This is a genomic window from Pseudomonas sp. PAMC25584, from assembly GCF_058135675.1.
Window position 1 is genome coordinate 2,817,430 of record NZ_CM176870.1, and the last position, 230,686, is coordinate 3,048,115.

Genomic DNA, 230,686 nt, shown 5'->3' on the forward strand with positions numbered 1-230,686 from the left:
CCCGCGCCTACAGTGCCGGCACCCTGGTGTGGGAAAGCGACAGCCTGTACCTGCGCCGGGAGATTAAAAATCCCTTGGGGGAGCCTTGGAATGACGGACTGCCGTTACAGCAAGAGGGCCTGCTGCGCACCCAGCGCTGGGTGCTGCCAGCCGATTTGGGGCGGCGTTTTGCCGCTGTTTCGGGGGATTTCAACCCGATCCACACCTCGTTGATCGGCGCGAAACTGTTTGGCTTTCGCCGCGCCATCGCCCATGGCATGTGGACCCTGGGCCGCGCGTTGGCCGCCCAGCAGCCACCCGGTGGCCTGGACCAGGCCGAAGCCCATTGCGACTTCAAGCTGCCGATCTTCCTGCCCGGCCAGGTTGCCCTGTGGAATCGCCCGGTAACCGGCCCGCGCCGTGAATTTGAAGTGCGCAATGTTGCCGGGGATAGACCCCATATGCGCGGGTTGTTCATCTGGAATGAGAGCCTTAAATGAGTGACTACAGCTTCAACCCGGCCCCGACTCGCCGTGTGGCGATCATCGGCGGCAACCGTATTCCGTTTGCCCGTTCCAACACGGTGTATGCCCACGACAGCAATCAGGATTTGCTGGTGGCGGCGCTGCAAGGCCTGGTCGACCGCTACAACCTGCACGGCCAGCGCCTGGGCGAGTTTGCCGCTGGCGCGGTGATCAAGCACGCGCGGGATTTCAACCTGGCGCGTGAGTCGCTGTTATCGACCACGCTGTCCGCGCAAACCCCGGCCTACGACCTGCAACAAGCCTGCGGCACCGGCCTGGAAGCGGCCTTGCTGGTGGCGAATAAAATCGCCCTGGGTCAGATCGAGGTGGGCATCGCCGGCGGCGCCGACACCACGTCCGACGCGCCCATCGGCATCAATGAAGCACTGCGTCACACCTTGCTCGCGGCCAATCGCGCCAAGGCCCTGGGCGACAAGGTCAAGGCGCTGCTGAAGGTGCGTCCGTCGATGTTCTTCAAGCCGCTGCTGCCGCGCAATGGCGAGCCGCGCACCGGCCTGTCCATGGGCGAGCACTGCGAAGAAATGGCCAAGCGCTGGCAGATCAAGCGCCTGGCCCAGGATGAATTGACCCTCACCAGCCACCAACGCCTGGACGCGGCCTACCGGCGCGGCTTCTTCGACGACCTGATCAGCCCCCATCGCGGCCTGGCGCGGGATAACAACCTGCGCGCCGACACCGGCCTGGAAAAACTCGCCGGCCTGGCCCCGGCTTACGATCGGCAACATGGCACGCTCACGGCGGGCAATTCCACGCCCCTGACCGATGGCGCCTCGGTGGTGTTGCTCGCCAGCGAGGCGTGGGCCGCCGAACACGGCTGGCCGGTATTGGCCTACCTGCGCACTGGCGAGACGGCGGCGGTGAATTTTGTCGACGGCAGCGAAGGCCTGCTGATGGCCCCGGCCTACGCCGTGCCACGCATGCTCAAGCGCGAAGGCCTGGGCTTGGCCGACTTCGATTTCTTCGAGATTCACGAAGCGTTCGCCGCCCAGGTGCTCTGCACACTCAAGGCCTGGGAAGACGCCGACTACTGCCGCGAACGGCTGGGGCTGGACGCACCGCTGGGCGTCATCGACCGCGCGAAGATGAACGTCAACGGTGGCTCCCTGGGCTGCGGTCATCCTTTCGCCGCCACTGGCGGCCGGCAATTAGCGGCGTTGGCCAAGGCCATTCACGAGCGCGGCGGCGGTCGCGGCCTGATTTCGATCTGTGCGGCGGGCGGGCTGGGCATTACCGCCATCGTCGAAAAGTAGCGCTATCAAAAACAACAACAAGGAGACTGCCATGAACGCTATCAGCCTGGAACACACTGAACGGGTGTGGTTGAACGCTTACTTGCCCGGCGTCCCGGCGGACATCGATGCCGCTATCGAGGACTACCCGTCGCTGCGCGAGGTGTTCCTGGAGCACCTGGAAAAATTCCGCGAGCGGGTCGCCTACGTCAGCATCGGCACTGAAATGACCTACGCCGACTGGCAGGTGCAAGGTGTCGCGTTTGCCGCCTGGCTGCAGGGCCAGGGCGTGAAGACGGGCGACCGCGTGGCGCTGATGATGCCCAACTGCTTGCAGTACCCGATCTGCCTGCTGGGCACGATCCTGGCCGGTGCGGTGGTGGTCAACGTCAACCCGCTGTACACCGCCCATGAGCTCAAGCATTTGCTCAAGGACAGCGGCGCCGAGACCGTGGTGATCTTCGAGAACTTCGCGCACACCCTGGAAAAAGTCATCCCCGGCAGCAGCGTCAAGCGCGTGGTGGTGGCGGCCATCGGCGACTTGCTCGGCACCTTCAAGGGCGCGGCGATGAACTTCATCCTGCGCCGCGTGCAGAAGCAGGTGCCCAGGTTCAACCTGCGCGGGTCGGTGCGGTTCAATCAGGCGCTGAAACAAGGACGGGCACTGAACCATTTTCCGGTGGACATGCACCTCGACGACCTGGCCTTCCTGCAATACACCGGCGGCACCACGGGTGACGCCAAGGGCGTGATGCTCAGCCATCGCAATATCATCGCCAACCTGCTGCAGGCCAAGGCCTGGGTCGGCAACCAATTGGACCAGGATCAGCAGGAAACCAACGTCACCTTGCTGCCGCTGTATCACATCTTTTCCCTGACGGTGAACTGCCTGATGTTCATGTGCCTGGGCGGGCGCAACATCCTGATCGCCAACCCGCGGGACGTGAAACGCGTGCAGATGATCCTGCGCAAGGAGCGCTTTAACGGGATTGCCGGGGTCAACACGCTGTTTAACGGCCTGCTGGAGAACCAGGAGTTTTGTGCGCGGGACTTTTCCGCCCTGCGCATGGTGATCGCCGGCGGCATGGCCACGCACACGGCGGTGGCCAAGCGCTGGAAGGCAGTCACCGGGCTGCCGATCATCGAAGGCTACGGGCTGACCGAATGCTCGCCGGTGGTGAGCATCAGCCCCATCGATATTTCACGCATGCGCGAGATGGAATTCACCGGCAGCATCGGCGTGCCCTTGCCATCGACCTGGGTGCGTTTTATGCGGGAAGACGGCCAGTTGGCCGCGCTTGGCGAGCAGGGCGAACTGCAAGTGCGCGGCCCGCAGGTGATGCAAGGCTACTGGAAGCGGCCCAAGGAAACCGCCGAGGTGCTGGATGCCGAGGGCTGGCTGTCGACCGGTGATATTGGGGTGATGGATGCGCGCGGCTATATCCGCCTGGTCGACCGCAAGAAGGACCTGATCCTGGTCTCGGGCTTCAATGTGTACCCCAATGAAATCGAAGACGTGGTGGCGCTGCATCCGGGCGTCGCTGAAGTGGCGGCGATCGGGGTGGAAGATGGCGTGACCGGCGAGCGGGTGAAGATCATCGTGGTGCGCAAGGACCCGAACCTGACGCAGGAGCAGCTCCTCGCCCATTGCCGGGAATACCTGACGGGGTACAAGGTGCCCAAGTTTGTGGAGTTTCGCAGTACAGAGCTGCCCAAGACCACGGTGGGCAAGGTGCTGCGCCGCGCGCTGCGCTAATTTGAATCTGTAGGTGATCTAAATGTGGGAGGGGGCAAGCCCCCTCCCACATTTTCAGACCGCGTTGATGTTGACCCAGCGTTGTTCCCGAGCCGCCACCCGAATCGCCGTCGCCAGCCGCTCCACCGCCCACGCCGCCTCGAAGTCGCTGCCGTCCGCACCTTGGCCGGTCACGGCCATGATCAACTCCTGCACTTCCAGCGTCTTCAATTCGTTGTAGCCCAACTGATGACCGGCGGCCGGGCTGAATGCCGCGTAGCCGGGCAGGGCGGGGCCGGCCAGCAAGCGTTGGAAACCGTCCTGGCCCTTGCGGCACAGGCGCAGTTCATTCAAACGCTCCTGATCGAAGGCCAACGTGCCTTGAGTCCCGCTGATCTCAAAACCCAGGTGGTTCTTGTAGCCGTGCTTGAGCCAACTGCTGCTCACCGTGCCGCGCGCGCCGTTGGCGAAGCGCAACAGGGCGTGCACCTGGTCATCCACGGCGATGGATTTGAGTGTGTCGCCGCCTTTGACTGCGGGGCGCAGGGCATGCACGGTCTGCGTATCGGCACACACGCTGACCACATCGCCCACCAGATAGCGTGCCATCGACAGCAAGTGACTGCCCAGGTCCGCCAGGGCGCCTCCGGCGTGTTCCACTTCACAGCGCCACGACCAGGGTGAGGCCGGGTCGGCCATGAAGTCTTCGCTGAACTCGCCCTGGAAACTGATGATTTCGCCCAGTTCGCCGTTGGCGATGATCTGCTTTGCCCACCCGATCATCGGGTTGTGCTGGTAGTTGTAGCCGACTCGCGTCACCACACCCGCCGCACTGGCCGCACGGCGCATCGCGTCGGCCTGCTCCAGGCTGACGGCCAGGGGTTTTTCGCAGTACACCGCCTTGCCGGCAGCGATCGCGGCCATGGCCATGGGGTAGTGCAAATGGTTCGGCGTGGTGATCGCCACCACATCGACCGTGGGGTCGTTGACCAGTGCGTGCCAGTCGCCATGGGCCTGGGCAAACCCCCAGGCGTTGGCGCAGCGCTGGGCGCGTTCGGTGTCGGCATCGGCCAGGGCGGCCAGTTTGAGGCTGACCGGCAGTTCAAATACCGTGCGGGCGTTATTGAACGCCAAGGCATGGGCACGGCCCATGAAGCCAGTGCCGATCAGGCCGATTCCGAGTTCGCGCATCGCCGTGGTCCTTTGGATTATTGTTTTCAGGGAGGCTATTAATGGAATATAAATTCAAATAATTCAAGATGTGGAAAAAATAATTCATTCCTGCGCCCGCATCATTGCGGTTGATGTGGTTACATTCAGCGCATGGCCAAAAGCCGCCAGTTAACAAAAGATAACGTAGCGTCGATTGTCAGACGATTCGAAACCCCGATAGGATGGCCCCTGCTTCCTCTAGGCGCTCTAGATTGCAGGTTTCAGAGCCCGGGAAGGTAAGACGACCTAACAATAATAAATGGGAGAAAGGTCTATGAGTGAGCCTGTCATGGGTTGGGTTGTTTGCCGCCCACGCGCCGCACGCAGGGTTGCGTTGCTGGCCACAGCGCTCTCGCTGTTTGCAGGTGCCGCGTTGCCGGCACTCGTGCTGGCAGCCAGCGATACCCCCTTACAGCCGGTGTTGGCGATTGAATCCCCCAAGGCTGCCAAAGGCCTGATGATCGACGTAGTCCACGCAGGCTCGCGTCTGGTGGCGGTCGGTGATCGCGGGCATATCCTCTATTCCGATGACCAGGGCAGCACCTGGACCCAAGCCAAAGTCCCCACCCGCCAGTTGCTCACGGCGGTGTTTTTTGTCGATGACCAGCAAGGTTGGGCCGTCGGCCACGATGCGCAGATCCTGGCCAGCACCGACGGCGGCGCCACTTGGACCCAGCAATACCAGGACCTCAAGCGCGAAGCGCCGTTGCTCGACGTGTGGTTCAACGACGCCCACCACGGCCTCGCCGTCGGCGCCTACGGGGCGCTGATCGAAACCACCGACGGCGGTAAAACCTGGGAGGACGTCAGCGACCGCCTCGACAACGAAGACCAGTTCCACCTCAACGCCATCGCCTCTATCAAGGACGCCGGCCTGTTTATCGTCGGCGAGCAGGGCAGCATGTTCCGCTCCAGCGACGACGGCCAGACCTGGGAAAAACTCGAAGGCCCCTACAAGGGCTCGCTGTTCGGCGTGATCGCCACCGCCCAACCGCACACCCTGTTGGCCTACGGCTTGCGCGGCAACCTCTACCGCTCCACGGATTTCGGCAGCACCTGGGAGCAGGTCGAACTGAAGGCGGCGCGCGGCGCCCTGGAGTTCGGCTTGTCCGGGGCGACCTTGCTCGCTGACGGCGCGCTGGTGGTGGTTGGCAACGGCGGCAGCGTGGTGGTCAGCCATGACGACGGCCAGACCTTCAGCGTGTTCAATCGCCCGGACCGTATTTCACTCTCGGCGGTGACGGCGTCGGGCAATGGCAACTTGGTTCTGGTCGGGCAGGGTGGTGTTCGTGTTGCTACGCCAACCGGCGCCGAACCCACAAAACAATAAGAAGGCGGGGAAAGAATGAGCAGTCATCACAACGATAAAGCGACCTTTCTTGAGCGCCTGATCTTCAACAACCGCCCGGCAGTGATCGTCATCTGCCTGCTGGTGAGCATTTTCCTGTTCTGGCAGGCGACGTTGATTCGCCCATCCACCAGCTTTGAAAAGATGATCCCGCTCAAGCACCCCTTCATCGAGAAGATGATGGAGCACCGCAACGACCTGGCCAACCTGGGCAACACGGTACGTATTTCGGTGGAGGCCAAGGACGGTGACATCTTCACCAAGGACTACATGGAGACCCTGCGGCAGATCAACGACGAGGTGTTCTACATCTCCGGCGTCGACCGTTCGGGCCTCAAGTCGCTGTGGAGCCCCAGCGTGCGCTGGACCGAAGTGACCGAAGAAGGTTTTGCCGGCGGTGAAGTGATCCCGCAGAGCTACAACGGTTCGCCGCAAAGCCTCGATCAGTTGCGCAACAACGTGCTCAAGTCCGGCCAGGTCGGGCGGCTGGTGTCCAACGACTTCAAGTCGAGCATCGTCGACATCCCGCTGCTGGAGTCCTACCCGGACCCGCAGGACCAGGGCAAGTTGCTGGCGCTGGACTACCGGAAGTTCTCCCATGAATTGGAGGACAAGATCCGCACCAAATTCGAAGCGCAGAACCCCAACGTCAAGATCCACATCGTCGGTTTCGCCAAGAAGGTCGGCGACCTGATCGACGGGCTGGTGATGGTCGTGCTGTTCTTCGGCATTGCCTTCGTCATCACCCTGGTTCTATTGCTGTGGTTCACCAACTGCTTGCGCAGCACCGTCGCGGTGTTGAGCACCACGTTGGTGGCCGTGGTCTGGCAACTGGGTTTGATGCACTTCTTCGGCTTTGGGCTCGACCCGTATTCGATGCTGGTGCCGTTCCTGATCTTTGCCATCGGTATTTCCCACGGTGTGCAGAAGATCAACGGTATTGCCCTGCAATCGAGCGACGCGGACAACGCGCTGACGGCCGCACGGCGTACCTTCCGCCAACTGTTCCTGCCGGGGATGATCGCGATTCTGGCGGATGCGGTGGGTTTCATTACGCTGTTGATCATCGACATCGGCGTGATCCGGGAACTGGCCATCGGCGCGTCCATCGGCGTGGCGGTGATCGTGTTTACCAACCTGATCCTGCTGCCGGTGGCGATTTCCTATGCCGGTATCAGCAAGCGCGCCATCGCCAGGAGCAAGAAAGACGCGAATCGCGAACACCCGTTCTGGCGCCTGCTGTCGAATTTCGCCAGCCCGAAAGTCGCGCCGATTTCCGTCGCCCTGGCGCTGGTCGCGTTTGGCGGCGGCCTCTGGTACAGCCAGAACCTCAAGATCGGCGACTTGGATCAAGGCGCGCCAGAGCTGCGCCCGGATTCGCGCTACAACAAGGACAACAACTTCATCATCAGCAATTACTCCACCAGTTCCGACGTGCTGGTGGTGATGGTCAAGACCAAGGCCGAAGGCTGTTCGCGCTATGAAGCCATGGCGCCCATCGACCAGTTGATGTGGAAGATGCAGAACACCGAGGGTGTGCAGTCGGCGATCTCACTGGTGACCGTGTCCAAGCAGATGATCAAGGGCATGAACGAGGGCAACCTGAAATGGGAAACCCTGTCGCGCAACCCGGACGTGTTGAACAACTCCATCGCCCGCGCCGATGGCCTGTACAACAACAACTGTTCGCTGGCGCCGGTGCTGGTGTTCCTCAACGACCACAAGGCCGAAACCCTCGACCGCGCCGTGCATGCGGTGCAGGATTTCGCCAAGGAAAACAACAAGGACGGCCTGGAATTTATCCTGGCCGCCGGTAACGCCGGGATCGAGGCGGCCACCAACGAGGTGATCAAGGCGTCGGAGCTGACCATCCTGGCCCTGGTGTACCTGTGCGTGGCGACCATGTGCATGATCACCTTCCGCTCCTGGGCGGCGACCCTGTGCATCGTGCTGCCGCTGGTACTGACGTCGGTGCTGGGCAACGCGCTGATGGCGTTCATGGGCATTGGCGTGAAGGTCGCGACCTTGCCGGTGGTCGCCCTGGGCGTGGGGATCGGCGTGGACTACGGCATTTACATCTACAGCCGTCTGGAAAGTTTCCTGCGCGCCGGTTTGCCGCTGCAAGAGGCGTACTACCAGACGCTCAAATCCACGGGTAAAGCCGTGCTGTTTACCGGGTTGTGCCTGGCGATTGGCGTGTGTACCTGGATCTTCTCGGCGATCAAGTTCCAGGCCGACATGGGCCTGATGCTGACCTTCATGCTGCTGTGGAACATGTTTGGTGCGCTGTGGCTGCTGCCGGCGCTGGCAAGGTTCCTGATCAAACCGGAGAAATTGGCCGGGCAGAAAGGCAATTCGCTATTCGCCCATTGAGTGCGTTGGTGGGGGCGGTTTCGCCCTCACCGTCAATGTCACACCGCGCTCACTGGCTTGCGCGCGGTGCTGGCGCGATCGCCAGGAACAACTGGTCCACGGGCGGCGTGATCAACACGTAAACAATCCGCCTGATCGGCTCGGCGCCCGGCTCCTCAGGGCTACGCAAGCTGGCCTGGACGTGTTGCTTGAGCAAATCCTTCTGCGTGTATTTACGCTGCTCCGCCAGTTTCAGGTGGGCGCGGGTATAGCGCGCGGGCGGGGCGTCGGCGCTGGCGTAATGGAAGTGCGCATACCACAGCACCACCGGCGGTTTTTTCGCTTTGTCGTACACCGCGTACTCGGTGAAGAAGTCGCCACTGAGGGTCGGCCGTTGCGGGTCGGCCAGGCTGGTCAGGTTGATATCGATCTGCTGGTGTTGCCACAGGTAATCGAGGCCCTCCTGGGTCGGCCATTGACGCTTGTAGCCCTCGCTGCACACCCGTTGCGCCAGCCGAGCCATGTCGCGGGCCTGGGCCTGGTATTCATCGATCAGGTCCTGGGCCGAGGGTTTATCGAGGTGGTCGCGTTTGATTTCATCGGCGAGTGCGCAGAGCTTGTTCGCGTGCCCGGTGAGCAGCTCGTCCCAGTCGCCAGGGTTGACCTGTTGGCGGGTGAGGGGCGAATCAAGTTTTTGCTGGTCGCAGGTTATGACGCGTTCAATGCCACTGCGTTGCTCGATCAGCGTCTGGGCCAGGCCTTTGAGCGTCGCCAGCGTGCGGCCTCGCGGGGCTGGCATGGGGGCTTGGGCGGGCTGCTCGGCGGTCGTCGCCCAGCCGTCTGCGTGCGGGTTGAATGAGGCAACGGCTTCACCGGTCAGCGTATCGGTGAGGGTGAAGTGCTCCTCGGTGTGCTGCGCATCGGCCGGTTTGAGTTCGCCGATCAAATAGTCTTTTTTACGGGTTTTGAACACGCGTTTTGTCGGCGCCTTGGGCCGCAGGGTTTTCGACAGCGGTAGCACCACCTCCAGCTCTTCCTGCTTGCGCACCACCGCTTCCAGCTCGCTTTGCGCCAGCGCCTGGGCGTATTCGAGGCCCGCCAGCAGGCGCTCGGCCTGCGGACGCAGGCGGCTCGGGTTGAGCGCCTTGAGTGCGCGGATCGCCTCTTCATAACGGCGGTACTTTTTCAGCACGGTCTCGTACACATCCCGTTGTTCGGCAAGGGTGTACTCGGTGCTGCTGCGCACCTCGACGTGAGACAGCAGCACTTCGCTCAGGTCGGTTTGCTCAAGGCGCTTGACGTATAGCTCTTCCTGCGGCGGCAGGCGCACGTCGGTCATCTCAACGCTGCTGGCCGCCAGGTAATCCAGGGCGTTGAGCCGCAGGTTGTCGGGGAAAAAATGCTGCGGGTACACGATCTGTGCCAGCAGTTCTTGGCGTATCGTGCGCCCCGCCAGTGAATCGCTTTCCAGCTGTTCCAGGGTGGTCTCCATGGCGCTGGAGACCTCGGCCATGTGCTGGCGAATGTTCGCGGATTCGATGGCGTTGCGCACATATTCGTCGTAGACGGTCGAGTCGCCGAGCAAGTTATTCACGAACATCCGACGCGCCATCGATGCCATGGGTTCGCCTGCGCCGGAAAAGCGCACAGCGTTCAACCGCGCCACGAGCATCTCTTGGATAAACAGTTGTTGATCCCAAATCGTCTTGAGGATTTTCGCGCGGTCATGCACATGCATACCGGCGCCGCCGACCTTTTCCAGCTCCACGCCCAACTGGACCATTTCCAGGCGCGGGGTCAGTGATTGCGCGAACAGCATTTCCAGGTTCTCCAGCAGCACCTGAAACTCGGTCCGTAGTGTCTGGTGCTTGAGTGCTTCCTTCAGATGCCGTGCTTGGAGGGCGGGTCTTTGCTGGTCTGTCGCTTTTTGCAGCAGGTTCCACACCAACTGCGCGGTTTTGCGTTGCGTGCGCAAGGCTTCCAGGGCCGGTGATATCTGCGTCGCGGATGCCTGGAACGGCGCCATCAGGTGCTGCATGTCTTCGCCGAGTGCCTGCACGCGTGCGAGTACCTCGGCTTTCCTGCGCTGGTTTTCCTCGCGCAAGGCCGCCAATCGCTTGGGCCCGCCGCCTAGCAGTTTGAAGCCACGGTCCAGCGACCAATGGCCGTTGCCGTCAGTTCTTAGCTGAATGCCGGGATGCTCGGTTTTTTCTGGATGAATGATGAACACGTCACCAAAGCCCGGGACAATGCTGACCCGGAATAACAGCCCCGCCACCGAGGCATGCCACCGGCCGTTGATGCGGTACAAACCTTGGTGAGGCCCGATGCTGATCTGGGCGGGAGCGGGGACGGGCCACGGCACGTTGACGGCGCGCAGTTTCTCCAGCAGCGCGGCGCAGGCCGTGTCGCCGGCCAACGAATGGTCGAAGTCCAACAGAGTACGGCCACCGCCGGGTGGTTCGGAGGGCAGGCCGATGCTGCCGTGTTCCACCACCGCTGGATGGCTGATGGGCTGGCCGGGTGGCGGGCGTCTGAAGGGCGCGCGAGTCAGGGCCTGTTCTTCGAGCGGCGGGGTGTCGGTGTGCGCGGTAAGTGCGCCTTGATGCACCAGCAGCATGCCGATATTGAGCAGTAGATCGACCCACGCCAGCTCCTTTGCCCTAGGGTCATGGCTTTCCAGCGCGGGCAGGTCCTGGGTGAGGCTTTGCGTCGCCTGGATCAGCCAGCCAATCGACGCCAACGGCCCGCGCACGGCCATCAACAAGGTGTTGAAGCCCAGCTGCATGCCTTCCAGGATCAACGCCCAGCGGCTCTGTGTAGTCGACGTCGACTCGCGCTCGGCCTGGTCCAGCAACTGGCGGGTTTCGCAGCCAAACAGATACTCCATCAGGCTGCCCTGGTGGAGTGCTTGCAGGATTTCGTCGCTGCTCGGGTCGCCGGCTTTCGCCAATGCTGCGGGTTTGGGCACCTCGGGCAGCCGGTCGAACTCCGAGCCTATACCGATACGCACGGCGTGCGGCTGGGTAAAACCCCCGTTGCTGTAGATCGCCCTGGCCGGGGCCGCCAACCAGGTCAGCACGCTCTGCTGTAGCGCGCCGGGTTGCACAATGGCCGCCAGCAGATGCGCGCGGCTGGCGAACTCGAGCAGCGCTTCGCGATAGGCCGGACGGTACAGCAGGTGCGGCCCCCGTTGGGTGTCGAGCGGTTCGATGATGAACATGTTGTGCACCACGTCCGCCGTGGCAGCGGGAGTGCGCAGAAAGGCCAGGGTGCGGATGACAATCTCGTCGCCATCGACCCGGCGCGCCAGCGGGTTGGGGGCGATCAGCGCACGCACACAGCGCACGCCGCGCGTGGTCAGGCCCGCTTCGCCTTTGATCGCGTGCTCCAGCGCTTGAATTTTCAGGTGAACGGGCCGCTGTTGCGCGAACAGCCGCTGGCGTTTGCGCGCCGCGTCGGTGTCGCTCATCAGTTCCTGGCGCAGGTAGGCGGGGTAGTTCTGACCAATGTCGACACGTTCGACCAGTTGCCGGATGTAGTCAGGCGTTAACCACGCTTCGAGCGCACGGCCGGTGCGATGGCTGAGCGTCATGCGGCCTTTGGGGCTTCCCGACAGGTTCTTCAGCACCAGATCCACCAGGCTCATGGTGACCGGCTCAATGTAACCGCCCTCGAGGCTGCCCACCGCGACATGAAAGGTCAGGGTCAAATCGTCTGCCCGGTAACCGGCAGCGCGTGCCGCGTCGTTGCAGGTGCGCTGACCACCCAGGGCGACGGAGCGGTCTAGGCACAGCTGATGGTTCAAGTGTTCGGTGGCGTAGCTGCGCAGGGTTTCCAGGCCATCGAAGTCTGAGTCACTGAGGGTCTGGCGCTTGATCCCGGCCTGTTCAAGCAGGCATTCGCGGTAGGCCAGGCGGTCGGCGGCGCTGGCGCGTTGCAGCCAGTCGGGAAGGCTGGCCTGGATGGCTGACAGGGTCGCCAGCGCGGTGACGGATGCGCTGGCAAATACACGCGCCGGCTGGGTGGCCACGGCAAACTGCTGCGCCAATGCCTGCACCGTGGTGTGGGCCGGGAGTTGAATGGCGGCCAGGTCCTCCAGTTGCTGGTTGAGGATCAGCGCGGCCTGCACCTCGAAAATATTGCCGTCGGGTTCGTACTGCTGCCAGGTGATGCTGTCGGCACGGTAACGCTGTTGCAGGTGCTCGCCCCAGGCCTGGCCGAACGTATCCAGATCGGGGTAGGACTCAATTTCACCGGACAGGCGACACAGCAACACCTGCTCGCGGCACACCACCAGCAGCGCGCTCGCCTGCAGGGTGAGCAGGCTGCCGGCCCGCGTCAGATGGGTTTCCAGGGTATACGCATGAATCGCGTCGTCGGGGGCCGGGCGGCGTGCGCGGGTTGCGCGGTCGGGGTAGCGAGCCAGTGTGCCGAGGATGTTCAGTGGGCGGGCGGCGACACCGGGCTGGCGCGTGGCGCAGTCAAGCAGCGCGCCTTGCAGCACGTCGGCCAGCCACTGCCAGCGACTGCCGCCGGCGCCACTGTCCTGGCCCCAATAGGCGGCCAAGGCTTCTTGAAAACCGATAAACAGAATCGACGGCAGCTCTCGAATCATGGCTTCGATGACCAGCAGGTCATAGGCGCGAGAGCCATTGGCCGGATAGCTGAGCCGGGTGCCGTTGGGGGTGCTCAAGTAGCTGTCGAGGCCTTGGCGCGTCGACACATCGGGAAAGCTGCCGTCGGCAAGGTGGTTCAGTGCGACGTCCAATAACGGCAGCAAGGCCCGACCGCCACCGTCGCGGGGCACGGCCAGGCGAAGGTCTGCGAGGGGATGGGTCAGCGGCGGGTATTTTTCCGTCAGGTTGCGGGCCAGCATCTGCGCGGTGACTGAGCGCAGTGTCGGACGATTGAAAAACTGAGCTTCAACCGCTTGTCGGGTCGGGTGGGCGGCGAGGGGGGCATTCCGGTCTGGCATGGGTATTCCTTTACGTTGAATAAAGACGCGCCCTTGCACGGTAATCCGCAGTGTTGTGCCGATGCGGTAGCCGGTTATGGTTTTAGGCCCCGGCGCCAAAGTGGCCTATCATTAGCCCTTTGAACCTGATGAAAGACTGTGATGACTACTACTTTGACGGCCGTCCTTGCCACCAGCGACATGCTTGAAATCGACGGGCTGCACGCCTTCGACTTCACCCTGGATAATGAACAGCTGCTGATCATCGCCATGGATGGCCGTGTGCAAAAACGTTGGAGTTTCAGCCTGGAACAGCTGCAGGCGGCGGTCTTCGATGAGACCTTGCAAAGCTGGACGCTGACCGGTGATGTGGGCGAGCACCGCCTGGTCTGCATGAGTGCCGTCACCGGCAATAACCATGATGAGGATGAAGCGGATGCTGATGCGTAAGTTCTGGCCCTTGTTGATGGCGGGCAGCGTCGGGGCGATGTCGGTGCAGGCGGCACCGGCCGACACCTATGAACTGTTGGTCGGCAGCTACACCGCGGGCAGCAGCGAAGGGATCTATCGTCTGCAATTCGACAGCCGCACCGGGCAGTTCCAGGGCAAGCCGGTATTGGCGGCGAAAGCGGCCAACCCGTCCTGGCTGACGGTCTCCAAAGACCAGCAGCATCTGTTTGTGGTGAATGAAAACGGCCCCGGCCAACAGGACGCGGTCGGTCGCGTCAGCAGCTACCGCATCGACCCGCAGAACCATCAGCTCACGCTGATCAACCAGGTACAAAGCCTGGGCAGCGAGCCGACGCATTCCAGCGTGGCCGCCGATGGCCGCTACCTGTTCGTCGCCAATTACTCGGTGCTCGAAGAGCCGGGCGGTAGCCTGGCGATTCTGCCGCTGGACGCCCAAGGTAAGTTGTCGGCGCCGGTGCAGTTGAGCGGGCACCCGGCGAGCCGGGTCAACCCGGAGCGCCAGGCGTCCAACCATGTGCATTCGGTGGTGCCGTCGCCGGATGGCAAGTACGTGTTTGTGCAGGACCTCGGCGCGGACAAGGTGTTTGCCTACCACTACGACCCCAAGGCCAACCCGGAACGGCCTCTGACCCCGGCCAACCCGGCGTCGGTGCCCTTGCCACCGGGCAGCGGTCCACGTCATTTGTTGTTCAGCGCCGACGGTAAACACGCGTGGCTGACCACCGAGATGAGCGCCCAGGTCGCGGTGTTCGATTACCACGACGGCCAGCTCAAGCAAACCCAATTGGTGGACTTCGCCGCCGGGCAACCGGTGGCCGACAAGGCCGGCGCGGCGTTGCACGCCTCCAGCGATGGCAAGTTCCTGTATGTGAGCAATCGCGGCACGGCCAATCAGTTGCTGGTGTTCAGCATCGACCCGGCCACCGCACACCTCAAGGAACTGCAGCGCCGTTCCGTGGAAGGCGACCACCCGCGCGAGTTCAGCCTGGACCCGAGCGGCAAGTTCCTGCTGATCGCCAACCAGAAAAGCAATGAAATCGTGGTGGTCGAACGCGACCCCAAAACCGGCCTGCTCGGTAAAACCGTGCAAAAACTGCCGATCGATGCGCCCAGCGACCTCAAGTTCCTGCTGCGTCAATAAGCCACAGGCCCCGCGCAGCGGGGCCTGATCCTCTTTATTAATTCGATTGATAACAGCTACTGTTTCAAAGCATTTCTAAGGCCCAACCCTCGGGCGTAAGTTGAGTTCCAAGGCCTCCACGGCCACTCAACCAAACGAACACAAGGGTTACCGACATGAACTTCAATCTCTTCTCGATCATCGCCGCTTCTGCTGTTTCCGCCACTGTTGCGTTGCCGGCTGCCGCCAGCGTGAACGTCATCGGCAAACAATCCAGCACCAGCGCCTACACCCAGAAATACCTGCAACAGAGTGCCAACTTCTACGCAGCACTGGATCACAAAACCCAGTACTGAGCGACATGTGGGAGCAGGCGTGCTCCCACACTCGTTTAGACCGATTCAGGTTTTTGCCATCACCGCGATAAACAGCGGCGACTCCAGAAACCATTGCAACCACGCCTGCACCCGCCGGTATGACGTGCGCGCAAACCACGCCCGATCGACATGCGCAAACTGCCGCACAAACGGCGCCACGGCCATATCCGCAAGGCTCGGGTGATCGGCCAGCACATACGCGCGGTCTGTCAGCAAGCCCTCCAGCTTCTGCAAAAACACCTCACCTTCGGCTCGATAATGTTCCATCGGCTGCTCCGGGTAGCGTTCGGCATACTTGTATCGATTCAGGTGATGTTTGAAGCCCTGGTCATTCTCGGCAATCAGCGCCAGTACCGCCGGATCACCCTGGAGCAACCAGTCTTGCGGGTCGTTTTGCGCCAAGGCCCAGCGCATGATGTCCAGGCTTTCGTCGATCACCCGGCCGTCGACGCTCAACACCGGCACCGTGCCTTTGGGCGACAGCGCGAGCATCTCGGCCGGCTTGGCCTTGAGGCTGACTTCGACAATCCGCACCGGCACGCCGCAATAGCGCAAAGCCAGGCGGGCGCGCATCGCATAGGGGCAACGGCGAAACGAGTACAGCAGCGCCTCGCTCACTTCACCTCCACGGTGCTCAAACCATTGCCCTGGCGCTTGACCTGGATCTGTACCGGGATGCGCTCGTGCATTTCCTGTACGTGGGAAATCACCGCCACCTTGCGGCCTTGGGCTTGCAGGCCATCCAGTGCGTCCATGGCCAACTGCAGGGATTCCGGGTCGAGGCTGCCGAAACCTTCGTCGATAAACAGCGACTCGATCTTCAAGGTGCTCGACGCCATCGATGCCAGGCCCAGCGCCAGCGCCAGGGAGACGAGGAACGTCTCGCCGCCGGACAATGAATGCACCGAGCGCAGTTCGTCGCCCATTTCCGTGTCCATCACCAGCAGGCCGAGCATGCTGCCGCCACGTTTGAGGCGGTAGCGGCGCACCAGTTGGCGCAATTGCACGTTGGCGTGGTGCACCAGCAAATCGAGGTTGTAGGCCTGGGCGATCTTGCGGAACGTGTCGCCGGTGGCCGAGCCGATCAGCGCGTTGAGGCGCGCCCAGCGTTGCCATTCGTCATAGGCCTTGGCGATCTGTTCGTCCAGGGCGTGGTTGGCGTCCTGGCGGCGCTGGTCTTCGGATTGCCGCGCGCGCAGTTCGGCGCAGTGTTTTTCGCCGTCGGCCAGTTGCTGGTTGAGCGCCGCCAGGCTGCTGTCCAACTGTTCTGCTTGCAGGTTGCCGTTGTGCAGCGCCTGGTGCTCGGCCAGGCGTTGTTCGCGCTCCTGCAGCAGCACACTGGCTTGCTCGACGGCTTTTTCGCTGCTGTGTAGCTGCTGGCGCAGTGCGCTGGCGTGGGCGTCGTCGAAGGCCAGCAGGCGCTTGAGCCCGGCGTCGTCCAGTTCGGGGTGCAGGGCGCGCCACTCGCGCAAGCGCGCCGCGAGCGCTTGCTGTTCGGCTTGCAGCGTGTGCTGACGGTCCTGCTGGGCCTTGAGGTCGGCGGCCAGTTGGATCAACGCGTTGCGGATGTCCTGCACCTGTTGGTTGGCGTCGGCTTCGCGTTGGCGTGACTGCGCCACCGCCTGTTCGAGTTGCTGTTGCCAGTCTTCGGCACGCGGGTGCTGACCGAGCAGGCCGCTGAGTTTTTCCTCGGCCGCGTGTTGCTGAGCGGCCAGTTCGCTGACCTGCTGGCGCAACGCGTCGAGCTGCTGCTGGCGATGCTGCTGATGGGTGTGTGCTTTCTCGATCGCCTGCTGACGCGCTTGTTGCTCGGCCAGTTCATCGCGCTGGTGGGCCAGCTCTTCGAGACGCTGGCTGACCTGTTGGTCCAAGAGCATGAAGGTCGCCGCCGGTTCGCTGCGCAGCCCTTCCAGGGTCTCGGACGGCAACAGGCTGGCGAAGGCCTGCAGTTCTTCGTCGAGGCGTTCGCGGTCGTTGGCCAGCTCGCGTTGCTGGTCGATCAGTAACTGTCGGGCTTGCTGGCCGGCGTCTTGGGCCGCTTGTAGCTGTTGCTGCAGGCGCCCGGCGTTTTGTTGCAGGTTGAGCAGCGCGCTTTGGCGTTGCTCGTCCTGGCTGATGTTTTGCGTCAGTTGACTAAGCTGCTGGGCCAGCCAGTCGCTGCGCCGGGCGGCGTCCTGATTGAACAACGAGGCCGACAGCGGGTGCGCGTCCAGGCTGGGCGCCAGGGCGTGCTGTTGCGTCGTCAGTTGCTCCTGTTGTTGCAGGAATTCCTTTTGCTGGGCGATCAAGCCGCCGACTTCGCCGCGCAGTTCGGTGAGTTTTTCCTTGAGGCTGTCGACGGCTTGCTGCGCCATGGCCTCTTCGTTTTCGTCGTGGCGACCGAGGCTGTGCAGCAACGCTTCGGGTTGGTGATACGGATGCTCATGGCTGCCGCACACCGGGCAGGGCTGACCATCCTGCAATTGCTCGCGCAACTCTTCGACGCTGGCACTGCGCGCCAGACGCTGGCGCTCCAGCAACTGCTTGGTCACCGTCAGGGTTTGTTCGGCGACCGTGAGTTCGGCTTTGGTGTGCAGGCCGGTCTGGTTCAACCGGTCGCGTTGTTGTTGGGCGTCTGACAGTTTCTGCGTCAATAAGGCCGCTTGCTCGTCCAGCTGTTGCTGGCTGTCCCACAGCCGGGTCAGGTCTTCAAAGGCGCGTTGCTGCTTGCGATTGTCTTGCAGCAGGCTGGCAAGCAACTGGATCTGTTCGGCGACGGCGTGAGGCTCGGCCCCGGCTTCCTGGTACAGCAGGTCGAGGGCGTCGCGTTGTTGGGCGAACTTCTCGGCGGCGGCGGTGGCGCGCTGTTCAAGCTGCGGCAGTTCGGCCTGGCCCTTGTTCAGGCGATTGCCGATCAGCATCAATTGTTGCAGGCGGTCGCGGTAGGCGTTCCAGGCCTCGCTCAACGGCGCGAGGGCGGCGCTGCGTTCCAGGCCGGTGGCCAGGCGTTGCAGGCGCTCGGCGACGTGGCTGTGCTTTTCCTGCAAGCCCTTGAGTAAGGCCTGACCTTCGGCGCAGGCCGTTTCGTGCTGTTGCTGGTCCTCGCTGCGCTTGGCCAGTTCCTTGGTCAAGTGGGCGAGGGTGTTCTGTTCCTCGAAGGCCTGGCGCAGCAAAGGCACGGCGTCGGCCTGATCTTTCAGGGCCGCTGCCAGCGCCGTTTGGGCGGATGCCTGCTGCTGTTGGGCGTGTTCCTGGCGCTCATGCAGATCGGTTTGCTGCTCGATATGCGCTTGAATGTGCGCCGCCAGCGGCGTAAGCACGGTGTCGAGTTCCGCCTGGCGTGCGAATTGATGGCGCTGCGGTGCCAACTGTTCCAGGCGGCTCAAGTCTTCGCGCTGTGGACCTTGGCTGTCCCAGTGTTGCTGGGCTTGCTGTAACTGTTCGACGGCGCTGAGCTTGCGCTCCTGCCATTCGCGCAGTTCCTTGAGCCAGGTGTGCTGCAGCTCCAGTTGCTTGAGCTGGGCTTGCTCGGTCTTGAGCTGTTGTTGCGCCTGGGCCAACTGTTGGTCCAGTTCGGCGCGGGCCTCCGGGGCCAGGGGCACCACGCCGGTGGCCTGGTCCTGCAGTTGTTTGTGGGCGTCCTTGGCGTCCTTGGCCTTGTCGAACGCGCGACGGCCGAGCAGGGTGTAGAGCGCGGTGTCGGTGAGCTTTTCGAGCAGTTCGCTGCGCTCGTTGTCGTTGGCCTTGAGGAAGGCGCTGAACTCGCTTTGCGCCAGCAACACAGCACGGGTGAACTGCTCGAAGTTCAGGCCCAGGGCCAATTCCAGTTGGGTCTTGTATTCGGTTTTCTGGCTCGCCAGCAGTTGGTCGCTGTCCAGGTCGATCAGGCTCTGCCGGCTGTTCTGCAACTTGCCGCTGGCTTTGTCGCGGGCGCGGTTGGCTTCCCAGCGCGCCCGGTAGCGGCGGCCGTTGACGCCGACAAAATCCACCTCGGCATAACCACCGCCGGTGCCGCGACGCAGCAGTGTGCGCGGGTCGCCGATGGAAATATCGCTGTCGGCGTCGGGCATCTTGGCCTGGCCGGTATCGCCCAGGCGCGGCACGGCACCAAACAGCGCCAGGCACAGCGCGTCGAGCAGGGTGCTTTTGCCCGCGCCGGTCGGCCCGGTAATCGCGAACAAACCGGCACTGGCCAGGGGCTCGGCGGTAAAGTCGATCTCAAACGGGCCGGCCAGGGAGGCGAGGTTTTTCAGGCGGATGGCGAGGATCTTCATGGCTGTTCGCCCTCCTGTTGCACTTCCTGGAGCAGCACCGCGAAATCCTTCAAGGTCTGTTCATCCACTTCACTGCCGTAGTTGTCCTGCCAGGCGCGGCTGAACAGCTCCTGAGGGGTTAGCTGGTCGAGTTCGATCAAGCGCTCGTCGTTCGAGTCGTCGCTGCCGCGTTTGCCGGCGTACTCGGCGGCGATGCGCACCAGGCGCACGGCTTTGCCTTGCAGGGCGGTTTCGATTTGCTGGCGCAGGTCGGGCTGCGGTTCGTCGAGGCGTACCCGCACTTCCAGCCAGGGCTGGCGCTGGGTTTCGGCGAGCAGGTCGATGTCGGGCAAGTCACCGAGCTGCTTGAGGATGTCGGCCAGGGGCGCGGCTTCCAGGCGTTGCAGGTTGACCGAACGAGGGATCAGGCGCGGTTCGACGTTGACCAGGGCTTCGCCGTCGAAGGTCACGTCGAGAATCTGGTGTTGGTAGCCGATTTCGGAAAACGACAACGGGATCGGCGAGCCGCTGTAGCGAATGCGTTCTTCGCCGTTGACCCGCTGCGGCTTGTGCAGATGGCCGAGGGCTACATAGCTGACGCTGGCATCGAACAGGCTGGCGGGCAGCGCTTCGGCATTGCCGATGATCAGGCTGCGCTCGGAGTCCTCCGACACCGAACCGCCGGCCATGTGCGCGTGGCTGATGGCAACCAGCGCCTGGCCCGGCTCGCGTTTGGCGTTGGCTGCGGCAATCAGCCATTCATGCACCTGGCCGATACCGCGCAGGTAATCGTCGCCCAACTGCGCGCCGGTGACTTCCGCCGGGCGCAGGAATGGCAGCGCCAGGCACCAGGCGGCGATCTTGCCGTCGGCGCCGGGCAGCGGGATCAGCAACCGCTCGGCGTCCAGTTGCCCGTCATCCAGCCACAACACCCGGCCCAAGGCGTGGGTACGCAAGCGGCGCATCAACGGTGCGGGCAATTCGATGCGCGAGCCGGAGTCGTGGTTGCCGGCGATCATCACAATCGTGAGAGCGGGGTTTTGTTCGTGGGCGCTGATGATGAAATCGTACAGGCGCTCCTGGGCTTTGAGCGGCGGGTTGACTGTGTCGAAGATATCGCCGGCGATCAACAGCACATCCGGCGTGTGCGCGCCGAGCTGGCGCAGCAGCCACTCGAGGAAACAGGCGTGTTCGAAGTCGCGTTCCTGGCCATGCAGGTTTTGCCCAAGGTGCCAGTCGGAGGTGTGAAACAGACGCAAGGCGAGCTCCGTGGAGAAGATGAAAAGGAGGGCAGTTTACCTGTATTGCGAGCGGGCTGCTCCAGACGACGCAGATCCAGTGTGGGAGGGGCTTGCCCCCGATGGCGGCATGTCAGCCGACATCTAATTGACTGATACACCGCCATCGGGGGCAAGCCCCCTCCCACAGGGGGGCGCGGTGTGCGTTATGTCTTGGCTGGCAGGCAATCCGGGGCGCGGTCAGGCAGGGTTCGGGCCATGCCGATCAGGCGACGCAGATCCATTGTGGGAGGGGGCTTGCCCCCGATGGCGGCGTGTCAGCCGACATCTAATTGACTGATACACCGCTATCGGGGGCAAGCCCCCTCCCACAGGGGGGCGCGGTGTGCGTTATGTCTTGGCTGGCAGGCAATCCGGGGCGCGGTCAGGCAGGGTTCGGGCCATGCCGATCAGGCGACGCAGATCCAGTGTGGGAGGGGGCTTGCCCCCGATGGCGGCGTGTCAGCCGACATCTAATTGACTGATACACCGCTATCGGGGGCAAGCCCCCTCCCACAGGGGGGCGCGGTGTGCGTTATGTCTTGGCTGGCAGGCAATCCGGGGCGCGGTCGGACAGGGTTCGGGCCATGCCGATCAGGCGACGCAGATCCAGTGTGGGAGGGGGCTTGCCCCCGATGGCGGCGTGTCAGCCGACATCATAATTGACTGATACACCGCTATCGGGGTGGCGGTGGGTCCGCTTGCTCAGTGTTGACTGGCCCACCACCCGGCCCGACTCTCGATTCGTGACGTATCAGATCGGCTATTTGGGATACAGCGGCGGCAAGCTGGTGGTATCGGTGGCCGGGTCTTGCGCGCGTTCGGCCATCGGGATGGCTTTTACCGCGCGCCACAGTTCTTCACCCAGCCAGTAGTGGCCGCTTTCGCTGTACAGCGCGCCGTTCAGGCCGTCCAGCGCGTCGGACAGCGGCACGAAGCGCGCTGCCATGTCGGCCAGGGTTTCTGGTTGTTGCCGGGCCCAGGCGTCCAGGGCCTGGCGGGTGGCCTGGGGGTCGTTGGCCTGGGTCGCGCGCTTGAGGTCGTCGAGCAGGGTGCGCGGGCTTGGGCCGGTTTGTGCGGCGCGCTGCACCGCCGGTTGGCGACGCGCATGCCACCACAGGCCGAAACCCAGCAATGTAGTGCAGGCGAGGAGCAGGGTGCTCAGTTGCCACAGCCACAGGCGGCTATCGTCGGGCGCGGTGATGACGGTCGGTGTGGCAGGCGTGTCCACCACCAGGCTCGGGTTATTCGCCACTTGCAGGGTGCGGGCGGGCAGGCTGGTGCGTTCGAGGTGGTCTTCATGGGTGTTCCACCACACCACTTCCACCGCCGGCAATTCCAGGGCGCCGGCGCGGGTGGGTACCAGCGCTTCGCGGTCTTCACGGCTGCCGATCAGGCCACGGTCGTTGTTCTGGTTGCCGAGTACCGGTTGGTCCGGGTAGCGGCGCAGGCCATTGATCTCGGCGCTCGGCAGCCCCGGCAGTTGTGCGCTGGACAGGCCTTCGGCCTTGACCGTCAAGCTGCGGGTCAGGGAATCGCCGATCTGCACGTGGTCCGGCTCGGGGTTCCAGTTTTCGCTCAGGGTCAGGCTGCGTGCCGGTAGCCACGGCGCATCGGCGGGATACAACTCGGGCTTGGGTTTGACCGTCAACTCGATGGGCGCGGTGCTGACGTGAATCAGCTTGCCCGGCTTGGTGCCTTGCAGCGTGTTCTCCTGCGGCGGGCGCGACTCCACCAAGGTTGCGCTGAAGGTTTGCGCCGCAATCGTCAGGTTGCCGCTGTGCTGCGGGTAGATCGCGTAGCGGGTTTCGATCACGCCATGGCGAATGCTGTTGATGACTTTCTCGTAGGTGCGCGATTCGCCCAGTTGCTCGATACGCGCATCGGGAATCTGCAGCGGTGTGAGGCTGCTGTCGTCGTACAGCGACACCGAGTGATACACGCGTACCGTCAACAGTGTCTGGGCTTGAACGTACACGCTGTTCTGGTCGAGGTTGGACTCGACGAACACCGGCGCGAGTTCGGCGTTGGTGTCCTGGCTGGTGGTTTCCAACACTTGCAGGCTGATCGGCTGGGTCGTGTATTCACCCACTTGCAACGGCGGGATCACCACGGTGCCGTTTTCCTTGGGCAGCAGAGTGATGATCCAGCGCGTGGTGGCGTGGTTGTCGCCGCCGAGGGTGGTGAGTTGGTTGATCTGGCGGGTGCCGCTGACTTCGAACTGCGCATCCAGCGGCGACAGGTCGGGTTTGCCGAACTGGGTGACGTCGCTGGATTCCACCGTCAGTTCCACCGTTTCCCCGGAGTTGAGGCGGCTGCGGTCGACGCTCGCGACCAGGTTCGCCGCCTGGGCGTGGCCTGCCGATAACGCGAGCAGAAGCAGAAGGGTGGTGCGGCGGCTCATCGAGTCTTGTCCTGATGCTGTTGCTGTTCGTACCAGAATTTGCGGCGCAGCAGTTCGCCGGGGTTGTCCGGGATCTCCTGCAGCCATTGTTCCAGGGCCTGGCGATGTTCACCGTCCAGGCTGGCGTCGCTCGGGCGCAGCGGCGGGGTGGTGGTTTGCTCATCCCCCAGTTCGCTGCCTGGCACGTCATTGCCGCCCGCTTGTGGCGTGGCGCCGGCCTGGGTGTCGCCGGTGCCGGCCTCGCCCTGGCTGGGGGACGATGGCTCGCCACTCGTGGCACTTTGCCCGCTGGTGCCCGGTTGCGCAGTTTGGCCGGGTTGGGTGGTTTCGTCATCTTCGTTTTTTGCAGGCTTGGTCGACTCGGGCTGCGCATGTTGTTGTATCAGGCTTTCCACCAGTGCCTTGTTTTTCAGGGCCGGCAGCAGATCAGGCTGGGCTTCCAGCGCCTGCTCGTAGGCGTCGATGGCCGCTTCCAGTTCACCGGACCTGGCCAGCGCGTTGCCGCGATTGTAGTGGGAGTAGGCGTCGCTGCCCTCGGCAAAGCGCTTGATGGCCTCGGCGTAGTTACCCGCCTCGTACAGCGCCACGCCTTGCCATTGCGGGTCTTGGAAGCGTTCGGCGGCTTCGGCGGGGCGTTTTTTCTTCAGCAGGTACTGGCCTTGCTGGTCGGGGCGCAGCCACAGGTCCTGGAGTTCGAAGGCATAGCTGGGCTGCGGCGCGCCCAATAGCAGCAATGGCAGGCAGAACAGCCAGCCACGGCGCCCGGCGCAGGCCGCCAGCAGCAACAGCGGCAGCAGCAGCCAGTAACCCTGGTCGGCCCAGGTGTCGAGGTGCAGCAGTTGGCCGTCGTTGCGCAGGGCTTGCGGTGCGTCGAGCATGCCGAGTTGGCGCAGGTCCTTGTCGTCCAGGCGCGCGGCACGGTAGCGGCCGCCCATTTCGTCGGCGAAGGCTTTGAGGGTCGGGCTGTCGAGGCGCGGTACTAGGATTGCACCCTGTTCGTCCTTGAGGAACTCGCCGCTCTCCAGGGTCACCGGGGTGCCTTCGCGACTGCCGATGCCGAGGATCGACAGGCTTGGCGCCTGGCCGCTTTGCAGCAGCAAGCGGATGCCCTGGCGCTCCTGCTTGGACAGCGATGAGCCGATCAGCAACAACCGGCCCTGGCCGAGGCCGCCGTGCTTGAGCAGGTCCAGGGCTTTCTCCACGGCCAGGTCGGCACGGTGGCCGGGTTCAGGCATCAACGAGGGGCGTAGCGCTTCGAGCAGATTGCGGCTGGTGGCCAGGTCGTCCGACAGCGGCACCAGGGTGTGGGCGCTGCCGGCATACACGACGATGGCGGTTTGTGCGTCGCTGCGCGCCTGCAACAAGTCATACAGCTTGCGCCGCGCCTGTTCCAGGCGGCTGGGCGGGCTGTCGGTGGCGAGCATTTGCGGGGTCAGTTCGAGCAGCACCACCAGCGGATCGGAAGGCTTCTGGCTGGTCTGTTCCACCCGCTGCCAACTAGGGCCGAGCAAGGCCAGCACCGCCAGCAGCCAGGCGATACCGAGGATTACCCACGGCGATTTGCTTTCGCGCCCGTTGCCACCGCTGAGCAGCACGGCATGGAACGCCGGCGGCAGGATCATCTGCCAGCGCCCGGCGCGTTTTTGTCGATGCCAGAGTTGCCACAGCAACCAGCCGAGCAGCGGCAGCAGCAACAGCCACCAGGGACGGAACCAGTGCGGCCACAGGTCGATCATCGACGCCTCCGCAAACGCAGGCGTTTGAGGCGCTGGCGCCATTCAGGGTGCTGTTGCAGAAAATGCCCCTTGCTCGACAGTTTATTGAACAGCCGTTGCAGAGCGTTGTTCGGCCAGCGCTCCTGCACCACCAGCAACAGGCTGAGGATCAGCGCCAATGCCAGGGGGGCGCTGTACAGCGCCTGCGCCGGGCGGGCCTGGGTGGGTTGCTGTTCGACGGGTTCGAGTTGGTCGAGGGTCTCCTTGACCGCTTGCAGCTCTGCGCCATCGCGGGCACGGAAGTAGCGGCCGCCGGTAGCCTCGGCGATAGCCTTGAGCGCCGGCTCGTCGAGATCCAGGCTCGGGTTGACGCCCAGAATGCCGAGGGAGCCGGTTTGTTCAGGATCGGCGCCGATACCGATCGGGTAGATCTTCACCCCTTCTTCAGCGGCCAGGCGCGCGGCGGTCAGTGGGTCGATCCGGCCACCGTTGTTGGCGCCGTCCGTCACCAGGATCAGCACACGGCTTTGCGCCGGGCGCTGGCGCAGGCGTTTCAAGGCCAGGCCGATGGCGTCACCGATGGCGGTGTTCTTGCCGGCAATGCCGATGCGCGCTTCATCGAGCCAGGTGCGTACCGTGCGGCGGTCGAAGGTCAGCGGCGCTTGCAGGTACGCTTGGCTGCCGAACAGGATCAGGCCGACACGATCGCCTTCGCGCCCTTCAAGAAAATCGCCGAGCAGGTGCTTGACCAAGGTCAGGCGGCTGACGTCGTCGTCCTCCCAGTGCATGTCGGGGAAATCCATGGAGCCGGACACGTCCACGGCCACCAGCAAATCGCGGCCACTGGCGGCAATCGGCAGCGGTTCACCGAGCCATTCCGGGCGGGCGGCGGCGCTCAACAGCAGCAGCCACAGCACGACGAAAGGCGCCTGTTGCCGCCAGCCCGGCAGGTTCGAGCGGGCGCGGCGGCCCGCCAGGCCTTCGAGGTCGCTGAGGTAGCTGACTTTCAGCGCTGGCTCACCGCTGTCGGCTGCCGGCAGCAGCAGGCGCATCAACCAGGGGAGTGGCAACAGGGCGAAGATCCACGGCCAGGCGAACTCAAACATGTTTGCGAATCCAGGTGTCGACCGCCTGGGTCAGGCCGGCGATGGCTTTGTCGTCAAGTTTGCATTCGGGCTTATAGGCGCCTTCCACCAGCACCATCCAGCGCGTGAGGCCGGCGGCGGGGCAGCGGTTATCGAGAAACGCCAGCCATTTGCGGCCGTTGAGGGTGTGGCTCTGGCTGTAGGGGTAGTCGTTGCGGCATAGGCGCTTGAGCAAGCCATTAAGTTGCTGCAACCAGGCGCCGGCCGGCGCGCCGTCGTAGGGTTTGGGCATCAGGGCCAGTTCGGCCAGGGCGGTGATGCGCAGCGGGTCCAGCGGTTGTTCGGCGCGGGACACCGGGCGCCGCGTGGGCAGGAAACGGCGCAGCGACCACACGCCCCAGCCCAGCAGCGGGATCACCAGCAGTAACAGCCACCAGCCTGGCGCGGGCGGCCAGAAGCCGATCGCAGGCGGGGCGATCAGCGGTTGCAGTTGGTCGAGGCTGCTCATTGCTTTTTACCCGGGCGTTGCGAGTTGAGGTATTCGCGCAGTTGCTCGACCATTTCGCTCTGGGTGCTCAAGGGCATCAGCAATACCCGCAGTTTCTGCGCGAGCAGCTCCCAGCGTGCGATACGCGCTTCGGCCTGGGCCTTGTAGGCCTGGCGCAAATCGACGTTCAGTGTGTCCAGTTCCAGTTGCGCGCCGCGTTCGGCAAAGCGCAGCAGCCCGGCGGCGGGTAGGGCATGGTCGAGCGGGTCGGAGATCGGCAACAGCAGCAGGTCGCAGTGGCGTGACAGCAGGCTCAGTTGTTGTTCGGCGCCTTCGGTCAGTGCGCGCTCGTCGCAGATCACGATCACCAGGCTGCCCGGGCGCAGCACTTCACGGCCACGGCGCAGGGCCATGCCCAAGGCGTCGGTTTCGGGGCTGCTTTCGGTGTTCAGGCTCTGGTTGACCCGTACCAGGCGGTTGAGCAGTTGCAGCAGGCTTTGCTTGCTGCGTCGCGGTTTGATTTCGTAGTGCTCGTTGTCGCCGAAGACCAGCCCGCCGACACGGTCGTTATGCCCCAGCGCCGCCCAGCCGATCAGGCTGGCCGCCTGGGCTGCGAGCACCGACTTGAACATCTGTCCTGAACCGAAAAACAAGCGGCAGCTTTGCTCGACCATGATGAAAATCGGGCGTTCGCGCTCTTCGTGGAACAGCTTGGTGTGCGGCTCCTGGGTGCGCGCAGTCACGCGCCAGTCGATGGTGCGCACATCGTCGCCGGCCTGGTAGACGCGTACCTGGTCGAAGTCGACTCCACGCCCGCGCAGCTTGGAGTGGTGCAGGCCGATCAGTGGGCTGCGTTGGCTCGGCGTGGAAAACAGCTGCACTTCGCGCACGCGGTGGCGCATCTCAATCAATTCGCCGAGCGTGACGCGGATTCCCAAGCTTGCGTTTATCGATTTCAAGCGACGGCAACGACGTCGAGAATGCGTTGCACGACGCGGTCCTGGTCAATCCCGGCGGCTTCGGCCTCGAACGATAGAATGATGCGATGGCGTAGCACGTCGAACAGCACCGCCTGGATATCTTCCGGGCTGACGAAGTCTCGCCCGGCCAGCCAGGCATGGGCACGGGCGCAGCGGTCAAGGGCGATCGAGCCGCGTGGGCTGGCGCCGTAGGCAATCCACTCGGCCATTTCCGGGTCGAATTTGGCCGGGGTGCGTGTGGCCATGACCAGTTGCACCAGGTATTCCTCCACCGCATCGGCCATGTACAGCCCGAGGATTTCCTTGCGAGCGGCAAAGATTGCCTGCTGGCTGACGCGGCGCTCGGGCTTGGTTTCGCCATTGAGCGCCTCGCCACGGGCCTGCTGCAGGATGCGCCGCTCCACGGCAGCGTCCGGGAAACCGATCTTGACGTGCATCAGGAAACGGTCGAGCTGGGCTTCGGGCAGCGGGTAGGTGCCTTCCTGCTCGATGGGGTTTTGCGTGGCCATCACCAAAAACAGCGGCGACAGCTCGTAAGTACTGCGGCCCACACTGACCTGGCGCTCGGCCATGGCTTCGAGCAAGGCCGACTGCACCTTGGCCGGGGCGCGGTTGATTTCGTCCGCCAGCACCAGGTTGTGAAAGATCGGTCCTTGCTGGAACACGAAACTGCCGGTTTCGGGGCGATAGATCTCGGTACCGGTGATGTCGGCGGGCAACAGGTCGGGGGTGAACTGGATACGATGGAACTGCGCTTCAATGCCTTCGGCCAACTCCTTGATGGCCTTGGTCTTGGCCAGGCCCGGCGCGCCTTCTACCAGCATATGGCCGTCGGCAAGCAAGGCGATCAACAGGCGATCGATGAGTTTTTCCTGGCCGAGAATCTGCGTAGAAAGAAAAGTTCGCAGCGCAAGCAGCGCTTCACGATGTTCCATCGATGACGGTTCCTGGAGAGATGAGCCCGGTGGTCGAGAAGCAACGCCGGGCTTGGGAGGCTTACTTTAATGCATCGAGGGGGGTGGCGACTAACGGCGTAACGAGTATTTTTGGCAAAACCTGTAGGAATTTTGTGTGGGAGGTAATCACGCCCGGACGTAGGTGCCAGTGCCTTTGAGGATGTTTTGCAAGGTTTCCTCCACCTCGGCCAGGTCCGATGCGGCTGTGGCGTGGGTGATCTCCAGGTGATCCTTGCCACCCATTGCGTCGGCATCACCCGCTGCCAGCTCTACCCGTAACGTCGTGTCACTCAGCGTGACCTTCAGCCCATCCAGGGTTGACGGCTCGTAATCCCAGGTCAGCTCCACTTCATCTTCATCGGGGTAGCGGGTCAGCATGAACATCTCGCCGCTTTGACCGTGGCAGCAGAGCATGGCCATGTTGTCTTCTTCGTCGTCACATGGGTTGACGATCAGGTTGGTCGTGATCAATTGCATGGCAGTCCTATGAGTTTATTGGCCGCAAAAGCAGGATTCTGCCACTGCGGCCATATTTATGTCGGTATGAATTCAATCCGTGCGTCATGGTTTGAGTGAAAAGTTTTTAACCGCGTTGGCGAAGGGCGCCGCGGCGTTGCCAAGTGCACTTGTCGCGATGGGCGTCACGGTTCGCCAGGCTCCGTCGAGTATGCGATCAGGTCCCCCGGCCGGTTATTGACAGTGTCATCTATTCCGATACCTACCCGCCCCAATCCCGCCGCTAACGAGACGGCGGTCAGTAAATAACCTACAGGGGGAAATGCGAACCCTAGTGGCGCGAGCACTGTGGTGCCCAAACTCAGATACCCCAACGCTTTGATGACGGTGTTTTTTGTATGGTCTGTATTGAGCACGAATTGATAGTACGCGTCTGATCGAGTGGCAGACTCGGTGCGTTTCTGCGTTTCCTTGAAGGGGTCGTCCACTGTCTTTCCGGCGAACATGCCGCCCTCTTTCCAAGCGTGGAGCCGTTCGTAGTAAGCAGCGGCACCTTGTTCTTTTGCCAGGTGTTGGTGGATCTGCAAGCGCTTTTGAATGCCGCCATAAAACAGGGTGCTGGGTGCGTCGTCCATAAGGAAATGACTTAAAAATGAGTGTTCATTATTGGGGTCGGCAATGTGTGCGCCGAGCCACTTATTCATTTCTTTGGGTGAGTCGGACGGAATGATTTTAGGGGCGTTGCCTGGCATGAAGAGCAGCGTTCTCTGGGTTTTCTTGTCTCGAACATAGAATACGTCTGAAGACTGGGCACAGCTGTAACTGAGGAGTTTTATTTCCAGGTCAGGGTCTGGCTGGTAGGGCGTGTTGAGATCGTCAGGTGTGAGTTGTGCGAATGATTTGCCGTGTGGCGTTGCGGCTGCCCGCTCAGCGAGGCGCAGGTCTTCCTTGCTTAGGGAGTGATGGTGATATTGCTGGCTGGCGGCGTGTAAGAAATTAAACTTTATACGCGTCGGATATGCTTTTCGGTTCGTGTCCCAATAGTGATCAATGTACGTGTCGTATGGCTTTTTATAGGCGTGGTCCCACGTCATTTTCATAAAGTCGTCAGGCGACAGGGGAACCTGGTTTCAGCGCTGTATGCGTTGGGGGACGAACTGTCGGGCTCGGTATAAAGACCTGTGTAGTGCGTTGAAATCCTTTCTCCGTCAGGCGCATCGAAGACGCCGTTGATACTGGGCTGGTCTTTAGAATGCCTTGAGTTTTCTTGTATATCAAAACTGGGCTTGCCGTTCTTATAAGTTGAATATCTAAACAGCGGCATGCCTGACGGTAGTTCTTCGCCCTGAATGTTTCGCATGGCTGCATCGGTGAGTGAGATTTTTTTTATGACATATCCCTTGCGGGGGCGCGTGTACGAAGTGTGGTCGTAAGCGATGGTCGTCAAGTAGGTTTTATCTGGATCAACATCTAATCCAACTTGCGTTTTGCAGCTTCCACGTTTCGAACCGCTCTTGGTCACTGCTCGGCTGCGGCCTGGCGGCCGGCTGATTATATTTATCCCACTCGGCAGAATATACGCCGCTGTCGGCGAACGAAATCGGCGGTTTGATGGTGTCCGGTGACGGGGTGGATTGCGAAATGATGGGCGAGGGAGCTGTTGGCGTAATCATGACGGGCCTGCAATAGATGACGGTCGGTAAGCCACGCTCCCTGTGTTTTTTTGATTGGCGGTTGGCGCAGGAAAAGTTCCCTGATGTTCGAGGTCTGTTGCTTGATGTGCTGTAGGTATGTGCCGACGGGCTTCGAGTGTGTTAGCTATCATTGGCTTGATACCTGCGGCGGTGACCGGTTTTTTTGTAGTCTGGAGCGTGTGGTTGCTCTTTGTGCAACCCTGCATTGCCAGCCGATGACCGAATATGTCGCAGCGCCGCAAGCAGCTGTCTTCCTACACTCGTTAAGCTGCGCAACGGATGTGCCCTCTGTCGGGAGCCAGACCTGCCCGTCACACCGTCGCCTGGCAAGGTGTACGTCTAATGGAAGTTGTATGTGACCTGATCGTCTTGTCCAGCTTCACCCACCTGTCACCCTGATTCGTTTATGGTGCTTACATCGTTACCTGCGAACAGAGCTGACGGTCTCCCCGCAAGGGGATAACACGCGACGCTTCCATCAATAACAAGCCCAAGCGGAGTACCACAGATGGCGTTCTTCACCGCAGCCAGCAAGGCCGACTTCCAGCATCAACTGCAAGCGGCACTGGCGCAGCACATCAGTGAACAGGCACTGCCACAAGTGGCGCTGTTCGCTGAACAATTTTTCGGCATCATTTCCCTGGACGAACTGACCCAACGTCGTCTTTCCGACTTGGCCGGTTGCACCCTGTCTGCCTGGCGCCTGCTTGAGCGCTTCGACCACACCGAGCCCCAGGTGCGGGTCTACAACCCCGATTACGAACGTCATGGCTGGCAGTCGACCCACACTGCGGTCGAAGTGCTGCACCATGACCTGCCATTTTTGGTCGACTCGGTGCGTACCGAGCTCAACCGCCGTGGCTACAGCATCCACACCCTGCAAACCACCGTGCTCAGCGTGCGTCGTGGCAAAAAAGGTGAGTTGCTGGAAATCCTGCCTAAAGGCACCCAGGGCGAAGGCATCCAGCAAGAATCGCTGATGTACCTGGAAATCGACCGCTGCGCCAACACCGCCGAACTGAGCGTGCTGAGCAAAGAACTGGAGCAGGTGCTGGGCGAAGTGCGCGTGGCCGTGGCCGATTTCGAGCCGATGAAAGCCAAGGTCCAGGAACTGTTGGCCGGTATCGACGCCAGCCAGTTCAGCATCGACGGCGAAGAAAAAGCCGAGATCAAGAACTTCCTGGAATGGCTGGTGGGCAACCACTTCACCTTCCTCGGCTATGAAGAGTTCGTGGTACGTGACGAGGCCGACGGCGGTCATATCGAATATGACGCCGGCTCCTTCCTCGGTCTGACCAAGCTGCTGCGCGCCGGCCTCACCGCCGACGACCTGCGCATCGAAGACTACGCCGTGTCCTACCTGCGCGAGCCGGCCGTGTTGTCGTTCGCCAAGGCCGCACACCCTAGCCGCGTTCACCGCCCGGCCTATCCGGACTACGTGTCGATCCGTGAGATCAACGCCGACGGCAAGGTCATCAAGGAATGCCGCTTCATGGGCCTGTACACCTCGTCGGTGTACGGCGAAAGCGTGCGGGTGATTCCTTATATCCGCCGCAAGGTCGCGGAAATCGAACGCCGTTCGGGCTTCCAGGCCAAGGCTCACCTGGGCAAGGAACTGGCGCAGGTGGTCGAAGTATTGCCGCGTGATGACCTGTTCCAGACCCCGGTCGATGAGCTGTTCAGCACCGTGATGTCGATCGTGCAGATCCAGGAGCGCAACAAGATCCGCGTGTTCCTGCGCAAAGACCCCTACGGTCGCTTCTGCTACTGCCTGGCCTACGTGCCGCGTGACATCTACTCCACCGAAGTGCGCCAGAAGATCCAGCAAGTGCTGATGGATCGCCTGAAAGCCTCGGACTGCGAGTTCTGGACGTTCTTTTCCGAGTCCGTACTGGCCCGCGTGCAACTGATTCTGCGGGTCGACCCGAAGAACCGCCTGGACATCGACACGCTGCAACTGGAAAAAGAAGTGGTGCAGGCCTGTCGCAGTTGGCAGGACGACTACTCCAGCCTGGTGGTCGAAAGTTTCGGCGAAGCCCACGGCACCAACGTGCTGGCGGACTTCCCGAAAGGCTTCCCGGCCGGCTACCGCGAGCGTTTTGCCGCGCATTCGGCCGTGGTCGACATGCAGCACTTGCTCAGCCTGACCGAAGCCAACCCGTTGGTGATGAGCTTCTATCAGCCGCTGGGCCAGGTGTCCGGCCAGCGCGAGCTGCATTGCAAGCTCTACCATGCCGACACCCCGCTGGCGCTGTCCGACGTCCTGCCGATCCTGGAAAACCTCGGCCTGCGCGTGCTGGGTGAGTTCCCGTATCGTCTGCGTCACGCCAAGGGGCGTGAGTTCTGGATTCACGATTTTGCCTTCATCGCCGCCGAAGGCGTGAACCTGGATATCCAGCAGCTCAACGACACCCTGCAGGACGCGTTCGTGCATATCGTCCACGGCGACGCCGAGAACGATGCGTTCAACCGCCTGGTGCTGACCGCCGGCCTGCCATGGCGCGACGTGGCGCTGCTGCGTGCCTACGCCCGTTACATGAAGCAGATCCGCCTGGGCTTCGACCTGGGTTATATCGCCAGCACCCTGAACAACCACACCGACATCGCCCGCGAGTTGACCCGGTTGTTCAAGACGCGCTTCTACCTGGCACGCAAGCTCGCCGCCGACGACCTGGAAGACAAGCAGCAACGCCTGGAACAAGCGATTCTCAGCGCCCTGGACGACGTTCAGGTGCTCAACGAAGACCGCATCCTGCGTCGCTACCTGGACCTGATCAAGGCCACGCTGCGCACCAACTTCTACCAGACCGACGCCAACGGCCAGAACAAGTCGTACTTCAGCTTCAAGTTCGACCCGCGGGCCATTCCTGAGCTGCCCAAGCCGGTGCCGAAGTTTGAAATCTTCGTCTACTCGCCACGCGTCGAAGGCGTGCACCTGCGCTTTGGCAACGTTGCGCGTGGGGGCCTGCGTTGGTCCGACCGTGAAGAAGACTACCGCACCGAAGTGCTCGGCCTGGTAAAAGCCCAGCAAGTGAAGAACTCGGTGATCGTGCCGGTGGGCGCCAAGGGCGGCTTCCTGCCGCGTCGCCTGCCATTGGGCGGCAGCCGCGACGAGATCGCGGCCGAGGGCATCGCCTGCTACCGCATCTTCATTTCCGGCCTGTTGGACATCACCGACAACCTCAAGGACGGCGCCCTGGTGCCGCCGGTCAACGTCGTGCGGCATGACGGTGATGACCCGTACCTGGTCGTCGCAGCCGACAAAGGCACCGCGACGTTCTCCGATATCGCCAACGGCATCGCCATCGACTACGGCTTCTGGCTGGGCGACGCGTTCGCTTCCGGTGGTTCGGCCGGTTACGACCACAAGAAAATGGGCATCACCGCCAAGGGCGCGTGGGTCGGCGTGCAGCGTCACTTCCGTGAGCGCGGCATCAACGTGCAGGAAGACAGCATCACGGTGGTTGGCGTCGGCGATATGGCCGGTGACGTGTTCGGTAACGGCCTGTTGATGTCCGACAAGCTGCAACTGGTCGCGGCCTTCAACCACCTGCATATCTTCATCGACCCGAACCCGAACCCGGCGACCAGCTTCGTCGAGCGTCAGCGCATGTTCGAGCTGCCGCGTTCGGCGTGGACCGACTACGACACCAGCATCATGTCCGAAGGCGGCGGCATCTTCTCGCGCAGCGCGAAGAGCATTGCCATCTCGGCGCAGATGAAAGAACGCTTCGACATCAAGGCCGACAAGCTGACCCCGACCGAACTGCTGAACGCCTTGCTCAAGGCGCCGGTGGACCTGTTGTGGAACGGCGGGATCGGGACTTATGTCAAGGCCAGCACCGAAAGCCATGCCGATGTGGGCGACAAGGCCAACGACGCGCTGCGCGTCAACGGCAACGAGCTGCGCTGCAAGGTGGTGGGCGAGGGCGGTAACCTCGGCATGACCCAACTGGGGCGTGTGGAATTCGGCCTCAATGGCGGCGGTTCGAACACCGATTTCATCGACAACGCCGGTGGCGTGGACTGTTCCGACCACGAAGTGAACATCAAGATCCTGCTCAACGAAGTGGTGCAGGCCGGCGACATGACCGACAAGCAACGCAACCAGTTGCTGGCGAGCATGACCGACGAAGTCGGCAGCCTGGTGTTGGGCAACAACTACAAGCAAACCCAGGCCCTGTCCCTGGCCGCCCGCCGTGCCTACGAGCGTGCCGCCGAGTACAAGCGCCTGATGAGCGACCTGGAAAGCCGTGGCAAGCTGGACCGTGCCATCGAGTACCTGCCGACCGAGGAACAGCTCGTCGAGCGCGCCGCCACCGGCAAGGGGCTGACCCGTCCGGAGCTGTCGGTGTTGATCTCCTACAGCAAGATCGACCTCAAGGAAGCCCTGCTCAAGTCGCAGGTGCCGGATGACGAGTACCTGACCCGTGACATGGAGACCGCGTTCCCACCGAGCCTGGTCGCCAAGTTCGGCGAGGCGATGCGTCGCCACCGTCTGAAGCGCGAGATCGTCAGCACCCAGATCGCCAACGATCTGGTCAACCACATGGGCATCACCTTCGTTCAACGACTCAAAGAGTCGACCGGCATGAGCCCGGCGAACGTGGCCGGCGCTTATGTGATCGTGCGTGACATCTTCCACCTCCCGCACTGGTTCCGTCAGATCGAAGCCCTGGACCACCAGGTTTCTGCCGACGTGCAACTGGAGTTGATGGACGAGCTGATGCGCCTGGGCCGTCGCGCTACGCGCTGGTTCCTGCGCAGCCGTCGCAACGAGCAGGACGCCGGGCGTGACACCGCACACTTCGGTCCGCACCTGGCGGCGTTGGGCCTCAAGCTCGACGAACTGCTGGAAGGCCCGACCCGCGAGGGTTGGCAGAACCGCTATCAGGCCTACACCGAAGCCGGCGTACCCGAGCTGTTGGCACGCATGGTTGCAGGCACTACCCACCTGTATACCTTGCTGCCGATCATCGAAGCCGCCGACGTGACCGGGCATGACGCCGCCGAAGTGGCCAAGGCCTACTTCGCCGTCGGCAGCGCCCTGGACTTGCCGTGGTACCTGCAGCAGATCAGCGATCTGCCGGTGGCCAACAACTGGCAGGCTGCGGCCCGCGAAGCCTTCCGCGACGACGTGGACTGGCAGCAACGGGCGATCACCATTTCCGTACTGCAAATGGCCGACGCGCCACAAGACATGGAAGCCCGCGTGGCCCTGTGGCTTGAGCAGCACCAGGACATGGCCGATCGTTGGCGCGCAATGATGGTGGAAATCCGTGCGGCGGTTGGCACGGACTACGCCATGTACGCGGTGGCCAACCGTGAGTTGCTCGACTTGGCGTTGAGTGGTCAGTCGGTGCTGCAGCCGGCTTGATTCAGCGGTAAAGCAACGGTGGGAGGGGGCTTGCCCCCGATAGCGGTGTATCAGTCATGTAGTTGTTGACTGACACGCTTCTATCGGGGGCAAGCCCCCTCCCACATTTTGTTTGTGCGTTTACTGGAGATCAGTGGTGCTTGAGTAGTTTGGTTTCCAGCTGATCCAGGTGCTGGGTCATCAACGACACGGCTGCGCTGACATCCTGTTGCTCCACCGCCTCCACGATTGCTACATGCTCCTGCCACGCGCAGTACGTGCAGGCTTTCGCTTGAAACTGCGCAATGATCAACGACGTCAATGGCACCAGGCTATTGAGGAACTGTGCCAGCGGCCCATTGCCGGCAATGGCCGCCAATTGCAGGTGAAACTCCCCCGACAAGCGAATCGCCGGCCCGCGCTGGTCGCCCTGGATGCACTCGCGTTCGCGGGCAATCAGCTCGCGCAGTTGGCGTATCTGCGCGGGCGTGGCCTGTGCGCAGGCCAGTTGCACCACGGTCATTTCCGTCAGGCGTCGTGCTTCCAGAATCTGCCGCGTTTGCTGTGCATCTGGCGTAGCCACTTGGGCGCGCTGGTTCGGGCGCAGGATGATCACTTGTTGCTGGGATAGCTTGGCCAGTACCCGGCGAATCACGCTGCGGCTCACACCAAAGGTTTCGCCCAGGCTGTCTTCGGTAAAGCGGCTGGAGGGGCCGATGCGTTGTTCGAGGATAGCGTCGAACAGCCGAGGGTAGAGGTCATCCACGGCGGGCTTTTTACCCGCCACCAGGCGCAGGGCAGGGAGGATGGGATCGCGTTGCAGGGCGTGGGCGGTCATGGCCGGTCTCCAAAAAATCAGCTACCCAGGTGGTCGTCCGGGATGTTCAAGCGAATGCCCATGCGCAGGCCTTCCTGGAGGATGTGTCGGCGCATCTCGGCACTTGCCAGCGCGCTGTTTTTGTTGCGGATGGCGCGCACCACGGCGTCGTTTTCCTGCAGGCGCTCCGCGAGGTGTTCGGGAGAATTGCGCAGCACCTGGGCGCTTTGCTTGAGGGCGTTGCTGGTTTGCTGCACTACGTTCTGGAAGATCGGGTTGGAGGTGAGGGCGAACAGTTCTTCGTGGAAACCGATGTAGGCGTTCATGCCCGCTTCGGCGTCGCCGGCGTCCAAGGCTTCGCGCATGTCCATCAACGTCAGGCGCAGTTGGCCGACTTCCTTGCTGCTGATGGATTGGGCCACCAGGCCGACAATGAACGGCTCCAGGGTGTAGCGCAGTTGCAGGATGTCTTCGAGGCTGGCGTCGGCCACGGCGTCGCTCGATTGCGGCTCGCTGATGCTGGTTTCCAACACCACTACGCCCTTGCCGGGCATGGCGCGCACCAGGCCGAGGGTTTCCAGCACGATCACGGCTTCACGCAGGCTCGGGCGGCTGATGCCCATTTGTTCGGCCAGTTCACGCTGGCCGGGCAGCATTTCGCCCCGGCGCCACTGGCCCCGCGCCAGGGCGGCACGGAGTTTTTCTACGACTGAATTGACGACGGTTGAGGGGGTGATCACGTCGATGGCTCCTTGATGTTGCGAATACAATTGCCACAAAGGCGACGATTAAGTGTGGGAGCGGGCTTGCCCCAGATAGCACTGTATCAGTCACCTGCGATGAGGCTGATCCACCGCAATCGGGGCAAGCCTCCTCCCACAGGTGATCTGCGTCGATCATGCAAATGGATCAGAACTCCTGATGCGCTGGCACTACCGGTTTTTTAGCCTGGAACGCATACCCCTGCTCACCGTCGAGCACCTTGTTCGCGCGCTGGATGTCGATGTCTTTTTCCCAGCGCGCAATGGCGATGGTTGCGACGCAGTTGCCGATCAGGTTGGTCAATGCGCGGCCGATGCCCATGAACCAGTCCACGGCCAGCACCAGCACCAGGCCGACCACCGGAATCGCCGGGATGGCCGTGAGTGTCGCCGCCAGAATCACCAGCGCCGAGCCCGGAATGCCATGCGCGCCCTTGGAGGTGATCAACGATACCAGCAGGATGGTCAGCAGGTCGGTCATCGACAGCGGTGTGCCGGTGGCGTTGGCGATAAACACGATGGCCAGGGTTAGGTAGATCGAGAAACCGTCGAGGTTGAACGAATACCCCGTCGGAATCACCAGGCCCACGGTAGAGCTGCCAATGCCCAGGTGCTCGAGTTTACGCATGATCTGTGGCAAGACCGCATCGGATGACGCGGTGCCCATCACGATCAGTAGCTCTTCGCGCAGGTACTTGAGCAGCGGCAGCATGCGCAGGCCGGACAGGCGCATGACCAGGCCAAGAATGAGCGAGACGAAGACAAAGCAGGTCAGGTAGAACAGACCCACCAGACTGCCCAGGTGTTGCAGCGAATCCAGGCCGTAGGTGCTGGTGGTAAAGGCGATCGCCCCGAACACGCCAATCGGCGCCAGGCGCACGATCATGCCCATGATGCGGAAGATCACATGGCTCAGTTCGTTGATCAGCCGCGAGATGCCCGAAGCGGCTTCGCCCACCAGGTTCAGCGCGCTGCCGAACAGTACCGAGAACAGCAGCACTTGCAGCACGTTGTTGTCGGCAAATGCGCCGATCACCGAGTTGGGGATCAGGTCCATCAGGAACTGGCTGGTGCCCTTGATGTGCTGGCCCTTGTCGGCCAGTTCATGCAGGCCGGCGGAGGACAATTGCTCCAGGTGGATATTTGCGCCGGTGCCGATACCGGTGCTGAAGGCCATGATCAGGCCGATCACCAAGGCGACGGTGGTCAGCACTTCAAAGTAAATCACTGACTTCAAGCCGATGCGCCCGACCTTTTTCAAGTCGCCGGCGCCGGAGATACCGCTGACCACCACGCAGAACACGATCAGGCCAATCAGCATCTTGATCAGCTTGATAAAGCCGTCACCCAAGGGTTTGAGTTGCGAGGAATATTCGGGGAGGGCCAAGCCGCAGATGATGCCGAGCATCAGACCTATCAAGACTTGCAGGAAAATCGAACGCGAGCACCATCTGAGCATGGGAGGGATCTCTATGCGGTGCCCTGGTGGTTCCAGGGCTTAATTGTTGTGGTCTTACCGGTAAGTCCAGTGCGTGGCCAGTCTACGCTTGGGTTTTTCCCGATCACAAGTAAATATTCCGCGCTTGGCGGGTTGCGGTCTGACCAGTTGCTCTGTGAGGGCGGCGCTTGAGCGGTTGGCGGGGAGCAAATTTTTTCGCTTATCATCCGCGCCTGAGCACGCGAGGTGATGGATGGACAAACCCGGGCTGACCACCAACGAAGCGGGGCTGACCCATTGCAGTTGGCGTACCGCTGCGCCGGAATATCCGCATTACCACGACCACGAATGGGGCGTGCCGGTGGCGGATGACATTCAGTTGTACGAGAAGATTTGCCTGGAGGGTTTTCAGGCGGGGATGGCGTGGATCACCATCCTGCGCAAGCGCGAGCACTTTCGGCGGGCGTTCGACGGTTTTGATTTTCACCGGGTGGCGCAGTACGGCGAGGCGGATATCCAGCGGCTCATGGCTGATCCAGGCATTGTGCGCAACCGTGCGAAGATCGTCTCGACCCTCAACAATGCGCGCAGGGCATGTGAGTTGGTGCAGGAGAGTGGTTCGCTGGCGAATTGGCTCTGGTCATTCGAACCGGCGCCTGAACAGCGCCCGGCGGTGGTGGACCTGGCTTATTGGAAGGCCAATCCGACGTCACCGGCGTCGGTGCGGTTGTCCAAGGCCTTGAAAAAACGCGGGTGGACTTACGTGGGGCCCACCACGATGTATGCGCTGATGCAGGCGATGGGGATGGTCAATGATCACCTTGAAGGCTGCGTCTGCCGTGAGCGGATCGAAGACCACCGCCGCCTGTTCAGGCGCCCCTGATCGTGCGTGAAGGCCCGTTAGCCAATGTGTTGGAGAATGTCACGCACCTTGTCCAGGCCCGGGTCGATGTCCAGGGTTTCGATGGCGCCGAAGCCGATGATCAGGCCCGGGCGTACCGGCGTGTCGTGAAAGAACACATCGAGTGGATATAGGCCCACTTCCCCCTGGCGTGCCAGTTCCAGCAGCCGCGGGATGTCCACCGCCACCTTGCACAGCGCTGCCATATGAAAGCCGGCCACGGTGGGCACCGCGTCGAACCACGGCGACAGGTCACCCGCCAGGCGTTGCAGAATGCGCTCGCGGCGCCCGGCATACACGCTGTGGCAGCGGCGAATGTGCTTGAGCAGGTAGCCTTCGCTGATGAATTTGGCCAGCGCCCATTGCGGCAGGGTGGAGCTGTGTTGATCGGTCAATTGCTTGGCCTTGAGCACCGCGCCATAAATCGCCGGCGGCAGTACCGCATAGCCCAGGCGCAACTCCGGCAGCAGGGTTTTGGAGAAGGTGCCGACGTAGGCGACCACGCCACGGGTGTCCATGCTTTGCAGGGAGTCGGTGGGGCGGCCTTCGTAACGGAATTCGCTGTCGTAGTCGTCTTCGATAACGATCGCGCCCAGCTCGAACGCGCGGGCCAGCAGGGCTTCGCGGCGCGCCAGGCTCATGGGCATACCGAGGGGAAACTGGTGGGACGGCGTCACATAGATCAGCCGCGCGCCGTCAGGGACCTGGTCGACCTGAATGCCCTGATCGTCGATGGGCACCCCGATAACGTTTGCCCCCATCGCCATGAACAACTGGCGCGCCGGACTGTAGCCGGGGTCTTCCATAGCGACGATGCTACCCGGTTCCAGCACCACGCGGGCGATCAGGTCGAGTGCCTGCTGTGCGCCGTTGGTGACCACAATGTCGGCATCGCGGCATTTGACCCCTCGGGAGAACGCAATATGCCCGGCGATGGCGCTGCGCAACGCCGGCAGGCCTTCGGGCTGGCTGTAGAAGCCACTGTTCTGGGCGATACGCCGCAGGGCGTCCTGGGTGCAGCGCCGCCATTCATCCTGTGGGAATTGCTGGCGGCTGGTGGCACCGCCGATAAATTCGTAGCGCAGGGGGCTGCCGTGTGTTGGGTGGCGCATGGCCGAGGGCAGTGCCTGCCACTTCGCCAGGTTGCTGGCGCAGGCCAGGTCGGTGGCGGTTTGCAGGCGTTCGCTCGGTGGCGCGCGGCGGCTGACGAACGTGCCACGGCCGGTCTTGCCCACCAGCAGGCCTTCGTAGGTCAGGGTGGCGTAGGTGTCGGACACGGTCTTGCGTGACACGCCCAGTTGCTTGGCCAGCAGGCGGCTGGGTGGCAACTGGGCCCCGGTGGCCAGGCGGCCGGAGTCAATGGCTTCGCGCAGTTGCTGGTAAAGCTGTTCGGCCAGGTCCTTGCGGCCGTTGATGATCACGTGCAGTTCCATGTTTGTCCTGAGGGGCTGAGTCGCTCCAAGACTACTCGCAGGTGACGCTTGCTCCAAAGGGGCGGTAGGACAACGCGATAAAAAAAGTGGGAGCGGGCCTGCTCCCACCTGGGGATTGTGCTGCTTATGTGGTTAGGACAGGAAGCCACCGTCCACGTTCAGCGACACACCGGTGGTGTAGCTGGAGGCATCGCTGGCCAGGTACAGCACCGCGCCGGCCATCTCGCTTGGGTCCGCCACGCGCTTGAGCGGAATCTGCGCCAGGGCCATTTTCAGGATCGCGTCGTTCTTCACCAGCGCCGAGGCGAACTTGGTGTCGGTCAGGCCCGGCAGCAGGGCGTTGCAACGGATGCCGAAGTCGGCGCATTCCTTGGCGAACACCTTGGTCATGTTGATCACGGCGGCCTTGGTTATCGAATAAATGCCTTGGAACACGCCCGGGGAGATCCCGTTGATAGAGGCCACGTTGATGATGCTGCCGCCGCCGTTTTCGCGCATCAGCTTGCCGGCTTCCACCGACATGAAGAAGTAGCCGCGAATATTCACATCCACGGTTTTCTGGAAGGCGCCCAGGTCGGTGTCCAGTACGTTGCAGAATTGCGGGTTGGTCGCGGCATTGTTGACCAGGATGTCCAGGCGCCCAAACTGTTCGCGGATGCCGGCGAAGACCTGGGTGATCTGCTCCATTTCACCGATATGGCAGGCAACCGCAGTGGCCTTGCCGCCGTCGGCGATGATCGCATCCGCCACGTGCTGGCAGCCTTCCAGCTTGCGGCTGGAGACGATCACGTGGGCGCCTTGCTGGGCCAGCAACTTGGCGATGGCCTCACCGATGCCACGGCTGGCGCCGGAGACAAAAGCGATCTTGCCGTCGAGGTCGAACAGGTTGGTCTTGGACATGGGGGTTCCTTGTGGGTCTTGGCTCGGTCGATCAGAGGGCGGATTTGCCGATGACATTCAGGCTCATCTGCTCCAGCAGCTTGTTCATCTGAATGAACTGCGCAAAGCGTTTGTCCTGGGTCTGTCCATGGAAAAAACGGTAGTAGATCTGCTGCACGATGCCGGCCAGGCGGAACAGGCCGTAGGTGTAGTAGAAGTCGAAATTGTCGATCTCAAGGCCCGAGCGCTCGGCGTAGTAGTCGACGAACTGGCGGCGCGTGAGCATGCCGGGTGCGTTGCTCGGCTGGCGGCGCATCAGTTGCACGGGCGCCGGGTCGGCGGCTTCGATCCAGTAGGCGAGGGTGTTGCCCAGGTCCATCAGCGGGTCGCCGAGGGTGGTCAGCTCCCAATCCAGCACGCCGATGATCTGCATCGGGTTGTGCGGGTCGAGGATCACGTTGTCGAAGCGGTAGTCGTTATGCACGATGCTCGAGGTAGGGTGGTCGGCCGGCATCTTGTCGTTGAGCCAGGCGCGCACGGCCTCCCAGCGGGGCGCGTCGGGGGTCAGGGCTTTTTCGTAGCGGTCGCTCCAGCCACGGATCTGACGCTCCACATAACCCTCGGGCTTGCCCAGGTCAGCCAGGCCGCAGACGCTGTAGTCCACCTGGTGCAGCTCGACGAACTTGTCGATAAAACTTTTGCACAGCGCTTCGGTCTTGCTCGCGTCCAGGCCCAGTTCCGCCGGCAGGTCGGAGCGCAGGATGATGCCGTTGACGCGCTCCATCACATAAAATTCGGCGCCGATCACCGATTCGTCGGTGCAATGCACATAGGCCTTGGGGCAGTAGGGAAAACCGTCTTTAAGTTGATTGAGAATGCGGAATTCACGGCCCATGTCGTGGGCGGACTTGGCCTTGTGCCCGAACGGCGGGCGGCGCAGCACGAATTCCTGGCCCGGGTATTCGAGCAGGTAGGTCAGGTTGGACGCGCCGCCGGGGAACTGGCTGATCTTGACCGCGCCGCTCAGGCCCGGAATGTGGGCCTTGAGATAGGGATCGATCAGGCTGGCATCAAGTTCTTCGCCTGGGCGGATCTGGGTCGATTGGTCGTTCAGCGCCATGCTTATCCCTTCTGCTTATTCTAAAGGCCTCGGACTATTGGCTAATCTAATGCGCACAGCCGCCCGGCCACAAGGTTGGGGCGGCTTAATAGGTTCGCGTGTTGGATGATGATCAGCGTGCCTGATCGGTCATTTTTCGGGCGGGGGCAAGGCGACCGGCGTCAGTACCGGACGGCCGGCGAAGTACTCCAGCAGGTTATCGGCCACCCGTTGCACCGTATCGTGGGCGGCTTCCGGTGACAGCCCGGCCACATGGGAGGTCAGAACAGTATTGCTCAGGCGCTTGAGGGCCTCGGGCACCTTGGGCTCGTCGTCGAACACATCCAGTGCCGCGCCGCCGATACGGCGTTGCTCCAGGGCGTCGATCAGGTCGGCGGTCACCACCACGCTGCCACGGCCGATATTCACTAGGTAGCCGTTCGGCCCCAACGCATCCAGGGCGTGCCGATCGATCAAGTGGCGCGTGCCCGGGCCGCCGGGCGTGGCCAGGATCAGGAAGTCCGAGGTGTGTGCCAGCTCCACGGCGGTTGAGCAATAGGTGTAGTCCACGTCATCGCGCGGCTGGCGGTTGTGGTAGCTCACTTGCATGCCGAACCCTAAGGCGGCGCGCTTGGCGATCTCCAGGCCCACCGCGCCGAGCCCGAGAATCCCCAGTTGCTTGCCGCCCAGGGAAGGGCGCATCACCTTGGGCCACTCGCCGTCGCGCACTGCCGCGTCCGTTTGTGGAATGCCGCGCACCAATGACAGCAACAAGGCCATGGCGTGGTCCGCCACCGACGGCGCGTTCACCCCGGCACCGTTGGTCACCACAATCGCGCGATTGCTCGCCGCCTGCAGGTCGACATGTTCATAGCCGGCGCCGATCACGCAGATGATCTCCAGCAGCGGCAGCGCGGCGATTTCTTCGGCATACAGGCCCAGCGGACCACGGGTCAGCACAGCCTGGATCTGCCCGCCATGGGTCTTGATGGCGTGGGCACGCTCGGCGGGCGTCGGCGCCAGGATCACATGAAAGTCATTGCTTTCGATGATGGGCAGGTATTCGTTGATGGTTTCAACCAGAACCAGAACAGTGGTTGTCATCGGAAGGCTCTTCCTGAAGGGTTTGAGAGCAAGAGTATGCGGGATTTGTAGGCAAAATCGTTTTGTTGGAGCAGAAAAATCATGGTGACACCGAGCGTGTGCCCTCGCCACAGCAAGCTCGCTCTCACGGTCTCTACGTTGTCAGAAGCTCACCTCAGCGGCTCTCACGCGTTGCGCAAACGCTCCGGCCAATGTGGCGTTGTGATGTTCGATGATCGCCGCCGCCGACAGCGTTGCGGTGTCCATGCAGGTATGGCCATCTTCTGGCAGGATCACCGAGAACCCCAGTTCTGCGGCTACGCGGCAAGTGGTATCGATACAGAACTGGGTTTTCATCCCAACAATCACCAGTTCATTGACCTGTGTTGCGCGCAGTCGCTGCGCCAGATCGGTGCCGAGGAAACAACTGGGACGGGTTTTATTGAAGAACCGGTCACGAGCCTCATCGACATCCAGTGCGTGCCACACCTGCCAATACGGGCTGCCCGCTGCAATCGGTGAACCCGCCGGGCCAGTGTGGCGGGCGACGAAGATCGGTGCGCCGGCGGTGCGGGCGCGACGGATCAGTTGGTTAATGGTCGCCAGCACGCGTTCGCGTTCGAAGGGTTGGTCCGGGCCATCGTACAAACCGCTTTGCATATCGATGATCAACAGGGCGTCAGCCATGGTGTTGCTCCTTGCGTGTGCCAGATGGAGGCGCAATAAAAAGGCCCCGTCCATTGCTGGCGGGGCCTTGGGTTGAATCTGTGAGGTGTCTAGTTCAAGTCCCCACGGCAACCGCACGACCCGCCGGAAGCGGTCGTTGTGGTGGTGCGGGTGAGGCGTAGCTGAAATAGGTTCATGGGCCGATCATGCTGGGCATGCGTTTGACAGTCAACAGTCGCAGGTATTCTCTTACAAGGCATAACGATGTTTCGGGCACTCATAACGGATTCATCTGATACGCCACTGCCGCTGATGCTCTCCACGTTGAGCGCGCAAAAATAGCCGAAAACCTCGCTCTTGAGCCTCTGCACCGCTTAACCGTTCCTCAGCTAAGCCTTTGCTTATTCAAAAGAATCCCGGACAATCGCGCCCCTGTTATGGTTGGGACGCTGCCTGTCAGGTTTTTCTGACTCGTCCCTGCTGTGGAAATGCGGAGATCCGATCGGATGAATGATCAGGCCAATAGCGTCGACGAACGTTATGTCACGACACCTGTAATCCTTACACGCTGGAGCCGTCAGGACACCACCTGGATGCTTGGCCTATTCGGCACGGCGATTGGTGCCGGCACTTTATTTCTACCTATCAACGCCGGCCTCGGCGGCTTCTGGCCGCTGGTGATCCTGGCGCTGCTCGCCTTCCCGATGACGTTTTTTGCCCACCGTGGCTTGACGCGTTTTGTGCTGTCCGGTCGTGAAGGCTCCGACATCACCGACGTGGTCGAAGAGCACTTCGGCGTCAAGGCCGGCGCGCTGATCACCTTGCTGTACTTCTTGGCGATCTTCCCGATCCTGCTGATCTACAGCGTGGCGCTGACCAACACCGTCGGCAGCTTCATGGAGCACCAGTTGCACATCATGCCGCCGCCACGGGCGATCCTGGCGTTTGTGCTGATCCTCGGCCTGCTGGCCGTGGTGCGTTGCGGTGAGCAGGCGATCGTCAAGGCCATGAGCGTGATGGTGTATCCGTTTATCGTCGCCTTGCTGTTTCTGGCGGTGTACCTGATCCCGCACTGGAATGGTGGCATCCTCAGCACCGCCAGCGTGGTCCCGTCGCCTTCGGCGTTGCTCAGCACCTTGTGGCTGGCGATTCCGGTGATGGTGTTCTCGTTCAACCATTCGCCGATCATCTCGGCCTTTGCCGTGGACCAGAAACGTCAGTACGGCGCGAACGCCGATGAGCGCAGCTCGCAGATCCTGTCGCGCGCGCACCTGTTGATGGTGGTGATGGTGCTGTTCTTCGTGTTCAGTTGCGTGCTGACCCTATCGCCGGCGCAACTGGCCGAAGCGAAAGCGCAGAACCTGTCGATCCTGTCGTACCTGGCCAACCACTTTGACAACCCGACCATCGCCTTCGCTGCGCCGTTGATTGCGTTCGTGGCGATTGCGAAGTCGTTCCTGGGCCACTACATCGGCGCCAGCGAAGGCCTCAAGGGCCTGGTCGCGAAAACCGGCCGCCGTCCTGCACCGAAGAGCCTGGACCGCATGACCGCCGCCTTCATGCTGGTGGTGTGCTGGATCGTCGCCACGCTTAACCCGAGCATCCTTCGCATGATCGAGACATTGGGGGGGCCGATCATTGCATCGATCCTGTTCCTGATGCCGATGTACGCGATCCGCAAGGTGCCGGCGATGGCCAAGTACCGTGGGCAGGCGTCCAATGTGTTTGTCACGGCGGTCGGCCTGGTGGCGATTACCGCGTTGATTTACTCGCTGATGTCCTGACAGCGCGCTGCACCGACCAGGGCTGATTCGCAAACATGGCGAATCGGCCCTTTTTTTCGCTCGCAAAACCTGACACGGCGCAACCGCCGCGCGGCAATGGGCGCTAAGCTGGAGCACTTTTTTATCCAGGATGGGTGGGGCCGATTGAACACTGAAACCGATGCGCCCGTTGTCGCTGCGTCGAAGCGTACCCAGGACATACTCGCCGGCTTATCGATTGCCGGTTTACTGCTGCCGGAGGCGGTGGCCTATTCCAGCATTGCCGCGCTGCCGCCCCAGGCCGGTGTGATTGCCTTGTTTGCCGGGCTGGTGTGCTACGGCCTGTTCGGCACCAGCCGCTTCGCGATTGTCTCAGCGACCTCGTCGTCGGCGGCGGTGTTGGCGGCGGCAACGGCCAGCCTGGCGGGTGATGACCCGGCGCTGAGGCTGTCCCTGGCGTTCGGGCTGGTGTTGATCATTGGCGTGTTTTTTCTCTTGGCCGGGTTGTTCAAGCTCGGTGGTGTCACCTCTTTTATCGCCAAGCCGGTGTTGCGCGGGTTTGCCTTCGGCCTGGCGCTGACCATCATCCTCAAACAACTGGCCGGTGTGGTGGGTGTCCACCTGACCGATAACAACCTGATCCGCTTCCTGCCGCAGTTGCTGGAGCAACTGCCGCACTGGAACTGGCCCGCCGCGGTGGTGGCTGCGGTGGCATTGCTGGTGTTGTGGCTATGCGCCCGCGTTCCGCGCCTGCCCGGTGGGCTGGTGGTGATAGTGCTGGGCATTGTTGCCGGCCAGAGCCTGAACCTGCAGGCCCAGGGAGTGGCGCTGATCGGTCTGATTGACCTGCGCCTGGAGCTGGGGCATTTGCCGGTGCTGCCGTTTGCCGATTGGCTGCGCCTGGGCGAGTTGGCGTTTGCGCTGGTCATGATTTTGTACGCAGAGTCCTACGGCTCGATCAGTTCGTTCGCCCTTAAACATGGCGACCGGGTGTCGTCCAACCGCGATTTGCTGGCACTGGGGGCGGCTAACCTGGTGTCCGGTTTGTTCCACGGCATGCCGACGGGCGCCGGGTATTCGGCGACCTCGGCGAACGAGGCGGCTGGCGCCTATTCGCGTTGGGCGGGGATTGTCGCGGCGCTGGTGATCCTGGTAATTGTGTTGACGGTGCTGCCGTATGTTGCGCTCACGCCGGAGCCGGTGTTGGCGGCGGTGGTGATCTATGCCTTGGGCCGCGGTTTGAGCCTGCAGCCCCTGGGGCGTTACTTCCTGTGGCGGCGCGACCGTTTGCTGGCGGTGTGCGCGGTGGCGGCCGTGCTGGTGCTCGGTGTGCTGGATGGCTTGTTATTGTCGGTCGCGATCAGCGTGGTGTTGATGTTGCGCCAGATGTCGGCAGCGGATATCCAGGTGCTTGGGCGGCTGGGCGACAGTCATGACTTCGTGGACCGCCTACACCATGCCGATGCGCTGACCATCCCCGGCGTATTGATCATACGGCCGAGCGAAGCGCTGTTTTTCGCGAATGCCGAGCGCATCCTCGGCGCTGCCCTGCGCTTGATGCGCCAGTCATCTGCGCAGAGGGTGGTGTTGAGCCTGGAAGAATCCCACGACCTCGACGGCACCAGCATCGAAGCGCTGGCCGCTTTTTTTGCCCAGGCACGCGCACAGGGCAAGCAACTGGTGCTGGCGCGGGTGCGACATGATGCCCATGAAGTATTGCAGATGCTGCCTGAGGCGCAGGCGCCAGAGGTTTTGCTCAGCGGCTTGAGCGTTGATGGTGCGGTGCAACTGGCCTTGCAGGCCCATCCACAGGCATAAAAAAACGCCGCGTATCTTGCGATACGCGGCGTCCTTTACATCAACACACCCTTAGGCTTGAAGCACCGGGATGTTGGCGTTTGCAGCGCTTTCACGGAACTCGGCGATCTGATCGAAACTCAGGTAGCGATACACATCGCTGGCCATGGTGTTGATCTTCGCGGCGTACTCCATGTACTCCTCGACGGTCGGCAGGCGACCCAGGATCGAAGCCACCGACGCCAACTCGGCCGAAGCCAGGTAGACGTTGGCGCCGTCGCCCAGACGGTTCGGGAAGTTACGGGTCGAGGTCGACACGACGGTCGCATTCGGTTCTACACGTGCCTGGTTACCCATGCACAGCGAGCAGCCCGGCATTTCCATGCGCGCGCCAGCCTTGCCGTAGATGCCGTAGTAGCCTTCTTCGGTCAGTTGGTGAGCGTCCATCTTGGTCGGCGGCGACAGCCACAGACGGGTTGGCAGCTGACCCTTGACCTGATCCAGCAGTTTACCGGCAGCGCGGAAGTGACCGATGTTGGTCATGCACGAACCGATGAACACTTCGTCGATCTTCTCGCCAGCAACGCTGGACAGCAGACGGGCGTCGTCCGGATCGTTTGGCGCGCAGAGCACAGGCTCCTTGATGTCGGCCAGGTCGATCTCGATGATTTCGGCGTATTCCGCGTCGGCATCGGCCACCATCAGCTCCGGGTTGGCAACCCAGGCTTCCATCGCTTGGGCGCGACGTTCCAGGGTGCGTGCATCGCCGTAGCCTTCGCCGATCATCCAGCGCAGCAGGGTGATGTTGGAGTTCAGGTACTCGGTGATCGAATCTTTCGACAGCTTGATGGTGCAACCGGCAGCCGAACGTTCAGCCGAGGCGTCGGACAGCTCGAAGGCTTGTTCGATGCTCAGGTTGTCCAGGCCTTCGATTTCCAGGATGCGGCCGGAGAAGGCGTTCTTCTTGCCTTTCTTCTCTACGGTCAGCAGGCCAGCCTGGATCGCGTAGTAAGGAATGGCATGAACCAGGTCACGCAGGGTGATGCCAGGTTGCATTTTGCCTTTGAAGCGCACCAGGATCGATTCCGGCATGTCCAGTGGCATGACGCCAGTGGCTGCGGCGAACGCTACCAGGCCGGAACCGGCCGGGAACGAGATGCCCATCGGGAAACGGGTGTGGGAGTCACCACCGGTGCCGACGGTGTCCGGCAGCAGCATGCGGTTCAGCCAGCTGTGGATGATGCCATCGCCTGGACGCAGCGACACGCCGCCACGGGTCATGATGAAGTCAGGCAGGGTGTGGTGGGTGGTCACGTCGATCGGCTTAGGGTAAGCCGCGGTGTGGCAGAACGACTGCATCACCAGATCGGTCGAGAAGCCCAGGCACGCCAGGTCTTTCAGTTCGTCACGGGTCATAGGACCGGTGGTGTCCTGGGAACCCACGGTGGTCATCTTCGGCTCGCAATAGGTGCCTGGACGAACGCCAACCACACCGCAAGCCTTGCCGACCATCTTCTGCGCCAGGGTGAAACCCTTGGTGCTTTCGGCCGGAGCTTCCGGCTTCTTGAACAGGTCGGACGGTGGCAGACCGAGTTCGGTACGCGCTTTTTCGGTCAGGCCACGGCCGATGATCAGCGGGATACGGCCGCCGGCACGGACTTCGTCCAACAGCACCGGAGTCTTCATTTCGAAGGTGGTCAGGACTTCATCGGTACCGTGCTTGCAGACTTTGCCAGCATGCGGGTACAGGTCGATCACGTCGCCCATGTTCATGTTGGTGACGTCGAACTCGATCGGCAGTGCGCCCGCATCTTCCATGGTGTTGTAGAAGATCGGAGCGATCTTGCTGCCGAAGCAGAAGCCACCGGCACGCTTGTTCGGCACGTAAGGAACGTCATCACCGAAGAACCACAGCACGGAGTTGGTCGCCGACTTACGCGACGAACCGGTACCGACCACGTCACCGACGTAGGCGATCGGGAAGCCTTGGCCGCGCATTTCTTCGATCTGCTTCATCGGACCGGTTTTGCCTTGCTCGTCCGGCACGATGCCTTCGCGAGCCATTTTCAGCATCGCCAGGGCGTGCAGCGGGATATCAGGGCGGGACCAGGCGTCCGGCGCAGGCGACAGGTCGTCGGTGTTGGTTTCGCCGGTGACCTTGAACACGCGCAGGCTGATCTTGTCGGCCAGGGTCGGGCGGTTCTTGAACCACTCGCCGTCGGCCCAGGACTGGACCACGGCTTTGGCGTGTGCGTTGCCGGCCTTGGCTTTTTCAGCCACGTCGTGGAACGCATCGAACATCAGCAGGGTGTGCTTGAGCTGAGCGGCGGCAACTGGCGCCAGTTCGGCGCTGTCGAGCAGCTCGACCAGGGTCACGATGTTGTAGCCGCCTTGCATGGTGCCAAGCAGTTCAACAGCGCGTTTCTTGTCGATCAGGGGAGAAGTGGCTTCGCCCTTGGCCAGGGCAGACAGGAAACCGGCTTTGACGTAGGCTGCTTCGTCAACACCTGGTGGAATGCGGTTGGTGATCAGGTCAACGAGAAATTTTTCTTCGCCAGCCGGAGGATTTTTCAGCAGCTCAACCAGGCCTGCGGTTTGTTCGGCATTAAGCGGCTGGGGAACAATACCCAGGGCTGCACGCTCTTCGATATGTTTGCGATACGCTTCAAGCACAGTTATTACCCTCATCAGTGGTCCCACGGGACGCTCATCCAGAAATGAACGGCACGCATGCGCTCGGGGGCCTTTTGGGCCGCAAAGCCTGCGCTGCCGACATTCCTCACAGAAGCTGCTTTCAAAGTTTTACGCCTGCAGAACGGAGCTGATGAGGGTTGGCGCTGGCTTGACCTGCGGGGTCATTGACCATCGCCAATACCGTTCTGAAGGATCGACTGTGCTCGTGACGCTTTGAAAACAGCTTCCAGCGGATTATTGGCGCCTTATAAGGCCGGTTGATTCTACGGCAAATAATTTCTAAAGGTAAGTTGCCAAGCCAAGTTTGCGGGGTGATGAACCTTAGACAAAGGGCTAACATGGCGCACTGTTTCGCTGATTTGCGTGTTGCCACCCATGTCCAACCACACCATCAAGACCCCCTGCGTAGGCCTGTGCTCCACGGTTTACGGTGACCTCGTGTGTCGCGGATGCAAGCGCTTCCACCATGAAGTGATCCAGTGGAATGGCTATAACGAAGAGGAAAAACGCGCGGTCTGGCTACGGCTTGAGCAACTGCTGGTGCAGGTCATGGCCGGCAAGCTGGAGGTTTTCGACCCCAAGACCCTGCGCGGCCAACTGGAACAACGCAAGATTCGCTTTGTGCCGCATCAGTCAGAGTACTGCTGGGCATACCAGTTGATCGCCCGCGGGGCGCGGGTGATTTCCAACCTGGAGGCCTATGGCATGGTGCTGCTGCCGGAGTTTCGCGAGTGGAGCCTGCCTGCGCTGCGCGACGCCATCGACCGTGAGTTTTTTATCCTGTCCGAGGCGCATTACCAGCGCTATATCGCGCCGGGGTTTCTCAAGGATGTGTTGGGTGCCTGACGATCAGGCCTGGTTGGCCAGCTTTTCCAGCTGATCCGTCAGTGTCTGTGGCTTGAGCACCAGCACATCGCTTTCCAGTGCATCCAGCACCACTTCCGCCGTATTGCCGATCAGCGCCCCGGTCAGCCCGGTGCGCGCCACGGTGCCGATGATCGTCACTGCCGCTTTCAATGTGTAGGCGGTATGGGGAATCAGCACATCCGCCGGGCCTTCTTCGATATGCAGGTTGGCATCATCTATATCAAATTTGGCTTGGAATGCCTTGCACTGATCGCGATAGCGCGCCTCGATGGTTTCCTTGAGTTGAAACACCGGGTCGCCGGCCGAGAGCATAGGCGATGGATGAGCGCTGATCACGTGCAGCGATGCCTTGGCCAGGCTGGCAATGTCGAAGCCATAGTCGACGATCATGTGGTGGAGCGCGCGGTGTTCGGCGTCGGTATTGCCCACATCGATGGCGGCAAGAATGACGCCGCCGCTCCATGGGGTTGCCGTCTTGACCAGCAGGACCGGCGCAGGGCAGTAGCGCAACAGCTTCCAGTCCGCTGGGGTCAGCAGCGCCTTTTTCAGTGGGCTGTCGGCGTAGTGCTGCTTGATCACCAGGCCACAGCCTTCGGCTTGCTGCACGTCGATGATGGTTTCATGCAGGCTGCTATTCCACGCCTGTTCGGTCGTGACGTTGTAGCCGTCTTCCGTCAGGCCGGACTTGAGCAGACTCAACAGCGCCGAATGCTCATGCTTTTTGTCGCACACCAGTAGGTGCAGATGCGCGCCGGTGGCCCCGGCGATCAGCTTGGCGCGCTTGAGGGCCAGGCTTTCCGAATGCTCGGGCTCAATGACCACCAGGATGCTGCGGATGGCTTGCATGGTCGGGACTCTCCAGAAAGGGGGCGTTGAACAACTATAGTTGCTGCCCGCCAGACGTCATGTTGATACACATCAAGGCCAGTGGCTGGTGGTCTGCGGCGCGGTCGGTATAATCGGCGGCCTATTGTGATCCTTTGCCCGTGAGCCCGATGAACCTGCCCGAAATCCACGAATTCCTCGGCTGTCCCACCCCTGCCGCCTGGGTCCAGGCCGCACTGGCCGATCAGGAAACCCTGTTGATCGACCACAAGAACTGTGAATTCAAGGCCGCCAGCACCGCCTTGAGCCTGATCGCTAAGTATCACAGCCATGTTGACTTGATCAATATGATGTCGCGCCTGGCACGCGAAGAACTGGTCCACCACGAACAGGTCATGCGCCTGATGAAGAAGCGCAAGGTCGAGTTGCGCCAGTTGCACGCCGGGCGTTATGCCTCGGGGTTGCGCAAGGTGGTGCGCACCCATGAACCGGTCAAACTGGTGGACACCCTGGTGGTTGGGGCCTTTATCGAGGCGCGCAGTTGCGAGCGTTTCGAGGCCCTGGTGCCGCATTTGGACGAAGAACTCGGCAAGTTCTACTTCGGCCTGCTGAAAAGCGAGGCGCGGCACTACCAGGGTTACTTGAAGCTGGCGTACCAGTACGGCGAGGCCAAGGACGTTGCCCAGGTGATCGAGCGGGTGAGGGCGGCCGAGCAGGCGCTGATCGAGTCACCGGACGTCGAGTTCCGCTTTCACAGTGGCGTGCCGGCCTGAGGCGACGGCTGATCCAGGTCATCCTTGCGCATATCACTGCCTGTAATGGGGTTAAAAATTGCAGGCTATTTGTTAAAAACTCTTAAAAGCATGAAGTTTCATCGCGCGTGGCCGACCAAGCGCTGCTGCCGGACAGCTTGCCTCCTATACTGCGCGCACTTCAATCTGCGTCGCACACTGAGAGCTTATGGAAAACCTGGGTCTGGGCAAGGTCCTGCTCGTTGAGGATGATGAGAAGCTGGCAGGGCTGGTCGCGCACTTTCTGGCCCAGCACGGTTTTGAGGTGCGGGTGGTGCATCGCGGCGATGCAGCTTTGGCGGTCTTCCTCGATTTCAAGCCAAAGATTGTCGTGCTCGACCTGATGCTGCCCGGTCAGAGCGGCCTGCATGTGTGTCGCGAGATTCGCACGGTGTCCGACACGCCGATCGTGATCCTCACCGCCAAGGAAGATGACCTGGACCATATTCTCGGCCTGGAGTCCGGCGCCGATGACTACGTGATCAAACCGATCAAACCGCCGGTACTGCTGGCCCGCCTGCGTGCGTTGCAACGTCGCCAGGCGCCGGAGCCGACGGTGCGCGGGGCCATCGAGTTCGGGCGGCTGGCCATTGACCGCAGTTGCCGGGTGGTCAGCCTGGGCGGCGAGAAGATCGACCTCACCACCATGGAATTCGAGTTGCTGTGGTTGCTTGCCAGCAGCGCGGGCAAGATCCTCTCCCGCGATGACATCCTCAACCGCATGCGCGGCATCGCCTTTGACGGCCTGAACCGCAGCGTCGACGTGTACATCAGCAAACTGCGCGGCAAGCTCAACGATAACCCCCGTGAACCGGTGTGCATCAAGACTATTTGGGGCAAGGGCTATCTGTTCAATCCGTTTGCGTGGGAGGTCTAGATGCTGCGCCTGTTTCTACGCCTGTATGTGATTCTGGCCCTGGGCCTGGCGGGGGCGATCTGGCTGGTCAACTACACGTTCGACGAGTTGCTGCCCGAAGCCAACGAGACCTATAACCGCGAAGCCCTGCGTGGCCCGGCCTACGGCCTGGTCGAGCAACTGCGGCCGTTGCGTGGCGAAGCGCGGCAAGCTCGGCTGGCCGAGTTGCAACCCCACTATGGGTTGCCTCTGAAACTGGTGGAAAAGGACTCCCTGGCACTGACCGAGCGCGAACAAAAACTTCTGGGCGACGGCTTGCTGGTGGTGCGCGGGGACTTCAAGGAGTTCCTCACCCGCATCGACACGGGCCCGCAGTTGCTGGAAATAAAACTGCCGGAGGAACCCAAGTGGCTGTACCTGTGGGCCTACGGTTTTCTCGGGTTGTGCCTGGCTCTTGTGCTGTACTTTTGGGTACGCCCGCACTGGCGCGACCTTGAACACATCCGCCTGGCCGCCCAACGCTTCGGCGACAACGACCTCTGCTCGCGCATCCTGTTGCCGCGTCGCTCCACCGTGCGCGAACTGGCCGGGCACTTCAATCAGATGGCCGAACGCATCGAAAGCCTGATTGCCAACCAGCGTGAGCTGACCAACGCGGTCTCCCATGAACTGCGCACGCCTATCGCGCGCTTGTCGTTCGAGCTTGATCAGCTCAAACAACAGGCCGATCCCCGGCAGAGCCGTGCACTGATCGCCGACATGTACGCCGACCTCGGCGAGTTGGAGGAAATGGTCTCTGAGCTGTTGACCTACGCCAGCCTGGAGCGCGGCGCCACCCAGGTCACGCGGGAGGCTATCGAGGCCCAGAGCTGGCTCGACAGCGTGATCGGCAGCGTCGCCCTGGAGGCCGAGGTGGAAGGCGTGCAGTTGTCCTTGCGCACCTGTGAAGTCGACGTTATCCAAATCGAACCGCGCTTCATGGCGCGTGCGGTGATCAACCTGCTGCGCAACGCCATTCGTTACGCCGACCGCCGGGTAGAAGTGTCGCTGGTCAAGTTCGGCAGCGGTTATGAAGTGCGGGTCTGTGACGATGGCCCGGGCATACCCGAGGAGGGCCGCGCGAAGATCTTCCAGCCGTTCATACGCCTCGACGCCAGCCGTGACCGCCGCACCGGTGGCTTCGGCCTGGGCCTGGCGCTGGTGCAGCGGGTCTGCCAATGGCATGGCGGGCAGGTGCTAGTGCAAGACTCCGAGTGGGGCGGGGCGTCGTTTCGGATGAGGTGGGCGTATGACGCTTGACGCTCTGGAATGCGAGGGCGATCAACGCTGGGCGCAACGGTAAAATCGCGCCTGCGAGTCGGCCGTCACGGACGGTTAGCGGCTAAGCCCCAACCGTTCATGCCACTGCGCGATTGACTCCTGCGGGTATTCATCGAACTGCAGGTCACCCTTGCGCACGCTGACTTCGACCCAGGGCGCCTTGGAACCGAGCATCAGGTGCGTGTGTTGCGGCGGCACCGGCAATGGCGTGTCGATGGCCGAGGCAAAGGGATGGATCAGCTCCGGCCACTCCGGGCTGAACAGCCATAGCGCGCTGCCGCATTGTGAGCAGAAATGCCGCTCGGCGCCGCTGGCATGGGCGCGGCTGGCGCCCTCGGGCTTGAGCCGGGCGTGGTAGATCGAGATCAGCTTGCGCCCGCGCACTTTCAGGCTGTTGCTGTCGCCCGCCAGGTTGATTGCGTAACCGCCGCCGCCCTGGGTCTTGCGGCAAATCGAGCAATAGCAGCGCTGGTAAGGGTAGGGATGGGTGCTGGTCAGGCTGAACGTCACGGCGCCGCAATGGCAGGAACCTTCGAGTTGCATGGGCAGTCTCCTCTGGCAAGGTGACTCCGCAGTCTAGGCGCTTTGCGGCATCAAGGTCGCGATCAGGGCACGAATGGTCGGCGATGGCAGCCGGTGAGAGGAGGGCGCCCTCGGCGCCCTGGTTCAGGCTTCAGTTATCCAGCGCGCTCAAGATCGCATGGGCGACCTTGACCCGCTCGGCATTCGGATAGTTCTTGTTTGCCAGGATCACCACGCCCATGTCCTTGCTGGGTACATACGCCACGTAGGCAGCAAAACCACCGGTTGAGCCGGTTTTGTTGTACAGCACGTTGGCCGGTTGCGCTTGCGGTGTCGCCAGCCAATGGGGGCGGTGAGGTTCCATTGCCATCGGTGTCGAGTTGCCGTCAATCAGCGCTTGCAGGGCGATGGGGTAGGGGTAGTACTCCCAGCCCAGGCCTTGGGTCATGCCGTTCACGGTGTAATAGCCGGTGTGGGTGCTGGCGATGGCCTGTTGCAGCGGCTTTTCCAGGGTTTGCGGGTGCATGTTGGCGATCACATAGCGCGCCAGGTCGTGAGTGCTGGTCTTGATGCCGTAGGCTTCGCTGGCCAGTGCGCCGGGGCTTACGCGAACGGGCTTGTGGTGTTTGTCGTAGCCTTGGGCGTATTCGCCTGACTGCTCGGCGGGCACGCTGACGTAGGTGTTGCTCAGGCCCAGCTTGGGCAGCAGGGTTTTCTCCAGGGCAACATTGAAGGGCTGGCCCAGGCTTTGTGCCGCGAGGTAGCCAAACAGGCCGATGCTCGGGTTGGAATAGAGGCGTTGCGCGCCTGGGGCGTAGGTGGGTTTCCAGTGCTGGAAGTAGCCGAGCATGGCGTCGGCACTGTCGGCCGCGTCCGGAAACTGCAGCGGCAGGCCGCCGGGGGTGTAGGTCGCCAGTTGCAGCAGGCTGATCTGGTCAAAGGCGCTGCCGGCCAGCGCGGGCCAGTATTGGCTGGCCTTGTCCGACAGCTTGAGCTTGCCGGTCGCCTGGGCGTAACCCCCCAGGGTCGCGGTGAACGTTTTGCTCACCGAGCCGATTTCAAACAAGGTGTTTTCGCTGACTGGTCGCTGGGCTTCCTTCGATGCCGTACCGTAGTTAAAGTATTGCACCTTGCCGTTCTGCACCACCGCCACCGCCAGGCCGGGAATGGCCTGCTGCTGCATCAACGGTTTGACGCTGGCGTCTACCACGGCCTTCAGGTCGGCGGCCAGGCATTGGCCGGCGCCGAGAAGTATCGCCAGCGCCGTTAAATGACGCACTCCAAACACGGATTGTTGGGGCATGATATCGCTTCCATGAGTGTGATCGATTGAATGAAGAGCCTGCGCGGGCGTGGCAACGTTAGACAGTTCGCCGGGCCTGGGCAAACGATGTTATCTCGCCCCAGCCATTAGAATAATTAGGGTCAAGCATGCTGCGCTCCCATCTGCCCCTCAACGCGCTACGCGCATTTGAGGCCTCCGCCCGGCATCTGAGTTTTACTCGGGCCGCCATCGAGTTGTGCGTCACCCAGGCAGCGGTCAGCCATCAGGTCAAGAGCCTGGAGGCGCAACTGAACATCAGCCTGTTCAAGCGCCTGCCGCGTGGCCTGATGCTGACCCGCGAAGGCGAGACGTTGTTGCCGGTGGTGCGCGAATCCTTTGACCGTATTGCCCATACCCTGGGCCAGTTCGAGGGCGGGCATTACCGCGAAGTGCTCACCGTCGGGGCGGTCGGCACCTTTGCGGTGGGCTGGCTGTTGCCGCGCCTGCCGGACTTTCAGCGCCGCTACCCGTTTATCGATCTGCGCCTGTCGACCCACAACAACCGCGTCGATGTCGCCGCCGAAGGCCTGGACTACGCGATACGTTTCGGCGCCGGGGCCTGGCATGGCACCGACGCCTGCCAATTGCTCGAAGCGCCGCTGACGGCGCTCTGCGTACCGTCAATCGCCGAGCAATTACATACGCCGGCCGACCTGTTGAAACAGACGGTGCTGCGTTCCTATCGTGCTGATGAATGGAGCCTGTGGTTCCAGGCCGCCGGGCTGCCTGCCGACACCCTGGTGCCGCGCAGCATCGTGTTCGACTCGTCACTGGCGATGATGGAAGCGGCGTTGCAGGGCGTCGGTGTGGCGTTGGCCCCTGCGCTGATGTTCTCGCGACAACTGGAAAGTGATGCGATCCGGCAGCCCTTCAACGTAGGCATCAGCACCGGCAGTTACTGGTTGACGCGCTTGCAGTCACGCGCCGAAACCTCGGCGATGCTGGCGTTCAAGGGGTGGCTGTCGGAGGCGGCTGCGGAGGTTTAGAAATAAAATGAAACATTTGTCGCGAGTTAACCTCTACCGTAGCCCCTACCGAGTGCCTTCATGAAAACCCCGCGTCCCTCCGCCCGTATGCCCCACCTCATCCAACTGCGAAACTTGAAGATGGCGCGCTCCGCCCACGCTTATGTGCGCGGCAGTACCGTACAGTTTTACGAGTGGTTGCACAGCCAGCCGGGTCGGCGCCTGCCACTCGGCCCGGCGATCTGGATCTGCGGCGATTGCCACGCGGGCAACCTGGGGCCTACCGGCGACAGCAAGGGCCGTATCGACATGCATATCCGCGACCTTGACCAGGCGGTGATCGGCAATCCGACCCATGACTTGGTGCGGTTGGCACTGTCGTTGGCCACTGCCGCGCGCGGCTCGGACTTACCGGGGGTGACCACCGCCCGCATGCTCGAAGAAATGATGGTGGGCTATGAACAGGCTTTCAAGGACAAGCCCGACGAAGCGCCGCCGCGCCCGTCCCAGGTCAAGGCCGGTATGCGCAGCGCCGTGGAGCGAACCTGGAAGAACCTGGCCCGTGAGCGCATCGAAAACGTGCGGCCGACGATCCCCTTGGGCAAGCATTTCTGGTCGCTGTCGCGGGCGGAAAAAAGCGCGCTGGAAACGGTCTGTGCCTCTGGTGACATTCAGCAATTGGTCACCTCGCTCAAGGGCCGCCCCAAGGGCGCCAAGGTTGAGTTGCTGGACTGCGCCTATTGGGTCAAGGGCTGCAGCTCGCTGGGGTTATTGCGCTATGCCGCATTGCTCGGCGTGGGCGACCAGGACGATCAGGCGTATTGCCTGATCGACATCAAGGAGGCGGTCGGCGCCGCTGCACCGCGTGCCGCGCGGGCCAAGATGCCACGGGACAATGGGCGGCGGGTGGTGGAGGGCGCCCGCCAGCTCTCCCCTGGCTTGGGTGAACGCATGGTGGCGACGCGTTTTCTGGAGCATGGTTTTTTCATCCGCGAACTGCTGCCGCAGGATATGAAGCTGGAGCTCGACGAACTGAGTGAGACCGATGCCATGCACGCCGCCGGCTACCTGGCCCGGGTGGTCGGCATCGCCCATGCCCGCCAGATGGACCGCGCGACACGCAAGGAATGGATGGCGGTGCTGCAGGAGAACCGTTCCAAGCAGTTGGATGCGCCGTCATGGCTGTGGACCAGCGTGGTGCAACTGGTGGGTCGGCATGAGCAGGGCTACCTCAACCATTGCCGCAGGTACGCGTTGGAACATTGAGCCCGCAGACATTGAGAGGGCTGTCAGGCCAGGTATTGGTTGAACCACCCCAGCGTGCGTTGCCACGCCAGGTTCGCTGCGGCCTCGTCATAGCGCGGCGTCGAGTCGTTATGAAAACCGTGGTTGGCGCCCTTGTAGCTAAACGCTTCATAGGGGGTGCCTGCCGCCTTCAAGGCCTTTTCATAGGCCGGCCAGCCTTCGTTGATCCGCGTGTCCAGTTCGCCGTAATGCAGCATGATCGGCACCTTGATGCGCGGCACGTCCTTGTCCTGCGGCTGACGCCCGTAAAACGACACGGCGGCGCCCAGTTCCGGGTAAGCCACGGCCGCCGCATTGGCCACGCCGCCGCCATAGCAGAAGCCGACAATGCCGACGTTGCCGGTGCTGCTGTCGTGGTGCATCAGCCACTCGATGGCGGCGAAGAAGTCGTTCATCAGCTTGGTCGGGTCGACCTTTTGTTGCAGCTCTACGCCTTTTTCGTCGTTGCCGGGGTAGCCTCCCAGCGATGTCAGGCCATCCGGCGCGAGCGCAATGAAGCCGGCCTTGGCCAAGCGCCGGGCGACGTCTTCGATATAGGGGTTGAGCCCACGATTTTCATGCACCACGACCACCGCCGGCACTTTGCCGGTGGCCTTGGCCGGGCGTACCCAGTAGCCGCGCACTGTGCCGTTGCCCTTGGGCGAGGGGTAGGTGATGTAGTCGGCAACGATGTCCGGGTCGGTGAATTTCACTTGCTCGGCCAGGGCGTAGTTGGGGCTCAGGGCAGCGAGCAGCGCCGACGCGGTCAGCCCGCCAAAGGTGAACAATGCGGCGCGGTCGAGAAATTGGCGGCGGTTGATCTTGCCGTGGGCGTAGCCGTCGTAGAGCTCCAGCAGTTCGGGGGCAAAGTCTTTGGCGGTGAGACGAGTCATCGGTGCTGTCCTCGATTAGCGGTGCCAGTCAATGTAGACCAGGATCACTCATTACGACCGTGGGCGGCGGCGGCGAGTTGCCCGGTATCGACGCGCACGAACACCGAATCGCCGATCGCCGTGAGTACATCGCCGGCATACACCTCGCAGACCACGCGACTTTTGCGCCCCACATCGCCCTCGACCCGGGCACGCAAGGTCAGCGTGACACCCAGGGGCGTGGGCTTGATGAATTTGATGCCGAGATGGCCGGTCACGCAGTCGATACGCGGCAGGCTGCCGGGTTCACGTTGTTCGGCACGATAGTGGTAGGCCATGGCGGTCCAGTTCGAGTGGCAGTCCACCAGCATGGCGATCAGGCCACCGTAGACCAGGTCCGGCCAGCCGCTGTATTTCGCTTCCGGTTGGTGCTCGGCGACCACGTGAACGCCGTCGGCATCCCAACGGCTCTTGATATGCAGGCCGTGGGGGTTGTTGCTGCCGCAGCCGTAGCAGATACCTTCGGGGGCGGTGGTGTCTTGCAGTGAAGGGGTGTGCATGTGTAGGTTCACAAAATAGATGATTCAGGAGGTCCAGCAAACGCTGGGAGAAAATCTTTTTTTTCTGTGAATGCCCGGCGAGGGACTCACAGAAAAGATGAGAAAAGCCTACTGGACTCTCAAAATAAATGCACTCTCGGCTCCGCACGGACTTTCCAAGCCGCGCCGTTAATCAACGGCGTTTGCGCAATCACGACATCCGGGACGGCTTGCGTGTGTGTATTAGCTTCAGGGGCAGGTGGCTGGAGATGTCTACAATGCCGGTGGCAGTCCACTAGAGGCATAGAGGTGTCTACGAAACCCAGAGCGATTCAAAATGGTTCACTTCATGAATCGGAAGTTACCTTGAAACTCACTGTCGACTGAACAGATTGAATGGTCTTCAACAGTTAATACTTTCTCGGAAAGTCACTTACGCCACAGTGACAGAGATTTTTGCAACGACCTGGTCAAGCGCTTGAATCACGTCAGATTGCAGATCGTTTAAATTTTCTAAACCGGCATGTACTCGAACAAGATAACCTGATCTCTCCCAACTTTTTACAGTTCGGGGAGGTTTGCCAATCGGTAAAACCAGACTTTCATAGCCCCCCCAAGACAAACCAATTCCAAAGTGTTTTAGGCTGTTGAAGAAACACCTAACGCGTTCTATGTCCGTGCTTTTCAATTGCAAAGAAAATAGACCACTCGCGCCTCTGAAGTCGCGCTTCCAGAGATCATGGCTCGGATCGTTAACCAGTGCAGGATGATGCACTTGGGCTACCGCTGGATGCGTCTGCAAACATTGAGCCAGGGCTAAACCATTTTCCCAATGACGTTGCAATCGTACACTTAGGCTACGAATACCACGCAGACCTAGAAAAATATCATCAGGCCCCGCAGTTTCGCCAAAATCATGGGCGCTGGCCTGCAACTGCTCCCACGCGCCTTCATTGGCAGTGGCGGTACCCAACAAGGCATCTGAATGACCGACGATGTATTTAGTGGCCGCTTGAATTGAAATGTCTACCCCGTGATCGAATGGCTTGAAATAAAGGGGGGTCGCCCACGTGTTGTCCAACAATACTTTTGCGCCGACGCTGTGGGCGGCATTAGACACAGCACGTATATCCGAGATTTCAAAGGTCAACGATCCTGGGGATTCAACAAACACCACACTTGTGTTTTTTCGAAGTTTTGACGTTAGATCCTCCACTTCAATGGGGTTAAAATATTCCACCTCGACGCCCATGCGAGTCAGCACCCTGTCCGCAAACATGCGGGTTGGCCCGTACACATTGTCAGTTATTAAAATGTGATCACCCGCGGCCACGAAAGCCATCACCGCATGCGTACAGGCCGAAAGTCCTGATGGAAATACAAGACTGGCATAGCCCCCTTCCAGTTCGGCAATAGCTGACTCAAAGGCACGTGTTGTTTCGGTACCAAACCGACCGTAATGTGCATAAGGATTACCGTCGCGCTTGCACTCTTCCCAAGCATCAAAGCTGGGCACGAGTATGGTCGAGCCACGGAAAACCGGAGTATTTACGAGTCCACCGAAACGCTCGGAATCGCGACCGGTAGTGACTACGAGGGTATCTGGATGATGCATTTGTTTAATCTCAGCAGCAGGGACGTGGAAAGGTAAGTGCAGAGGCGACGCTGTTCAGTCCCGCCACGCGATTAGCCCATTCAGGGCCTGCTGTTGAATGGCAACAGCATGACTTAGGGCGCTTTGCTGCCAGCTCACTGCATCAGGTGAAAACGCCTGAGTTACTTGCGTAAGCAAAGCTTGACGCTCAATAGGATCGGAGACCGAACCGCCGTGTAGTCGCCTGTCGGCCTGCAATGCCTGCTGAAGCTTGTCCAGCGGTACGGTGCCAAACTCGATCACCGCGCCAGTCAATTGAGCCGGTGCTACGAATCGGGAAACCCCTTGAAACAGCAAGCCGGTATATTGCGGGCGTGCCGCCCCATCAAAACCGGCGGGGTTTTCGATATTGGCTTGACCCCACCATTCGCATGCCCGGTTCCATGCCTCGCTATTGCGGTCATTGAAACAAAGGAAAAACGGTTCTCCTGACTCCCCAAGCCCCGTATGCCAATCAATTAAAGCGACTTTTTCAGCACCACAAAGGTGCTGTTCAATAATTGACTGAAGCGTCAGATGGGACCATTCAGGCCCCTTGCCACCATAGCTCAAGCCCTCTGGATGCGCGTATTGCCCGCGCATACTGGCATCGGTAAAGGCAGGCATGCCCTTGTCATCGATCCATGCATTGATAGTGCGCTGGGCCTCCTTGGCAGCGCTCACGCCAAGTTCATGCGGGCCAATCCAGGGGTGCAGATACTCATATTCAAGGTTCTGGGGAACAGGCTGCGTCCAATCCACGAAGTTTCGATTGAGGTCGACGAGGCCTTCGGTGCACCGGCTCATATGAGCAGCCCCCCACGGATTGATCGCATGGATCAGTACCACCTGAACGTCAAGTGCCTGCGCGTGAGCACCGAGGGCTTGCATAAAAGCGATTTGCGCAGCGGAACCGATGAAGCACTCCGGGCCGTGAGTACCGCTCACTATGATCAATGCCCGCGTGCTCTCTGGCGGCCCGATTATGGCAACGTCGGTGGTCAGGCTACCGCCGTTGGGTGCCGCTACATCGTCGTTGAGGTAAACATGCAGTACGGCGCCTGCCTGGGCCGCAGCCATTTGAAATTTAGCTCGGGCCGTAGCGTAATCGGGCGAGAAACAACTTGATGTCAAAGCGAGGGAGACTTCGCGCATGAGTGATCCTTGAATGCAAAGCGGCACATGGATTTGGTCGGATCGTAACATGTTACGAATACTCCCTGTAAACTGCTAAAATGCCGCGCACGCAAAAAAGGTCCTCAAATGCCCAAAAAAATCGAAGTGGAAGCCCCCCCTGTTGTTGCGGGTCGTGTACGCGTCAGGCAAAGCGATGCGGCGTTCGATGCAGTGCACAGAGCTATCGTGCGCTGCGAACTGATGCCCGGTGTGCATGTATCCGAAGCCGAAATAGAAACCCGCTTTGGACTTAAGCGAGCGGCTACTCGCGCTGCGCTGGAGCGCCTGGCGGCCAAAGGGCTGGTTCGCCCGATGCATCGCCAGGGGTATCAGGTCAAACCCATCACTTTGCGCGACATCAACGAGCTGTATCAGATACGCGAAATCATTGAGTTAGCCACGGTTCGCATGGCGGCAGGCAAGGTCGATGAAGAGGGCCTGCGGCGTCTCGACCAAGCGTGCTCAAGGAGTTACGAGCCAGGCGATCGAGACAGCGAAGACCGCTTCCTTCAAGCCAATACCGAGTTTCACCTGGTGGTGGCGCAAGCCTCAGGCAATGAGCGCCTAGTGGAGATGCTAGCCAACGTTCTGAGTGAAATGGAGCGGTTGTTTCACCTAGGCCTGGCGCTGCGCGACCGCACCAACGAAATGCGACACGAGCATGAATCGCTTATTGCAGCGCTGACGGCTGGAGACTCAAAAGGCGCAGAAACAGTGGCGCGCATGGAATTGATCTCATCCAGGGCAATGGTGCTCGACGCCCTGATGTCTTCGTCCAGCCTGCTGGATGTAAACATCACCAGTGGCCCGGCTGGGCCACTTTCATTGAGCACCTGAGCTCACCCCGCCTTGATTGCTCGAGACACTGCAAGCTGACAGACCGGCAGTGTCTCGAGCTTGATCGCCGCATCGTGTAAAGCCCGTACCTCTCCAAGCAGCGGCGCACCTTAACGTCGCCCCCTCGCCTCCCATTGCATCGCAATGGTGCAACTTCGTGTCGGCGATTGTTCAGGATTGCTGATCCGCCAGCCGCGCAGCAGAGCCCCTCTTAGCCCGATATGGGCTGAATTTCTGTGTGTGGCACAGCTATTGCTGTGCATCAAAACAGACTCGTAACATGTTACGAGAGCCATCAGATCATTTCACAGATGATTTCCGGTCAGTAAATCGACCCGAGCAGACGTGCATACGATCTAAACGTTGTCCTTCCAGCGAAAAGGATCTGCTCATGCTCCGTAGAACCGTCAATGAATTTCTGGCAATAGGGCTGTGTGCCTTTGCAAGTCTTGCCAGCGCACAAAACGAAATCGCAGTCGGCTACCAACTGCCATTGACCGGCGATAACTCGCAATACGGCACGCTTTTCAAGAACTCGGCCGATATGGCGCTTGAGCAATTCAACGCGTCTGGAAAGCTGCCTGGCACGAAGGTGGTGATCAAGTACGAAGACAGCAAAAGCGACGCAAAAGAAGGCGTGAACATCGCGAGAAAATTCTCCGACGACGCCCATATTTTAGGCGTGATTGGCGACTTCAACTCAACCGTATCCATGGCAGCAGGGCAGATTTACGCCGAACAACATGTACCGCAGCTGTCCCAATCGGCCTCCCACCCCGACTTCCTCAAGATCAGCGACTGGCAGTTTCGTAACATCACCACAATGGCGGTCGAGTCGCCGTTCATAGCCAAATGGATGGCGCAGAACAACCTTAAGCGTTACGCCGTTATTGGTATTCAAAACGACTGGGGTCAAAGCTCAGTGAAGAACTTCAGTGAGGAGGCTGCCACGCTTGGAAATGAGGTGGTGGATACCGAGTTCTTTAACCCGGGCAACCGAGACTTTCGCTCAATACTGACCAAGGTGGCTCGCTCTAAGCCTGATGCAATCGTGCTGTTCATGTTTTATGAAGAGGCCGCCAGCTTCCTGCAACAACGCACACAGATGAACGTGCAAACCGTCGTCTACGGTGGTTCGCCACTGTATGAGCCCAAGCTTCTGCAACTGGCGGGGCCTGCGGCCAACGGCTTGATGATGCCTAGCACCTTCGTCGCGCAAAGTGCAGACGCTAGCGTCAGGGCCTACGTAGAGGGCTACCGCCAGCGGTATGGCAGCGAGCCAAGCATGTTTGCCGCGCAGGCTTACGATGCAACTAACATCATGCTCGACGCGATTGTTGCAGCAGGCCCCGAGCCGACTCGGGCCAAGGTTCGTGATGCACTGGCAGCGACGCATGACTACCCAGGGGTGACTGGCGCAACCACGTTCGACCCGGTCACTCGCGAAGTGACCAAGCAGTTGAATCGCATGATCGTTAGCGATGGCGCTTACAAGGTCATCCAATGATGGAAACCGATTTCCTTATACAACAGTTGATCAACGGCATTTCGATCGGATTGGTCTATGCCCTGATGGCGATCGGGTTCACGTTGATATTCGGAGTACTCAACGTCGTCAACTTTGCCCACGGCGAAATTTACATGCTGGGCGCTTTCGTTGGGTTACTGCTGATTACCACATTCGCACCGCCGCTGTTTGTCGTGATTATTTTCGTACTGGCTTTCGGTGCGGTGATGGGATTGGCGCTCGACCGATTGGCGTTCCGCCCATTCAGACGGTTTCGCGACGAGGCGTCGATGAAATCTAAAGCTATTCGCGAGGCCACGCTGCTGTCCTCGCTGGCACTGTCGATTGTGATTCGTGAGGGCGTCGAAAAAATATTCGGCGCCAACATGCAGGTGGTGCCGCAGGACTACCTGCTAATCAGCCCGGTTCAAATCGGCAGTTTCTCGTTTGCCAGCGGTCAGTTCCTGATTTTCGGCTTATCAATGGCAATGTTGGTCGGATTGCAACTATTGCTGTTCAAAACCCACATTGGGCGCTCAATCCGTGCAGTGGCCAGCAACCCGGCAGGCGCCATGTATGTCGGCATCCACACCGAAAACGTGATCATGGCGACGTTCGCCGTTGGCTCAATGCTGGGGGCCAGTGCCGGCATCGTCGTTGGCCTGTACCAGGGTGCGGTATTTCCGGCGATGGGTTTCGCGCCGGGTATCAAGGCATTCGTGGCGATGGTCATGGGCGGGTTGCACTCGATTCCAGGGGCGGTGATATGCGCACTGATATTGGGTATCGCTGAAACGTTTACCACCAGTTATCTGGCCCAAGGCTGGGGTGACCTGGTGGCCTACGCCTTTCTGCTGCTGACGCTGATTTTCTTCCCCACCGGTATTTTTGGCGCTGCCCGCGAGCGCGTTTAAGGAGGCTGCAATGACATCGAAAAAAACAGTCGCCGCGATGCTGATCCTGATGCTAGTCGTCGTGCCGGCCTTCCTGTACTGGCTCAACGCAAGCTACTGGTTCGGCGTCGCAGGAACCATGATGGTCTTCGCGATTCTGGCGGTGAGCGCCAACCTCATCACAGGTACCACCGGCTTGCTCTCATTGGGCCATGCCGGGTTTTACGGCATAGGCGCCTATACCGCCGCAATGACGGCCACTGCCTGGCATTGGCCGTTCTACCTGACCATCCCGGCAGCGGGCCTGGCCGCGGCAGGCGTGGGCATCTTGCTGGCCCTGCCAATTATGCGCCTGGTCGGTATTTACTTTGCCGTCGCCACCCTGGCCGTCGGCGAGATAATCCATGTAACGCTGCTCAACTGGGTCGATTTTACGCACGGCCCGATGGGCATCTCGGGGATTCCAGGAATTGCCCTGGCGGGCGTGTTCAAAAGCGGCAATCTGGCTAACTATTTTGCTGGTGCGGGTCTGCTGATCGCGACAGTTTTTGCCGTGCACCGATTGACGCACTCCTATTACGGCAACGCCTTGCGCTCACTGCGTGAGGACGATCAGTGCGCCCAGGCAATGGGGCTGAAAGTGGTGCGCATCAAGACCGAGGCCTTTGCGTTCAGCTGCTTTTTTGCCGGGGTCGCCGGCGCGCTGTGGGCGCACACAACGCAATATATTTCCCCAGGCGACTTCCGCTTTTCTGAGTCGATACTGATCTTGGCAATGGTTGTTGTCGGAGGGTTGGGGAGTATTCCAGGCGCCCTGATAGGTGCGTTGCTGCTCGTTGGGCTGCCAGAAGTTCTAAGGCCGTTCGGTGACTATCGAATGATTGGCGTAGGGCTGGTGATGTTTCTCTGCATCCTGTTCTTGCCCCGTGGCATCTGTGGCGAAGTCAGTGCCATGGCACTGGCGCGTAAGCACCTGAATGCGGCGTGGAAACCCTCACAACAACTGGGCTGGCGGTGAAATGAACATGACGACATCGGTGAAGGCCCACAGTGCACCTGCTCAACTGCTGCTTATGGAAGACGTCACCCGTCGCTTCGGCGGCCTGACCGCCGTCGAAGGCTTTACCGGGCACGTAGGCTTCGGTGATCGGGTGGGGCTGATAGGCCCCAACGGGGCAGGAAAAACGACGCTCTTTAACCTCATTACCGGGATAACCGGAGTGTCTTCGGGCACGGTGCATTTTTGCGGTGAGCGTGTCACCGGCCTGGCCCCCGACAATCTTGCGCGAATGGGCGTAGCGCGCACGTTTCAAAATCTTCGGGTGCTGCCGAACATGAGCGTTTTCGACAACGTTTCAATCGGCGCTCTGGGCGTGGTCGGGCATTCGCCGTGGAGCAGCCTTTTCGGGCGGCGAACATTGTCCAATCGCATTAGCAAGTTGACCTGGCAAGCACTGGAGCGGACCGGGCTGTGTGACCAAGCAGGAATGTTAGCGGCGAACCTTTCTTACGGACGGCGCAAATACCTGGAAATCGCCCGCGCGTTGGCCTTACAGCCAAAGCTGTTGATTCTGGATGAGCCGGCAGCAGGACTTAACGACACAGAAACAGCGGAACTGGCGTTTTTTATCCGAAGCCTGTCCGACCAGGGGCTGTCGGTGATGTTGGTGGAGCATGACATGGGGTTCGTCATGTCGCTGTGTGATCGAATAATGGTCATGGCGTCGGGCCGCAAAATTGCGGATGGACCACCCGCACATATAGCAGCCCATCCAGCGGTTCTGGAAGCCTATCTGGGAACAGAGGAGGATGAACTTTGAATCCCCACGTTCAACCTATCCTGAGTATCGAGAACCTGACAGTGCGCATTGGACCGCAAACCATTTTGCAGAATGTGTCACTGGAAGTTGCGCCATGCAGCATCGTCAGCGTGTTAGGCAGCAATGGTGTAGGCAAAACCACGCTGATGCGAGCGATCTCCGGTATCTATCCCGTCGCCTCAGGTCGCATTGTTTTCGATGGGCAGGACATCACCAACAAGCCGTCGCACCAGATCGTCACCAAAGGTCTTGCCCAAGCGCCAGAGGGGCGTCAGATTTTTTTCGGAATGAGTGTGCTGGAGAACTTGCGCCTGGGTGCGGGCAAGCGTCCCTATCGAGAGTTCAACGAGTCGCTTGAGCAAATGTTGGTGCTTTTTCCTCGCCTGAAGGAGCGCCTGCTACAAAAAGCCGGAACGATGTCTGGCGGCGAGCAGCAAATGCTTTGCGTGGCCAGAGCGCTGATGAGCCGTCCCCGTCTGCTTTTGATGGACGAGCCCTCCCTGGGTCTGGCACCCAAGGTGATACGTCAGATTTTCGACCTTACTCAAACCATTCGCGCCGGCGGAACGGCAGTACTGCTGGTGGAGCAGAATGCTCGTGCTGCACTGCGCGTGGCTGATTACGCTTACATCCTTGACTCAGGCACGGTTTCACTCTCAGGGCCTGCTGAGCAGATGGCCAACGATGCGCGAGTTCGCGCAGCTTACTTAGGAGGACATGCGGCATGAGTCAGCTAGAACCTATACCCCCGGACGCTCCGTTGCCGCCTTCACTATGGACGGAGAGCGCCAAGCCAGCGTCACAGACCATGCAGTTGTCCCACGCTCATCTTAGAGCCGACGTAGTCGTGATAGGTGCTGGCTTCACCGGTTTGTCTGCTGCTTTGCAATTAGCTGAAACAGGTGTCGATGTCGTAGTTTTGGAGGCTGCTGAACTTGGCTGGGGCGCCTCAGGCCGTAATAATGGCCAGGTGATCCCCTGTTTGTCCCGTGCAGATCCAGACCTGCTTTTAAAGGTATTCGGAGCTCAAAAAGGCGAGGCATTTATCGGGCTGATCCGTGACTCCGCGAGCACGGTATTCGACCTGATCCGAAAGTATGGAATCGAATGTGAGGCCGTTCAGAATGGCTGGGTACAGCCTGCACATAGACCCAGTCGGATGTCATTGGTAAGCGCTCGCTGCAAACAATGGAGGCTGCGTGGCGCTCCGGTAGAATTGCTCGACCGTGATCAAGTTACAGCCATCACCGGGTCTAATTACTGGCACGGTGGCTGGCAAAACCCCACAGGGGGGCACGTTAACCCGTTGGGACTAGTGCGAGGCCTTGCGGCTGCGGCCATGAAATTCGGTGCACGCATCTATACACAAAGTCCGGCACTGGGCATCTTGCCCGCAGGCCCAAACTGGCGGGTTGAAACCAGGGATGGCGTGGTCATTGCCAAAAAAGTCATCATCGCTACCCACGCCTACAGCAGCACATTTTCCAATTCACTTTGGCCGGGCTTGGATCGCACATTCATCCCAATTCGCTCATATCAGATGGCAACCGCGCCAATACCCGAAGGACTTCGTGCAGGAATTCTACCGTTTAACCATGCAATGTCCGACACGCATGGCGACTTGCATTTCTGTCGATTCGATAGCGTAGGGCGGTTGATAACGGGAGGGGCGTTAGTTCTGCATAATAATTTTGAAGAGCGCTTGCAGCGACGTATAGGGACGCGGCTGAAGGACATGTTCCCAGCACTTTGCGAGTTGGGGTCCAAGCCTTTCGAGCACATCTGGCACGGTAACCTGGCAATCACTGCCGATGCCGTCCCCCATGTGCATAAGCTGGCTGATGGGGTCTATGCGTGGCTTGGATGCAACGGTCGGGGGCTTGCACTGGCAACCGCCATCGGTGGCGCGTTAGCCGATGTAGTCAAAGGCTTACCTGAGTCAAAATCACCGTTGCCTTTTGCTGCACTCGAACCGATTTTTTCGCACAGTTTAGCCAAAAGGGTTGCCCCCTTCGGCCTGCTTGGATACCGATGGAGAGACGGTCGTGATTGAGCGCCCCCAGCGGTAGTTGGAAGTACAACGTTGCCCCAAAACCTCCTCATTGAGTATTGCGCATGCGTAAGCATATCCAAGGTATCGACCATGTGGTGATCGCCGCCAGCAGCATGGACGCCGTTGCAAAAACCTATGGCCAGTTGGGCTTTACACTCACCCCCCGCGGTTACCATTCCATGGGATCGGAAAATCACTGCGTAATGTTTGAGGACGACTACTTTGAGTTGCTTACCGTTCCGCGTCCGCATCCGGCAACACGCTATTTCCAGTCATTTGTGGAGGACGGAGGAGATGGGCTATGCGCATTGGCATTAATGACCGACGACGCGTCAGGTTTTCACGATGAGCTGAATCGTTCTAACATTGGCAGCGGCTCGCCTTTGGACTTTTCGCGGCCAGTCCAATTGCCGGAGGGCACCCGTGATGCGCGCTTCCGTATCACCCAGGTCGACTTGGAGTCGACCCCAGCGGGTCGAGTTTTTGCCTGCCAACATTTTACTAGGGACGTCGTCTGGCGTAGCGAATACACCCATCATTCTAACGGCGTAATTGGCTTGGCGAGTGTCACAGTCATCACTGACCAGGTGAAACTACTCGCATCAGCTTATGGTCAAGTATTTGACCGTGACTGTGCACCCAGTTCGTTGTTTACGCCTGGTCTGCAAATAGATACCGGTAATGTGCCTTTACATTTCACCAGCGAAGCCGCTTTCAATGCCTGCTATCCCGGTCTGACGCTGGCGAACCGCCCCAATGCCTATTACGGAGCCATAGGCTTCAGCGTTAAGAGCCTTACGCCTTTACGCGCTATCTTGCAGAAAAACGGCATTTCTTTCGTCGATATCTCACCCACCACACTGGGGATAAGCGGACAGTACTGTCACGGAGTGACGCTTCTGTTTCACCTGTGAACTGGCTCCACTGAACGAGCCCCATGAAAGGCAGGACACCGTTTCCCTCTTACGATAAGGGATAGGCAAGCGGTTATATTTATGACTAACAGCGACGACAAGAGTGGGGCGCTTCTGGGCCAGGAGCGCTGACGCCGCTGGAGCGCGGAGCAAAGACTGGCCATGGTTCGCGAGAGCCTTGAGCCTGGGCAAAGCGTTTCGGTAGTCGCTCGGCGCAACGGCATCAATGTCAACCTTGTCGTCTAGGTCTCGCTACCGCATCTGGGAATAATGCCCTGGCAGCAGAGGCTAGCGCGCAAACCGCTTGGCCCCGGCCACACAGCCGATCACCGCGACCGTCACCAGCACCATGCCCAGGCTGACCTGCTCATGCAGCAGGCCCGCTGCCAGCGCCAGGCCGAAGAATGGTTGCAGTAGCTGCAACTGGCCGACCGCAGCGATGCCGCCCTGCGCCAACCCCCGGTACCAGAACACAAACCCGATCAGCATGCTGAACAGCGCCACATAGCCCAGGCTCAGCCATGCCGGCAGGCTGATGCCGGTGAAGGTCGGCGGCGCGAGCATCAGGCTCAACGGCAGCGCCACCGGCAACGACACCACCAGCGCCCAGCAGATTACTTGCCAGCCGCCCAGGCTGCGCGACAGCTTGGCGCCCTCGGCATAACCCAGGCCGCAGACCAGCACCGCCAACAGCATCAGCAGGTCACCGGTCGGGGCGGCGCTCAGGCCCTGGGCGACGGCATAGCCCATCACCAGCGCACTGCCCAGGATCGAAAACAGCCAGAACACCGGGCGTGGCCGCTCGCCGCCGCGCAGTACGCCGAAGACTGCGGTGGCCAGCGGTAGCAGGCCGATGAATACGATGGAGTGCGCGGAGGTCACATATTGCAGGGCCAGCGCCGTCAGCAAGGGGAAACCGATGACCACGCCGAGGGCAACGATGGCCAGGGGCATCCATTGCGCGCGCGCTGGGCGCTTTTCCTTGAATAACCACAACAAGCACAGCGCCAGCACGCCGGCCAGGGTGGCGCGCAGCAGGGTGAAGAACACCGGCTCGAATTCCATCACCGCCAGGCGCGTCGCCGGCAGCGAACCGCTGAAAATCACCACGCCGATAAAACCATTGATCCAGCCCTGCGTGCTATTGGCCAGGGGATTGAGCGGTGAGGTACGTTCCATGACGAGGGCCCGAAAAGGAGAAGTTGCGTGCGGGCCATGCTAGGCATGAAGATTAAGACAATCAAAAAATTGTCATGGATACATCGCCGATGCCCCGCGCCCGTTACAAAACCCTGGTCGACACCTTTGCCGAGGACATCCGCAGCGGCAGGCTATTGCCCGGCGTCCGCCTGCCCACCCATCGACAACTGGCCGCGCGCCATGGCCTGGCGCTGGTCACCGCCAGCCGGGTGTATGCCGAGCTGGCGGCCATGGGCCTGGTCAGTGGTGAAACCGGTCGCGGCACGTTCGTGCGCGAGATTTCCCTGCCACCGGGGCAGGGCAGTGGGCAGATGAGCGTGGCGCCGGGCATGCTGGATCTGAATTTCAACTACCCGTCATTGCCGGGTCAGGCCGATCTGCTACGCACGGCGTTGCGTCAACTGGCGCTGTCGGGGGATCTGGAGGCGTTGTTGCGCTACCAGCCCCACGCCGGGCGCCAGCATGAGCGTGCGGCGGTGGCGCGTCATCTGCTGAGTCGTGGGCTGACGGTCGAGGCTGACCAAGTGCTAGTGGTCAGCGGCGCACAACATGGGTTGGCCGTGACGCTGATGGCGCTGCTCAAGCCGGGGGATGTGATCGCCGTCGACGCGTTGACGTATTCGGGGTTCAAGGTGCTGGCCGAGACCCTGCACCTGGAAATGTTGCCGATCGCGGTCACCGCCAGCGGCCCGGACCTCGATCATCTGCACAGCCTGTGTCTCAAACGTCCGGTACGTGCGGTGTACAGCATGCCGACCCTGCATAATCCGCTGGGCTGGGTGATGGGCCTGGAGCAGCGCGAACAACTAGTGGCCATCGCCCGTCAGCACAATCTGATGATCATCGAGGACGCCGCCTACGCGTTTTTGGCAGAACATGCACCACCGCCTTTGGCGACACTCGCACCGGAACGCACGGTGTATGTCGGCGGCCTTTCCAAAAGCGTCGCCACTGGCCTGCGGGTCGGCTTTGTGTCAGCCCCGGCGGCTTGGGTGAAGGCTCTGGAGCGCAGTATCATGGCCACTACCTGGAATGTGCCGGGGGTGATGAGCGCGATTGTGGTGGCCTGGCTCGACGATGGCACGGTCGCCCAGTTGGAAGCACAAAAACGCCAGGATGCCCAGGCGAGGCAGGCATTGGCGGCACAGGTGCTGAAGGGGCTGGCGTACATCAGTCATCCCTCGTCGTATTTTCTCTGGCTACCCCTGGCCGAGGATGCCCGGGCCGATCAGATCGCCATGACTTTGCAGCGCGAAAATATTGCCGTATCCACCGCCGAACCCTTTGCCGTCGGCGCCCATGTGCCCCATGCGCTGCGCCTGGCGTTGGGTTCGGTGGGGATGACGGCGCTGCAGGAGGCGTTGGTGGCGGTACGCAAGGTGGTGGCATGGTGAACTTAGCTTAGGCGGCTCACCACCGCAGTCAGAGCGTGAAGCCGCGCGCCATAATGCGTACTGACGCTATCCGCCACTTCCTGCTTAAGTGGCACATCGCTATGCTACTGGCAAAACACCGAACCACCTTGGGAGAAAAAATGGACTTTAATTGGCACAGCGACCCCCTCACCCGCAGCACCCCGATCACCCGTCACTACAAAAACACCCAGAACGTGCGCCGTTTCATGCTTGAACACTGCGGCCCGGGGTTCAAGTTCGACCGCGCATTCATGGCCTGGATTCGCAACGACACGGCCAAAACCCTGGGCGACATGGTGGATGAGTGGCAGCGTCGAAACGAGCGCTTGTGATCACCCAAGGCATGGCGGTGCTGATCGACTACGGCACCCATTTGACGCCAGGCCTGCTGCTGTTCGGCGTGTGGTTTGCACTCACCCCCAGGTCGATGACGGCGATGCGCATCCTGATTCTGTTGGCGGCGTTTGTGCTGATGCGCGATGCGATGACGCCGTTGCGCATGTGGTCGATCAGTGACGACGTGCAGATTGCATTCACCGCCAATGCCTTTGTGCTGGCGGCGCTGGGCGGTCTATCGCTGTTGCTGGTTGCCGGGCTCGCGTGGGTGGCGCCGGACTTGTCGCGGTTGGTCCTGTGGTCCAAAGGCAATTGCGCCGTCGGACTGGCGACCGGGTTGGCGGTAGGCTGCCTGATCGGCGTACCGCTGCGGCTTTACCAAGGTGTGGATACGCAAGCGATCCACGACTACTGGGTGTGGCTGCCAGGCATGGTGGTGTTGGCCTATGGCGCCAATGCGTTGGAAGAGGTGTTGTTTCGCGGTTATCTGCAGGGGTATCTGGAGCAACAACTGACGCCGCTGCGGGCGGCCTTGATCAGCGGCGTGGCGTTCGCGGCCTGCCATGCCTTTCTGGCCCTGAGCGTCACCCAACTGGGCTGGCCGGTGTTGCTCTTTACCCTGATCGAGGGGCTGGCCTGCGCATTGTTGCGCATGCGTCATGGTGTGTTGGCCGCGACGCTCGCCCATGGCACGGCGATCCTGTTGATTGCCGTGCCGCTGGTTGCTTAAGCGAAATGCGCTGCAAATGTGGGAGCAAGCAAGCCAACTCCCACATTTTCAACGCACTCAGCGTGGCGTGAGTGCCGGTGTACGCGGCGGAATCAGGCGATTGCTGCCGGTGGCCTCATACGCCGATGCCAGCCGCAGCAGCGTAGAGTCATCGTAGGCACGCCCGGCAAAGGTCAGCCCGACCGGCATGCCAATATCCGCCATCACGCCCATCGGCACGGTAACGGTCGGCACGCCCAGATGGCGAATGGCAAGGTTGCCGTTGGCGACCCACACGCCATTGCTCCAGGCGATATCGGCGGAGGCTTCATTCACATCGGCATCCGCAGGGCCGACGTCGGCCACGGTAGGGAAAATCACCGCGTCGAGGCCGAGCTTATCCATCCAGTCTTCCAGGTCGATGCGCCGGGTCTGTTCGAGGCCGCGCAAGCCGTCGGGCAGGGTGCTGATCTGGTCCCACGGGGTGATCCCGCGTTGGGCCATGCGCACGTATTCGTCCATGCCGGCGGCCAGTTCGTCCTCACGGTTGGGCAAGGTGCCAGGGTCATGGGGGAAAATCTTCGGCCCGTCGACATCCGCCAGGCGGTTCAGGCTCGGGTCGTTATTGGCACGCAAGAAGTCATCGAAGGCCCACGCGGACAGTTCCCACAACTCATCGTGTAGGAATTCCTTGGACACCAGGCCACGGGTAAACACCGTCGGCGCACCGGGACGGTCGCCTTCGCAGTTGGACACCAGCGGGAAATCCACTTCGATGACTTCGGCCCCGGCGGCTTCAAGGGCCTGGCGGGCGGCTTGCCACAGGGCGATGACACTGGCGCGGGTGATGATTTTTTGCCCGGTCGGGCCACCGATGCCGGGTTTCTCGCTGGTGCCGGCGTCGGGGTCGGCGTTGATGTACATGCGTGGTACGCCAAAGCGTTTGCCCGCGAGGGATTCGGCTGTCGCGGCCAGTTCAGCGTAAGCCGCCGGGCGCACCGAGGCGACGCTGGGGATCGGCACCCAAGGCTGTAGGCGCCACAGGTCGCCACGGGTGTCGGGGTCTTCGGCGACCACCACGTCGAGTACTTCCAGCAGGTCGGCCATGGTGCGTGCATAAGGCACCACCACGTCCATGGTCGGGGTCAGTGGCCAGTTGCCGCGCACCGAAATCACCCCACGCGACGGGGTATAGGCACACAGGCCATTGTTGGACGCCGGGCCACGCCCGCTCGACCAGGTTTCTTCCGCCAGGCCGAATGCCGCGAAGCTCGCAGCAGTCGCGGTGCCGGCGCCGTTGGACGAGCCGGAGGCAAACGGTGCCGTCAGGTAGGCGGCGTTATACGGGCTTTCCGCGCGGCCATACACGCCACGCTGCATGCCACCATTGGCCATCGGCGGCATGTTGGTCTTGCCCAGGCAAATGGCGCCACCGGCCCGCAGCCGCTCGATGGTGAAGGCGTCGCGATGGGCAATCAGCTTGGCGAACGCCGGGCTGCCGGACGCCGCCGTGAGGCCCTTGACCAGGTAACTGTCCTTGGCGGTATAGGGAATGCCATCCAGTGGTCCCAGTGTGGCGCCCTTGGCCCGGCGTGCATCGGACGCCTGGGCTTCTTCCAGGGCTGCGGGGTTGCGCACCACCACGGCATTCAGCGCGGTCGCTGTCTGCGCACCGTCATAGGCGTCGATCCGCGCCAGGTAAGCCTGGACCAGCTCAACGGCCGTGGTCTGGCCGGACTCAAGCGCTGCGCGCAATTGGGCAATGGAGACTTCGGTAACTTGCATCACGTTTTTTTCGCCGCCTTCAAGTGGGGGTATGGCGGCAGTCTACGGACAGATATTTCACAAAACCAGCGGCGAATAATCTTCGAAAGCGCGGCGCATGACCTGCCACGTGAAGTCGTCGGCGGGAATCAGATGCTCGATCCGCAGCGAGGCGAGAGTAATGTCCTGGGGCATGCCGAAGGTGGTGAAGGTCGATAGAAAGTTCAGCTCGCCCTGGGTCGAGCGCACACGGGTCAACACCAGTGGCGGCATGGCGGTGGGCAGCTCGGTGTGGACGGGCACCGGCAGGCTGGCCAACAGCGCGGCCAGCGCCGGGTTACCCAAGGCCTCGCGGGTTGCCCGTTGCCAGGCAAGGGTGCGGATTTCTTCGGCGTTGATCAGGTGATCGCCCAGGCCGCCCGATTGCAGCAAGGTGCTCAGCAGGTTCACCCCATCCGCCGCATCCGGGTTGATCCCGACCAACCCAAAGAGCACGGCGGTACTGGTATTGGCCGCCAGCACTTGCCACTCGCTGCCGAGCAGAATCGCTGGCGCGGGGTTGTTGGCGTGCAGCACATGGCTGACCGCTTCGCGAATCGCCGCCATGGCCGGCGAGGCGAGCGGCGTGGCGGCGTAACGCGGGGCGAAGCCGGCGGCGAGGAATACGCAGTTGCACTGGTCGAGGGGCGCCTGCAGCGCGGTCAGCAGATTGTGCAGGGTGCCGGGGCTCGGCTTGGCGCGGCCGGTTTCCAGGCAACTGAGGTGGCGCTGCGAAATCCCGGTGATCAGGGCCAGGTCGAGCTGGCTCAAATGCGCCTGTCGGCGTAGCCGGCGCAAGTGTTCGCCGGCGGTAACAGGGTTGTCCATGGCGTGACCATGACCTCCGAGGTCATTGCGAGGGGCTGAACCTTATCACTATCGTGGGCCTCGATCACTTCAAGGAAGAGACCATGCACAGACCCTATATTGCCGTGGCCGCTTTGCTCGGGTTTTCGCTGTATACGCTGATGACGATGCTGACTGCGCAGCAGTCGCTGCTGGCGTTTGGACTGCAACTGCTGTCGCAGCCGGACACCGCGCAAGTGGTGATCGACCTGTATCTGATGGCGCTGCTGGCCGGTGTGTGGATGTACCGCGATGCCCGGCGGCGAGGGCGGTCGGTGGTTTCGGTGCTGCCTTACTGGGTGCTGACGGCGCTGTTCGTTTCGGTAGGGCCGCTGCTGTATATCGTCATCAATGGGTTGCGGGATGAATGAGCTTTTGCGTGTCTACGCACTGTGCGTGCTGGTGTTGTGCCTGAAGATGCTGGCGATTTCCTGCTATCAGGGCTTCTTCCGCATTCGGGGGCGGGTGTTCACTAACCCGGAAGATGCGGCTTTCTTCAACCGCACGCCGCAGCCAGAGGAACTGCCGCAAGTCGTCCGAGCCAGCAAGGCGTGGGCCAATGATCTGGAGAACATTCCGCTGTTTTTTGTCGTCGGAGGGCTGTGTGTCGCGTCGGGCACCGCTGTGGTAGCCACGGGTGTGCTGTTCGGGGTTTTTACCCTGGCGCGGGTGGTACACACGGTCATGTATCTGAGGGAGTACCAGCCTTGGCGCACGCTGGCGTATGGGGTGGGCGTGGCGAGTCTGATCGGCTTGGGCGGTATGCTCGGCGCCAGAATGGTCTAAAGGTAACCGGCCTCCTCAAGCGCTAGCTGTCGGCGCCGGCCCCGTGTGATCTGCCCGCCGAATGCCGTCACGCGGGTGGCAGGCTCAACCGATCAAACGCCCTTGGTCGATGGCAACAGGATCGTCAGAATCCCCACCAGCGGCAGGAACGAGCACAGCGTGTAGACATAGGCGATGCCATGGCTGTCCGCGAGCAGCCCCAGCAGTGCGGCGCCGATACCGCTGAAACCGAACATCAGGCCAAAGAACACGCCGGCAATCATCCCGACATTGCCCGGCACCAGCTCCTGGGCGAAGACGACGATGGCCGAGAACGCCGAGGCCAGGATGAAACCGATCACTACGCTGAGCATCGCAGTCCAGAACAGGTCGACATAGGGCAGCGCCAGGGTGAACGGTGCTGCACCGAGGATGGAAAACCAGATGACGGTCTTGCGCCCGATCCGGTCGCCGATCGGCCCACCAAAGAAGGTGCCCGCGGCCACCGCGCCGAGGAACAGGAACAGGTAAAGCTGGGAGCTGGCGACCGACAGGTTGAATTTCTCGATCAGGTAGAAGGTGAAGTAGCTGGTCAGGCTGGACATGTAGAAGTACTTGGAAAACACCAGCACGGCCAGCACCACCAGGGCGAAGGTCACGCGGCTTTTCGACAGGCCGTGGGTGGCTTTGCTGCCTTGCTTGAGCTTGAACAGGTTGAGGTGGTTGCGGTACCAGCGGCTCAAGCCATGCAGCACCAGGATCGCGAACACGGCAAACAGGCCGAACCAGGCGATATGGTCTTGGCCGTAGGGAATGATGATCGCCGCCGCCAGCAACGGGCCAAGCGCGCTACCGGTGTTGCCGCCGACCTGGAAGGTCGATTGCGCCAGGCCGTAGCGCCCGCCGGAGGCCAGGCGGGCCACCCGTGACGTTTCCGGGTGGAAGGTCGACGAGCCGACGCCGATCAGCGCCGCCGCGAGCAGGATCGCCGGGAACGTGCCGACAAACGCCAGCATCAAGATGCCGGCCAAGGTACACACCATGCCCGCTGGCAGCAGCCAGGGCTTGGGGTGGCGGTCGGTGTGGTAGCCGATCCACGGCTGCAGCAGGGAGGCCGTCAGTTGGAAGGTCAGGGTGATCAGGCCGACCTGGGTGAAGCTCAGTCCGTAGTTGGCCTTGAGCATTGGATAGATCGATGGCAGCACGGCCTGGATCAGGTCATTGATCAGATGCGCCAGGGCGCAGGCGCCGAGAACGCGCATGACCAAGGGGCTGACGTGGGGCGGGCTGGAGGTGGCAGCGGGAGACGCGGTCAAGGTCGACATGCAGGCATTCCATACAAGGCAGTGAACGACGGGGAGGCGGGCAGCGATGATTTAAACCGCCGCTCCATGGGTGAACTCGGTGTTTATGCTAGATTTGCCGCCGATGCCTGTCTCGCGAAATTCGGGCAGCAAACATCGCAAAAGGGGCGAAGCCATCAAAACACTGGACAAATTTCTGCGAGAGATCGATGAGGGCGAGTGGGCCGTCATCAGTTCGGCCACCGACTATGCCGATAACTGGGTGATCCCCGAGCACAGCCACGAGAAGCATCAACTGCTGTACGCCACCGAAGGCGTGATGGTGGTGCATTCGGCGCAGAATCAGTGGACGGTGCCGCCCAATCGCGGCTTCTGGATGCCCAGCGGGCATGTGCATTCGCTGCGTTGCGTCGGTGTTCTGAAAATGCGCAGTGTGTTTGTGCGCCCCGCGAGTTTTCCGAACTTGCCGAGCGAAACCAAGGCCGTCAGCATTTCACCGCTGCTCAGTGAGCTGATCAAAGCCTCGGTCAGTTTGAAGCCGCCGTATGCCGAAGATTCGCGCGACGCCCGGATCATGCACCTGATCCTCGACGAGCTCGCCCTGTTGCCGGCCTTGCCGCTGTTCCTTCCCCAGCCTGCAGACCCGCGCATCCGCCGGATTTGCCTGGCGTTGCAGGATGACCCGGGCGATGCCTCGACCGTGGCGGATTGGAGCGAGCGCCTAGGCCTGGACCAAACCACCATCCAGCGCCTGTTCCGCCGCGAAACCGGCCTGACCTTCGGCCAGTGGCGCCAGCAAGCGCGGTTGCTGCTGGCACTGGAGCGGATAGCGGTGGGCGAGAAAATTATCGATGTGGCGTTTGAGCTGGGCTATGAAAGCCCCAGTGCCTTTACCAGCATGTTCAAAAAACAGTTTGGCAAGACGCCGAGTCAATTTTTTCGCTAGCGCCCGCCTCGTCGAGCGTTAACACGGCGGGGTGCTCGCGTACACGTCCAGCAGGCTGTTGAAGGCGTCGATATCCAGCGGTCGGCTGAGGAAGTAGCCTTGACCTTCGTCACAGGCCACTGCCTTGAGCAGTGCCAGGTGTTCGGCGGTTTCAATTCCTTCTGCCGTTACCGTCAGCGACAGGGCGCGTCCCAAGCCGACAATGGCCTGAATAATGGCCTTGTCATCGGCGCTGTCCTCCAGCCGGTTCAAGAAGCTGCGGTCGATTTTCAACCCGTCGAACGGGAACGCGCGCAAGTAGCTCAGTGAGGAGTAGCCGGTGCCGAAGTCATCCATGGCGATGCGCAGACCCAGGTGCTTGAGGGTGTGCATGACCTCAAGCGCGCCGACGGCATCGTCAAGCATCACGCTTTCGGTGATTTCCAGTTCCATGCGCGTCGGCTCGATGCCCGACTTATCCAGGGCGTACCGCACGCGCTCCACCAGGTTGCCGCGCTTGAATTCGGTGGGTGACAGGTTCACCGACACAAAAAGATGCTCAGGCCACTGCGCGGCGCACGTGCAGGCGGTTTCAAGCACCCAGTCGCTCAGCGAAAGGATCAACCCCGACTCTTCGGCAATTGGAATGAAGGTGTCCGGTGCGATCAGGCCGTGCAGCGGGTGTTGCCAACGCACCAGGGCTTCGGCGCCGACCATTTGCCCGTCGCTGATGCGATAGCGCGGTTGAAAGTGCAGGCGCAGTTCTGCGTGCTTGATCGCAAACCGCAGGTCGCTTTCCAGGCGGCGACGCTCGATGATCCGTGCGTTCATTTCACCGGAGTAAAACCGCCAGGTATTACGCCCCGCAGCCTTGGCTTCGTACAGGGCGATGTCGGCGTAACGCAGCAACTCGGTGACCCCGTTGGCGTCATTGGGCGCGAGGGCAATGCCGATGCTGGCGCTGATGAACACGTCCTGCTCGTCGACTCTGATGACCCGTTCGACAGACTCGATCAAGCGCCGGCACAGGGCTTCGACTTCGTCCTGGGCGCCGGCGTCGATGAGGATCAGCACAAATTCATCGCCGCCGACGCGAGCGACCAGGTCACCGTGGCGCACGCAATCGGCCAGGCGGCTCGATACCTCATTGAGCACCCGGTCACCGGCCGCATGCCCGAGCAAGTCATTGACCGGCTTGAACCGATCCAGGTCCAGGCTGAGCATGACCAAAGGGTGCTCCAGGGTAGGCAACGCTTTGAGTTTTCCGTCCAGAAACGCTTGCAGGCGCGTGCGATTGGGCAGCCCGGTGAGAGCGTCGTGCAGGGACAGGAACTCGATGCGCCGCCGCGCTTCGACTTCTTCGGTCACATCGGTGGCGGTCCCGCGAAACCCGCCGCAGGGCATTTCCCGCGCCGACAATCGGGTGGTGCGCTCACGCCCCTGGGCGTCGACGTAGCGACACTGAATGCTGGTGTCCGCGCGCCGCTTGGCCGTGCTCAGCCACTGCGAAAGGGCGCCGTCATCGGTGTCCAGCAGGGCGTGCAGGGGGGCGCCGATCCAGGCCTGGAGGTCCAGGCCCGTGACGCTTTCGAAGCGCTCCGACAGATAGGTGAAGCGCCACAGGTCGTCTATTTCCCAGACCCAGTCCGAACTGGCTTCCACCACATCGCGAAAGCGCGCTTCGCTGGTGGCCAGCGCGTTTTGACTGTCTTGCAGCGACGTGTGGCTGGTATCGAGGGCTTGGGCGTCCGTCGTGGTGCGGCGCATAATCAGCCAGCTCATCAGGCACACCAGCAGCGCAGCCAGACCCAGCAGCGGCAGGCCAACAGTCGTTAACCGCACACCGGGCCGCTCGGGCTGCCAATGCAGGCTGCCGGCGGCGCCGTTATCACTCAGGGAGAACAACAAGGTCTTGCCGATTTCATCGGGTTTAGCGATATGCAGGTGATCGACGCCAAAGTCGTTACCGATTTCGGTCAGCTTGGCGCTGTTGAGGATATCGATGAAGAACAATACGGAGGCTTTTCGCCCGTCCGCTATCACGGTGGGGTCAGTGCCTGGCGTTATCGCCGCTGCCGCCACCAACGTGGGGCTGCCGCGCACGTTAATGAACCTCGTGACCGGTGTGTCCGTCGTGGCGCCTGCGCGTGCTTGTTCGAGCATCGCCGCGATGGGCTGGCCGAGCCATTCGGTGAGCTCAATCGGTTGCAATTTGCCCTCGACCACCGCGTACACCGTGCGGTCCAGGTCGTTGACGACAAACACGCCTTGAAAGCCGAAATCATGGAACAGCGTGGGCCCCACGTTTTCGCGAGCATAGGCCCAATCCGTGTCCACGGTAACGTGCAGGTATTTATAGGCATCGCCCCAGAACGCGTAATCCTTGACGGTCAGGCGTAGGGATTTTTCCAGGGAATGCACCGCCTTGCGGGTGTAGAAGGCGCTTTCGCTGTCTTCGAATCGGTCCAGCTCGTGGGCGAGGTACACCAGCGAATAGCTGGCCGCTGCAAACACGCAGGCGAGCAGCGCCACGCACTGGAACAGCGACGTGCGCGCCAGCGACAGGCTGGTGCGCCGGGAAAGCTTGCGAACGATCGGGGCGAGGGTATTTGGCATTGATTCCCGCAGGGCGCAGCTGCATGTCGGGGGGGGGTGACAGGCTATCGGCCGCCTTGCGCAAAAAATGAGCGCTTCAGGTGCGGTGGGTGGCGGTGCGGGCGCGCAGTGCTTCGTGTGGATTTCGGTTGTCTTGCGGCCTGCTGTCGCGGTAAGTGGGTCGCGGTTGTTTCGCCACGCGGCCGGCCGCCCAAGCCAGCACGGCCGCCGCGCCCAGCACTGCGGCACTTAGTTCGAACGTGGCCTGGTAGCCACGCAGGTCGAACACCCAGCCGCCCGCGATGGCCCCCGAGGCAATTGCCAACTGGATAATCGCTACCATCAACCCGCCGCCAGCCTCGGCGTCGTGGGGTAGGGTTCTCGCCAGCCAGGTCCACCAACCCACAGGCGCGGCAGTGGCCATCATCCCCCATAGGGTGAGCAACACGGTGGTCATCAGCGTCGAACGGCCTACCATGACCAATGCGATCGCGACGGCGGCCATCATCAACGGGATCACGATTAGCGTCGGGTACAGGCCGTTTTTCAAGAAGCGTTCGATCAGGAAAGTGCCGGCCAGACCTGCCAGGCCCAGCACCAACAGGATCAGCGATAGCATGGAGACGCTGACGTGGGTCACCGTTTCCAGAAACGGGCGCAGGTAGGTAAACAGCATGAACTGGCCCATGAAAAACGTACAGACGGCGACCATGCCCAAAGCCACTGGCCGGTTCTTCATCAAATGCACTGGATTGATGGTTTTCCCAACTGCCTGCGTTCTGATCGACGGCAGGCTCAGCAGCAGCCATACCACGGCCACCACGGCCACCGGCACTACGCAGAAAAAGGCGCCACGCCAACCGATCAATGCGCCTAGAAAGCTGCCCAGTGGTGCCGCAATCACCATCGCAAATGCGTTGCCGCCGTTGATCATCGCCAATGCTCGTGGCACCAGGGGGGCGGACACCAGGCGCATTACCGTAGCGGCGGACAGCGACCAAAAGCCGCCAATGGCCACGCCGATCAGCCCACGTCCCAGCATGAAGATCAGATAATTCGGTGCGAATGCCACCACCGTTCCGGAGACGATCATCAGCACGGTCAGTGAAATCAGCAGCCATCTGCGATCTACCCGCGCTGCGACTGAGGCGATGAGCAGGCTGGTCAGTAAGGCAAATAGCCCCGAAACGGAGATGCCTTGGCCGGCCTGACCTTCGGTGATACCCAAGTCGGCAGCCAGCGGGGTGAGCAAGCTCACGGGCATGAACTCGGACGCGACCAGGGCAAAGGCTGCCAGTGACATTGCGAGCACGGCGCCCCAACGTTGCGCGGTAGAGGTAGCGGTCATGACTTGAATCCTGTGTTGCGCAGCGCGGCCTCGGCAGTGAGGCCGCACGTCGAGAGGGTCACTTCAGGTAGGTGTTAAAGAAGCGAGTGAGTTTTGCGAATGGGATAAGGTCGACCCGGTCGTAGAGGTCCACATGGCCTGCGTCAGGCACGATTACCAGCTCTTTGGGCTCGGCGGCGCGTTGATAGGCGTCCTCGCTGAACTCGCGCGAATGCGCGTGGGCGCCGGCAATCAGCAACAGCGGGCGCGGTGAGAGCGTGTCGATGTCGTTGAGCGGGTAGAAGTTCATGAACTTCACGTTGCTGGTCAGCGTCGGTCGGGTAGTGGTTTGCGTGGAGGCGCCGGTAGGGGTGAATGCGCCGCGCGGCGTGCGGTAGAAGTCGTAGAACTCGTCCCCCACGGCATTGCCGGTGAGTGCTTGCGGTGTACCGCCGGTGTAGAGGGTTTCGCCGCCCTGGAACTCCACATAGCGCTGATTGGCTGCCTGAAACAAGACGTGCTGGCGTTGCTCGCGCGTGACCGCATGGTTGAGGCCGTTGCGGTTGACGGCGCCCATGTCGTACATACTGACGGTGGCGATGGCTTTGAGGCGCGGGTCGATCTTCGCTGCGCTGATGGCGAAGCTGCCACTGCCGCAGACGCCAATCACGCCAATGCGCTCACGATCCACCATTGGCCGGGTGCCGAGGAAATCCACGGCGGCACTGAAGTCTTCGGCATACAGTTCGGGCAGCACCGCGTTACGTGGCGAGCCAGCGCTTTCGCCCCAGAACGACAGGTCCAGGGACAGGGTGACGAAACCCTCTTCGGCCATTTTGGTGGCGTAGAGGTTCGCGCTCTGTTCTTTGACGGCGCCCATTGGGTGGCCGACGATAATCGCGGCGTTTTTTGAGGTGGGGGCAAGGCGGTTGGGCACGAACAGATTGCCCACGACCTGCATGCCGTATTGATTGTTGAAGGTGACCTTTTCTACGGTCACCTTGTTGCTGGTGTAGAAGTTGTTTGCGCCGTTGGACATGTCGGCTCCCAGTGAGGAAAAAGACGTCACCAGCAAACCCAGGGCGAGCAAGAGGCTTTTCATTGGCGGTTCCTTGGTGAAATGAGTTCGCCCATTTTCCCGATGCCGCCAAGGGTTCTGTAGTGCGTTCCGCTGGATTACTTGCCTGATCCTCTGAGTCTTGAGATTCGCTGGGGACGGCCAAGAACTGACGCGTTACAGTTCAGTGAATAAACGAAAGAGCCTGTTATGACGGACAATCAGTCACCCCTGGCAATGCTGGTGCAGGCCATCGGCTCGCGGATATCGACACCCGGTGACTTCGCCATGCCCATTCCGGGGCTGGGCCTTTATCGCCGTGAGCATCCCTCCACGCCGGTGGTGTGCATGGTCGAGCCGTGCATCGTCCTCGTCGCCCAGGGCGAGAAGCAGTTGTGGGTGGGCGGCGAGGGGTACCCGTATGACACGTCGCGTTTTCTGCTCACCTCGCTGGATATTCCGGCCAATTCAGAGGTGCGGGTGGCCAGCCCAGCACACCCGTGCCTGGGGCTGACGTTCAAGCTGGATCTGCGCATATTGGCCGAACTGATCGCCCAGCGTGAGCTGCCGCCGATGCGTGAGCGGCCGGTGATGAAGGGCGTGGGGATTGGTGCGGTCACCGATGGCATGCTCGCGGCATTCGCACGCCTGGTAGCATTACTGGATGAGCCGGAAGCGATACCGGTAATCGCCCCGCTGATCAGCCGCGAGATTCATTACCGACTGCTGAAGAGCGATCAGGCCGGCCGGTTGAGCCAGATCTGTTCGGTTGACGGTCAGGGCTATCGCATTGCCAAGGCTATCGACTGGTTGAAGCTCAATTACGACGCGGCGCTGCGTGTGGATGAGTTGGCCGCGCGAGTACAAATGAGCGCCGCTACCTTTCACCATCACTTTCGTCAACTGACGGCGATGAGCCCGCTGCAATATCAGAAGTGGCTGCGTTTGAACGAGGCCCGACGCTTGATGTTGAACGAACACCAGGATGTTTCCAGCGCAGCCTTCAAGGTTGGTTATGAAAGCCCCTCACAGTTCAGTCGTGAATACAGCCGACTGTTCGGCGTGCCGCCCAAACGCGATATTGCGGCGCTGCGCGGTAAAGCGGCGAGCGCCGCTCAGGCGTCGTCAAGTTAGCGAAAAAGATGCAGCTAATCGGCCGTGTGAACAGCATCGTCCACGAGCCCAACGCGCACGGCGCGCCGAAAAGGCGGCCATCGCGGGAGAAAGATTGGTGCGCCGGCATCGCGCTCGATTGCCCCGTAATGATTGTGCTGCGCTGACGCGTGAACACGCCAGTGATGGGGTGAATCCCGTTGGGGGCGGTGTCGGCCCGCCCCGAACGGTCAGGTTTCAGTTGATCCGTGGATGCTGCTGCACAAGGTTGTTGCGCTTGGCTTCCAACTCGGCAATTTCGGCATCAATGTCTTCGATTTTCTGCTCGATATTGTCGTGGTGTTCCTGCAGCAGTTCCTTGGCCTCTTCCATGTCCGAAGCGGCCGGAGCGGCGCCGCGCAGGGGCTTGTTGGCGGTTTCCTTCATGGTCAGGCCGGTGACCAGGCCGACCACGGCGAACACCATCAGGTAGTAGGCGGGCATGTACAGGTCGTTGGTGCTTTCCACCAACCAGGCCACTGCGGTCGGGGTCACGCCGGCGATCAGCACCGAGACGTTGAACGCACTGGCCAGGGCGCTGTAGCGCAGGTGCGTGGGAAACATCGCCGGCAGGGTCGATGCCATCACACCGATAAAGAAGTTGAGCACGATGGCCAGGATGAGCAGGCCGCTGAAGATCAGGCCGATCTTGCCGCTGGTAATCAGCATGAACGCGGGGATCGACAGGAAGAGCAGGCCGATGCTGCCCGCGATGATGAAGGGTCTGCGGCCGATCTTATCGCTGATAAAACCAATGAACGGCTGCACGAACAGCATGCCGACCATGATCGCGATGATGATCAGCACGCCGCTGTTTTCTTTGTAATGCAGGTTATGCGACAGGTAGCTCGGCATGTACGTGAGCAGCATGTAATAGGTCACGTTGGTGGCCGCGACGATACCGATGCAGGTCAGCAGGCTGCGCCAGTGCTGGGTGGCGACTTCCTTGAACGACACTTTTGGGCCGTGGGTCAGGCCTTCGCGGTCGCCTTGTTCGAGTTTGTCCATGTGCTGTTGGAACGCCGGCGTTTCTTCCAGCGCATTGCGCAGGTACAGGCCGATAATGCCCAGGGGCAGGGCCAGGAAGAACGGCAGGCGCCAGCCCCATGCTTCGAAGTCCGCTTCGCCCAATACGCTGGAAATCAGTACGACCACACCGGCGCCGAGCACGAAGCCGGCGATGGAGCCGAAGTCCAGCCAACTGCCGAGAAACCCGCGCTTGCGGTCCGGGGCGTATTCGGCGACGAAGATCGAGGCGCCGGTGTATTCACCGCCCACCGAGAAGCCTTGGGCCATCTTGCACAGCAACAGCAGGATCGGCGCCCAGATGCCGATCGAGGCATAGCCGGGAATCAAGCCGATGGCGAAGGTGCTCAGGGACATGATCACGATGGTCGCGGCCAGGACTTTTTGCCGCCCGTATTTGTCGCCCAGCGAGCCAAAGAACAGGCCGCCCAGGGGACGGATCAGGAAGGGGACCGAGAAGGTGGCCAGTGCGGCGATCATTTGTGTGCTGGGAGAGGCGTCGGGGAAGAACACCTTGCCAAGCACATAGGCGACAAACCCGTATACGCCGAAGTCGAACCATTCCATGGCGTTGCCCAATGCAGCGGCGGTGATCGCCTTGCGCACCTTGGCGTCGTCGACGATGGTGATGTCTTTCAACCCGATGGGTTTGACGCTTTTCTTACGTAATTTCATGCGGACCACTCTGAAACTGAACTGGGGTGGTGCCATCGCTACGATGGCACCGCTCTGTCAGTTGAGATACAAGCGGACACCAAATAATTCACCACTATTTGCGTTTTTGTGCCGATGAGTTGAACTTCATGAGTTCCCAAGGGAGTCAACCCCATGCCTGTCATCGCTTCCCGCCTGATCTATCGCCAACCGCAACCTGAAGACGTGCAGCGATTGTTCGCGATCTTCGGCGACCCGCAGACCAACCTGTTCAATCCCGCCGGCCCCATGACCTGTCTTGCAGACGCGCAACGCCTGCTGAACCGCTGGCGCGAACACTGGGCCGCCCAGGGCTACGGCTGGTGGGCCATTGCCCTGCGGGACGCGCCGCAGCACGTCATCGGCTTTGGGGGAGTTGCGCCCCTGCATTACCTGACGCAGCAGCGCATCAACCTGGGCTATCGCTTTGCCGTCGAGGCCTGGGGGCAGGGCTACGCCACCGAGCTGGGCCGCGATGCGCTGGCGCAGGCATTCGACACCCTTGATTTGCCTGAAGTGTTCGGGTTGGTGCGGCCTGATCACAGGATGTCGATTCGGGTCCTTGAAAAGATTGGCATGCAACGCTGGGGCGTGCTCGACGATGTCCCCGGTGAGGCACCGAGCGTGGTGTTTCGGGCTTGTCGTCCTATAACCTGATTTTCATGCTCATCGCTGTATCCGCATAACACCTAGATAAACGGCAATCTTTCAGATTGACAGCGCGGAGGGCGCCCGATATAAAAGTCGCAGTTGTACGACGACATATGACGTTACATGTGTCCTATCTAACAAAAATAAAAAGTGATGCCATGAACTTGAACGAGCCCATCAACGCCCATCGCGTTGGCCAAGCGGTAGGCAACTATCGCTGGACCATCTGCGCGATGCTGTTCTTCGCCACCACCGTCAACTACCTCGACCGCCAGGTGCTCAGCCTGCTGGCGCCGCAGTTGTCGACGCAATTTGGCTGGAGCAACACCGATTACGCGAATATTGCGGCGGTGTTCCAGTTTGTCTATGCGATTTCCATGCTGTTCGCCGGGCGGTTTGTCGACAAGATCGGCACCAAGGCGGCTTACGTCATGGCGATTGCCATCTGGTCCACCGGCGCCATCATGCATGCGTTCGCGGTGCCGATGGGGCAGGGGATCGCAGCCCTGAGCGCTGCGATTGGTCTGGCGGTGATTCCGGTATCGATTGCGGGCTTTATGCTCTCCCGCGCAGTGCTGGCGATCGGTGAGGCGGGCAACTTCCCGATTGCGATCAAGGCCACCGCCGAGTATTTCCCGAAGAAAGAACGCTCGCTGGCGACCGGCATTTTCAACTCGGGCGCCAACGTCGGCGCGATCCTGGCGCCGATCTGTGTGCCGCTGATCGCCGGGATGTGGGGCTGGGAAGCGGCGTTCATGGTCATCGGCATGCTCGGCTTTGTCTGGGTCGCGGTGTGGGCTGCGGTGTATGAAAAACCCGATCAGCAAAAACGCCTGTCGGCCGAAGAGCTGGCCTACATCCGCAGTGACCAGACTGCACAGCCGTTCACCGCGCAGGCTGCAGGCGCGGCGTCGAAAAAAGTCTCGTGGTTCAAGTTGCTGACCTATCGCCAGACGTGGGCCTTTGCCTTCGGCAAGTTCATGACTGACGGCGTGTGGTGGTTTTTCCTGTTCTGGCTGCCGACTTACCTGTCGGCGCAATACGGCATGAAAGGCGCCGATATCGTCATGCCGCTGGCGGTGCTGTACAGCATGACCATGGTTGGCAGCATCGGCGGCGGCTGGTTCCCCAGCTACTTCATGGCGCGTGGTGATGCGCCTTACGACGGCCGGATGAAAGCCATGTTGGTCATCGCACTGTTCCCGCTGGTGGTGCTGCTGGCGCAACCGTTGGGCTACATCAGCTTCTGGGTGCCGGTGTTGCTGATCGGCGTGGGCGCGTCGGCGCACCAGGCGTGGTCGTGCAATATCTTCACCACCGTGTCCGACATGTTCCCGCAGAAAACCGTGGCCTCGGTGGTCGGCATCGGCGGCATGGCCGGCGGCCTGGGCGGGGTGGTGATGACCAAGGTCGGCGGCTGGGTGTTTGACTACTACAAGTCCATCGGCGATATCCATACCGGCTACATGATCATGTTCGCGATCTGTGCGCTGGCGTATCTGGTGGCCTGGAGCGTGATGAAGAGCCTGGTGCCGCGCCACAAGGAAATCACTGATTTGTAAACGCGGCGGGGCTTGAGTCGTCCGAGCCCCGCACTACAGCGCACGCGCCCAGGTCTGGCTGACCAGTGGCTGGCCAAAACTGAGGGTGGGCTCTTCCTCAATCAGCTCAAAACCGGCTTTCTGGTAGAGCTTGCGCGCGTCGGTCAGTGCACTCATGGTCCACAGCATCATGCGCGTGTACCCGGCATTTCGGGCAAAGCGCAGGCATTCATCCACCAGGCGCCGGCCGATGCCCAGGCCCCGCGCACTCGCGTCGACGTAGAGCATGCGCAGTTGGGCGGTGCTGTCGTCATGGCGCACCACGAACACCGACCCCACCACCGCGCCCTCTTTCTCTGCGATCCAGCAGCGCTCACAGGTCGGGTCGAACCCGCGCAGGTACTTGGCGACAATCTCCGCCACCAGTGCTTCGAACTCCCAGTTCCATTGGTATTCACGCGCATACAGTGCCGATTGCTGCTGCACCACCAGGCCCATGTCGCCGGGTAGCGGGTCGCGCAACAGGTAGCTCGGGGCGGTGCCTTGCAGCAACGCTTGAATGCGCTGCATGGCTGCGGTCAATTGCTGTTGTTGCGGCTCGGGCAAGGCACTCAATAAGGCAATGACTTCTTGCTGGGTTTGCTGTTCCAGCGGGGCCAGGACGGACCGGCCCAGGTCACTGAGGTGCAGTTGCACCGCACGCGCATCGGTGATCGAGCGGACTTTCTGGATCAAACCCTTCTTCTCCAATCCGCTGATCAGCCGGCTCAAGTAACCCGCATCCAGACTAAGCATCTGGCAGAGGTCGGTGCTGGTCAGGTCGCCGCGTGAGGACAGTTCGTACATCACGCGGATTTCGGTGAGGGAGAAGTCGCTGTGCAGCAGGTGTTCCTGCAGCACGCCGATCTGCTGCGTATAGAAACGGTTGAAGCCGCGCACGATACCGGCGCGCTGAACAAGCAGGGGAGTGGACATGGTGCGCGCTCTGATGGTTGCCTTTAGCAAGTATATAATTGCCTGAGGCAACCATGTCAATGCGTTTAATTCAGCCGATCCCCACCCTCATCAGCGCCAGTCCTGCCGTGCCGAGGTGCCCCCAGCGCAGGGTTTGGCCAGGCAAATCGAAGGTTTCGGGTAATGCAATTGCGTCACGCGCCATGGTCATCGATGAACCTCCCGTCAGGTGTCGAGCGTTGCGCCCGTCAGGATGATACGAACGGCCATGATCACGCCGCCCAGCACACCCCTGCCATCGTGGCCTACTTGTTGCGCGTGACGCGCCATACGGCGTTGGCCAAGTCGTCCGCGATGATCAGCGCACCTTTTCGGGCCACAGTCACACCTACCGGACGCCCGCGCGTCTTCTTATTATCGCGCGGCGCCCACTGGATTCGGGGGCGTGATGACTTCGCATAGGAAAGGAATCCGGGAACTGTAAGAAAGTTCACGGTTGTTCGTGTCCAGATGTTTTTAAAGCCCTTGGGGTTTTAGGCCTATCGAGGCAGTCGAACGGGTTGAAAGATGGCATGCTTCGTGGCCCGAGAACAGGAACCGTGCCATGCCTATGAGTACCGAACGTCCCCTTGGCGTCGACGCGCAGGGATTCATCCAGGCTGCCCCCAGCGGCCCGGTGCAGCTCGAGTTTCAGGCGGTGTTGGCCGATGTCTGCGCGACCCTGTCCGCGCCGGCGTGGGCTCTGGATGGTGTTTATCTATACGGCAGTGTGGCCCGAGGTGATGCCTGCCCCGGCGTCTCTGACCTGGACCTCACCCTGGTGCTAAGCGAGCCCCCTGCAGCCGCTGTGTTGACGCGACTGGAGGCGCTGCGGTGCGCCCTGGAGCAACGGCATCCGCAGGTCATTAAGATCGACTTCGACATCGGCTACCGCACTGAAGTACTGGCGCCTGAACACCTCAACCGCTGGGGATACAGGCTCAAGCATCATTGCCGCTGTGTGTGGGGCAACGACCTGACTCAGCACTTCGAGCGGTTCCGGCCGTCGCGTGCAATTGCCTTGGCCGTCAATGGCGACTTCAAGCAGGTGCTCAGCGACTACCACTCGCGTATCGCCCAGGCCGGCACTGACTCAGAGCGACTGCCCTTGCAGCGCGAGGCCGCACGTAAACTGATCCGGGCCACGCAGATATTACGTGCGCAAGAGGCGCTGATGTGGCCCCAAACACTGGAAGAGCACGTCGCAATGTTCATTCAGCAATACCCGGCGATGCGGATCACGATTGCCTTCTTCCTGTTCGAGGCACGAAACCCCAGCGCCGAGCGCGAGGCCTTTTCCACGCGCCTGCTGACGTTTGTGACCTGGATGGTCGCCTGCCAGGCTAGCGACGCTGCCTCGTAACCGGCACGACGGCGGCTGTCGCGGCTCAATAGACATCCCGCAAATAACGCTTCTGCTCACTCATCCGCCGCCAGTAATCGACGGCGCTCTCGACGCCCAGCCCGCCGTGACGATGCGCAACCTGGCGCAAGGCCTGGTCGACATCCTTGGCCATGTGGCTGGCATCGCCGCAGATGTACAACTGCGCGCCTTCCTGCAGCCAGCGCCACAGCTCGGCGCCGTGTTCGCGGATGCGATCCTGCACGTAGATTTTCTGCGCCTGGTCGCGGGAAAACGCCAGGCTCAGGTGGGTGAGCAAGCCATCGCGCTGCATGCCCTGCAGTTCATCCTGGTAGTAAAAATCGCTCGCCGCGTGTTGTTCACCGAAAAACAGCCAATTGCGGCCCTGATGCCCCTGGGCCCGGCGCTCCTGCAAAAATGCGCGGAAGGGCGCCACGCCGGTGCCGGGGCCGATCATGATGATCGGTACGTCGCCATCGGCAGGCGGGCGGAAGTGTTTGGAGGGCTGCACGAACACCGGTACTTCGCCGTTGTCGGCGCGGTCGGCGAGGAAGGTTGACGACACGCCTTTGCGCTTGCCGTAGCGCACGGCTGCCACGGTGAGGTGGACTTCCCGCGGGTGCGCCTTGGCGCTGGATGCAATCGAATACAAGCGCGGTTGCAGGCGCTTGAGCGTGCCGAGCAGTTCGTCCGCCGCGCAGTCGATGGGGTATTCGTGCAGCACGTCCGCCAGTTGCCGGCCCCACAGCCAGTCCTTCAGTTCGGTTTTGCGCTCAGGTTCGAGCAGGTGTTTCAGGCCCGGCTTGGCGCTGCGCTCGGCGATGAAGGCCAGGGTCTCGCTGTTGGGCCGGGCAATTTCAAAGTGCTCGGTCAGGGCCTGGTGCAGCGGCACGTCGCCGAGCTTGTCGATATTTACGCAGGCACTGGAACCCAAGCGGGTCAGATCGAGCAGCTCGCTGACCAGTTCAGGGCAGTTGCGCGGCATCACCGCCAAGGCATCGCCGGCTTCGTAGGTCAGCCCGGAGTCCGCCAGGCCCAGGGAGAATTGACGGGTTTCCTTGTGGCAGCTTTGCGGGTTCAGGTGCCGGTTGAGCAGCAACCGTGAGGCATGCGGCTTGGGTTTTCCGCTGGGCGTGGCGAGGGCTACGGGCGTTGCCGGGTTGAGGGTGTGCAGGAACTGCGTGAACCAGGCATCGGCGCGTGCTTCGAATTCGGTATCGCAGTCGACGCGCTCCAGCAGGCGGGTGGCGCCCAACTCCAGCAGGCGCCGGTCGAGTTGTTTGCCGTGCTGGCAGAACTGCTCGTAGTTGGGATCACCCAACGCGAGTACCGCGAAGCGCAGCGACTCCAGAGGGGTCTCGGCGTGGGTCAGGCCGTGCCAGAAACCTTCGCCGTTGTCCGGCGGGTCGCCGTCGCCGAAGGTGCTGCTGATCAGCGCGAGGTTTTGCGTGTGCGCCAGTTTGCTCGCGGGGAAGTCCGCCATCGCGCTCAGCTCCACCGCGATGCCGCTGGCGCGTAGGCGCTGGGCAAAACGCTCGGCCAAGGCTTCGGCGTTGCCGGTTTGCGAGGCCCATAACAAGGTGACGGCCGGCGTATCAGGGGCGGGCGCGGTTGCCACGGCGCTGGCCTCGGTGCGGCTGAACAAGCCGCCCAGCAGGCCATCCAGCCACAGTCGGGCGTCCTTGGCCATGGGCGCATTCGCCGGCAGCGTCGGGACGCCACCGGCCGGGTGCCCGGTGCTGGATTGCAGGCCACTGAGAAAACCGGCGAGGTAGGTGCGCTCATTGTCGCTCAATGACGGCGACGGCAGGTTGCGGATGCCGATCAGGTCGGCGAAGGCGTCGAGGCGCGACATGGCGAGCTCCTCTGGTAAGGGGGACACGGGGTGGGCGGCCGGTGCCGCTACGTCGAGGAACTGGTGCTCGATCAGTTCGACCCGTTGCAGGGCCACCGCACAGAACTTGAACGCGGGCTGCAGCGAAATCGGGTCGACCGCGTCATGGGTCACGGCGTTGATCGCCAGGTTGTCGCCAAACACATCGTTCCAGTGAAACGGCGCAAAACAGCTGCCCGCACGCACGCGGTCGCTGACCACCGCGGGCAGTACGGCGCGGCCGCGCCGTGAGCGTATCTCGACCGGATCGTTATGTTTGATGCCCAGGCTGGCGGCGTCGTCAGGGTGGATTTCGACGAAGGGGCCGGGGTTGAGTTTGTTCAGCGTGGCGACCTTGCCGGTTTTGGTCAGGGTGTGCCATTGGTGTTGCAAGCGGCCGGTGTTGAGCACGAACGGGAACGCCTCATCCGGCATTTCTGCCGGCGACAGGTGCGGGCGCGGGAAAAACCGGGCTTTGCCGTGTTCGGTGGCAAAAACGATCGCGGGTTGGCGGCCGTCGGCATGGGTCTTGAGGGCTTGGCTGATGCCGTTATTCAGGTAGCGGATCGGGTTGCGCGCTGCGGCCTCGTTCGATGCGCACGGCCATTGCAGGGGGTGTTCGCGCAGGCGTGCATAGCTGGCGCCGCGAATATCGTAGCCGGTGGCGGGGTTCCAGGCGCGCTTGATCTCTTCGAACACCTCGTCGGCGGACGCATACGTGAAGGCGTCGGCGAAGCCCATTTCGCACGCGACCCGGGCGATGATCTGCCAGTCGGCCAGCGCCTCGCCCGGTGGTTCCACGGCTTTTTGCATCAGGGTCAGGTTGCGCTCGGAGTTGATCATCACCCCTTCGGCTTCGGCCCACAGGGCGCCGGGCAAGAGGATGTCGGCGTAGCGATTGGTCTCGGTATCGAGGAACGCATCCTGGGTGATCACCAGTTCGGCGGTTTGCAGCGCCTTGATCACGGTTTGGCGATTGGGCACGCTGGCCACCGGGTTGGTGCAGATGATCCAGCAGGCTTTGATCTGCCCGGCCGCCATCTGCTCGAACATGGCGACGGTGCCACTGCCCGCCTGGCGCGGCAGGCTGTCGGCGGGCTGGTTCCACAGCGCCTCGATAAAGGCGCGGTCGGCGTCGACCAGCACTGAGCGCTGCCCCGGTAGGCCGGGGCCCATGTAGCCCATCTCACGACCGCCCATGGCGTTGGGTTGCCCGGTCAGGGAGAACGGCCCGCTGCCGGGTCGGCAGATCGCGCCGGTGGCCAGGTGCAGGTTGCACAGCGCGTTGGTGTTCCAGGTGCCGTGGGTGCTTTGGTTGAGGCCCATGGTCCAGCAGCTCATCCACTCGGCGGCCTGGCCGATCCAGTCGGCGGCTTGGCGGATGTCGGCTTCGGCCAGGCCGGTCAGTTCGGCGACCCGGTGCGGCGGGTAGTCTTCCAGAAAGCCGGGCATGGCCTCCCAGCCTTCGGTGAAGGCGGCGATAAAGGCCGGGTCGGTGTGCCCGTTTTTCACCAGCAGGTGCAGCAAGCCGTTGAGCAACGCCAGGTCGGTGCCCGGTTTGATCGACAGGAACAGGTTGGCCTTGTCGGCCGTTGCACTGCGCCGTGGGTCGACCACGATCAGTTTGGCGCCGGCCTTGACCCGGTCCATCATGCGCAGGAACAGGATCGGGTGACAGTCGGCCATGTTGGCGCCGATCACGAAGAACAGCTCGGCGCGGTCGAAGTCTTCATACGAGCCGGGCGGCCCGTCGGCACCGAGGGAGAGTTTGTAGCCGCTGCCGGCGCTGGCCATGCACAGGCGCGAGTTGGACTCAATGTTGGCGGTGCGCACAAAACCCTTGGCCAGCTTGTTGATCAGGTACTGGGCTTCCAGCGACATCTGCCCGGACACGTAGAACGCCAGCGCATCCGGGCCATCGCGGTCGAGGATGGCGCGCAAACGGCCGGCGGTCTCGCAGATGGCCTTGTCCATGGCGATACGCACCGGATCGTGATCACGCGCCTGGCGCAGGTAGGCGTTTTCCATGCGGCCAGACTCGGCGATGGCTTGCCCGCAGGTGGTGCCTTTGGTGCAGAGCCGGCCGGCGTTGGTGGGGTGGGCCTTGTCGCCGATCACCTTGACCACGCGGTTGTGCTCGACGTGCATGACGATGCCGCAGCCCACGCCACAATAAGGACACACGCTGCGTACACGTTGGTTTGCCATGGGTAATCCTCGGGTCTTTTCTGCCCGCCCATAAAAAAAGCGCCCTGTAACCCTCCGTTGGAAACGGGGATCACACGGCGCCTTTGTCGTGAGTGGGCAGTCAGCGTTGACTGCTTGGTTGGTGTGTTCCTAGCAAGTCACGCGCCAGGTTTTTCACACGCCGCTGTGACGGGCTTGGTTGCGCCCTGTGCGCCCGCGCTACACGGGAAAATGCACTTTTATGACGCCAGCGCGCACCAGTTGGAGGCACAACACGCGGTGTCTGGCAGGGTTGAGCGGCACTTGCCGCCGTTGCGGCGGGCATGACGGCGGATTGGCACAGAGCCTGCAAGCTCAGGAACAATCCCACCTCGGTCAACGACGATCGACAGGCCGTACAGGTCATGGGCACCAGCGGTAGAACCGGCGAAGACGTCCGGATCGACCCCGCATAAGAACAGGCAAAGGCGCCTGGAACCGCAAGGTTTCAGGCGTTTTTTTTTGCTTTTTTCAAACCGTGATGAGCGTTGTCGGGTGCTTGATATGAACTCCAGTCTGAAACAGCTGAAAACCCTGATCGTCGTCGGCAATGGCATGGTCGGCCATCATTGTGTGGCGCAACTGATCGAGCGCGGCGCACTGGATCACTACCGGCTGCATGTGTTCAGCGAGGAGCCGATGCGTGCCTATGACCGCGTGCATCTGTCCGAATACTTCACCGGCCGTGATGCCGAGTCGCTGGCGTTGTCGCACGTCTCGCTGTACCAGACGCCGGGCGTGACCCTGCACCTGGGGGTGCCGGTGCTGGAAATCGACCGCGCCCGCCGTGAGGTGATCACCGCCGCAGGCAGCGTGGTGTATGACACGTTGGTGCTGGCGACGGGCTCTTATCCGTTTGTGCCGCCGATCGACGGCGCGCAAGGCGATTCGCGGCTGGTCTATCGCACCCTGGAAGACCTCGATGCCATCCGCGCCGCCGCCGCGAATGCCCGGCGTGGGGTGGTGGTCGGCGGTGGCCTGCTGGGCCTGGAAGCCGCCAATGCCCTGAAAAGCCTGGGCCTTGAAGCCCATGTGGTGGAATTCGCGCCGCGCCTGATGCCGGTGCAACTGGATGACTTCGGCGGGCTGGCGCTCAAGGCGCAGATCGAGCGGCTGGGCGTGGGCGTGCATTTGTCCCGCGCCACTCAATCGATCAGCGCGGGCGAGCAGTACCGTTACCGCATGAATTTTGCCAATGACGAATTCCTTGAAACCGACCTGATCGTGTTTTCCGCCGGTATCCGCGCCCAAGACGCACTGGCCCGCCAGGCCGGCCTGGAGATTGGCCCGCGCGGCGGTGTGGTGATCAATGATGAGTGCTTGAGCTGCGACCCGAACATCTACGCGATTGGCGAATGTGCGTCTTGGAACGGCAGCCTGTTCGGCCTGGTCGCGCCGGGTTACCAGATGGCCCGAGGGGTTGCCGCCCTGTTGTGCGGGCAGACCGCCGAGCCCTTTGTCGGCGCGGACATGTCGACCAAACTCAAACTGTTGGGGGTGGACGTAGGTTCCATTGGCGACGCCCATGCACACACGCCCGGTGCGCGCAGCTACCAGTTCATCGACGAGGCCAGCGCCAGTTACCGGCGGCTGGTGGTGGACGCCACCGGCAAACAGGTGATCGGTGCGGTGCTGGTCGGCGACAACAGCTACTACGACACGTTGCTGCAGTACATGCAGAACGGTATCGCGTTGCCGGCCGAACCGGCCAGCCTGATCTTGCCGTCGTCCGCCGGCGCACCGACCCTCGGCCCTGGCGCCTTGCCGGAGTCGGCCACCGTCTGCTCCTGCCATAACGTCACCAAAGGCTCGATTTGCACGGCCATCGACAGCGGCTGCGCCGACCTTGGCCTGCTCAAGGCGCAGACCAAGGCTTGCACCGGCTGTGGCGGTTGCGCCGGCTTGCTCAAGCAGGTGTTCGAGCATGAACTGGTGGCCCGTGGCGTCAGCGTCGACAAGAGCCTGTGCGAACACTTCGCCTATACCCGCCAGGAGTTGTATGCCCTGGTGCGTGTGGAAGGGGTGATCACCTTCGAAGAATTGCTGGCCAAACATGGTCGTGGCCACATCGGTTGCGATGTGTGCAAACCGGCGGTGGGCTCGATCCTCGCGTCATGCTGGAACCAGCCGATCATGGACGCCTCGCTGGTGCCGTTGCAGGACACCAACGACACGTTCATGGCCAATATGCAGAAGAACGGCACCTACTCGGTGGTGCCGCGTATTCCGGGCGGCGAAATCACTGCGGAAAAACTCATCGCCATCGGCGTGGTCGCGCAGAAATACGAGCTCTACACCAAGATCACCGGCGGCCAGCGCATCGACCTGTTTGGCGCGCAACTGCATGAGTTGCCGGACATCTGGGCCGAGCTGATCGACGCCGGGTTTGAAACCGGGCATGCCTACGGCAAATCCACGCGCACGGTGAAGTCGTGCGTCGGCAGCACCTGGTGCCGCTACGGCGTGCAGGACAGCGTGAACATGGCGCTGCTCATCGAGGACCGCTACAAGGGCCTGCGCTCGCCGCACAAGCTCAAGTTCGCGGTGTCCGGCTGCACCCGCGAATGCGCCGAAGCGCAAAGCAAAGACGTCGGCGTGATCGCCACCGAGAAGGGCTGGAACCTCTACATCGCCGGTAACGGCGGCATGCGCCCACGCCATGCCGAGCTGTTCGCGACCGACCTGGATGACGCCACGCTGATCCGCTACATCGACCGCTTCCTGATGTTCTACATCCGCACCGCCGACAAATTGCAGCGCACCTCGGTGTGGCGCGAAAGCCTGGAAGGGGGCCTGGATTTCCTCAAGGACGTGATCCTCGACGACAGCCTGGGCCTGGGCGCCGAGCTCGAAGCGCAAATGCAGCTGGTGGTCGACCGTTACGAATGCGAGTGGGCCAACGCCCTCAAAGACCCGGAAAAACTCAAACGCTTCCGCACCTTCGTCAACGACAAACGCCCGGACCCGGACATCCATTTTGTCCACGAACGCGGCCAGCGCCGGCCAATCATGGCCGCCGAACTCAACCTGATTCCCGTCATCGAGGAGCTTGCCTGATGAGCCAGTCCAACACTTTGCGAAACCTTGCCACCTGGAAAAGCGTGTGCAGCGAAAGCGACCTGGTGAGCAATTCCGGCGTGGTGGTGTGGTACGACGGCGCGCAAGTCGCGCTGTTTTACCTGCCGGACGCACCGGACCAGACGCTCTACGCCATCGACAACCACGACCCGGAATCCGGCGCAAACGTGATCGGTCGCGGGCTGGTCGGCAGTATCAAAGGCGACCTGGTGGTGGCCGCGCCGATCTACAAACAGCATTATCGCCTGGCGGACGGCCAATGCCTGGAGGCACCGCACCAGCGCTTGCGGGTGTGGCCGGTGCGGTTGAATGCGGGGGTGGTGGAGTTGGGGGTGAGTTGAGGCGAGGCGGGCTGAAGGCGCCCATCCTCCAGTTGCCTGTGGCATTTGGAAGGTGGGTGCGCGCGCATTCCCCGTCAGCGGTTGAAGCGTTCAACCAGTGCGTATTGGGTGGCCGCGGTGTGGGTCAGTTCTTTGCTCAGGTCAGTGGATTGATGGGCCTGGACCGACGTCTGGTCGGCCAGTTCGGCGATGGTGGTGATGTTGCGGCTGATCTCTTCGGCCACCGCGCTTTGTTCTTCGGTGGCGGCAGCGATCTGGGTGGTCATCTCGGTGATGTGGGACACCGCTTCGCTGATGCCGACCAGCGCCTGGTCCGCCTCAAGCACCCGGGCCACGCCTTCCTGCGCCTGGCGCTGGCCGTGCTCCATGCTTTGCACGGCGTTGTTGGACGACGCCTGGAGCTTGGTGATCAAACCATGGATCTGGGTGGTGGAGTGCGTGGTGCGTTGTGCCAATTGGCGCACCTCGTCGGCGACGACGGCAAAGCCGCGGCCCATGTCGCCGGCACGCGCCGCTTCAATGGCGGCGTTGAGGGCCAGCAGGTTGGTCTGGTCGGCGATGCCTTTGATTACGTCAACCACAGAGCCGATTTCGTCGCTGTCCCGGGCCAATTGCGCCACGGTGATACCGGTCTCGCCGACCATGGCGGAGAGGCGCTCGATGGCTTCGCGGGTATCGCGGGCTACCTCGCGGCCGCGCCCGGTCAGCACGTTGGCTTGCTGGGTGGCGTCGGCGGTGCGCTGCACATGGCTGGCGACTTCCTGGGTGGTCGCGGCCATTTGGTTGACGGCGGCCGAGACCTGCTCGGTTTCGACGCGTTGACGGTCAAGGCCGGTCGAGCTGGCCGTGGCCAGTCGGTTGGATTGTCCAGCCAGCGCGCTGAGTTGCTCGGCACTGTCCTGCAGGCGGGTTAGGCAGGTCTTCAGGCGGGCGTTCTGGCTAAGGAAGGCGGTTTCCAGGCGGGCCTGGGGGCCGCGTTCATCGCTGTACATCTGCGCAATCAGCGCGTCCGAGGTCGACGGTTCGACGCCCGCCAGCAAGCGCAACGTCGCGCGCTGACGCAACTGCGCGCCGATCATGCCCACGGGCACCGCAACGGCTACCGCCACCGCCATGGCCAGCGGCGCGCTGAGGAACAGCCCGCCGACGGCGCCGGCAAGCCCGGTGGCCACATAGGGCGCGCTGTCGAACAACGTCGACAGCCAACCATCCCGGCGTGAAACCGCCGATTTGCCTTGGCTGATACGGCGGTACAGTGCCTGGGCACGTCGGATCTCATCAGCGCTCGGCTTGACCCTGACCGACTCGAAGCCCACCACCCGGCTGCCTTCGAAGATCGGCGTGACGTAAGCGTTGACCCAATAATGATCGCCGTTTTTCGAGCGATTCTTGACGATGCCCATCCACGGCTGGCCTTGCTTGAGCGCGCGCCACATATGGGCAAATACGGCAGGGGGGACATCGGGATGGCGCACGATATTCTGCGGGGCGCCGATCAGGTCGGTGCGTTCAAAACCGCTGATATCGACAAAAGCATCGTTGCAGTAAGTGATCTTCCCTTCAACATCGGTTGCGGAAATGAGCTTCTGCGAAGGCGCGAGGGTAATCTCGCGCTGTGTCACTGGCTGGTTGTTGCGCATTCGACTACTCCCTGAATTGCTTGTAGGACATCGGCAACCATTCAAATAAGTTGAAGACCGATTGTCTGGCAATTCAAAACAGCGACATTGCACCGGTCTAAATCCTGTATTCAGCCCTGTCAGTCGGCAGCCGAAACGCGAAAGCACAAGACTTCAAACGCAAATGCCGGATAATGGCGGCCAATTTGAAGTTCGCTATTTTGGTAATCCCGCATGGAAATTAAGGTTAACTTTCTCGACAATCTTCGACTTGAAGCCAAGTTCGATGACTTCACGGTGATCGCCGATCAACCGATTCGCTATAAAGGCGATGGGTCGGCGCCGGGGCCATTCGATTACTTCCTGGCTTCGTCGGCATTGTGTGCGGCGTACTTTGTGAAGCTGTACTGCCAGACGCGCAATATCCCCACGGAAAACATCCGGCTGTCGCAGAACAACATTGTCGATCCAGAAAATCGCTACAACCAGATTTTCAAGATCCAGGTGGAACTGCCTGCGGATATCTCCGACAAGGATCGCCAAGGCATCCTGCGCTCCATCGACCGTTGCACCGTGAAGAAAGTGGTGCAGGCCGGGCCTGAGTTCGTGATCGAAGAGGTGGAAAACCTCGACGCCGATGCCCAGGCGCTGTTGATGCCCAACGCCACTTCTGAGGCCGGCACCTACATCGTGGGCAAGGACCTGCCGCTGGAGCAGACCATCGCCAACATGTCCGGCATCCTGGCCGGCCTGGGCATGAAGATCGAGATCGCCTCGTGGCGCAATATCGTGCCGAACGTGTGGTCGCTGCATATCCGCGATGCCCATTCGCCCATGTGCTTCACCAACGGCAAGGGCGCGACCAAGGAAAGCGCGCTGGCCTCGGCGTTGGGCGAGTTCATCGAGCGTCTCAACTGCAACTTCTTCTATAACGATCAGTTTTGGGGCGAAGAACTGGCCAACGCGCCGTTCGTGCATTACCCGGACGAGCGCTGGTTTCAGCCTGGGCCCAAGGATGAGCTGCCGACGCAAATCCTCGATGCTTATTGCCTGAAAATCTACAACCGCGATGGCGAGTTGCGCGGCTCGCACCTGTTCGACACCAACTCCGGCAATGAAGAGCGCGGGATTGTCGCGCTGCCGTTTGTGCGCCAGTCGGACGGCGAGGTGGTGTATTTCCCGTCCAACCTGATCGAAAACCTGTACCTGAGCAACGGCATGAGCGCCGGCAACACCCTGGCCGAAGCCCAGGTGCAGTGCCTGTCGGAGATCTTCGAGCGGGCGGTCAAGCGCGAAATCATCGAAGGCGAATTCGCCCTGCCGGATGTGCCGACTGAAGTATTGGCCAAGTACCCGGGTATTCTGGCCGGTATCCAGGGGCTGGAAGCCCAGGGCTTCCCGGTGCTGGTCAAGGATGCCTCGCTGGGCGGTGAATTCCCGGTGATGTGCGTGACCTTGATGAACCCGCGTACCGGTGGTGTGTTTGCCTCGTTTGGCGCGCACCCGAGCCTGGAAGTGGCGCTGGAACGCAGCCTCACTGAACTGCTGCAAGGCCGCAGTTTCGAAGGCCTCAACGACCTGCCGCAGCCGACCTTCGAAGGCCACGCGGTGACCGAACCGAATAACTTCGTCGAGCACTTTATCGACTCCAGCGGTGTGGTCTCGTGGCGCTTCTTCAGTGCCGAATCGGATTACGAATTCGTCGAGTGGGACTTCTCCGGCCAGGGCGAAAACTCCAACGCCGAAGAAGCCGCGACACTGTTCGGCATTCTCGAAAACATGGGCAAGGAATCGTACATGGCGGTGTATGAGCACCTGGGCGCCACCGCCTGCCGCATCCTGGTGCCGGACTACTCGGAAATCTATCCGGTGGACGACCTGATCTGGGACAACACCAACAAAGCCCTGTTTTTCCGCGCCGATATCCTCAACCTGCATCGCCTGGATGACGCTGAACTCAAGGCCCTGGCCGAACGCCTGGTGGAAAGCGAACTGGACGATTACACCGACATCGCCACCTTGATCGGCATCGAGTTCGACGACAACACCGCCTGGGGCCAACTGACCATCCTGGAATTGAAGCTGCTGATCTACCTCGCCCTGCAACAATATGAGGACGCGAAGGAAGCGGTGGAAATGTTCCTGCAGTACAACGACAACACCGTTGAGCGCGGCCTGTTCTATCAGGCGGTGAACGCGGTGTTGGAGATGGAACTGGATGAAGACCTGGAACTGGCGGACTACGAGGCCAACTTCCGGCGGATGTTTGGTCACGAGCGGATGGATGCGGTGATCGGTTCGGTCAATGGCAGCGTGCGCTTTTATGGGCTGACGCCGACCAGCATGAAGCTGGAAGGGCTGGATCGGCATCTGCGCTTGATCGAGAGCTACAAGAAGCTGCATAGCGCGCGGGCCAACGTCACGTCAGCCTGACCCACCGCTATCGGGGGCAAGCCCCCTCCCACATTAGGATGTCATTGGCGGACTACGAGGCGTCTCCAAAAACCAGGGCGAGCATCACGTCAGCCTGACGCCGTATCCAGTGTGGGAGGGGCGGTGCGACGATTCGACTTGCCCCCGATAGCAATCTGTCAGTCGCTGAATCAGGAGACTGACCCACCGCTATGAGGAGCAAGCCGCCCCTCCCTCATTAGATATATGCCAAGGCTTGCGCCAGGTCTGCGCGCAAGTCCTCCACATCTTCAACCCCCACCGACAACCGCACCAACCCATCGCCGATGCCCAACTGCGCCCGCGTCGCCGCCGGGATGCTGGCATGGGTCATGATCGCCGGGTGTTCGATCAGGCTTTCCACGCCGCCGAGGCTTTCGGCCAGGGCGAAGAGCTTGACGTGCTCCAGGAAACGCCTGGCGCCGGCCAGGTCGCAGTTCAATGCGACTGAAATCATCCCGCCAAACCCGTGCATCTGCCGACGAGCCAGGACGTGTTGGGGGTGGGAGACCAGGCCCGGGTAGTACACCCGCGCCACTTGCGGTTGGTGTTCGAGCCAGGTCGCGAGGTCCAGCGCATTGCTGCAATGGCGCTCCATGCGCAGGGCCAGGGTTTTCACGCCGCGCAGGGTCAGGAAGGCGTCGAACGGCCCGGCGATGGCGCCGACCGAGTTCTGCAGGAAGCCCAGGCGCTCGGCCAGTTCGGGGTTGTCGCCGACAATCGCGATACCACCGATCACGTCGGAGTGGCCATTGAGGTATTTGGTCGTGGAATGCACCACGATGTCGCAGCCCAGCTCCAGCGGACGCTGAATCCACGGGCTGGCGAAGGTGTTGTCCGCCACGCAGAGGATGCCGCGGGCGCGGCAGATGCGGGCGATGGCGCTGAGGTCGGTCAGGCTCAGCAGTGGGTTGCTGGGCGTCTCGACCCAGACCATGCGCGTGTCGTCCTGCAACGCCGCTTCAAACGCCTGCACATCGCTCAAGTCGACAAAACTGAAACGGTGCCCGGCGCTGCGCTGGCGTACCTTGTGGAACAGGCGGAAGGTGCCGCCATACAGATCGTTGCCGGAGACCACATGGCTGCCGGCATCCAGCAACTCCAGCACGCTGGAAATCGCCGCCAGCCCCGAGGCAAAGGCAAACGCCTGGCGGCCGCCTTCCAGGTCGGCTACGCAGCGCTCCAGGGCGAACCGAGTGGGGTTGTGGGAACGGCCATAGTCGAAGCCCTTGTGTACGCCGGGGCTGTCTTGCAGGTAGGTGGAGTTCGCATAAATCGGCGGCATCAGCGCGCCGGTGGTCGGGTCGGGTGCTTGCCCGGCGTGGATCACGCGGGTGGCAAACGCGTTTTTATCGGGCTGACTCATGCAAGGGATCTCCGTAGGTGATTGAGCAGGTCGACACGGGTGATCAGGCCATGGAAGCCCGACGCGTCGGCGATGATGGCGACCAGGCCGCGATCCAGCTCCGCCTGCAACTCGGCGAGGCTGGCGCTGGGGGCGAGGGTGTGCAGGGTCTCGGTCATGGCGCTGGCGACGATCATGGAAAAGTCCGCAGCGTCGTGGTGCAGGCCCAGCAGGATGTCGGACTCGTCAATCACCCCCACCAGTGCCTGGCCGTTCACCAGCACCGGCAGTTGCGAAACATCGGCCAGGCGCATGCGCTGGAAGGCGGTGAGCAGGGTGTCGTCGGGGCTGACGCTGATCACGCGGCCGTCTTCGAAGCGCCGCGCGATCACGTCACGCAGGTCGCCGTAGTGCTTGTAGTGCAGCAAGCCCGCATCGTTCATCCACTGGTCGTTGTAGACCTTCGACAGGTAACGCGTGCCGGTGTCGCAGACGAAGCTGACCACTCGCTTGGGCGTGGTCTGTGCGCGGCAATAGCGCAAGGCTGCGGCGAGCAGGGTGCCGGTGGACGAGCCGCCGAGAATGCCTTCGGCCTTGAGCAACTGGCGGGCGTGGTCGAAGCTCTCTTCATCGCTGATGGAATAGGCCTGGCGCACGCTGGACAGGTCGGCAATCGAGGGGATGAAATCTTCGCCGATCCCTTCAACCGCCCAGGAACCCGGGGTGACCAGGGTGCCGCTGCGGCTGAATTCGGCCATCACCGAACCGACCGGGTCCGCCAGCACCATTTCCAACGCCGGCTGCACCCGCTTGAAGAACCGCGTCAGCCCGGTGAGCGTGCCGGCCGAACCGACGCCCACCACAATCGCATCGAGGTCGTGCTGGGTTTGCGCCCAGATTTCCGGGGCGGTGCTGGTTTCGTGGGCGAGTGGGTTGGCCGGGTTATTGAACTGGTCGGCGAAGAACGAGCCCGGCATGTCCTTGGCCAGGCGCGCCGCCACGTCCTGGTAGTACTCGGGGTGGCCCTTGCCGACATCGGAGCGGGTGATATGCACTTCGGCGCCCAAGGCCTTGAGGTGCAGCACCTTTTCGGTGGACATCTTGTCGGGCACCACCAGCACCACCCGGTAGCCTTTCGCTCGGCCCACCAGCGCCAGGCCCAGCCCGGTGTTGCCGGCGGTGGCTTCGACAATCGTGCCGCCGGCGCGCAGGCGGCCGTCGCGTTCGGCGGCGTCGATCATCGCCAGGCCGATGCGATCCTTGATCGAGCCGCCGGGGTTTTGCGATTCGAGTTTGAGAAACAGCGTGCAGGGGCCGGTATCGAAGCGGCTGATCCGCACGAGCGGGGTGTTGCCGATCAGTTCAAGCACGGCGGGGCGGGCAAGCGTGGGCATGTCGTCACCTGGGTGTAGGGTGGGGGGACAGCAAACGGCAGAGCATGGTTTGGACCATAGGCTGCTATCGCACGGGTCGCAACCGGGCGGTCGGCCGGCTGTCTTTTTTTGGCGCATGGGCGAATAGGCGGTGCGCCATCCGTGGGCAGTCTTACCGCGCGGCCTGGGCGCGAACCCGCGTAGTCGTTGGGCGTGCGCCGCTGGCCTGGGGTTTGCTAGAAACAAATCCAAACTTGGATACAAGATGGAGTCTCTTATGCAGACCGTTATCGGCTGGACCCTCGGCGAATGGCATGACGCCTATCGCAGCGGGACGCTCACCCCGGACATCGTGCTGACCCTGGCCGCGCAATACGCCGCTGACGACAACGCCTGGATCGTCCGTGCGCGCCCTGAACAACTGACGGCGCAGTTGGCGCAATTGAGCGAGCGGCTGGCGGCGCTCGGTGGCGACATCGCCAAGCTGCCGTTGTACGGCGTGCCGTTTGCGATCAAGGACAACATCGACGCGGCCGGCTGGGAGACCACGGCGGCGTGTCCGGAATTTGCCTACGCCCCGGCGTCGGATGCGAGCGTCGTCGCCAGGCTGCGTGCGGCCGGTGCAATTCTGATGGGCAAGACCAACCTCGATCAGTTCGCCACCGGCCTGGTGGGCACCCGCTCGCCCTATGGCGCGGTGGCCAACAGCTTCAATCCGGCGTATGTCAGCGGCGGTTCCAGCTCTGGTTCCGCCTCGGTGGTCGCCCGGGGTTTGGTGGCGTTCTCCCTGGGCACCGACACCGCAGGCTCGGGTCGGGTGCCGGCGGGGTTCAACAATATCGTCGGGTTAAAACCCAGCAAAGGCCGCCTGTCCAATACCGGCCTGGTGCCCGCGTGCCGCACGGTGGATTGCATCTCGGTGTTTGCGCTCACCGTGGAGGACGCCGAATCCGTGGCGCAAGTGGCCGAAGGCTACGACGCCAGCGACGCCTATTCCCGCGCCAACCCGCATACCGCGCCTGTGGCGGTGGGCAGCGCGATCAAGCTCGCCATTCCGGCGACCCTGGAGTTCTTCGGCGATGCCCAGAACCAGGCCGTATTCGAGCAGGCTGTCGAGCGCTTCAAGGCGTTGGGTGCGCTGATCACCCCGGTGGATTTCAGCCCGTTCAAGGCCCTGGCGGACCAGTTGTATTTTGGCCCGTGGGTCGCCGAGCGCACGGTCGCCCTGCAAAGCATGCTTGAACAGCAGCCGGATGCGATCAACCCGGTGGTGCGCGGCATCGTCGAAAACGGGCTTAAGTACAGCGCCTGCGATGCCTACAAAGCCGAATACCTGCGGGCCGAGCTGAGCCGGCGCATCAATGACACGCTGGCAGGGTTCGATGCCTTGCTGGTGCCGACCTCGCCGACGATTCGCACCCAGGCCGAGATGGCCGTGGAGCCCGTGCGCTACAACTCGCAGTTCGGTTACTACACCAACTTCACCAACCTGGCGGACCTGTGTGCGCTGGCGCTACCCGCCGGCTTGCGCGCCGATGGTTTGCCCTGCGGCATCACCCTGTTGGCGCCGGCCTGGCATGACACGGCACTGGCGCACTTGGGCAAGCGCTGGCAAGCCGGTCTCGGCCTGCCGCTGGGCGCCACCGCGCGCGCGTTACCCGCGCCAGCCGCGCCAGCACCCGCGCCCGGCAGCGTGCGCGTGGCGGTGGTTGGCGCGCACCTGAGCGGCATGCCGCTGAACTTTCAACTGACCACGCGCAATGCGGTGTTGGTCGAACAAACACTGACTGGCGACAGCTATCGACTGTACGCGCTGCCGGGCACCGTGCCGCCGAAACCGGGGCTGGCCAAGGCGGACAGCGGCCGCTCGATCATCATCGAGCTGTGGGATATGCCCATCGCACGCTTTGGCGAGTTCGTCGCCGAAATCCCCGCGCCCCTGGGCATCGGCACCCTGAGCCTGGCGGACGGGCGCAGCGTCAAAGGTTTTATCTGCGAGCCCTGGGCCCTGGCCGACGCCCTCGATATCACCGAATTCGGCGGCTGGCGCGCCTTTATCGCGAGCCGGGGCTAAGCATGCCGGGTTCAACGCTGAAAAAAACCAGGGAGCGCCCCGACAGCTTGGCCGAACGGATCTATGCGCAGCTCAAGGCGGATATCTTCGACTTTCGCCTGCTGCCGGGGGACCGCTTCAGCGAAGGCGAAGTGGCCGAGCGCATGAACGTCAGCCGTACCCCGGTGCGTCAGGCGCTCTATCGTCTTGAGAAGGAAGGCTATCTGGAGGTGTACTTTCGCAGTGGCTGGCAGGTGAAACCGTTCGACTTCAGCTACTTCGAAGAGCTGTATGACGTGCGGATCATTCTGGAACTGGCGGCGGTCAGCCACTTATGCCGGATGGATGCGCCGAGCCATCCGCTGTTGCAAGGGTTGCAAGCGATCTGGCAGGTGGAGGAGGGCGAACGCCAGCAGGACACCCAGGTGGTGTCCGAGCTGGACGAGCGCTTTCACTGCGCCCTGGTAGAGGCCACCGGCAACCGCGAAATGGCGCGCATGCACTACGCCATTACGGAAAAAATCCGCATCATCCGTCGGCTCGACTTTACCCAGGCATCGCGGATCGCTGCGACCTACGAAGAGCACGGGCAGATACTCGACGCGATCCTGCAACGGTGCGGTGAGCAGGCGCAGCAGCTGCTCACGCGGCATATCGAACTGAGCAAGCAGCAGGTGCGCAAGATCACGTTGCACCGGTTGCAGGTGGCGCGGGGCACTCAGTCAGCCGGCTTCACAGCAACGCTTGCAGACGGCTGACGGTGGCGTCGCCGGCCCGCTGCATCGGCGCGCGCAATTCACTCCCGATCAATCCCTGCAGGGCCAACGCCGCCTTAACCGGTGCCGGGTTAGGCTCCATAAACAGCGTATTGATCAGCGCCAGCAACTGAAAAAACGTCTGCCGCGCCTCGCTCAACTGGTTATCCCGCACCTGCTGCCACAGCGCCACGAACTGCTCGGTGTGTACATGTGCCGACGCCGCGATCGCCCCACTGGCGCCAAGGCACAACGCGTTAAAGATCTGGATATCCTCGCCACACAGCACATCCACCGTACCACTGGCCAACAGCGCCAGGGTATTGCCCAGGTTGCCGCCACAGTCCTTGACCGCGACGATGCGCGGATGGGCGACGATGTTCAGCAGGGTGGCCTGTTCGAAGGTCGCGCCGGTGCGATAGGGAATGTCATAGAGAATGATCGGCACACTGGAGGCGTCGGCCACCGTGCGGAAGAACGCTTCAAGGCCGCTCTGGGACGGGCGGATATAGCTGGGCGCCGGCACCAACAGTCCGGCCACCGGGCGTTTGAGGATTTCGCCTTGGAACTGCAACAGCTCAATTTGGTTATATCCCGCAAGGCCCATCACCACGCGATGCGCTGGCACCCATTGCAACACCGCATCCAGCACGGCCAGTTGTTCCTGACGGCTCAACGCCGCAGCTTCGCCCGTGGTGGTGCAGACCATGATCCCGGCCACGTGCTGTTCCAGCAGATGCTCGACCAGCCGGCGCAAGCCGATAAAGTCGATGGCGCCGTCATGAAACGGCGTGACCACGGGAACCCAGATACCTTGAAACGCTGACATGCACTTTCTCCTGATGGTTGACCGATAAAGTCACCGTCAGAAGGGCAGAGGGAATTGTGCAAGGGCAGGGTGTCCGTCGCGCTCAATGTCCTGTCAGCTCATCTGACGGGACAGCGCGCCCCGGTCACATGAGCGACTGTTTCTTCGATTTGAGGGCGCGCGCAACGCAACCTTGCGCCTTGGCGATCAAGCCAATGACGGAAAGGTTAATGGAAGACGTTGCAAGCATGAGCTGACACACCCTGAATGAGGCGTCCATCTTTAGGGGATGTGAGTAAATGTGTCAAGCCCTGCGCAGGCACCCGTTCGCTTCGTCGCCCGGCGGAAACAGAGATGATCTGTTGCCTCATCTGAGATGCGACGCAAGCGGTCACCCCGCGCTCGCTGATCCAGCGCATTCGCCACTAAGCTGGCGCTCCTATTACGGCTTGGAAATCTTGTACTCGGCGAGCTTCGCCTTGTGCTCCTCCTGCAGGTACTTCTTGTTGACGATCTGCGAGAACTTCATGAAGTCGGCCTTGGCGTCGTCCCTGTCGCCCAAATGGTCATACGCGATCCCCCGCGCATAATAGGCCCAGGCATAGTCCGGCTGACGCTGGAGGCCGGTACTGAATGCTTCAGCGGCCTCTCGGTACTGACCCAGGTCTGTCAGCGCGAGGCCCAAATGATAGTAGGTCGGCATGTGGAAGCCGGAACCCTTCCCAGCTTCTCCCATCCCGTTGTCAAGGTTGTACTGCACGAGTTCAAGGGCTTTTTTCGGGTTGCCAGCGTCGCGATACATGGCGCTCAGGTCCAGGTTGGCGCGCGGATCAGGCTTGACCTCCAGTTGCATGGATTTTTCCTTGGCGGTCACGGCTTCGGGAAAGTGCTTGAGGTTGCTGTAGGCGTCGGCCTGCACCGCGTAAATCAAACTTTGCAGCGAGGCGGGCAGCGTATTTTTCTGCAGGCATAGATCACCTTCCTGCAGCACCAGAGGGTAGTTTTCGGCTCTGGACGCTTTGAACTGATTAGTGCAGTGGACAAGGTTGGCTTTTTGCGGGTTCTGCATCCCTGCGCAACCTGTGAGGATGACGGCGCAGACGATCAGTGCCGGCCAGCGAGTAGTCATGATAAGCATCCTTGTCAGTCGAGCAGATGAGCGTTGAGGTCAGGGCGATAGACCTGCAACAGCGGCGCGGTCACGGTGCCTTGTAGCGAACAGAACACGGTGGTGTGTCCCGCGAGCGGCGGTGTCGAGTCGCCCGTGTCGACGATCAGCACGCGGTCTACGAACCCAAACGGCGTGGCGACGCCAGGGCCGGTCAGTCCTTCGGTGCGCCATTGGCCGATAGGGTCCCCGATGCGGCGAATTTCGGCGCGGGTAATGGCTTTGCCCTGACTGACAAAGCGTGCGCTATCAACGATCAGCGGCTTGAGTTTTGCGGCCACCTCTTGCGGCGAGCCATCGGCAACAAAACCCCAGAACAAAAAATTGCCGAGGTTCTTGATGGTTTCGGCCTGATTGTAATAGCCGACCATACGCACACCGTTAACGATCAGGGGCGTTTCGAAGTGTTGGTAAGTGCCACCTTCCTGCAGCGGACTCATGATGCTCGGTGCCTTGACCGAGCCGTAGTCACTCAGGCGCAAGGTACCTGCAGGCAGGTGGGCATCGCGTAGGCTCTCGAAGAAATGCGCATCGCAACGAGAGAATTCAGTCAGCAGTTGTTCCGGCGTGGTAACCGTCTGGGCTTGGGCCGTGCACACGGCGCCGACGGCGAGCAAAGCAACGCCGGAAAAAAGAAAGCGGAACATTAAAATCATCCGTGAAATGGGAACAAAGGCTGTCGGCTGATGAGTCGGGAACTTTAGCAATACGGGCCTGTGGGAGAAGGCTGGCATCTCTTTTTGGTTGAAAGCGGGGGTGGGTAGAGCGTGAGCTCGTGGCCGATTTCTGCTTCTGACGAAGGGCTGCAATCGGCCCAGAGTGTGCAAAAACGTTTCGCCAAAATTGAAGTGTCCGCGTCTACGTTAAATCTGAAATTTATCGGCACGTCTGCAGATGTGGATTTCGCGTAGAAACGTGATTTCCAGTCCGGTTTTGAGCACCTGACGCGCTCAAAAACGTTTTTACACAGTCTCGGCCAAAAGCTGCCGCTCACCTGAGATAAATTTTGAACGTCCCAACGCCTGGAATGAGCCCCTCATAGCCGCAAAACAAAGCCCGTTAACATGCCTCTCAACGCGTCGCACATTGGCCTATCCGAAAAAAATCTTTAAGCGCCGCCTGATAGAGCGCCAATGGCTGATTGTCCGTATTGAATAGTGCAAACGGAATCATCGTGAGATGTGAAAACGACGTGGCGTTTATCGAGTAGGTTTTCTGCCTGCAAAAGCGCTGATCCTTATTCAATATAAAATCAAACTTGAAAAGGTTTGTCCGCGTACACCAACTGGGGATCAAACCCAGACTCAGGCCCGTCAAGTAATCTTGTCCGCAAGCGCCGCCAGATGAGAACTCCGAGATCTTTATTTCTAATGCCGGCAGGGTCGTGGCGGCAAGGCTGGAGCCTGTATCCTGTGCATCGGGAATAACTTTGAGTGTCGCTGCGTATGCGTCCTTGCCGAAGCGACTGTCTTTCCATGGGGAGTTTATTGCGTAACTGAAGCTGGAGATGATTTCTTTTGTTTCGGGCTCAGCGGGTTCGTTGATTGTCGGCTGGGACGAATAAGATGTGCAGCCGGAACAGAGTATCGCAATGCTGACAAACACAAACCCGTTGGCTATTAAGCGACGCATACTCAGTTTTCCCTAACTATCAATTAGCCGACATGCCTGTCACTTAATCCCGTATAACATCTTATCTACACGCCGGATTGCTGAATCAGAATAACAGGGCAGACTGTACGCGCGACACATCGGGAGAGAGAAAAGGCCGCCGCCATGCTTTCTTTGCCCCAATCCAATGCGAACCCGCGAACTTTGAAGGCAAACGCCTGCCCAAACCCCGTCATTACCAAGGTTGCGCCACTAACAGGGAGAAAATAATGAAGCAGGACGCCAGCAAGCGCTCATCAATTCATACCGGCTTGGGCACTGTCATCGCACGCCTGGGGCTGTTGCTCATCGTGCCGTTGGCTGTCGGGGGCTGCACCTTCAAGAAAACCGATGTCCAGAACCCGGCCGAGATGGCCAAGTACGACGCCGCCAGTACGGCGCGCATCCGCCTGGTCAGCGGGCAAGGGGCATACGCAGGTTTCGTATCCGGCCAAAGTTGCGAGCAGTATTTCAACGACACTTACAGAAAAGCGCTGGCCGCCCGCGAGCGGCCGCAAGGATGGAATCCTTCGCGTATCGTGCCCAGCGGTCAGAGCACGGATATCTTCGGCATGTGGCCTTCCGACTACCAGAACAATGTCATCGGCATGCCGGCATCCCCGGTCAGCGCGAAGATCGATGAGACGCGCAGGTACTTCGATGAACGTGTGGTCCCGGCCGGGCAGCCGCTGATCGTGTTTGTGGCGTTCGTCACGTCCGGGTCCAGTTGCTCTTCAGCGCCCGTGAGTTTCGTGCCACGCGCAGGCGCCGACTATGAAGTCCGGCAGGCATTCCAGTCGCAAACATTCCAGACAACGTGCCGCAATGAGGTGGTTGAGTTGAAAGCCGGCGAGGAAAAACCGATGTCCCCGAATTACTGCATCCAGGACTCGTCGGGCGATTATCACACCCGCAGCGTTACCCCTGTCAGCCAGGCCGGGCTATAGGATGGCTGCTGTTTGTGCAGCCACTTTCGCGCTGGCCCTTTTGCGCTGAAAAAAGGGCGTTATCAGCCAGCCTAGCTACGCCGAAGCGACGACTGGCGTGTGAGGGCTCCTAGAGAGGGACCTTGGAGAATGAGACAACGGAGCCCCCCAGCCCCATCAACAAATTCCGAAAATGGCACATAGCTAGCCTGTCCCGAATGTCTGTTTCTGGCCCAGAGTGTGTAAAAACGATTTTCGGCGATATAGGCATCTAAAAACGACCTGAAAATCGCGTCTCTATGCAAAATCTGTATCTGCTCACTTGCCGATAAATTTCAGATTTAACGTAAAAGCGCGCACTTCAATTTTGGCAAAGCGTTTTTACACAGCCTGGGCCGGTAGTAGCCTTTCATGAAGCGCTGCTATCGGCCGTTCTCTGCCGGTCGTGTCTCCACTAATCTTGCTGGTCAAAAATGGTGCACATGATTGGTTAAGTCGAACGCAAATGGGGGGGCATATGCAACGCTAATGGGTGGTCAGGTAGGGTGCAATTCCCCACTAGAGCGTGGGCAGCCGGTCCAACGCACAATTGCGCTCCATTTTCGGCTCATCGGCCGTGGGGACGCGCGCGCCCGAATCGACATTGAATATGTCAATGTAACAACCGCTCAGCGCGCCCGGGCTGTCGACAATTCCTCCTTTGATTATGTAACGTGCGCCCGGCGCAAATTCGCTGACAAACGCTATGTTGCACGAGCGATTGGCATTGGCCGCGCCGCGCATCACCAAGTGCAGCGGCTTGCCGGCTTCAATCGGAAAAAAACCCTCCGGCGTCGATACATTCTTATAAACGGAAACCAGCTGCCCTCCCGGCGCAGTCGCCACGGTTCTGCCGTATTTGCAGCCGATGGGAGGCGCCTCGACCAGAGACACGCTGTTTCGATGATTCTCCATCGACACCAATTCGCTGCGGATAAGCGCGTGAGGCGCCCCGGCAGGCACAAGGTATTTCGGCGCTGGGGCGCAGCCTGCAAGCAGCAGAATTGAACACAGGTAAAGAGGCTTCATAATTTCCATATTAATGTCGGTAGAGGGCGGCATTAACTAGCCTGATGAATCAGAATGGGTCAAGTAATAAGTGAGAAGAATAGGCGTCAAACCAAGTTTGAAATAAAGGTGAATCGCCCCTGGTTTATTAGATTGGCGGAATGGCCGATATCTGCCTGTGCTAACAGCTCTGGGTCGATTTCTGCCGGTCACAATAGCCCAGGGCGGGCAAGAAGCAGTCGTTCGTCTTTTCCTCAAGGGCCGGTGCTACGACCGCGGCCCTCTTGTCTTTCCTCCAAGCCCCGCGCTACCCTCGCCACTGCTAAACACCGTTCGCAAAAGGAATTGCTGCAAGGGTGTCTAACCGTTTTTACTTCCGCTCTCCTCGTAAACACTGCACGCCAGAGCGGCAGCGCACGTTCGCCCAAAAATGTTATGCACCCGTTGATGTCTATTTATCGTTAGGCATTTTTATCCGACCTACGCGGGATCCATGTGAAGAAAGCAAAAGCGATTACCAAAAAGAAATCATCCGGCCGGGGCTTTGAGATGTCCTCGTTTTGTGGGTGGGATGGAGAGATTTTAGTTCTGAACATACTTGGAACGCCGAGCGCTAAAAAGGATGCCATCGGCAAGGCGAAAGGAAGTCAACTCAAGATTAGCGTCACCGCCGCACCCGTAGCAGGCAGGGCGACTGACCACATGGTTAAGTTTCTCGCCCGAGAGTTTGACGTCTCGGTTTCTGACATCACGGTGGTGTTCGGTCGTTTTAATTTGAGCAAGCAAATGCGTATAAGGGCGCCCGGCAGCTTACCTGCCGTAGTGGCCAAGGCCCTGTCAGACGCAGAAAACACCTGACCATTGGCTACGGGCGCGATCAGCAAGCACTACGTTGGAACCGCTGGAGGCGGTCGACACCTGGGTCGGTCGGCTCCAGCCGCGAGACTTCCCTCGATTCGCCGAAAATTTCACCGGCGCGTTCAATTCGCTGAAGGCCTCCTGCAAGGCATTCGACTCAGCGCTGTCGGCCACCGCTCTCGACTTGGCCGGCAAAAAATACGGCTTCACCGTCGAGGCCGATGGCCGCCTGAAAGTGCTGGATTCGGCCAGCCGGCTCAGCAGCTCGGATACCCAGCGGCTGACGGATTTGCTCAATCAATCCCCTGTCCTGAAAGCCTACCGCAATGCCTCCATCGACACGGTGGACGCCGATTCGGTCTGGTCGGGCCTGGGCTATTACAGCCTGACCAACGAAAATTTCGCCAAGACCATTGATCTGGCGCCTCTACTCAGGGATTTCGACCCGTCGGATATCAAGGGGCCAAGGCCAATCAACTGGCCTACAAAGGCGAGCGGGCGACGTAAGAAACGGAAGTGGCGATGTATGAGCGGCGTGCAGCGCAGCGGTTCAGTACGCAGGGCTGATCCACTTTGCGTTGTAAGAAAAGATGGCGTGCAGGCGGCAGTAGATACGCAAAACCACTACATGGGCTTCTGGTCGATCAGGCTATGGAGTGCTGGTTTGCATCGCTACAAAAAAAGCCCCCCCACACCGGGCTAAAGTGTAGGGGCCTTTTGAACATAAGCGGTGTTATTCGCATTCCGCGTTCAACCTATCTGTCGTCAACGACCGTAATTGACCCATTGCTATCTTTCTAGGAAAAAAGCTGACAGTTAAAAACTGAGTGTCGGAAGCGTCCAGAAATCCGCGGCTATTCAGTGAATAGCACGCCGATGATCAGAGGAACTCTGTGCTGTTGATTTAAATGGACCTGCAGCCGCGACGCGCTATGTTTCGAGGACTTCTCGCGCCTGATGTTCAACTCGATTGCGCCCCCGTTTTTTTGCGCGATACAGAAGACTGTCGGCCTTTTCCACCAAATCAGTCGAGACAATTACGCCATCTTGATGGTTGGAAGCGACACCTGCGCTGATGGTGACAATGCCTGCTGTACTGCCTCGGTGTTCAATTTTAGCAGCCTCTATTGTTGACCGCACTTCCTCGGCGATCTTTAGTGCACCTGCCAGTTCCGTCTCTGGAAGCAGGATTACAAACTCTTCCCCACCATACCGGGCAGCGAGGTCGGCTGGACGATTTATATTTTTATTTAATAACTCTGCGATGTGCCTTAAGCATTCGTCGCCGAGAACATGGCCATAATGGTCATTGTACTGTTTAAACCAATCTATATCGATAACGATGAGCGCTACGCTATTTCCAGTGCGGCATGCTCTCGACCACTCGTGTGCGAATCTAACGTCGAAACACCTGCGGTTAGGCAACCCCGTGAGGCTATCTGTTTTAGCAATGTGCTCTAAATCACGATGTGCAAGACGCAGTTCTTCTTCGGCAACCAACAAACGTTGAATTTGTCGGTAAAAGAGAAAGCCTAGGCTGGTCAGCACCAAAATTATAAGCCCCACCATAACTGATGCGTGATAGACGTAAGTCCACCATGTTGCAAATACCGAATCTAACGATAATCCGGCTGCAGCCACGATCGGAAGGCCGCGTATGCGGCTGTATGCGTAGACGCGTTCTATCCCGTCCACGACGGACGTCAGGGTTGCTGTTCCCTCGTCGCTGTGTATTAAATATCGACTAAACAGCTCTCCCTTTGCGATATTAGTCGTCATTAGCGCGTCAATCATTGGTCGTCGTGCCAGCAAATTACCGTTATTCAGTGCAAGCAGTATCACTCCTTGTTTGTCTACGTCTAAACGCTCAAAGAAACTTTGAAAGTATGCGACGGGCAACGTCGCCAAAACCACGCCGCTGAAGCGGCCATCGGGGTATTGAGTGCGACGGCTGACAGGGATGATCATGTCGCCGGTAGTGCGGCTAAAAATCACCTCGCCTATATGGATGGCCGTGCCAGGATGGTTCCTGTGGTAGATAAAATAAGAACGATCGCTATTGTTTTTTGCGACTGTCTCTGAGGAGAACGAATTAACAACCCAGTCGCCATTCTCGTCGTAAATGAACAACCCTTGAATTCCGTCAGTTGCCTCAACGTTGTTGGCCATTACGTTGGATAAACGAACTCTCTGTTCGTTGCTAAGTTTGTCATTTTCAACGCGCTCTGCAAGGTTGCTGAGAATGCTTTCAGCCTGACGCAAGGTATCTTGAGCCTGCTGCTCGGAGGCCCGAACAATGTTGCGGACAGCAATTTTGGCATTCGTCAATCGTTCGTCCGCCGACTGCTTTAACTGCCAAGCAATTGCGGACACCAGCATGACACAGACCAAAAAGATGAATGCTACCAAGCCCACAGAAAGAGCTTTGGGTGTTAATCGACCCGACACGAGCGTTATGGTTTTCATTGAGCTCATCATAGCGTTGAAGTACTGAACCTTCCTGTGAATTTTCTACAATTCACCAGCTTCAGGTTGGGCGTATCCACAGCGATCAGAATACCGAGTCAATATGGGCTTAATAAGCACAACATTCACGTTATAAATCTACATAAGATCGGCGTTATGCAAATACTGTATGGCGCAGCCGGGGAGGGGACTAGGATCGGCGGCTGGATTAAATTCACCCTGCACACCCAGTGAAAGGCTCAACATTTCACACCAAAATAGAGCGCCAGTCCCATGAGGCCATTTTTTCGGAAGCGAAAAACCACAAACCCAAGACTTTCTCTCGGAAAATCATGGGTTTGCGTTTTAATGATTTGGCGGTGAAGAAGCGATTCGAACCCGCATCACTTTAGACGCAAACCGCATCCCATTCAGCGCCCACGCAAGGACTGCTTTTGGCGGATTTGTGCCTGTCGCCAGCGGCGGCGGCCGACCGAGGCTGTGTAAAAACGTTTTCGAACGCCACAGGCACTCAAAACCGGACTAAAAATCGCGCATCTGAGCGAAATCCACATCTGCTGACGTGCCGATAAATTTCAGATTTAACGTAGACGCGCGCACTTCAATTTTTACGAAGCGTTTTTACACACTCTGGGCCGAAAGCAGTCCGTCAGAATAATTCATAGTGCGCATCATCAGGATTACCCGCCGCCACCAAAACTCCTGACGCGCCAGCGCCCATATTCCCACCTTGGCCGTAACCGATTCGTCCTGCATCTGCGGGTCGGCCGCCACAGCTGAATCGCCAGATACAACAGATGCGCCGCCCCGACGATCTTGATCGCGTAGAACAACAACTCCGACGTTTGCAGCACTACCGCCAACGCGGCGGAGGGGTGGGCGATCATGCCGGAGAAGGCAAGCAGGCTGGGAAGGTCGAGGATAAAGGCGCTTGAGGGGGTAAGATAATCCGAGCCCTAAAGCTTGACCCATCGCCGTCGATAACCTCTATGAACCAATCAATCATGGACCGATGAAATGGTGCTTACCGTCAGCGCTACCTATATCCCGCCCGCCAATACCAGCCTTACGCCCTCTGCCCCGATACTCGTGGCCACGCCTCTGACGGATGTCGCGAAGGACGTCTTGGCCAGCGCCAGCCCTGCAGCCGTCTACCATCCCAGCAAAGACGTTGAATCTATGGAATCGCCGGAGGCTATCGATACCTGGGTCGGTCGGTCCGCATCGCGAGCGCTTCCTCGGTTCGTCGAGATCGCCAAAGGCGCGCAAAGCGCGCTGAAAGCCACGTTCAATACGTTCCAGTCAACGCTGGCAGCGACTTATCCGGATTTAGCCGGCAAGAAATATGGCTTTACGGTGGAGGCCGATGGCGCGCTGAAGGTGCTCAATCAGGCCGGCGAGCTCAGCAGTTCGCAGACTCAGCGGCTGACCCTGCTGCTGAATCAATCCAAGGATCTGAAAGCCGCCGCCATTACGTTCCGCGACGCATCTATCGACATGGTCGATGCCGATTCGCCGTGGTCCGGTAACTACATGGGCCGCTACAGCCTGACCCAGGAGAACTTCGCCGCCACGCTTGATTTGGTGCCATTGTTCAACAGCCCTGGCTCGGTGCCTGCCCAGGAGTACGTGGCCGGGCTGTTTTTTAGCCAGATGGAGTACAAAGGCGAACTGGCGACGCGCGAGACGGAAACCGCGATGCGTGAGCGCCGCGTTGCGCAGGGGCTTGCATCGCTCTACTAATGGGGCGTGTCCTCCTCTCTCAGCGCACGGATGAAGCCTGCGTTCGTGCGTCTTCTGCGCCAACCTGAAGATCGAAAACGGCTACCCGAGCCGGTAGCCGTGGGCGCCGCAACCGTCAGAAACTGTACTTCGCCGTCACGCCAAAGCTGCGCGGGTTGCCGTAGGTGTCGGTGGAGCCCCAGGTGGGGCTGGCGCCGATCGCCGAGTAGTAGGTGCGGTCGAAGATGTTGTTCGCGTTCACTTGCAGGTCCAGGTGCTTGTTCACTTGGTAACCGGCCATCAAATCCGCTACCGCATAGCTGCCTTGCTCCAGGCGATAGTAGCTGCCGTTGGTGAGGGCGATGTCGTTGTACATGCGGCTTTGCCAGTAGACGTTGCCACCGATGCGCAGTTTTTCCAGCGGGCCCTGGAAGCGGTAGGACGTGGTGAGTTTGAACAGGCGCTCCGGGGTATCGGTGTCGAAGCGCTGGTTGTCGTTGGCGGGGTTGCTGTCCTTGATGAAATGCGCGCGGGTGTAGGTGAAGCCGCCGCCGACTTGCCAGTTCTCGGTGAGGGCGCCTTGCAGTTCCAGGTCGATACCCTGGCTGCGCACCAGGCCGGCTGCGCCATAGCAGGTGAGCACCGGGCAACCGGCCTGGGTGGCGGCGGTGGTGGCGCGGTTTTTCTGGTCGACCTGGAACACCGCCAGACTGGCGTTGAGCGCGCCGTTGAAGTATTCGCCCTTGATGCCCACTTCGTAATTTTCGCCCACGATCGGCTCCAGCACCTTGCCTGAGAGGTCTTTTTCGCTTTGTGGGGTGAAGATGTCGGTGTAGCTGGCATAGACCGAGTGGTGCTCGTCGAGGTCGTAGATCACCCCGGCATAGCGCGTCAGGTTGCGCGTGACTTTGTAGTCGCCGTCTTGGCTTTGGCGGTCTTCATAGTCGTACCAGTCCAGGCGCGCACCGAGGATGACCTTGAGCGGGTCGGCCAGGTTCAGGCGTGTGGTCAGGTAGACGCCGTCCTGGGTGGTGAGGCTGTGGGTTTTGCCGTTGCGCTGGAAGTCGGGTTTGGCGCCGTTGAGCGGGTAATTGGTGTCGTAAGGGCTGTATTCCTTGGAGGTGGCGTCGTAAATGCGTTTGCTGGTGCCGACCACCACTTCGTGGGTGCGGCCGAAGGCCTCGACCGGGCCGCTGGCGAAGGTATCGAACGCGTATTGTTTGTTGTCCTGGTGCGATTGGTAGGCGGTGCGCGCCAGCTCTGTTTGGTAGCGCGACTGGTAACTGCCGGTGAACACGCCGTCCAATTGCGACGCGGAGCCGGAGACGTTGAGTTTCCAGCCATTGTCGAAGCGGTGCTCGACGTCGCCGAACACCGTGTTGATCGCAAGCTCCTTGTTTTCCCAGTCGCTGCCGGGGTTGGTGGAGCGGGGCAGGTTCAGGTGATGGCCGTCTGTGCCGATGGGCAGGCCGCCCCAGAAGAAGTTGGTCTGGTCTTCCTGTCGGGAGAAGCCGAGGGTGGCGGTGGTGTCTTCGCTCAGGTCGGCTTCGCTGATGGCGTAGAACAGGCCGTGGTCGCTGGTTTCGTTGTCGCGGAAGCTGTTGGCGTCGCGGTACGAGCCGACCACACGGCCGCGCAGGGTACCGCTGTCGTTCAAGGCGCTGGATGCATCGAGTTCCATGCGGTAGTCATCCCAACTGCCGGCGGCGCCGGTGATTGACACCTGCGGCGTAGCGGTTGGGCGCTTGCGCACAAAGTTGATCGCTGCCGACGGGTTGCCGGCGCCGGTGACCAGGCCGGTGGCGCCGCGAATCACTTCGACCCGGTCGAACATCGCCAGGTTGGGCTGCACGCTGTTGGCGTAGCCCGAGTAGGCGCTGGGCAGGCCGTCGAACATCATGTTGTCGATGTCGAAGCCGCGCGAGCTGTAGGTCTGACGGCCCGGGCCTTCAGCCTGGCTGAGGAACAGGCCGGGCGTGTTCTTGACCACATCGTTGACACTGGTCATGGCCTGGTCGTCCATGCGCTGGCGGGTGATCACGGTCACGGCCTGCGGGGTTTCGCGCATGGTCAACGGCAACTTGGTGGCCGTCGCCATGGCGCCGGTGGTGTAAGACTGTGTGCCTTCGGTGGTCTCGCCGAGTTGCTCGCCGCTGATCTCGGTGGCGCCCAGTTCAAGCGGTGCCGGTGCTTTTTCGGTGTCTGCCGCCAGCGTTGTCTGGGTGCCGCTGAGGCAGAGCGCCAATGCCAGTAGACTGGGTGAAAAACGCGTGCCGACAGGTTGTTGAACGAACATGAATCTGAGCCTCCCCGAGCGCCTTTTATGGCGAATGATAAGCGAATCGATAACTATTCGTATCAGTGTGGCAGATTGAATCCGGCCAAAAAAGGCTTTGGGGGGAATTACTTAACAAGATTTTCACATTTTACTGGGTGGCAGTTTGCCGCCAGCGCGCGAAATCATCCGAAGTTGCCGCTGTTGCGTGAGGCCGCAACCGCCAGCGGGCTGGCGGTCAAGCCGACGCTATTGCGTGGCGATACGGTGAAAAAAGGAGCCTTTAGAATGACTGCCGGTCAGTTAAGGGATAAAGCGGTAACCGGTAGCCCGTGGCGAGGGCGCTTGCTCCCGTTGGACTGCGTAGCAGTGCCCTCTGTTGGGGCCGCTTCGCGTCCCAGCGGGAGCAAGCGCCCTTGCCACAGTGACCGTGTTCTTCTTTATTAGCCGTCAGAACTCCATTCGCAGGCCCACCGTGCCTTGTCGGCTGTTGAGCCTCTGGCTATCCAGGTTGCGGTTATAGCCGACTTCGCTGTACAGGCTGACGCTCTTGGCCACCTCCAGCGTGGCACCCAGACTCAGGCCCAGGGAGGTGGACTTCTGTTCGGTGTCGATGTCCGTCACCCCGTTAAAGGTGACGGTGTTCTGCCCGGCGCCGGTATGCCAGAGATTGGCCCGCGCGTAGGGCTGCAACGGCAGGCCGCGCAGCTGATAGTCGCCGCGCAGACGTATGCCCAGGCGCGTGGTGACGCTGGTGTCGGCGTTGTAGGCAACGTCGGAGATGCCATCGTTCTGACTGTCTAGCTTGGTTTGGCTCACGAACAATTGAACCTGGGGCTCAGCCACCCAATCGGCCGTCATCTGGAACGGCCAGCCGACCTCGGCGGAAGCGGCGACGTTGTGCCCGCGAGTCTTCATCTTCACTCCTCGGTCCGATTCGTTGTTGCCATCGAAACGGGTGCCCATGAGCACCAGATCGAGATAGGCCTGGTTGGCGCCGATCAGCGTCCAGTACACGCCCAGGCTGTCACCGCGCAGGGTAGTGTTGCCGGCGGCCTTGTCCTGCCAGCCGCCGTTGAAACCCTTGACGTCGCCTTTCAAGCGGCTGTGGCCAACGAAGAAACCGGCCCGCTGCACTGCGCCGTTGTCGGGGGTGTTCGCATACACATCCGTACCGATCTGGAACGCGGACAGCGAACTGTTCAGCGTAGGGCTCACCGTGCCGGCGAAACTCTGGCGGCTGCTGTTGCCATAAATGCGCCCCCAACCGGCCGGGAAGGCGCCGGTCTGCTGTGGCTGGCTCTGATCGCCCATGCGTTCGTGATAGGTGCCCAGCATGGCCTGGACGATTTGTTGCGCAGCGGGAAACAGCGCCGCATAGATCACCGTTTCCGGGCGGTAGATCGGGATCGGCGTGATGCCCGGATTGGAGGGCAGTTCAGGCGTGCCTACCACAGGCTCGGGCAGCGGCGTCACCGGGCCTGGCAGTGGCGTCACCGGCACCGATGAGCGCAGGTAGTAGTTTTCACCCGAGCCTGCTTTGTCGCCGCCTTTGAACAGGTAGTAGTCGAAGGCGCCTGCGGAGACCCGGTTTGCCAGGGTGAAGTGAGTGCCGGCGCCGCTGGCGCCGTTGATTGTCCGGACGACCTGGATACCGTCCTGTACGGTTTCGGCACCCGGCCCTGCGAGATTGCTCACGCTGATGGGGGTGGTGCCGCTGATCGTGCCCGTGCTGACCACCAGCAAGTCACTGGGTGACCCGTCGCTGCCCAGTACACTTTGTAGCGCGAGCCCGCCGCCGTTGCCGTTGTAGTTGCCGTTTACCGTCAGGGTGTCGTTGGCGCTGGTACTGCCGGTGGTCATGTCGATCAGGCCGCCATTGTTCAAGGTGACTGATTGGCCGGCGGTGAAGGGGTTGAGTGAACCGGTGGTGACGGTCAATTTGCTGGACCCGTCGAGGGTCATGCTGCCGGTGCCGGTTTCGTTGTCGCCCAGTGTGAAAGCGCCGCCGAGTTTGAGGTCCGAGCCATTCACCAGCAGCACCTGCTCCCAGCCGGTGTAGCGCGACGGGACGTCGGTCTGCGTGTGGTCGAACGTGAGTGTGTCGTTGCCCAGGCCGCCATCCACCAGCGGGTTGGAGGACAGCAGCGTTTCGTTGAGGTTTGTCAGCAGGGCGGTGTCGTTGCCGGCACCCATGACGATCAAACCGTTGATCTTGCCGCCATCGTGCCAGATCAACTGGTCGTCACCGAAGCTGGCGAGGATCTGCCCGTTGACCACTCCGCCGCTGACTTCAATCACATCATTGCCACCGCTGGTGCTGATGTTGCCGCCGATGTAACTGGTGCCCGAGACCAGAATATGGTCTTTGCCGAACCCGGTGACCAGGTTGCCCAGGATGGTGCCGCCTTGCATGTCGAACACATTGTCATCGAGCTTCATGTCGACCCGGCCGATGGTGCCTCCCGTCATCGTGGCGTGGTCGCCATCTTCAAAGGCTCCCTTGATGGTACCGCCGCTCATGTTGAAGGTGTCCAGGCCATCGCCTTGGGCCAGGGACGCGATGGTGCCGCCGCTCATGGCAAAACTGTCGATGCCAGCGCCTTGGCTGATCGCACCCGCCTGCCCGCCGGTTATCTGCACCACATCCGCGCCGGCGCCTTGGGTGACCGAGCCGGTAACGGTGCCCTGGTTCAGCCGGAAAATATTCGCGCCGTCGCCTTGGTTCAGTGAACCGTTGAGCGCTGCCGTCGGCCCATTCACGTCCACCAGGTCGTTACCCGCCCCGAAGGTGACATTGCCGTTGATCGCGCCGCTGCCGCTGATATTCAGGGTGTTGTTGCCGCCGGTGTCGGTAAAGCCCGGCGCCGAGGCACTGTCGCACGTGGAGATGTCGTCGCCGGCGGTGTTGTTGACCGTGCATGCGCCATACGAGGCGAGTGGCCATGCCATCACGGCAATGATTGAGCTGATACCCAGGCACAACAGGGAAGATATCGATGTGCGCATGACCCGTCCTCGTTCGAAGCAAGCATCGCCCGGCACCTGGGCAAGCAGGCGCGGTTCGGACCATGGCAACAACGAACGCGATACGGATCAGGGACTGCCGGTTACCCCATTCTGAAAACATCGGCCAATGCAAAGGGTTGGCATGGCTTTCTCGATTGCACCTTAGTCGCACATCCAAGGCGCCGCTACTGTCAGAAATAACAGGTGTAGACGAGTTTGGACCTAGACAAACACTATCTCATAAGGCTCGCGCATCCGCTCCAGCAGCCCCTGGGCGAGCATCGGCGCGAGCCCGATCTCTGGGTCTCCGGCCAGTTGGCTGGCATAGGCATGGGCCGCGTGCAGTTTGCGCGCTACGCCCCAGGTATCGAGGCGTACCTTGCGTGCTCGCTGCCAGGGGATCATCGAACCTTCCCGTGCCGTCCAATGCCAGGCCCAGATCGGCAGCTCATACAGACGCGCTCCGGTCAGGCTGCACGCCTTTGCGCTGGCACGGCCGACGGCGTCGTGGTCATCGTTGCCGTCGTTGCGCCAGGTGGTGAAGACCACATCGCCGGGCTGCAGGTAGCGCGCAATGAGTTGGCTCACGGGGTGTTCACTGGCGGCCAGTGCGTCATCGCGAAACCCGCCGCGAATCCACTTCAGGCTGTGCAGTGGCATGCCCAACCGGCGCAGCGCTTCGACGCTTTCCTGCGGCCGCACCACGCTCAAGCGGCTCGCCGGCCAGACATTCGAGCCGGGATGGCTGGCGCTGCCGTCGGTGATGGAGATCAATAGGATCGGGTGTTCAAGGGTGCTGAGCCGTTGCAGCAAACCGCCACAGGCCAACACTTCATCGCCCGGGTGGGGCGCGATGATGACCACCCGCGCGCCCGCGGGAACCAGCGAGTGGGGAGAAATAGCGGGAATTTGTGCCAACTGTGGGGCACTGTTCCAGATTTGCGCTGGGCCGCGGCGGCCTTCGCTCAGGGAGGCGGGCTTCATGGGAGTCACGTCCTTGTCAGTTGATGCTGGGTCGTGGCCCGTTGACGGGACGACGCTTTTTTATTGGCCGCAGGCTGCGCTGCAGTGTTCACTCGGCATTCCATCCCTGGATTGCCAGCAAGGCGTCATCAGCATAGTCAAGGATTCGCCGCTTTCACATCCTGTAACTACGATTTTTTAAGGGACCTGCATCAGACTCTTCAGGTAATCGCCAAAGCCACCTTCGGCGCGGCAGTCCAGGCGGGCGCTCGTGATCACTTGCGGGGTATGGCTCCAGGCGATGGAGGCGCCGCTGCGCTCCAGGTTTCGTACCAGTTGTACATCTTCATGGCAGGGCAGCGGTTCGAAACCACCCGCCTGCACATAGGCGCCCGCACTGATACCCAAGTTGGCGCCGTGGATATGCCGATGCCCCTCCCGCGCCTGGTATGCCTGGTGGTAGCGAATCTGCGCCGCGGGGTCGAAGTCTTCGCTCCAGGTGTCGACAGTCACCGTTCCGCACACAGCATCAACGCCCAATGCCAACTGCGCCACCAGCCAGTCGGGGGCGACTCGGCTGTCGGCGTCGGTGCATGAAATCCAGCGCACCGCCTGATTCAACAAGTGCCGCGCGCCGACCCCGCGCGCATGGCCGACGTTGCGCGCCTGCACGTGCAGGCTATGTACCGGATACGCTCGGGCAATCTTCGCACTGCCATCGGTGCAACTGTCGAGCACCACCAGGATCTGCACTTTTTCTCCCTGCAACCCCGGATGGCTGGCGGCAATCATTGCCGCATCGAGGCACTCGGCCAACAGGGCTTCTTCGTTATGTACCGGGATCAGAATGCCGATCATCGCAGGCCCTCATGGGTGGCGACCGAGCCATGATTGCGGCTCCATAGGTCGAGCAGAACATCACAGTCGTGGTAACGGGCCACATTTTCCATACCCAGCCGTTGCTGGAGCAGCGCATGCACCTGATCGGCGGTTTGCGGGCAACCGTCGATGGGGGCGCGCCAGTGGCAAGCGAGCAGTTGACCGTCGTCGGTCAGTGAGGCGAGGGCGCGATCAATCAGGCTGCCGAGGTCGTCGGCGTCGAGGTAGTAACACAGTTCACTGAGCACGATCAGGTCGAACCGGCCGGTAGGCCATTGTTCGGGCAGCCGGCTGTGCTGCACCTGGGCATGGGCAAATCCGAGCAAGCGCATCTTGGCCAGCGCGACCGCTGCGGACGCGGTGTCGCAGCACAGCAGGCGATCACAACGCGGTGCCAGCTCGGCGCTCAGTTCGCCATTGGCGCAGCCGGGCTCAAAAATTGAAGCGTAACGTGGGCGAGTCAACAGGGCCAAAGTCAGCGCGCGCTTGCGCCGCTCGTACCAGCGTTGACGAAAGGCCCACGGGTCTTCGTTGTCGGCAAACAACTGATCAAAATACGGTGTCGCGACGCTCATACAAACACCACTTCAAAAGGCTGTAACAAGCGTTCGACCACATACGGTGCCAGCACCGGCGGTAAGCCGATCTGCGGGTCGCCCTCCAACTGGCTGGCGAACGCGTGGATGGCATGGCGCTTGCGCGCGACAACTTCGCAACTCAGCGGGAGTTTGCGCGCACGATGCCACGGCACCTGGCTGTCTTCCGGGGTTGCCCAGTGCCAGGTCCATACCGGCAATTCATACAAGGTCGCGCCCACCGCCTGTGCGGCTTTGGCGCTGGCGCGGCCGACGGCTTCATGGTCGCAGTGGCCGTCTTCGCGCCAGGTGGTGAACACCACGTCGCTGGGTTTGAGGTAGCGCAGAATAAATGCGGCCAACGGCTCTTCGCGGGCGGCGACCTGGCTGTCGGCAAACCCTGCGCGCAGCCATTTCAAGCGGTGCAACGGCAAGCCGAGGCGGTGCAAGGCCTGCGCCGACTCCTGCGGGCGAACCACACTCAGCCGTTCAACCGGCCAGCGTTGGGAGCCGGGGTGGCTGGCACTGCCATCGGTGACGGAGATCAGCTGGATCGCCCGGCCCAACGCGGCCAACCCTTGCAACAGGCCGCCGCAGCCCAGCACTTCGTCATCCGGGTGCGGTGCGATGATCACCGCGCGATGGCCTTCAGGCACCAGCTCTTCGACGCTGACCAGCGCCAGTTCGGCCATGTGGGACGAGGCCTGCCACTGATGCAGTGGCGTGCCCTGGCCCACGATCGGATTGGCTTTCATAACTGCCACCTCCCTGCGGGCTCGCCGGCGACCTGTTCGCCGAGGGCGGCCAGGTCGCGCTCGGCATGGCTTTGACGCATATACACCGGCAGATCCGCCATCAGTTGGGCAAAGTGCGGGTCTTTGCAAAAAGGCCCCGCGCCGGCTGCGCGACCGACATGGCGCATGACCTGTTCAACTGTGTCTTCGAGGGACGCACGTACCTGTTGGGCCAACTGCCTGGCATCGGCAAGTGGGGTGCGGTCGATCTGCCGCGCACTGGCGCGCAGCACACAGGCGGCACTGTTCAAGGCGCTGTCGACCGCGCCGAGGTGCGCCAGGGCATGTGGCTCGGGACGCCTGTTGCACTGCTCGCGCAGCACTTCAGCCAGGCGTTGTGCAGCGCCATACCAGCACGCCGCAATACCGACGCCGCCATGCCAGAAACCGGGGCGGGCGAGGTAGTCGCCGGGCCCACCGACGGCAATCGCGGTGGCCCCCGCGAACAGAATGTCGACGCTGCCGGTGGCCGCCATGCCCACGGCATGCCAGCCCTCATCGGTCACGGTGATGCCGGGCTGGCCCATGTCCACCGCGACCAATTGTTGGCGATCCTCCTCGTCCCAGGCGGTCAGCAACCCATGGCTGACCACCGCCGCACCGGAGCACCAGGCTTTACGCCCCTCCAGCAGCAGGCGGTGGCCATTGCGCCGCGCCCGCACCCTGGCCGTCGGCGGTTCGGCTGCCCACATGCCCCAGATGCTGCCCTCCGGCGGCAACGGGCTACGCAGCTGCGCAATGACTGCCAAGGCATCGGTGTGGCCTTCGAACAACTTGCACAGTCGCAGGTCGTGTCCGGCCACCTGGGCCAGGCGACTGAACCGCTCAAGGGTCTGGCCACTGCCGGGTAAGGGCAATTGGTCCAGGCCTGCTGCCTGCAACGCCTTCAGGGTCTCGCCCAGAGCCTGCGTGTCCGCATAACCCCGGTAGCCTTGTAGGAGGGCATGCAACGCCATGTCACACCTCGTCTTCGTGCTGCAGTTCAAACAGCAGCAGCGAGCGCCCGGTGACGGCGTATTCATGGTGGAAATCAAAGCGCTCCTGACCGCGTACCGCCGTGTCATTGGTGTCGAGCATGCAGGTCCAGAACTGGCCTTCCGGAACGGGGGGCAGGCTGAAATTGACCTGGTCGTGATGGGCGTTGACCACCAGCAGCAGGGTCGCATCGCCACCCGGACGGCGAATTCCAGTCTCCTGGGCACGGCCATCCATCAGCATGCCCAGGCAGCGGCCGTGGCTGTCTTCCCATTGTTCGGTGCTCATCTCGTTGCCATCCGGCGCGAGCCAGGTGACGTCCTTCACACCGATCTCTTCGTTGTAGTCGCCCACCAGGAAGCGGCCGCGACGCAGGATCGGGTAAGCCATGCGCAGTTTGATCAAGCGTTTCACAAACTTGAGCAGCGCCTTGCCGTCATCGTCCAGTTCCCAGTTGACCCAGCCGATCTCGCTGTCCTGGCAATAGGCGTTGTTGTTGCCGTGCTGGGTACGCGCGAACTCATCCCCGGCCACCAGCATCGGCGTGCCCTGGGCGAGCAGCAGGGTGGCGAAGAAATTGCGCATCTGGCGCAGGCGCAGGGCGTTGATTTGTGGGTCGTCGGTGGGGCCTTCGACGCCATGGTTCCACGACAGGTTGTTGTTGCTACCGTCCTGGTTGTTTTCGTCGTTGGCTTCGTTGTGCTTGTCGTTGTACGACACCAGGTCATGCAGGGTGAAACCGTCGTGGGCGGTGATGAAATTCACCGAGCTGTAAGGCCTGCGGCCACGGTGGTTGAACATTTCGCCCGACGCGGTCATGCGTCCAGCGAAGTCCGCCAGTTGGCCGTCATCGCCTTTCCAGAAGGCGCGCACGGTGTCGCGGAAGCGGTCGTTCCATTCCACCCAGCCCGGCGGGAAATTGCCCACCTGATAGCCGCCGGGGCCGCAGTCCCAGGGTTCGGCGATGAGTTTCAACTGGCGCAGTACCGGGTCTTGACGGCAGGCGACGAGGAAACTGTGACGCTCGTCGAAACCGTCACGATAACGGCCGAGGATGGTCGCCAGGTCGAAGCGGAACCCGTCGACATGCATCTCGGTGGCCCAGTAACGCAGGGAGTCCGTGACCATCTGCAGCACGCATGGGTGGCTCAGGTCCAGGGTGTTGCCGGTGCCGGAGTCGTTGATATAGAAACGCTTGTCGTCCGGCATCAGGCGGTAGTAGGAGGCGTTGTCGATGCCGCGCATCGACAGGGTCGGGCCGCGCTCGTTGCCTTCGGCGGTGTGGTTGTAGACCACGTCGAGGATCACTTCCAGCTTGGCTTCGTGCAGGTGCGCGACCATCTCCTTGAACTCGGCGATCTTGCCGCTGGCCAGGTAGCGCGGGTCCGGCGCGAAGAAAGCGATGCTGTTGTAGCCCCAGTAGTTGGTCATGTCTTTTTCCAGCAAATGCTGGTCGTTGACAAAGGCATGCACCGGCAACAGTTCGACGGAAGAAATACCCAACTGACGGATGTGCTTGAGCACATCGTCTTCCATCAGCCCGGCGCAGGTGCCGCGCACGGCTTCGCCGACGCTGGGGTGACGCATGCTGATGCCGCGCAGGTGGGTTTCATAAATGATCGTGCGGTCCCACGGCACGCGCACCGGTTGGTCGTTGCCCCAGGTGTGCGCCGGGTCGATGACCTTGCACTTGGGCACGAAGGGCGCGCTGTCGCGTTCGTCGAAACTGAGGTCGTCGTCGGGGTGGCCGATGGTGTAGCCAAACAGCGCTTCGGACCATTTAAGTTCGCCCACCAGCTGTTTGGCGTAGGGGTCGATCAGCAATTTGTGGTGGTTGAAACGGTGGCCGTTGGCCGGGTCATACGCGCCGTACACACGGTAGCCGTAAATCAGCCCAGGGTGGGCGTCGGGCAGGTAGCCGTGGAAGATCTCATCGGTGTATTCGGGAAGTTCGATACGTTCCAGCTCGACAACGCCGGCGTCGTCGAACAGGCACAGCTCGACTTTGGTGGCGTTCGCCGAGAACAGCGCAAAGTTGACACCCAGGCCGTCCCAGGTCGCACCCAGGGGGAAGGGCAAACCTTCGCGAATCCGCGACGGCTCGGGGGCCGGCGTCGCTGGGTTTTTATCGGCTTTGCTCATTGTGTTGCTCCTGCACAGGTCTTTTTTTGGGCCAAAAGCGGCCCCGCTGACTAGGGTTCAGCTGACGAACCAGAAAGTGCTCGACCTCCGACCGGGGTTGCCGGCGGGAGGATCATGAGGTCACAGGGCTTACGGCTTGGGTTTTTTCGCGGCAGCCGGCTTTTTAGCCGCCGGCGCTGCGGGTTTGCCTGGGGCCGGGGCCGGCGGCTTGGCTTTCGCTGCTGGCTTGGGTGGGGTTTTCGGCTTGGCGGCGGGTTTGGGCTTGCTTGGCGTCAGCGCTTCGGCCTCTGCCAGCTTGCGGGCCATCTCCCAATGGCGCGCCTCCTGACCTTGCGGCTTGCCCTCCGATTCCCAGATCTGATACGCGAATTCTCGAACACGTTTGTCTTCAGTACTCATCACAATGCTCCTCGCAGAAAATTTCAGCTTTATTGATCATCAGGATTGATAAAGACATTGACCGGGAAATCCCCCAGCGCAGTACTGATTAACAGCTCCTTGTCTGGTGTGACTGCGCCTGTATGAAAAAGTCCCTTCCAGTTTTCGGTTGGCGCGGCGAACGGTAATTTCACCCGCGTATCGCCCCAAACCCGCGCATTGACCTGCGGATGCACACCATTTTCCAGCAGGCGATGGGGCCAGCGTGGCACCACCACCAGCACGCGTTTGCCCTGGTGTTCGCGACAGAACGCGACCACGTGTTCGGCATGTTGGCCGACCACGTCCAAGGGCGTGTAGCTGCCCCGATGGAACACCTCAGGATGGGCCTTGCGCAAGGCCAGCACCTGGGCAATCAAGGCCTGCTTGATGCGCCCGTCATGCCAGTTGAACAACAGCTCGCCCATGTCTGGCAGGGTCTCCAGCGCGCGTTGCCGTGCGTTGAAATCCACCGGGCGACGGTTGTCCGGGTCCACCAGGCTGAAGTCCCAGAACTCATCGCCCTGGTACAGGTCCGGCACACCCGGCACGGTGACTCGAAGCAAGGATTGCGCCAGCCCATTGAGTGCGCCGGCGGGGGCAATGGCCTGGGCGGCGGCGCCGATGGACGTGCGCAGTGCGCGGCCTGCGTCGCTGAGCAGCAGGCGCGTGAGAAAGGTTTCCACGCCTTGCTCGTAGGCCTCGTTGGGCGCACTCCAACTGCTCTGCAATTTGGCTTCGCGCAGGGCTTTTTGTTGCCATTGCCAGAGGCGCTGTTGATAGGCCTCGAGTGCCGGCTGGTCATCCAGGTGCAGGTCCAGCGGCCAACTGCCGAGCAGGGCCTGATAGAGGATCAATTCATCGCCCGCCGACGGGCTGGTGGCATCGCTGCGTAACGGCGCGGCTAGCGTGCGCCACTGCTCCACGTGTTCGGCGTACCAGGCTGCGCACTCACTCAGCACGGCCAAGCGGGCGCGGCTGTCTTCGCCGCGTTTGTGGTCGTGGGTGGCGGTGGCCAGCAGGTTGTCGGGGAACGCCTGCAAGCGCTGCTGATTGGCCGCGTGAAAATCGGCCAGCGGTGCGCTGAACTGTTCGGTACTGAAGCCCACGTCGTTGCGCGACAGCAACACCGCCGAGCGATAGAACGCGGTGTCTTCCACGGCTTTGGCGGCGGCGGGCGAGGTCAACTGCTGGAAGCGCACGCAGGCATGCTTGAGCAGTTTGCGCTCGCGGCCGATCGGACGATTGCGCCACGGCTGGCCACCCAGCCATTTGTCCAGGTTGTCCAGCACCGGCCAGTCGCCCTCGCTCAAGGTGCTGCGCGCGCCGGCCAGGGCTTGCTGGAAAAACACGTCGTCGTGCTCGCTGCGGCCAAGGGCGCTGATGTAGGTGCGGTACACCGGGAAATGCACGATCAATTCCTGCAGGGCGCGGCGGATCGCGCCGAGCGTCAGGTCACGGCTCATCACATCGTCGCGGGCCACTTGCAGCAGGGCCTGGGCCACGCTTTCGAAGTCGCCGGCGAGGGAACCGTTGAGGATCTGCTGGCGCGCCAGCCAGGCTTCTTCGATAAAGGCCGACGGCCGTTCGCTGTGGCGTGTCCACAGCTCGGCCAGCGCTTTGAAGCCTTGCGGGTCGTGTTGCAGCAGCGACAGCTGGTTCATGAATTCGTAGCCGGTGGTGCCGTCCACCTTCCAGTCGTGGCGCAGGGTTTCGCCTTCGCCGAGGATTTTTTCGACGAAGATCGGTAGGTGACGTTCGGGCGACAGTGCATCGACCCGACGGCGCAGCTTGCGGCAATACCCGCGAGGGTCGGCCAGCCCGTCGATATGGTCGATGCGCAGGCCATCCACCAGACCTTCGTTGATCAGATCGAAGATCTTGCCGTGGGTGGCTTCGAACACGGCGCTGCGCTCTACGCGCAGGCCGCCCAGTTCGTTGACATCGAAGAAGCGTCGCCAGTTGATATCGTCCGCCGCCGTGCGCCAGCTAGCCAGGCGGTAAGCCTGTTGCTCCAGCAGCGCGTGCAGGCGCTGGAAACCTTCGGGTTGGCGTGCGTCGAAGGCGCCCAGGCGCTGTTCGATGGCCTTTTCCACGGCGCTATGGGTGGCGCGTTCGGCCAGGGCGTGTTTGAGCCAGGCGGCCTCGGCATAGGCGTCGTCCTGGTAGGCGAGGGCGCTGAAGCGGTCGGCGAGCGGTTTGAGCAGGTCATCGGCGCCCAGAATCATCGCGTAATCCCGTGGGCAGATCGGGAAGCGGTGCTCGTAGTGCTCGACGAAAAAGCTGCCGTGTACCGCGTCGAAGTGCAGGGTCAGCGTGCCGGTTTGCAGGGCTTCGCCATAGTCGCTGCCGAGGAACGGCATGAGCAGTTGGCCTTTGAGCAGCGGGTCGGGCGAGTGCCATTGAATGTCAAAAAACTCACTGTAGGGGCTCAACCTGCCCCATTCCAGCAGGTCGAGCCACCAGGGGTTATCGGCGCCGCCGACGGCCATGTGGTTGGACACGATGTCGAGGATCAGCCCCATATCGTGCTCGCGCAGGGCGGCCACCAGGCGGCGCAACGCCGCTTCGCCGCCCAGTTCCGGGTTGACGGTGGTCGGGTCGACGACGTCATAGCCATGCATCGAACCTGCGCGGGCGCTGAGCAGCGGTGAGGCATACACATGGCTGATACCCAGCCGGGCGAAATACGGCACCAGGGGCACCGCGTCATCGAGGGTGAAGCCTTTATGGAATTGCAGGCGCTGGGTGGCGCGCAGGGGCAGGGCCTTCATCGGTCACGCTCATGGGCTTGATTGCGCGCCACGGCCAGCAGCTCCAGGCGGCGGGCGGCACCGGCATTGTCGAGTAGGCTCGCCGCCTCACCGGGCAGGCGCCGACGCCAATTGGGGTGGGTGTCAGTGGTGCCGGGCAGGTTGGCTTGTTCTTCGAGGCCCAAGGCATCTTCCAACGGCAGCAGCACCAGCGGCGCACGGGTGTGGCCCAGGTAGCGCACGCTGGCGTCGATCATGTGGTCGGTTTCATTGCGCACTTCATCGACGAAGTTCTGCGGGTCCTGGCTCAAGGCCTGGCGCAGTGCCTGGCGTTCGTGCCGGCGGTGCTCGCTCCATTGCTCGACGGTGGGCGCATCGATCAAGCCGAGCTGGACGTTCCAGTCGATATCGCGGCTGTGCCACCAGCCATTGAGGGTGGGCAAATCGTGGGTGCTGGTGGTGGCCAGGGCGTTGTCCGGCCAGTCGAGGATCGGCTTGAATTGGCCGTCGTGGCCCTGTTCGAACAGCAGCACGCGCATGCCGAGAATCGAGCGGCCGATGAGTTTGTCGCGCAGGCCATCGGGCACGGTGCCGAGGTCTTCGCCGAGGACGATGGCCTGGTGGCGGTGGGATTCCAACGCCAGCAGACGCAACAGGTCGTCCACCGGGTAATACAGGTAGGCGCCTTCCTGCGGGGAGGCGTCCATGGGGATCACCCACAGGCGCTGCAAGCCCATCACGTGGTCAATACGCAAGCCGCCAGCGTGGGCGAAATTGGCCCGCAGCATCTCGATAAAGGCGCGGAAGCCGTGGCGCTTGAGACCTTCGGGGGCGAAGGCGGAGATGCCCCAGCCTTGGCCGGCGCGGTTGAGGATGTCCGGCGGCGCGCCGACGGTCAGGCCGGCGAGCAATTCATCCTGACGGCTCCAGGCCTGACTGCCGCCGCCGTCGGCACCGACGGCCAGGTCGGCGATCAGGCCGATACCCATGCCGCTGCCACGGGCGGCTTGTTGCGCGCGTTCCAGGCAGCGCGCGATCAGCCATTGGCCGAAGGCGTAAAAGCCGATCTCGTCGCGGTTTTCTTCGGCGAAGTGTACGAGCGCCGGGCTTTGTGGGCTGCGCCATTCTTGCGGCCAATGGCGCCAGTCGAGGTCTTCCCCGGCGGCGGCACGCACGGCCTGTATGGCTTCGAAACGGCAGTGGTTTTCCAGGGCTTCAGCGCCGGCCTGGCGGAAACTGAGGAAGTCGGCGTGTTGCGGGTGATGACCCTGACGGAAGTCGTCATACAGGGCACGCAACAGCCGTTGTTTGGCCTTGGCTGCGGCGGGCCAGTCGATCAGCGTGTGTTGTTCGAGTGTGTGCAGTTCCTCGGCCAAACCGCAGGCCTCGATGGCATTGCGCACTTCGCGCTCACCCAGGATGCAGCCGGGCGATGCGTACAGGCTATTGAGAAACAGCCGGCTCGACGGCGAATACGGGCTGTAGCGCTCGGGGTCGGCGCTGAACATCGCGTGCATCGGGCTGATCGCCAGGGCATCGGCGCCGCGTTCGGCGGCCGAGCGGGCCAGGTGTTCCAGGGCCAGGGTGTCGCCGAACCCGCCGTCGCCGAGGCGGCGCAGGGAATACAACTGGGCGCTCAGGCCCCAGGCACGCGGGGTGTGACGGTCGACGGCGTCAGCGACGCTGTAGCAGTGGCGGGGCGCCACGGCCAGGGTGAAGGTCTGGTCGGCGATATGTACTTGGTGGTAACCGAGGGCGATCACGCCGGGCAGCACCGCGTCGCGGTCGAGGTGCAATTCCATGACTTCGCCGCCTTCCAGGCTGACCCGGCAGGCGGTGTCGGGCTCGAAGTAGCGCGCCAGGTCCAGGCCTTCGCCGCTGTCGACGGTGAGCAAGGGCGGCAGGTGTTTGTCCTGTTGTACCTGCTCCAGGTCGCGCAGGCTGGCGTTGATCTCGGCATCGCTGTCGGCCGGGTGGCCCAGGCCTTTGAGGACGGCGCGCAGGGCGTCGGGGCTGACACGTTGCGGGCGGCCGTTTGCGTCGATCCAATCGACGGCCAGGCCCGCTCGGCCAGCGAGGATTTCCAGGTTCGCTTCGCTCAAGAGTGCTCTCCAACAGGGGATAGGGTAACGCGTGCGCTGAAGGGCGCCAGGTGCGTGTGGTCATGGGCCGGCGTCTGGAACAGTACGTGCTGCCCAGCGGCGTGAGCCAGGGCCGTGGCACTCAGGTTCAGGTCGATCTGCAACAGGCTGCCATTGCCCAGGCGCCAACGCGCGGTGACGGCGCCGTCTGCTAGCACCTGGGCACCGAGCGCGATGCTGCCGGGTAAATGCGGCACGATATGCGTGTGCCGCAGGTTCAGTAGGTGACGGTAGAACTGGGCGTGCGCGCTCTCGGCGAAAGACGGCGCTGACTGCTCAAAGGTCGACAGGGCGTTGGGATCGGGAATCCGCGCGCGACGCTCCGGGTCGTGGAACGCGGCAAAGTCGGCGAATTCATTGCGCCGACCTTCACGTACCGCTTCAGCCAGTTCGCCATGGTGATCGGTAAAAAACAGAAACGGCTCGCTGGCGTTGACTTCATCGCCCATGAACAGCAACGGGATCATCGGCGACAACAGCAGCAAGGTGGTCGCTGCCTTGAGCGCCTGGGGCGAACAGAGCTGGTGCAGGCGTTCGCCGAGGGCGCGGTTGCCGATCTGGTCGTGGTTCTGCAAAAACGCGACGAAGGCGGTGGGTGGCAAACCGCTGCTCGGTTCGCCGCGCGCATGCCCGTGGCGTGTGGTGTGGCCCTGGTAAATAAAGCCTTCGCCGAGGCAACGTGCGAGTTTGGCGGTAGGCGTTTGGGCAAAGTCGCTGTAGTAGGCATCGGTTTCGCCGGTCAGCAACACGTGCAACACGTTATGGAAGTCGTCGTTCCATTGCGCATCGAAATCGTGCTTCAACAGGCTGGCCTGGTTGAGTTCGTTTTCCAGCACTAGCCATACGTGACGGCCGGTGTCGACCTGTTGGCGCACCCGTTGTGCCAGCTCATGCAAGAAGCCGGGATTGTCGATGGCGTGTACCGCGTCCAGCCGCAGGCCGTCGAAGCGGTAGTCGAGCAGCCACATCAGCGCGTTATCCAGAAAGAAGTTCCGCACTTCACGCCGATCGAAGTCGATACCGGCGCCCCATGGCGTGTGTACATCTTCCTGGAAGAAGTCTTTGGCGTACTGGCCCAGGTAGTTGCCATCGGGGCCGAAGTGGTTGTAGACCACGTCGAGGATGACCGCGAGCCCGTATTCATGAGCGCTGTCGATCAGTTGCTTGAGCTGTTCGGGACTGCCGTAGGAGGACTGCGGCGCGTAAGGCAGAACGCCGTCATAGCCCCAATTGCGCTCGCCGGGAAATTGCGCCAGGGGCATTAGCTCAATCGCGGTGACGCCTAGCTCGGCCAGGCGTGGCAGGTGTTTTTCGACTTGCGCGTAGCCCCCCAGCGCACCGACATGCAGTTCGTAGATCACGGCTTCATGCCAGGGCCGGCCTTGCCAGTGGTTGTGTCGCCATGCATAGGCGAGCGGGTCGACCACCAGGCTCCAACCGTGCACATCCGAATCCTGGGCCCTGGACGCGGGGTCGGGAACATCCATTTCGCCATCGATGTTGTAGCGATAGCGCGTGCCCGCGGGGCACTTTATCTCCGTTTCGAACCAGCCATCTGCCTGGGGCAGCATGGCTATTGACTTGCCATCTTCCAATTCAACGCTGACATAAAACGCGTCTGGCGCCCACAAGGCGAAACGCGTGTGTTGCGCGTCCAGCATGATTGCGCCGTGGGGCCAGGTTTCCAGAGTCCGTAACGGCATCTATGAAGACCTCCCTTGATTATTTAGTCGATTTCCCCAAGGCCTTGGCCACCAGTTGTTCATACAGTTCTGCGTAGGGTTCGACCGCCTGGCACCAGTTGAATGGTTGGGTCATGGCGCGGCAGCGCATGGCGTTGAGCAGGCCTGGGTAAGCGAACACTTTGAACGCACGGCTCAGGGCTTCGCGGTAGCTGTCCACGCTGGATTCGTTGAACAAAAAACCGGTGACGCCGTCTTCGATGGTGTCCGCCAGGCCGCCGGTGTTGCGCGCGACCGGCAGCGAGCCGAAACGCTGGGCGTACATCTGGCTCAAGCCGCACGGTTCATAGCGCGACGGCATCAGCAGAAAGTCACTGCCGGCAAACATGCGACGGGCGTCGGTTTCGTTGAAACCGATGCGCACACCGACCTGGCCTGGGAAACGCAGCGCCAGTTCGCGCATGGCGTGTTCTTCTTCAGGCTCGCCGCGGCCAATGATCGCGATCTGGCCGCCGTTCTCGACGATAAAGCTGGCGACCGCTTCGGTCAGGTCCAGGCCTTTCTGATAGACCAGCCGCGAGACCACGGCGAACAGCGGGCCGCTGGAGTCATGCAGGCCAAACAGGGTGCGCACGTGAGCGGCGTTGACCGCCTTGCCTTCCCAGTCGCCGATATTGAAGTTGTGGGTCAGGTGCGTATCAGTGGAGGCTTCCCAGCTTTCGTCGATGCCGTTGGGAATGCCGCTGAGCAGGCCTTGCTGGGTCTTGCTGGCGAGAAAACCGTCCAGCCCGCAGCCGAATTCCGGGGTGGTGATTTCCTGGGCGTAAGTGGCGCTCACCGTGGTGATGTGACTGGAGTAGGCCATCCCCGCCTTGAGGAATGACATCTTGCCGTAGAACTCCATGCCTTCCTGTTGCAGGGCATGGGGTGGAATACCCAGCTCCGGCGTCGAAGCGAGGCTGACCACGCCCTGGTATGCCAGGTTATGGATGGTGAACAGGGTGGGCGTGCGTGACCCACGCCAGTGCATATAGGCAGGCGCCAGGCCGGCCGGCCAGTCGTGGGCATGCACCAGGTCCGGGCACCAGTGGATTTGGGCGAGGTTGGCGGCCATGTCGGCAGCGGCCAGGCCCAGGCGTGCGAAGCGAATGTGGTTATCCGGCCAGTCGCGACCGTTGTTGGCGCCATACGGGGTGCCTTCGCGCTCGTACAGTTCGGGGCAGATCAGTACGTAGACAACCAGGCCGTCCTTGAGGTCCATGCGCCCGATCTTGCAGGGCGGCAGCGCGGCGTGGCCACCCAGCTCACCGATGATATGGATCGGGTTGTCGCTTTCCATCACCTGCGGGTAACCGGGGATCAGCACACGCACATCGTGCAAGTGCGCCATAGCGCGGGGCAGGGCAGCGGAGACGTCGCCGAGGCCGCCGGTTTTAACCAGGTCGGCAAATTCGGAGGTGACGAACAAGACTTTCTTTCGATTGGGGTTATGACTCACGATCGGCCGCACAGTGTTGGGCAGATCGACCAACGATGTTGGCCCCCCTGCCGATTTACTAAAACGCTCTCCCTGAGTATCTACTGCGGCACTGATCATAGTTCTCTCCCACATGTTGGTTGGCTGGTGGCTCGCTGCCACTAGCTCCGAAGACCGCTTCCTGCGGCCAGACGCACAAGCGCTATACAAACTGGCAAGGCTTGTGCCAGTTGCACGGTTAGCTGAAATAGATTGGATGGACGGGCATTCGGTCTGAACCGCTTATGCACGCCTAACCCTAAACCTGACCTACGGCAGAGTTCTAAAGTTTCGATTTTTTGCGGGGCTTTTGTTTTGGAACGGACCCATCGGTGATGAGTCTAGGACAAATCCTAAAGACTGTAGGGTTTATGTGGAAATTTTGTAGGACAAAAAAACTTGTAACAATATGCGACATTGAAAGGCTGCGCAGGCGCTTGCGGATTAGCGCACTACGACTGTGGCTCGGGAGCTTGCTCTCGCTGGGCGCGAAGCGGCCCCGATACAGGGCCGCAATGTAGCCAACGGAAGCAAGCGCCTTCGCCACAGTAGTGCGCGTGCGCCGAGTTGGTGCGTTAGCCGAGCACGCGAATGGGCGTGCCCTCGGCCCAGGCTTGGATATCCTCGACCATCTGCTGATAAAACTGCCGGTAATTCTGCTCGCTCACATACCCGACGTGAGGGGTGGCCAGCACATTCGGCAAATGGCGCAACGGATGATCCACCGGCAGCGGCTCCTCGGCATACACATCCAGCGCGGCCCCCGCCAGGCGGCCGTTGCTCAATGCCTGCAGCAGCGCGGGTTCGTCCACAATCGGCCCGCGTGCCGTATTGACCAGGCGTGCCGTCGGTTTCATCCAGCCCAGCGCCTCGGCATCTACCAGCCCACGGCTACGCTCGCTGAGCACCAGATGGATGGTGAGGATATCGGCCTGTTCGAACAACTCGCGCTTGCTGACCCACGTGACCCCGGATTCCGCCGCGCGCTGCGGTGTGAGGTTTTCACTCCAGGCAATCACCCGCATCCCGAACACCTGGGCAAATTGTGCGACCTTCTGGCCGATGCTGCCCAGCCCGAGAATCCCCAGGGTCTGGCCATGCAGGTCGCCGCCCAGGCCCACCTGCCAGTGGCCGGCGCGCAGGGAATTGGCTTCGGCCAGCAGGTTGCGCGTGGACGCCATGATCAACGCCCAGGTCAGCTCCGGCGCCGCGTGTTTATAACTGTCGGTGCCGCACACCTGGATACCCAGGGCGTGGGCGGCGGGGAGGTCGATGGCGGCGTTGCGCATGCCGCCGGTCACCAGCAGCTTGAGGTTCGGCAGGCCTTGCAGCAAGGGTTTATCGAAGGTCGAGCGTTCGCGCATCACGCAGATCACGTCGAAGCCTTTGAGGCGCTCGATCATCGTGGCGGTGTCTGCCGGATACTCATGCAGAAAATGCACCTGGCCGACCGCCGCCAGGGTCGACCAATCCACCACACCACGGGCGACGTTCTGCCAATCGTCAATGACTGCGATCTGTAGCGACATTCTCGCGTGCCTCTCATAAAGTTGGATTAAAGGCCGTTGAGCCCTTGCAGCAAGGCCTTGTGGAACTGTGCCGGTTCTTCCATCTGCGGTGCGTGGCCCAGGCCCGGAAACTCCACCAGCGTGGCGTGGGGAATCAATTTGGCCACCTGTTTGCCCAGCACCTCGTAGTGCCCGATCTTCGCCTTGACCGCCGGGGGCGCGAGGTCCTTGCCGATGGCGGTGGTGTCGCTGGTGCCGATCAGCAGCAGGGTCGGCATCTGCAAGTCCTTGAACTCGTAGTACACCGGCTGGGTGAAGATCATGTCGTAAATCAACGCCGAGTTCCATGCCACCTGGGTGTGGCCGGGGCCTTTGTTCATGCCGGCGAGTATCTGTACCCAGCGCTCGTATTCGGGCTTCCAGTGGCCGGCGTAGTAGGTGTCGCGCTCGTAGCTGCGGATGCCGTCGGCGCTCACCTGCAGTTCGCGCGCGTACCATTGGTCGACGCTGCGATAAGGCACGCCGAGGGCCTTCCAGTCTTCCAGGCCAATTGGGTTGACCAGTGCCAGTTGCTCGGTTTGCTCTGGGTACAGCAGCGCGTAACGGGTGGCGAGCATGCCACCGGTGGAGTGGCCGAGCAGGGTGGCCTTCTGAATGCCGAGTTGTTCCAGCAATTGGTGGGTGTTGATCGCCAGTTGCTGGAAGCTGTACTGGTAGCTGTCGGGCTTGCTGGAGGTACAGAAACCGATCTGGTCGGGTGCGATCACGCGGTAACCGGCGTCGCTCAACGCCTTGATCGAACCCTCCCACGTGGCGCCGCAGAAGTTCTTGCCGTGCAGCAGCACCACACTGCGACCGTTGGCTTTGCCGGTGGCCGGGATGTCCATGTAGCCCATTTGCAGGGATTTGCCCTGGGACTGGAAGTTGAAATGCTCAACCGGGTAGGGGTATTGGAAACCCTGCAGCTCAGGCCCGTAGCGGGGGCCTTCGCTGGCGGCGAACGCGGGCACTGCGCCAACGGCGAGCAGGCCGGCAACGCAAAAGGTGCGGATTAGAGGCATGGCGGGGCTCCGAGTAGGGTGCCCGGATGCTGTTTGCAGGCGATTAAGTGGGGATTAACACCCAATGCAGGGTCAGCGCGGCCAGCACGCCATAACGCGCGCCCTTGGCCAGGGTCACCAACAGCAAAAAGCGCCACAGTGGCTCGCGCATCACCCCGGCGATCAAGGTCAGCGGGTCGCCAATGATCGGTACCCAACTGAGCAATAACGTCCAATGCCCCCAGCGTTCATAGTGGCGGCGCGCCTTGTCGAGTTGCCTGGCGTTGACCGGAAACCAGCGTCGCGCCTTGAAGTGCTCGATCGAGCGCCCCAGCAGCCAATTGACCAGCGAGCCGAGTACATTGCCCAGCGTGGCGATGCCCAGCAGCCACCACAGGCTGTAATGCCCGCTGAGCAGCAGGCCCACCAGCACGGCTTCCGACTGCAAGGGCAGGAGTGTGGCGGCGCCGAATGCCGCGAAAAACAGCCCCAGGTATCCCGTCAGCATCGATCAGTGTGCCGGGTAGTCGGCCACCACCACATCTTTGCCGTCGCGGGTCAGGCCAATGACTTGGTAGGCGTCACCGTGGCCGTCCATTTCCATGCCGGGCGAACCCATGGGCATGCCCGGCGCGGCGATGCCGAGCAAATCATCGCGCTTGCGCAGCGCCAACACTTGTTCGGCGGGTACGTGGCCTTCGACGAACTTGCCGTCGATCACGGCGGTATGGCACGACCCCAGGCGCGGCGCGACGCCGAGGCGTTGTTTGACCGCGCTCATATCGGCTTCAACGTGGTCATTGACCTTGAAACCGTGGCTTTCCAGATGGCTGATCCATTGCTTGCAGCACCCGCAGTTGGCGTCGCGGTGTACGTCGATAGGGATCAGGTCGGCCGCCTGGGCCAGGCCGGTGGTCAACAGGGCTGAAAGCAGGGCCAGTCGCAATGGGATTTTCATGGGGCGTCTCGCACGTCAGAGAAGGTCGTCGGATGGGCGCTATCATGCCAGTTTATGTGCGCCGCCAAACCCCCTTCGGGGGCTGGGTTGATCCGCGTTCGGTTGTTTCAGCGAAACTCGAACCGTTCGCTGTGCAGGTTGGCCAGCGGAATCCGCTGGGCGTTCATCAGTTCGCGGACCTTGACCAGCAAACCCTTGGGGCCACAGAAGCTGACATGCACCTTGTCGGGGTCGGTCTCGGTCACGGCCTGGCGCAGGGTGTCGGCCAAGCGCTCGAGGCCGCCGGCATTACTGACGAATTGCGCACCCCGTAAGCGGGCCATGGTTTGCACCTGCTCGGCGGGCGGGAAGGCGCGCGAGGGCGTGAAGCAATAGACCAGCGTGGCTTTGCCGAAGTCTTTGGCCGCGGGGTCTTGCAGCCAGGAAATAAACGGTGAAATACCCACGCCAGCGCCGATCCAGATTTCCCGCTCGGCCTGGACGACGCGCTTGAAGCGCCCGTAAGGCGCATACAGATCGGCGCGCATGCCAACCTTGGCGCAGTCTGCCAGGGCGTTGGTGTAATCGCCCAGCCCTCTGATCATGAACGAAATCTGCCCGTTCGCACTGTTTGCGCTGGCGATCGTGAACGGATGCGGCTCGCGCAGTCCTTTGACCTGCATCGCCAGGAACGCGAACTGCCCCGCCTTGAAGTCGAACCCTGTGTGAATCGGCGCCAGTGTCAAATGCAGGGCGCCGTTGGCGCGGTTGACGGCCGTCACCCGGTATTCGCCGGCACGAGCCACCGAGGGGTAGAGCACCAGTTTATAGAAGACCGCGATTACACCCAGGCCACAGCACAACGTCAACCAGACGCCCGATGGACTGGCCAGGGTGATCGGCGATTTGAAGCTCAGCCAGTGCAGGATCACGAGCAGGAACAGCGGGCCAGACAGTTTGTGCCACCAGCGCCAGACGCTGTAAGGGATGTTGCGGTTCAACGCCAACAACACGATCAGGCCCAGCGCCACGTAGCTCAACTGACGTACCAGGCGCGTCCAGTATTTGGGCAGCTCCATGATGGGCACGCTGTTCCACACATCCAGGTTGGCCTTGAACACAAAGTGATACGTGGCAAACACCAGCGCCCAGATGCCCAGCCACTTGTGTACCTCATAGACGCGATCCAGGCCGCCAAACACGCTCTCCACCACCGACCAACGACTGGCCAGTACGCAGGACGTCGCCATGTACACCAGGGCGGCAGTGCCGAGCAGCAAGCTGAGGGTCGCTGAGGTCAGCCAGGTATCGACCGGGATATCAACGAGTAACGTCAACGTCGTGATCAGAAAGAGGACGACGAGGCAGTGGCGGGTTTTCAACGGGTACTCCTAGGGTTTCTTCGGGGGTGAGTGAGTGCTCATCTCTCGTTTTTCAGGGTATCCGGTTACGCGAAGGGCGGCCTTGACGTCGGTCATGTGCGGGGGGATGGGCCGACGTCTGGCCGACGTTTCTCGGTCAGTTCTTGAAGGTCGAGTGTTTACGGCCCTGGTCGCACAGGGCGAACACCACCACCAGCAGTGCCGCGATCGCGAGGATAATCACCACGCCACCCGTAGCGTGGGTCGGTGATGCGGCGACTAGGGACAAGGCGCCCAGCGGCGCCAGGCCGCCGGCGATAGCGGTGCCGATTTCGCGGCCGGTGCCGAAGCCCGAGGAGCGCGTCTGGGTGGGAAATTGACGGCTTAAGAACGAGCCCTGGGGTGCGAACATCATGGGGGCGAGCAGGCCGGTACCGACGCCGATAGCAATGTAGATCATCAAGCTTTCGCCGGTATCGAGCAGGGCCAGGAACGGGTAGGCAAACAACAGCGAGCAGACGCCGCCGAGTACCAGTACTTTTTTGCTGCTCCATTTGTCGCACAGCCAGCCGAAGCACGGCACCGCGACGATGGCGATCAGGCTGGCAATGGTCACCGACAGCGACGTGACATGCACATCGACGCCTTTGAATTGAGTCAGGTAGGCCAGGGAAAACGTCTTGAAGATATAGCTTAAGGCGTTGTAGCCAATGGCTACGAAGAACACCACGGCCAACCCCTTGAGGTCATTCTTGAACAGCGCTTTGAGCGGCGAAGGCTTGGCGGCCGCAGCTGCCTGGCTCAACTCCTTGAACTCCGGGGTTTCCGGAATGCTGTTGCGCACCCATAGGCCGACGCCGACCAACGCGATGCTGCAGATGAACGGGATGCGCCAGCCGCCTGCCAGCATGAAGTCGTTGCCGTTGATGGTCAGCAGGTACACGGTCAATGAAGACAGCAGCAAGCCCAGGTTCAGGCCCAGTGCCGGCCAGGCGCCCTGGCTGCCGCGCTTGCCTTCCGACGCGTGCTCGTAGGAGGTGACCGCCGCGCCGGACAACTCGGCCCCGGCGCCCAGCCCCTGGATGATCCGGATAAACACCAGGATGATCGGCGCCCAGATGCCGATGGAGGCATAGCTAGGGATCAGGCCGATCAGCGTGGTACACACGCCCATCATGCAGAAGGTCAATACCAGCACTTGTTTGCGGCCGAATTTGTCCCCCAGGTAGCCGAACAGAATGCCGCCGAACGGCCGGGCGATAAAGCCGATGGCAAAGGTGGAAAAGGCCATGAGCGAGGCGGTTTTCGGGTCGCTGTTATCAAAGAAAATCTTCGAGAACACGATGGCCGCCATGGTGGCGTACAGGTAAAAGTCGTACCACTCCAGCATCGACCCGAAGATCGTGGCGGCGGCGACTTTGCGCAGGCGTTTTTTGCTGTGTGCAGGCGTTTCCGGGGCAGCGGTATGGGGTGTCGCCGTCATTCTGTACTTCCTTCTGAGTCATTATATTTATTGTCAAAGTGACGCTTGTTGCGTTGGTCCGGGTGAGGCCGGGGAAGCGGTATCAGCTTGGTGTGAACATGCGGTCGGCGATCATTTCGCCGATGGGAATCGCCGAGGTCGCCGCGGGCGAGGGCGCGTTGCAGACGTGGAGCATGCGGGGCGTCTGGGCGAACAGAAAGTCGTGGACCAGGCTGCCGTCGCGCATCACGGCCTGGGCGCGGATGCCTGCTTCAAAGGGCAGTAAATCTTCGAGGTTCAACGACGGGCAGTACTTGCGGCATTGCGCCAGGTAGCCGGATTTGAACAGTGAGTTCTTCATCTCGACGCTGCCCGAACCCAGGTTCTGCCAGAGGGTTTTCCAGAAACCGGGGAAGCTGGCGTACTGCGCCACGTCGCGCCAGTTGATCGAGAACTTGCGGTAGTTCTCCCGGCCCAGGCCCAGTACTGCGTTGGGACCGACCGTGACGCTGCCATCGATCATCCGCGTCAGGTGAACGCCGAGGAACGGCAGTTCCGGGTCCGGGATCGGGTAGATCAGGTGGTTGACGAGGTTGTTCTTCGACGCCGGTAGGCGGAAGTACTCGCCGCGAAAGGGAATGATCTGGTGGTCGATCTTGACCCCGGCCATTGTCGCCAGCCGATCCGACTGCAAGCCGCCACAGACCACCAGGTGCCTGGCTTGCCAGGCTTCGCCACGGGTGTTGACGGTGACCTTGTCGGTGTCTTCCGAAATCGCGGTGACGGTGCGCTCCAGGCAGATTTCACCGCCTTGTCGGCGAATCACCTGGGCCATGGTTTCGCAGACCTGGCGGTAATCGACAATGCCGGTAGCGTCGAGAAACAAGCCGCCGAGACCGATGATGTTGGGCTCGCGCTGGCGCAGTTGGTCGGCGTCCAGGCGTTCGACCTTCAGGTGATTCAACTGCGAGCGCGCATAGAGTGCCTCCATCCGCTGCATTTCCAGAGGCGTGGAGGCCACCAGCAACTTGCCGCATACCTCGAATTTGATCCCGTGCTCGCGGCAAAACTGTTTGGTGGCCTCGGCGCCGCGTTTACACAAATCGGCCTTGAGGCTACCGGGTGCGTAGTAGATGCCGGCGTGAATCACCCCGCTGTTATGCCCGGTCTGGTGCTTGGCCAGCGTGGCTTCTTTTTCCAGGATCACCAGTGAAGCGTTGGGCTGGCGTTTGAGCAGCTCCATCGCAGTGGCCAGGCCGACGATGCCACCGCCGATGATGCAGAAGTCATAAATCATGGTTTGGAGTACCTAGGGGCTGCACATTTCAGTCTGCTTATCAGGTTGTCAGACTAATGTTTTTGTTAAAAAAATGGCGTGCCCGAGGCACGCTGCAGAAAGCTTGGATCATTCAGTTCGTGGCAGGCAGCTCAAGTTGCAGGCGCTTGGCCGCTGCGCGCAGGTGTGCTTCGGCATTGGCTGCGGCCGCTTGAGCATCACCATCGGCGATGGCCTGGTAAAGCGCCTGGTGTTCCTGGGTGGCGTCGGCCGAGCCACTGGCAAAACGCGACGCCGAGTTTTCCCAGGCGGTTTTGCGCGCACTGGCCAACTGGCTGCGCAGAAAGTCATGGAAGGCGACAAAGTAGTCATTCTTGCTGGCTTCGGCGATGGCGCGGTGAAACTCGACATCGGCGAGGGCGGCGGCCTCGAAGTCGGCGCGCTTGTCGTGCATTTCCTGCAGGGCGTTCTTCATGCGTTGCAGGTCGCCGGCGTCACGGCGTTGGGCGGCGATCGAGGCGGCCTGGGTTTCGATCCACAGGCGCACTTCGAACATTTGCGCGAGGTCCGGACGGCGACCGTTTTTTTCCGGGAAGCGAAACACTGTGCCCGTAGGGTTTTGCGAGATAAATGAGCCCAGGCCGCGCTTTGCCGTCAGCACGCCGTCGGCCTTGAGCTGGGCAATGGCTTCGCGCACCACCGAACGGCTGACGTTCAGTTGTTCAGCCAGTTGCTGTTCAGTGGGCAAACGCGACTCGGGCGCCAATTGGCCAGAATCGATTTCGGCGCGGATGGCGCTGACAACCCGTACAACGAGCGAGTCAGGGCGCTGGAGCTCAAGCATGGGAAAACCTTAGTAGTCAGGTTGTCAGACAATAGAGGTTGCGGTTTTGCCTTGTCAAGAGGGTGTCGGATCTGTCTGCTCGTTGAGCCGGTAGGCTTGCAGTCAATACTTCGGCGCATTACGGCCGCGCTGAAGCTCGACGCAACCCCCCTGGCGATGCTGATTCATTCGATGAAGGCGGGGTTTTCCAAGCGCTGCTTGAGCTGGTCCAGCGCGATTGTGGACAGTTCAACCATGCGTTCGTGCAAGCCGGTGAGTTGCAATTCGGTTTCATAGGTCAACACGCGCTTGAACAGCGTGCCGTCACGAAAGGCCTGCAGGCTGTAATGAATCGAGCCGTCGACGGCCAGGGAGGTGAACACCGCCTTGAATTCTTCCGGGGGACGGGCGATCTGTACGCGGTAGCTCATGGGAACCCGCACGCCCAGCAGGTCGATCACCTCGGTAAAGCGCGTGCCGGCGGGGAGTGAACCGGTGGTGCCGGTGTCGGCGCTGAGGGAGGTGGGGTGCCATTCGTGCCAGCGATCCGGCTGGGTCACATAGCGGTAGACCGCATCGATTGGGGCTTGGATAAAGCGTTCCTGACTGATCCGTGCCAAGCGGACCGACTGCTCGACAGCGCGCATGGCACACCTCCTGTGTGGCGAAACTACGCGCCGGGAGCTGTCAGAATAGACCTACTCCCATGCATTGCACGGGAGTGTCTCATTAATTTATCACCGCACCTTGAAGCGACTCATCAACGCGATCACCCGGCCATTGGCGTTGAGCAGGCTTTGGGTATTGGTTTCAGTGGCATGGCCGCTTTGCACCAGTTCCTCGACCATATGTCGGATATGAACCATGCTGCGGTTGATTTCCTCGGTCACGGCGCTTTGCTGCTCGGCGGCTGTCGCAATCTGGGTGCTGAGGTTGTTGATATGGCTGACCGAACCGGCCATTTCGTCCAGGCCGATGTTCACCCGCGCCGTGGCATCCGCTGCCGACTGGCAACTGGCCTGGGTGTTTTCCATGGCCGCCACCGACGAACTCACGCCGATGGTCAGCCGTGCGAGCATTTCGTTGATCTGCGAGGTGCTGGCCTGGGTGCGCGCGGCCAGTGCGCGCACTTCGTCCGCCACCACCGCGAAACCACGGCCTTGCTCGCCGGCCCGCGCCGCCTCAATCGCTGCGTTGAGGGCCAGCAGGTTGGTCTGGCCGGCGATCGCGCCGATCACGCCGAGGGTTTCGGTGATGCGTGCGGCGTCCTGGCGCATGTTTTCCACGGTGTGAGTGGCGCTGGCGACTTCGCCGATCAAGGCGCCGACGCTGCTTGAGGCTTCGCCCACCACCACGCGGGAACGGTCGGCATGCTCATTGGCGCGCTGGGTGAAGGCGGCGGTTTGCGCGGCATTTTGCGCGACGGTGTCGGCGGTGGAGCTCATTTCGGTGATGGCGGTGACGGTCTGATCGGTCTCCGAGGCATGCCGCACCAGGATCTTGTTGGCTTGTGCCGAGGTCTGCTGCAATTGCTCCAGGCTCGTCGACATGGCGCCGGTGGCTTGGGTCACTTCACCGATCATGTTTTGCAGGTAAACGATAAATCGGTTCACCGAGTGGCCGATGGCGCCCAGTTCATCTTCGGCGCGGATGGTGATGCGTCGCGTCAGGTCGGCATCGCCGGTGGAGAGCGCGTCGATATTGGTTTTCAGTGTTTTCATGCGCTGCACCAGTTGGTGGATCGCATAGGCCGCCAGCAGCACCAGCAGCAACACCATGGGAATTTGCAGCAGGGCCAGGGAACCGAGCACATCGTCGCGCTGGGCGGTGATCAGCGAGGTGGGCAGGGCGGTGGCGAGGAACCACGGCGTGCCTTCGATGGGGCGCATATAGAAGGTGCTCGCGACGCCCTGGTTGTCGAACTCGCTGCGTTGTAGTTTCTGCTCACGGTGGGCGAGGGCAGCGCTGACCTGGGCGGCGAACGCCGAGGCGCCGCTCAGTTCGCTGATGTTTTTCAATACCACCGGGCCGCTGATGCGCGTGCTGTTGCTGATGATCTTGCCGTCGCCTTCGACGATCAGCATTTGCCCGCCGATGTCTTTTTCCTTGCTCGCCACCAGGTCATTGAAAAAGCCCAGGGTCACGTCGATGGTGGCCACGCCATACGCCGCGCCGTCTCGCTGGATCGCCATGGCGCAGTTGGTGCGCGGCTCCTGGCTGGCGTCGTCCTTGTAGGCAGCGGCCCAGGCACATTGACCGCGCGGTGCGGCAAGGCCGCCTTTGTACCAGCTCTGGTCGTAGTAGTTGGGGGCGGGGTCACTGTTCCAGAAGGTGTTCACTGCCAGTTTGCCCGACGCATCGCGGTGCCAGAACGTGCTGTGCTTGTTGCGTCCGGGGGTGCGTTGGTTAGGCAGCGGCCAGATCCCGCCGCCGAATACTTTCAGCTCGCCGTATTGATCCACCAGGCCAGGCAGCACCTTGTCGATCGCATCGCTGTCGAGCAGGGGGATGGTCTGGGTGATGCTGCGTTGCTGGGCCTGAACCTTATTCAGCTCGCCCTGGATCTGTTCGGCCACTTCGGCGATGCGGTTGAGCACCACTTGTTCTTCGGTATGGCGCAACGTGGGCGCGACCAACTGGCCGATGCCCACCACTGTCAACACAAATAGCACCAGGACGAACAGCACCAGAAACAGGGTGTAGCGGGCTTGAATGGAGCGCAATGAGGGCATGGGGGTCGTCCTTACGAAGCGTTTATTGTCGACGCGGCTTTTTTAGAGCTTCGTAGGGGTATCGGCCTGGCGGTGGGGAGCTTTAGGCACCGTCGTGCAAGAATTGCCGCGCGCCCCTGAACCGGCGCGCTCGACCCGAATCACTTACGTGTTCAGCAGGTCCATTGCGGCTTCGGTGTAACGCAGGCCGGCCGTTGCGCCCACCGGGAAGATCGACGTCAGCGCCGCCAATTCGGCAGCAGTCAGGGTGATGTCCAGTGCCGCCACATTCTCTTCCAAGTATTTGCGTTGCTTGGTGCCGGGGATAGGAATCAGGTAATCACCTTGCGCGAGTACCCAGGCCAACGCCAATTGCCCGGCCGTTACGCCTTTTTCCTGGGCCAGGGCTTGCACCTGGTCCACCAGCAGCAGGTTCTTCGCGAAGTTCTCGCCCTGGAATCGTGGGCTGGAGCGACGGTAGTCGTCAGCGGCGAAATCCTCTGGGCTTTTCAAGGCGCCGGTGAGAAAGCCGCGACCTAGTGGGCTGTACGGCACGAAGGCGATGCCCAGGCGCTGACAGGCTGCCAGGCTGCCGTTGTCTTCCTGGTCGCGGCTCCACAGCGAGTATTCGCTTTGCAAGGCGCTGATCGGGTGAACCTTGTGGGCCCGTTCCAGGCTGACGACGGACACTTCGCTCAGGCCCAGGTAACGTACCTTGCCTTGCTTGACCAGTTCGGCCATGGCGCCGACGCTTTCTTCGATGGCGACCTGGGGGTCGATGCGGTGCTGGTAATAGAGGTCGAGGGTGTCCACGCCCAGGCGTTTCAAGGTGCCGTCAATGGCTTCGCGGATGTATTCAGGGCGACCGTTCACCCCGCGCGTCGCCGGGTTAGCCGGGTCGCGCACGAAGCCGAATTTGCTGGCCAGGAACACCTGCTCGCGCTTGCCGGCGATGGCTTTGCCGATCAGTGCCTCATTGGTGTGAGGGCCATACATGTCGGCGGTGTCGAGCAGGGTGACGCCGAGCTCTAAGGCGCGGTGCAGGGTCTTGATGGCTTCCTGGGTGTCGGTGCCGGTGGTGTAAAAGTCCGTCATGCCCATGCAGCCGAGGCCGATGGCGGAAACGTGAGGGCCGTTTTTACCGAGTTGTCGAGTGTACATCGGGTGCAGCTCCTTGGAGGGGAAAGGCCTGCATTGTTGTCCTCGACAACGCTGGGATAAACCGGCTAAAACCGCTATCACTATTAAGAAAATCTAAATAATCCACGAGGACGTCCGGCTTTGGACCGATTTAACGCCATGCGCGTGTTCACACGAATTGTCGAGTTGGGCGGGTTCGCCAAGGCCGCCGACAGCCTGCAACTGCCGCGCGCCTCGGTGACCATCTTGATCAAGCAACTGGAAGCGCACCTTGGCGTGCAGTTGTTGCAGCGCACCACGCGCCAAGTCAGCCCAACGCTGGATGGCGCCGCGTACTACCAGCGTTGCGTCAGCCTGCTGGCGGACCTTGAAGAGACTGAAGCGGTGTTCTCCAACACGCGGCGTAGCCCTCGCGGCACCTTGCGCATTGATATGCCTGCGGGGATCGGGCGCTTTCTGGTGATTCCGGCACTGCCGGAATTTACCGCACGCTACCCGCAGATCAACCTGGAAATCGGCCTTAACGACCGCCCGGTGGACCTGATCCGCGAGGGCGTGGATTGCGTGCTGCGCGGTGGGCTGGCCCTGGATGAGTCACTGGTGGCACGGCCCCTGGCGATGATGGATCAGGTCACCTGCGCCAGCCCTGGGTATCTGCAACGATTCGGCGTGCCCGGCGATCTCGACGCGCTGGCCGGCCACCAAGTGGTCGAGTACTTTTCCAGCGTCAGTGGCAAGCGCTACGGCTTGGAGTTCCAGGTGGGTGAGGAGATTCGTCGGGTCGACTTGCCCAAGCAGGTGGCCGTCAACAGCGCCGACGGTTACCTCGCTGCCTGCGAAGCGGGCTATGGGCTGGTGCAGACGCCGTACTACCACGCCAGGCAGCAACTGCAAGCGGGCAGGTTGGTGGAAGTGTTGAGGGAGATCCAGCCACCGCAATTGCCGCTGACGGCGTTGTACCCGCCACACCGCCAGTTGTCCCAGCGAGTACGGGTGTTTGTCGATTGGCTGGTGGCGTTGTGTGCCGGCTCTGACACTGGGTTGCAACGCAGGCCTTGAGGTCGATGGGTACATCGTTGCTCAGGGAAGCGGTCTCGCTTTCCGACAGGAAAGCGAGGCCCAGAGGGGATTAGCGGTGATAGTAACCGGGCCCGCCACCATAGTAACGATGGTCATGCCAGCCGCCGCCACCGTGTGGGAAAATGATGCAGCCGCTCATGCTCAGGATGATCAACAAGGGAATCAACAGTGTGATTCGACGGAACATTTCAAAATCCTCTTGGGTGCTCACAGGTTCAATCAGGCGACGGACAAGCCAAAGTTTTTCATCGCCTGTAACATGAGACTCTGCCGACCCGATTCCATCCCCGCAAACGGGTATGTGCTTGGCATGTTCGGCGATACAAAGTGGATACATTCTCAAGGTTCAGGAACCCGTCATGACCCAAAAGCAACGTTTGAAATACTCGATTCTGATTTCCCTGGTCGTACTGGGTACGATGTTTGGCCTGTCCTACCTGCAGAACACCGGGGTTATCAGCGAAAAAACGTTTCAGTACATCGCCATTGCGGTGGCGGTAACTGTGGTAGTGATCAATGGAGTGATGCGTCGCAAGGTCAAGCCTAACTTCTGATTCACGTGCGTGGGTCAGGCGCGGCCTTCGAGTACTTTGGCAGCCTCTTCATGGAGGCTGTAGCTTTTATCGGCATTGAGGGTGATCACGCCTTCGCTGCACAGGCGCTTGAGCACCTCGCGCACGCTGAGAAACGACAGCGGGATGCCCAGCTCCAGCAAATGGCTGTGTACACCGCGTACCCCGAGGGTGCGCTGGTTGCCGGCGGCGGTGAGGAGGGCGTCGATGACCTTCAACCGGATCAGGCTGGTACGCAAACCAAAACACTTGAGCAAATGGCGAATGCGCTGATTGCCATGCTGTTCGGGGGCGTTACCGAACGCTTGAGCGCCACTGCCATAAGTGGCATCGGCGGTCGGTGAATGTCCGTCCTTGGGCAGTTGCGAGTTGTACATGCAAAAAACTCCTTATCAGAGCCTGATCAGGAAAATGAGGGCGCTCTTACCTAAATAAGACGAACGAGCGATGCAAATAATGAAGTGCCGGATGTAGAAATTTTGTCGGTATTCGCCTTGTCACATCGCCGTCGCCATAGATAACCGCCTTTTCGCGAAACCGCGCTATGCCAGCAACGCCTCTGCCGAAGTGGTTATGCCGGGCCTTATGGTTTCTGTTTCCGTCACGCGGGCCAAAGTTCTCCTGCAAAAATCTGTAGGTCGCCGGTCAACTCATCCGAGGCAGTGAGGGTGCCTGAGGGGCCGGGTCGTGGGTCTGCCGACCGAACGCCATAGGTGCCCCGTCCCGCTCTTTCATACACGGCAATACCGGTGCCGCCGGTCAATTCGGAAAGCCCCGGAACATTCTGGGTGGTATTGACATGGTGGCGTCCCACCAGGGCAATCCACTTGTCGCCGCCTGCGTGTTGCTCAATGGTGCGGGTGGCGTAGTAGTTGAACTCTTCGAGTCGTTGTGTGGCTTGTTCAGGTGTCTTGATGGCGCCAAACAGGTGGCGTTCGTCGTTGTGCCGGGTCAGGTAAAAATGATCGAGCGGCACGATTTCGATCTGGTTATCTTCGAATTTTTTCAACAGTTCACCCAGGGTCGGGCGTTGGTTGGGGGGGCGGTGTGCGAGCCCGATCCTGCCCATGCCATCATCTTTCCAGCGCATTATTTTGTCGTACACGAGGCCTTCGACGAATAGCTTTTTCACCTTGTTTTGAACAAACAAATCGACGTTGTCATACAAGGTTCGGAAAGAGGCCAGGTTGTTGTGGGATTCTCCAAATACCAGGCCCGGCGCGGTGCTAAACGCATCCGCAATGACGTCGGGGGTTCTTTTTGGGGCGCTGATATTCGGGACAACGGGGCGGGGTGGCTGCCCGTCGGCGGCCATGCGCGTATAGAAATCGCGCATTTCCTGGGTGAATTTGTCACGGGTTGCCTGCTTTCGGCTGGGGGTGAAGTGACCCTCGCTGGGTCGGCCGCGGAGACTGCTCACGTACTCGGAGTCGGGCAAATGGTCTGTTTTGCGCACGTGCTCGACTGGTTGCCCAGCCGGCGGTCGACTGAGTGGCGGGCGTGACGGCCTGCTCAGCGGGTTGAAGCGATGATCACGCGCAGATCGCCCCGGTTGTTGGGGGTTGGGCGATGGCGGCATCAGCGTGTGGGTAGGGGTAAACGAGTCGAGGGTGGGGCCATAAGGCAGCATCGTATCGGAATCGAAGGCATGCCATTTGCTACGTTGGCGCACGGCAGTGCCTTCCACCGAATGTGTGCCGACCTTGAAGAGTCCTGTTGCAGCCGCCTCGTACTGTTGGCTGGCGATAAGCAGGGCCTGGCTGTTTGCCGCGCCACGCAGTTTGCGCAGGCCTTGCGCGCCGGCGCTGACGCCACTCGTGACGAGTCTGCCGGCACCCACCGCCAATTCACCGGTACCGCTCAAAGGGTTGAAGGCATTGAGTGCGGTAACACCGAGGATTTTCCCGCTCTGCGCCAATTTGCCCAGGGTTGAACCCGCGCCCGCTACTGCCTTGCCGAGTCTTGCGGCATTGCCCAGCCCGGCCGTGACAAAGCCAAATGCATCAATCGCCAGGTCAATGGCGCCGTCCTTATAGTTACCGTTGCGCAAGTTCGTGATGGCCGATCTGAGGGGGATCAGGTTCAACAGTGCGTCTGTCGATGAGCTCACCCATGCGCGTCTCGCCTCGGACGGCGTGTTGCCTGCTGCGTGCTGCTTTACTGCAGGGTCGTCAAACCCTAGCGCCTTGATGACAGCGTCGGCGATATAGTGGGTTCGCTGGCTGCGAAAGGTGTTGAATGTGGGGTATCGCGGAGTCTTTTCGTCTCCGTCGGAGTTGTAGGCTGACCCATGGGGGGAGAACGCTTCAATTTTGTTGACTTCATCCGACACATATTGGTGTGGCCGGCGGGTCCTGCTCTGGTCAACCGTGGAAATGATGCCGGTCGTGCTATCGAACTCGTATGTCTGATGGCTGCTTTGATATTCGGTGTGTACGAGGATCTTTGGGCTGGTGTGAAAGAGCTTGTCTTGGACAAAAGGAATCAAACTGGTTCGGTAGTCGTTTTCCTTGAAAAGCGTGATTTTTCCATAATTGAAGCGTCTTCGGTCTGCCAGCGGCAAGCGGTCAAGGGCACTGATGATTGAGTATTTTTTGACCTGCTTGATAGTGTCCAGTGTGCTGGCGAATGCCGTGTCGAAAGCCTGTGGAATATTGAACTGCGGGCTATTGGTGAACTGCGCAAAAGCGTCAAGATTGATGTTCGCGCGCGCGCCTGTGACTTGCCAATCTTGCGCATCGATTTGCAGCCCTTGTTGGGTGATGTCCAGCATCGAATAGGCTTGGCTGAAGCGGGGGGCTTTGGGGTCGTGGGATTTATAGTCGATGCGCAACACCCGGTCCTCAAAGTCATCGCGATCACCGAATGTTGCTTTGAGCAGATCCAGAGCCATCTGTTTACGGCGTGGCAGTGTCGAACCCACCCCTTCGGAAGCGGCGCTCAATGCGCTTTGTTGGGTATTGAAGGCTTCGCGGGTGTACTCGATTTCGGCGTCGTCGTAGGCCGAATCGTCTTTGGTTTCGAGAAAACCGTTCACCAGGCCCCAGTCGATCAAGGCGGCCCTCTGCGCCGATTCACCTGCGGGTGCGATTGAGTCGGCGTTACGCATGACCTCGGTAAAATCCATGTGCAGTGACTTGCCGGGGGCCTGGTCTTCAATCGCGGCCACTGCGATGCACAAGTTGGCCCACGCCTGGCTGCCGTACACCACCGTGGCGGGGATGTCCTTGACCAAGTATTGCGGCGCCACCCGGGCTAACAGCAACCTTGCCCCGAGATCAGCGGTAGCGGCAGAGGTTTTGCCGCTGTCGCTCAGGTGTTTGGCCAGCGCGCTAATCACACTTGCCGGCGACATACCCCAGTGGCTATCGGCCGCGAGGTTGAAGCGCGCTACGGTATTTCTGCGAGGCTGTTCGATGGACTCGGGGTCCAGCCCCAAGTGGATGGCTGTCAGCACATAGTCGTTTGCGCTGGTGTCGGTCGCTATGCCGTCTACTTTGGCTTGTATCGCCAGGCCCAGCGCCTGTGCCTTGGGGGAATCGAGGAGTTTTTCCAGCGCTTTGGCAGGGTCCTGTAACTCGGCGCTGGATAGCGGGTTGCCTTCCAGCAGATACCCCAATGCGCCACGCCGGCTATCGAAAAGTGGCAGGCCCGGCAGTTTCTCAGTGTTGTTGGCCACCACATCGTGCACCACGCGCTGGTGTTCCTCACTGAGCGGCAATGCCCAACTGAGGCCTCCGCCCAAGTTGCCCAAAGGGTGTGACAACGAATGATTGATCAGCGCGTCGGCCATGTCGAAAAGGTCTTCACGCGTGGCCGGCATATACGTGCCGTGGCGGGTGATGAAGGTCTCAAGGCTGATTGTTTGCTCGTGCGCCATCGGGGTTTGACGATGAAGCGCCGAGTCGGGATCAACGTCCATCAGGGTTTCTTGCAGTGCGCGCAGCACCGCCTCGCCCGTGGCATCCGGTGCCAGTGAGCGGGCTGCCTGGTTGAGTTGTCGGGCAAGCGTTTGCAGGTTGCGCCGATGTGCCAGTGCGGTTTTGAGCGCCTGGCGGTTGTCATTGCTGTCGGCTTCGTGCTGCGCGGGCGGGTCTTCGACCAGGGCAATGCTGTCGGTAGGTAAAGCCGCGGGCAGCAGGGGGTAAACCGGCTGAATGGGTAAGCCGGAAGATAGGGTAACGGACGTCATGATGAGCACCTTCTTTAACACGGTGAGGCAGTCCTTGCCGACGAACGCCTTTGTCTGAAGGCGCTCGTTTGGGTGTTGAAAACAGGTGTTTGTGTTCCGCTTGCGGGCTCTGCAGGTTGTCAGAATGTGTAACGGTGGCAATCAGCGCTGGGAGTGTGCTGGTGTCAGGCTAGCCACCATCGCGGCGTAGAAAAATGATGCGGCCTCTTTCGCACTTAAATTATTCGCGGGTTTTTGCGTTCTTACGGTTGGGGTCATTGCCCTGTGTGAGGCGGTTTAATCTGACGGTGGAGTCTGCGTGATTATATGCAACGGGTTGTCCAGGGCGTGTGTGGCGGGGCTGTTGTTGGGAGTGAGCCTGGCCGCATCGGCGCGGGAGGCGGTGGTTCAGGCGGCGGCGGACATCCGGCGGACCAGTTTCGGAGTGCCCCATATCCGCGCCAGCGATGAGCGCGGCCTGGGTTTCGGCATCGGTTACGCCTATGCCCAGGACAACCTGTGCCTGCTGGCCAACGAGGTGGTCACGGTGAGTGGCGAGCGCGCCCGGTTCTTTGGCCCTGAACAATCGACCCTGGAGGCGCGCAACAACCTTGCCAGCGATGTGTTCTTCACCTGGCTGAATACGCCAGATGCGGTGGCCACATTCTGGGCGGCGCAGAGCCCACCGATCCGGCAGCGTATCGAAGGGTACGTCGCCGGCTACAACCGTTATCTGAAAGAGCAGGGCGCTCCGGCCCAGTGCCAGGCGGCGTGGGTGCGGCCGATCACGCCACAGGATGTGGTCAAGCTGACGCGCAGGCTGCTGGTGGAAGGTGGCATCGGCCAATTCGCCGAAGCCCTTGTCGGCGCAACGCCGCCCAACGTCACCGCCTCTGTACCGCGCGACGCCAAAGCCTTTGAACTGGCCGCCGCCCATCAACAGCGCTTTACCCTGGACCGGGGCAGCAACGCCGTCGCAGTGGGCCGGAATCGTTCATTCAATGGGCGTGGCATGCTGCTGGCCAATCCGCATTTCCCCTGGATCGGCGGCATGCGCTTTTATGAGATGCACCTGACCATCCCTGGCCAACTGGATGTAATGGGCGCCGCACTGCCGGGCTTGCCGGTGGTGAATATCGGCTTTAACCAGCATGTGGCCTGGACCCATACCGTCGACACGTCCAAGCATTTCAGCGTGTATCGCCTGACCCTTGATCCCAAGGATGCCACGCGCTACCTGCTGGACGGCAAATCCATCGCGCTGGATAAAACCACGCTTACCGTGCAGGTCAAACAAGCGGATGGCAGCCTCAAAGGGCAGACGCATATCGTCTACCGTTCGCAATTCGGGCCGGTGGTGCAATGGCCTGGCAAGCTCGATTGGGACAACCGCTACGCCTTCAGCCTGCGCGATGCCAACCTGGGTAACGACCGCGTGCTGCAACAGTGGTACGCGATGAATCGCGCCGGCAGCGTCAAGGACCTGCAAACTTCGGTACACACTCTGCAAGGCATCCCATGGGTCAACACCCTGGCCGCAGATGACCAGGGGCAAAGCCTGTTCATGAACCTGTCGGTGGTGCCCAACGTCAGCGCGGCCAAGCTCGCGCAATGCAGTGACCCACGGGCCGGCCTGCAACTGATCATATTGGACGGCTCCCGCAGCGCCTGCGCCTGGGACGTCGACCCGCGCGCTGCCCAAGCCGGGATCTTCGCGGCTGAGCAGTTGCCGCAACTGGAACGTAGCGACTACGTGCAGCATTCCAACGATTCGGCCTGGATGGTCAACCCCAAGGCACCGCTGACCGGTTTCTCCCCAGTCATCAGCCAGGACAACATCGGCCTCGGCCCCCGCACGCGTTTCGCGCTGCAACGCCTGCAATCCCTGGACAAACGGCCGATCAGCGTCGCCGACCTGCAAAACATGGTAATGGACAACCAGGTCTACCTCGCCAGCCAAGTGATGCCTGACCTGCTGGAATTCTGCGCCAAGCACCTCGGCGCCGACACCGCCACCCTGCAACCGCTGTGCGCCAGCCTGCAAACCTGGGACCAGCGCGCCAACCTCGACAGTGGCCTGGGCCTGGTGCATTTCATCTACCTGATGCAACACCTGCAGCAAACCCCCGACGCCTGGCGTGTCACCTTCGACCCGGCCCAACCCCTTACCACGCCTCGCGGCCTGGCCATCGAGCGAGCAGCCGTCTCCAAGGCCTTGCGCGAAGCCATGCTGGCCTCGACCGCCGACGCCAGCAAACACGGGCTCACCGCCGACAGCCGCTGGGGCGATCTGCAAGTCAGCGGCCAAACCCCGATCCACGGCGGGCCGCAACAGCTTGGCATCTACAACGCCATGCAAACCGTGCCACGCGCCGATGGCAAACGTGAAGTGGTCAGCGGCAGCAGCTACCTGCAAATCGTCACCTTCGATGACAACGGCCCCCGGGCTCAAGGCGTGCTGACATTCTCCCTGTCCAGCAACCCCACGTCGAAATACGCAAAGGACCAGACACGCGCATTCTCCGAGAAAAACCTCCGCCCGCTGCCCTTCACCGAAGCGCAGATCAAGGCCGATCCGCAGTACCAATTGCAGGTCATCAAGGAGTAGGGCACGCACGCAAGCCCTTGATGCCAAGGCAGAATATTTTTTGAAATCAAGGGGTTGCAGGCAAATGCAAATGAGTACATAATGGCGCCCATCGAACGCAATGAAGCAATAAAAACTTCAATGTATTCAATGAGTTAGAGTAGAGGCGCGCTTTACATAGCCCACTCAAGTTTGTATGCGGTGAGTGCCAGCAACCAGGGCATTGATCGTTTGAGGCCGAGTAGCAAAATGGTTATGCAGCGGATTGCAAATCCGCCTACGCCGGTTCGATTCCGACCTCGGCCTCCACTCTTAGAAACCCCGTAGATTAACGTCTACGGGGTTTTTTATTGCCTGGGATTTGGGGCGTGTTCTGCAACCCCAAGCTTGTTTGATCGAAACCAGAGTGCAGAACAGCACCAGACGGGGGCAGTTACTTCGTGGGGTTAACGATCTCGCCGACCCGTCTAAGGCCGACCTCTAGTTTCCGACAGTGGCACTATGATGCTTCCTGCCGATAAAAACAGCGCATCGAGCGCTGGCCTTTTCGCATCTGGCTTCCAGTGTTAGATTCGTCGCATTAATACCCACAAGGACAGTGAAATGGCCCGCTATTTCAAAAAGCCAGACAGTGACCAAGTTGAAGAGGTCGATGCATTTCAGGTTCTGGCGATATTCTTTCTCGGCGCGATCTATCTGCTCTTCGCCGGCCTTTGGCGGCATTTGCTAATCTGGGGTATCGCCATAGGCTTGGGTATTTTTGCCGGTCCGCCTTGGATGGCGATCCCTATCGCCGGATTGCCCATTATTTACTGCTTTTTGATACGTAAAATCGTGGCTGACGAGTATTTGAAGAAGGGCTGGTCGGAGGTGCCCGATCCAAAGCTTGCACTCAAGAAAGCAGCGCCAGGCGCTCAGTCTCTCGCAGAGTAGTTGTTTCGAAGCTGGCCCAGATAGTGCTGGGCTTTTTGCCCCTGGCTTCGGCTAAAAGATCGGCGGTGTAAATGTTTAGTAAGCGTCTGCTACTTTTTTGGCTCAGTCCTTGAGGCGTCTAACTCGTTTTGTAGCGAGCGGAGACGGTTGTCATTTGGATGTTTCAGTTTTAGCTCATTCAGATTTGTTTGCGCCGTTGAATATTGGCCGACCTTTATTAAATTTCGTACCAGAACTATTTGAGTTATTCGCCCTGGTGCGATATCAAAAGCCGCTTGGTTAAATACTAGGGCTTTGTCAAAGTCGGCGTACTGTTTGCCGTTGTCACCCATGTATAAGAGACCCAGTACGTTGTTTGCCGCGAGCTGATGAGGGTTGATTCTGACCGCCTGTTCCAGGCGCTCTCGAGCTGTCGGGATTCTGCCTTGCATCAGATCCGCATCTGCCATATTGACGAGATAGTCGTAGGAACCCGCTGGGTAATAGCTGGCTGCTTTTGCCGCATAGTCTCCCGAGCGCGGGTAGTCACCTAACTCATAGTAGCTAAGGGATATATAGCGTAAGGCGGATGCCTTTTGTTGATTGCTGGCCGCCGGGTCGGCTTCAATTTGTTTAAATTTTTCAATGGCCTCCGTGCTGTTTCCATTGTCTTGAAGTGCCTGGCTTTGCGTGAAGTTGGTTTTTATTTCGTTTTTATGTTCGTTGGCCTTCACGAGTTCTCGAACTTTGTCGCAGCCGGACACTGTCAGGCAGAAACAAATCATGAACATTATTTTGACTTTGCGCATTTCATTACTCGACTTTGGCGGACGTGGCAGCCTTAGCATTAAAAAGTTTGGGCGGACTCAGGGGGGGAATGATGCTCAGCCTCGCGTCGTTTTGGGAAGAGGAAACCCGCCGTGGTTGATAAATTTTCCAGAGCGAGGGCGCGTTCAATGTCTTAAACTGCGCCTGCCAAAACAATCACCGAAATCGACACCGGCTTTTTTGCCTCTGGCAATACCTGACCTGAAAACGAATGGAGTAACACCCCATGGAAGGCAACAATACCCAAAACGAATACCGCAAGCCCAATAACCTGGCCGGTCTCGGGCGGCGTTTGGGCGGTCAGTGCATCGATTCGCTGATGACCTTCTTTCTGTTATTCGCGGTAGGGCGCACGGCTGAGGTTTTTGGTTTTCCGTCTGACGTGTCAGGGGTTCTGGCTGTGGGCGCCGCTGCGACGTACTACCTGTTTTCCGACGCTCTGCCCAACGGTCAAAGCTTGGGTAAAAAGCTGCTGGGGATGTCGGTGATCGATGAGCGCAGCTACCTGAGCTGCAATCTGTTGCAATCGTTTATGCGCAATATCACGACGCCCTTTCTGAGTGTTCTGGACTGGATTTTTATTTTCTTTGGTTCACGCAAGCGTCTAGGCGACATGCTCGCATCCACGGTAGTGATCCGCTCCAGGTAATCAGTCTATAGTGGCCAGGTATTTGTAGCCTTTACAACACAATCAATACCATCAAGTTACACGATAGGCGTGACGCACTTCATTTTGAGCGGTCTTATCCATCGAGCATTAAAGCTTGTGGATAGAGAGTCCTGTGATGAAGTTGAATAATCTAACTAAGGCGGCACTGATTGTCGCGTTGTTATCGTCCCTGTCGGGCTGCTGGATATTCATGCCTCCGGGTGGTGGTGGTGGTGGTGGTGGTCACGGTCAGGGCGGCGGCCCAGGCGGCCCAGGTGGTCCCGGTCCGCGTTAAGTAACGGCTTATCAGGGCAAGCCACGCTATTCATCTTGATGAGGCGTGGCTTGCTTTTTTTTGCCTGGCTTAAATCACGGGCAAAGAAAAGCCCGCGATGGGGAGTGCGGGCTAAAAGGTGTTTCTCTAGGAGCTGAAACAACATTAGACGCTCATCTGTGAAAGCCTTGTGAAAGGGCAGACTCAATGTATCTCGATGTATTTTAGGTCGATCTGCCCAGACGGATAAGGTATCTGTCACAGACATGTACCCCCGTTTGCATGCCGCTCCATCTTCATGTCCACCCGCCTGCTGTCAGCCTTTGTGCTGTTGGAGAGGGGCTGCGCTGACGTCAGACGGGCGAGATGGTCGCCAGCAGACCGATACCGATGGTAAGCACCAAAAAGCCAAACAGGAAAATTGCCATCTTGGTCATAAGGCCTCCGAAGGGAAGGGGCGGCAGGAACATTCCTGTCGCGCTCGACAAGGGTGTCGGGAGTGGCCCTATTGTCCGCCTCGATGACATTTCGATACAGGCGCAGATAACAAAGAAAAAACCGTATCAGATGCCTGCGCAAGGCTTTGGTCAGGGGAGTTGGAGAGAGTCGGGTTTATCAAGATCAGCGTGTGAGCCAGGCATTGAGGGTACGGCGCGCTACCTGAGACAGCCGCTGCATTTCGCCCTAAGATGGCGCCCACAGCCTCAACAATAAGAGAGGGCCAACCCTCGATGGAAAGACGTCAATTCAGCGGTGGCATGAAAGGCAAGAACCTGCGCTACCTCAATGAGCCTTCCGGCCATCCGGCCTCGGCCACCCGCGTCGGCTTCCTGCTGCTCGAGCACTTCTCCCTGCCGGCCTTCACCCAGACCCTCGACACCCTGGTCACCGCTAATCTCCTGCGCCCCGAGCTGTTCGCATCGCGCACTTTTGGTTGGGGTGACGGCGAAGTCATCAGCGACCTGGGCCTGGTGATCCGCCCCGATGCACGCCTCGACGTGGCGACATTGCAAACGCTGGAATTGCTGGTGATCTGCGGCGGCTTTCGCACCGAGCTGAAGGCCAGCGACGACTTCATCCACCTGCTGCGCTGTGCTGCCGAGCAGGGCGTCAGCCTTGCCGGCTTGTGGAACGGCGCCTGGTTTTTAGGTCGCGCCGGCCTGTTGCAGGACTACCGCTGCGCCATCCACCCCGAACATCGTCCGGCGCTGGCGGAAGTCTCCAAGGCTGCCCACGTCACCAGCGAGCCGTATGTCATCGACCGCGACCGCCTGACCGCATCCAGCCCGTCCGGGGCGTTCCACATGGCGCTGGATTGGATCAAGGGCCTGCACGACAAGGCGTTGGTCGAAGGCATTGAGGATATCCTGGCCTTCGAGGAGTCCCGCTACCGGCGGATCAAACCGACGGAAAACGTCAGCGTCAGCGCGCCGTTACGCGAGGTGGTGAAACTGATGGACGCCAACCTCGAAGAACCGCTGGAACTCGACCAGCTCGCCGCCTACGCCGGCCGCTCCCGCCGTCAGCTCGAACGGTTGTTCAAGGAGCAATTGGGCACCACGCCGCAGCGCTATTACATGGAACTGCGGGTGACGGAGGCTCGCCGGTTGTTGCAACACACCGAGTTGTCGCAGGTGGAGGTGCTGGTGGCGTGCGGGTTTGTTTCGCCGAGTCATTTCAGTAAGTGTTATAGCGCTTATTTTGGCTACAGGCCGTCGAAGGAAAAGAGGTTGGTCAAGTAGCGCGAGTGAAGCGTATCGATGAGATCTGTGTCGCCAGGTAGGCATTTGCAGGCGCAACTGAAGCGCTGGCCAGTACCAGCAGATCAAGCACGTCTTCCGCCAATTGCAGGGTGCCGCATAAGGTACGCACCTTCGCGTCCGCAGCCTCGGCGGCGGTGAGGCTCACGGATTGGCGCTGGAGTTTGCTGGCGACTGCATTGATGTCGGTAAAGCCGCGAACCTCTGAATCAGCGCCGCCGCTCGGACACGTCAGCCGCCCGCGAACGATGCCCATGCGCTGCGTGCTGTCGCCTTGCACGCTCAATACCAAAGACATTCCATCGCCCGCGACCCAACTGCCCGTCAGCGCGTTTTCAACGGGTAACAGCGTTGATGGCGACGGGGGCTCAAGGCGTGGTTGTTTCTCTACCCGCCGATAGACCAATTTGTCGACATAGGTTCCCGGGCCGGTAAGTTCAGGGAACCCGCTGGTTGCGACCAGCAGGTGGGACAACGTCAGCACTTCGCCGGTAGCCGTCACACTGAACTGCCCGCTCAAACCAGAAGTCCAGTTCCAGCTGGGGTCACAGGGCTCGGCGCCAAGATCGCGCCAGTTAATGGCCAACGCGATGGGTTGGTTTTTTTCACGGTTAGGGCCTGCGCCCAAGGAAATGCCGCTCACCGAATACTTGCCCGTTGAGCCTGTCGAAGAGTGATAGGTGCCATAAATGTGCTGTCCCGACACCGCCAGATTCATGACTGAGCCGTAGTCGTTCTTCCAGGTGCCGGCGATCGATACGGTTTCAATCGAAGGGCCCGGGAGGGCGAGTTTTCCATTGGGGATTGAACGCGCTCCAGGTGTGAAATATGTCGATGACGATCGCGTGATGATCTGCGGACCCTCAGCACGATTGAACAGCCACATGCCTACGGGGGCTAACGAATAGACCTCATGACTGCATTTCACGACTTGATACTCGTACACCGTGTAGCAGTGCTCCATCACAAGTGACCCCACCAGCACCAGGTCGGCCAGGCCCAATGGTGCGAATTGAGGCAAACGCTCGCCTTTTTGTGGGCCTTCTTCGATCAGGCAGTTGTAGAGGTTGGCGCCCAAGGTGATCTCACCGTCGGCAAACCCCAGCACGATGTCGGGTTCTCCTCCCTGCGCAATACGCGCCAGGGTTCGGCGCATTAAACCGTCATCCCCTTTGAACTGCGAAGAGCCTGAGTCGAGCGCGAACTTGAGGTTACTGGCCATGAGCTCTGAGCCGACCGAGTAGGACTTCAGGTCGGCCGACCAGATGTATTCCACACCGGCTAAGGTGCTGTACACCGACCATGCCAAAAATAGGTGCGGGCCCTGGGTTTTCGTGGGGTCCACACCGCCCATTTGGCAAGTGCCGTTGCGGGCTTGGTTATCCCAATCAAATGCGACGAAGGGATGGGCGGGAGACAGTTGGCCGTCACGCATTAATGCCTGGAGTAAAAAGGAGCTGCGCCCCTCGACGTAAGCGCTGCTGCAAGGTAAACCCAGGCCGCCGTCCCAATCGAGTTGCTTGAATTGTTCGCCGTCGTAGGCGGTGGCTAGCAGCAGTTGCGTCTCCAGTGGCGTACCGCAAGGCATTGTCAAAACGTCCGAGGCGGACTCCACCTGCAGGGTGCCCCAGGGGCCAAAGCTGTAAGGCCGCTGCAGGCAATCGGTAAAGGCAAAGGTGCTGGAAGACTGGGCGTCAAAGCGGCCACCGGCAGAATGCACGCACTGGTTGGCCGGACAAAATGCCGAGGTGATCCAGTTCATGTTGGTGCCTGAATCGATTGCGAACTTGAGCGGTTGGCCAGGGGTGCCGAGTTTAAGCGTGCAATACCAAGGCGAAGCACCGTTGTTCTGATAAGGCCCGCGCTGCATGGGGAAAACCAGGCGGTTTTCCAAGTGTTTATTGCTCATGGGAACTCCGTTTCCATTCGGATTGATAGGCGCCCGACCCGTGTCGGGCGCGTGAATGCGCCTGGCAATATTCAGCCTGATCGCCTTGGCGACCACTGCCAGCGGCGAACCCTTCACGTTGTCGGATTCGACGCTGAACTCAGGCGGTTTCAGCGCAACGCCTCGCCTTCGGTTTCCGGCATGAACGCGGCAAGAATGACCGTGACCAAAAGAAAAGCATTGATGATGCTGGTCGTCTGGTTGAACGAAGTGCCGTAGGCGATCAGCGCGCCGATCAGCGATGGTGCCAGTACGTTCGCCACACGCTGGGCGAAAATCGCCCAGCCGTAACCCACAGTTCGTAACGAGGTGGGATACAGCTCACCGATCCATGCCCCCCACACCCCCCATGCGCCGAGGCTAAAGAACGCCAACGCGAAATTGCTCAGGTAGAGCATTTCCAGGCTGTGGGCATTGGCAAAACCATACCCCGCCAGCACCGATGCGCTGATAAACGTCACGATGACTTTTTTGCGCCCAAAGCGCCCCGTCAGATACGACGCGGCCATATAGCCCGGGATCATGCACAACGCCGACAGCGCGATAAAACCGTAGCTCTGCGGCAAGCTCAGGCCGCGCTGCTGCAGCAAGGTGGGTAGCCAGGTTTGCAAACCCCAGTAACCCCAAGAGAAGGTAAAGTTGACCGTGATTTGCAGCAGGCTGACCTTCAGCAGAGCGCGGCTGAAGAGGTCACGCTGGCGACCCGAAGCACTGCGATCAACCTGCAGTTCGCAGTGCTCGGGTATGCGCACCGCCCCTTGGCTCAATACGGCAATCGCCGCTCTGGCCTCCTGTTGCCTGCCGGTAGAGGCTAGCCAATAAGGCGACTCCGGTACCCAGCGTGCCACGGCGATCGCCCACAACCCACCGAGCGAACTCAAGACGATGATCGCGCGCCAGCCTTGCGGCAGTAACCACACCGTGGCGCCCAACGCCAGCAGCATTCCAATGGGCCAACCGGAAGCGAGATAAACCGTCAGCGAGCCGCGCTGGCGCACCGGCAACAGTTCCTGGTAATGCGCGAAGGTCACCACCATCATGCCCACGGCGGCGACCCCGGACAGCAATCGCAGGGCATACAGAGTCGAGTAATCGGGTGCAAACGCACTGGCCAGGGAGATGACGCCATAAGCCCCCAGGCTCCAGATAATCGCGCGTTTACGGCCAATGCGTTCTGCAACTTTGCCCCAGGCCAGCGCACCCAGCAGCATGCCGATGAACATCGCGCCGATCAGGTGGCCCACGCCAAGGGCGTCCAGGCCAAACTCGGCGGCAATCAGCGGCGCGGTGTAGACAATGATCATCATCTCCCAGGCTTCAATCGCAAAGACAAAGAACAGCACCAGGCAACACTGCAGGTGAGTACGGGTCAGGGGAAATTCTCGGAAGACGTCGCCCACGTTGCAGGTGTGCGAATCCGGCGCAGGTTCCGGGTGATCGGTGTGTAGCGTGGAGGAAATATCACTCATGCTGGCGTTCCTTTTGCAATTCAGGCTCTGACGCGGTTGCCAATTGGCGCGGGGTCGCGGAACAAACCAAACCGTTCGATTTCAGCTTCCGGTGGCGGCTCGCAGCTACCGACTCGACTCGGACGCCAGCCAAACCGGCGCTTCATACCCGCCATCGCTTCGGCCACCTTGAATGCCGCGACCACCGGATCTATCACCGGCACGCCGACTTCGCGTTGCACCTCCTCGAAAAAACCGAATTCGATGGTGCAGCCGAGGATGATGGCTTCAGCGCCGTCTTCTTCGACTGCGCGGTGGGCTTGCTCGATGATCTTGCGACGGGTCACCGCGTGATCGCGCTGGAACTCGTCGACGCCCATGCCCAACGGGCGTAGCGAAGCCAGCCGTGCACCGGCGCCATAGCCCAGTACTCGCGCGCGCATCTGCTCGATCCATTTAGTGCGCCCGACAATGATCGAAAAGCGATTGGCCAGGTGTTCCACGACCTGCAGGCTCGCCTGGCAGGGCGCGACAACCAGGGTTTCACCGGATATTTCCCGCGCGTCTTCCAGTGCCGGATCGTAAAAGCAACCCAGCACTAACGCGTCCACGCCTGCCCGGGCGCAATCGCGGGCGATGTGTACGCTGCGTTCATACGTAAGGGCCTCGTAGGCGCGGTATTCCAGGTGCGTCGGGCTGGGCGTCATGTCGAACGACACCACCTCCACCTGAGTGGAAGGCTGCTTGATGCTGTGCAACAGCTCAGCGATGGGCGCGTCAAAGGTTGGGCAGCCGATCGGGTTGAGCCAGCGCACGGTCACTGCAATGTCTTGCGGGGCGATGTTGAAGGTTGAACTGTCCACACGGTATTCCTCGATAGGTGGGTTGAATGGCACTAGAAGAACTTCACCAGGGCCATGGTCAAACTATTGGAATAGGGCAGGTTGTCGCTGTGGTAGTAGTCAACGTTCAGGTTGGCCGACAGGTAGAGCCCCTGTTTGCTGAAACCGGTGTAGGTCATCGCCGGGCCGATTTTGCCTTCGCGCGATTCCTTGAAGTCGGACGCTGAGCGATTGTTGATGTGGTAGGCGTGATGGACGCCCAGCCACACATCGTCGGTGACCAGGTAGCCCGCGGCGATGTCGGCGAGCCAGAAGCTGACGCCGCCACGCAGGCGTGTCGGGTCGCCGTTGCCGAGATCGCTCGCGTGACGATTGCGCGCGGCGTAGTGGATGCCGGCCGGCGTAAAGGTGGCGGCAAAACGACCCACGCGCAGGTAGTTGGCGACGCTGAAGCTCGCGCCATAGCGGTTGGCAAACGCGCCGTAACCGGTGCCTTCATCGTTGCCGTTGGGAAACTCCAGGGAGAGCGTCGGGTTGACCCAGAAGGTGGTGAAGTCATCGGAGCCATAGGCACTCTTGGGCTCCACCACGTTGTAGTAATAGGCCAGGCCGAGGTTCGGCGACGCCACGCCCCACGCCCCGTTGTTGCGAGCGCTGTTGTCATTGTTGTAACCCGTATCGGCGCCGACCCAAAACTGCAATTGGTCGCGCTGCGTCCCGGTAAAGCCAGTTTCCGAAAAGTACGCCAGGACGGTGTTGCTGCCCGCACGCACGCTGCCTTTTGTCGTGCGGCTGAACACGGGAAACGATTCCAGGGCCCACTGTCCGGGTACGCCCGGTTGGGCGAAGCCAATGAACTGTTCGCCGTGTGCCGGGGGCGTGATCCCCAAAACCAAGGCAAGTGCGGGCCCTACCCATAAGCGCGATGAGTGTTGCAGTTTCATGTGGGTGCTCTCTTTTTGTTGTTGTTCTTGAAGGCCGAGCCGCAGGCGGGGCGCGGGAGGCGTCCCGAAGTCACGTCACCAGGCCGTATACCGACTGAGCGGTCGCCGCATCGAGGTAGCCGTTCTTCAGATCGTCGCGCACCGCGTCCGGATCTCGTTGGCTGGCGGGGCCATACCCGCCGCCCGCGCCGGTACGCACCCGAACCAAGTCACCCGCGCTCAACGCGATGCCGCTGGCCATCGCGTGGCGCTCGCGTTGACCGTCCTTGCGGATGACTTCGACGTAGTTGGGCGTGCCTTCCGCCCCCTGTTCCAGGCCCCAGGGCGGAACGACCGAGCGGGTGTAGCCGCAGGTCATGAAGCTGCCATCGGCGCGAATCCGGTAATCGATGCACACGCCTCGGCCGCCTCTAAATTGCCCATGCCCGCCGGGTTCATCGTTCAAGGCCATGCGCTCGACATACAAGCCATAGCGCGCCTCGCAGACTTCGACGGGGCAGTTGTAGGTTTCGCCATGCAGCCCGGAGTAGACGGCGTTGTTGCCGTCGCGCCCGGGTTCGGCGCCCCAACCGCCGATTTCCGGTTCAACCAGGGTGAACAGGCGGCCGGTGTCCGGGTGCACGCCGCCAATGATCGTGGCGCACACCGAGGCGAAATTGCCGGCGGGCAAGCGCTCAGGAAAGCGCTGGGCCAGGCAGCACAGGATCAGGTCGTGAACCCGGATCAGGTTCTCGAAATAGAAGCCTTCGGCGGCGGGGGGCAGCGCGTCGAACAGCGAGCCGGGGCGGGTCAAGACCCTGAGAGGGCGAAACGTGCCGCCATTGGTAATGCCTTGGGGGGCGGTCAATGCCTTGAAGGCCATCTGTGCCGCAACGACGGCGCCGTCGCGGCTAAGGTTGGTTGGCCCTTGGCATTGGTCGGGATTGTCGCGCAAATCGATGACCATTTCGGTGGCGCGGATGTCGATCCGGACCTTGAACAGGCTGCCGTCATCCTGCGGTTCTTCCAGATTGAACTGCCCCGCAGGCAGTGCGCCCAGGGCTTTGAGGGAGACCTTCTCGCCCAGGTCCATGAAGTCTTTCATCGCCAGCAAAAACAGCGCGCTACCGTACTTGCTCGTCAGCTCGCGCAGGCGCATTGCTCCACCGCGCACTGCAGCCACCCCAGCCCACAGGTCGCCCTCCATGAAATCCGGCATCCGGGTATTGGCGCGCAGGATCTGCAACACCGAGCGGATCGGCTGGCCGCGGCTGATCAGCTTGACCGACGCCAGGCGCAGACCTTCCTGGAAGATGTCCGTCGCCTCCGTTGACAACGACCCCGGCACGCGCCCGCCGACATCGCTCCAGTGCGCGATGTTAGCGGTCCAGGCGACCAACTGGCCCTCGGCAAAGACCGGCATGGCCAGCACCACATCGTTGAGGTGAGTCACTGCGCCGTCGTGGGGGTCATTGCTGATGAAGACGTCACCGTCCTCGATGTCCTGCGGCAACGGATGGTGCAGCAGAATCTTCTTCACGGCCTTGTCCAGCACGCCGACAAACGCCGGAATGCCTGCGCCGGAACTCGCGATTTCGCCGTGCGCGTCGGTAATCCCGGTGCCCATGTCCAGCACTTCGTAAATCACCGGGCTCATCGCGGCTTTGCGCATGGCGGTGAACATTTCGTCGGCAATCGCCTGGAGCGAGTTCTGGATGATGTCGCGTGTAAAGATATCAAGCGTACTCATTGCAGCGCTCCTTCAGCCGTTGATCATGATGTGCAGGTTGCCAAGGCGGTCGACGTGTACGCGGTTGCCGGGGTGAACGACCACTGTGGTGCCGGCGTCTTCAACGATTGCCGGGCCGAAAAATGTCATCAGCGGTTCGAGCAAGTCGTAGTCGTAGAGGCTCGCGTTGTGGCAGCCCTCTTGGGCGTAATCCACACGGCGCTGGCCTTTACAGGCGGCGCTGACGTGGCGCCCGGTGATCGGTAGCGCTTGGGGCGTCAACTTGCCGATCTGTGCCGTGGCGACCAGGTGAAAACCGATAATTTCCAGCGGGGCCTGCAGGCGATAGGTGTGGTGCTGTTCGTAGAGACCATGAAAGCGCTGCTCGATCAGTGCCCAGTCCGCGTCGAGACATTCGTGCGGGTTGAGAGGCACCTCGACTGCATGTTCCTGGTTCTGGTAACGCAGCTTGCAATGCACCTGGAGCTCGACGTGTTGTGGGGGGATCGCTTCGGCGACGAATTGCTCGCGAGCCGTACCGCTCAATTCGTCGAGGAACTGCTGCGCCTGCTCAAGGTTGCCGGCCTGGGCTGTATCCACAAAGCGGTTGATAAACAGGTCGCGGCGCAAGTCCGAGAGCGTCATGCCCCAGGCCGAGAACACCGAGGCACTGCGCGGGATGATGACCTTGTTCACGCCCAGTTCCTGAGCGAGCGCGACGGCGTGCATCGCGCCGCCGCCACCGAAGGCCATTAGGGTCAGTTCGCGTGGGTCGTGGCCACGGCTCAAGGACACCAGTTTCAAGGCGTTGACCATGTTGTCGTTAGCCAAGCGCACGATGCCGCGGGCGATCTCATCCGCCGGTAATCTCAGGCGTTGACCCAGTGCGTTCAAACCATGCATAACGGCGGGCAGGTCAGCCTTCACGTGGCCGCCACAAAAGTAGTCCGGGTTGATACGCCCAAGCATCAGGTTGGCGTCGGTCGTGGTGATGTGCGTACCGCCGTTGCCATAGGCGGCGGGGCCTGGCACCGCGCCGGCGGACTGTGGCCCCACGTGCAGTTTGTCGAAGTCGTCGACCCAGGCGATGGAACCGCCGCCGTTGCCGATTTCCACCAGGTCGACCACGGGCACCATGATCGGATAGCCGGCATTGATCCTGTTGCGCTCAATCCAGTAATCGGTCTTGATCGACACCTGGCCGTTACGGATCAATGCACATTTGGCCGTGGTGCCGCCGATGTCGAGGCCCAATATGTTCGGCTCGTCGATCAGGTGTCCCAGTTGCGCAGCGGCCCAAAAACCGCTGGCCGGGCCTGACTCGACCATGGTGATCGGTGTCTGGCGGGCGTGCTCTACACTGTCGACGCCGCAGTTGGATTGCATGATGTACAAGGGCGCCTTATAGCCGCTGTCACGCAGGCCAGCGGCCAGGTCATCCAGGTAACGCGCAGCAATGGGTTGCACGTAGGCTGAAAGCACGGTGGTACTGGAGCGTTCGTATTCGCGCCATTCACGGGTGATCTGATGGGAGGCCACCACCGATACCTGTGGCCAGAGCCTGCGCACTTCGTTCAGTACCGCCTGCTCATGGGCCGGGTTGGCGTAGGCGTGCAACAGGCAGATAGCAATGGCTTGCACATTGTCGGCACGAAAGGCATCGAGGATTTGTGGCAGTTGCGAGAGGTCAAGCGGCTGACGTTCCTGACCATCGGTGTGCAAGCGGCCCGCGACTTCGCGGCGCAGGTAGCGGGGCACGAAGGGGGCCGGTTTTACCCATTTGAGATTGAAGTAGTCCGGCCGGTTGGCGCGTGCAATCTCCAGCACATCGCGAAAGCCCTGGGTGGTAATCAAGGCCGTCTTGACGCCGCGACGTTCGGTCAGGGCATTGATCACCACCGTGGTGCCGTGGGCCAGAAAGTCCACGGTGTTCAGGTCCACGTCGGCCTTGCCGATGACGTTGAGTACGCCCTGGGCGAAGTTCGGCGGGGTGGTGTCGACCTTGGCGGTACGAATGGTCTGTTCGCCGGTGACCGGATCGCTTTCGAAATACACCAAGTCGGTAAAGGTCCCGCCGACGTCGGTGGCCACGCGCACTGTTTTGCCGTCCGTACCCACAGGGCATCTCCTGTTGTGTTTATTGTTATGGGCGCCAGGAGAAGGGGTCTCACTGGTGTTGACGGGATGCTAGGGCGCGGCGCACGGCGGCGACTACACACGGGGCGGGTAGGTGGCAACGATCGGGGCCGATCGACTACCCGCACGGGTAGGTGGGTGGGTCAATGAAAAGGCGTCAGCATCCCCAGGCGCAATGCGGCGGCCATGGCGGCTGTGCGACTGTCCACGCCGAGCTTGGCGAATACATGCTTGAGGTGGAATTTCACGGTGTTTTCAGAAATATCCATGGCCTGGGCAATGGCTTTGTTCGATCGGCCTTCGGCGAGCAGGGCGAGGATCTGTGTCTCTTTGGCGCTGAAGGGCGTGCGTGGGCGAACGGGATGGGCGCGCCATCCGCGCAGGCGGGTGATCACTGTGGAGTGCCTGGAATGGCTGTCGGAGCAGGCTTCCAGGGCGGCGAGTACGCAAGGTCCGGCCTCGAGTAACAGCCCAGGCAGGGCGGCTGCGGGTATCGACGCCAGGGTTGCGTCCAGCGCTACCGCATGACCTTTACCGTGAGCCGCCAGGGTCAGCACTTGCAGGCGCCATGCGGGCAGGCGCAAGCCTTGCGCCTGCAGCACCCCGACCCCGTGTTGCAGGCGATTGAGCGCGGCACCGGACGCACCGGTCGCGAACTGAAGCCGGGCCAATGCCAGCGTAGCCGCCTCCAGGTTACGCCAGTCCTCGGCGTTGTTCGCGGCGTGTTCGAGGTTGGCGGCCAGTGCTTCCTGGCGCGCCTGGGTCAACGACCCGCCTTGCACCAATAAGTCGACTCGCCAGGCGCAGACCAATCGTTCCAGGCGCTGCCAGTTGCGCGCGGTAGCCAGTTGGGCGGCGTGTTCAAGCTCCAGCAGTGCCGGTTGCAGGCCCAGATTTCGCAGGGCGCAGCGCCCCGTCACCTCGGCGGTGGTGGCCGCGATCTCCAGCCAGCCGTCGGTATGTTTGAGTGACGCCCAGCCATCGCGAAACCAGGGCGTCGCCTCGGCCCAGGCACCTTGCCAATACAAGTGCTGCGCCTTGAGGCAGCCCACCAGCGCCCTGACCGAGCTTTCGCTGCCAAACTGACTATCGGCAATGACCAGTGCGTTATCGACCATCTGCGCTGATGCCGAAAGCTGGCCCCCCAAGGCCAGGACCTGCGCCTCGTGGATACGGCAATAGTTCTCGCCCCGCGAGCTGGCGGCCAAGCGCATCTTGATCTGCGCCGAGCGGATGCTTTGCAGGGCTAAAGGCAACTGCCCCTGCCTCAGTGCCTGCAAGGCGTGGACGCACTCCAGCGTACCCTGGGCAAGTACGTCGTCGCCTGCGGTGCCTGCGCAATCGCGCGGTTTGAAGCGATCCATGTAGGCATTCGCGAGCGTGTGGATGACGTGAAAGTCCCGCGCCAGGCGAGGGTCATCCTCGACCCTGCTGTGGGCGAGGTACAGCAATTGCGTGGCGAGCGCGTGATCGCCGAGTTTGGCGTGCAGATAGGCCTGGAGCAGGAGCAAGTCCGGTGCCTCCCGGCGGATTTTCTCGTCGAATAAGCCCAGCAGGCTCTGCGCATAGCGAATGCCTTTGTGCAGCACGACCTCCCAACTGCCGGCGCGCACGACCAGCTCCACCGCCAGTCGGGTATCGCCGGCGCGCAGCGCATAGGTGATTGCCTGTACCCAATCTTTTTCCCCTGCCAGCCACTGGGCCGCGGCGTAGTGGATGTCGCGCGCGATGCTGGCGTCGATGCTTTGGTTGAAAAAATCCTGGAGCAACCGGTGGTGGCGGAACCACTGGCGGTCCGCATCCAGGGGCACCAACAGGGCATCCAGATGGGCCAGTTGCACCAGCCTTTGCGCACTGTCGCTGCGGCCGCGTACAGCGTCCGCCAGCTCCGCGTTGAAGCGCTCCAGCAGGGCCATGTCGCGCAAAAAGTCCTGGCCGTCTTGGGGCAGGCGCTGCACCACTTGCCCGGTCAGGTAGTCGGCCATATCGGCGATACAGCCTGAAAAGGCGCTCAGGCCGTACACCGATGCGTCGCCATTGGCGCACCACAGTCGGGCCAGTTGTACGGCAACCGGCCAACCTTCGGTTTTCGCGTGCAAGTGTTGTTGTTCGGTCGGCGAAACGGCGGGGCCGAGGATTTCGGCGGTTTCGACCTCGGTGAATTTCAGCGCTTGGGCAAACACTTCGTGTACCCAGCCGTTGGCCTTCCACTGCGCCAGCGGCCAGCCTGGGCGGGCGCGGGCGGATACTGCCCATTCGAGCCACGGCGCCGCCTGTTCCAGCAAGGCCTGTACCAGGGCGTCAAGCGCAGCATTTGCCGCTGCGTGATAGTCGTCAAGAAACAGCGTAACCCGGCGGTTTTCCAGGGCGAGCGCGTGGAGAAGGGCGGTGATCGTGCGGTGCGGCTGCACATCCAGCGACTGGGCGTGCGCCAGGCGTGTCAGATGGCCAAGATCAAGCCCCGCTCGATCCAGCGTCAAGATCAGATAGGACAGAAAACGATTCGGGTCGCTGTCGGCCTCATCCAAAGACAACCACGCGACGGTTGCCGCTGGTGTGCTCGACAGCAGGGCTTGCCGCCATTGCATCAACAACGTGGTTTTCCCGTACCCGGCGGGCGCGACCAGCAGCACCAGAGGCCCCCTTGTCCGGGCATGCAAGGAAGCCAATAGCGCCTGGCGAGGTAAGGACGTGAGCAGCGTCAACGGCGGCGCCAGTTTGCCAACCCAGCACCATTCACTGACTACAGGGGGAGAAATGTGTTTATTCATGGCTGCGGGCTCATGCAGAAGAAGGCCGCTTGGGGTTGTATCAATTACGTTTTGGCTCAGGGGGGGCGAATAGTTACGTGATGTTTATTCAGTGTATGAAGCCAAGACCTGCGGCGAATTTGGCTGTGAAAAGCCGGCGTGAGAAGGCGGGAGAGGCTGCGCGGAATCCTTGCCACGTCGGCGTTGGTAAGGCGCCGTGCAGCTAATGCGCAACACGCCCTACAACAGTTGTAGGATATTTCTGGATTTTCAGCGCGGCACTTTTGGCGCGAAGCCTCTTAGAACCGCGCCAACCGATACCCCCCCAGTTCGGGCAAGCCCGACAGCAGCGGCCGCTCCGAAGCCAGTTGCACGATGATGTCTGCCGTCACCGCTGCCTGCGTCAACCCCAGATGCTGATGCCCGAACGCTAGCAACACCTTGCCATCTGCGACCCGATCGATAATCGGCAGCGAGTCCGGCAGGGAAGGCCGGAACCCCATCCATGGCGTGGCGTCCTGCGCATTGAGGTCTTGCCGGAACAACCCTTTGCTTAGGCGATGCAGCTGCCAGGCGCGTTGCATATTCGCCGGGCGCTCAAGGCCGGCGAACTCCACGGTGCCGGCCAGGCGCAGCCCGCCGCTCATGGGCGTCATGATGAACTTGCGCTCCAGGGAGGTGACGGCGAAGGGCAGGCGCTGATGTTCGTGGGGCAGCATCAGGTGGTAGCCGCGTTCGGTGTCCAGCGGGACGTGTTTACCCGTCAAGGCGGCGGTGAGTTTCGCCGAGTGCGCTCCGCAGGCGATCAGCACCTGGCGTGCAGCCAGCGGGCCTTGATCGGTGATCAACCTGACGCCCTGGGTGTCGACCTGCCCGTCCAGCACCCTGCGGGTGAGGAATTGCACGCCGCTGGCTTTGGCGGCGTTCACCAGTTCGCACACCACCCGGTACGGGTCGAGAAAGTGCCCGGTGCCTGCAAAGAACAGCCCGCCCTGGATGTGCTCGCTCAACTGCGGCGCGGCGTTGCGTATGGCCTCACTCGACCAGAACGCCACGGGCACACCTTGTTGTTCCATCCGCTGCCGTAACGCGTCGATGGCGCCCCGCGAATCCGCCCGCTCGAACACCAGCAACGAGCCGTCTTCGCGCAGCAGCTCCGGGTGGTCGATGCCTTGCAGCAAACGCTGCCATGCGCCCAGGCTGGCTTCATTCAGCGCACGAATACCGGCGACCGTGCGCCGGTAGCGGGCCGGGCGCAGGTTCAGCAGCAAACGCGCAAACCAGGGCAGGGCGCGGGGCAGGTATTTCCAGTCCAGGCGCAGCGGGCCCATGGGGTCCATCAGCATCGCGGGCAAGCGCTTGAGGATCGATAGATCGGCGATGGGGAATACTTGCTCGGTCGCCAGGTGGCCGGCGTTGCCATAGGAGGCGCCCATGCCGGGTGGCTGCGGGTCGATGACGATGACCTGGCGCCCTTGGCGTGCCAACTGCAAGGCGCAGGCGACGCCGATGATGCCCGCGCCGACCACGGCGATGTCGGCGCTTGGGGGTTCAAGCGACATTCTGTTCAGCCGACCAGTTGGCGTACCACTGGCGGAACAGCGTGTACTGGCTTTCGGTATAACGACGCTGGGCCTCGCTGAGGCTATCGGTTTCGTTGAAGTGCAGGGCGTAGCGGCGCTCACCGTTGAGCACCATCAGGTACTTGTAATACAGCACCAGATCGCAGCCTTCGTCGAAGGACGAGAGCACCGCCAGCGCGGCTTCCAGCTCCAGTGCCTGGCGACGCGCCTTGGCATCGCCCTTGGCGGCTTGCTTGCTCAGCGCTACCAGTTGCAGCACCTCCCGTGGCAGGGCGTTGCCGACGCCGGTGATGGCGCCGGTGGCGTTGCAGTTGACGAAGCCGTGGACCACCTGGGTATCGACGCCGACCATCAGGCTCACGTTATCGTCCTGGGAGGTGATGTATTCGGCGGCGTAGCGCAAGTCGGCGCCACCGCCGAACTCCTTGAAGCCGATCAGGTTCGGGTGTTCGCGGCGCAGTTCGAAGAACAGCTCAGCGCGGGTGGCGAAGCCGTAATACGGGCTGTTGTAGATCACCGCCGGCAGGTTGGGTGCAGCGTCGAGGATCGCTGCGAAGTGGGCCTTTTGCGCGGTGGCCGACGCGCCTCGGGACAGCACGCGGGGAATCACCATCAACCCCTGGGCGCCGACCTTGGCCGCATGCGCCGCGTGGGACACCGCTTCACGGCTGTTGACCGCGCCGGTGCCGACGATGGTCGGTACGCCGGCGGCCGCCAGGCGTGCCACACCTTCCTGGCGCTGGGCTTCGGTGAGCAACGGCCAATCGCCCATCGACCCGCAATACACCACGGCGCTCATGCCGATATCGATCAATTCGCGGCCCTTGGCGACCAGCGCGTCGAAATCCGGTTCGCGCGCGGCGGTACACGGGGTCATCAGCGCGGGGATGCAGCCGGTGAAGATGTTGTCGCTCATGGTACTGACTCCTTGGAATGCTCAGTCAAATAGCGCAGGGCTCAGATGCCCCAGGCGAAAGGGTCCTGCTCATCGATCAGCAGGGTGCTGTCGGCGGTCATGTAGGCGCGGCCGGTGATGAACGGGCGCACGCGTTCGCCGTCCCATTCATAGCGGCCTTCGAACTGGCTGCCCGTGATGCTGGCTTGTACCCAGGTTTCACCCGGCGCGAGTTGTTTGTCGGCGGCCAGGCAGGCGAGCTTGGCGCTGGTGCCGGTGCCGCAGGGCGAGCGGTCGTAGGCTTTACCTGGGCACATGACAAAGTTGCGGCTGTCGGCGTGGTCGTCGTCGGCAAACAACTCGATGTGGTCGATCAGGGCGCCGTGTTCACCCTGGATGCCCTGGGTTTCGAGGGCCTTGAGCAGCGCCCAGGTGTAGTCGGTCAGGGCGTCGACGTTGTCCATCTGCAGCGCCTGGCCGTGCTCCGAGACCAGGAAGAACCAGTTGCCGCCCCAGGCGATATCGCCATGCACCACGCCATGGCCTGGCATTTCCACCGCTACCCGTTGGCGAAAGCGGTAGGCGGGCACGTTGCACAAGGTCACGGCGCCGTCCTCGTGCAGCGTCGCCGCCACCGGCCCGACCGGGGTGTCGAGGGTATGCACGCCGGGCGCAATGCGCCCTAAATGGTGCAGCGATGCAACCAGGCCGATCGTGCCGTGGCCGCACATACCGAGGTAGCCCGCGTTGTTGAAGAAGATCACGCCGCATAGGGCGCCTGGGGTGACCGGCGCGCAATACAACGCGCCCACCAGCACATCGTTGCCCCGTGGTTCCAGCAGGCAGGCGCGGCGCCACTGGTCGTGGTGGGTGCGCAGGCTGTCGAGTTGCGCGGCGATGCTGGTGCCGCTCAGCGCGGGGAATCCATCCATCACCAGGCGCGTGGGTTCGCCGCCGGTGTGAGAGTCGATGACGTGCAGTCGTTTCATAACACGCTCCATTCAGGGCTGCGCCTGGCGCAGCGGGCGCCTTCCTGTGAGTGACGGGATAGGCAGGCAGTGGCGCTATCGTGAACGCATCGGCGTGGCGGACGATTGATGTTTTGCGCCGTGTCGGATGACGAATTCAGCACAGTTTTGCGCGCTCGACAGCGTCCTGTGCATGCGGCAATCTGCTGGACGTCGAGGCGCAAAGTGGAGGGCCGAAGTGATGTTGCAGAGCGCGTTTGCAGCCCTGTGCCAAGGGAGTGAGGCGAATCGCCCGCAGAGCATCGAGCAGTTGTTGGGCGGCGTCATGCAACTGTTGCCGATGCTGGACGTGATCCCCAATGCGGCGATCTTCATCAAGGATCTCGACGCCCGTTATGTGCTCGCCAACCGCACCTTGGTGCAGCGTTGCGGGCTCAAGCAACTAGAACCGCTGCTGGGCAAAACCAGCGCCGAGGTGTTCCCCGCGCAACTGGGGCCGGGTTATACCGAACAGGATCGGCGGGTGCTGCAGCAGGGGTTTGTCCTGGCGGATCAGCTCGAATTGCATCTGTATGGCAGCCGCGAACCGGGCTGGTGCCTGACCCACAAGTGGCCGCTGTACAACCATGTCGACCAGATCATCGGCCTGGCCGGTATCTCGGTCGACCTGCAATCAGCCAGCCAAACCCACCCGGCCTACCAACGCCTGGCCGCTGTGGACGAGCACATTCGCGCGCACTTCAACCGCCGCGTCACCTTGGGCGAACTGACACGGATCGCCGGGATTTCCGTGGCGCAACTGGAGCGCTACTGCAAGCGCGTGTTCCACCTGACACCGCGTCAGATGATCCAGAAAGTGCGCCTGGAACAGGCTCACCGCTTGCTGCAAAGCGACCTGCCGATCACCGAGGTGGCGCTGCAGTGCGGTTATACCGACCACAGTGCGTTTACCCGCCAGTTCAAGGCGTCGACGGGGTTTACGCCCAGGCAGTACCGCCAGTTGGGCTAGTCGCCGGCATTGCGATGCAACGAATAGCCCCGGTCGCCGCTCCTATGCTTACGAGTAACCTTTTCACGACGACAGGTAATGGGCTTATGACGGCGGCGGACAACGATCATGTGAACTGGCTGGTGCAACAGTCGATGCTGCACGCGGCGCGGCAACGGGCCAAGCTCTATTCGGGGCAAGGCCGCCTGTGGCAACAGCCGTATGCGCACACCCGGCCGCGTGATGCGTCAGCCTTGTCGTCGGTGTGGTTTACCGCGTACCCGGCGTCGATTGTCACGCGTGAGAATGGCACGGTGCTGGAGGCGCTGGGCGATGAAAGCCTGTGGCATGCCTTGTCGAAGATCGGTATCCAGGGCATTCACAACGGCCCGCTGAAAAAGTCCGGCGGCCTGGCCGGGACGGAACACACGCCGACCATCGATGGCAATTTCGACCGCATCAGCTTCGACATCGACCCGCAGTTGGGCACCGAGGCGCAGTTGCAGGCACTGACGCGCATGGCGGCCGCCCATAACGCGGTGATCATCGATGATGTGATCCCGTCGCACACGGGCAAGGGCGCGGATTTCCGCCTGGCCGAGATGGCTTACGAGGATTACCCAGGGCTCTACCATATGGTGGAAATCCGCGAGGAAGACTGGCCGTTGCTGCCGGAGGTCGCCGACGGGCGCGATGCGCAGAACCTCAGCCCGCTGCAGGTGGATGCGCTACGCGATAAACACTACATCGTCGGTCAGTTGCAGCGGGTGATTTTCTTCGAGCCTGGCGTGAAGGAAACCGACTGGAGCACCACGCCCGTGGTCATGGGTGTCGACGGCAAGCCGCGGCGCTGGGTCTACCTGCATTACTTCAAGGAGGGCCAACCGTCGCTCAACTGGCTCGATCCATCCTTCGCCGCGCAGCAGATGATCATTGGCGATGCGCTGCACGCGATCGATGTCATGGGCGCGAAGATCCTGCGCCTGGACGCCAACGGTTTCCTCGGTGTCGAGCGCAAGCTCGACGGCACGGCCTGGTCGGAAAGCCATCCGCTGTCGATCACCGGTAATCAGTTGCTCGGCGGCGCGATTCGCAAGGCCGGCGGTTTCAGCTTCCAGGAACTGAACCTGACCGTGGACGATATCGCCTCGATGTCCCACGGCGGTGCTGATCTCTCCTACGACTTCATCACCCGGCCGGCGTACCAGCATGCGTTGTTGATGGGCGATACCGAGTTCCTGCGCTTGATGCTGCGCCAGATGCACACCCTCGGCATCGACCCCGGCTCGCTGATCCATGCCTTGCAAAACCATGATGAGCTGACCCTGGAACTGGTGCATTTCTGGACCCTACATGCCCATGACAGCTTCCTCTACCAGGGGCAGACCTTTCCCGGCAACATCCTGCGCGAGCATATCCGTGAGCAGATGTACGAGCGCCTGGCCGGCGAACATGCACCGTATAACCTCAAGTTCGTCACCAATGGCGTGTCCTGCACCACCGCCAGCATCATCACGGCAGCCCTCGGCATTCGTGACCTGGAGGCGATCACGCCGGCTGATATCGAGCAGATTCGCCAGATCCATTTGCTCTTGGTGATGTACAACGCCATGCAACCCGGCGTGTTCGCCTTGTCCGGCTGGGACCTGGTCGGTGCATTGCCGTTGGCGGCGGATGAGGTCGCGCACCTGATGGCTGATGGCGATACCCGCTGGATTCACCGGGGTGCCTACGACCTGGTGGACCTGAACCCGCAGGCCGAGCTATCCGCTGGGCAGATGCCACGTTCGAAAAGCCTGTACGGCAGCCTCAACAGCCAATTGCAGGACCCCGACTCGTTTGCTTCCCAATTGCAGAAAATCCTCGCCGTGCGCCGTGCCTATGATATCGCCGCCAGTCGCCAAATCCTGGTGCCGGACGTCGAACATCCTGGCTTGCTGATCATGGTCCACGAACTGCCGGCCGGCAAAGGCACGCAAATCACCGCGCTGAACTTCGGTAGCACGCCGCTCACCGAAACCTTGCACCTGCCCAATATCGCGCCGGGACCGGTGGTGGACATCATCAATGAACGGGTCGAGGGCGACCTGACGGAGGAGGGGGAATTCACCATTACGCTGGATGCGTATGAAGGGCTGGCGTTGCGGGTGGTCAGCAGTTCGCCAATGCTTTAGCGCAGATCAAGTGATGACCGGCACCGACACGTCAAACTGGTTCGGTGCAGGTTGAAACCCGGGTTGAGGGCAACCCGGCACGACGCTAATCCAGCCATAAAAGGAACCGGACCATGTTGTTTGATGCATATGCTGAAGAGTCGCTGAACGGTATCGGTCATGTCGTCCAGGATATCGAGGACGTTGCGCAGTACACCGAAGGGTTGCGAGCACGTCTTTCTGAACTCTTTGCGTCTACGCACAGCCGTTTTGGCGCGAGCTTTTCCGTTCCGCCAGAGGGTTACTTCCAGGTTGAAGGCCACTTCGGTTTGGTCAGAGCGAATCTGCTCTATGCCAATGAGGGCAGCGGCACCTTTGGTCGCGTGGTGCTTCGCAAGCACACGCTGGACGAGCAGGGACGAGACGCCTGGCCGGAAATCTGGGCGTTTCGGATTCTGAAGGATGGCGATGTCTGGGAGAGTGACAGCGGCCCGGCGCTCTACAACGAGAGGAATACGCCAAACGAGCACACGTGCGTCGCCGTTCGGCGTCTCGTCGAATCAATCGTGCTGTCTGCAATGAAACCACGCTAGATCCGCCAGGCAGTCAACAAGCAGCCCCTGCGGGAGGCGATTGAACGCGCTTACCCGTGAGGGTTGCGTGCGCGCTCGTTTCTCGCCAGTGCCACGGCCGCAGTGATTGCGGCGCGGGCTTGAGGGCTGTTCTTCCAGCATGTCGAGCCTAATGCCGCAGAGGCCTGGGCCAGGATGTCTGCCACGTGTGATTGGCTGAGAGCGTCCAGCGATTCGATGCCCATCTGTTCAAGCCGGGTAATCACTGTGGGGCCTACGTCCTTGAGTGCGAGCAACGCAGTTCGTTCTTCCAATGAGAATGGTATTGGTAAATTCCTTTTTCCAAGAGCCCCGGAGTGTGCCGGATGCCGGGGAGTGTTTCAATAAACCGAAGTTGATTCGGTACATCGCACTACCTGGCTGTCGACACGTGGGTTTGCTGTCTTTTGAATGCTAAAGGGCCATATAAAGAGCGCTACATTTTTGACATACAAATGTAACGCGATTAAAAAATAAAATAGCTGACTTTTGAGTCAGTCTACAAAAACGGGGCCATATTAAAAGTAGGGAAAATAGTTTCCCTCTTAAAATAGGTGATCCCATTGGAATATACATATCCAAACGAGTTACACGGAAATGCCAGCGTGAAAGCGGTGCTCGTGACCGATAACAAAGTCATTAGTACATCCGAGTATATTGAGATTTTCTTAATAACCAGGGGCTATGACACGACGCCTGAAAATAGGCTCAGGGTCGCGGAAAGCCTGGCTCGCGTTCCTGCGCGTGAGCGCCATTCCTCCTCTGAGCTGGACCACTGGCTTGATTGTCACTTCAAAAGCTGACTGCCGCTTTCGCAGGGTATTTAACGTAAGCGTGATAATCAAAGGGTAATGCCAGGTGATTATGCAGACTGATTACGAGATACATTACATTAAGCGTGGCCACAAAAACGTCAGAAGAGTCAGGGCCAAACACATGATGGAGGTTGATGCGTGGAAAGTTGCCATTATTGCGGAGGGCGTCAGCCATGAAGAGACTCTCCCCTTAGTTTGTTTGGCACAGGTTAAAGCCCTGGCGGCTAGGTACGATGTAAGCTCAGTCAGGTGGAACAAAGCGATACATGTAAAGAACCTGGAAACGGTCATGTCGAATAGAGGCATAACGCGGGAGGATACGGGCGAGCGTACCTTGGATCTGTTGGTTCAACCCCAGGACAACGTCACACCCGATCAATCAGACTGACAGCACGCAACCGAGTGCTGCTCGACTCGAAAAGGCCTGGACGTGTTCCAGGCTTTTTCATCGAGCAGAGCCGCTTCATTATTTGGCATTCCTTTGCGTGATCTGGTTTTGTTGAGCCACAAAAAAACCCGCACTTGGCGGGGTCTACCTGCATCACCGATGCAGGGGGCGCAAATGATGCTGGGAACTTCCCCCAGCTTGCCCCCGTGGGGCGTTTTAACAAACCTGCCATCAAGCAGGCTTTGTTGGGACTCGGTCAGCTGTTGGAACAACCGTTACCCATCACACTGTATTGCATGACGTGTTCATGGCCTTGGTGGTCCAGGTAAGTCATCTGGACAGGCACTACCGCACAGACATTGTCAGGGATAGAGTCCACGTGAATCACTTTGGCGATGTCGAGGTGCGAGCTGTAGCTGTACTGCTCGACGGCCGGTTGATCGGCAAACGCCATCTGGCTGCCCAGCATTACAAAAGAAGCAGCAATCAACATTTTAAACAGTTTCATTTTTTCAGTGTCCCAACGATGCAAACGATTTACGTCTTCAGTCGGAGTACATATGGCCGAAGGCTCTACGAGGCGCGGGAGGGTGGTTTGCTTGGACCCTGTGGATTGGCGCTTCGTCGCTTTGTTTGGAAGCTGGGTCTAGTTTATGCCGTTGGCGATTTTGATAAATCCCAAAGCCTGGAAATGATTGTTGCTGAAAAGGTAATAATGCAGCGTGGCGTCAGGGAAGCATCCCTGCCAACGACGTCCGGGCTTTGCTTCTGCGGGCAGGTAACGCGAACGTGCGGTTGTTTAGTGCCGGGAGAAAAGCATGGGGTTGGTCGGCTGGACGCCGTGGCTGGGGAGGTGCGGAGCAAGGTCAGAAATGGTGGTGCAGAAAAGATAAGGGGCGCATCAGATTCCCCGGCAAGCTCTTGATCTCTAAGGTGCGAAGCCAGAATCGCACGGGCATTAGCAATAGCAGCGACAGCGAGCATCGAGTGCTTAGCTTGCGTCGGGACTTAGATGGGTGAAGAAACTGCAGCCAGTTAACCAGGTAAACAAGCTCAAAGTCTCTTCGAGGCCCGGCGCGTCAAACAACATGGGCCGTGAGTCCAGATGGTCATTCAGATGAGTGCTTGCCGGGCGCTTTGAATGCCTAAAATGCACGCATAAGGGTACTTAATTAAAGTAATTCTGGTTGGTTTGGACGAGTGGCCATTAATCTTACATACAAGACTGATTTTTTATGTATAAAGGTGGCGCTTTTACTGGTTTTGCTCATGCTCGACGAAGGCAAGCTCTTTCGCCGATGTCATGCTGTTTTTTCGGGATCTATCCGTGATAGTGCGAATGATATCTGATCCTTTGTTCTACGCGTTACTCAACGTAGCGTGGAGCTTGAAACACTCGAAGATCTTAGCTGGTTCGCCCTGGCGCAATAGCAGCTTAGGAAATAGGGGCGGCCCTAATCTTTTTGCTTTGCGTGAAAGAAGAAATAGTCAAAAAAAGGATTTTGATCATGGGACTTAGATGGACTACGGTTACGGTACTACTGGTTGTTTGCTGGATGCTGTTTTTGGCGCTTCTTATATGCAAGCCCTTCATGAGAATCTGAGCATGGCTCTATTTGGTCGATTATCGCGGGCAAACATTTTTAATGCGTCTCTCAAATCGATTGCTTGATGCCGGTAGCCGCCGACCTCCCTGGTACGGCCTATGGAGAGGGCTGCCGTTTTGATAGCAGACTCACTCCCGCAAGACTCGCTTTGCAGGCATAATCAGGTAACGGCTTGCCGAGCCAACTCACGCAGAATTCATCCACTTCCACCCATGTGTCCGCAGGCGATTGTTGGCATCGAATGAGCTCTGAGCAGACGCCGTTTTGATCAACTTTGACGAAGCTGCGGAATTTAGAGGGCGTGACGAAAAATAGCTTAAGCCACAGCATGATGATCTCCTTATTGGTAGCTATATAGGTATAGCTTTATTTCAGGCTGAGGCCATTGGATTCTGGGTTTTTACCGCACATTTCGCTTTTATGTTCCTAGTATATCGGGCGCTGTTAGGCGCGCCTTATGTTGGCCCGGTCACGTCGAATGTTGGTCTAAAAACTGTATTGCAGTTCGATAAAAATGACAGGCTTTTATGGGCAAACGACCGGATCGCAAGCTCGATGCACTCATGGCGAGTCACTGTGCTGATCATTGCGGCGATCTGCTCGGATATGGGCAACTTGGCAATCCTCTAATTGATGACATCGCATCGAGGGGGCCGTGATTAGTCCAGCCATTAGGTCCATTTGAGGGTCTAGAAAGCGTAGCAGTGGCCAAGTAGACGGCCCGCGCACGGGCCTAATGGACATCCCTCAAAGACGCAGAGGGGGTTGCTTCCCCCTCCTATCTCTACTGAGCGTTACGCCGTCGTGTTGACTCGCGTGCCTATTGATCCTGAGGTTGCTTTGGTCTGTTCGACTTCGCCCGGCGTGCTACCGTCATGATCGCCGTCGCTGTCTGCCTGCACGGCTGGCCGGACTTGGGGTTTGAATGCTGCAGGTTGCGGTTGTGTGATGTGTGTCGAACCCGTAATTGCCGATGTCATGTGAATCCCCTTAAGAATCGCTAGTTTGAGTTAATACTATCGGCATATTGTTTCAATGTTTAGCCACTTTAGTTAAGCACCTCATGAATAAAAATAATTGAGAGCGTTTCCTGGTCTTAAGTTTGGTTCGGCACGCTAGCGCTCAAGTTGTAGGTGAAAAATGTGTGATAATTTTGTGATGGTTTACGAGTTGCTTTTGCACTATCTATCTTGGCGCGTCGCGCTACAGGCGCCGCGCCGGGTTAATGATCAAGGTCAGGGCGGTGCCAGGGATCTACGTGCGTCATAAGATTCAAAACGCGATGTATCCGCATCACCTCTTCCCTTGCTGAAACCGCAATAGCATGACCTTGTGCAACGGTAATTGAGGCATCTACTTCGATATGAGCGTCGACGATGATCATGTCACCCATTTTTCGAGTTCGTAGATCATGCACCCCTTTAATTCCAGGTATGTTTTCGAGCGTGTTGCGAATGGTTTCTACTTCCTGCTCATCGGCAGAGCGGTCCATCAGGTCATGTAATGAATCCCAAGTGAAGGTCCAACCCATCTTGGCGATCATGCCTCCGACCACCAGCGCAGCAATGGGGTCAAGAATCGGGTAGCCCGCCAGATTACCAACGATGCCTATGCCGACAACCAAGGAGGACGCCGCGTCGGATCTTGCGTGCCAGGCATTGGCAACCAACAAACTAGACTTAACTTTTTTGGCGACCCTCAGCATAAAGCGAAACAACAACTCCTTGGCTACCAGCGCTGCAATGGCAACCCACAAGGCGGCAACGTGTACCGTTGGAATCGACTCAGGGGTTTCAAGCTTGAACACCGCAGATCCGATCATGCCGACACCCACGATCAGCAATAGTATTCCCAATACCATGGATGCGGCAGTCTCGAAACGCAGATGCCCATAAGGATGACCTTCGTCAGCATCCTCTTTGCTTTTGTGGCTGGCGAATAGCACTACGAAATCAGCGATCAGGTCTGATAGCGAGTGAATACCATCGGCTACAAGCCCCTGGGATTTTGACATCACGCCCACTGCAATTTGTGTGAATGAGAGCGCAATATTGACGATGACGCTCATCCATGTGCATCGGGAGGCTGCCGATGCGCGGGCGGCTTGACTATATCCCTCGTCTTCAGAGTCTTCAGCTATTTGTTCATGATTCATATTTGTTTCTCTAATTGAAATTGATACTCGTCTCGCGCTGCGAGCAAGGTCAGTACTCACTAATAGCTGAGCTTTTTATCGGGCGTGAAGCGTAAGGGGTGTGCCTCAATTAAAGCAAGGAGTCGTGCGTTCTAAAAAGTGTGTAAGTACCGATTTTAGGGTTGCCTGGAATGATGTAAATGCTAATGTTTCGCGTAACTAAGATTTTAGGTTGGCTACAGAGTTAGTGAGTCAAAGCGGGATGCTTCTCAGCGGGTATAAAAGAAAGGTCGACGGGCGCAGAGGCATCGCGTCTATATCAATGACTCAAGCGGTCAGGTGCAAAAACATTCACAAAAAATAATGTTGCGGTACTTAAACATTGACGTGTGAGTACTGTATTTGTGGGCCAGTTATAAGCCTTGCGCTACAAACACCAGGTGTGAGCTGGTTAGCGTCGTTTTTGAGCGAGGGCATCAGGTCTGAGTTCGGCATCGATGTTCCTCAGAGGTGACCACCGGCGTTCTCCCCGATCACCTCAAGTGCGCCTCGGACGTTTTGGCCGGCATTCGTGTGGCCTTGGCTTTCGACGAGCAGCGTCAACTCCATCAGCGCAGCCTCTGTAGATCGCGACCGTTGGCATGCACCCCATATGAAAATTTTCTAAACGAGTGACGTCGCGCCTGTGAATGATCTCTAATTCGAATGGTTGATGGCATAATGCCATGAGCGCTGGTCGAACGTGACGTCGTTGAACGTTTTTTGAGACCTCAGGTTCCATTTCTCAGACATGATCAGGTGATCTGTAATGCGTCGTTCAGCTGTAAACGCCTGGAGGGACCTTCTATACCAGGTTGTAAACGAACAGGACGTTGAGGACAAGTATTTCAAGTTGCTTAGTGGGGCCGACCGCATGAAGAACGCCGGTCATCATCAATGAGGATGAATGGCGGAAGCTTGTTCGTAAGGCGGGCGAATTTCTTGCAAACACTGTTGAATAAGAAATACGGCTGCTGGCAGAAACAATATGCCCGGCGCTGGGCCGGGTTATCTGTTGACTCGGGCGAGGGAGTATTTTGGGGAGGGCATTGAGTGGTCTCCGCTAACGCTAAAGCGTATCGACAGCATAGTAGCAGGCAAAAAAAAGCCCGCTTGTGGGCGGACCTAAAGGGAATTCTTCAAAGGAGTAGGGCAACTTTGCACTCTGTCCTGTAAATGCCAGGTGAAAAGGATGTCGCAAAAGCAGAAAGCCAGCTCAATGGCGGCACGACGATGGGCAGATACAAGAAACCCGATGCACACTCATTTGTCTGTAACCTGCAACACTAAAGCCCTGTAAAGCGCTACAAACCAACCGATGCCAGTCCAGCCAGCAAGCAGGTTCAGCTTGAATATCGATACACGGGCTTTCTTGACATGGCCGATTGCACATATCGATGGGTAGAAGTACAGAGCTATAGCGCTGAATAAAAAAAGAATGTTGGCAAAAAGCGCAACCTCATTACAGCCGCCTCTACCTAAATAGCTGAGTCCGCATAGAGGAATCAGAATGCCAAGACCAAAAACTTTCACTGAAACGCCCTCTGCCCATAAATGTAATCACGCCGGCTGGCGGCGTAATGACATCAATGTACGTAGGTACATATGAATTGGGTAATGCGGAAAAACTATCCGTTCGATAGGGTGGCACAAGAAGCCCTGGCCGGAAGCCCGCGCGAAGGTCGGTATTAGAATGAAGTTGCTATCGCCTGGGCCAACTGCATGTCGGACATCGGTGGCGCTTGGAATAGGTTGTTGTTTTCGGCGGCCACGACCTGAGTGCTGATCGATACCCTGAGGGCGCCTGCCAGGGTCTTCCATTAGTTCATTCTTCGATGCTTCCATTGCGACCGGAGGGCGTCACTCTAGCAGAGTAGGGCGCGCGGAGTTCGCGGCCAATAATCCAACACTACCGCGTTGGTTTCCCGATGATCGTACCGATCTGACACATCGGTTGGCAGTTGAAACGTTTTCGATGGCTTGTGTTCGATCGGCAGGGCGCCGAAGAAAGGGAATTGCGGAACAAAAAAATAAGGGCCTGCATGAAGTTCATCATGCAAGCCCTTGATATCTATGGTGCCCGAAGCCGGAATCGAACCGGCACGCCCTTACGAGCGGGGGATTTTAAGTCCCATGCGTCTACCAGTTTCGCCATTCGGGCGGTAGCGCGGTGCAGCAGGGTTGGGAATATATAGATCCGGGCGCTTGGGCGCAAGGTCGAAGGCGCCTTTGTTGTACAAAGAGGGGGATGAAAAAGCTCGATAGATCAGTGATCTACATAGGTGCCCAGGGAGAAACCGAAGATTCCGAGGGTTGGGGAACAGGCCTCAAAAATGACAAGTGCGCCGATACGCTGTCTCTGCACTTCAGCGTGGATGCTCAGTAGTAAGCAGGCTGGTGTCTGAGTGTAGGGCACTCGCACTTCGCCCAGCAGAACAAAGCCCCAGCGCAACCGGGGCTTCTGCATGTTGGCCTATACGAAGGGCTGGCCACTGAAGCCGCGTGGCAGGCGTTGCAACCCGGGCAGGTCGGTCAGGCGTTGTGCCCAAGCGCTGCGCCAGTCGCTGGAGGTGTGGGTCCTGGCTCGCCGCGAGGCACGGCGCGCGGCGTTGCGTTGGGTGCGTCGCGCTTCCTTATAGGCTTCGGTGTTGCGGCAGGTACGGCATTTGACGCGGTTCAGCTCAGTACTGGAGGGGAGGTTGCCGCCGTGATGGCCGCAGGCTAAGTGCCCGGCGACCTTGAAGTGAATGACCATGTAAGCGTCTCCTTCTTGGGGGGCGCGCATCGGTAGACCCACAATGCACGCGGGGAGGGCGGGCTGCGATTAATCCCGACACCTTCAATTACGACCCCGCGCCGGTCGCAGCGTTCGGTTTGTGCCCTGCAGCCCTGTTCAACCCCTGGGCGCGACGTTACCCTGGCTTGAGCCTAATCATAAAAAGGAGTGAGTGGATGAGCGTCGAAAACCTGCCCCATGAAGGCAGTTGCCGTTGTAACCGAGTGCGCTTCAGTGTGAGCCAGGCCCCGGTGATCACCATGGCTTGCCATTGCACCGGTTGTCAGAAGATGACCGCCAGCGCGTTCTCCCTCAGTGCGCTGATTCCCGCCAGTGCGTTCACCGTGACCCAAGGGTGCCCCGTGGTCGGCGGTATGCATGGCGCCGACCGCCATTACTTCTGCCCCCATTGCATGAGCTGGCTGTTCACACGCCCCCATGGCATTGATGAATTCGTCAATGTGCGCGCGACGTTGCTGGATAGCGCCAGGGATTACGAGCCTTTCATGGAAACCTGGACCAGCGAGAAACTGCCTTGGGCCACGACGCCGGCGGTCGAGGGCTTTGCACAATTGCCCGCGCCGCAGGATTTTCCGCGCTTGTTGCAGGCCTACGCCGAGTTCCGCGCCCGCTGAGTTCAGTCGATCAGCGCGAGCAGGTCGGTATCGCCCACATCGTGTCCCGCTTGGGTCAGCAGCGTTGTCACCTGGCCCCGGTGGTGGGTCTGATGATTGAAAAAGTGCAGCAGCAGGCTGAAAAACGGTTTGTCCGCCGCGATGCCGCGCATGTTGTGGTACTGCAGGCGCAGGTCGAGGTCGGGCTCGCGCAGGCTCTGCGCCCAGTCGATGATCAGTCGATCCAGCCAGGCGCGGTGCGTGGTCAACTCGCGCAGGTTGGCGAAGGCCAGGTGCTTGAGGTCGGTGGGGGTGGCAATCGCGCTTAACGGTGCCAGCGCCGAATGGCCGGCGGGATGCTGGGCAAAGCGCTTGAGCCACACGGTGTCACCCAATGTCAGGTGGTTCAGCGTGCCGAGGATCGAACCGAAAAACGCACGGCGATCCATTCGTAATTCGGCGTCCGTCAGCTTGGCGGCCGCGTCATAGACTTTGCGGTTCATCCACTGGTTGTAGGTCGCCATCAGGGCAATCTGTTCGAGACGGTTCACGTGCGTGCTCTCTGGCGGTGCGATGGCGCCATCATAAGACGTGTCCGCCCGGCGGTCATCGGGTTCCGGTAGGGGCGCCGCCGCAGGCGCCACCGATGCGAAGGGGGGAATCCCTAGAAACGCAGCGTGGCGCCGGTGCTCAACCATTGTGCGCGCTCAGCCACCAGGCTGCGCCCGACCACGACGTCTACGTCGACCAACGGCCCAATGTGGAATCGCGGGCCCGCTTGCCAGGCCTGCTCACTGCCTTTCTGGCCGTAGCGCTCGACTATCAGTGTCAATGAATGCGCCACCTGGTATTCGACGCTGGAGCCCCATGTGAGGCGATGGTTTTGCTCGCCGTCGTCATACGTATGGGTCCAGCCGGCATTCAGGTTCAGTCGCAGGGCCCCCAGCGGTTGCCACGTCAACGGCACGTTGAAATCCGCGCCGTCAAACGCGTGCCGCCGGTCGAGGGCAACGTGGGCACCGACGGACACGGCCATCTCCAGACCCAAGTCCTGGCGTGACATCATCTGTGCCTTCACTTGCGGGCTTACTTGAGTCTCGCGGTTGGCCCGTGACAGTGTCGCGCCCCACTGTATTGCAGGCAGGGCGTTGAAGGTGCAGGCAGGCGACAGCGTCTCGTTGTGCGTACTGCCGTCGTGTCGCTGGGCGCTGTACCAGGCGTCGACGTTGCATTCGCCCGGCGCATTGATTGCGCCGTCGTCGACCACGTAGGCGCCCCCCCGCTGCGAAGGCCTTCGACAATAGGCTGATGAGGAGGATGACGCTGAGCGTCAGCCCGATAAACATCAGATTGCGCCGCAGCGCGCGTCGTTTGGCGGGCGGTAGCAACAAGAGGGTATGGCGAGCGCTGCGATAGCGGGCAACCCCGTTCGAGTGTTGACGGTGTTTCTTGTGCATGGTGTACCTCGCTTGAATTCAGCTTTCTACGGTCAGCACCGAAATTCCGCTGGCTTTGGCCTGGCAGACCAGCTCGGATGTGTCATCACCGCCTGGCAGGGCGATGACCACATTGGGGCGGCTGTCGGTCAGCATGAATTCGTTGCGCTGGCGCTCCGCCTGCTTGCCGTGGCGTTGCCAATTGGGCGGGTAACGCACCACATCGATACCGATTTCCCGCGCCCATTCCTCGATGTCGCTGCCTAGGAATGGGTTGCCGCCGTGGATCAATACCTGCACCGGGCGCAGGCGGTGGTAGGCGTCCAGCACTTGGCGGGACATTTTCGTGTCGGCGTAATGACGACCTGCACAGATCAGCACGCGCATCGTTGAAATCCTTGTAGTACACGGTGGTGGCCGGGCGACCACCACCGTTTAAACGGAGGGAGTGATCAGTACCACTGCTTGAAGCGGCGGATGTAGATCGTCTTCATCAGTTGGGCCACACAGCAGTAGCTGAGCAACGTGCCCACCAGCCACGGGAAGTACGCCAGCGGTAGCGGTTGCAAGCCCACCAGGGTGCCGAGCGGTGAAAACGGCACGTAGATCCCCAGGGCGATCACCACGCAGGTCATCAGCAATACTGGCCATGCGGCGGTGCTCTGGAAGAACGGGATCTTGCGGGTGCGCAGCATATGCACCACCAGGGTTTGCGAGAGCAGCCCCTCGATGAACCAGCCGGATTGGAACAGCGTCTGCATCTCCACGCTGTTGGCGGCGAACACGTACCACATCAGTGCGAAGGTGGTGATGTCGAAGATCGATGAGGTTGGCCCGATCCACAGCATGAAGCGGCCGATGTTCTTCGCGTCCCACTTGCGCGGCTTGGCCAGGTATTCCTTGTCCATCTTGTCCCACGGCAAGGCCAGTTGGGAGATGTCGTACATCAGGTTCTGCAGCAGCAGGTGGATCGCCAGCATCGGCATGAACGGAATAAACGCACTGGCCACCAGCACCGAGAACACGTTGCCGAAGTTGGAGCTGGCGGTCATGTTCAGGTACTTCATGATATTGCCGAAGGTTTCGCGGCCCTTGAGCACACCTTCCTCCAGCACCATCAGGCTCTTTTCCAGCAGGATGATGTCGGCCGATTCCTTGGCAATGTCGGTGCCGCTGTCCACCGAGATACCCACGTCGGCATCGCGCAGCGCCGGGGCATCGTTGATGCCGTCACCGAGGAAGCCGACGGTGTGGCCGTTGGCTTGCAGGGCCTTGAGCACCCGCGACTTTTGCAGCGGTGTCAGCTTGGCGAACACCGTGCGTTCTTCCACGCGGCGCAGCAGGGTTGCGTCGTCCATTGTTTCGATGTCCGCACCGAGCAGCGGCTGGCCTGGGTCGAGGCCGACCTGGCGGCAGATCTTGCTGGTGACCACGGCGTTGTCGCCGGTCAGCACTTTCACTGCGACGCCGATCTGTTGCAGCGCCGCAATCGCCGGGCCTGCGGTTTCCTTCGGTGGATCGAGAAAAGTCAGGAACCCCTGGATCACCAGGTTGCGCTCATCGGCGGTGGTGTACTGCCGGCGCGCCACGGCGTTCGGGATATTGCGGGTGGCGACCACCAGTACGCGGAAGCCGTCTTCGTTGTAGTCATTGGCAATCGCCAGTAACTCCTGGCGACGTCGCTGATCCAGCGGCACGGCGGCGCCGGCTTCGAGCACATGGGTGGAAATGCTCAGCATCTCTTCCACGGCGCCTTTGCACACCAGCAGGTGGTCGTCGGCGGCGTCCTTGACCACAATCGACAGGCGACGGCGTACAAAGTCGAACGGCAATTCATCGATCTTGCTGTAGGCAAACGGCACCTGGAACTTGGGGTTCTGTGCCGAGAACTGCACCACGGCCTGGTCCATCAGGTTCTTCATGCCGCTCTGGTGATAGCTGTTGAGCCAGGCCAGGGACAGCACCGCATCATCACGCTGGCCAAAGGTGTTGACGTGGTGCTCAAGGATGATCTTGTCCTGGGTCAGGGTGCCGGTCTTGTCGGTACACAGCACGTCCATCGAACCGAAGTTCTGGATCGCGTTGAGGCGCTTGACCACCACTTTGCGCTTGGCCATGGCAGTGGCGCCCTTGGCCAGGTTGGCGCTGACAATCATCGGCAGCATTTCCGGGGTCAGGCCCACGGCGACCGCCAGGGCAAACAGGAAGGCATCGCCCCAGTCCCCCTTGGAGAAGCCGTTGAGGAAGAACACGATCGGCACCATCACCAGCATGAAGCGGATCAGTAGCCAACTGACGCTGTTCACGCCGCGATCAAACGCGGTCTGCGCCCGGGAGCCGACAATCGCTTTGGCCAGAGAGCCGAAGTAGGTGCGCGGCCCGGTGGCCACCACCACGGCTTTCGCCCGGCCACTGACCACATTGGTGCCCATGAAGCAGATGTTCGGCAGGTCCAGCAAGTTGCCCCGGTCGATGGCAAGGGGGCTGGCGGATTTCTGCGTTACGTCCCCCAGCGTGTCGTATTTCTCCACCGGCAAGGCTTCGCCGGTCAGTACGGCCTGGCTGATAAACAGGTCGCGGGATTCGATCAGGCGGATGTCGGCCGGGATCATATCGCCGGCCGATAGCTGCACGATATCGCCGGCCACCAGTTCACGCATCGGCACTTCGCGTAGTGTCGGTTGGGCGCCGACTTGTGCGCGGCGTAACACGGTGGCAGTGGTGCGCACCATGGCTTTGAGCGCTTCGGCGGACTTGGCCGAGCGGTGCTCCTGCCAGAATCGCAGCAGGCTGCTGAGCAGGACCATGGTCATGATGATGATGACTTTGGTCAGGTCGACTTCTTCACCGGCCTGTAACGGCAGCCAGTAATCAGTGACGAAGCTGATCGCGCCCAGCGTCAGCAGCACGTAGATAAACGGATTGTTCAGTGCCTGCAGGAACTGGACGATGGCGTGAGGCGGCTTGTCATGGGCCACTTCGTTATGGCCTTGCCGTTGCAGGCGCGCGGCGGCGTCCAGTTCGGTCAGGCCATCCTGGGTGGCCCGCACATTGGCCAGGGTGGCCGACAGACCGTTGTGGGCCTCGCGGGCGGCACGCATCGACAGGCGGGTGTCGGCGTCGGTGCGGTTTTTCTTGTGCTGTGGTGGTTTTTTTACGGCGCTCATGGTGTGTACTCCTGTCGCCAATTCTCGACAAAACATACCCGGTACTGACCTGATGACAGGCGAGCGAAAGCATGCCGAGCCGCGGACTTCGCGATCGGTTCAAATAAGGTGTTGAATAACTTTCAAGGGGCCCGCAAATAACGCGTTAGTTACTACTCGCGCAGCGGGCTACTACTGGACAGGTTCATAAAGAACTCCAGGGTATTAGTCGGAAAGTTGCTGTTTCAGCCGATTTATGCGGCGCGAGTGCTCAGGGATAGATCGAGCATCCGGCGTGCTTCAGTCAGGCTGAAAACGATACGCCTCTGTGGGTCCTGAGGGTCGGTTTGAGCCCAATGCTGTTGCAGGCGTCCGGTCGTTGGGCAGACACGCCAATGCGCCAGCGGATGGGCCGGACGCACTTGAGGGGAGGGTGCAGCAAAGGCCGGGCGGGCAGCAGAAAAGCCTGCGGGCGCACGGCACAGCTTGGCGCGCAGGACGGTGGCCAGCATTCGTAGATCATTTACAACAAAGGTTTGGAAGGTCATAACAACACCTCGGGACCGGACGGGCGACCGGCGAGGCAGTTACGATGGAGCACAAGCTCTAGCGCAGCTTACCGGACCGGGAAGGCAAGTCCTGTCATATTCTGGATTTGGCGCCCGATGCCCGCCAACGCGGTGCTCGGACAGCGACTAGATACTGTGTCCATTGGCTTCTTTTGTGAGGTTTAAAAAAGGCCCCAGTTGCGGGCAGGGGCAATCTACTTAGCCCGTTACAGAATGTCAACGCATGATTAATCAAATGGCGAAGTGTTCAGAGTCTATTCAGATAAAACACACTCGAAAGTTGTCGACCATATATAACTTCATACCCCTTGCGCGGCGAGAACGGCGAGATAGATCAAGACCACACCGCATGCCCCATAACTGATGCGCTGCCAGGTCGGCGAGGCATTCTTGCGCAACAGATTCACCAGTGCAGCAGTCAGAAAACACGACAACACCGAGGCCAGCATGAAACCGGCGAAAAACATCAGCGTCTGCGCGTGGCTGGGCGTGGCTCCGACGATGCCCGACAAGGCGCTGCCCAAGGCGCCCCAGTACACAATGTTTTTCGGGTTGGCCAGCGAAATGGCCGCGCCCACGGCCAGCGCATTCTGACCGGAGCCGGCCGGTGCGCTGTCGGCTTCGGGCAAACGCCAGGCGTCGCCCAGGCTGCGCACGCCGAGCCAGGCGAGGTACAGCGCGCAGACGATGGTCAGCGGCACGCGCACGGCGTCATGTTGGATCAACAGCGTGATGCCGGTCAGGCCGATCACGGCCCACACCGCATCGCCGACCAGCGAGCCGACCTGCACCAGCAGCGCCGGAGTAAAACCGTGCTGTAAGCCACGGCGCAGGGTCTCCGCCAGCACAGCGCCGGGGGAGAGGCAAAACACAAAACCCAATACCAGTGCGTAGAAGAAGATCGCCAGCATGCCTGTGCTCCATCAAATGATGGCGGGCAGTGTGCTGGTGCACGCAGAGGTTGTCTTGGACCAGATTGTGCTATTCAGCGTTTCGCCACACTTTGATAGCGGCCAGGCGTGATGCCATAGGCAGCGCGAAAATGCCGGTTGAGGTGGCTTTGGTCGACAAAACCGAGCTGATGGGCGACCTCGCCGGCCGCCATCCCATTGCGCAATAGGCCTTTGGCGCGGCGCGTGCGCAATTGCATGGCCCACTGACGAGGGCTGAGCCCGGTCTCTTTTTGAAAGGTGCGTAGCAGGTGGAATTTGGACAACCCCAGCGCCTCGCCGAGGTGGTCCAGGGGCAGCGATTGATGCAACTGTTCGGCAAGCATTTCCTGGGCGCGACCGATCAGGCTTTTACCGGCTGTCGCGCTGGCGGGCACGCGCACGCCGCTGAGGCTGACCACTTCGCCCAGCAATACAACCAAGGCGTCTTCGTTCAACTCACGGACCCGCGCGTCGCCGCTAGATGCGCCCTTCGCCACAACCGCCAGGCGCCGTGCGAGATCCGGCTGGAAACACAGCGATCGATCGAACTCTACATGCGCCAGCCCCAGGTCGCATGCCAATTGGTTCGCGCTGACGTAGAGGCTGACAAACTGCCAGGGCGCTCCGTCCGCCGCACCGCCGCCCTGAATCTGCCCTGGGTTATACAGGGTGATGGACCCTGGCCCGGCCGCGAACTCCTGGCGGTCCAGCCACACTTTTTCCTAGCCTACAAGGTTCACGCCGATCACGCATTCGTCATGGCTGTGGCGGGCAAAGGTCAGGCCGGTGCAATGGACGCTGTTGATTTCGTAGTTGCCCAGCCAGGCGTGTTGCAGGGTGCTCATGGGGTCGGCTCAGTCACGGGATGGACGTGAGCATACGCCGTCAGCAGGGCTCAGATCGACCGTTGATTGACCCGTTGCGACAGTTCATCCGCGCTTTCCTTGCGCTCCGAGTAGCGGTCTACCAAGTCCGGGCGATCACGCAGCAGCACGGTGAACTTCACCAGTTCTTCCATCACGTCGACAACGCGATCATAGAGCGCCGAGGGTTTCATGCGGTCCTGATCATCGAACTCCATGAACGCCTTGGGCACTGAGGATTGATTGGGGATGGTGAACATACGCATCCACCGGCCGAGTACGCGCAGTTGGTTGACCGTGTTGAACGACTGGGAGCCGCCGCACACTTGCATCACCGCCAGGGTCTTGCCTTGGGTCGGGCGGACCGCGCCCAAGGACAGCGGCACCCAGTCGATTTGTGCCTTGAACACCGCCGACATCGAACCGTGTCGTTCAGGGGAGCACCAGACCTGGCCTTCCGACCATTGCATCAGCTCCAACAGCTCCTGCACTTTGGGATGCTCACGCGGAGCATCATCGGGTAATGGCAAACCGCTCGGGTTGAAGATGCGCGTTTGCGCGCCGAAGTGTTGCAAGAGACGCGCGGACTCTTCCACCAGCAGGCGGCTGAACGAGCGTTCGCGGGTCGATCCATAGAGCAGCAGAATGCGCGGGAGCTGACGCGTTTCGACAGCGCGTGAAGTGATTAACGACGCGTCCAGATTGGGCAGGGTGGTCATGCTTGCTCCGCCTGCAATAGCGCAATGCGCTTGAGTTCTGCTTGCAGTTCGCCAGGGTCGAGATCGGCAAAGGGCAGGGCGAAAAACGCCCGGCAGCGCGTGGCGATGGTGCGCAACGTGGCGTCGAAGGCGGCTTGGATGTTTGCCTCGTCACCGTCGACATCCGAAGGATCTTCCAAGCCCCAATGTGCCTTCAGCGCCGGGCCGAAATACACGGGGCAGGCTTCACCGGCAGCCTTGTCGCACACCGTGATCACTACATCCGGCGGGCTGCCTTCAAAGGCGTCGTTGCCCTTGCTGTACAACCCCTGCGTGCCGATGCCCGCCGCCTGCAAGGTGCTCAGGCTGCGGGGCAGCACCTGGCCCTTGGGGAAACTGCCGGAGCTGACCGCCTGAAACCCTTGCGGCGCCAGGTGGTTGAACATCGCTTCGGACAAAATGCTCCGGCAGCTGTTGGCGGTACACATGAACAAGACTTTCATTGACGGATGTCCTTCAGAGGCTAAGGCGCAAGGCGAGGGCGGCGAGCGTGATCAGCAGCACCGGCAAGGTCAGTACAATCCCGACCTTGAAGTAGTAACCCCAGGTGATGGTGATGCCTTTGCGCGCCAGGATATGCAGCCATAGCAGGGTCGCCAGGCTGCCGATGGGCGTGATTTTTGGGCCCAGGTCGCTGCCGATTACGTTGGCGTAGATCATCGCGTCCTTGACCACGCCGACGGCATGGCTGGATTCGATGGACAGCGCACCGATCAACACCGTCGGCAGGTTGTTCATCGCCGAGGACAGCAACGCCGTCAGCACCCCGGTGCCCATGGCCGCGCCCCACACGCCGTAGGTGGCGAAGGTGTCGAGCCAGGTCGCCAGATAGGTGGTCAGTCCGGCGTTGCGCAGCCCGTAGACAACCAGGTACATGCCCAGGGAAAAAATCACGATCTGCCAGGGCGCGTCCTTGAGCACTTTGCGCGTGGAAATCTTGTGGCCTTTGGCGGCGATCACCAACAGCAACACCGCGCACGCGGCAGAGATGGCGCTGATGGGAATCCCCAACGGCTCGAGGGCAAAACACCCGACCAGCAGGATGCCCAGCACCCACCAGCCGGCGCGAAAGGTGGCGCGGTCGTGAATGGCGCTGGCCGGGTCAGCCAGGTCGGCCGGGTCGTAGGTCTGCGGAATATCGCGGCGGAAAAACCACAGCAGCACCGCCAGGGTGGCGGCGACGCTGACGAGGTTGACCGGCACCATCACTGCCGCGTATTCATTGAAGCCGATCTTGAAATAGTCCGCCGAGACAATGTTCACCAGGTTCGACACCACCAGCGGCAGGCTCGCCGTGTCGGCGATAAACCCTGCGCCCATGACGAACGCCAGGGTCGCCGCCGGGGAAAAACGCAGCGCCAGCAACATCGACATCACAATGGGCGTGAGGATCAGTGCCGCGCCGTCATTGGCAAACAGCGCCGACACCAGCGCGCCCAGCAGCACCATATAGGCAAACAGCCGCCGGCCGCGCCCACGGCCCCAACGGGCCACATGCAACGCTGCCCAGGCAAAGAATCCAGCCTCATCCAGCAACAGGCTGATGACGATCAGCGCGACAAAGGTACCGGTGGCATTCCAGATGATGTGCCACACCACCGGGATGTCCGCCAGGCTGATCACGCCGAAGGCCAGCGCGAGGATGGCGCCCAGGGTTGCGCTCCAGCCGACGCCCAGGCCTTTGGGCTGCCAGATGACCAGGACGATGGTGAAGATAAAAATCGCTATTGCGACAAGCATGGATAAACGCTCCGGTGGTTCAACAGCAGGTGCTGGCTCGTTGTGGTCTGTCGCCCATTGCATCAAGACGCTGCGCGTCGTTTTGCAACCATGGCTGGTTGGCTTGCAGGGTGGTGTCCAGCACCTGAGTTACCCAGGCGGGCAGTGCCGGATTGAGGCGATAGTAGATCCATTGCCCCTGGCGCCGATCCTGCAGCAATCCGCTGCTGCGCAGTTGCGCGAGATGGCGGGAGATTTTCGGCTGGCTATTGTCAAGTGCATGGATCAGTTCGCACACACAAAGTTCGCCTTCGCGCAGGACCAACAGGGTCATTCGCAAGCGCGTGGCATCGGCCAGGCATTTGAACAGCGCGGGAGGGGAGAAAGGGTCTGACATGGCCACGGCCTATGCTTATATGTGTATTCGAATATACGTATTTCCATATATTACAGTCAAATCCTGTTTCAACTGATATGGATCAAATGTCTGGGAACACGCCACAAGTGATTGAAATTAAAATGAAACACAAATGTCCTAAAGTGCCTGCCCATAGCTGATGAAGGAAGACCACGCGTGACCCGTGCCACTCGCAACCTGCGCAAGACCCTCGATTCCGTCGCGGAAAATAATGAAACCGCGGCGTTTGATCTGATGCGCGCCGTCGAAAAACTCGGCGATGAAGTGCTGCGCCAGCGCTTGCTCAATACCATCCACCGCCTCAACCAGGATGCCTATGAGCTGCGCGAAGCGCGAGACTCGGTGGAGCAGGTGTCCGTCAAGCTGGCCTGAGCAAGATCGTTCAAGACAACCTGCACAGGGCGCTGGCATGCTTGTCGACTGTCTGTCGATGAGCGGTTCCCATGCCTACTGCCTTACCTCATTACGCATTCGCCCGTGGCGCGATTGCTGTCATTCCGCTATCCCTGGCGTGCGCGCCCTGGGGCTTGCTGGCCGGTTCAATGGCTATTGATGCGCACTTTTCCCCGCTCGAAGCCCAAGGTCTTTCCGCCATCGTCTTTGCCGGCGCCGCGCAATTGGTGGCAATCGGCATGGTCAAGAGCGGCGCCAGCCTGGTCTCCATTTTGCTCACGACCCTGCTGCTGACCTCGCAACATTTGCTCTACGGCATGCATCTGCGTCCCACCTTGTCGACGTTCAAGCCGCGCTGGCGCATGAGCCTGGGTTTCCTGATGACCGATGAGTTCTTCGCCCTGGTCAGCCAGTACGACCGCGAAACCTTCAACCGTTGGTACGCGCTGGGCGTTGGCCTGACGTTCTATATCGCCTGGAACCTGTTCACCCTCGCCGGCATCGTCCTGGGCAAGAGTATTCCAGGGCTCGAACACCTGGGCCTGGAGTTCTCGATCGCCGCGACCTTTATCGCGTTGATCACGCCCGTGGTGCGCGATGTGCCCACCGTGGTGTGCGTGGCGGTGGCGCTGTTGGGCTCGGTGGGCTTGAGCTTCTTGCAATGGGAGTCGGCCGTGGTGGTGTCGGGTGTGTTGGGCATGAGCGCAGGGTTTGCCTGCAAGCGACTGGGAGTAGGGCAGGCATGATCTTCGTGATGATTGTTGGCATGGGACTGATTGTGTTTCTTAACCGCTACCTGTTTATCGAACCGCGCCTGCCCGTGCGCCTCACTCGCGGTGCGCGGGAGTTTCTCGGGTTTGCGGTACCGGGCATGCTCACGGCGATCTGTGGGCCGATCATTTTTTTCGCCGACCACCGGCTCAACCTGAGCCCGGCCAACCCCTACCTGCTGGCCGGGATCTGTGCGGTGGCGCTGATGTTCTGGACGCGCAATGTGCTGCTCACCGTGCTGTTGAGCATGGCGTTGTTCTACCTGTTTCGCTGGTGGCTCTAAACGCGTAGGCGAAAAAAAGCCCGCGGGAGGGCGGGCTGAAGGGAACTTCTAAAAATGAGCCTGGCCATTATCCATGGCGCGTTCCCCTGTCACAGTGAAACTAAATTCATTCTGCGGCCGGCGCCGGCTTCTTTTTCGCCTTGGCCTCGGCCGCCAGGCACTCCAGCGCAAACTGCTCGGTGTAGGTCATCTGGATCGGAGTACTTTCGCCTTTCACCGTGCGCTCGCCGTCGAGAATGTAGCGAATCCGCTTGTCCGTCACGCCAATGCGCTTGGCGATCCACGTGGGCGTCTGGCCGATGCGGCTGATCAGCTTGTCGGCATAGTCGGTGGATGGGTTGTAGTGTTCGGCATTGGGTGTCATCGGTTTTCCAGGTAGAAGCGAGCTCGTAAGTAGGCGACAGGGTGACGTAATAATCCGTGAGTGTCGCCTGCTAATGGTAGAGTCGCGTTTTTTTTCCAAGGAGCGATGGCATGCGGAAACTGGTAATTGGCGCATTGGTACTGGCTGCACTGGGCGGTTGCGCGGGCTCGAAAATGAACGCGGCACGCTCCGGCACGCCCTACAAGACCTTGGCTTCGGACAAGGCTGCGCTGGTGGTTGCCCAATGTGTCCAGTTCGGCTGGCAGGACGAGACGGTGTTTGGTGTCGACGCCGGCGGCTTCAAGGAGCCGATCGAGGCGGGTGGTTTCACGGTGTACACCACCGGCGGCGACTACTTTGTCGACGTGCGCAGCACAGGGGCCGGTTCCTCCGTGCATTACTACGCCGCTGATGACTCTATGGTCGCCAAGCGTCGTTTGGCCGCACTCGCGACTTGTCTGTAATCCGTTGCCTTAGTGGTTTTAGGACATGCCTGGCGGGACAGACGCTGGACATTGTCTTATGATTCACCCGCTCGCTCGACGTGGTGGCTCTTTACCAGTACACGGACGTCGAGGCCGTAACGTCGGGCGAGCACCCCTGGTTATCAGCGCGGCATGTACCCCAAGTGCCAGCGCCGGGGGATCTTCAGTGACACCACGCCCAAAACTGCAGCCAGCGCCCCGCTGACCAGCAGCGCACTCAAGCCCATCCGATGCTCCAGCAGCGCACCGATCACTGCACCGATAAACATCCCCGTCCATGGGATCAGTTGCACGCGCCACCCATTGCGACGCTCCCCCAGCAGCCAGCGCCCCAGCCCCCGACCAAAGCGTGATAGCGCTCCGGTGACATAGGTGAGCCCCACCGGCAATCCGTTCACTTCTTCGACGGCGGCATTGAGCATGCCCATCGCCACAATTGCCGCCAGCAAGGCCGGCAGCATGTCGTCGAACGGCCACAGCGCGCCGGCGCAGAGCAGCGTCGCGATGCACAGCAGCAAGGGCAGGGCGTGGCGTCGGCTGATACGGCTGACCATGACACCCAACGCGTTGCCGACGATGAAGGTTGCGACCAGCAACAGCAGGCGCCCGGTCAGGCCCAGGTCGCCTTCGCTGATCGCCACCGCCAGGCGCGTGGTGTTGCCGCTCATGAATGAGACAAAGTCGCCGCTGGCCATGAAGCCTATGGCATCGGTCATCCCCGCCAGCACCGACAGGCTGGCCACCAGCAGCATACCGACACGGCCACGCCATCGCTGTTGATGGGCGAGCCCGGCGTTGGCGTAGGACTTTTGGGACGAAGGCAGCATGGGGCCGGGTTCCTCGGTGAGATTATCTGGCCACCACCGTAAGGCGCTTTGATGTCCGGCGCAATGATCTCACACAGCTACCAGCCGCCAGCCAGTGCTCTGCCAGACTAAAGTATGAGTCGGCTCGATCGCCTGCACGAACCCCTCGTCATGTGACACCACCACCATTGCGCCGGTAAATCCCTTCAGCGCCTGTTCGAACGCGACGATCGACTCCAGATCCAGGTGATTGGTGGGCTCATCCAACAACAGCAGTTGCGCCGGCGTCTCGCGCCACAAGGCGATAGCCATCGCGGCTTTCAAACGTTCGCCGCCGCTGAGCCGGCCCGCCGGTTGCGTGACCCGTGAGGCGTCCAGTTGCAGCAAGGCCAACCGGGTACGCAACGCAGCCTCGGCCAGTGGCGTGTCGAGCAGGTTGAGTTGCTCGACGATGGAGCGTTGGTTGTCCAGCAGGGCCAGGTGTTGATCGATATAGGCGCTGGGCACATGCACCGAGCATTCGCCACTGACGGCCGGCCATTGGCCCGCCAACAGCTTGAGCAAGGTCGACTTGCCACAACCATTCGGCCCCCGCACAGCGACGCGCACGGGGCCGATCAGGCTGAGCGTGATGGTTTGAGCGCCCAGCCACGGAAGCTCGGCATCGACCAGGGTCAGGACCTGTCGGCCATTGGGCAACGCCGAGCCGGGCAAGGCCAGCAGCGTCGGCGTCTGATCCGCCACGCCTTCGTAGGCTTGACGCACTTGCGCCTCCAGCCGGGCGTTGTGTTCGCGATGGGCACCGCGCACCGTGCCGACGATTTGCGTGGCGGCGCCTTTCCAGCGGGCCTTGGTGAAGCGGTCGACATTCGCGGTTTCAGCGTGCTTGCGTGAACGGGCAGCGCTACGTTGCAGGCTGTCGTGGTCTTTTTGCAGGCGCCGACGCTCGCGGATGCGCTCCAGGCGGGCGTGCTCCCAGGCGGCGATAGCCGCGTGCTGCTGCGTATCGCGCTGTTGTCGATAGGTTTCGTAGTTGCCGCCATACGCCCGCGCGCCAAGGGTCGACAGTTCGATAATGCGACCCATGGCATTGAGCAGTTGCCGATCATGGCTGACCACCACCAGGCCGCCGCGCCAGTCACCCAGCACCTGCAGCAGCCAATCACGCCCGGCGCTGTCGAGGTGATTGGTCGGCTCATCGAGAATCAGCAACTGAGGACAGGCCAACAACGCACCTATCAGCGCAACCCTGGCCAACTGACCACCGCTGAGGTGATGGGCTGGGGTGTGCGCATGAAGTGCTTGCAGCCCCGCCACATCCAGCGCGGTGCGCAAACGCTCGGCCAGGTCCCAGCGATCGTCGATCAGTTCCAGGTCGTCGGCCCGAGCGGCGCCGTGGGCCATGCGCTCAAGCGCGGCCAATGCCTGGGCGATGCCGGTGACGTGGGCGATACTGTCGCCAGGCTCGATAACCAGGGTTTGCGGCACATACACGACGCTGGCAGAACCCTCGCGGCTGCCGGAAGTGGGCGCCAGCCTCCCGGCAATCAACCTGGCCAGAATACTTTTGCCGCGCCCATTGCGGCCGACAATGCCAGTGGGCGTGTGGTCAATGGACAGGTTCAGGTCGTCCAGCAGGGTTTCGCCATCGGCGAACTGGAAGGACAGGTGTTGCAGGGAAACCAGTACGGGCAGCCGGTTGACGTCAGTCATCAGCACCTCCAAAAAAATGTCGAACAGGCCAACAAGCACGCCAGGCGGCTCGTTGCAGATACATTTTGGAAGGCTTAGCGGTTCACGCCGGCGGTCGTCCGGTAAATCAGAAGGGATGCAGAGGCTAACCCACCTTGGTTTTGTTCAGCAAGTCGGCGGCCGATGCAAAATCGGGCATGGCGCGCATTCCTTGGCAACAAATCAGGCCGGTATGCCTGACTGACCGCAGCGGGGCGCGCTCGTGCCAAAAGGGTTTCGTGGCTTACGCCAGCACCGCCACTGCTTTTATTTGTGCCCATAGCGTCTGGCCGGGGTGCAGTTGCAACTGGTCGCGGGAGAAGCGGGTGATCCGTGCCAGCAGCGGCGTGCCGCCCGCATCGAGGCGCACCAGCACGTGGGCGTTGTTGTCCGCCGCAATCTCCTGGATGACCGTCACCGGCAGGCGATTGAGGATGCTGCTGTGTTCTTCCGCCTGCACATTGAGGCTCACATCCCGCGCCTGGACCTTGATTCGCAAGGCTTTGCCCAAGGCCAGCGGGGCATGGGCGACACGCATGTGTAAGGCGCTGCCGGGCAGTTGCAGGCTCAGCAACTGATAGTGCGCGTCGTAAGCGCTCACCGTGCCACTGATGACCACCCCCGCGTCGTCGCCCAACGCCAAGGGCAAATCCAGTCGCGCCAGAGTTTCACCGATGGGGCCGCTGGCCAGGGCCTTGCCCTCGCGGAGCAACACGATGTGATCGGCCAGGCGCGCCACCTCGTCCTGGGCATGGCTGACGTAGAGCACCGGGATGTCCAGTTCGTCGTGCAGGCGTTCCAGGTACGGCAGGATTTCGCTCTTGCGTTTACTGTCGAGGGCGGCCAGCGGCTCGTCCATCAACAACAGGCGCGGGCTGGTCAGTAACGCGCGGGCGATCCCGATGCGCTGGCGCTCGCCGCCGGACAAGTGCTGCGGATGCCGCTCAAGCAGGTGACCGATGCCGAGCAGTTCGGTGGCCTGGGCCATGTCGACGCGACGTTGCGCACGCGGGATGCGCTTTAGGCCGAATTCCAGATTGGCCCGCACCGACAGATGGGGGAACAGGCTCGCCTCCTGGAACACATAGCCCAGCGCACGTTTATGCGGCGGCACGAACAGCCCGCTGCGGCTGTCTTGCCAGACTTCATCGTTGACCTGGACAAACCCGTCCGCAGCACGTTCCAGCCCGGCAATGCAGCGCAGGCAGGTGGTCTTGCCGGAGCCGGAATGCCCATACAGGGCGGTGACGCCACGCCCGGGCAGATGCAGGTCCACCTCCAGGGCAAAGGCGGAATACTCAAGGTGCAGGCGCACGTCAATCATCGACATCAGCTCCAGCCCATCTTGGTGGTACGGCGGGAGTAGAGCGCCAGCAACACGAGGAACGCGAACACCACCATGGCGCCGGCCAACCAGTGCGCTTGGGCATACTCCATCGCTTCGACATGGTCGTAGATCTGCACCGAGACGACCCGGGTCTTGTCCGGGATATTGCCGCCGATCATCAGCACCACGCCGAACTCGCCGACGGTATGCGCAAAACCCAGAATCGACGCAGTGATAAACCCCGGGCGGGCCAGGGGTAGGATCACGCTGAAGAATGTGTCCCAGGGATTGGCGCGCAAGGTCGCGGCCACTTCCAATGGGCGTGTACCGATGGCGGAGAAGGCGTTTTGCAACGGCTGCACCACGAACGGCATGGAATAGATCACCGAACCGATCACCAGCCCGGCGAAACTGAAGGTCAGGGTGCCCAGGCCCAGCCATTGGGTGAACTGGCCGAAGTAACCATGGGGCCCCATCGTCAGCAGCAGGTAGAAGCCGATGACCGTGGGCGGCAGCACCAACGGCAGGGCGACCACCGCGCCGATAGGCCCGCGCCACCACGAGCGGGTGCGCGACAGCCACAGGGCAATCGGAGTGCCGATGACCAGTAGGATCACCGTGGTCAGTGACGCCAGTTTGATGGTCAACCAGATCGCGGAAAAATCGGCACTCGATAGCGGCATTTAGAGCTCGTAACCGTAGGACTTGATAACGGCAGCGGCTTTCGGTCCTTTTAGGTACTCGACCAGCGCCTTGGCAGCGGCGCTGTCTTTGCCCTTGTTGAGGATCACCGCGTCCTGTTTGATCGGGTCGTGCATGGAGGCTGGGACGATCCACGCCGAACCGCTGGTGACTTTGCCGTCTTTGTAGATCTGCGACAAGGCCACAAACCCCAGCTCGGCATTGCCGGTGGACACAAACTGATAGGCCTGGGTGATGTTCTGGCCCTCGACGAGCTTGTCCTTGACCTTGTCGGTCAAACCTTCCTTCGCCAGCACCTGGGTTGCTGCCAGGCCGTAAGGCGCGGCTTTCGGGTTGGCGATGGAGAGGTGCTTGAATTCATTTTTCTTGAGGACGTCACCTTTCGCGTCGACGTAACCTTCCTTCGCCGACCACAACGCCAAGGTGCCCACGGCGTAGGTAAAGCGCGACCCCTTGACGGCATCGCCTTCGGTTTCGAGTTTTTGCGCGGTGGTGTCGTCGGCACTGAGGAACACGTCGAACGGCGCGCCGTTCTTGATCTGGGTATAGAACTGCCCGGTGGCGCCGTAGGCGGCGACCAGCGTGTGACCGGTGTCCTTCTCGAAATCGGCGGCAATCGCCTGGATCGGTGCGGTGAAGTTGGCGGCGACGGCCACCTGGACTTCATCGGCGTGGGCCGGACCCAAAGCGCAGGCAGCAATCAGGGTGGCCAGGGCGGTGGGGGCCAGGCGTGAAGCGCGAATCGTCATGAAGCAGCTCCTTAGGAAATGTACGGCTTGTTATAGGTAGAAGGCTCAACCGCTATGTAGGGGAATATATAGCGGTTGGCCATTGCCGGTACAGTGCAAAGTTGCCACAGCGGTTGGGTCTATTTGAGCTTCGCCAGCGCTTGTTTGGCCAGTTCGCGGGTCAGCTCATAGGTGCCTATCTCTTTACCCAGGCGCAACGCCTGGCCTGCCCATAAGTTGCTGAAGCCCGCTTCATCCTTGGCCTTGAGTGGCATTAAGGCACCGCCGGCCCTGGGGAATGCCGGGGCCAATGGGTTGATCGCGCCCAACTCACGCATCACCCGGTTGACGATGCCCCGCGCCGGTCGGCCGGTAAACAGGTTGGTCAGCGCGGTTTCACTGGCCTGGGCATGGCGCAATGCATGGTGGTGCGAGGGGCTGACCGTGGCTTCGGGGGTGAACAGGTACGCCGTACCTATCTGCACGGCGCAGGCGCCCAAAGCGAAGGCGGCGGTGATCCCGCGCGCGTCAGCGATGCCGCCGGCGGCGATCACCGGCACGCTGACAGCGTCGACGATCTGCGGCACCAGCGCCATCAAGCCGATCTGGCTATTGAGGTCGTCGCGGAGAAACATGCCGCGGTGGCCGCCGGCTTCAATGCCCATGGCGATGATCGCGTCGCAGCCATGCTGCTCCAGCCAAATCGCCTCTTCGACGGTTGTGGCCGACGAAAGTACCTTGGCGCCGGTCGCTTTGACGCGGTCGAGCAGGGACTTTTCCGGCAAGCCAAAATGGAAACTGACCACCTCAGGGCGAAATGCTTCGACGACTTGGCAGGCGTCTTCGTTGAACGGTGCACGGTTGGTTACTGGCGTCGGCGCATCAAAGTCGGCGCCCAGTTCGCGGTAGTAGGGTTGCAGCAGGTCCTTCCAGCGCCGATCACGCGCTTCGTCCGCTTCGTCCGCTTCGGGCGGTTGGTGGCAGAAGAAATTCACATTGATTGGCCGCGTGCTGGCCTTGCGGACAGTGGCCAAAGCCTCGCGCAATTGCTCGATACTCAGCGCCGCTGCCGGCATCGAGCCAAGCGCGCCGGCCTCGTTGGCGGCGATGACCATTTGCGCAGTGGTCGCACCGGCCATGGGCGCCTGGATGATCGGCACATCGATGCCCAACAGGTCGAGAATGCGCGTGTCTGGCCAGGTGCTCATGGGATGCGTCTCCAGCGGTAGTAAGATTTTTCGTTGTTTTAGCAGGGCACTTGGCACCCGGCCAGTCTGTTTTATTCACTGGACGCGGCCTGAGTTTCGTGCAGTGGCGCCCCGTTGTTTTAGACGTCGCGCTCGCGCTCCAGTAACAGGCGTTTGCGTTCCACGCCCCATCGGTAGCCCGACAAGTCGCCGTTACTGCGCACTACCCGGTGGCACGGAATGGCGACTGCCAGGCGGTTAGCGCCACAGGCCTGGGCCACGGCACGAAAGGATGTGGGCGCGCCAATTCGTTCGGCGATCTGCGCATAGCTGGCGGTGCTGCCCACCGGGATGTCGCGCAAGGCCTGCCACACCCGTTCCTGAAAGGCCGTGCCGCGCAGATCCAGCGGTAAGTCCAGGCCCAGGGCGGGGGCTTCTATAAAACCCACCACCTGGGCGACCAACTGTTCGAAGGCCGGGTCGGCGCCGAGCAGTTCGGCCTTGGGGAATTGGTCCTGCAGGTCACGCACCAGCGCGTCCGGTTCGTCGCCCAGGAGGATCGCGCACACGCCGCGATGACTTTGCGCCACCAGAATCGCGCCGAGGGAACACTGGCCGACGGCAAAATGGATGTGAGTATTCGTGCCGCCGGCTTTGTAATCGCTTGGCTTCATGCCAAGCAGTTGATCCGCCGATTCATAGAAGCGGCTGTTGGAATTGAAGCCTGCGTCATACAGCACGTCGGTCACCGTGTTGCGTCCCTTGAGCCCCTCACGCACTTTGCGTGAGCGCTGGGCGCTGGCATACCCCTTGGGGGTGAGACCGCTGACTGACTTGAACACCCGATGGAAATGAAACGGACTCAACCCAGCTTGCAGGGCCAGTTGGTCGAGGCTGGGCGGGGTTTCGGCGTGTTCGATCTGCCGACAGGCGTTGGCGACAAGCTCGGCGTGTCGCGCCGCGCGCTGCGTCTGGTCGCCGGTCGCGCGTTTGCTTGGGCGATAGCCTGCCGTCTCGGCCTCCAGGGGCGTATCAAAGAACTCGACGTTTTCCGGGCGCGGCAAGCGCGAGGCGCTGCTGGGACGGCAATACACGCCGGTGGTTTTCACCCCATAGACAAACAGCGCATCCGCCTGGGGATCGCGGGCGAGGATTGCCGCCCAACGGGGGTCATGTTCGTTATTCATTGGCTGTTCTCATGACGGGTCACGGCCAGATTAGTCGTGTCGCAGTGGCCTGGCACTCTGAAGCTTGCGGTCAAATCAGCCGGCGGTACGAAAGGTCAGGTTGATGCGTTGCGCGCCCATGATCGGATGCGTGCCGCCCTTGACCGGCATGACGCCATGAAAACGCAGGCGATCGACCCCGCCCCACACCACCACATCGCCATGGAACAACGAGATTTTTTGCGGCTTGTCACTGCGTGCATGGCCGCCGAACAGGAAGACCGCCGGCAGCCCCAGCGACACGGAAACCACCGGCGCGGTGTAGCAGCGTTCGTTCTTGTCCTGGTGCAACGACATCTTCGCCCCCGGCACATAACGGTTGATCAGGCAGGCGTCGGGTACAAACTCGCTGAACCCGGCGTCGGCCGCTGCGTGTGCCGCCAGTTGGCGCAAGGTCTCGGGCATGGCTGGCCAGGGTTGACGGCTGCGCGGGTCAAGCGCGGTGTAGCGATAGCCGCTGGGATCGGTGGTCCACCCCAGCTCACCGCAACTGCTCAGGGCAGCCGACATGGTGAAACCACCGGGCGTGACCATTTGCCGAAACGGCGACTGAGCCAGCACACGCCGCAACGCTGGCAGAAGATGTTCAACGTAGGGCAGGGCATAGCCCCTCAGAACGTGGGACTGTTCGCCAATCTGCTCGCGCCCTGCGGGTTGTTGCAGGGCGTCTTCGGCAAACAGGTCGGCGGTCGGGCCGGGCATGGGCTTACAGCGCCTTGCTCACGTTGATGTCAGTGATCTCATCGCTGGCGTCGTGAATCTTCGCCAGTACCTGCTTGGCTTCTTCGACGCTGTTGCTTTGCAGTTGAGCAAACTCAAAGCGGCGTTCGCCGTTGAGCTTGTACTTGATGACGTATTTGGTGGTGGTCACAGCTTTTTTCCTGTCGAGTGTTCGGCTCAGCTCAATTTGCTGTTGGTGCGACGAACGATGCGGATCTTGTGGGACAGCGCAGGTGTGCGGGTGACGCTGATGGCGCGGCGCGTCACAACGTCCAGGGTGATGTTCCAGAAACCGGTGCTGGGCGCGGTGATTTTCGCGGGGAACTTGTCGAATGCGCCGCCGTGGTAGGTGTGACGACCACCATTCTTGAAGCTGCGAAAATTCGCATCGCTCATCAGACGAATATTACAAGTCTGCGAGCATTCGATGACAACAATGTCTCCCTCGTTGAGGTGCTCACGCTGGTGGATGAATTTCATGGGGGGTGTCTCCAGAAGGGCTTTTTCTGAAAAATCAGAACGATACGTAGGTTAAGATAGAGTTTATCAGCCCCAGCGCGTTTATTATCGGGCCGTCGTCGACGACGTCGACAATTTAAAACAGTTATTTGCCGAGTTATCAGAGATAAATCCTACGTGGGCGGGAGAAAATTACCATCCCCGCTGTCGTAGGATCTTTATCGGAGGTTTTATATGAAGTGGAGTGTGTTGGTTCTGGCCTTGGCGATAGCTGGGTGTGCTTCGGTTGCAGATATCAAGCAGACCCCCCCGACCTTGGCGGTCATTTCAGGGAAAAAACCGCAGGAATATGCCGCCTGTGTGGTGCGTAAATTGTCGACTACCCGCCGGCCGCCGCAGATTGAGCCTCATAAAGACGGCGTGCAGGTGATTGTGCCGCAGAAATTCTCCACTGGCCCGTCGGCTATTTTCGAGATTGAAGAACGCTCCAGTGGCAGCAGCATAAAGCTCTACGAGAGCATGTCCAATGTGCCGATCCGTCCTGGCGATGTGAAGAAGGCCGGGGAAGACTGCATTTCCGGTTGAGGCGGTGCATTTCACACGGCACGCTTGAATCCGATAAAGAAGCCTGCCTGCCATTGCGGTGTCAGGCTTTTTTTGCGTGTTGTCCCGTCCTGCATAAGTTCACGCCAATGACGGGGTCAATCTCTATGGTCAAACAGTAGACGGCGTGCTCATCGGGCAGGGTATCCGTTAAACTGTCGGCCATGCACTACAAAAAATGCCGCTCAAACCCTGGGTTTGCGCGGCATTTGTCTTTTTCTGGAACTCTGTCATGAAACGTGAACACGTCAAAGCCCGCCATGCCGAAGGTCAGATCTCGGCCACCCATATCATCCAGAATCCCGCTGATCTGGGAGAGTGGATCGTATTCTTCAAGAAAAGCGGCGGTCGCAGCTTTTTCCTGGTGGATGATCAGGATGAAGTGGAGTCGTTCCAGCGTCTGGATGACCTGATCGAGACGATTCGCAGCCTGGGTATCAAGTCTGCCGAAATTCACATGTAAGGCCGCAGCGCTTACTTGCAGACCACGACCACGCTGCGGCTCTTGAAGTTGCCCACGTCTTTGCCCAGGGTCTTGTCATCTTCGCTCAGGGCGGGCGTGCCCTCGGTGCCGACGATGCGATAACCAGTGCCGGCGCAGGACGCATCGGCCTTTTCATAGCAACCGGCCCAGGAGTTGGCTTCACCCGAGCAGTCGATCGTCAGCCCCTGTTCACCGTTTTTCAGATAAACGTCAGAGGTGGTGGTGCAGCCGGTGAGCGCCAGTACCGCGGTGAGTGCCAGAATCTTGTTCATGTGGGGTCGTCGTCAGGATGTTGGAGGGGTGCGCGGACACTGTCGTGGAGCGTTTGCGGAAGATTATAGCGAACGGCCATGTAGGTACATGACAAACACAAAAAAGCCCCGGTCACCGGGGCTTTGTGCGCAGGGCTTGCAGGCTTACTTGCCCTTTGGCCGCTTGCTCGACGCGTGACCCGCTTCATCTACAAACACTTCGGCTACCGCAACAGCTTCGCGTTCGGTCGCGAACGAGCCGGCAACGCTGTCTCCGTGGAAGTTGATCAAGTGCCAACCGTCCGCACGCTGCGTGATCAGGTAGCCGTTTACGCCTTTGGGTTCTGACATCTATTAACAATCTCGTGGTCTGGTTCAAGGGCGTAATGATAGCGCCAATTGTCGCGCCCCCGCCCAAGTTATTCCAGGTCAATGTTTGAGGCGCAAAAGCGTGCTAAAAGGGTCTCAGCCCATTTTAAACCAGAGGGCAACGTTGTTTTTGTCGTGCCGTTTGTGCCGCTCTTCGTAGGATTAGCGGAACTTACGCGGACATTTTTTCTCTATGATGACATCGCAACGCCAGCAGGACCCATTGTAAGGTGACTGCGGCCTGATTAGACTGCGCCGAATTCCGTACGCACAGCCCTTTGTAAGGACCCATATGATCAAGAAATGCTTGTTCCCAGCAGCCGGTTACGGCACTCGCTTCTTGCCAGCGACCAAAGCCATGCCCAAAGAGATGCTGCCGGTGGTGAACAAGCCACTGATTCAGTACGGCGTCGAAGAGGCACTGGATGCCGGCTTGAATGAAATCTCTATCGTTACCGGCCGTGGTAAGCGCGCGCTGGAAGACCACTTCGACATCAGCTACGAGCTGGAAAACCAGATCAAAGGCACCGACAAGGAAAAATACCTGGTCGGCATCCGTAAGCTGCTCGACGAGTGCTCGTTCTCCTACACCCGTCAAACCCAGATGAAAGGCCTTGGCCACGCCATCCTGACCGGCCGCCCGCTGATCGGTGACGAACCGTTCGCCGTGGTACTGGCGGATGACCTGTGTGTGAACCTGGAAGGCGACGGCGTGCTGACCCAGATGGTCAAGCTGTACCAGAAGTACCGTTGCACCATCGTCGCGGTTCAAGAGGTTGATCCTCAAGAAACCAACAAGTACGGCGTTATCGCCGGCGACGATATCGGCGATGGCCTGATCCGCGTGCGTGACATGGTCGAGAAGCCAGCGCCTGAAGATGCCCCGTCGAACCTCGCGATCATCGGTCGTTACATCCTGACCCCGGACATCTTCAAGCTGATCGAAGAAACCGAGCCGGGCAAGGGTGGCGAGATCCAGATTACCGACGCCCTGTTGAAGCAGGCCAAAGACGGTTGCGTGATCGCCTACAAGTTCAAAGGTCGTCGTTTTGACTGCGGTGGCGCCGAAGGCTACATCGAAGCGACCAACTTCTGCTACGAGCACTTCTACAAGACCGGCAAGGCTTACTGATTCACGGTTGCCCGTCTGTTGTGAGAGAAAGCCACCTTCGGGTGGCTTTTTCGTTTTTCAGCCCCAACTAAGTCGGTATGCTGATTGCCTGCCGAGGAGAGTGAAATGGCCTACGATTTTGACCTGTATGTGATTGGCGCCGGTTCCGGCGGTGTTCGTGCTGCGCGCTTTGCCGCTGGTTTTGGCGCCAAAGTGGGCGTGGCGGAAAGCCGCTATCTGGGCGGCACGTGCGTGAACGTCGGCTGCGTGCCGAAGAAGTTGCTGGTCTACGGCGCGCATTTTGCCGAAGATTTCGAGCAGGCCAGCGGTTTTGGTTGGTCCCTGGGTGAAGCGAACTTTGACTGGGCGACCCTGATCGCCAACAAGGACCGCGAGATCAACCGCCTCAACGGCATCTATCGCAACCTGCTGGTCAACAGCGGCGTGACCCTGCACGAAGGGCATGCGCGACTGGTCGATCCGCATCAGGTGGAAATCAATGGCGAGCGCTTCACGGCCAAGCACATCCTGATCGCGACCGGCGGCTGGCCGCAGATTCCGCAGATTCCGGGGCATGAGCACGCGATTGGTTCCAATGAAGCGTTCTTCCTCAAGGCATTGCCCAAGCGCGTGCTGGTGGTGGGCGGTGGCTATATCGCCGTTGAATTCGCCGGAATTTTCCATGGCTTGGGTGCGCAGACGTCTTTGCTGTATCGCGGCGACCTGTTCCTGCGCGGTTTTGACGGTGCGGTGCGCAAGCACCTGCAGGAAGAACTGACCAAGCGCGGCCTGGATCTGCAGTTCAATGCCGATATCGAGCGGATCGACAAGCAAGCCGATGGCAGCCTCAAGGCCACCCTCAAAGACGGGCGCGTGCTGGAAACGGACTGTGTGTTCTACGCCACCGGCCGCCGGCCGATGCTGGATAACCTGGGCCTGGAAAACACTGGGGTCAAACTCGATAAGCGCGGTTTTGTCGAGGTGGATGACCTGTACCAGACCGCCGAATCGTCGATCCTGGCGATTGGCGATGTGATCGGTCGCGTGCAGTTGACCCCGGTGGCCCTGGCCGAAGGCATGGCCGTGGCGCGCCGCCTGTTCAAGCCGGAGCAGTATCGCCCGGTGGACTACGCGATGATCCCGACGGCGGTGTTCAGCCTGCCGAACATCGGTACGGTCGGCCTGAGCGAGGAGGACGCGAAGAGCAAAGGCCATAAGGTGACCGTGTTCGAGAGCCGTTTCCGGCCAATGAAGCTGACATTGACCGACTGCCAGGAGAAGACCCTGATGAAACTGGTGGTCGACGCCGACACCGACAAGGTGCTGGGTTGCCATATGGTCGGCCCGGACGCCGGGGAAATCGTGCAGGGCTTGGCGATCGCGCTCAAGGCGGGCGCGACCAAGCAGCACTTTGATGAAACCATTGGCGTACACCCGACGGCGGCGGAAGAGTTCGTCACCATGCGCACGCCCGTGGCCGACTGATCAGGTGCTGGCCGTTGCCTCGGCGGTTGCTGCAATGGCGACCGTCAGGCGCAACGCCTCAATGCTGGTCTGGGCCTTGATCAGGTCCAGCTCCAGTGTCTTGTTGGTCTGCTGAAATTCGCTCAGCGCGGCTTGGCGCGACTGGCTCTCCTGCACCGCGACCCGCAGGCGCTCCTGAAGCAGGGCGCGTTCGCTGTCGATCTGCTTCAATTGTTCGCTCAGTTTGAGTTGCTGCGCCTGGTCCTTGCGCACTTGCTCCTGCAATGCCGCCAGCTCCTTCACGGTTACTCGATGCTCGATCAGCAGGCGCTCGTTGTCGCGGTGCAACTGGGTGATCTCGTCCTGGCGCACCATTGCGCTCTGCTGGGCCTGGCGCAGTTCCGCCTGAACCTGCTGCACCTGGCCTTCGTGGCGTCGTTGCTCCTGTTCGCGCTGCTCTTTGATTGCGTTGCGGTAATGCTCCAGTGCATCCCGAGCGTGCAGGTGTTTATCTTCCAGCGAGCGAATCTGTTCGTCCTTGTCGCTGATGCGTAACTCGTAGTCACTGCACGCCTGGCTCAGCCCGGCGTTACGGGTTTGCTCGGTCTGCAGGCTGGTGCTGGCGGTTTGCAGGGCCGCGCTTTCGTCGGCTAGGGCCGCGGCCTGGATATCGAATTGCTGCTGCAGTTGCTTATGGGCTGTTTGCAGCGTTTCGAGTTGGCCGAGCAGGGCGGTTTTCTGTTGCTCAAATTTCGCCACGGCCAGGTCAATCGGCTCCTGGGCTTTGTCTTTAAGGCGCTGGGCGAGCCGCGCCACCAGTTCGCCCAGTTCGTCGTCGATGGGCGCTTCGGTGATGGTTTGCCGCGTTTCACTCTCGTCCAGTTCCTTCAAGTAGCGATGAATCGTGGTTTTCGAGCCGGTATTACCCATTTCGATGCGTACCGCATCAATGCTGGGGTTTTCGCCGCGGGCGAGGATCGCCAGGCGTGCCGTTTGAACGACTGCTTTGTTTATGCCGCCACGAGCCATGGGGTCTCCGTCGATTTAGTACTGTGGTACATGGTATGTATATACATACTATAACACCAATAGTCATCGGTTAAAAATCATGATCTAACAGATGGGATATTGGCGTATTATCCCGTGTCAGCGCGGTTTTAGCCGTGAGTACGCCCCTCAGCAGTACGAAAAGGCCTTCATGAGCGATCTGGATCGTTACCTCAACGCCGCTACCCGCGATAACACGCGCCGCAGTTATCGAGCAGCCATCGAGCACTTCGAGGTGAGCTGGGGCGGATTCCTGCCCGCCACCAGCGACAACGTGGCGCGTTACCTCGTGGCGCATGCCGGGGTGTTGGCGGTGAATACCTTGAAGCTGCGGCTTTCAGCGTTGGCGCAGTGGCATACGAGCCAGGGCTTTCCCGATCCGACCAAGGCGCCAGTCGTGCGCAAGGTGCTCAAGGGGATTCGCGCCGTGCACCCTGCGCGCGAGAAGCAGGCAGAGCCGTTGCAGCTCAAGCACCTGGAGCAGGTGGTGGCATGCCTGGAAGGAGAGGCGCGAGCGGCGAGCGAAGCCCGGGACCCCGCCGGACTGCTGCGCGCCAAACGTGACCGCGCGTTGATCCTGCTGGGCTTCTGGCGAGGTTTTCGCAGTGATGAGTTGTGCCGATTGAGCATCGAGCACGTTCAGGCCGTGCCCGGGGCTGGCATCAGCCTGTACCTGCCGCGCAGCAAAAGCGACCGCGACAACGTTGGCAAGACCTACCAAACCCCGGCATTGCTGCGGCTATGCCCGGTGCAGGCCTACAGCGAATGGCTCAGCGCCTCGGCGCTGGTCCGCGGCCCGGTGTTTCGCGGGATTGACCGTTGGGGCAACGTGGGCGAGGCGGGGTTGCACCCCAACAGCGTGATCCCGCTGTTGCGCCAGGCCCTGGAGCGCGCGGGCATCCCGGCCGAGCAATACACCAGCCACTCCCTGCGCCGGGGCTTTGCCACTTGGGCTCATCGCAGCGGTTGGGATTTGAAGTCGTTGATGAGTTACGTCGGCTGGAGCGACATGAAATCCGCCATGCGCTATGTTGAAGCGACGCCCTTTCTTGGCATGACCCTGGCCACCCAGCCGCTGATTTGAGGTTTCTTCTATTAATACTGTCAGTTGATAGAGAAAGCCAATCGCGAGCATCAGGTTTGCCAATGAGCCATCGGCCGCAAGAGTGGGTAGGATTCATCTCATCAACTTACTAACCCCTGACGGAGAGTCAACGATGCCTATCATCAACAGCCAAGTAAAACCGTTCAAAGCGACCGCCTACAAAAACGGCAACTTCGTAGACGTGTCTGACGCTGACCTGAAAGGCAAATGGTCGGTAGTGTTCTTCTACCCGGCCGACTTCACCTTCGTTTGCCCAACCGAGCTGGAAGACCTGGCTGACAACTACGCCGAATTCCAGAAGCTGGGCGTCGAGATCTACAGCGTTTCTACCGACACCCACTTTGCCCACGCTGCCTGGCACAACACCTCGCCAGCCATCGGCAAGATCCAGTACACCATGATCGGCGACCCAACCCTGACCATCTCCCGCAACTTCGACGTGCTGATCGAAGACGCCGGCCTGGCAGATCGCGGTACTTTCGTGATCAACCCGGAAGGTCAGATCAAGATCGTTGAACTGAACGACGGCGGTGTTGGCCGTGACGCTTCCGAGCTGCTGCGCAAAATCAAAGCTGCTCAATACGTCGCTGCCCACCCAGGCGAAGTGTGCCCAGCCAAGTGGAAAGAAGGCGAGGCCACCCTGGCTCCGTCTCTGGACCTGGTCGGCAAGATCTAAGTCTGTGACACATCAAGGGCGGGATTCCGCACCTAAGTAAGCTGCAGCCGCCCTCAAAAACGCCCGGGCGAGATTCGCTCGGGCGTTTTTTTTACCGAATCAAAAGGAATCGCCCGTATGTTGGACGCCAATCTTAAAGCTCAGTTGAAGTCATACCTGGAACGGGTCACCCAGCCGATCGAGATCGTCGCCTCCCTCGATGACGGCGCGAAGTCCCAGGAAATGCTGGCTCTTTTGCAGGACGTAAGCAGCCTCACCACGCTGATTACCCTGAAAACCGATGGTGACGATGCGCGCAAACCCTCGTTCTCCATCAACCGCCCGGGTGCCGATATCAGCCTGCGTTTTGCCGGCATCCCCATGGGCCATGAATTCACTTCGCTGGTGTTGGCCCTGCTGCAAGTCGGTGGCCACCCGTCGAAGGCCAGTGTCGAAGTGATTGAACAGATTAGCGCCCTCAAAGGCGAGTTCAGCTTCGAGACGTACTTCTCGCTGTCCTGCCAGAACTGCCCGGACGTGGTCCAGGCGCTGAACCTGATGGCCGTGCTGAACCCGAACATCCATCATGTGGCCATCGACGGCGCGCTGTTCCAGGCCGAAGTCGATGAGCGTCAGGTCATGGCTGTACCAAGCGTCTACCTCAACGGGGTGAACTTCGGCCAGGGCCGCATGGGCCTGGAAGAAATCCTCGCCAAGCTCGACACCAGCGGCATCGAAAAAGCTGCCGAGAAGATCAGTGCCAAGGCGGCATTCGATGTGCTGGTGGTCGGCGGTGGCCCGGCCGGTTCGGCGGCGGCTATTTATGCTGCGCGCAAAGGTATCCGTACCGGTGTCGCGGCGGAGCGTTTTGGCGGCCAGGTGCTGGACACCATGTCCATCGAGAACTTTATCTCGGTGCAGGAAACCGAAGGGCCGAAGCTGGTCAGCGCGCTTGAAGCCCATGTGCGTCAGTATGACGTGGACATCATGAACCTGCAGCGTGCCAGTAGCCTGGTGCCGGCGAAGAATGCCGGTGACTTGCACGAAATTCGCTTTGAAAGCGGTGCGACGCTTAAGTCGAAGACCGTGATCCTGGCCACCGGCGCCCGCTGGCGTGAAATGGGTGTGCCGGGTGAGCAGGAATACAAAGCCAAGGGCGTGTGCTTCTGCCCGCACTGCGACGGCCCACTGTTCAAGGGCAAGCGCGTGGCGGTGATCGGCGGCGGTAACTCCGGCGTTGAAGCGGCCATCGACCTGGCCGGTATCGTCAGCCACGTCACCTTGCTTGAGTTCGACAGCAAGCTGCGCGCCGACGCTGTGTTGCAGCGCAAGCTGTTCAGCCTGCCTAACGTCGACGTGATCACCAGCGCGCTGACCAGTGAGGTTAAAGGCGATGGCCAGAAAGTCACTGGTCTGGTGTACAAGAATCGCGACAACGGCGAGTTCACGACCATCGACCTGGAAGGCATCTTTGTGCAGATCGGTTTGTTGCCGAACACCGACTGGCTCAAAGGCACGGTCGAACTGTCGCCCCGTGGCGAGATCATTGTCGACGCACGTGGCGAAACCTCACTGCCAGGCATCTTCGCTGCCGGTGACGTGACCACTGTGCCGTACAAGCAGATCGTGATTGCGGTGGGCGAGGGCGCCAAGGCGTCCCTGAGTGCTTTTGATCACCTGATCCGTAGCTAGGCGCCAGCATAAAATCCGGCCCGGAAATGAAAAACCCCATGTGTAAGCATGGGGTTTTTTATGGCCTGGGATGTTTACAGTGGCGCTGGCTGAATGATCTCAACCCAGTAAGCGTCCGGGTCCTTGATGAACGCCAGGCTCTTCATGCGGCCATCGTTCAGGCGCTTCTGGAAGTCGCAACCCAGGGCCTCGAAACGCTCGCACGCAGCCACGATATCCGGCACCGAAATACAGATATGGCCAAAGCCACGTGGGTCGGTGTTGCCATTGTGATAGGCGAAGTCGGCGTCGTTTTCGGTGCCGTGGTTGTGGGTCAGTTCCAGGATGCCTGGGATCGATTTCATCCACTGGGTACGCTCGGCGGCGTCCGCCGGAATCTGGGCCTTGTCCACCAGCGCCAGGAAGTACAGGCTGAATTCCGCTTCCGGGAAGTCGCGTTTTTCTACCAGCGAGAAACCCAGGACACGGGTGTAGAAATCCAGGGACTTGGTGATGTCCTTGACCCGCAACATGGTGTGATTGAACACGAAGTTCGAGGTGGCGGTGTCAGGTTGGGCGGTGACGCCCGGGAAAGTGTTCAGATCGTGCAGGCTCATGGACCCTCCAGAAAAAATGGGGCAAACGCGGCGTGAGATGAGAGGTGCGTTCCCTTGGCTTGCGGCAAGCATTCGTGCAGCTGGGCCATGATACGCAAGGCCCGCCCACTGCGCCAAATGAAAAAGGTCACGCAGGCCTTGCGACTCGCGGGGGCTGGGCCGCAAACTTTGGCGCTTGAACCTGGGGTGTTTTTGCAATGATCGAATGTCGTACACCGCTGTTGAGCGCGTTGTGTTTGCTGTTGAGTAGCCCCTTGGCGCTGGCGGCCGAACCGGAAATCCACTGGCCCAGTGGCTGGCAAATCGAAGAAGTGGTCACTGACAAAGAGACGCCAGCCAGCACTCAAAACGTGTCTCGGCAGCGGGCAATCAAGAATGATGAAAATGGCGCGACAGTGATGGTCATGGAGTTGACGGGTACCCCGATCGAGGCCGGGCATGCGGTCAATCTTGAGGGCGTGTTACTGGAAATGCGCAAGTCCATCCAGAAAGATTTTGCCCAGGGCGGCTATCAAAGTGTGTGCAGCAAGATGCGTCCTACAACATTGAGCCGTCTTGAAGCGCTGGAAACTACTTGCGTGATTACCGAGAACGGCCGGCACGTACTCTCGCAAACATTGGTTGGCGCTGTTGATACCGATAAAGCCTTTGTTTTTTCATACGCGGGCCAGGCGCAAGCATACGAAGCGAGCAAGGATGAAGTCCGTTCGGTGCGCGACAGTCTGAAACTTTGAAAGGCGCTGTCCCCAACATTTTTGAACGAAGTGAAATGTTATTTAAGTTCGCATTCGAACCGTTAAACAAAAAAGCCCCGCTATTGCGGGGCTCTTTGTAAATGCCTTTTCGATCAGCTGCGAAGCCAGGAATCTACAGTGGCGGCGCCATACTGTTCTTTCCAGGCTTTCAGGCCGCGGTGGTTGCCGCCTTTAGTCTCGATCAGTTCGCCGGTGTGCGGGTTGTGGTAAACCTTGACCACGCGCGCGCGGCGCTGTTTTGGTGCGGTCGCGCTCGCTGCGGCCTTGCCTGGGTTAGGATCAAGGATGGAAATGATGTCGCGCAGGCCCTTGCCGTAGCTCTTCATCAACGCTTGCAGTTTTTCTTCGAATTCGATTTCTTTCTTCAGGCCAGCGTCGTTCTTCAGGGATTCCAGCTGGGCAAGCTGCTCTTGAAGGGCTTTTTCTGCTGCGCGAAATTCGGCGAGTCTGGACAAAATATTTACTCCAATAGTGTATTTGGCTGATATCAACTGCAGATAACGCTATAAGCCAAGAGCGGTAAGGCGACTCGAGAAAGAGGCCTTCCTGCGAGTTCTGCACAGGTATGAAAAATTGTAGTAGTTAATCCGCCACGAGTAAATCATGTCTTTAGCTAATTAACACTCTTTCATCGGCGCGGTAGATGGCTATTCAATGGCTGGTCAGAGATTTAATGAACTCATCGCAGGGTAGCGGGCGCCCGAACAGGTAACCCTGCAGGAAATCCACGCCTTGTGCTGCCAGGTATTCACATTGCTCGATTGTTTCCACGCCTTCGGCAACGATGCCCAAGTCGAGCTTGCCGGAGAGCTCTATGATGCTGTCCAGAATATGCCGCGAGAGTGCATCTACACCGATCATGGCGACAAAGCTCTGGTCGATCTTCAAGTAGTCGACATTGAAGTTACGCAAGTAGGTCAGGCTGGAGTGACCGGTGCCGAAGTCATCGATTGCAATCATCACCCCCAGTTCGTGCAGCGCATCGAACAGGCGGCGGGTGATGTCGGTAGGCTTGATCAGTTCGCGTTCGGTCAACTCCAGCACCAGGATCACCTGGCCAGGCGTGAAGGCAGCGAGAAACTCCCGGCAGTCCTCCACCAAGGCCAGGTCCTGACAATGACGGGCGGTGATATTCACGCCGATATGGAAACCGCGGGCGAAACGCTCGGCATGCGGCGCCAATTGCGCCGCCGTCTGGCGCAGCAGCGCGCGAGTCATGGGCACGATCAGGCCACAGTCCTCAGCCAGTGGAATAAACAGGTCCGGCCGCACCAGGCCTTCCTTGGGGTGGTTCCAGCGCATCAGGACTTCGCAGCCAGCCCACTCGCGCGTATCGCCGCGTACCACCGGCTGGAAATAGGCGATGAACTCATTGGCACCCAAGGCCCGGTGCAGTTCGTGGGTCGGGGCTGACGAGCGTTTTTGCAACCAATGAGCCGACGCACCCGCCAGTGCGCCAAAGAATCCCACCAGGATGAACAGCGCCGGGTAACGATCCTGCAGATAGCGCCAGACTTCCCCGGCCGGCATGCCGGCGTCGACGCTGTAGCCATAACGCGTGGACGCCAGGTGGTGGTGGGCCACGGCAAACACCGGCAGCGCACTGTCGCGCACCTTGCCGTCAGCGCTCATCCAGTGAGGCCCGACCTGTAGGACGAGCTCTGCGTTGTGGCTGATCAGGCGCAGCGCGTTGCTCAGGTGATAGCCGTCAATCGATGCAAATGCGCCTTTATCGCCGTCGACCAGGCGGTATACCAACAGCGCGGTACCCGGTGTGACCGGGTTGCCATTCATCAACCACAAGCGCCCATCAACATAATCGTCCGGGTTGACCGGTGATTCGTAACCACCGCCGAACAGGGAGCTGCAATAGATGTTTTTCTGCCAGGACAAGGTGGTCGCCCTTACAAACGGCCGGCGCGTCACCTGTTCACGCAGTGCCAGCTTTACCGTGTTGTCACAGGGCTGACCGGCCAGCGGCAGTAACGCCTGGGCGGCGAGGGCAGTGTTGTCGAGCATCAGGTCGAACTGGCGCACGGCTTCCTGGGCCGTCTGCGCGGTACTTTGTTGCAGGGTGTGTTCAGCCTGCCAATGCAGGATGACCACGCCCGCCCCGATCGGCAGCAGCGCGCTGAGCGCGGTGATCAGATAGCGCGTGGCGCGCTTTCGCGGGGCGTTGACGGTCAGGGGCATGGGGCGGACGGTCTGTCGTGGGATGGGGCGTGCCGGGCGGCACACGATTAACTCGATGATAGATGGCCGGGCCCGATTAAGCTCGCCGCAGCTGAGAAATCTACGCTCTGCGCTACGCGAATGAAGGCCAGGGTCGCAGGCGTCGACTGGCGTTGATCCAGCACCGCCAGGCCAATTTCGCGGCTGACCGGCGGGGACAGCGGACGCACGGTGTAGCGCGCATCCGGCGTTTCGGGCAACGACGCCTGGGCCACCACGCTGACGCCGTCACCACGGCTCACCGCCTCCAGGGTGCTGAGCAGTTGCGAGCAGCGATATCGCACCTTCGGGCTCAGCCGAGCCGTGTCGAACAGTCGCGAGACCAGCTCCAGCGAACCGGCTTCAGTGAGGATGAACGGGTCAGCGCACAGCGCCTTCAACGCCACGCATGAGCGTTCGGCCAAGGGGTGGGCTGCGGGCAAAAGGGCGACCATCTGGTCTTTGAATAGCGCAAACGTATCGAATCGTTCGTGCTCCAACACTACAAACCCTACATCGATACGCCGCTCATCCAGCCATTGGATCACCTGGCGATCCGGGCCTTCGTCGACATGCACTTCAATGCCCGGATACTGCATCCGGTAGCGCTTTAAAATGCGCGGCAGCAGGCGATTGGATGAGGTGGGGCCGAAAGAGCCGATGCGCAGGGTGCCGCGCTTCATCCCGCGCGCGTCGCAGGCTTCCTGCTGCAAGGTGTCGGCCACGCCGAGCAGTGTGCGGGCGCGCATCAGCAGTTGCCGGCCGATGTCGCTGAGTTCAACTTGGGACTGATGGCGTCGAAATAGCTCGACGCCCAGCTCTTGCTCCAGGGCTTTGATGGCGTGGGATACAGCGGACTGGCTGATCCCCAGGCGATGGGCCGCGCTGGTGAACCCCTGCAGTTCTGCGACCCGGGAGAATATTTCCAATTGCGTGAGAGTCATGAGTATTTACTCATTTTACGATGATTGATCATTAGCTGGAGGATACGCCAATCCTGCAAGCCACAGAGCAACCCACCGATGACATCTTCTCCGGACCACTCGACCTACCTGAAGCTCGCCGCTGTGACCATGATCTGGGGTGGGACTTTCGTGGCCGGCCGCTATCTGGCCGCCGACCTAGAACCGCTGCTGGCAGCGACACTGCGTTTTCTATTGGCGAGTGTTGCGCTATTGGTCTTTATGGCCTGCGCACGCGTGCGCCTGAGTCGCCCAGACGCCAGGCAGTGCGTGCGTCTGGCCGTGCTGGGTTTTTTCGGCATCTTTTCTACAACCTGTGCTTCTTTTACGGCCTGCATTACGTCAATGCATCGCGAGCCTCCTTGATTGTCGCCTTGAACCCAGCGGTGATCGGCGTGGCTTCATGGTTGCTGTTCAAGGAGCGCCTGGGTGCAGCCAGGTGGCTGGGGATTGCCTTGTGCCTGGCCGGCGCGGGCACGGTGATTGTCAGTCGCAACCCCCAACTGTTGCAGGGGGCAGACTACGCCTGGCGCGGCGATTTGCTGATCTTCGGCTGCGTGGTGGGGTGGGGCGTGTACTCGTTGTGTTCCCGTGAACTCAACCAACGCCTGGGCCCCTTGCAAACGGTCACCTGGTCGATTCTGCTGGGCACGGGGATGCTGATGATCACCACCCTCATCAGTGGCGGGATCACTCTGAATGCGCTGGCCGCCGTCCATCTGCCGCAACTGCTCGGCCTGTTGTATCTCGGGGTGGTGGGCTCGGCGGTGGCCTATATCGGCTGGTACGACGGTATTCGCCGAATCGGCGCGACCCGCGCCGGTGTGTTTATCGCCCTGAATCCGCTGACCGCGGTCATTTGCGGCGCGGTGTTGCTGGATGAGCAACTGACTCCACCCATGTTGTTGGGCGGCGCGGTGATCCTGCTTGGCATCTACCTGTGCAACAAACCCCTTGCTGCGGCCAGGCCAATGGGGATTTGATAAGAGGGCGGACAAATACTGTTACGCTGTGTAGAATCGGTTTACGCATACAAGAATATGGACTTGCGCTCACGCAAGCCTCAGCCGTCAGAGACTGATGTAACCATGAAGCTACTCGGCTCCCCCCTGATCTTTGGTGACTTCCTCGCCCGTAGCGTGCGAGGTCTCTCGTGTGCGCCTCCCTCCTGCTTCATCCTTGCTGGCAATTGACATCCGTTCATCACAAGAATGAAGAGGCGCCGAACATGGCTGACCAATACGAAAACCCAATGGGCCTGATGGGCTTTGAATTCATCGAGTTCGCATCGCCCACACCCGGCACCCTGGAGCCGATCTTCGAGATCATGGGCTTCAGCAAAGTCGCGACCCACCGCTCCAAGAACGTTGACTTGTATCGCCAGGGTGAGATCAACCTGATTCTCAACAACGAGCCCAACAGCATCGCCTCCTACTTTGCGGCCGAGCACGGCCCATCGGTGTGCGGTATGGCGTTTCGCGTGAAGGATTCGCAAAAGGCCTACAACCGCGCCCTGGAACTGGGCGCCCAGCCGATCCATATCGAAACCGGGCCGATGGAGCTGAACCTGCCGGCGATCAAAGGCATCGGCGGTGCGCCGCTGTACCTGATCGACCGCTTCGGCGAAGGCAGCTCGCTCTACGACATCGATTTCGTCTACCTCGACGGCGTGGAGCGCAACCCGGTCGGCGCCGGCCTCAAGGTCATCGATCACCTGACCCACAACGTGTATCGCGGGCGCATGGCCTACTGGGCCAACTTCTACGAGAAGCTGTTCAACTTCCGTGAAGCGCGTTATTTCGATATCAAGGGCGAGTACACCGGCCTGACCTCCAAGGCCATGAGCGCTCCGGACGGCATGATCCGCATCCCGCTCAACGAAGAGTCGTCCAAGGGCGCCGGGCAGATCGAAGAGTTCCTGATGCAGTTCAACGGTGAAGGTATCCAGCACGTGGCGTTCCTCACCGACGACCTGGTCAAGACTTGGGACGCGTTGAAGAAAATCGGCATGCGCTTCATGACTGCGCCGCCGGATACCTACTA

189 protein-coding genes, 2 tRNA genes and 7 pseudogenes (2 of these 198 running past the window's edge) are annotated in these 230,686 nt (G+C 60.8%); 72 read left to right on the plus strand and 126 right to left on the minus strand.

Translation table 11 applies throughout. The features are described from left to right. The 3 genes in view from ACS5Q8_RS12985 to ACS5Q8_RS12995 are tightly spaced (at most 31 nt apart) and all read left to right on the plus strand, a layout consistent with a single transcriptional unit that may run on beyond the window. Positions 1-479, plus strand: the 3' portion of a protein-coding gene (locus ACS5Q8_RS12985) for a MaoC/PaaZ C-terminal domain-containing protein (protein ID WP_276197833.1). 412 nt of this gene lie to the left of the window's left edge; 479 of the gene's 891 nt are visible here — the last part of the coding sequence; its start codon lies beyond the left edge, outside the window; its stop codon occupies positions 477-479. Further along, positions 476-1,774, plus strand: coding sequence for an acetyl-CoA C-acetyltransferase (locus ACS5Q8_RS12990; RefSeq protein ID WP_276197834.1), 1,299 nt, complete (start codon positions 476-478; stop codon positions 1,772-1,774). Before ACS5Q8_RS12985 ends, ACS5Q8_RS12990 begins: the two co-directional genes overlap by 4 nt. Before the next feature lie 31 nt (positions 1,775-1,805). Next, positions 1,806-3,509: an AMP-binding protein gene (locus tag ACS5Q8_RS12995; RefSeq protein ID WP_247408137.1), complete on the plus strand. Its 1,704-nt coding sequence runs from the start codon at positions 1,806-1,808 to the stop codon at positions 3,507-3,509. 54 nt (positions 3,510-3,563) lie between these two features. On the opposite strand, the gene ACS5Q8_RS13000 is transcribed toward ACS5Q8_RS12995, so the two are convergent. Next, positions 3,564-4,679, minus strand: a complete 1,116-nt coding sequence (locus ACS5Q8_RS13000; protein WP_465160280.1) for a Gfo/Idh/MocA family protein — start codon at positions 4,677-4,679, stop codon at positions 3,564-3,566. Positions 4,680-4,989: 310 nt separating this feature from the next. On the opposite strand from ACS5Q8_RS13000, the gene ACS5Q8_RS13005 reads away from it, so the two are divergent. Both ACS5Q8_RS13005 and ACS5Q8_RS13010 read left to right on the plus strand, forming a co-directional pair. Beyond that, complete coding sequence (locus ACS5Q8_RS13005) at positions 4,990-6,030, plus strand: WD40/YVTN/BNR-like repeat-containing protein (RefSeq protein ID WP_465160362.1); 1,041 nt, start codon at positions 4,990-4,992, stop codon at positions 6,028-6,030. A gap of 15 nt (positions 6,031-6,045) precedes the next feature. Beyond that, a complete protein-coding gene (locus tag ACS5Q8_RS13010; protein ID WP_276197837.1) occupies positions 6,046-8,421 on the plus strand; it encodes an efflux RND transporter permease subunit in 2,376 nt (791 codons plus the stop codon). 49 nt (positions 8,422-8,470) lie between these two features. Here ACS5Q8_RS13010 and ACS5Q8_RS13015 read toward each other — a convergent pair whose 3' ends face one another. Continuing rightward, positions 8,471-13,378, minus strand: coding sequence for a dermonecrotic toxin domain-containing protein (locus tag ACS5Q8_RS13015; protein ID WP_465160281.1), 4,908 nt, complete (start codon positions 13,376-13,378; stop codon positions 8,471-8,473). Between the two features lie 141 nt (positions 13,379-13,519). Between ACS5Q8_RS13015 and ACS5Q8_RS13020 the strand changes: the two genes are divergently transcribed. From ACS5Q8_RS13020 to ACS5Q8_RS13030, 3 genes are all read left to right on the plus strand, one after another. Continuing rightward, a complete protein-coding gene (locus tag ACS5Q8_RS13020; RefSeq protein WP_276197840.1) occupies positions 13,520-13,807 on the plus strand; it encodes a DUF5629 family protein in 288 nt (95 codons plus the stop codon). Further along, positions 13,794-14,969, plus strand: coding sequence for a lactonase family protein (locus ACS5Q8_RS13025; RefSeq protein WP_426102062.1), 1,176 nt, complete (start codon positions 13,794-13,796; stop codon positions 14,967-14,969). The genes ACS5Q8_RS13020 and ACS5Q8_RS13025 overlap by 14 nt, the downstream gene beginning before the upstream one ends. Before the next feature lie 155 nt (positions 14,970-15,124). Beyond that, positions 15,125-15,304, plus strand: a complete 180-nt coding sequence (locus tag ACS5Q8_RS13030; protein WP_247407075.1) for a hypothetical protein — start codon at positions 15,125-15,127, stop codon at positions 15,302-15,304. 45 nt (positions 15,305-15,349) lie between these two features. Here the strand turns inward: ACS5Q8_RS13030 and ACS5Q8_RS13035 are convergent, their stop codons facing one another. From ACS5Q8_RS13035 to ACS5Q8_RS13090, 12 genes are all read right to left on the minus strand, one after another. After that, positions 15,350-15,943, minus strand: coding sequence for a glutathione S-transferase (locus ACS5Q8_RS13035; RefSeq protein ID WP_276197842.1), 594 nt, complete (start codon positions 15,941-15,943; stop codon positions 15,350-15,352). Beyond that, complete coding sequence (locus ACS5Q8_RS13040) at positions 15,940-19,578, minus strand: AAA family ATPase (RefSeq protein WP_426102066.1); 3,639 nt, start codon at positions 19,576-19,578, stop codon at positions 15,940-15,942. Before ACS5Q8_RS13040 ends, ACS5Q8_RS13035 begins: the two co-directional genes overlap by 4 nt. Beyond that, entirely contained in the window at positions 19,575-20,816 is a 1,242-nt protein-coding gene (locus ACS5Q8_RS13045; RefSeq protein WP_443698357.1) for an exonuclease SbcCD subunit D C-terminal domain-containing protein, read from the minus strand. Before ACS5Q8_RS13045 ends, ACS5Q8_RS13040 begins: the two co-directional genes overlap by 4 nt. A 781-nt stretch (positions 20,817-21,597) precedes the next feature. Then, positions 21,598-23,238 carry a BatD family protein gene (locus ACS5Q8_RS13050; RefSeq protein ID WP_443695251.1) on the minus strand — a complete coding sequence of 547 codons (1,641 nt, stop codon included), beginning with the start codon at positions 23,236-23,238 and terminating at the stop codon, positions 21,598-21,600. Continuing rightward, positions 23,235-24,974 (minus strand): vWA domain-containing protein, encoded by a 1,740-nt coding sequence (locus ACS5Q8_RS13055; protein WP_465160282.1) that lies wholly within the window; start codon positions 24,972-24,974, stop codon positions 23,235-23,237. Before ACS5Q8_RS13055 ends, ACS5Q8_RS13050 begins: the two co-directional genes overlap by 4 nt. Beyond that, the gene (locus tag ACS5Q8_RS13060) at positions 24,971-26,059 is read right to left on the minus strand and encodes a vWA domain-containing protein (RefSeq protein ID WP_276197847.1); all 1,089 of its coding nucleotides are present in this window, start codon (positions 26,057-26,059) and stop codon (positions 24,971-24,973) included. Before ACS5Q8_RS13060 ends, ACS5Q8_RS13055 begins: the two co-directional genes overlap by 4 nt. Continuing rightward, positions 26,052-26,546, minus strand: coding sequence for a DUF4381 domain-containing protein (locus tag ACS5Q8_RS13065; RefSeq protein ID WP_276197848.1), 495 nt, complete (start codon positions 26,544-26,546; stop codon positions 26,052-26,054). The genes ACS5Q8_RS13060 and ACS5Q8_RS13065 overlap by 8 nt, the downstream gene beginning before the upstream one ends. Continuing rightward, positions 26,543-27,475 (minus strand): DUF58 domain-containing protein, encoded by a 933-nt coding sequence (locus ACS5Q8_RS13070; protein WP_276197936.1) that lies wholly within the window; start codon positions 27,473-27,475, stop codon positions 26,543-26,545. The genes ACS5Q8_RS13065 and ACS5Q8_RS13070 overlap by 4 nt, the downstream gene beginning before the upstream one ends. A 5-nt stretch (positions 27,476-27,480) precedes the next feature. Beyond that, the gene (locus tag ACS5Q8_RS13075) at positions 27,481-28,440 is read right to left on the minus strand and encodes an AAA family ATPase (protein ID WP_017739127.1); all 960 of its coding nucleotides are present in this window, start codon (positions 28,438-28,440) and stop codon (positions 27,481-27,483) included. Between the two features lie 147 nt (positions 28,441-28,587). Next, positions 28,588-28,938: a hypothetical protein gene (locus ACS5Q8_RS13080; protein ID WP_276197849.1), complete on the minus strand. Its 351-nt coding sequence runs from the start codon at positions 28,936-28,938 to the stop codon at positions 28,588-28,590. Positions 28,939-29,102: 164 nt separating this feature from the next. Beyond that, entirely contained in the window at positions 29,103-30,017 is a 915-nt protein-coding gene (locus tag ACS5Q8_RS13085) for a dermonecrotic toxin domain-containing protein (protein ID WP_465160283.1), read from the minus strand. Next, positions 30,014-30,439 carry a hypothetical protein gene (locus tag ACS5Q8_RS13090; protein ID WP_443695258.1) on the minus strand — a complete coding sequence of 142 codons (426 nt, stop codon included), beginning with the start codon at positions 30,437-30,439 and terminating at the stop codon, positions 30,014-30,016. The genes ACS5Q8_RS13085 and ACS5Q8_RS13090 overlap by 4 nt, the downstream gene beginning before the upstream one ends. Positions 30,440-31,119: 680 nt before the next feature. On the opposite strand from ACS5Q8_RS13090, the gene ACS5Q8_RS13095 reads away from it, so the two are divergent. After that, positions 31,120-35,988, plus strand: coding sequence for an NAD-glutamate dehydrogenase (locus tag ACS5Q8_RS13095; RefSeq protein WP_465160284.1), 4,869 nt, complete (start codon positions 31,120-31,122; stop codon positions 35,986-35,988). A gap of 130 nt (positions 35,989-36,118) precedes the next feature. Here ACS5Q8_RS13095 and ACS5Q8_RS13100 read toward each other — a convergent pair whose 3' ends face one another. The 3 genes from ACS5Q8_RS13100 to ACS5Q8_RS13110 all read right to left on the minus strand — a co-directional run bounded on the left by ACS5Q8_RS13100 (position 36,119) and on the right by ACS5Q8_RS13110 (position 39,019). Next, positions 36,119-36,805: a GntR family transcriptional regulator gene (locus ACS5Q8_RS13100; protein WP_426101726.1), complete on the minus strand. Its 687-nt coding sequence runs from the start codon at positions 36,803-36,805 to the stop codon at positions 36,119-36,121. A gap of 17 nt (positions 36,806-36,822) precedes the next feature. After that, on the minus strand, positions 36,823-37,524 hold the full coding sequence (locus ACS5Q8_RS13105) for a FadR/GntR family transcriptional regulator (protein WP_247401638.1): 702 nt from the start codon (positions 37,522-37,524) through the stop codon (positions 36,823-36,825). A gap of 169 nt (positions 37,525-37,693) precedes the next feature. After that, positions 37,694-39,019: a C4-dicarboxylate transporter DctA gene (locus tag ACS5Q8_RS13110; RefSeq protein WP_426101734.1), complete on the minus strand. Its 1,326-nt coding sequence runs from the start codon at positions 39,017-39,019 to the stop codon at positions 37,694-37,696. 217 nt (positions 39,020-39,236) lie between these two features. Between ACS5Q8_RS13110 and ACS5Q8_RS13115 the strand changes: the two genes are divergently transcribed. Continuing rightward, entirely contained in the window at positions 39,237-39,866 is a 630-nt protein-coding gene (locus tag ACS5Q8_RS13115; RefSeq protein ID WP_443699365.1) for a DNA-3-methyladenine glycosylase I, read from the plus strand. A gap of 17 nt (positions 39,867-39,883) precedes the next feature. On the opposite strand, the gene pdxR is transcribed toward ACS5Q8_RS13115, so the two are convergent. The 5 genes from pdxR to ACS5Q8_RS13140 all read right to left on the minus strand — a co-directional run bounded on the left by pdxR (position 39,884) and on the right by ACS5Q8_RS13140 (position 45,065). Further along, the gene (gene pdxR, locus ACS5Q8_RS13120) at positions 39,884-41,317 is read right to left on the minus strand and encodes a MocR-like pyridoxine biosynthesis transcription factor PdxR (protein WP_443695263.1); all 1,434 of its coding nucleotides are present in this window, start codon (positions 41,315-41,317) and stop codon (positions 39,884-39,886) included. A 132-nt stretch (positions 41,318-41,449) separates the two neighbouring features. Next, the gene (locus tag ACS5Q8_RS13125; protein WP_276197856.1) at positions 41,450-42,217 is read right to left on the minus strand and encodes an SDR family oxidoreductase; all 768 of its coding nucleotides are present in this window, start codon (positions 42,215-42,217) and stop codon (positions 41,450-41,452) included. A gap of 31 nt (positions 42,218-42,248) precedes the next feature. Then, positions 42,249-43,316: a phosphotransferase family protein gene (locus tag ACS5Q8_RS13130; RefSeq protein ID WP_426101722.1), complete on the minus strand. Its 1,068-nt coding sequence runs from the start codon at positions 43,314-43,316 to the stop codon at positions 42,249-42,251. Positions 43,317-43,445: 129 nt separating this feature from the next. Beyond that, the gene (locus ACS5Q8_RS13135) at positions 43,446-44,399 is read right to left on the minus strand and encodes a 2-hydroxyacid dehydrogenase (RefSeq protein WP_276197858.1); all 954 of its coding nucleotides are present in this window, start codon (positions 44,397-44,399) and stop codon (positions 43,446-43,448) included. A 141-nt stretch (positions 44,400-44,540) separates the two neighbouring features. Then, entirely contained in the window at positions 44,541-45,065 is a 525-nt protein-coding gene (locus ACS5Q8_RS13140; RefSeq protein ID WP_276197859.1) for a cysteine hydrolase family protein, read from the minus strand. 485 nt (positions 45,066-45,550) lie between these two features. Between ACS5Q8_RS13140 and ACS5Q8_RS13145 the strand changes: the two genes are divergently transcribed. Beyond that, positions 45,551-46,828: a serine/threonine transporter gene (locus ACS5Q8_RS13145; protein ID WP_276197861.1), complete on the plus strand. Its 1,278-nt coding sequence runs from the start codon at positions 45,551-45,553 to the stop codon at positions 46,826-46,828. A gap of 144 nt (positions 46,829-46,972) precedes the next feature. Further along, a complete protein-coding gene (locus ACS5Q8_RS13150; RefSeq protein ID WP_465160285.1) occupies positions 46,973-48,625 on the plus strand; it encodes a SulP family inorganic anion transporter in 1,653 nt (550 codons plus the stop codon). 51 nt (positions 48,626-48,676) lie between these two features. Here the strand turns inward: ACS5Q8_RS13150 and acnB are convergent, their stop codons facing one another. Further along, a complete protein-coding gene (gene acnB / locus ACS5Q8_RS13155) occupies positions 48,677-51,277 on the minus strand; it encodes a bifunctional aconitate hydratase 2/2-methylisocitrate dehydratase (protein ID WP_247401616.1) in 2,601 nt (866 codons plus the stop codon). Positions 51,278-51,673: 396 nt separating this feature from the next. Here acnB and ACS5Q8_RS13160 point away from each other — a divergent pair, with 396 nt between their 5' ends. Further along, complete coding sequence (locus tag ACS5Q8_RS13160) at positions 51,674-52,144, plus strand: DUF1289 domain-containing protein (RefSeq protein ID WP_276197863.1); 471 nt, start codon at positions 51,674-51,676, stop codon at positions 52,142-52,144. Between the two features lie 3 nt (positions 52,145-52,147). Here ACS5Q8_RS13160 and ACS5Q8_RS13165 read toward each other — a convergent pair whose 3' ends face one another. Next, on the minus strand, positions 52,148-53,011 hold the full coding sequence (locus ACS5Q8_RS13165; RefSeq protein WP_276197864.1) for a universal stress protein: 864 nt from the start codon (positions 53,009-53,011) through the stop codon (positions 52,148-52,150). A 149-nt stretch (positions 53,012-53,160) separates the two neighbouring features. Here ACS5Q8_RS13165 and ACS5Q8_RS13170 point away from each other — a divergent pair, with 149 nt between their 5' ends. From ACS5Q8_RS13170 to ACS5Q8_RS13180, 3 genes are all read left to right on the plus strand, one after another. Then, positions 53,161-53,763: a MiaE family protein gene (locus ACS5Q8_RS13170; RefSeq protein WP_426101714.1), complete on the plus strand. Its 603-nt coding sequence runs from the start codon at positions 53,161-53,163 to the stop codon at positions 53,761-53,763. 187 nt (positions 53,764-53,950) lie between these two features. Beyond that, a complete protein-coding gene (locus ACS5Q8_RS13175; RefSeq protein WP_276197866.1) occupies positions 53,951-54,658 on the plus strand; it encodes a winged helix-turn-helix domain-containing protein in 708 nt (235 codons plus the stop codon). Then, the gene (locus tag ACS5Q8_RS13180) at positions 54,659-55,936 is read left to right on the plus strand and encodes an ATP-binding protein (RefSeq protein WP_276197867.1); all 1,278 of its coding nucleotides are present in this window, start codon (positions 54,659-54,661) and stop codon (positions 55,934-55,936) included. A gap of 75 nt (positions 55,937-56,011) precedes the next feature. On the opposite strand, the gene ACS5Q8_RS13185 is transcribed toward ACS5Q8_RS13180, so the two are convergent. Further along, the gene (locus ACS5Q8_RS13185; protein WP_443695270.1) at positions 56,012-56,500 is read right to left on the minus strand and encodes a GFA family protein; all 489 of its coding nucleotides are present in this window, start codon (positions 56,498-56,500) and stop codon (positions 56,012-56,014) included. Between the two features lie 130 nt (positions 56,501-56,630). Beyond that, complete coding sequence (ampC, locus tag ACS5Q8_RS13190) at positions 56,631-57,782, minus strand: class C beta-lactamase (RefSeq protein ID WP_276197869.1); 1,152 nt, start codon at positions 57,780-57,782, stop codon at positions 56,631-56,633. 128 nt (positions 57,783-57,910) lie between these two features. Here ampC and ACS5Q8_RS13195 point away from each other — a divergent pair, with 128 nt between their 5' ends. Then, positions 57,911-58,789 carry a LysR family transcriptional regulator gene (locus tag ACS5Q8_RS13195; RefSeq protein ID WP_276197870.1) on the plus strand — a complete coding sequence of 293 codons (879 nt, stop codon included), beginning with the start codon at positions 57,911-57,913 and terminating at the stop codon, positions 58,787-58,789. A gap of 60 nt (positions 58,790-58,849) precedes the next feature. Then, positions 58,850-60,034 (plus strand): DUF2252 domain-containing protein, encoded by a 1,185-nt coding sequence (locus tag ACS5Q8_RS13200; RefSeq protein ID WP_276197871.1) that lies wholly within the window; start codon positions 58,850-58,852, stop codon positions 60,032-60,034. A 23-nt stretch (positions 60,035-60,057) separates the two neighbouring features. On the opposite strand, the gene yghX is transcribed toward ACS5Q8_RS13200, so the two are convergent. The 4 genes from yghX to ACS5Q8_RS13220 all read right to left on the minus strand — a co-directional run bounded on the left by yghX (position 60,058) and on the right by ACS5Q8_RS13220 (position 64,251). Further along, the gene (gene yghX / locus ACS5Q8_RS13205; RefSeq protein ID WP_276197872.1) at positions 60,058-60,945 is read right to left on the minus strand and encodes a YghX family hydrolase; all 888 of its coding nucleotides are present in this window, start codon (positions 60,943-60,945) and stop codon (positions 60,058-60,060) included. 44 nt (positions 60,946-60,989) lie between these two features. Next, positions 60,990-61,484 carry a PaaI family thioesterase gene (locus ACS5Q8_RS13210; protein ID WP_443698055.1) on the minus strand — a complete coding sequence of 165 codons (495 nt, stop codon included), beginning with the start codon at positions 61,482-61,484 and terminating at the stop codon, positions 60,990-60,992. A 412-nt stretch (positions 61,485-61,896) separates the two neighbouring features. Further along, positions 61,897-63,078, minus strand: a complete 1,182-nt coding sequence (metC, locus tag ACS5Q8_RS13215) for a cystathionine beta-lyase (RefSeq protein ID WP_465160286.1) — start codon at positions 63,076-63,078, stop codon at positions 61,897-61,899. A gap of 54 nt (positions 63,079-63,132) precedes the next feature. Then, the gene (locus ACS5Q8_RS13220) at positions 63,133-64,251 is read right to left on the minus strand and encodes a DUF2817 domain-containing protein (RefSeq protein WP_276197875.1); all 1,119 of its coding nucleotides are present in this window, start codon (positions 64,249-64,251) and stop codon (positions 63,133-63,135) included. A 108-nt stretch (positions 64,252-64,359) separates the two neighbouring features. Here ACS5Q8_RS13220 and ACS5Q8_RS13225 point away from each other — a divergent pair, with 108 nt between their 5' ends. The 9 genes and pseudogenes from ACS5Q8_RS13225 to ACS5Q8_RS13265 all read left to right on the plus strand — a co-directional run. Continuing rightward, positions 64,360-65,109: a GntR family transcriptional regulator gene (locus ACS5Q8_RS13225; RefSeq protein ID WP_276197876.1), complete on the plus strand. Its 750-nt coding sequence runs from the start codon at positions 64,360-64,362 to the stop codon at positions 65,107-65,109. Between the two features lie 391 nt (positions 65,110-65,500). After that, the gene (locus ACS5Q8_RS13230) at positions 65,501-66,616 is read left to right on the plus strand and encodes an ABC transporter substrate-binding protein (RefSeq protein WP_276197877.1); all 1,116 of its coding nucleotides are present in this window, start codon (positions 65,501-65,503) and stop codon (positions 66,614-66,616) included. Next, the gene (locus ACS5Q8_RS13235; RefSeq protein WP_443695678.1) at positions 66,616-67,530 is read left to right on the plus strand and encodes a branched-chain amino acid ABC transporter permease; all 915 of its coding nucleotides are present in this window, start codon (positions 66,616-66,618) and stop codon (positions 67,528-67,530) included. Before ACS5Q8_RS13230 ends, ACS5Q8_RS13235 begins: the two co-directional genes overlap by 1 nt. A 10-nt stretch (positions 67,531-67,540) precedes the next feature. Continuing rightward, positions 67,541-68,527: a branched-chain amino acid ABC transporter permease gene (locus tag ACS5Q8_RS13240; RefSeq protein WP_463886543.1), complete on the plus strand. Its 987-nt coding sequence runs from the start codon at positions 67,541-67,543 to the stop codon at positions 68,525-68,527. A gap of 1 nt (position 68,528) precedes the next feature. Then, the gene (locus tag ACS5Q8_RS13245; RefSeq protein WP_465160287.1) at positions 68,529-69,329 is read left to right on the plus strand and encodes an ABC transporter ATP-binding protein; all 801 of its coding nucleotides are present in this window, start codon (positions 68,529-68,531) and stop codon (positions 69,327-69,329) included. After that, positions 69,326-70,057, plus strand: a complete 732-nt coding sequence (locus ACS5Q8_RS13250) for an ABC transporter ATP-binding protein (protein WP_443695676.1) — start codon at positions 69,326-69,328, stop codon at positions 70,055-70,057. Before ACS5Q8_RS13245 ends, ACS5Q8_RS13250 begins: the two co-directional genes overlap by 4 nt. Beyond that, the gene (locus ACS5Q8_RS13255) at positions 70,054-71,382 is read left to right on the plus strand and encodes an NAD(P)/FAD-dependent oxidoreductase (protein ID WP_426101704.1); all 1,329 of its coding nucleotides are present in this window, start codon (positions 70,054-70,056) and stop codon (positions 71,380-71,382) included. The genes ACS5Q8_RS13250 and ACS5Q8_RS13255 overlap by 4 nt, the downstream gene beginning before the upstream one ends. A 62-nt stretch (positions 71,383-71,444) precedes the next feature. Beyond that, on the plus strand, positions 71,445-72,296 hold the full coding sequence (locus ACS5Q8_RS13260; RefSeq protein ID WP_426101702.1) for a VOC family protein: 852 nt from the start codon (positions 71,445-71,447) through the stop codon (positions 72,294-72,296). A 132-nt stretch (positions 72,297-72,428) separates the two neighbouring features. Beyond that, positions 72,429-72,530, plus strand: a pseudogene (locus tag ACS5Q8_RS13265) (transposase); the annotation flags it as partial. Between the two features lie 54 nt (positions 72,531-72,584). On the opposite strand, the gene ACS5Q8_RS13270 reads toward ACS5Q8_RS13265, so the two are convergent. Next, positions 72,585-73,475: a DMT family transporter gene (locus ACS5Q8_RS13270; RefSeq protein ID WP_276192783.1), complete on the minus strand. Its 891-nt coding sequence runs from the start codon at positions 73,473-73,475 to the stop codon at positions 72,585-72,587. An 89-nt stretch (positions 73,476-73,564) separates the two neighbouring features. On the opposite strand from ACS5Q8_RS13270, the gene ACS5Q8_RS13275 reads away from it, so the two are divergent. The 3 genes from ACS5Q8_RS13275 to ACS5Q8_RS13285 all read left to right on the plus strand — a co-directional run bounded on the left by ACS5Q8_RS13275 (position 73,565) and on the right by ACS5Q8_RS13285 (position 75,977). Then, positions 73,565-74,890, plus strand: coding sequence for an aminotransferase-like domain-containing protein (locus tag ACS5Q8_RS13275; RefSeq protein WP_465160288.1), 1,326 nt, complete (start codon positions 73,565-73,567; stop codon positions 74,888-74,890). Between the two features lie 140 nt (positions 74,891-75,030). Next, positions 75,031-75,243: a DUF6434 domain-containing protein gene (locus tag ACS5Q8_RS13280; RefSeq protein ID WP_426101696.1), complete on the plus strand. Its 213-nt coding sequence runs from the start codon at positions 75,031-75,033 to the stop codon at positions 75,241-75,243. Next, positions 75,240-75,977: a CPBP family intramembrane glutamic endopeptidase gene (locus ACS5Q8_RS13285; protein WP_276192786.1), complete on the plus strand. Its 738-nt coding sequence runs from the start codon at positions 75,240-75,242 to the stop codon at positions 75,975-75,977. The genes ACS5Q8_RS13280 and ACS5Q8_RS13285 overlap by 4 nt, the downstream gene beginning before the upstream one ends. Positions 75,978-76,034: 57 nt before the next feature. Here the strand turns inward: ACS5Q8_RS13285 and ACS5Q8_RS13290 are convergent, their stop codons facing one another. Together ACS5Q8_RS13290 and ACS5Q8_RS13295 are read right to left on the minus strand one after the other, a co-directional pair. Next, positions 76,035-77,744, minus strand: coding sequence for an amidase (locus tag ACS5Q8_RS13290; protein WP_276192787.1), 1,710 nt, complete (start codon positions 77,742-77,744; stop codon positions 76,035-76,037). 54 nt (positions 77,745-77,798) lie between these two features. Then, complete coding sequence (locus ACS5Q8_RS13295; protein WP_465160289.1) at positions 77,799-78,587, minus strand: helix-turn-helix domain-containing protein; 789 nt, start codon at positions 78,585-78,587, stop codon at positions 77,799-77,801. An 83-nt stretch (positions 78,588-78,670) separates the two neighbouring features. Here ACS5Q8_RS13295 and ACS5Q8_RS13300 point away from each other — a divergent pair, with 83 nt between their 5' ends. Then, positions 78,671-78,976, plus strand: a complete 306-nt coding sequence (locus ACS5Q8_RS13300; protein ID WP_465160290.1) for a DUF2834 domain-containing protein — start codon at positions 78,671-78,673, stop codon at positions 78,974-78,976. Continuing rightward, a complete protein-coding gene (locus tag ACS5Q8_RS13305) occupies positions 78,969-79,391 on the plus strand; it encodes an MAPEG family protein (protein ID WP_276192790.1) in 423 nt (140 codons plus the stop codon). Before ACS5Q8_RS13300 ends, ACS5Q8_RS13305 begins: the two co-directional genes overlap by 8 nt. Before the next feature lie 92 nt (positions 79,392-79,483). Here the strand turns inward: ACS5Q8_RS13305 and ACS5Q8_RS13310 are convergent, their stop codons facing one another. Then, complete coding sequence (locus tag ACS5Q8_RS13310) at positions 79,484-80,695, minus strand: MFS transporter (RefSeq protein WP_426101690.1); 1,212 nt, start codon at positions 80,693-80,695, stop codon at positions 79,484-79,486. Positions 80,696-80,798: 103 nt separating this feature from the next. On the opposite strand from ACS5Q8_RS13310, the gene ACS5Q8_RS13315 reads away from it, so the two are divergent. Then, positions 80,799-81,620, plus strand: coding sequence for an AraC family transcriptional regulator (locus tag ACS5Q8_RS13315; protein WP_276192792.1), 822 nt, complete (start codon positions 80,799-80,801; stop codon positions 81,618-81,620). Between the two features lie 18 nt (positions 81,621-81,638). Here the strand turns inward: ACS5Q8_RS13315 and ACS5Q8_RS13320 are convergent, their stop codons facing one another. The 3 genes from ACS5Q8_RS13320 to ACS5Q8_RS13330 all read right to left on the minus strand — a co-directional run bounded on the left by ACS5Q8_RS13320 (position 81,639) and on the right by ACS5Q8_RS13330 (position 86,623). Further along, a complete protein-coding gene (locus tag ACS5Q8_RS13320; protein WP_465160291.1) occupies positions 81,639-84,215 on the minus strand; it encodes a bifunctional diguanylate cyclase/phosphodiesterase in 2,577 nt (858 codons plus the stop codon). A 76-nt stretch (positions 84,216-84,291) separates the two neighbouring features. Beyond that, complete coding sequence (locus tag ACS5Q8_RS13325; protein WP_465160292.1) at positions 84,292-85,542, minus strand: MFS transporter; 1,251 nt, start codon at positions 85,540-85,542, stop codon at positions 84,292-84,294. Between the two features lie 58 nt (positions 85,543-85,600). Next, positions 85,601-86,623: an alpha/beta hydrolase gene (locus ACS5Q8_RS13330; RefSeq protein ID WP_247402691.1), complete on the minus strand. Its 1,023-nt coding sequence runs from the start codon at positions 86,621-86,623 to the stop codon at positions 85,601-85,603. A 165-nt stretch (positions 86,624-86,788) separates the two neighbouring features. On the opposite strand from ACS5Q8_RS13330, the gene ACS5Q8_RS13335 reads away from it, so the two are divergent. Continuing rightward, the gene (locus ACS5Q8_RS13335) at positions 86,789-87,712 is read left to right on the plus strand and encodes an AraC family transcriptional regulator (RefSeq protein WP_443698843.1); all 924 of its coding nucleotides are present in this window, start codon (positions 86,789-86,791) and stop codon (positions 87,710-87,712) included. A gap of 216 nt (positions 87,713-87,928) precedes the next feature. Here ACS5Q8_RS13335 and proP read toward each other — a convergent pair whose 3' ends face one another. Further along, positions 87,929-89,431: a glycine betaine/L-proline transporter ProP gene (gene proP, locus ACS5Q8_RS13340; RefSeq protein ID WP_276192797.1), complete on the minus strand. Its 1,503-nt coding sequence runs from the start codon at positions 89,429-89,431 to the stop codon at positions 87,929-87,931. 153 nt (positions 89,432-89,584) lie between these two features. Here proP and ACS5Q8_RS13345 point away from each other — a divergent pair, with 153 nt between their 5' ends. Continuing rightward, positions 89,585-90,106 carry a GNAT family N-acetyltransferase gene (locus ACS5Q8_RS13345; protein ID WP_276192798.1) on the plus strand — a complete coding sequence of 174 codons (522 nt, stop codon included), beginning with the start codon at positions 89,585-89,587 and terminating at the stop codon, positions 90,104-90,106. A gap of 152 nt (positions 90,107-90,258) precedes the next feature. Beyond that, positions 90,259-91,662, plus strand: a complete 1,404-nt coding sequence (locus tag ACS5Q8_RS13350) for an MFS transporter (protein ID WP_465160293.1) — start codon at positions 90,259-90,261, stop codon at positions 91,660-91,662. A 33-nt stretch (positions 91,663-91,695) separates the two neighbouring features. Here ACS5Q8_RS13350 and ACS5Q8_RS13355 read toward each other — a convergent pair whose 3' ends face one another. Continuing rightward, the gene (locus ACS5Q8_RS13355) at positions 91,696-92,616 is read right to left on the minus strand and encodes a bifunctional helix-turn-helix transcriptional regulator/GNAT family N-acetyltransferase (protein WP_465160294.1); all 921 of its coding nucleotides are present in this window, start codon (positions 92,614-92,616) and stop codon (positions 91,696-91,698) included. Positions 92,617-93,205: 589 nt separating this feature from the next. On the opposite strand from ACS5Q8_RS13355, the gene ACS5Q8_RS13360 reads away from it, so the two are divergent. Continuing rightward, entirely contained in the window at positions 93,206-93,997 is a 792-nt protein-coding gene (locus ACS5Q8_RS13360; RefSeq protein ID WP_247402709.1) for a nucleotidyltransferase domain-containing protein, read from the plus strand. Positions 93,998-94,022: 25 nt separating this feature from the next. On the opposite strand, the gene ACS5Q8_RS13365 is transcribed toward ACS5Q8_RS13360, so the two are convergent. Then, entirely contained in the window at positions 94,023-98,078 is a 4,056-nt protein-coding gene (locus ACS5Q8_RS13365; protein WP_465160295.1) for a bifunctional nitrate reductase/sulfite reductase flavoprotein subunit alpha, read from the minus strand. 522 nt (positions 98,079-98,600) lie between these two features. Here ACS5Q8_RS13365 and nirB point away from each other — a divergent pair. Next, positions 98,601-101,153, plus strand: coding sequence for a nitrite reductase large subunit NirB (gene nirB / locus ACS5Q8_RS13370; protein WP_465160296.1), 2,553 nt, complete (start codon positions 98,601-98,603; stop codon positions 101,151-101,153). After that, on the plus strand, positions 101,153-101,515 hold the full coding sequence (nirD, locus tag ACS5Q8_RS13375) for a nitrite reductase small subunit NirD (RefSeq protein WP_247408081.1): 363 nt from the start codon (positions 101,153-101,155) through the stop codon (positions 101,513-101,515). Before nirB ends, nirD begins: the two co-directional genes overlap by 1 nt. A 74-nt stretch (positions 101,516-101,589) precedes the next feature. Here nirD and ACS5Q8_RS13380 read toward each other — a convergent pair whose 3' ends face one another. Continuing rightward, on the minus strand, positions 101,590-102,630 hold the full coding sequence (locus tag ACS5Q8_RS13380; protein ID WP_426101730.1) for a methyl-accepting chemotaxis protein: 1,041 nt from the start codon (positions 102,628-102,630) through the stop codon (positions 101,590-101,592). Between the two features lie 252 nt (positions 102,631-102,882). Further along, positions 102,883-103,155 (minus strand): annotated as a pseudogene (locus ACS5Q8_RS13385) (PAS domain-containing protein); the annotation flags it as partial. Between the two features lie 213 nt (positions 103,156-103,368). Here ACS5Q8_RS13385 and ACS5Q8_RS13390 point away from each other — a divergent pair. Continuing rightward, positions 103,369-105,567 carry an OsmC domain/YcaO domain-containing protein gene (locus ACS5Q8_RS13390; protein WP_465160297.1) on the plus strand — a complete coding sequence of 733 codons (2,199 nt, stop codon included), beginning with the start codon at positions 103,369-103,371 and terminating at the stop codon, positions 105,565-105,567. Between the two features lie 217 nt (positions 105,568-105,784). Here ACS5Q8_RS13390 and ACS5Q8_RS13395 read toward each other — a convergent pair whose 3' ends face one another. Beyond that, positions 105,785-106,951: a cystathionine gamma-synthase gene (locus ACS5Q8_RS13395; RefSeq protein ID WP_276192806.1), complete on the minus strand. Its 1,167-nt coding sequence runs from the start codon at positions 106,949-106,951 to the stop codon at positions 105,785-105,787. Next, a complete protein-coding gene (locus tag ACS5Q8_RS13400; RefSeq protein ID WP_426101665.1) occupies positions 106,948-108,324 on the minus strand; it encodes a pyridoxal-phosphate dependent enzyme in 1,377 nt (458 codons plus the stop codon). The genes ACS5Q8_RS13395 and ACS5Q8_RS13400 overlap by 4 nt, the downstream gene beginning before the upstream one ends. A 256-nt stretch (positions 108,325-108,580) precedes the next feature. On the opposite strand from ACS5Q8_RS13400, the gene atzF reads away from it, so the two are divergent. Together atzF and ACS5Q8_RS13410 are read left to right on the plus strand one after the other, a co-directional pair. Beyond that, positions 108,581-110,377, plus strand: a complete 1,797-nt coding sequence (gene atzF / locus ACS5Q8_RS13405; protein ID WP_465160298.1) for an allophanate hydrolase — start codon at positions 108,581-108,583, stop codon at positions 110,375-110,377. 2 nt (positions 110,378-110,379) lie between these two features. Continuing rightward, positions 110,380-111,114, plus strand: coding sequence for a GntR family transcriptional regulator (locus ACS5Q8_RS13410; protein ID WP_426101661.1), 735 nt, complete (start codon positions 110,380-110,382; stop codon positions 111,112-111,114). On the opposite strand, the gene dapA is transcribed toward ACS5Q8_RS13410, so the two are convergent. The 4 genes from dapA to ACS5Q8_RS13430 form a co-directional block, all read right to left on the minus strand. Further along, positions 111,089-111,940 carry a 4-hydroxy-tetrahydrodipicolinate synthase gene (dapA, locus tag ACS5Q8_RS13415; protein ID WP_426101659.1) on the minus strand — a complete coding sequence of 284 codons (852 nt, stop codon included), beginning with the start codon at positions 111,938-111,940 and terminating at the stop codon, positions 111,089-111,091. The genes ACS5Q8_RS13410 and dapA overlap by 26 nt on opposite strands. A 421-nt stretch (positions 111,941-112,361) precedes the next feature. Beyond that, a complete protein-coding gene (locus ACS5Q8_RS13420; RefSeq protein WP_465160299.1) occupies positions 112,362-113,048 on the minus strand; it encodes a tetratricopeptide repeat protein in 687 nt (228 codons plus the stop codon). A 14-nt stretch (positions 113,049-113,062) separates the two neighbouring features. After that, positions 113,063-113,734, minus strand: a complete 672-nt coding sequence (locus ACS5Q8_RS13425; RefSeq protein ID WP_443694539.1) for a hypothetical protein — start codon at positions 113,732-113,734, stop codon at positions 113,063-113,065. 424 nt (positions 113,735-114,158) lie between these two features. After that, the gene (locus ACS5Q8_RS13430; protein ID WP_426101643.1) at positions 114,159-114,719 is read right to left on the minus strand and encodes a hypothetical protein; all 561 of its coding nucleotides are present in this window, start codon (positions 114,717-114,719) and stop codon (positions 114,159-114,161) included. 248 nt (positions 114,720-114,967) lie between these two features. Here ACS5Q8_RS13430 and ACS5Q8_RS13435 point away from each other — a divergent pair, with 248 nt between their 5' ends. Beyond that, on the plus strand, positions 114,968-115,684 hold the full coding sequence (locus tag ACS5Q8_RS13435) for a hypothetical protein (protein ID WP_465160300.1): 717 nt from the start codon (positions 114,968-114,970) through the stop codon (positions 115,682-115,684). 537 nt (positions 115,685-116,221) lie between these two features. Here ACS5Q8_RS13435 and ACS5Q8_RS13440 read toward each other — a convergent pair. After that, a complete protein-coding gene (locus ACS5Q8_RS13440; RefSeq protein ID WP_247404017.1) occupies positions 116,222-116,740 on the minus strand; it encodes a hypothetical protein in 519 nt (172 codons plus the stop codon). A 465-nt stretch (positions 116,741-117,205) separates the two neighbouring features. Here ACS5Q8_RS13440 and ACS5Q8_RS13445 point away from each other — a divergent pair, with 465 nt between their 5' ends. After that, positions 117,206-117,568, plus strand: coding sequence for a DUF167 domain-containing protein (locus ACS5Q8_RS13445; RefSeq protein ID WP_247404021.1), 363 nt, complete (start codon positions 117,206-117,208; stop codon positions 117,566-117,568). A 34-nt stretch (positions 117,569-117,602) separates the two neighbouring features. Then, positions 117,603-118,271, plus strand: a complete 669-nt coding sequence (locus ACS5Q8_RS13450; RefSeq protein WP_465160301.1) for a hypothetical protein — start codon at positions 117,603-117,605, stop codon at positions 118,269-118,271. Positions 118,272-118,498: 227 nt separating this feature from the next. On the opposite strand, the gene ACS5Q8_RS13455 is transcribed toward ACS5Q8_RS13450, so the two are convergent. Both ACS5Q8_RS13455 and ACS5Q8_RS13460 read right to left on the minus strand, forming a co-directional pair. Beyond that, a complete protein-coding gene (locus ACS5Q8_RS13455; protein ID WP_465160302.1) occupies positions 118,499-120,034 on the minus strand; it encodes a sensor domain-containing diguanylate cyclase in 1,536 nt (511 codons plus the stop codon). Between the two features lie 676 nt (positions 120,035-120,710). Further along, a pseudogene (locus tag ACS5Q8_RS13460) lies at positions 120,711-120,948 on the minus strand (LysE family translocator); the annotation flags it as partial. Between the two features lie 103 nt (positions 120,949-121,051). On the opposite strand from ACS5Q8_RS13460, the gene ACS5Q8_RS13465 reads away from it, so the two are divergent. After that, positions 121,052-121,777 carry a hypothetical protein gene (locus ACS5Q8_RS13465; protein ID WP_465160303.1) on the plus strand — a complete coding sequence of 242 codons (726 nt, stop codon included), beginning with the start codon at positions 121,052-121,054 and terminating at the stop codon, positions 121,775-121,777. A 115-nt stretch (positions 121,778-121,892) separates the two neighbouring features. Here the strand turns inward: ACS5Q8_RS13465 and ACS5Q8_RS13470 are convergent, their stop codons facing one another. The 25 genes and pseudogenes from ACS5Q8_RS13470 to ACS5Q8_RS13590 all read right to left on the minus strand — a co-directional run bounded on the left by ACS5Q8_RS13470 (position 121,893) and on the right by ACS5Q8_RS13590 (position 154,156). Beyond that, positions 121,893-124,052, minus strand: a complete 2,160-nt coding sequence (locus tag ACS5Q8_RS13470; protein WP_465160304.1) for a TonB-dependent siderophore receptor — start codon at positions 124,050-124,052, stop codon at positions 121,893-121,895. A gap of 429 nt (positions 124,053-124,481) precedes the next feature. Beyond that, positions 124,482-127,040 (minus strand): autotransporter family protein, encoded by a 2,559-nt coding sequence (locus ACS5Q8_RS13475; protein ID WP_443699386.1) that lies wholly within the window; start codon positions 127,038-127,040, stop codon positions 124,482-124,484. 222 nt (positions 127,041-127,262) lie between these two features. Then, a complete protein-coding gene (locus ACS5Q8_RS13480) occupies positions 127,263-128,024 on the minus strand; it encodes a PIG-L deacetylase family protein (protein ID WP_276192817.1) in 762 nt (253 codons plus the stop codon). Positions 128,025-128,201: 177 nt separating this feature from the next. After that, a complete protein-coding gene (locus ACS5Q8_RS13485) occupies positions 128,202-128,861 on the minus strand; it encodes a glycosyltransferase family 2 protein (RefSeq protein WP_443697950.1) in 660 nt (219 codons plus the stop codon). Further along, entirely contained in the window at positions 128,858-129,457 is a 600-nt protein-coding gene (locus ACS5Q8_RS13490; protein ID WP_465160305.1) for an SAM-dependent methyltransferase, read from the minus strand. The genes ACS5Q8_RS13485 and ACS5Q8_RS13490 overlap by 4 nt, the downstream gene beginning before the upstream one ends. Then, positions 129,454-130,212 (minus strand): PIG-L deacetylase family protein, encoded by a 759-nt coding sequence (locus ACS5Q8_RS13495; protein ID WP_465160306.1) that lies wholly within the window; start codon positions 130,210-130,212, stop codon positions 129,454-129,456. Before ACS5Q8_RS13495 ends, ACS5Q8_RS13490 begins: the two co-directional genes overlap by 4 nt. Beyond that, positions 130,209-131,207, minus strand: a complete 999-nt coding sequence (locus ACS5Q8_RS13500; protein ID WP_276192821.1) for an acyl-CoA dehydrogenase family protein — start codon at positions 131,205-131,207, stop codon at positions 130,209-130,211. The genes ACS5Q8_RS13495 and ACS5Q8_RS13500 overlap by 4 nt, the downstream gene beginning before the upstream one ends. Position 131,208: 1 nt before the next feature. Continuing rightward, the gene (glgX, locus tag ACS5Q8_RS13505) at positions 131,209-133,368 is read right to left on the minus strand and encodes a glycogen debranching protein GlgX (protein ID WP_276192822.1); all 2,160 of its coding nucleotides are present in this window, start codon (positions 133,366-133,368) and stop codon (positions 131,209-131,211) included. 129 nt (positions 133,369-133,497) lie between these two features. After that, positions 133,498-133,767 carry a DUF2934 domain-containing protein gene (locus tag ACS5Q8_RS13510; protein WP_247407937.1) on the minus strand — a complete coding sequence of 90 codons (270 nt, stop codon included), beginning with the start codon at positions 133,765-133,767 and terminating at the stop codon, positions 133,498-133,500. Positions 133,768-133,796: 29 nt separating this feature from the next. Continuing rightward, the gene (locus ACS5Q8_RS13515) at positions 133,797-136,559 is read right to left on the minus strand and encodes a malto-oligosyltrehalose synthase (protein WP_276192823.1); all 2,763 of its coding nucleotides are present in this window, start codon (positions 136,557-136,559) and stop codon (positions 133,797-133,799) included. Then, a complete protein-coding gene (gene malQ / locus ACS5Q8_RS13520; RefSeq protein WP_465160307.1) occupies positions 136,556-138,640 on the minus strand; it encodes a 4-alpha-glucanotransferase in 2,085 nt (694 codons plus the stop codon). The genes ACS5Q8_RS13515 and malQ overlap by 4 nt, the downstream gene beginning before the upstream one ends. After that, the gene (treZ, locus tag ACS5Q8_RS13525; RefSeq protein WP_443697433.1) at positions 138,637-140,382 is read right to left on the minus strand and encodes a malto-oligosyltrehalose trehalohydrolase; all 1,746 of its coding nucleotides are present in this window, start codon (positions 140,380-140,382) and stop codon (positions 138,637-138,639) included. The genes malQ and treZ overlap by 4 nt, the downstream gene beginning before the upstream one ends. Before the next feature lie 19 nt (positions 140,383-140,401). Then, positions 140,402-141,958: a glycogen synthase GlgA gene (gene glgA, locus ACS5Q8_RS13530; RefSeq protein WP_443694517.1), complete on the minus strand. Its 1,557-nt coding sequence runs from the start codon at positions 141,956-141,958 to the stop codon at positions 140,402-140,404. Positions 141,959-142,452: 494 nt separating this feature from the next. After that, on the minus strand, positions 142,453-143,406 hold the full coding sequence (locus ACS5Q8_RS13535; RefSeq protein ID WP_465160308.1) for a D-2-hydroxyacid dehydrogenase family protein: 954 nt from the start codon (positions 143,404-143,406) through the stop codon (positions 142,453-142,455). Positions 143,407-143,432: 26 nt separating this feature from the next. After that, entirely contained in the window at positions 143,433-144,446 is a 1,014-nt protein-coding gene (locus ACS5Q8_RS13540; RefSeq protein ID WP_465160309.1) for an alpha/beta fold hydrolase, read from the minus strand. Positions 144,447-144,489: 43 nt separating this feature from the next. After that, on the minus strand, positions 144,490-144,933 hold the full coding sequence (locus tag ACS5Q8_RS13545) for a YqaA family protein (protein ID WP_443699390.1): 444 nt from the start codon (positions 144,931-144,933) through the stop codon (positions 144,490-144,492). Positions 144,934-144,936: 3 nt separating this feature from the next. Then, a complete protein-coding gene (locus tag ACS5Q8_RS13550; protein ID WP_276192829.1) occupies positions 144,937-145,383 on the minus strand; it encodes a DUF411 domain-containing protein in 447 nt (148 codons plus the stop codon). Between the two features lie 107 nt (positions 145,384-145,490). Then, positions 145,491-146,744 carry a ferredoxin reductase family protein gene (locus tag ACS5Q8_RS13555; protein WP_465160310.1) on the minus strand — a complete coding sequence of 418 codons (1,254 nt, stop codon included), beginning with the start codon at positions 146,742-146,744 and terminating at the stop codon, positions 145,491-145,493. A gap of 136 nt (positions 146,745-146,880) precedes the next feature. Next, positions 146,881-148,206: an MFS transporter gene (locus tag ACS5Q8_RS13560; RefSeq protein ID WP_276192831.1), complete on the minus strand. Its 1,326-nt coding sequence runs from the start codon at positions 148,204-148,206 to the stop codon at positions 146,881-146,883. Between the two features lie 82 nt (positions 148,207-148,288). Continuing rightward, on the minus strand, positions 148,289-149,482 hold the full coding sequence (gene lhgO / locus ACS5Q8_RS13565) for an L-2-hydroxyglutarate oxidase (RefSeq protein ID WP_276192832.1): 1,194 nt from the start codon (positions 149,480-149,482) through the stop codon (positions 148,289-148,291). Positions 149,483-149,594: 112 nt separating this feature from the next. Next, positions 149,595-150,305 (minus strand): FadR/GntR family transcriptional regulator, encoded by a 711-nt coding sequence (locus ACS5Q8_RS13570; protein WP_276192833.1) that lies wholly within the window; start codon positions 150,303-150,305, stop codon positions 149,595-149,597. A gap of 164 nt (positions 150,306-150,469) precedes the next feature. Beyond that, positions 150,470-150,931: an SRPBCC family protein gene (locus tag ACS5Q8_RS13575; protein ID WP_276192834.1), complete on the minus strand. Its 462-nt coding sequence runs from the start codon at positions 150,929-150,931 to the stop codon at positions 150,470-150,472. Positions 150,932-151,021: 90 nt separating this feature from the next. After that, complete coding sequence (locus ACS5Q8_RS13580; protein ID WP_443699416.1) at positions 151,022-151,867, minus strand: methyl-accepting chemotaxis protein; 846 nt, start codon at positions 151,865-151,867, stop codon at positions 151,022-151,024. A 15-nt stretch (positions 151,868-151,882) separates the two neighbouring features. Then, positions 151,883-153,016: pseudogene (locus ACS5Q8_RS13585) on the minus strand (HAMP domain-containing protein); the annotation flags it as partial. A gap of 144 nt (positions 153,017-153,160) precedes the next feature. Beyond that, the gene (locus ACS5Q8_RS13590; RefSeq protein WP_443699391.1) at positions 153,161-154,156 is read right to left on the minus strand and encodes an aldo/keto reductase; all 996 of its coding nucleotides are present in this window, start codon (positions 154,154-154,156) and stop codon (positions 153,161-153,163) included. 120 nt (positions 154,157-154,276) lie between these two features. Between ACS5Q8_RS13590 and ACS5Q8_RS13595 the strand changes: the two genes are divergently transcribed. After that, a complete protein-coding gene (locus tag ACS5Q8_RS13595) occupies positions 154,277-155,194 on the plus strand; it encodes a LysR family transcriptional regulator (RefSeq protein ID WP_426101605.1) in 918 nt (305 codons plus the stop codon). A gap of 70 nt (positions 155,195-155,264) precedes the next feature. Here the strand turns inward: ACS5Q8_RS13595 and ACS5Q8_RS13600 are convergent, their stop codons facing one another. Continuing rightward, complete coding sequence (locus tag ACS5Q8_RS13600) at positions 155,265-155,402, minus strand: hypothetical protein (protein WP_247399408.1); 138 nt, start codon at positions 155,400-155,402, stop codon at positions 155,265-155,267. Positions 155,403-155,574: 172 nt separating this feature from the next. On the opposite strand from ACS5Q8_RS13600, the gene ACS5Q8_RS13605 reads away from it, so the two are divergent. Further along, positions 155,575-155,769: a hypothetical protein gene (locus ACS5Q8_RS13605; protein ID WP_017846379.1), complete on the plus strand. Its 195-nt coding sequence runs from the start codon at positions 155,575-155,577 to the stop codon at positions 155,767-155,769. A 14-nt stretch (positions 155,770-155,783) separates the two neighbouring features. On the opposite strand, the gene ACS5Q8_RS13610 is transcribed toward ACS5Q8_RS13605, so the two are convergent. After that, on the minus strand, positions 155,784-156,164 hold the full coding sequence (locus ACS5Q8_RS13610; RefSeq protein WP_276192838.1) for a fe2+ zn2+ uptake regulation protein: 381 nt from the start codon (positions 156,162-156,164) through the stop codon (positions 155,784-155,786). 224 nt (positions 156,165-156,388) lie between these two features. Continuing rightward, positions 156,389-159,979 carry a membrane-targeted effector domain-containing toxin gene (locus ACS5Q8_RS13615; protein ID WP_443699392.1) on the minus strand — a complete coding sequence of 1,197 codons (3,591 nt, stop codon included), beginning with the start codon at positions 159,977-159,979 and terminating at the stop codon, positions 156,389-156,391. A gap of 298 nt (positions 159,980-160,277) precedes the next feature. Between ACS5Q8_RS13615 and pvdQ the strand changes: the two genes are divergently transcribed. The 3 genes from pvdQ to ACS5Q8_RS13630 all read left to right on the plus strand — a co-directional run bounded on the left by pvdQ (position 160,278) and on the right by ACS5Q8_RS13630 (position 163,478). After that, positions 160,278-162,566: a bifunctional acylase PvdQ gene (pvdQ, locus tag ACS5Q8_RS13620; protein WP_465160311.1), complete on the plus strand. Its 2,289-nt coding sequence runs from the start codon at positions 160,278-160,280 to the stop codon at positions 162,564-162,566. A gap of 214 nt (positions 162,567-162,780) precedes the next feature. Continuing rightward, positions 162,781-162,854: transfer RNA gene (locus ACS5Q8_RS13625), tRNA-Cys, on the plus strand. A 294-nt stretch (positions 162,855-163,148) separates the two neighbouring features. Further along, on the plus strand, positions 163,149-163,478 hold the full coding sequence (locus ACS5Q8_RS13630; RefSeq protein WP_276192842.1) for a hypothetical protein: 330 nt from the start codon (positions 163,149-163,151) through the stop codon (positions 163,476-163,478). Between the two features lie 89 nt (positions 163,479-163,567). On the opposite strand, the gene ACS5Q8_RS13635 is transcribed toward ACS5Q8_RS13630, so the two are convergent. Then, complete coding sequence (locus tag ACS5Q8_RS13635; protein ID WP_426102803.1) at positions 163,568-164,266, minus strand: tetratricopeptide repeat protein; 699 nt, start codon at positions 164,264-164,266, stop codon at positions 163,568-163,570. 245 nt (positions 164,267-164,511) lie between these two features. Here ACS5Q8_RS13635 and ACS5Q8_RS13640 point away from each other — a divergent pair, with 245 nt between their 5' ends. Together ACS5Q8_RS13640 and ACS5Q8_RS13645 are read left to right on the plus strand one after the other, a co-directional pair. Beyond that, positions 164,512-164,934: an RDD family protein gene (locus ACS5Q8_RS13640; protein ID WP_276192845.1), complete on the plus strand. Its 423-nt coding sequence runs from the start codon at positions 164,512-164,514 to the stop codon at positions 164,932-164,934. Between the two features lie 1,032 nt (positions 164,935-165,966). Then, positions 165,967-166,950, plus strand: a complete 984-nt coding sequence (locus ACS5Q8_RS13645) for a GlxA family transcriptional regulator (RefSeq protein WP_443697477.1) — start codon at positions 165,967-165,969, stop codon at positions 166,948-166,950. Here ACS5Q8_RS13645 and ACS5Q8_RS13650 read toward each other — a convergent pair. From ACS5Q8_RS13650 to ACS5Q8_RS13695, 10 genes are all read right to left on the minus strand, one after another. Then, positions 166,943-168,877 (minus strand): avidin/streptavidin family protein, encoded by a 1,935-nt coding sequence (locus ACS5Q8_RS13650; RefSeq protein ID WP_465160312.1) that lies wholly within the window; start codon positions 168,875-168,877, stop codon positions 166,943-166,945. The genes ACS5Q8_RS13645 and ACS5Q8_RS13650 overlap by 8 nt on opposite strands. Positions 168,878-169,026: 149 nt before the next feature. Continuing rightward, positions 169,027-170,385, minus strand: a complete 1,359-nt coding sequence (locus ACS5Q8_RS13655; protein ID WP_247399433.1) for an MFS transporter — start codon at positions 170,383-170,385, stop codon at positions 169,027-169,029. 20 nt (positions 170,386-170,405) lie between these two features. Next, positions 170,406-171,227 carry an aspartate/glutamate racemase family protein gene (locus ACS5Q8_RS13660; protein WP_443699780.1) on the minus strand — a complete coding sequence of 274 codons (822 nt, stop codon included), beginning with the start codon at positions 171,225-171,227 and terminating at the stop codon, positions 170,406-170,408. A gap of 32 nt (positions 171,228-171,259) precedes the next feature. Continuing rightward, positions 171,260-172,150, minus strand: coding sequence for a hypothetical protein (locus tag ACS5Q8_RS13665; protein ID WP_276192849.1), 891 nt, complete (start codon positions 172,148-172,150; stop codon positions 171,260-171,262). Between the two features lie 70 nt (positions 172,151-172,220). After that, the gene (locus tag ACS5Q8_RS13670; RefSeq protein ID WP_443699781.1) at positions 172,221-173,879 is read right to left on the minus strand and encodes a hydantoinase B/oxoprolinase family protein; all 1,659 of its coding nucleotides are present in this window, start codon (positions 173,877-173,879) and stop codon (positions 172,221-172,223) included. A 12-nt stretch (positions 173,880-173,891) separates the two neighbouring features. After that, a complete protein-coding gene (locus ACS5Q8_RS13675; RefSeq protein WP_276192851.1) occupies positions 173,892-175,976 on the minus strand; it encodes a hydantoinase/oxoprolinase family protein in 2,085 nt (694 codons plus the stop codon). Positions 175,977-176,137: 161 nt separating this feature from the next. Continuing rightward, positions 176,138-178,765: a winged helix-turn-helix domain-containing protein gene (locus tag ACS5Q8_RS13680; RefSeq protein ID WP_465160313.1), complete on the minus strand. Its 2,628-nt coding sequence runs from the start codon at positions 178,763-178,765 to the stop codon at positions 176,138-176,140. Positions 178,766-179,043: 278 nt separating this feature from the next. Further along, positions 179,044-180,306 (minus strand): NAD(P)/FAD-dependent oxidoreductase, encoded by a 1,263-nt coding sequence (locus ACS5Q8_RS13685; RefSeq protein WP_465160314.1) that lies wholly within the window; start codon positions 180,304-180,306, stop codon positions 179,044-179,046. Beyond that, positions 180,296-181,243, minus strand: coding sequence for a dihydrodipicolinate synthase family protein (locus ACS5Q8_RS13690; protein WP_443694885.1), 948 nt, complete (start codon positions 181,241-181,243; stop codon positions 180,296-180,298). The genes ACS5Q8_RS13685 and ACS5Q8_RS13690 overlap by 11 nt, the downstream gene beginning before the upstream one ends. A gap of 41 nt (positions 181,244-181,284) precedes the next feature. Then, complete coding sequence (locus ACS5Q8_RS13695; protein WP_426102787.1) at positions 181,285-182,211, minus strand: 4-hydroxyproline epimerase; 927 nt, start codon at positions 182,209-182,211, stop codon at positions 181,285-181,287. A gap of 220 nt (positions 182,212-182,431) precedes the next feature. Here ACS5Q8_RS13695 and ACS5Q8_RS13700 point away from each other — a divergent pair, with 220 nt between their 5' ends. The 3 genes from ACS5Q8_RS13700 (at position 182,432) to ACS5Q8_RS13710 (ending at position 185,924) form a co-directional block, all read left to right on the plus strand. Further along, the gene (locus ACS5Q8_RS13700) at positions 182,432-183,199 is read left to right on the plus strand and encodes an AraC family transcriptional regulator (RefSeq protein WP_276197940.1); all 768 of its coding nucleotides are present in this window, start codon (positions 182,432-182,434) and stop codon (positions 183,197-183,199) included. An 86-nt stretch (positions 183,200-183,285) separates the two neighbouring features. Beyond that, a complete protein-coding gene (treS, locus tag ACS5Q8_RS13705; RefSeq protein ID WP_276192857.1) occupies positions 183,286-185,352 on the plus strand; it encodes a maltose alpha-D-glucosyltransferase in 2,067 nt (688 codons plus the stop codon). A gap of 113 nt (positions 185,353-185,465) precedes the next feature. Next, entirely contained in the window at positions 185,466-185,924 is a 459-nt protein-coding gene (locus tag ACS5Q8_RS13710) for a hypothetical protein (protein WP_276192858.1), read from the plus strand. Between the two features lie 50 nt (positions 185,925-185,974). Here ACS5Q8_RS13710 and ACS5Q8_RS13715 read toward each other — a convergent pair whose 3' ends face one another. Continuing rightward, a complete protein-coding gene (locus ACS5Q8_RS13715) occupies positions 185,975-186,229 on the minus strand; it encodes a helix-hairpin-helix domain-containing protein (RefSeq protein WP_426102856.1) in 255 nt (84 codons plus the stop codon). 577 nt (positions 186,230-186,806) lie between these two features. Between ACS5Q8_RS13715 and ACS5Q8_RS13720 the strand changes: the two genes are divergently transcribed. Then, entirely contained in the window at positions 186,807-187,145 is a 339-nt protein-coding gene (locus ACS5Q8_RS13720; RefSeq protein ID WP_489990331.1) for a DUF6555 family protein, read from the plus strand. A gap of 256 nt (positions 187,146-187,401) precedes the next feature. Here the strand turns inward: ACS5Q8_RS13720 and ACS5Q8_RS13725 are convergent, their stop codons facing one another. The 6 genes from ACS5Q8_RS13725 to ACS5Q8_RS13750 all read right to left on the minus strand — a co-directional run bounded on the left by ACS5Q8_RS13725 (position 187,402) and on the right by ACS5Q8_RS13750 (position 193,680). Then, complete coding sequence (locus tag ACS5Q8_RS13725) at positions 187,402-187,638, minus strand: DUF2790 domain-containing protein (RefSeq protein WP_253400390.1); 237 nt, start codon at positions 187,636-187,638, stop codon at positions 187,402-187,404. A 1,210-nt stretch (positions 187,639-188,848) separates the two neighbouring features. Continuing rightward, positions 188,849-189,082, minus strand: coding sequence for a hypothetical protein (locus tag ACS5Q8_RS13730; RefSeq protein WP_276192861.1), 234 nt, complete (start codon positions 189,080-189,082; stop codon positions 188,849-188,851). An 892-nt stretch (positions 189,083-189,974) separates the two neighbouring features. Then, positions 189,975-190,907: a cation diffusion facilitator family transporter gene (locus ACS5Q8_RS13735; RefSeq protein WP_276192862.1), complete on the minus strand. Its 933-nt coding sequence runs from the start codon at positions 190,905-190,907 to the stop codon at positions 189,975-189,977. A 1,281-nt stretch (positions 190,908-192,188) separates the two neighbouring features. Continuing rightward, on the minus strand, positions 192,189-192,458 hold the full coding sequence (locus tag ACS5Q8_RS13740) for a superinfection immunity protein (RefSeq protein WP_276192864.1): 270 nt from the start codon (positions 192,456-192,458) through the stop codon (positions 192,189-192,191). 541 nt (positions 192,459-192,999) lie between these two features. Further along, positions 193,000-193,086: transfer RNA gene (locus ACS5Q8_RS13745), tRNA-Leu, on the minus strand. 312 nt (positions 193,087-193,398) lie between these two features. Beyond that, positions 193,399-193,680: a hypothetical protein gene (locus ACS5Q8_RS13750; protein ID WP_426099737.1), complete on the minus strand. Its 282-nt coding sequence runs from the start codon at positions 193,678-193,680 to the stop codon at positions 193,399-193,401. A gap of 197 nt (positions 193,681-193,877) precedes the next feature. Here ACS5Q8_RS13750 and ACS5Q8_RS13755 point away from each other — a divergent pair, with 197 nt between their 5' ends. Beyond that, positions 193,878-194,336 (plus strand): GFA family protein, encoded by a 459-nt coding sequence (locus ACS5Q8_RS13755; RefSeq protein ID WP_276192866.1) that lies wholly within the window; start codon positions 193,878-193,880, stop codon positions 194,334-194,336. Between the two features lie 2 nt (positions 194,337-194,338). Here the strand turns inward: ACS5Q8_RS13755 and ACS5Q8_RS13760 are convergent, their stop codons facing one another. From ACS5Q8_RS13760 to ACS5Q8_RS13810, 11 genes and pseudogenes are all read right to left on the minus strand, one after another. Next, the gene (locus ACS5Q8_RS13760; protein WP_276192867.1) at positions 194,339-194,866 is read right to left on the minus strand and encodes a DinB family protein; all 528 of its coding nucleotides are present in this window, start codon (positions 194,864-194,866) and stop codon (positions 194,339-194,341) included. Between the two features lie 113 nt (positions 194,867-194,979). Continuing rightward, positions 194,980-195,772, minus strand: a pseudogene (locus tag ACS5Q8_RS13765) (PA4824 family protein). Between the two features lie 18 nt (positions 195,773-195,790). Continuing rightward, positions 195,791-196,138: an SLOG family protein gene (locus ACS5Q8_RS13770; RefSeq protein WP_276192870.1), complete on the minus strand. Its 348-nt coding sequence runs from the start codon at positions 196,136-196,138 to the stop codon at positions 195,791-195,793. 65 nt (positions 196,139-196,203) lie between these two features. After that, positions 196,204-198,918, minus strand: a complete 2,715-nt coding sequence (gene mgtA, locus ACS5Q8_RS13775; protein WP_465160315.1) for a magnesium-translocating P-type ATPase — start codon at positions 198,916-198,918, stop codon at positions 196,204-196,206. Between the two features lie 233 nt (positions 198,919-199,151). After that, positions 199,152-199,445, minus strand: a complete 294-nt coding sequence (locus tag ACS5Q8_RS13780; RefSeq protein WP_276192873.1) for a hypothetical protein — start codon at positions 199,443-199,445, stop codon at positions 199,152-199,154. A gap of 320 nt (positions 199,446-199,765) precedes the next feature. Beyond that, the gene (locus tag ACS5Q8_RS13785; protein ID WP_276192874.1) at positions 199,766-200,377 is read right to left on the minus strand and encodes a LysE family transporter; all 612 of its coding nucleotides are present in this window, start codon (positions 200,375-200,377) and stop codon (positions 199,766-199,768) included. Positions 200,378-200,451: 74 nt separating this feature from the next. Further along, positions 200,452-201,243 (minus strand): annotated as a pseudogene (locus tag ACS5Q8_RS13790) (AraC family transcriptional regulator). Positions 201,244-201,293: 50 nt separating this feature from the next. Further along, complete coding sequence (gene arsH, locus ACS5Q8_RS13795; RefSeq protein WP_465160316.1) at positions 201,294-201,980, minus strand: arsenical resistance protein ArsH; 687 nt, start codon at positions 201,978-201,980, stop codon at positions 201,294-201,296. Continuing rightward, positions 201,977-202,462, minus strand: coding sequence for an arsenate reductase ArsC (locus ACS5Q8_RS13800; protein ID WP_465160317.1), 486 nt, complete (start codon positions 202,460-202,462; stop codon positions 201,977-201,979). The genes arsH and ACS5Q8_RS13800 overlap by 4 nt, the downstream gene beginning before the upstream one ends. A gap of 13 nt (positions 202,463-202,475) precedes the next feature. Beyond that, a complete protein-coding gene (locus ACS5Q8_RS13805) occupies positions 202,476-203,759 on the minus strand; it encodes an arsenic transporter (RefSeq protein WP_276192879.1) in 1,284 nt (427 codons plus the stop codon). A 19-nt stretch (positions 203,760-203,778) separates the two neighbouring features. Then, complete coding sequence (locus ACS5Q8_RS13810; protein WP_276192880.1) at positions 203,779-204,135, minus strand: metalloregulator ArsR/SmtB family transcription factor; 357 nt, start codon at positions 204,133-204,135, stop codon at positions 203,779-203,781. 177 nt (positions 204,136-204,312) lie between these two features. Between ACS5Q8_RS13810 and ACS5Q8_RS13815 the strand changes: the two genes are divergently transcribed. From ACS5Q8_RS13815 to ACS5Q8_RS13825, 3 genes are all read left to right on the plus strand, one after another. Then, positions 204,313-204,528, plus strand: a complete 216-nt coding sequence (locus ACS5Q8_RS13815; RefSeq protein WP_003191339.1) for a hypothetical protein — start codon at positions 204,313-204,315, stop codon at positions 204,526-204,528. Between the two features lie 71 nt (positions 204,529-204,599). Continuing rightward, the gene (locus ACS5Q8_RS13820; protein WP_426099743.1) at positions 204,600-205,295 is read left to right on the plus strand and encodes an AzlC family ABC transporter permease; all 696 of its coding nucleotides are present in this window, start codon (positions 204,600-204,602) and stop codon (positions 205,293-205,295) included. Next, positions 205,292-205,603, plus strand: a complete 312-nt coding sequence (locus ACS5Q8_RS13825; RefSeq protein WP_276192884.1) for an AzlD domain-containing protein — start codon at positions 205,292-205,294, stop codon at positions 205,601-205,603. Before ACS5Q8_RS13820 ends, ACS5Q8_RS13825 begins: the two co-directional genes overlap by 4 nt. 106 nt (positions 205,604-205,709) lie before the next feature. On the opposite strand, the gene ACS5Q8_RS13830 is transcribed toward ACS5Q8_RS13825, so the two are convergent. After that, positions 205,710-205,967: a hypothetical protein gene (locus ACS5Q8_RS13830; RefSeq protein ID WP_247405364.1), complete on the minus strand. Its 258-nt coding sequence runs from the start codon at positions 205,965-205,967 to the stop codon at positions 205,710-205,712. A gap of 110 nt (positions 205,968-206,077) precedes the next feature. Between ACS5Q8_RS13830 and ACS5Q8_RS13835 the strand changes: the two genes are divergently transcribed. Further along, positions 206,078-206,431: a hypothetical protein gene (locus ACS5Q8_RS13835; protein ID WP_276192885.1), complete on the plus strand. Its 354-nt coding sequence runs from the start codon at positions 206,078-206,080 to the stop codon at positions 206,429-206,431. A 143-nt stretch (positions 206,432-206,574) separates the two neighbouring features. Here the strand turns inward: ACS5Q8_RS13835 and ACS5Q8_RS13840 are convergent, their stop codons facing one another. The 10 genes from ACS5Q8_RS13840 to ACS5Q8_RS13885 all read right to left on the minus strand — a co-directional run bounded on the left by ACS5Q8_RS13840 (position 206,575) and on the right by ACS5Q8_RS13885 (position 215,359). Continuing rightward, entirely contained in the window at positions 206,575-207,279 is a 705-nt protein-coding gene (locus tag ACS5Q8_RS13840; RefSeq protein WP_276192886.1) for a YoaK family protein, read from the minus strand. Between the two features lie 69 nt (positions 207,280-207,348). Next, complete coding sequence (locus ACS5Q8_RS13845) at positions 207,349-208,971, minus strand: ABC-F family ATP-binding cassette domain-containing protein (protein WP_465160318.1); 1,623 nt, start codon at positions 208,969-208,971, stop codon at positions 207,349-207,351. A 262-nt stretch (positions 208,972-209,233) separates the two neighbouring features. Further along, a complete protein-coding gene (modC, locus tag ACS5Q8_RS13850; RefSeq protein ID WP_443699809.1) occupies positions 209,234-210,313 on the minus strand; it encodes a molybdenum ABC transporter ATP-binding protein in 1,080 nt (359 codons plus the stop codon). Between the two features lie 5 nt (positions 210,314-210,318). Next, complete coding sequence (gene modB, locus ACS5Q8_RS13855; RefSeq protein WP_276192889.1) at positions 210,319-210,999, minus strand: molybdate ABC transporter permease subunit; 681 nt, start codon at positions 210,997-210,999, stop codon at positions 210,319-210,321. After that, on the minus strand, positions 211,000-211,767 hold the full coding sequence (gene modA / locus ACS5Q8_RS13860) for a molybdate ABC transporter substrate-binding protein (RefSeq protein ID WP_443699501.1): 768 nt from the start codon (positions 211,765-211,767) through the stop codon (positions 211,000-211,002). 119 nt (positions 211,768-211,886) lie between these two features. Further along, the gene (locus tag ACS5Q8_RS13865) at positions 211,887-212,954 is read right to left on the minus strand and encodes an NAD(P)H-dependent flavin oxidoreductase (RefSeq protein ID WP_465160320.1); all 1,068 of its coding nucleotides are present in this window, start codon (positions 212,952-212,954) and stop codon (positions 211,887-211,889) included. Positions 212,955-213,073: 119 nt separating this feature from the next. Continuing rightward, complete coding sequence (gene ada, locus ACS5Q8_RS13870; protein ID WP_443697384.1) at positions 213,074-214,120, minus strand: bifunctional DNA-binding transcriptional regulator/O6-methylguanine-DNA methyltransferase Ada; 1,047 nt, start codon at positions 214,118-214,120, stop codon at positions 213,074-213,076. 75 nt (positions 214,121-214,195) lie between these two features. Further along, the gene (alkB, locus tag ACS5Q8_RS13875) at positions 214,196-214,861 is read right to left on the minus strand and encodes a DNA oxidative demethylase AlkB (RefSeq protein WP_443697383.1); all 666 of its coding nucleotides are present in this window, start codon (positions 214,859-214,861) and stop codon (positions 214,196-214,198) included. 4 nt (positions 214,862-214,865) lie between these two features. After that, entirely contained in the window at positions 214,866-215,030 is a 165-nt protein-coding gene (locus ACS5Q8_RS13880; protein WP_276192894.1) for a hypothetical protein, read from the minus strand. Positions 215,031-215,056: 26 nt separating this feature from the next. Beyond that, on the minus strand, positions 215,057-215,359 hold the full coding sequence (locus ACS5Q8_RS13885) for a DUF1883 domain-containing protein (RefSeq protein WP_247402396.1): 303 nt from the start codon (positions 215,357-215,359) through the stop codon (positions 215,057-215,059). Between the two features lie 213 nt (positions 215,360-215,572). On the opposite strand from ACS5Q8_RS13885, the gene ACS5Q8_RS13890 reads away from it, so the two are divergent. Together ACS5Q8_RS13890 and ACS5Q8_RS13895 are read left to right on the plus strand one after the other, a co-directional pair. Next, positions 215,573-215,923 (plus strand): hypothetical protein, encoded by a 351-nt coding sequence (locus ACS5Q8_RS13890; RefSeq protein WP_276192896.1) that lies wholly within the window; start codon positions 215,573-215,575, stop codon positions 215,921-215,923. Positions 215,924-216,173: 250 nt separating this feature from the next. Then, positions 216,174-216,404, plus strand: coding sequence for a hypothetical protein (locus tag ACS5Q8_RS13895; RefSeq protein WP_276192897.1), 231 nt, complete (start codon positions 216,174-216,176; stop codon positions 216,402-216,404). An 11-nt stretch (positions 216,405-216,415) separates the two neighbouring features. Here the strand turns inward: ACS5Q8_RS13895 and ACS5Q8_RS13900 are convergent, their stop codons facing one another. Together ACS5Q8_RS13900 and ACS5Q8_RS13905 are read right to left on the minus strand one after the other, a co-directional pair. Further along, entirely contained in the window at positions 216,416-216,697 is a 282-nt protein-coding gene (locus tag ACS5Q8_RS13900) for a YgdI/YgdR family lipoprotein (protein WP_247402404.1), read from the minus strand. Between the two features lie 144 nt (positions 216,698-216,841). Next, positions 216,842-217,027 (minus strand): hypothetical protein, encoded by a 186-nt coding sequence (locus ACS5Q8_RS13905; RefSeq protein ID WP_247402407.1) that lies wholly within the window; start codon positions 217,025-217,027, stop codon positions 216,842-216,844. Between the two features lie 310 nt (positions 217,028-217,337). Here ACS5Q8_RS13905 and galU point away from each other — a divergent pair, with 310 nt between their 5' ends. Together galU and gorA are read left to right on the plus strand one after the other, a co-directional pair. Beyond that, entirely contained in the window at positions 217,338-218,177 is an 840-nt protein-coding gene (gene galU / locus ACS5Q8_RS13910; RefSeq protein WP_003212579.1) for a UTP--glucose-1-phosphate uridylyltransferase GalU, read from the plus strand. 105 nt (positions 218,178-218,282) lie between these two features. Next, positions 218,283-219,641 carry a glutathione-disulfide reductase gene (gene gorA / locus ACS5Q8_RS13915; RefSeq protein ID WP_276192899.1) on the plus strand — a complete coding sequence of 453 codons (1,359 nt, stop codon included), beginning with the start codon at positions 218,283-218,285 and terminating at the stop codon, positions 219,639-219,641. Here gorA and ACS5Q8_RS13920 read toward each other — a convergent pair whose 3' ends face one another. Next, positions 219,642-220,649, minus strand: coding sequence for a DNA-binding protein (locus ACS5Q8_RS13920; RefSeq protein ID WP_276192900.1), 1,008 nt, complete (start codon positions 220,647-220,649; stop codon positions 219,642-219,644). It lies immediately after the preceding gene. 169 nt (positions 220,650-220,818) lie between these two features. Between ACS5Q8_RS13920 and ACS5Q8_RS13925 the strand changes: the two genes are divergently transcribed. From ACS5Q8_RS13925 to ahpF, 3 genes are all read left to right on the plus strand, one after another. Next, on the plus strand, positions 220,819-221,751 hold the full coding sequence (locus tag ACS5Q8_RS13925) for a site-specific integrase (protein ID WP_443696058.1): 933 nt from the start codon (positions 220,819-220,821) through the stop codon (positions 221,749-221,751). 133 nt (positions 221,752-221,884) lie between these two features. Beyond that, positions 221,885-222,448 (plus strand): alkyl hydroperoxide reductase subunit C, encoded by a 564-nt coding sequence (gene ahpC, locus ACS5Q8_RS13930; protein ID WP_276192902.1) that lies wholly within the window; start codon positions 221,885-221,887, stop codon positions 222,446-222,448. 117 nt (positions 222,449-222,565) lie between these two features. Then, positions 222,566-224,119, plus strand: a complete 1,554-nt coding sequence (gene ahpF / locus ACS5Q8_RS13935) for an alkyl hydroperoxide reductase subunit F (protein WP_276192903.1) — start codon at positions 222,566-222,568, stop codon at positions 224,117-224,119. A gap of 74 nt (positions 224,120-224,193) precedes the next feature. Here the strand turns inward: ahpF and gloA are convergent, their stop codons facing one another. Continuing rightward, positions 224,194-224,715 (minus strand): lactoylglutathione lyase, encoded by a 522-nt coding sequence (gene gloA, locus ACS5Q8_RS13940; RefSeq protein ID WP_276192904.1) that lies wholly within the window; start codon positions 224,713-224,715, stop codon positions 224,194-224,196. 197 nt (positions 224,716-224,912) lie between these two features. Here gloA and ACS5Q8_RS13945 point away from each other — a divergent pair, with 197 nt between their 5' ends. Further along, positions 224,913-225,449 (plus strand): DUF4946 domain-containing protein, encoded by a 537-nt coding sequence (locus ACS5Q8_RS13945; RefSeq protein WP_465160321.1) that lies wholly within the window; start codon positions 224,913-224,915, stop codon positions 225,447-225,449. A gap of 113 nt (positions 225,450-225,562) precedes the next feature. Here the strand turns inward: ACS5Q8_RS13945 and ACS5Q8_RS13950 are convergent, their stop codons facing one another. The 3 genes from ACS5Q8_RS13950 to ACS5Q8_RS13960 form a co-directional block, all read right to left on the minus strand. Beyond that, entirely contained in the window at positions 225,563-225,925 is a 363-nt protein-coding gene (locus tag ACS5Q8_RS13950; RefSeq protein WP_247402038.1) for a histone-like nucleoid-structuring protein, MvaT/MvaU family, read from the minus strand. A gap of 196 nt (positions 225,926-226,121) precedes the next feature. Further along, positions 226,122-227,663 (minus strand): EAL domain-containing protein, encoded by a 1,542-nt coding sequence (locus tag ACS5Q8_RS13955; RefSeq protein WP_465160322.1) that lies wholly within the window; start codon positions 227,661-227,663, stop codon positions 226,122-226,124. 47 nt (positions 227,664-227,710) lie between these two features. After that, complete coding sequence (locus ACS5Q8_RS13960) at positions 227,711-228,625, minus strand: LysR family transcriptional regulator (protein ID WP_276192907.1); 915 nt, start codon at positions 228,623-228,625, stop codon at positions 227,711-227,713. Positions 228,626-228,703: 78 nt separating this feature from the next. On the opposite strand from ACS5Q8_RS13960, the pseudogene ACS5Q8_RS13965 reads away from it, so the two are divergent. Next, a pseudogene (locus ACS5Q8_RS13965) lies at positions 228,704-229,626 on the plus strand (DMT family transporter). A gap of 245 nt (positions 229,627-229,871) precedes the next feature. Next, a protein-coding gene (hppD, locus tag ACS5Q8_RS13970; RefSeq protein ID WP_465160323.1) for a 4-hydroxyphenylpyruvate dioxygenase crosses the window boundary here: on the plus strand, positions 229,872-230,686 show its 5' portion. It continues 262 nt past the right edge of the window; the window shows 815 of its 1,077 coding nt (coding positions 1-815); its start codon is at positions 229,872-229,874; its stop codon lies off the right edge, out of view.

Excerpts from the sequence above, each read along its gene's own strand:
- ACS5Q8_RS13510 (WP_247407937.1), bottom strand. The coding sequence starts at position 133,767 with ATGAGTACTGAAGACAAACGTGTTCGAGAATTCGCGTATCAGATCTGG.
- ACS5Q8_RS13830 (WP_247405364.1), bottom strand. The coding sequence starts at position 205,967 with ATGACACCCAATGCCGAACACTACAACCCATCCACCGACTATGCCGAC.
- ACS5Q8_RS13885 (WP_247402396.1), bottom strand. The coding sequence starts at position 215,359 with ATGAAATTCATCCACCAGCGTGAGCACCTCAACGAGGGAGACATTGTT.
- ACS5Q8_RS13280 (WP_426101696.1), top strand. The coding sequence starts at position 75,031 with ATGGACTTTAATTGGCACAGCGACCCCCTCACCCGCAGCACCCCGATC.
- ACS5Q8_RS13305 (WP_276192790.1), top strand. The coding sequence starts at position 78,969 with ATGAATGAGCTTTTGCGTGTCTACGCACTGTGCGTGCTGGTGTTGTGC.
- ACS5Q8_RS13900 (WP_247402404.1), bottom strand. The coding sequence starts at position 216,697 with ATGAACAAGATTCTGGCACTCACCGCGGTACTGGCGCTCACCGGCTGC.
- ACS5Q8_RS13050 (WP_443695251.1), bottom strand. The coding sequence starts at position 23,238 with ATGAGCCGCCGCACCACCCTTCTGCTTCTGCTCGCGTTATCGGCAGGC.
- ACS5Q8_RS13380 (WP_426101730.1), bottom strand. The coding sequence starts at position 102,630 with ATGGCGGTGGCGGTAGCCGTTGCGGTGCCCGTGGGCATGATCGGCGCG.
- dapA (WP_426101659.1), bottom strand. The coding sequence starts at position 111,940 with ATGTCAGCGTTTCAAGGTATCTGGGTTCCCGTGGTCACGCCGTTTCAT.
- ACS5Q8_RS13695 (WP_426102787.1), bottom strand. The coding sequence starts at position 182,211 with ATGAAACGACTGCACGTCATCGACTCTCACACCGGCGGCGAACCCACG.
- galU (WP_003212579.1), top strand. The coding sequence starts at position 217,338 with ATGATCAAGAAATGCTTGTTCCCAGCAGCCGGTTACGGCACTCGCTTC.
- ACS5Q8_RS13580 (WP_443699416.1), bottom strand. The coding sequence starts at position 151,867 with ATGATCGGTGAAGTGACCCAAGCCACCGGCGCCATGTCGACGAGCCTG.
- ACS5Q8_RS13075 (WP_017739127.1), bottom strand. The coding sequence starts at position 28,440 with ATGGAACATCGTGAAGCGCTGCTTGCGCTGCGAACTTTTCTTTCTACG.
- ACS5Q8_RS13145 (WP_276197861.1), top strand. The coding sequence starts at position 45,551 with ATGAATGATCAGGCCAATAGCGTCGACGAACGTTATGTCACGACACCT.
- ACS5Q8_RS13465 (WP_465160303.1), top strand. The coding sequence starts at position 121,052 with ATGGTGCTTACCGTCAGCGCTACCTATATCCCGCCCGCCAATACCAGC.
- ACS5Q8_RS13805 (WP_276192879.1), bottom strand. The coding sequence starts at position 203,759 with ATGCTTGTCGCAATAGCGATTTTTATCTTCACCATCGTCCTGGTCATC.
- ACS5Q8_RS13345 (WP_276192798.1), top strand. The coding sequence starts at position 89,585 with ATGCCTGTCATCGCTTCCCGCCTGATCTATCGCCAACCGCAACCTGAA.
- nirB (WP_465160296.1), top strand. The coding sequence starts at position 98,601 with ATGAACTCCAGTCTGAAACAGCTGAAAACCCTGATCGTCGTCGGCAAT.
- ACS5Q8_RS13330 (WP_247402691.1), bottom strand. The coding sequence starts at position 86,623 with ATGAAAAGCCTCTTGCTCGCCCTGGGTTTGCTGGTGACGTCTTTTTCC.
- ACS5Q8_RS13630 (WP_276192842.1), top strand. The coding sequence starts at position 163,149 with ATGGCCCGCTATTTCAAAAAGCCAGACAGTGACCAAGTTGAAGAGGTC.
- ACS5Q8_RS13925 (WP_443696058.1), top strand. The coding sequence starts at position 220,819 with ATGAGCGATCTGGATCGTTACCTCAACGCCGCTACCCGCGATAACACG.
- ACS5Q8_RS13475 (WP_443699386.1), bottom strand. The coding sequence starts at position 127,040 with ATGCGCACATCGATATCTTCCCTGTTGTGCCTGGGTATCAGCTCAATC.
- ACS5Q8_RS13095 (WP_465160284.1), top strand. The coding sequence starts at position 31,120 with ATGGCGTTCTTCACCGCAGCCAGCAAGGCCGACTTCCAGCATCAACTG.
- ACS5Q8_RS13270 (WP_276192783.1), bottom strand. The coding sequence starts at position 73,475 with ATGGAACGTACCTCACCGCTCAATCCCCTGGCCAATAGCACGCAGGGC.
- ada (WP_443697384.1), bottom strand. The coding sequence starts at position 214,120 with ATGAATAACGAACATGACCCCCGTTGGGCGGCAATCCTCGCCCGCGAT.
- ACS5Q8_RS13200 (WP_276197871.1), top strand. The coding sequence starts at position 58,850 with ATGAAAACCCCGCGTCCCTCCGCCCGTATGCCCCACCTCATCCAACTG.
- ACS5Q8_RS13890 (WP_276192896.1), top strand. The coding sequence starts at position 215,573 with ATGAAGTGGAGTGTGTTGGTTCTGGCCTTGGCGATAGCTGGGTGTGCT.
- ACS5Q8_RS13945 (WP_465160321.1), top strand. The coding sequence starts at position 224,913 with ATGATCGAATGTCGTACACCGCTGTTGAGCGCGTTGTGTTTGCTGTTG.
- ACS5Q8_RS13220 (WP_276197875.1), bottom strand. The coding sequence starts at position 64,251 with ATGCGCGAAGTCTCCCTCGCTTTGACATCAAGTTGTTTCTCGCCCGAT.
- ACS5Q8_RS13175 (WP_276197866.1), top strand. The coding sequence starts at position 53,951 with ATGGAAAACCTGGGTCTGGGCAAGGTCCTGCTCGTTGAGGATGATGAG.
- ACS5Q8_RS13680 (WP_465160313.1), bottom strand. The coding sequence starts at position 178,765 with ATGAATAAACACATTTCTCCCCCTGTAGTCAGTGAATGGTGCTGGGTT.
- ACS5Q8_RS13895 (WP_276192897.1), top strand. The coding sequence starts at position 216,174 with ATGAAACGTGAACACGTCAAAGCCCGCCATGCCGAAGGTCAGATCTCG.
- arsH (WP_465160316.1), bottom strand. The coding sequence starts at position 201,980 with ATGACCACCCTGCCCAATCTGGACGCGTCGTTAATCACTTCACGCGCT.
- ACS5Q8_RS13195 (WP_276197870.1), top strand. The coding sequence starts at position 57,911 with ATGCTGCGCTCCCATCTGCCCCTCAACGCGCTACGCGCATTTGAGGCC.
- ACS5Q8_RS13735 (WP_276192862.1), bottom strand. The coding sequence starts at position 190,907 with ATGAATCATGAACAAATAGCTGAAGACTCTGAAGACGAGGGATATAGT.
- modC (WP_443699809.1), bottom strand. The coding sequence starts at position 210,313 with ATGATTGACGTGCGCCTGCACCTTGAGTATTCCGCCTTTGCCCTGGAG.
- ACS5Q8_RS13320 (WP_465160291.1), bottom strand. The coding sequence starts at position 84,215 with ATGCCAAATACCCTCGCCCCGATCGTTCGCAAGCTTTCCCGGCGCACC.
- ACS5Q8_RS13260 (WP_426101702.1), top strand. The coding sequence starts at position 71,445 with ATGCGTAAGCATATCCAAGGTATCGACCATGTGGTGATCGCCGCCAGC.
- ACS5Q8_RS13610 (WP_276192838.1), bottom strand. The coding sequence starts at position 156,164 with ATGTACAACTCGCAACTGCCCAAGGACGGACATTCACCGACCGCCGAT.
- gloA (WP_276192904.1), bottom strand. The coding sequence starts at position 224,715 with ATGAGCCTGCACGATCTGAACACTTTCCCGGGCGTCACCGCCCAACCT.
- ACS5Q8_RS13060 (WP_276197847.1), bottom strand. The coding sequence starts at position 26,059 with ATGTTTGAGTTCGCCTGGCCGTGGATCTTCGCCCTGTTGCCACTCCCC.
- ACS5Q8_RS13960 (WP_276192907.1), bottom strand. The coding sequence starts at position 228,625 with ATGACTCTCACGCAATTGGAAATATTCTCCCGGGTCGCAGAACTGCAG.
- ACS5Q8_RS13535 (WP_465160308.1), bottom strand. The coding sequence starts at position 143,406 with ATGTCGCTACAGATCGCAGTCATTGACGATTGGCAGAACGTCGCCCGT.
- ACS5Q8_RS13310 (WP_426101690.1), bottom strand. The coding sequence starts at position 80,695 with ATGTCGACCTTGACCGCGTCTCCCGCTGCCACCTCCAGCCCGCCCCAC.
- ACS5Q8_RS13720 (WP_489990331.1), top strand. The coding sequence starts at position 186,807 with ATGCAGACTGATTACGAGATACATTACATTAAGCGTGGCCACAAAAAC.
- ACS5Q8_RS13685 (WP_465160314.1), bottom strand. The coding sequence starts at position 180,306 with ATGTCGCTTGAACCCCCAAGCGCCGACATCGCCGTGGTCGGCGCGGGC.
- ACS5Q8_RS13005 (WP_465160362.1), top strand. The coding sequence starts at position 4,990 with ATGGGTTGGGTTGTTTGCCGCCCACGCGCCGCACGCAGGGTTGCGTTG.
- ACS5Q8_RS13600 (WP_247399408.1), bottom strand. The coding sequence starts at position 155,402 with ATGTTCCGTCGAATCACACTGTTGATTCCCTTGTTGATCATCCTGAGC.
- ACS5Q8_RS13810 (WP_276192880.1), bottom strand. The coding sequence starts at position 204,135 with ATGTCAGACCCTTTCTCCCCTCCCGCGCTGTTCAAATGCCTGGCCGAT.
- ACS5Q8_RS13435 (WP_465160300.1), top strand. The coding sequence starts at position 114,968 with ATGAAGCAGGACGCCAGCAAGCGCTCATCAATTCATACCGGCTTGGGC.
- ACS5Q8_RS13545 (WP_443699390.1), bottom strand. The coding sequence starts at position 144,933 with ATGCTGACGGGATACCTGGGGCTGTTTTTCGCGGCATTCGGCGCCGCC.
- ACS5Q8_RS13670 (WP_443699781.1), bottom strand. The coding sequence starts at position 173,879 with ATGAGTACGCTTGATATCTTTACACGCGACATCATCCAGAACTCGCTC.
- ACS5Q8_RS13295 (WP_465160289.1), bottom strand. The coding sequence starts at position 78,587 with ATGGACAACCCTGTTACCGCCGGCGAACACTTGCGCCGGCTACGCCGA.
- modB (WP_276192889.1), bottom strand. The coding sequence starts at position 210,999 with ATGCCGCTATCGAGTGCCGATTTTTCCGCGATCTGGTTGACCATCAAA.
- ahpF (WP_276192903.1), top strand. The coding sequence starts at position 222,566 with ATGTTGGACGCCAATCTTAAAGCTCAGTTGAAGTCATACCTGGAACGG.
- ACS5Q8_RS13085 (WP_465160283.1), bottom strand. The coding sequence starts at position 30,017 with ATGAAAATGACGTGGGACCACGCCTATAAAAAGCCATACGACACGTAC.
- ACS5Q8_RS13480 (WP_276192817.1), bottom strand. The coding sequence starts at position 128,024 with ATGAAGCCCGCCTCCCTGAGCGAAGGCCGCCGCGGCCCAGCGCAAATC.
- ACS5Q8_RS13500 (WP_276192821.1), bottom strand. The coding sequence starts at position 131,207 with ATGGCGTTGCATGCCCTCCTACAAGGCTACCGGGGTTATGCGGACACG.
- ACS5Q8_RS13440 (WP_247404017.1), bottom strand. The coding sequence starts at position 116,740 with ATGGAAATTATGAAGCCTCTTTACCTGTGTTCAATTCTGCTGCTTGCA.
- ACS5Q8_RS13725 (WP_253400390.1), bottom strand. The coding sequence starts at position 187,638 with ATGTTGATTGCTGCTTCTTTTGTAATGCTGGGCAGCCAGATGGCGTTT.
- ACS5Q8_RS13755 (WP_276192866.1), top strand. The coding sequence starts at position 193,878 with ATGAGCGTCGAAAACCTGCCCCATGAAGGCAGTTGCCGTTGTAACCGA.
- ACS5Q8_RS13730 (WP_276192861.1), bottom strand. The coding sequence starts at position 189,082 with ATGCTGTGGCTTAAGCTATTTTTCGTCACGCCCTCTAAATTCCGCAGC.
- ACS5Q8_RS13355 (WP_465160294.1), bottom strand. The coding sequence starts at position 92,616 with ATGTCCACTCCCCTGCTTGTTCAGCGCGCCGGTATCGTGCGCGGCTTC.
- ACS5Q8_RS13800 (WP_465160317.1), bottom strand. The coding sequence starts at position 202,462 with ATGAAAGTCTTGTTCATGTGTACCGCCAACAGCTGCCGGAGCATTTTG.
- ACS5Q8_RS13515 (WP_276192823.1), bottom strand. The coding sequence starts at position 136,559 with ATGAAGGCCCTGCCCCTGCGCGCCACCCAGCGCCTGCAATTCCATAAA.
- ACS5Q8_RS13840 (WP_276192886.1), bottom strand. The coding sequence starts at position 207,279 with ATGCTGCCTTCGTCCCAAAAGTCCTACGCCAACGCCGGGCTCGCCCAT.
- ACS5Q8_RS13690 (WP_443694885.1), bottom strand. The coding sequence starts at position 181,243 with ATGAGCGACAACATCTTCACCGGCTGCATCCCCGCGCTGATGACCCCG.
- ACS5Q8_RS13540 (WP_465160309.1), bottom strand. The coding sequence starts at position 144,446 with ATGCCTCTAATCCGCACCTTTTGCGTTGCCGGCCTGCTCGCCGTTGGC.
- ACS5Q8_RS13655 (WP_247399433.1), bottom strand. The coding sequence starts at position 170,385 with ATGAGTGATATTTCCTCCACGCTACACACCGATCACCCGGAACCTGCG.
- ACS5Q8_RS13780 (WP_276192873.1), bottom strand. The coding sequence starts at position 199,445 with ATGACCTTCCAAACCTTTGTTGTAAATGATCTACGAATGCTGGCCACC.
- ACS5Q8_RS13905 (WP_247402407.1), bottom strand. The coding sequence starts at position 217,027 with ATGTCAGAACCCAAAGGCGTAAACGGCTACCTGATCACGCAGCGTGCG.
- ACS5Q8_RS13180 (WP_276197867.1), top strand. The coding sequence starts at position 54,659 with ATGCTGCGCCTGTTTCTACGCCTGTATGTGATTCTGGCCCTGGGCCTG.
- ACS5Q8_RS13665 (WP_276192849.1), bottom strand. The coding sequence starts at position 172,150 with ATGAAACTGCAACACTCATCGCGCTTATGGGTAGGGCCCGCACTTGCC.
- ACS5Q8_RS13560 (WP_276192831.1), bottom strand. The coding sequence starts at position 148,206 with ATGACGGCGACACCCCATACCGCTGCCCCGGAAACGCCTGCACACAGC.
- treZ (WP_443697433.1), bottom strand. The coding sequence starts at position 140,382 with ATGCCGTTACGGACTCTGGAAACCTGGCCCCACGGCGCAATCATGCTG.
- ACS5Q8_RS13235 (WP_443695678.1), top strand. The coding sequence starts at position 66,616 with ATGGAAACCGATTTCCTTATACAACAGTTGATCAACGGCATTTCGATC.
- ACS5Q8_RS13425 (WP_443694539.1), bottom strand. The coding sequence starts at position 113,734 with ATGTTCCGCTTTCTTTTTTCCGGCGTTGCTTTGCTCGCCGTCGGCGCC.
- ACS5Q8_RS13030 (WP_247407075.1), top strand. The coding sequence starts at position 15,125 with ATGAACTTCAATCTCTTCTCGATCATCGCCGCTTCTGCTGTTTCCGCC.
- ACS5Q8_RS13615 (WP_443699392.1), bottom strand. The coding sequence starts at position 159,979 with ATGACGTCCGTTACCCTATCTTCCGGCTTACCCATTCAGCCGGTTTAC.
- ACS5Q8_RS13400 (WP_426101665.1), bottom strand. The coding sequence starts at position 108,324 with ATGCCCACGCTTGCCCGCCCCGCCGTGCTTGAACTGATCGGCAACACC.
- ACS5Q8_RS13955 (WP_465160322.1), bottom strand. The coding sequence starts at position 227,663 with ATGCCCCTGACCGTCAACGCCCCGCGAAAGCGCGCCACGCGCTATCTG.
- ACS5Q8_RS13570 (WP_276192833.1), bottom strand. The coding sequence starts at position 150,305 with ATGCTTGAGCTCCAGCGCCCTGACTCGCTCGTTGTACGGGTTGTCAGC.
- ACS5Q8_RS13365 (WP_465160295.1), bottom strand. The coding sequence starts at position 98,078 with ATGGCAAACCAACGTGTACGCAGCGTGTGTCCTTATTGTGGCGTGGGC.
- ACS5Q8_RS13605 (WP_017846379.1), top strand. The coding sequence starts at position 155,575 with ATGACCCAAAAGCAACGTTTGAAATACTCGATTCTGATTTCCCTGGTC.
- ACS5Q8_RS13920 (WP_276192900.1), bottom strand. The coding sequence starts at position 220,649 with ATGGCTCGTGGCGGCATAAACAAAGCAGTCGTTCAAACGGCACGCCTG.
- lhgO (WP_276192832.1), bottom strand. The coding sequence starts at position 149,482 with ATGATTTATGACTTCTGCATCATCGGCGGTGGCATCGTCGGCCTGGCC.
- ACS5Q8_RS13040 (WP_426102066.1), bottom strand. The coding sequence starts at position 19,578 with ATGAAGATCCTCGCCATCCGCCTGAAAAACCTCGCCTCCCTGGCCGGC.
- ACS5Q8_RS13495 (WP_465160306.1), bottom strand. The coding sequence starts at position 130,212 with ATGAAAGCCAATCCGATCGTGGGCCAGGGCACGCCACTGCATCAGTGG.
- ACS5Q8_RS13185 (WP_443695270.1), bottom strand. The coding sequence starts at position 56,500 with ATGCAACTCGAAGGTTCCTGCCATTGCGGCGCCGTGACGTTCAGCCTG.
- ACS5Q8_RS13230 (WP_276197877.1), top strand. The coding sequence starts at position 65,501 with ATGCTCCGTAGAACCGTCAATGAATTTCTGGCAATAGGGCTGTGTGCC.
- ACS5Q8_RS13390 (WP_465160297.1), top strand. The coding sequence starts at position 103,369 with ATGGAAATTAAGGTTAACTTTCTCGACAATCTTCGACTTGAAGCCAAG.
- ACS5Q8_RS13335 (WP_443698843.1), top strand. The coding sequence starts at position 86,789 with ATGACGGACAATCAGTCACCCCTGGCAATGCTGGTGCAGGCCATCGGC.
- ACS5Q8_RS13055 (WP_465160282.1), bottom strand. The coding sequence starts at position 24,974 with ATGATCGACCTGTGGCCGCACTGGTTCCGTCCCTGGTGGCTGTTGCTG.
- ACS5Q8_RS13420 (WP_465160299.1), bottom strand. The coding sequence starts at position 113,048 with ATGACTACTCGCTGGCCGGCACTGATCGTCTGCGCCGTCATCCTCACA.
- ACS5Q8_RS13020 (WP_276197840.1), top strand. The coding sequence starts at position 13,520 with ATGACTACTACTTTGACGGCCGTCCTTGCCACCAGCGACATGCTTGAA.
- ACS5Q8_RS13635 (WP_426102803.1), bottom strand. The coding sequence starts at position 164,266 with ATGCGCAAAGTCAAAATAATGTTCATGATTTGTTTCTGCCTGACAGTG.
- ACS5Q8_RS13170 (WP_426101714.1), top strand. The coding sequence starts at position 53,161 with ATGAACCTGCCCGAAATCCACGAATTCCTCGGCTGTCCCACCCCTGCC.
- ACS5Q8_RS13490 (WP_465160305.1), bottom strand. The coding sequence starts at position 129,457 with ATGAGCGTCGCGACACCGTATTTTGATCAGTTGTTTGCCGACAACGAA.
- ahpC (WP_276192902.1), top strand. The coding sequence starts at position 221,885 with ATGCCTATCATCAACAGCCAAGTAAAACCGTTCAAAGCGACCGCCTAC.
- ACS5Q8_RS13140 (WP_276197859.1), bottom strand. The coding sequence starts at position 45,065 with ATGGCTGACGCCCTGTTGATCATCGATATGCAAAGCGGTTTGTACGAT.
- ACS5Q8_RS13165 (WP_276197864.1), bottom strand. The coding sequence starts at position 53,011 with ATGCAAGCCATCCGCAGCATCCTGGTGGTCATTGAGCCCGAGCATTCG.
- ACS5Q8_RS13455 (WP_465160302.1), bottom strand. The coding sequence starts at position 120,034 with ATGAAAACCATAACGCTCGTGTCGGGTCGATTAACACCCAAAGCTCTT.
- mgtA (WP_465160315.1), bottom strand. The coding sequence starts at position 198,918 with ATGAGCGCCGTAAAAAAACCACCACAGCACAAGAAAAACCGCACCGAC.
- ACS5Q8_RS13010 (WP_276197837.1), top strand. The coding sequence starts at position 6,046 with ATGAGCAGTCATCACAACGATAAAGCGACCTTTCTTGAGCGCCTGATC.
- ACS5Q8_RS13130 (WP_426101722.1), bottom strand. The coding sequence starts at position 43,316 with ATGGCGCTGAACGACCAATCGACCCAGATCCGCCCAGGCGAAGAACTT.
- ACS5Q8_RS13025 (WP_426102062.1), top strand. The coding sequence starts at position 13,794 with ATGCTGATGCGTAAGTTCTGGCCCTTGTTGATGGCGGGCAGCGTCGGG.
- ACS5Q8_RS13710 (WP_276192858.1), top strand. The coding sequence starts at position 185,466 with ATGTTGTTTGATGCATATGCTGAAGAGTCGCTGAACGGTATCGGTCAT.
- ACS5Q8_RS13645 (WP_443697477.1), top strand. The coding sequence starts at position 165,967 with ATGAAAGGCAAGAACCTGCGCTACCTCAATGAGCCTTCCGGCCATCCG.
- ACS5Q8_RS13430 (WP_426101643.1), bottom strand. The coding sequence starts at position 114,719 with ATGCGTCGCTTAATAGCCAACGGGTTTGTGTTTGTCAGCATTGCGATA.
- ACS5Q8_RS13825 (WP_276192884.1), top strand. The coding sequence starts at position 205,292 with ATGATCTTCGTGATGATTGTTGGCATGGGACTGATTGTGTTTCTTAAC.
- ACS5Q8_RS13835 (WP_276192885.1), top strand. The coding sequence starts at position 206,078 with ATGCGGAAACTGGTAATTGGCGCATTGGTACTGGCTGCACTGGGCGGT.
- ACS5Q8_RS13770 (WP_276192870.1), bottom strand. The coding sequence starts at position 196,138 with ATGCGCGTGCTGATCTGTGCAGGTCGTCATTACGCCGACACGAAAATG.
- ACS5Q8_RS13015 (WP_465160281.1), bottom strand. The coding sequence starts at position 13,378 with ATGCCAGACCGGAATGCCCCCCTCGCCGCCCACCCGACCCGACAAGCG.
- ACS5Q8_RS13350 (WP_465160293.1), top strand. The coding sequence starts at position 90,259 with ATGAACTTGAACGAGCCCATCAACGCCCATCGCGTTGGCCAAGCGGTA.
- ACS5Q8_RS13410 (WP_426101661.1), top strand. The coding sequence starts at position 110,380 with ATGCCGGGTTCAACGCTGAAAAAAACCAGGGAGCGCCCCGACAGCTTG.
- ACS5Q8_RS12995 (WP_247408137.1), top strand. The coding sequence starts at position 1,806 with ATGAACGCTATCAGCCTGGAACACACTGAACGGGTGTGGTTGAACGCT.
- ACS5Q8_RS13640 (WP_276192845.1), top strand. The coding sequence starts at position 164,512 with ATGGAAGGCAACAATACCCAAAACGAATACCGCAAGCCCAATAACCTG.
- ACS5Q8_RS13700 (WP_276197940.1), top strand. The coding sequence starts at position 182,432 with ATGTTGCAGAGCGCGTTTGCAGCCCTGTGCCAAGGGAGTGAGGCGAAT.
- ACS5Q8_RS13590 (WP_443699391.1), bottom strand. The coding sequence starts at position 154,156 with ATGTACACTCGACAACTCGGTAAAAACGGCCCTCACGTTTCCGCCATC.
- ACS5Q8_RS13300 (WP_465160290.1), top strand. The coding sequence starts at position 78,671 with ATGCACAGACCCTATATTGCCGTGGCCGCTTTGCTCGGGTTTTCGCTG.
- ACS5Q8_RS13240 (WP_463886543.1), top strand. The coding sequence starts at position 67,541 with ATGACATCGAAAAAAACAGTCGCCGCGATGCTGATCCTGATGCTAGTC.
- pdxR (WP_443695263.1), bottom strand. The coding sequence starts at position 41,317 with ATGGAACTGCACGTGATCATCAACGGCCGCAAGGACCTGGCCGAACAG.
- ACS5Q8_RS13485 (WP_443697950.1), bottom strand. The coding sequence starts at position 128,861 with ATGATCGGCATTCTGATCCCGGTACATAACGAAGAAGCCCTGTTGGCC.
- glgA (WP_443694517.1), bottom strand. The coding sequence starts at position 141,958 with ATGATCAGTGCCGCAGTAGATACTCAGGGAGAGCGTTTTAGTAAATCG.
- ACS5Q8_RS13065 (WP_276197848.1), bottom strand. The coding sequence starts at position 26,546 with ATGAGCAGCCTCGACCAACTGCAACCGCTGATCGCCCCGCCTGCGATC.
- ACS5Q8_RS13225 (WP_276197876.1), top strand. The coding sequence starts at position 64,360 with ATGCCCAAAAAAATCGAAGTGGAAGCCCCCCCTGTTGTTGCGGGTCGT.
- yghX (WP_276197872.1), bottom strand. The coding sequence starts at position 60,945 with ATGACTCGTCTCACCGCCAAAGACTTTGCCCCCGAACTGCTGGAGCTC.
- nirD (WP_247408081.1), top strand. The coding sequence starts at position 101,153 with ATGAGCCAGTCCAACACTTTGCGAAACCTTGCCACCTGGAAAAGCGTG.
- ACS5Q8_RS13550 (WP_276192829.1), bottom strand. The coding sequence starts at position 145,383 with ATGAAAATCCCATTGCGACTGGCCCTGCTTTCAGCCCTGTTGACCACC.
- atzF (WP_465160298.1), top strand. The coding sequence starts at position 108,581 with ATGCAGACCGTTATCGGCTGGACCCTCGGCGAATGGCATGACGCCTAT.
- ACS5Q8_RS13115 (WP_443699365.1), top strand. The coding sequence starts at position 39,237 with ATGGACAAACCCGGGCTGACCACCAACGAAGCGGGGCTGACCCATTGC.
- metC (WP_465160286.1), bottom strand. The coding sequence starts at position 63,078 with ATGCATCATCCAGATACCCTCGTAGTCACTACCGGTCGCGATTCCGAG.
- ACS5Q8_RS13135 (WP_276197858.1), bottom strand. The coding sequence starts at position 44,399 with ATGACAACCACTGTTCTGGTTCTGGTTGAAACCATCAACGAATACCTG.
- ACS5Q8_RS13160 (WP_276197863.1), top strand. The coding sequence starts at position 51,674 with ATGTCCAACCACACCATCAAGACCCCCTGCGTAGGCCTGTGCTCCACG.
- ACS5Q8_RS13360 (WP_247402709.1), top strand. The coding sequence starts at position 93,206 with ATGAGTACCGAACGTCCCCTTGGCGTCGACGCGCAGGGATTCATCCAG.
- ACS5Q8_RS13750 (WP_426099737.1), bottom strand. The coding sequence starts at position 193,680 with ATGGTCATTCACTTCAAGGTCGCCGGGCACTTAGCCTGCGGCCATCAC.
- ampC (WP_276197869.1), bottom strand. The coding sequence starts at position 57,782 with ATGCCCCAACAATCCGTGTTTGGAGTGCGTCATTTAACGGCGCTGGCG.
- ACS5Q8_RS13080 (WP_276197849.1), bottom strand. The coding sequence starts at position 28,938 with ATGCAATTGATCACGACCAACCTGATCGTCAACCCATGTGACGACGAA.
- ACS5Q8_RS13820 (WP_426099743.1), top strand. The coding sequence starts at position 204,600 with ATGCCTACTGCCTTACCTCATTACGCATTCGCCCGTGGCGCGATTGCT.
- ACS5Q8_RS12990 (WP_276197834.1), top strand. The coding sequence starts at position 476 with ATGAGTGACTACAGCTTCAACCCGGCCCCGACTCGCCGTGTGGCGATC.
- ACS5Q8_RS13865 (WP_465160320.1), bottom strand. The coding sequence starts at position 212,954 with ATGAGCACCTGGCCAGACACGCGCATTCTCGACCTGTTGGGCATCGAT.
- ACS5Q8_RS13575 (WP_276192834.1), bottom strand. The coding sequence starts at position 150,931 with ATGCGCGCTGTCGAGCAGTCGGTCCGCTTGGCACGGATCAGTCAGGAA.
- modA (WP_443699501.1), bottom strand. The coding sequence starts at position 211,767 with ATGACGATTCGCGCTTCACGCCTGGCCCCCACCGCCCTGGCCACCCTG.
- ACS5Q8_RS13255 (WP_426101704.1), top strand. The coding sequence starts at position 70,054 with ATGAGTCAGCTAGAACCTATACCCCCGGACGCTCCGTTGCCGCCTTCA.
- glgX (WP_276192822.1), bottom strand. The coding sequence starts at position 133,368 with ATGAGCAAAGCCGATAAAAACCCAGCGACGCCGGCCCCCGAGCCGTCG.
- ACS5Q8_RS13210 (WP_443698055.1), bottom strand. The coding sequence starts at position 61,484 with ATGCACACCCCTTCACTGCAAGACACCACCGCCCCCGAAGGTATCTGC.
- ACS5Q8_RS13000 (WP_465160280.1), bottom strand. The coding sequence starts at position 4,679 with ATGCGCGAACTCGGAATCGGCCTGATCGGCACTGGCTTCATGGGCCGT.
- treS (WP_276192857.1), top strand. The coding sequence starts at position 183,286 with ATGACGGCGGCGGACAACGATCATGTGAACTGGCTGGTGCAACAGTCG.
- ACS5Q8_RS13245 (WP_465160287.1), top strand. The coding sequence starts at position 68,529 with ATGAACATGACGACATCGGTGAAGGCCCACAGTGCACCTGCTCAACTG.
- ACS5Q8_RS13650 (WP_465160312.1), bottom strand. The coding sequence starts at position 168,877 with ATGAGCAATAAACACTTGGAAAACCGCCTGGTTTTCCCCATGCAGCGC.
- proP (WP_276192797.1), bottom strand. The coding sequence starts at position 89,431 with ATGAAATTACGTAAGAAAAGCGTCAAACCCATCGGGTTGAAAGACATC.
- ACS5Q8_RS13470 (WP_465160304.1), bottom strand. The coding sequence starts at position 124,052 with ATGTTCGTTCAACAACCTGTCGGCACGCGTTTTTCACCCAGTCTACTG.
- ACS5Q8_RS13325 (WP_465160292.1), bottom strand. The coding sequence starts at position 85,542 with ATGACCGCTACCTCTACCGCGCAACGTTGGGGCGCCGTGCTCGCAATG.
- ACS5Q8_RS13315 (WP_276192792.1), top strand. The coding sequence starts at position 80,799 with ATGCCTGTCTCGCGAAATTCGGGCAGCAAACATCGCAAAAGGGGCGAA.
- ACS5Q8_RS13845 (WP_465160318.1), bottom strand. The coding sequence starts at position 208,971 with ATGACTGACGTCAACCGGCTGCCCGTACTGGTTTCCCTGCAACACCTG.
- ACS5Q8_RS13275 (WP_465160288.1), top strand. The coding sequence starts at position 73,565 with ATGCCCCGCGCCCGTTACAAAACCCTGGTCGACACCTTTGCCGAGGAC.
- ACS5Q8_RS13785 (WP_276192874.1), bottom strand. The coding sequence starts at position 200,377 with ATGCTGGCGATCTTCTTCTACGCACTGGTATTGGGTTTTGTGTTTTGC.
- alkB (WP_443697383.1), bottom strand. The coding sequence starts at position 214,861 with ATGCCCGGCCCGACCGCCGACCTGTTTGCCGAAGACGCCCTGCAACAA.
- ACS5Q8_RS13125 (WP_276197856.1), bottom strand. The coding sequence starts at position 42,217 with ATGTCCAAGACCAACCTGTTCGACCTCGACGGCAAGATCGCTTTTGTC.
- ACS5Q8_RS13395 (WP_276192806.1), bottom strand. The coding sequence starts at position 106,951 with ATGAGTCAGCCCGATAAAAACGCGTTTGCCACCCGCGTGATCCACGCC.
- ACS5Q8_RS13100 (WP_426101726.1), bottom strand. The coding sequence starts at position 36,805 with ATGACCGCCCACGCCCTGCAACGCGATCCCATCCTCCCTGCCCTGCGC.
- gorA (WP_276192899.1), top strand. The coding sequence starts at position 218,283 with ATGGCCTACGATTTTGACCTGTATGTGATTGGCGCCGGTTCCGGCGGT.